The organism is Amycolatopsis sp. CA-161197 (genome assembly GCF_050942255.1).
GTDB lineage: Bacteria > Actinomycetota > Actinomycetes > Mycobacteriales > Pseudonocardiaceae > Amycolatopsis.
The window spans coordinates 2,202,156-2,400,000 of sequence record NZ_CP192059.1 but is presented as its reverse complement, the minus strand read 5'-3'; the positions used below and the strand labels follow the sequence as shown (position 1 = coordinate 2,400,000).

General features: G+C 71.0%; 185 protein-coding genes, 1 tRNA gene and 1 pseudogene (2 of these 187 only partly in view). 74 read left to right on the top strand and 113 right to left on the bottom strand.

What is annotated here, in order from left to right; genetic code table 11:
• The 3 genes from ACQPXB_RS11530 to dnaE form a co-directional block, all read right to left on the bottom strand.
• Positions 1–611: the 5' portion of a low temperature requirement protein A gene (locus ACQPXB_RS11530; RefSeq protein WP_432851386.1), read on the bottom strand. 586 nt of this gene lie to the left of the window's left edge; 611 of the gene's 1,197 nt are visible here — the first part of the coding sequence; its start codon is at positions 609–611; its stop codon lies off the left edge, out of view.
• Positions 612–1,094: 483 nt separating this feature from the next.
• On the bottom strand, positions 1,095–2,570 hold the full coding sequence (locus tag ACQPXB_RS11525) for an MFS transporter (protein WP_432851384.1): 1,476 nt from the start codon (positions 2,568–2,570) through the stop codon (positions 1,095–1,097).
• Positions 2,570–6,157 (bottom strand): DNA polymerase III subunit alpha, encoded by a 3,588-nt coding sequence (gene dnaE / locus ACQPXB_RS11520; protein ID WP_432851382.1) that lies wholly within the window; start codon positions 6,155–6,157, stop codon positions 2,570–2,572. The genes ACQPXB_RS11525 and dnaE overlap by 1 nt, the downstream gene beginning before the upstream one ends.
• 373 nt (positions 6,158–6,530) lie before the next feature.
• Here dnaE and ACQPXB_RS11515 point away from each other — a divergent pair, with 373 nt between their 5' ends.
• Genes ACQPXB_RS11515 through ACQPXB_RS11500 form a run of 4 tightly spaced genes read left to right on the top strand, consistent with a single transcriptional unit; the run spans position 6,531 to position 11,288 of the window.
• Positions 6,531–7,202, top strand: coding sequence for a FadR/GntR family transcriptional regulator (locus tag ACQPXB_RS11515; RefSeq protein ID WP_386949359.1), 672 nt, complete (start codon positions 6,531–6,533; stop codon positions 7,200–7,202).
• A 4-nt stretch (positions 7,203–7,206) separates the two neighbouring features.
• Positions 7,207–8,643, top strand: coding sequence for an amino acid permease (locus ACQPXB_RS11510; protein ID WP_386947970.1), 1,437 nt, complete (start codon positions 7,207–7,209; stop codon positions 8,641–8,643).
• 17 nt (positions 8,644–8,660) lie between these two features.
• The gene (locus tag ACQPXB_RS11505) at positions 8,661–9,602 is read left to right on the top strand and encodes an asparaginase (RefSeq protein WP_432856537.1); all 942 of its coding nucleotides are present in this window, start codon (positions 8,661–8,663) and stop codon (positions 9,600–9,602) included.
• A 60-nt stretch (positions 9,603–9,662) separates the two neighbouring features.
• The gene (locus ACQPXB_RS11500; protein WP_432851380.1) at positions 9,663–11,288 is read left to right on the top strand and encodes a CocE/NonD family hydrolase; all 1,626 of its coding nucleotides are present in this window, start codon (positions 9,663–9,665) and stop codon (positions 11,286–11,288) included.
• Here ACQPXB_RS11500 and ACQPXB_RS11495 read toward each other — a convergent pair.
• Both ACQPXB_RS11495 and ACQPXB_RS11490 read right to left on the bottom strand, forming a co-directional pair.
• Positions 11,278–12,039, bottom strand: coding sequence for a metallophosphoesterase (locus ACQPXB_RS11495; protein WP_432851378.1), 762 nt, complete (start codon positions 12,037–12,039; stop codon positions 11,278–11,280). The two genes, ACQPXB_RS11500 and ACQPXB_RS11495, sit on opposite strands and share 11 nt — an antisense overlap.
• 4 nt (positions 12,040–12,043) lie before the next feature.
• Positions 12,044–12,661, bottom strand: a complete 618-nt coding sequence (locus tag ACQPXB_RS11490) for a GntR family transcriptional regulator (protein ID WP_366581089.1) — start codon at positions 12,659–12,661, stop codon at positions 12,044–12,046.
• A 45-nt stretch (positions 12,662–12,706) separates the two neighbouring features.
• Here ACQPXB_RS11490 and ACQPXB_RS11485 point away from each other — a divergent pair, with 45 nt between their 5' ends.
• Positions 12,707–13,903, top strand: a complete 1,197-nt coding sequence (locus tag ACQPXB_RS11485; RefSeq protein WP_386947982.1) for an aminotransferase class V-fold PLP-dependent enzyme — start codon at positions 12,707–12,709, stop codon at positions 13,901–13,903.
• Here the strand turns inward: ACQPXB_RS11485 and ACQPXB_RS11480 are convergent.
• Entirely contained in the window at positions 13,900–14,361 is a 462-nt protein-coding gene (locus ACQPXB_RS11480) for a MarR family winged helix-turn-helix transcriptional regulator (RefSeq protein ID WP_432851375.1), read from the bottom strand. The genes ACQPXB_RS11485 and ACQPXB_RS11480 overlap by 4 nt on opposite strands.
• An 80-nt stretch (positions 14,362–14,441) precedes the next feature.
• On the opposite strand from ACQPXB_RS11480, the gene ACQPXB_RS11475 reads away from it, so the two are divergent.
• Positions 14,442–14,993: a carboxymuconolactone decarboxylase family protein gene (locus ACQPXB_RS11475; RefSeq protein ID WP_432851373.1), complete on the top strand. Its 552-nt coding sequence runs from the start codon at positions 14,442–14,444 to the stop codon at positions 14,991–14,993.
• Between the two features lie 132 nt (positions 14,994–15,125).
• Here the strand turns inward: ACQPXB_RS11475 and ACQPXB_RS11470 are convergent, their stop codons facing one another.
• The 4 genes from ACQPXB_RS11470 to ACQPXB_RS11455 form a co-directional block, all read right to left on the bottom strand.
• On the bottom strand, positions 15,126–16,217 hold the full coding sequence (locus tag ACQPXB_RS11470; RefSeq protein ID WP_432851371.1) for a hypothetical protein: 1,092 nt from the start codon (positions 16,215–16,217) through the stop codon (positions 15,126–15,128).
• Between the two features lie 957 nt (positions 16,218–17,174).
• A tRNA-Val gene (locus ACQPXB_RS11465) sits at positions 17,175–17,246 on the bottom strand.
• 49 nt (positions 17,247–17,295) lie between these two features.
• On the bottom strand, positions 17,296–17,757 hold the full coding sequence (locus tag ACQPXB_RS11460; protein WP_432851369.1) for a peroxiredoxin: 462 nt from the start codon (positions 17,755–17,757) through the stop codon (positions 17,296–17,298).
• Positions 17,758–17,832: 75 nt separating this feature from the next.
• Positions 17,833–18,267, bottom strand: coding sequence for a DUF3052 domain-containing protein (locus ACQPXB_RS11455; protein WP_285969388.1), 435 nt, complete (start codon positions 18,265–18,267; stop codon positions 17,833–17,835).
• 431 nt (positions 18,268–18,698) lie between these two features.
• On the opposite strand from ACQPXB_RS11455, the gene aceE reads away from it, so the two are divergent.
• The 3 genes from aceE (at position 18,699) to ACQPXB_RS11440 (ending at position 24,667) form a co-directional block, all read left to right on the top strand.
• Complete coding sequence (gene aceE / locus ACQPXB_RS11450; RefSeq protein WP_432851366.1) at positions 18,699–21,494, top strand: pyruvate dehydrogenase (acetyl-transferring), homodimeric type; 2,796 nt, start codon at positions 18,699–18,701, stop codon at positions 21,492–21,494.
• Positions 21,495–21,632: 138 nt separating this feature from the next.
• Positions 21,633–22,844 carry an alpha-hydroxy acid oxidase gene (locus ACQPXB_RS11445; RefSeq protein WP_366581075.1) on the top strand — a complete coding sequence of 404 codons (1,212 nt, stop codon included), beginning with the start codon at positions 21,633–21,635 and terminating at the stop codon, positions 22,842–22,844.
• Positions 22,845–23,053: 209 nt separating this feature from the next.
• Positions 23,054–24,667: an L-lactate permease gene (locus ACQPXB_RS11440; protein WP_432851364.1), complete on the top strand. Its 1,614-nt coding sequence runs from the start codon at positions 23,054–23,056 to the stop codon at positions 24,665–24,667.
• Here ACQPXB_RS11440 and ACQPXB_RS11435 read toward each other — a convergent pair.
• The 4 genes from ACQPXB_RS11435 to ACQPXB_RS11420 all read right to left on the bottom strand — a co-directional run bounded on the left by ACQPXB_RS11435 (position 24,648) and on the right by ACQPXB_RS11420 (position 28,814).
• Entirely contained in the window at positions 24,648–25,286 is a 639-nt protein-coding gene (locus ACQPXB_RS11435; RefSeq protein WP_432851362.1) for a nicotinamide mononucleotide transporter family protein, read from the bottom strand. The genes ACQPXB_RS11440 and ACQPXB_RS11435 overlap by 20 nt on opposite strands.
• 152 nt (positions 25,287–25,438) lie before the next feature.
• Positions 25,439–26,305 carry a mechanosensitive ion channel family protein gene (locus ACQPXB_RS11430; protein WP_432851360.1) on the bottom strand — a complete coding sequence of 289 codons (867 nt, stop codon included), beginning with the start codon at positions 26,303–26,305 and terminating at the stop codon, positions 25,439–25,441.
• 374 nt (positions 26,306–26,679) lie between these two features.
• Positions 26,680–27,894 (bottom strand): ABC transporter permease, encoded by a 1,215-nt coding sequence (locus ACQPXB_RS11425; protein WP_432851358.1) that lies wholly within the window; start codon positions 27,892–27,894, stop codon positions 26,680–26,682.
• Positions 27,891–28,814 (bottom strand): ABC transporter ATP-binding protein, encoded by a 924-nt coding sequence (locus tag ACQPXB_RS11420; RefSeq protein ID WP_366581065.1) that lies wholly within the window; start codon positions 28,812–28,814, stop codon positions 27,891–27,893. The genes ACQPXB_RS11425 and ACQPXB_RS11420 overlap by 4 nt, the downstream gene beginning before the upstream one ends.
• 160 nt (positions 28,815–28,974) lie before the next feature.
• On the opposite strand from ACQPXB_RS11420, the gene ACQPXB_RS11415 reads away from it, so the two are divergent.
• From ACQPXB_RS11415 to ACQPXB_RS11395, 5 genes are all read left to right on the top strand, one after another.
• On the top strand, positions 28,975–30,186 hold the full coding sequence (locus ACQPXB_RS11415; RefSeq protein ID WP_386948000.1) for a PucR family transcriptional regulator: 1,212 nt from the start codon (positions 28,975–28,977) through the stop codon (positions 30,184–30,186).
• 210 nt (positions 30,187–30,396) lie between these two features.
• Positions 30,397–31,320: an ACP S-malonyltransferase gene (locus ACQPXB_RS11410; RefSeq protein WP_354884121.1), complete on the top strand. Its 924-nt coding sequence runs from the start codon at positions 30,397–30,399 to the stop codon at positions 31,318–31,320.
• The gene (locus ACQPXB_RS11405; RefSeq protein WP_432851355.1) at positions 31,317–32,300 is read left to right on the top strand and encodes a beta-ketoacyl-ACP synthase III; all 984 of its coding nucleotides are present in this window, start codon (positions 31,317–31,319) and stop codon (positions 32,298–32,300) included. The genes ACQPXB_RS11410 and ACQPXB_RS11405 overlap by 4 nt, the downstream gene beginning before the upstream one ends.
• A gap of 71 nt (positions 32,301–32,371) precedes the next feature.
• Positions 32,372–32,617 (top strand): acyl carrier protein, encoded by a 246-nt coding sequence (locus tag ACQPXB_RS11400; protein WP_004559006.1) that lies wholly within the window; start codon positions 32,372–32,374, stop codon positions 32,615–32,617.
• Positions 32,618–32,681: 64 nt separating this feature from the next.
• Positions 32,682–33,932: a beta-ketoacyl-[acyl-carrier-protein] synthase family protein gene (locus ACQPXB_RS11395; RefSeq protein ID WP_366581060.1), complete on the top strand. Its 1,251-nt coding sequence runs from the start codon at positions 32,682–32,684 to the stop codon at positions 33,930–33,932.
• A 75-nt stretch (positions 33,933–34,007) separates the two neighbouring features.
• On the opposite strand, the gene ACQPXB_RS11390 is transcribed toward ACQPXB_RS11395, so the two are convergent.
• The gene (locus tag ACQPXB_RS11390) at positions 34,008–34,601 is read right to left on the bottom strand and encodes a hypothetical protein (protein WP_432851351.1); all 594 of its coding nucleotides are present in this window, start codon (positions 34,599–34,601) and stop codon (positions 34,008–34,010) included.
• Positions 34,602–34,632: 31 nt separating this feature from the next.
• Complete coding sequence (locus tag ACQPXB_RS11385; RefSeq protein WP_366581057.1) at positions 34,633–35,136, bottom strand: DUF3145 domain-containing protein; 504 nt, start codon at positions 35,134–35,136, stop codon at positions 34,633–34,635.
• A gap of 277 nt (positions 35,137–35,413) precedes the next feature.
• On the opposite strand from ACQPXB_RS11385, the gene ACQPXB_RS11380 reads away from it, so the two are divergent.
• Positions 35,414–38,206: a hypothetical protein gene (locus ACQPXB_RS11380; protein ID WP_432851349.1), complete on the top strand. Its 2,793-nt coding sequence runs from the start codon at positions 35,414–35,416 to the stop codon at positions 38,204–38,206.
• A 60-nt stretch (positions 38,207–38,266) separates the two neighbouring features.
• Here the strand turns inward: ACQPXB_RS11380 and ACQPXB_RS11375 are convergent, their stop codons facing one another.
• Entirely contained in the window at positions 38,267–39,676 is a 1,410-nt protein-coding gene (locus tag ACQPXB_RS11375; RefSeq protein WP_366581053.1) for a dihydrolipoyl dehydrogenase family protein, read from the bottom strand.
• A gap of 146 nt (positions 39,677–39,822) precedes the next feature.
• Here ACQPXB_RS11375 and ACQPXB_RS11370 point away from each other — a divergent pair, with 146 nt between their 5' ends.
• Complete coding sequence (locus ACQPXB_RS11370; protein ID WP_386948016.1) at positions 39,823–40,284, top strand: histone-like nucleoid-structuring protein Lsr2; 462 nt, start codon at positions 39,823–39,825, stop codon at positions 40,282–40,284.
• 495 nt (positions 40,285–40,779) lie between these two features.
• On the opposite strand, the gene ACQPXB_RS11365 is transcribed toward ACQPXB_RS11370, so the two are convergent.
• Positions 40,780–41,508, bottom strand: coding sequence for a lipoate--protein ligase family protein (locus ACQPXB_RS11365; protein WP_366581049.1), 729 nt, complete (start codon positions 41,506–41,508; stop codon positions 40,780–40,782).
• Positions 41,509–41,571: 63 nt separating this feature from the next.
• Positions 41,572–42,207, bottom strand: coding sequence for a TetR/AcrR family transcriptional regulator (locus ACQPXB_RS11360; protein ID WP_432851346.1), 636 nt, complete (start codon positions 42,205–42,207; stop codon positions 41,572–41,574).
• Between the two features lie 82 nt (positions 42,208–42,289).
• On the opposite strand from ACQPXB_RS11360, the gene ACQPXB_RS11355 reads away from it, so the two are divergent.
• Complete coding sequence (locus tag ACQPXB_RS11355) at positions 42,290–43,429, top strand: oxygenase MpaB family protein (RefSeq protein ID WP_432851344.1); 1,140 nt, start codon at positions 42,290–42,292, stop codon at positions 43,427–43,429.
• 26 nt (positions 43,430–43,455) lie between these two features.
• Here ACQPXB_RS11355 and ACQPXB_RS11350 read toward each other — a convergent pair whose 3' ends face one another.
• On the bottom strand, positions 43,456–44,085 hold the full coding sequence (locus ACQPXB_RS11350) for a TetR family transcriptional regulator (RefSeq protein WP_432856534.1): 630 nt from the start codon (positions 44,083–44,085) through the stop codon (positions 43,456–43,458).
• 143 nt (positions 44,086–44,228) lie between these two features.
• On the opposite strand from ACQPXB_RS11350, the gene ACQPXB_RS11345 reads away from it, so the two are divergent.
• From ACQPXB_RS11345 to ACQPXB_RS11320, 6 genes and pseudogenes are all read left to right on the top strand, one after another.
• On the top strand, positions 44,229–45,314 hold the full coding sequence (locus tag ACQPXB_RS11345) for a ferredoxin reductase (protein ID WP_432851342.1): 1,086 nt from the start codon (positions 44,229–44,231) through the stop codon (positions 45,312–45,314).
• 10 nt (positions 45,315–45,324) lie between these two features.
• Complete coding sequence (locus ACQPXB_RS11340) at positions 45,325–46,440, top strand: fatty acid desaturase family protein (RefSeq protein ID WP_366581043.1); 1,116 nt, start codon at positions 45,325–45,327, stop codon at positions 46,438–46,440.
• A 10-nt stretch (positions 46,441–46,450) separates the two neighbouring features.
• Positions 46,451–46,633: pseudogene (locus ACQPXB_RS11335) on the top strand (hypothetical protein); the annotation flags it as partial.
• A 201-nt stretch (positions 46,634–46,834) separates the two neighbouring features.
• Entirely contained in the window at positions 46,835–48,106 is a 1,272-nt protein-coding gene (locus tag ACQPXB_RS11330) for a sensor histidine kinase (RefSeq protein WP_432851339.1), read from the top strand.
• A gap of 21 nt (positions 48,107–48,127) precedes the next feature.
• Positions 48,128–48,772 (top strand): response regulator transcription factor, encoded by a 645-nt coding sequence (locus ACQPXB_RS11325; RefSeq protein ID WP_366581041.1) that lies wholly within the window; start codon positions 48,128–48,130, stop codon positions 48,770–48,772.
• Positions 48,773–48,790: 18 nt separating this feature from the next.
• Entirely contained in the window at positions 48,791–49,201 is a 411-nt protein-coding gene (locus tag ACQPXB_RS11320) for a secondary thiamine-phosphate synthase enzyme YjbQ (RefSeq protein WP_366581039.1), read from the top strand.
• 6 nt (positions 49,202–49,207) lie between these two features.
• On the opposite strand, the gene ACQPXB_RS11315 is transcribed toward ACQPXB_RS11320, so the two are convergent.
• The gene (locus ACQPXB_RS11315; protein WP_432851336.1) at positions 49,208–50,215 is read right to left on the bottom strand and encodes an ABC transporter permease; all 1,008 of its coding nucleotides are present in this window, start codon (positions 50,213–50,215) and stop codon (positions 49,208–49,210) included.
• A 105-nt stretch (positions 50,216–50,320) separates the two neighbouring features.
• On the opposite strand from ACQPXB_RS11315, the gene ACQPXB_RS11310 reads away from it, so the two are divergent.
• On the top strand, positions 50,321–51,019 hold the full coding sequence (locus ACQPXB_RS11310) for an HAD family hydrolase (protein ID WP_386948033.1): 699 nt from the start codon (positions 50,321–50,323) through the stop codon (positions 51,017–51,019).
• 209 nt (positions 51,020–51,228) lie between these two features.
• The gene (locus tag ACQPXB_RS11305; RefSeq protein WP_432851334.1) at positions 51,229–53,439 is read left to right on the top strand and encodes a bifunctional lysylphosphatidylglycerol flippase/synthetase MprF; all 2,211 of its coding nucleotides are present in this window, start codon (positions 51,229–51,231) and stop codon (positions 53,437–53,439) included.
• On the opposite strand, the gene ACQPXB_RS11300 is transcribed toward ACQPXB_RS11305, so the two are convergent.
• A complete protein-coding gene (locus ACQPXB_RS11300; RefSeq protein ID WP_432851332.1) occupies positions 53,379–54,401 on the bottom strand; it encodes a hypothetical protein in 1,023 nt (340 codons plus the stop codon). The genes ACQPXB_RS11305 and ACQPXB_RS11300 overlap by 61 nt on opposite strands.
• Positions 54,402–54,413: 12 nt before the next feature.
• A complete protein-coding gene (locus ACQPXB_RS11295; protein ID WP_366581031.1) occupies positions 54,414–56,162 on the bottom strand; it encodes a proline--tRNA ligase in 1,749 nt (582 codons plus the stop codon).
• Positions 56,163–56,299: 137 nt separating this feature from the next.
• On the opposite strand from ACQPXB_RS11295, the gene ACQPXB_RS11290 reads away from it, so the two are divergent.
• Both ACQPXB_RS11290 and ACQPXB_RS11285 read left to right on the top strand, forming a co-directional pair.
• A complete protein-coding gene (locus tag ACQPXB_RS11290; protein WP_432851330.1) occupies positions 56,300–56,656 on the top strand; it encodes a VOC family protein in 357 nt (118 codons plus the stop codon).
• 24 nt (positions 56,657–56,680) lie between these two features.
• Positions 56,681–57,574, top strand: a complete 894-nt coding sequence (locus ACQPXB_RS11285; protein ID WP_432851328.1) for a 2-hydroxyacid dehydrogenase — start codon at positions 56,681–56,683, stop codon at positions 57,572–57,574.
• 17 nt (positions 57,575–57,591) lie between these two features.
• On the opposite strand, the gene ACQPXB_RS11280 is transcribed toward ACQPXB_RS11285, so the two are convergent.
• Positions 57,592–58,554, bottom strand: a complete 963-nt coding sequence (locus ACQPXB_RS11280) for a GNAT family N-acetyltransferase (protein WP_432851326.1) — start codon at positions 58,552–58,554, stop codon at positions 57,592–57,594.
• Between the two features lie 54 nt (positions 58,555–58,608).
• Between ACQPXB_RS11280 and yaaA the strand changes: the two genes are divergently transcribed.
• Complete coding sequence (gene yaaA / locus ACQPXB_RS11275; protein ID WP_432851324.1) at positions 58,609–59,355, top strand: peroxide stress protein YaaA; 747 nt, start codon at positions 58,609–58,611, stop codon at positions 59,353–59,355.
• A 4-nt stretch (positions 59,356–59,359) separates the two neighbouring features.
• Here the strand turns inward: yaaA and ACQPXB_RS11270 are convergent, their stop codons facing one another.
• Entirely contained in the window at positions 59,360–60,448 is a 1,089-nt protein-coding gene (locus ACQPXB_RS11270) for an NAD(P)/FAD-dependent oxidoreductase (RefSeq protein WP_432851322.1), read from the bottom strand.
• A gap of 4 nt (positions 60,449–60,452) precedes the next feature.
• Positions 60,453–62,015: a phytoene desaturase family protein gene (locus tag ACQPXB_RS11265; RefSeq protein ID WP_432851320.1), complete on the bottom strand. Its 1,563-nt coding sequence runs from the start codon at positions 62,013–62,015 to the stop codon at positions 60,453–60,455.
• Between the two features lie 214 nt (positions 62,016–62,229).
• Between ACQPXB_RS11265 and ACQPXB_RS11260 the strand changes: the two genes are divergently transcribed.
• From ACQPXB_RS11260 to ACQPXB_RS11250, 3 genes are all read left to right on the top strand, one after another.
• Positions 62,230–63,177: a serine protein kinase RIO gene (locus tag ACQPXB_RS11260; RefSeq protein ID WP_432851318.1), complete on the top strand. Its 948-nt coding sequence runs from the start codon at positions 62,230–62,232 to the stop codon at positions 63,175–63,177.
• 363 nt (positions 63,178–63,540) lie between these two features.
• Positions 63,541–65,067, top strand: coding sequence for a DEAD/DEAH box helicase (locus ACQPXB_RS11255; RefSeq protein WP_366581020.1), 1,527 nt, complete (start codon positions 63,541–63,543; stop codon positions 65,065–65,067).
• A gap of 100 nt (positions 65,068–65,167) precedes the next feature.
• Entirely contained in the window at positions 65,168–66,343 is a 1,176-nt protein-coding gene (locus ACQPXB_RS11250) for an 8-amino-7-oxononanoate synthase (protein WP_386948056.1), read from the top strand.
• Here ACQPXB_RS11250 and ACQPXB_RS11245 read toward each other — a convergent pair.
• Together ACQPXB_RS11245 and ACQPXB_RS11240 are read right to left on the bottom strand one after the other, a co-directional pair.
• Positions 66,340–66,798, bottom strand: coding sequence for a GNAT family N-acetyltransferase (locus ACQPXB_RS11245; protein WP_366581016.1), 459 nt, complete (start codon positions 66,796–66,798; stop codon positions 66,340–66,342). The two genes, ACQPXB_RS11250 and ACQPXB_RS11245, sit on opposite strands and share 4 nt — an antisense overlap.
• A gap of 52 nt (positions 66,799–66,850) precedes the next feature.
• Positions 66,851–67,675 carry a S1 family peptidase gene (locus ACQPXB_RS11240; RefSeq protein ID WP_432851313.1) on the bottom strand — a complete coding sequence of 275 codons (825 nt, stop codon included), beginning with the start codon at positions 67,673–67,675 and terminating at the stop codon, positions 66,851–66,853.
• A gap of 442 nt (positions 67,676–68,117) precedes the next feature.
• Between ACQPXB_RS11240 and ACQPXB_RS11235 the strand changes: the two genes are divergently transcribed.
• Both ACQPXB_RS11235 and ACQPXB_RS11230 read left to right on the top strand, forming a co-directional pair.
• Entirely contained in the window at positions 68,118–68,732 is a 615-nt protein-coding gene (locus ACQPXB_RS11235) for a M15 family metallopeptidase (protein ID WP_432851311.1), read from the top strand.
• Between the two features lie 75 nt (positions 68,733–68,807).
• Positions 68,808–70,202, top strand: a complete 1,395-nt coding sequence (locus ACQPXB_RS11230) for a mycothione reductase (RefSeq protein WP_366581010.1) — start codon at positions 68,808–68,810, stop codon at positions 70,200–70,202.
• Positions 70,203–70,257: 55 nt separating this feature from the next.
• On the opposite strand, the gene ACQPXB_RS11225 is transcribed toward ACQPXB_RS11230, so the two are convergent.
• Positions 70,258–71,532, bottom strand: coding sequence for a CynX/NimT family MFS transporter (locus ACQPXB_RS11225; protein WP_432851309.1), 1,275 nt, complete (start codon positions 71,530–71,532; stop codon positions 70,258–70,260).
• A 49-nt stretch (positions 71,533–71,581) separates the two neighbouring features.
• Between ACQPXB_RS11225 and ACQPXB_RS11220 the strand changes: the two genes are divergently transcribed.
• The gene (locus ACQPXB_RS11220; RefSeq protein ID WP_366581006.1) at positions 71,582–72,271 is read left to right on the top strand and encodes a FadR/GntR family transcriptional regulator; all 690 of its coding nucleotides are present in this window, start codon (positions 71,582–71,584) and stop codon (positions 72,269–72,271) included.
• A 277-nt stretch (positions 72,272–72,548) separates the two neighbouring features.
• On the top strand, positions 72,549–73,517 hold the full coding sequence (locus ACQPXB_RS11215) for an SGNH/GDSL hydrolase family protein (RefSeq protein WP_432851307.1): 969 nt from the start codon (positions 72,549–72,551) through the stop codon (positions 73,515–73,517).
• On the opposite strand, the gene map is transcribed toward ACQPXB_RS11215, so the two are convergent.
• The 3 genes from map to ACQPXB_RS11200 form a co-directional block, all read right to left on the bottom strand.
• Entirely contained in the window at positions 73,504–74,361 is an 858-nt protein-coding gene (gene map, locus ACQPXB_RS11210; RefSeq protein WP_285969430.1) for a type I methionyl aminopeptidase, read from the bottom strand. The genes ACQPXB_RS11215 and map overlap by 14 nt on opposite strands.
• An 18-nt stretch (positions 74,362–74,379) precedes the next feature.
• On the bottom strand, positions 74,380–76,203 hold the full coding sequence (locus tag ACQPXB_RS11205; protein ID WP_432851305.1) for a penicillin-binding transpeptidase domain-containing protein: 1,824 nt from the start codon (positions 76,201–76,203) through the stop codon (positions 74,380–74,382).
• A gap of 69 nt (positions 76,204–76,272) precedes the next feature.
• Complete coding sequence (locus ACQPXB_RS11200; RefSeq protein WP_366580999.1) at positions 76,273–77,127, bottom strand: GNAT family N-acetyltransferase; 855 nt, start codon at positions 77,125–77,127, stop codon at positions 76,273–76,275.
• An 80-nt stretch (positions 77,128–77,207) separates the two neighbouring features.
• Between ACQPXB_RS11200 and ACQPXB_RS11195 the strand changes: the two genes are divergently transcribed.
• Positions 77,208–77,414: a DUF4177 domain-containing protein gene (locus ACQPXB_RS11195; RefSeq protein ID WP_432851303.1), complete on the top strand. Its 207-nt coding sequence runs from the start codon at positions 77,208–77,210 to the stop codon at positions 77,412–77,414.
• On the opposite strand, the gene ACQPXB_RS11190 is transcribed toward ACQPXB_RS11195, so the two are convergent.
• Together ACQPXB_RS11190 and ACQPXB_RS11185 are read right to left on the bottom strand one after the other, a co-directional pair.
• Positions 77,415–77,813 (bottom strand): VOC family protein, encoded by a 399-nt coding sequence (locus ACQPXB_RS11190; protein WP_432851301.1) that lies wholly within the window; start codon positions 77,811–77,813, stop codon positions 77,415–77,417.
• Positions 77,810–78,634 (bottom strand): helix-turn-helix domain-containing protein, encoded by an 825-nt coding sequence (locus ACQPXB_RS11185; protein WP_432851299.1) that lies wholly within the window; start codon positions 78,632–78,634, stop codon positions 77,810–77,812. The genes ACQPXB_RS11190 and ACQPXB_RS11185 overlap by 4 nt, the downstream gene beginning before the upstream one ends.
• 75 nt (positions 78,635–78,709) lie before the next feature.
• Between ACQPXB_RS11185 and ACQPXB_RS11180 the strand changes: the two genes are divergently transcribed.
• Entirely contained in the window at positions 78,710–78,964 is a 255-nt protein-coding gene (locus ACQPXB_RS11180) for a hypothetical protein (RefSeq protein ID WP_432851297.1), read from the top strand.
• Between the two features lie 47 nt (positions 78,965–79,011).
• Here the strand turns inward: ACQPXB_RS11180 and ispG are convergent, their stop codons facing one another.
• The 3 genes from ispG to dxr form a co-directional block, all read right to left on the bottom strand.
• Positions 79,012–80,163 (bottom strand): flavodoxin-dependent (E)-4-hydroxy-3-methylbut-2-enyl-diphosphate synthase, encoded by a 1,152-nt coding sequence (ispG, locus tag ACQPXB_RS11175; protein WP_432851295.1) that lies wholly within the window; start codon positions 80,161–80,163, stop codon positions 79,012–79,014.
• A 118-nt stretch (positions 80,164–80,281) separates the two neighbouring features.
• On the bottom strand, positions 80,282–81,505 hold the full coding sequence (locus ACQPXB_RS11170; protein ID WP_366580987.1) for a M50 family metallopeptidase: 1,224 nt from the start codon (positions 81,503–81,505) through the stop codon (positions 80,282–80,284).
• Between the two features lie 3 nt (positions 81,506–81,508).
• Positions 81,509–82,714 carry a 1-deoxy-D-xylulose-5-phosphate reductoisomerase gene (gene dxr / locus ACQPXB_RS11165; RefSeq protein ID WP_386948083.1) on the bottom strand — a complete coding sequence of 402 codons (1,206 nt, stop codon included), beginning with the start codon at positions 82,712–82,714 and terminating at the stop codon, positions 81,509–81,511.
• Between the two features lie 104 nt (positions 82,715–82,818).
• On the opposite strand from dxr, the gene ACQPXB_RS11160 reads away from it, so the two are divergent.
• From ACQPXB_RS11160 to ACQPXB_RS11150, 3 genes are all read left to right on the top strand, one after another.
• Positions 82,819–83,073, top strand: a complete 255-nt coding sequence (locus tag ACQPXB_RS11160) for a DUF2631 domain-containing protein (protein ID WP_366580983.1) — start codon at positions 82,819–82,821, stop codon at positions 83,071–83,073.
• A 26-nt stretch (positions 83,074–83,099) separates the two neighbouring features.
• Positions 83,100–83,813 (top strand): peptidylprolyl isomerase, encoded by a 714-nt coding sequence (locus tag ACQPXB_RS11155; protein ID WP_432851292.1) that lies wholly within the window; start codon positions 83,100–83,102, stop codon positions 83,811–83,813.
• A gap of 126 nt (positions 83,814–83,939) precedes the next feature.
• Positions 83,940–85,007, top strand: coding sequence for an acyltransferase family protein (locus ACQPXB_RS11150; protein WP_432851290.1), 1,068 nt, complete (start codon positions 83,940–83,942; stop codon positions 85,005–85,007).
• Between the two features lie 51 nt (positions 85,008–85,058).
• Here the strand turns inward: ACQPXB_RS11150 and ACQPXB_RS11145 are convergent, their stop codons facing one another.
• Both ACQPXB_RS11145 and ACQPXB_RS11140 read right to left on the bottom strand, forming a co-directional pair.
• The gene (locus ACQPXB_RS11145) at positions 85,059–86,825 is read right to left on the bottom strand and encodes an MFS transporter (RefSeq protein WP_366580977.1); all 1,767 of its coding nucleotides are present in this window, start codon (positions 86,823–86,825) and stop codon (positions 85,059–85,061) included.
• A gap of 127 nt (positions 86,826–86,952) precedes the next feature.
• Positions 86,953–88,335: an FAD-binding oxidoreductase gene (locus tag ACQPXB_RS11140; RefSeq protein ID WP_386948089.1), complete on the bottom strand. Its 1,383-nt coding sequence runs from the start codon at positions 88,333–88,335 to the stop codon at positions 86,953–86,955.
• A gap of 110 nt (positions 88,336–88,445) precedes the next feature.
• Between ACQPXB_RS11140 and ACQPXB_RS11135 the strand changes: the two genes are divergently transcribed.
• Complete coding sequence (locus tag ACQPXB_RS11135; protein ID WP_366580973.1) at positions 88,446–88,694, top strand: hypothetical protein; 249 nt, start codon at positions 88,446–88,448, stop codon at positions 88,692–88,694.
• A gap of 63 nt (positions 88,695–88,757) precedes the next feature.
• On the opposite strand, the gene ACQPXB_RS11130 is transcribed toward ACQPXB_RS11135, so the two are convergent.
• From ACQPXB_RS11130 to ACQPXB_RS11115, 4 genes are all read right to left on the bottom strand, one after another.
• Positions 88,758–89,348 carry a class F sortase gene (locus ACQPXB_RS11130; protein WP_366580971.1) on the bottom strand — a complete coding sequence of 197 codons (591 nt, stop codon included), beginning with the start codon at positions 89,346–89,348 and terminating at the stop codon, positions 88,758–88,760.
• Between the two features lie 5 nt (positions 89,349–89,353).
• Positions 89,354–90,154, bottom strand: coding sequence for a choice-of-anchor P family protein (locus ACQPXB_RS11125; protein ID WP_432851287.1), 801 nt, complete (start codon positions 90,152–90,154; stop codon positions 89,354–89,356).
• A gap of 423 nt (positions 90,155–90,577) precedes the next feature.
• Positions 90,578–91,282 carry a carboxypeptidase-like regulatory domain-containing protein gene (locus tag ACQPXB_RS11120; RefSeq protein WP_432851285.1) on the bottom strand — a complete coding sequence of 235 codons (705 nt, stop codon included), beginning with the start codon at positions 91,280–91,282 and terminating at the stop codon, positions 90,578–90,580.
• Between the two features lie 67 nt (positions 91,283–91,349).
• Positions 91,350–92,126, bottom strand: a complete 777-nt coding sequence (locus tag ACQPXB_RS11115) for an SDR family NAD(P)-dependent oxidoreductase (RefSeq protein WP_432851283.1) — start codon at positions 92,124–92,126, stop codon at positions 91,350–91,352.
• Positions 92,127–92,210: 84 nt separating this feature from the next.
• Here ACQPXB_RS11115 and ACQPXB_RS11110 point away from each other — a divergent pair, with 84 nt between their 5' ends.
• A complete protein-coding gene (locus tag ACQPXB_RS11110) occupies positions 92,211–93,056 on the top strand; it encodes a helix-turn-helix transcriptional regulator (RefSeq protein WP_366580963.1) in 846 nt (281 codons plus the stop codon).
• On the opposite strand, the gene ACQPXB_RS11105 is transcribed toward ACQPXB_RS11110, so the two are convergent.
• The 4 genes from ACQPXB_RS11105 to ACQPXB_RS11090 all read right to left on the bottom strand — a co-directional run bounded on the left by ACQPXB_RS11105 (position 93,053) and on the right by ACQPXB_RS11090 (position 95,713).
• Positions 93,053–93,238, bottom strand: coding sequence for a hypothetical protein (locus tag ACQPXB_RS11105; RefSeq protein WP_432851281.1), 186 nt, complete (start codon positions 93,236–93,238; stop codon positions 93,053–93,055). The genes ACQPXB_RS11110 and ACQPXB_RS11105 overlap by 4 nt on opposite strands.
• Before the next feature lie 50 nt (positions 93,239–93,288).
• Positions 93,289–94,029, bottom strand: a complete 741-nt coding sequence (locus tag ACQPXB_RS11100) for an SDR family oxidoreductase (protein ID WP_432851279.1) — start codon at positions 94,027–94,029, stop codon at positions 93,289–93,291.
• 218 nt (positions 94,030–94,247) lie between these two features.
• Complete coding sequence (gene trpS, locus ACQPXB_RS11095; RefSeq protein WP_432851277.1) at positions 94,248–95,285, bottom strand: tryptophan--tRNA ligase; 1,038 nt, start codon at positions 95,283–95,285, stop codon at positions 94,248–94,250.
• On the bottom strand, positions 95,285–95,713 hold the full coding sequence (locus tag ACQPXB_RS11090) for a MarR family winged helix-turn-helix transcriptional regulator (RefSeq protein WP_432851275.1): 429 nt from the start codon (positions 95,711–95,713) through the stop codon (positions 95,285–95,287). Before ACQPXB_RS11090 ends, trpS begins: the two co-directional genes overlap by 1 nt.
• Before the next feature lie 89 nt (positions 95,714–95,802).
• Here ACQPXB_RS11090 and ACQPXB_RS11085 point away from each other — a divergent pair, with 89 nt between their 5' ends.
• The 3 genes from ACQPXB_RS11085 (at position 95,803) to ACQPXB_RS11075 (ending at position 98,499) form a co-directional block, all read left to right on the top strand.
• On the top strand, positions 95,803–96,255 hold the full coding sequence (locus ACQPXB_RS11085) for a DUF3237 domain-containing protein (RefSeq protein ID WP_432851273.1): 453 nt from the start codon (positions 95,803–95,805) through the stop codon (positions 96,253–96,255).
• A gap of 79 nt (positions 96,256–96,334) precedes the next feature.
• Positions 96,335–96,829, top strand: coding sequence for a hypothetical protein (locus tag ACQPXB_RS11080; RefSeq protein WP_432851271.1), 495 nt, complete (start codon positions 96,335–96,337; stop codon positions 96,827–96,829).
• Positions 96,830–97,023: 194 nt separating this feature from the next.
• A complete protein-coding gene (locus ACQPXB_RS11075; RefSeq protein ID WP_432851269.1) occupies positions 97,024–98,499 on the top strand; it encodes an ArnT family glycosyltransferase in 1,476 nt (491 codons plus the stop codon).
• A 196-nt stretch (positions 98,500–98,695) separates the two neighbouring features.
• Here ACQPXB_RS11075 and ACQPXB_RS11070 read toward each other — a convergent pair whose 3' ends face one another.
• Genes ACQPXB_RS11070 through ACQPXB_RS11050 form a run of 5 tightly spaced genes read right to left on the bottom strand, consistent with a single transcriptional unit; the run spans position 98,696 to position 103,898 of the window.
• Entirely contained in the window at positions 98,696–98,968 is a 273-nt protein-coding gene (locus ACQPXB_RS11070; RefSeq protein ID WP_366580947.1) for a hypothetical protein, read from the bottom strand.
• Positions 98,969–98,998: 30 nt separating this feature from the next.
• The gene (gene rlmN, locus ACQPXB_RS11065; RefSeq protein WP_366580945.1) at positions 98,999–100,105 is read right to left on the bottom strand and encodes a 23S rRNA (adenine(2503)-C(2))-methyltransferase RlmN; all 1,107 of its coding nucleotides are present in this window, start codon (positions 100,103–100,105) and stop codon (positions 98,999–99,001) included.
• Between the two features lie 36 nt (positions 100,106–100,141).
• On the bottom strand, positions 100,142–100,648 hold the full coding sequence (locus ACQPXB_RS11060) for a (2Fe-2S)-binding protein (RefSeq protein WP_366580943.1): 507 nt from the start codon (positions 100,646–100,648) through the stop codon (positions 100,142–100,144).
• Positions 100,645–101,526: an FAD binding domain-containing protein gene (locus ACQPXB_RS11055; protein WP_432851266.1), complete on the bottom strand. Its 882-nt coding sequence runs from the start codon at positions 101,524–101,526 to the stop codon at positions 100,645–100,647. Before ACQPXB_RS11055 ends, ACQPXB_RS11060 begins: the two co-directional genes overlap by 4 nt.
• A complete protein-coding gene (locus tag ACQPXB_RS11050; protein ID WP_432851264.1) occupies positions 101,523–103,898 on the bottom strand; it encodes a xanthine dehydrogenase family protein molybdopterin-binding subunit in 2,376 nt (791 codons plus the stop codon). Before ACQPXB_RS11050 ends, ACQPXB_RS11055 begins: the two co-directional genes overlap by 4 nt.
• 197 nt (positions 103,899–104,095) lie before the next feature.
• Between ACQPXB_RS11050 and ACQPXB_RS11045 the strand changes: the two genes are divergently transcribed.
• Genes ACQPXB_RS11045 through ACQPXB_RS11020 form a run of 6 tightly spaced genes read left to right on the top strand, consistent with a single transcriptional unit; the run spans position 104,096 to position 110,285 of the window.
• Positions 104,096–105,091, top strand: coding sequence for an LLM class flavin-dependent oxidoreductase (locus ACQPXB_RS11045; protein WP_432851262.1), 996 nt, complete (start codon positions 104,096–104,098; stop codon positions 105,089–105,091).
• A gap of 53 nt (positions 105,092–105,144) precedes the next feature.
• Entirely contained in the window at positions 105,145–105,609 is a 465-nt protein-coding gene (locus ACQPXB_RS11040; protein WP_432851260.1) for a YybH family protein, read from the top strand.
• A 21-nt stretch (positions 105,610–105,630) separates the two neighbouring features.
• Positions 105,631–106,440 (top strand): alpha/beta fold hydrolase, encoded by an 810-nt coding sequence (locus ACQPXB_RS11035; RefSeq protein WP_432851258.1) that lies wholly within the window; start codon positions 105,631–105,633, stop codon positions 106,438–106,440.
• Positions 106,437–107,351, top strand: coding sequence for a DUF1028 domain-containing protein (locus ACQPXB_RS11030; RefSeq protein ID WP_432851256.1), 915 nt, complete (start codon positions 106,437–106,439; stop codon positions 107,349–107,351). The genes ACQPXB_RS11035 and ACQPXB_RS11030 overlap by 4 nt, the downstream gene beginning before the upstream one ends.
• Positions 107,348–108,607 carry a M20 family metallopeptidase gene (locus ACQPXB_RS11025; protein ID WP_432851254.1) on the top strand — a complete coding sequence of 420 codons (1,260 nt, stop codon included), beginning with the start codon at positions 107,348–107,350 and terminating at the stop codon, positions 108,605–108,607. The genes ACQPXB_RS11030 and ACQPXB_RS11025 overlap by 4 nt, the downstream gene beginning before the upstream one ends.
• Before the next feature lie 22 nt (positions 108,608–108,629).
• A complete protein-coding gene (locus tag ACQPXB_RS11020; RefSeq protein ID WP_432851252.1) occupies positions 108,630–110,285 on the top strand; it encodes a PucR family transcriptional regulator in 1,656 nt (551 codons plus the stop codon).
• A 43-nt stretch (positions 110,286–110,328) separates the two neighbouring features.
• Here ACQPXB_RS11020 and ACQPXB_RS11015 read toward each other — a convergent pair whose 3' ends face one another.
• Positions 110,329–111,981, bottom strand: coding sequence for a glutamate--tRNA ligase (locus ACQPXB_RS11015; protein WP_432851250.1), 1,653 nt, complete (start codon positions 111,979–111,981; stop codon positions 110,329–110,331).
• A gap of 228 nt (positions 111,982–112,209) precedes the next feature.
• On the opposite strand from ACQPXB_RS11015, the gene ACQPXB_RS11010 reads away from it, so the two are divergent.
• Complete coding sequence (locus tag ACQPXB_RS11010; protein ID WP_386948114.1) at positions 112,210–112,857, top strand: PadR family transcriptional regulator; 648 nt, start codon at positions 112,210–112,212, stop codon at positions 112,855–112,857.
• Here ACQPXB_RS11010 and ACQPXB_RS11005 read toward each other — a convergent pair.
• Positions 112,800–113,630 carry a class I SAM-dependent methyltransferase gene (locus ACQPXB_RS11005; protein ID WP_432851248.1) on the bottom strand — a complete coding sequence of 277 codons (831 nt, stop codon included), beginning with the start codon at positions 113,628–113,630 and terminating at the stop codon, positions 112,800–112,802. The genes ACQPXB_RS11010 and ACQPXB_RS11005 overlap by 58 nt on opposite strands.
• Before the next feature lie 107 nt (positions 113,631–113,737).
• Here ACQPXB_RS11005 and ACQPXB_RS11000 point away from each other — a divergent pair, with 107 nt between their 5' ends.
• Positions 113,738–114,580, top strand: a complete 843-nt coding sequence (locus tag ACQPXB_RS11000) for a VOC family protein (protein ID WP_432851246.1) — start codon at positions 113,738–113,740, stop codon at positions 114,578–114,580.
• A gap of 51 nt (positions 114,581–114,631) precedes the next feature.
• Here the strand turns inward: ACQPXB_RS11000 and ACQPXB_RS10995 are convergent, their stop codons facing one another.
• The 6 genes from ACQPXB_RS10995 to rpsB form a co-directional block, all read right to left on the bottom strand.
• Positions 114,632–115,966 (bottom strand): DHA2 family efflux MFS transporter permease subunit, encoded by a 1,335-nt coding sequence (locus ACQPXB_RS10995; protein ID WP_432851244.1) that lies wholly within the window; start codon positions 115,964–115,966, stop codon positions 114,632–114,634.
• A gap of 115 nt (positions 115,967–116,081) precedes the next feature.
• On the bottom strand, positions 116,082–116,999 hold the full coding sequence (locus tag ACQPXB_RS10990; RefSeq protein ID WP_386948123.1) for a phosphatidate cytidylyltransferase: 918 nt from the start codon (positions 116,997–116,999) through the stop codon (positions 116,082–116,084).
• Positions 116,999–117,556, bottom strand: a complete 558-nt coding sequence (gene frr / locus ACQPXB_RS10985) for a ribosome recycling factor (RefSeq protein WP_364060056.1) — start codon at positions 117,554–117,556, stop codon at positions 116,999–117,001. The genes ACQPXB_RS10990 and frr overlap by 1 nt, the downstream gene beginning before the upstream one ends.
• Positions 117,557–117,605: 49 nt before the next feature.
• Positions 117,606–118,349 (bottom strand): UMP kinase, encoded by a 744-nt coding sequence (pyrH, locus tag ACQPXB_RS10980; protein WP_326569352.1) that lies wholly within the window; start codon positions 118,347–118,349, stop codon positions 117,606–117,608.
• Between the two features lie 137 nt (positions 118,350–118,486).
• Positions 118,487–119,302: a translation elongation factor Ts gene (tsf, locus tag ACQPXB_RS10975; RefSeq protein WP_366580927.1), complete on the bottom strand. Its 816-nt coding sequence runs from the start codon at positions 119,300–119,302 to the stop codon at positions 118,487–118,489.
• Positions 119,303–119,384: 82 nt separating this feature from the next.
• Positions 119,385–120,266 carry a 30S ribosomal protein S2 gene (gene rpsB / locus ACQPXB_RS10970; protein WP_366580925.1) on the bottom strand — a complete coding sequence of 294 codons (882 nt, stop codon included), beginning with the start codon at positions 120,264–120,266 and terminating at the stop codon, positions 119,385–119,387.
• A 748-nt stretch (positions 120,267–121,014) separates the two neighbouring features.
• Between rpsB and ACQPXB_RS10965 the strand changes: the two genes are divergently transcribed.
• A complete protein-coding gene (locus tag ACQPXB_RS10965) occupies positions 121,015–121,587 on the top strand; it encodes a murein hydrolase activator EnvC family protein (RefSeq protein ID WP_432851240.1) in 573 nt (190 codons plus the stop codon).
• 11 nt (positions 121,588–121,598) lie between these two features.
• Here the strand turns inward: ACQPXB_RS10965 and ACQPXB_RS10960 are convergent, their stop codons facing one another.
• The 17 genes from ACQPXB_RS10960 to ffh form a co-directional block, all read right to left on the bottom strand.
• A complete protein-coding gene (locus ACQPXB_RS10960) occupies positions 121,599–122,447 on the bottom strand; it encodes a FliA/WhiG family RNA polymerase sigma factor (RefSeq protein ID WP_432851238.1) in 849 nt (282 codons plus the stop codon).
• A gap of 109 nt (positions 122,448–122,556) precedes the next feature.
• Positions 122,557–123,570: a tyrosine recombinase XerC gene (locus tag ACQPXB_RS10955; RefSeq protein ID WP_432851236.1), complete on the bottom strand. Its 1,014-nt coding sequence runs from the start codon at positions 123,568–123,570 to the stop codon at positions 122,557–122,559.
• Positions 123,571–124,032: 462 nt separating this feature from the next.
• The gene (gene dprA / locus ACQPXB_RS10950) at positions 124,033–125,214 is read right to left on the bottom strand and encodes a DNA-processing protein DprA (protein ID WP_432851234.1); all 1,182 of its coding nucleotides are present in this window, start codon (positions 125,212–125,214) and stop codon (positions 124,033–124,035) included.
• Positions 125,215–125,356: 142 nt separating this feature from the next.
• A complete protein-coding gene (locus ACQPXB_RS10945) occupies positions 125,357–126,868 on the bottom strand; it encodes a YifB family Mg chelatase-like AAA ATPase (RefSeq protein ID WP_432851232.1) in 1,512 nt (503 codons plus the stop codon).
• Positions 126,868–127,557, bottom strand: a complete 690-nt coding sequence (locus ACQPXB_RS10940) for a hypothetical protein (RefSeq protein WP_432851230.1) — start codon at positions 127,555–127,557, stop codon at positions 126,868–126,870. Before ACQPXB_RS10940 ends, ACQPXB_RS10945 begins: the two co-directional genes overlap by 1 nt.
• Positions 127,557–127,937 carry a YraN family protein gene (locus ACQPXB_RS10935; protein ID WP_366580913.1) on the bottom strand — a complete coding sequence of 127 codons (381 nt, stop codon included), beginning with the start codon at positions 127,935–127,937 and terminating at the stop codon, positions 127,557–127,559. Before ACQPXB_RS10935 ends, ACQPXB_RS10940 begins: the two co-directional genes overlap by 1 nt.
• 460 nt (positions 127,938–128,397) lie before the next feature.
• Positions 128,398–128,721, bottom strand: coding sequence for a DUF2469 domain-containing protein (locus tag ACQPXB_RS10930; RefSeq protein ID WP_003096226.1), 324 nt, complete (start codon positions 128,719–128,721; stop codon positions 128,398–128,400).
• A complete protein-coding gene (locus ACQPXB_RS10925; protein ID WP_366580911.1) occupies positions 128,718–129,596 on the bottom strand; it encodes a ribonuclease HII in 879 nt (292 codons plus the stop codon). Before ACQPXB_RS10925 ends, ACQPXB_RS10930 begins: the two co-directional genes overlap by 4 nt.
• A 42-nt stretch (positions 129,597–129,638) precedes the next feature.
• Positions 129,639–130,550 carry a signal peptidase I gene (lepB, locus tag ACQPXB_RS10920; protein WP_432851227.1) on the bottom strand — a complete coding sequence of 304 codons (912 nt, stop codon included), beginning with the start codon at positions 130,548–130,550 and terminating at the stop codon, positions 129,639–129,641.
• A 31-nt stretch (positions 130,551–130,581) separates the two neighbouring features.
• Positions 130,582–130,950 (bottom strand): 50S ribosomal protein L19, encoded by a 369-nt coding sequence (gene rplS, locus ACQPXB_RS10915; RefSeq protein WP_360599997.1) that lies wholly within the window; start codon positions 130,948–130,950, stop codon positions 130,582–130,584.
• A 167-nt stretch (positions 130,951–131,117) separates the two neighbouring features.
• Positions 131,118–131,864 (bottom strand): tRNA (guanosine(37)-N1)-methyltransferase TrmD, encoded by a 747-nt coding sequence (gene trmD / locus ACQPXB_RS10910; protein ID WP_366580907.1) that lies wholly within the window; start codon positions 131,862–131,864, stop codon positions 131,118–131,120.
• Complete coding sequence (gene rimM, locus ACQPXB_RS10905; RefSeq protein WP_366580905.1) at positions 131,865–132,380, bottom strand: ribosome maturation factor RimM; 516 nt, start codon at positions 132,378–132,380, stop codon at positions 131,865–131,867.
• A gap of 21 nt (positions 132,381–132,401) precedes the next feature.
• Positions 132,402–132,641 (bottom strand): RNA-binding protein, encoded by a 240-nt coding sequence (locus ACQPXB_RS10900; RefSeq protein WP_003103110.1) that lies wholly within the window; start codon positions 132,639–132,641, stop codon positions 132,402–132,404.
• The gene (gene rpsP / locus ACQPXB_RS10895) at positions 132,638–133,081 is read right to left on the bottom strand and encodes a 30S ribosomal protein S16 (RefSeq protein ID WP_220237800.1); all 444 of its coding nucleotides are present in this window, start codon (positions 133,079–133,081) and stop codon (positions 132,638–132,640) included. The genes ACQPXB_RS10900 and rpsP overlap by 4 nt, the downstream gene beginning before the upstream one ends.
• Before the next feature lie 216 nt (positions 133,082–133,297).
• Positions 133,298–134,089, bottom strand: coding sequence for a CPBP family intramembrane glutamic endopeptidase (locus ACQPXB_RS10890; RefSeq protein WP_366580902.1), 792 nt, complete (start codon positions 134,087–134,089; stop codon positions 133,298–133,300).
• A 96-nt stretch (positions 134,090–134,185) separates the two neighbouring features.
• Positions 134,186–135,259: an amidohydrolase family protein gene (locus ACQPXB_RS10885; protein ID WP_366580900.1), complete on the bottom strand. Its 1,074-nt coding sequence runs from the start codon at positions 135,257–135,259 to the stop codon at positions 134,186–134,188.
• Positions 135,256–136,800 carry a signal recognition particle protein gene (ffh, locus tag ACQPXB_RS10880; RefSeq protein ID WP_366580899.1) on the bottom strand — a complete coding sequence of 515 codons (1,545 nt, stop codon included), beginning with the start codon at positions 136,798–136,800 and terminating at the stop codon, positions 135,256–135,258. The genes ACQPXB_RS10885 and ffh overlap by 4 nt, the downstream gene beginning before the upstream one ends.
• Before the next feature lie 218 nt (positions 136,801–137,018).
• Here ffh and ACQPXB_RS10875 point away from each other — a divergent pair, with 218 nt between their 5' ends.
• Positions 137,019–138,812 (top strand): ABC transporter ATP-binding protein, encoded by a 1,794-nt coding sequence (locus ACQPXB_RS10875; RefSeq protein ID WP_432851219.1) that lies wholly within the window; start codon positions 137,019–137,021, stop codon positions 138,810–138,812.
• A gap of 9 nt (positions 138,813–138,821) precedes the next feature.
• Positions 138,822–139,274, top strand: coding sequence for a MarR family winged helix-turn-helix transcriptional regulator (locus ACQPXB_RS10870; protein ID WP_366580895.1), 453 nt, complete (start codon positions 138,822–138,824; stop codon positions 139,272–139,274).
• A gap of 1,278 nt (positions 139,275–140,552) precedes the next feature.
• Here the strand turns inward: ACQPXB_RS10870 and ACQPXB_RS10865 are convergent.
• From ACQPXB_RS10865 to ACQPXB_RS10850, 4 genes are read right to left on the bottom strand one after another with little or no spacing between them, the layout of a single operon-like run.
• The gene (locus ACQPXB_RS10865) at positions 140,553–141,038 is read right to left on the bottom strand and encodes an HAD domain-containing protein (protein ID WP_432851218.1); all 486 of its coding nucleotides are present in this window, start codon (positions 141,036–141,038) and stop codon (positions 140,553–140,555) included.
• Between the two features lie 26 nt (positions 141,039–141,064).
• Positions 141,065–143,362: a [protein-PII] uridylyltransferase gene (locus ACQPXB_RS10860; RefSeq protein ID WP_432851216.1), complete on the bottom strand. Its 2,298-nt coding sequence runs from the start codon at positions 143,360–143,362 to the stop codon at positions 141,065–141,067.
• Positions 143,363–143,701 carry a P-II family nitrogen regulator gene (locus ACQPXB_RS10855; RefSeq protein ID WP_285969503.1) on the bottom strand — a complete coding sequence of 113 codons (339 nt, stop codon included), beginning with the start codon at positions 143,699–143,701 and terminating at the stop codon, positions 143,363–143,365.
• Positions 143,698–145,086 carry an ammonium transporter gene (locus ACQPXB_RS10850; protein WP_366580889.1) on the bottom strand — a complete coding sequence of 463 codons (1,389 nt, stop codon included), beginning with the start codon at positions 145,084–145,086 and terminating at the stop codon, positions 143,698–143,700. The genes ACQPXB_RS10855 and ACQPXB_RS10850 overlap by 4 nt, the downstream gene beginning before the upstream one ends.
• Positions 145,087–145,260: 174 nt before the next feature.
• On the opposite strand from ACQPXB_RS10850, the gene ACQPXB_RS10845 reads away from it, so the two are divergent.
• Both ACQPXB_RS10845 and ACQPXB_RS10840 read left to right on the top strand, forming a co-directional pair.
• Entirely contained in the window at positions 145,261–146,115 is an 855-nt protein-coding gene (locus tag ACQPXB_RS10845; RefSeq protein ID WP_432851213.1) for a putative RNA methyltransferase, read from the top strand.
• The gene (locus ACQPXB_RS10840; RefSeq protein ID WP_432851211.1) at positions 146,097–146,708 is read left to right on the top strand and encodes a (2Fe-2S)-binding protein; all 612 of its coding nucleotides are present in this window, start codon (positions 146,097–146,099) and stop codon (positions 146,706–146,708) included. The genes ACQPXB_RS10845 and ACQPXB_RS10840 overlap by 19 nt, the downstream gene beginning before the upstream one ends.
• 4 nt (positions 146,709–146,712) lie before the next feature.
• Here ACQPXB_RS10840 and ACQPXB_RS10835 read toward each other — a convergent pair whose 3' ends face one another.
• The gene (locus ACQPXB_RS10835; protein WP_432856531.1) at positions 146,713–146,955 is read right to left on the bottom strand and encodes a carboxylesterase family protein; all 243 of its coding nucleotides are present in this window, start codon (positions 146,953–146,955) and stop codon (positions 146,713–146,715) included.
• A 260-nt stretch (positions 146,956–147,215) separates the two neighbouring features.
• On the bottom strand, positions 147,216–147,620 hold the full coding sequence (locus ACQPXB_RS10830; RefSeq protein WP_432851209.1) for a carboxylesterase family protein: 405 nt from the start codon (positions 147,618–147,620) through the stop codon (positions 147,216–147,218).
• Between the two features lie 141 nt (positions 147,621–147,761).
• Here ACQPXB_RS10830 and ACQPXB_RS10825 point away from each other — a divergent pair, with 141 nt between their 5' ends.
• Both ACQPXB_RS10825 and ACQPXB_RS10820 read left to right on the top strand, forming a co-directional pair.
• Positions 147,762–149,048, top strand: a complete 1,287-nt coding sequence (locus tag ACQPXB_RS10825) for an O-acetylhomoserine aminocarboxypropyltransferase/cysteine synthase family protein (RefSeq protein WP_386948173.1) — start codon at positions 147,762–147,764, stop codon at positions 149,046–149,048.
• A gap of 8 nt (positions 149,049–149,056) precedes the next feature.
• Positions 149,057–149,533, top strand: coding sequence for a CoA-binding protein (locus ACQPXB_RS10820; RefSeq protein ID WP_366581116.1), 477 nt, complete (start codon positions 149,057–149,059; stop codon positions 149,531–149,533).
• On the opposite strand, the gene ACQPXB_RS10815 is transcribed toward ACQPXB_RS10820, so the two are convergent.
• Both ACQPXB_RS10815 and ACQPXB_RS10810 read right to left on the bottom strand, forming a co-directional pair.
• The gene (locus tag ACQPXB_RS10815) at positions 149,530–150,615 is read right to left on the bottom strand and encodes a DUF1648 domain-containing protein (protein WP_432851207.1); all 1,086 of its coding nucleotides are present in this window, start codon (positions 150,613–150,615) and stop codon (positions 149,530–149,532) included. The two genes, ACQPXB_RS10820 and ACQPXB_RS10815, sit on opposite strands and share 4 nt — an antisense overlap.
• On the bottom strand, positions 150,612–150,989 hold the full coding sequence (locus ACQPXB_RS10810) for a GntR family transcriptional regulator (protein ID WP_366580876.1): 378 nt from the start codon (positions 150,987–150,989) through the stop codon (positions 150,612–150,614). Before ACQPXB_RS10810 ends, ACQPXB_RS10815 begins: the two co-directional genes overlap by 4 nt.
• 212 nt (positions 150,990–151,201) lie before the next feature.
• Here ACQPXB_RS10810 and ACQPXB_RS10805 point away from each other — a divergent pair, with 212 nt between their 5' ends.
• Complete coding sequence (locus ACQPXB_RS10805; RefSeq protein ID WP_386948178.1) at positions 151,202–151,378, top strand: hypothetical protein; 177 nt, start codon at positions 151,202–151,204, stop codon at positions 151,376–151,378.
• 6 nt (positions 151,379–151,384) lie between these two features.
• Here the strand turns inward: ACQPXB_RS10805 and alc are convergent, their stop codons facing one another.
• Positions 151,385–152,404 carry an allantoicase gene (gene alc, locus ACQPXB_RS10800; protein WP_366580873.1) on the bottom strand — a complete coding sequence of 340 codons (1,020 nt, stop codon included), beginning with the start codon at positions 152,402–152,404 and terminating at the stop codon, positions 151,385–151,387.
• 2 nt (positions 152,405–152,406) lie between these two features.
• Entirely contained in the window at positions 152,407–153,735 is a 1,329-nt protein-coding gene (gene allB, locus ACQPXB_RS10795; protein WP_432851204.1) for an allantoinase AllB, read from the bottom strand.
• 135 nt (positions 153,736–153,870) lie between these two features.
• On the opposite strand from allB, the gene ACQPXB_RS10790 reads away from it, so the two are divergent.
• The 6 genes from ACQPXB_RS10790 to ACQPXB_RS10765 all read left to right on the top strand — a co-directional run bounded on the left by ACQPXB_RS10790 (position 153,871) and on the right by ACQPXB_RS10765 (position 158,080).
• Positions 153,871–154,347: a helix-turn-helix domain-containing protein gene (locus ACQPXB_RS10790; RefSeq protein WP_386948184.1), complete on the top strand. Its 477-nt coding sequence runs from the start codon at positions 153,871–153,873 to the stop codon at positions 154,345–154,347.
• An 85-nt stretch (positions 154,348–154,432) separates the two neighbouring features.
• Positions 154,433–154,918 (top strand): 2-oxo-4-hydroxy-4-carboxy-5-ureidoimidazoline decarboxylase, encoded by a 486-nt coding sequence (gene uraD / locus ACQPXB_RS10785; RefSeq protein WP_432851202.1) that lies wholly within the window; start codon positions 154,433–154,435, stop codon positions 154,916–154,918.
• Entirely contained in the window at positions 154,915–155,232 is a 318-nt protein-coding gene (gene uraH, locus ACQPXB_RS10780; protein WP_366580865.1) for a hydroxyisourate hydrolase, read from the top strand. Before uraD ends, uraH begins: the two co-directional genes overlap by 4 nt.
• A 2-nt stretch (positions 155,233–155,234) precedes the next feature.
• Positions 155,235–156,128 carry a factor-independent urate hydroxylase gene (pucL, locus tag ACQPXB_RS10775; RefSeq protein WP_432851199.1) on the top strand — a complete coding sequence of 298 codons (894 nt, stop codon included), beginning with the start codon at positions 155,235–155,237 and terminating at the stop codon, positions 156,126–156,128.
• Positions 156,129–156,152: 24 nt separating this feature from the next.
• Complete coding sequence (locus tag ACQPXB_RS10770; protein ID WP_432851197.1) at positions 156,153–157,487, top strand: nucleobase:cation symporter-2 family protein; 1,335 nt, start codon at positions 156,153–156,155, stop codon at positions 157,485–157,487.
• Positions 157,484–158,080: a TetR/AcrR family transcriptional regulator gene (locus tag ACQPXB_RS10765; RefSeq protein WP_366580859.1), complete on the top strand. Its 597-nt coding sequence runs from the start codon at positions 157,484–157,486 to the stop codon at positions 158,078–158,080. The genes ACQPXB_RS10770 and ACQPXB_RS10765 overlap by 4 nt, the downstream gene beginning before the upstream one ends.
• 51 nt (positions 158,081–158,131) lie before the next feature.
• On the opposite strand, the gene ACQPXB_RS10760 is transcribed toward ACQPXB_RS10765, so the two are convergent.
• The 7 genes from ACQPXB_RS10760 to ACQPXB_RS10730 form a co-directional block, all read right to left on the bottom strand.
• Positions 158,132–158,407, bottom strand: coding sequence for a hypothetical protein (locus tag ACQPXB_RS10760; protein WP_432851195.1), 276 nt, complete (start codon positions 158,405–158,407; stop codon positions 158,132–158,134).
• 272 nt (positions 158,408–158,679) lie between these two features.
• The gene (locus ACQPXB_RS10755; RefSeq protein ID WP_432851194.1) at positions 158,680–160,302 is read right to left on the bottom strand and encodes an NAD-dependent malic enzyme; all 1,623 of its coding nucleotides are present in this window, start codon (positions 160,300–160,302) and stop codon (positions 158,680–158,682) included.
• A gap of 78 nt (positions 160,303–160,380) precedes the next feature.
• Complete coding sequence (locus ACQPXB_RS10750; protein WP_432851192.1) at positions 160,381–160,911, bottom strand: hypothetical protein; 531 nt, start codon at positions 160,909–160,911, stop codon at positions 160,381–160,383.
• Between the two features lie 54 nt (positions 160,912–160,965).
• Positions 160,966–163,236 (bottom strand): xanthine dehydrogenase subunit D, encoded by a 2,271-nt coding sequence (pucD, locus tag ACQPXB_RS10745; RefSeq protein ID WP_432851191.1) that lies wholly within the window; start codon positions 163,234–163,236, stop codon positions 160,966–160,968.
• Positions 163,233–164,573, bottom strand: coding sequence for an 8-oxoguanine deaminase (locus tag ACQPXB_RS10740; protein ID WP_432851190.1), 1,341 nt, complete (start codon positions 164,571–164,573; stop codon positions 163,233–163,235). Before ACQPXB_RS10740 ends, pucD begins: the two co-directional genes overlap by 4 nt.
• Positions 164,570–165,043, bottom strand: coding sequence for a (2Fe-2S)-binding protein (locus tag ACQPXB_RS10735; protein WP_432851189.1), 474 nt, complete (start codon positions 165,041–165,043; stop codon positions 164,570–164,572). Before ACQPXB_RS10735 ends, ACQPXB_RS10740 begins: the two co-directional genes overlap by 4 nt.
• Positions 165,034–165,918, bottom strand: coding sequence for an FAD binding domain-containing protein (locus ACQPXB_RS10730; protein WP_432851188.1), 885 nt, complete (start codon positions 165,916–165,918; stop codon positions 165,034–165,036). The genes ACQPXB_RS10735 and ACQPXB_RS10730 overlap by 10 nt, the downstream gene beginning before the upstream one ends.
• A 124-nt stretch (positions 165,919–166,042) precedes the next feature.
• Between ACQPXB_RS10730 and ACQPXB_RS10725 the strand changes: the two genes are divergently transcribed.
• Positions 166,043–167,437 carry a PucR family transcriptional regulator ligand-binding domain-containing protein gene (locus tag ACQPXB_RS10725; RefSeq protein WP_432851187.1) on the top strand — a complete coding sequence of 465 codons (1,395 nt, stop codon included), beginning with the start codon at positions 166,043–166,045 and terminating at the stop codon, positions 167,435–167,437.
• Between the two features lie 52 nt (positions 167,438–167,489).
• On the opposite strand, the gene htpG is transcribed toward ACQPXB_RS10725, so the two are convergent.
• From htpG to aceB, 3 genes are all read right to left on the bottom strand, one after another.
• A complete protein-coding gene (gene htpG / locus ACQPXB_RS10720; protein WP_432851186.1) occupies positions 167,490–169,448 on the bottom strand; it encodes a molecular chaperone HtpG in 1,959 nt (652 codons plus the stop codon).
• Between the two features lie 477 nt (positions 169,449–169,925).
• Positions 169,926–171,122 carry a DUF6986 family protein gene (locus ACQPXB_RS10715; RefSeq protein WP_432851185.1) on the bottom strand — a complete coding sequence of 399 codons (1,197 nt, stop codon included), beginning with the start codon at positions 171,120–171,122 and terminating at the stop codon, positions 169,926–169,928.
• Positions 171,122–172,696 (bottom strand): malate synthase A, encoded by a 1,575-nt coding sequence (gene aceB / locus ACQPXB_RS10710; RefSeq protein ID WP_386948212.1) that lies wholly within the window; start codon positions 172,694–172,696, stop codon positions 171,122–171,124. Before aceB ends, ACQPXB_RS10715 begins: the two co-directional genes overlap by 1 nt.
• Before the next feature lie 121 nt (positions 172,697–172,817).
• On the opposite strand from aceB, the gene ACQPXB_RS10705 reads away from it, so the two are divergent.
• Positions 172,818–173,582: an IclR family transcriptional regulator gene (locus ACQPXB_RS10705; protein ID WP_366580839.1), complete on the top strand. Its 765-nt coding sequence runs from the start codon at positions 172,818–172,820 to the stop codon at positions 173,580–173,582.
• On the opposite strand, the gene ACQPXB_RS10700 is transcribed toward ACQPXB_RS10705, so the two are convergent.
• The 8 genes from ACQPXB_RS10700 to ftsY all read right to left on the bottom strand — a co-directional run bounded on the left by ACQPXB_RS10700 (position 173,575) and on the right by ftsY (position 179,124).
• Positions 173,575–174,072, bottom strand: coding sequence for a GNAT family N-acetyltransferase (locus tag ACQPXB_RS10700; RefSeq protein ID WP_432851184.1), 498 nt, complete (start codon positions 174,070–174,072; stop codon positions 173,575–173,577). The two genes, ACQPXB_RS10705 and ACQPXB_RS10700, sit on opposite strands and share 8 nt — an antisense overlap.
• Positions 174,073–174,183: 111 nt before the next feature.
• On the bottom strand, positions 174,184–174,498 hold the full coding sequence (locus tag ACQPXB_RS10695) for a DUF4333 domain-containing protein (protein ID WP_366580835.1): 315 nt from the start codon (positions 174,496–174,498) through the stop codon (positions 174,184–174,186).
• A gap of 12 nt (positions 174,499–174,510) precedes the next feature.
• The gene (locus tag ACQPXB_RS10690) at positions 174,511–174,717 is read right to left on the bottom strand and encodes a hypothetical protein (RefSeq protein WP_366580833.1); all 207 of its coding nucleotides are present in this window, start codon (positions 174,715–174,717) and stop codon (positions 174,511–174,513) included.
• Positions 174,714–175,190 carry a YbaB/EbfC family nucleoid-associated protein gene (locus ACQPXB_RS10685; protein ID WP_432851183.1) on the bottom strand — a complete coding sequence of 159 codons (477 nt, stop codon included), beginning with the start codon at positions 175,188–175,190 and terminating at the stop codon, positions 174,714–174,716. The genes ACQPXB_RS10690 and ACQPXB_RS10685 overlap by 4 nt, the downstream gene beginning before the upstream one ends.
• Positions 175,187–175,687: a hypothetical protein gene (locus tag ACQPXB_RS10680; protein WP_386948221.1), complete on the bottom strand. Its 501-nt coding sequence runs from the start codon at positions 175,685–175,687 to the stop codon at positions 175,187–175,189. The genes ACQPXB_RS10685 and ACQPXB_RS10680 overlap by 4 nt, the downstream gene beginning before the upstream one ends.
• A gap of 32 nt (positions 175,688–175,719) precedes the next feature.
• A complete protein-coding gene (locus ACQPXB_RS10675; protein WP_432851181.1) occupies positions 175,720–177,117 on the bottom strand; it encodes a putative T7SS-secreted protein in 1,398 nt (465 codons plus the stop codon).
• Positions 177,117–177,674, bottom strand: a complete 558-nt coding sequence (locus ACQPXB_RS10670) for a hypothetical protein (protein WP_366580826.1) — start codon at positions 177,672–177,674, stop codon at positions 177,117–177,119. Before ACQPXB_RS10670 ends, ACQPXB_RS10675 begins: the two co-directional genes overlap by 1 nt.
• A 106-nt stretch (positions 177,675–177,780) precedes the next feature.
• Entirely contained in the window at positions 177,781–179,124 is a 1,344-nt protein-coding gene (ftsY, locus tag ACQPXB_RS10665) for a signal recognition particle-docking protein FtsY (RefSeq protein WP_366580825.1), read from the bottom strand.
• 150 nt (positions 179,125–179,274) lie between these two features.
• Here ftsY and ACQPXB_RS10660 point away from each other — a divergent pair, with 150 nt between their 5' ends.
• The 3 genes from ACQPXB_RS10660 (at position 179,275) to ACQPXB_RS10650 (ending at position 182,790) form a co-directional block, all read left to right on the top strand.
• On the top strand, positions 179,275–180,480 hold the full coding sequence (locus tag ACQPXB_RS10660; RefSeq protein ID WP_432851180.1) for an anhydro-N-acetylmuramic acid kinase: 1,206 nt from the start codon (positions 179,275–179,277) through the stop codon (positions 180,478–180,480).
• Between the two features lie 10 nt (positions 180,481–180,490).
• Positions 180,491–182,059: a sodium:solute symporter gene (locus ACQPXB_RS10655; RefSeq protein WP_366580821.1), complete on the top strand. Its 1,569-nt coding sequence runs from the start codon at positions 180,491–180,493 to the stop codon at positions 182,057–182,059.
• Between the two features lie 119 nt (positions 182,060–182,178).
• The gene (locus tag ACQPXB_RS10650) at positions 182,179–182,790 is read left to right on the top strand and encodes a DUF3455 domain-containing protein (protein WP_366580819.1); all 612 of its coding nucleotides are present in this window, start codon (positions 182,179–182,181) and stop codon (positions 182,788–182,790) included.
• 63 nt (positions 182,791–182,853) lie between these two features.
• Here the strand turns inward: ACQPXB_RS10650 and smc are convergent, their stop codons facing one another.
• Complete coding sequence (smc, locus tag ACQPXB_RS10645) at positions 182,854–186,465, bottom strand: chromosome segregation protein SMC (protein WP_432851179.1); 3,612 nt, start codon at positions 186,463–186,465, stop codon at positions 182,854–182,856.
• A 189-nt stretch (positions 186,466–186,654) separates the two neighbouring features.
• Positions 186,655–186,942 (bottom strand): acylphosphatase, encoded by a 288-nt coding sequence (locus tag ACQPXB_RS10640; protein ID WP_366580815.1) that lies wholly within the window; start codon positions 186,940–186,942, stop codon positions 186,655–186,657.
• 274 nt (positions 186,943–187,216) lie between these two features.
• Here ACQPXB_RS10640 and ACQPXB_RS10635 point away from each other — a divergent pair, with 274 nt between their 5' ends.
• Positions 187,217–187,879: a hypothetical protein gene (locus ACQPXB_RS10635; protein ID WP_432851178.1), complete on the top strand. Its 663-nt coding sequence runs from the start codon at positions 187,217–187,219 to the stop codon at positions 187,877–187,879.
• A gap of 42 nt (positions 187,880–187,921) precedes the next feature.
• Here ACQPXB_RS10635 and ACQPXB_RS10630 read toward each other — a convergent pair whose 3' ends face one another.
• From ACQPXB_RS10630 to kdpF, 6 genes are read right to left on the bottom strand one after another with little or no spacing between them, the layout of a single operon-like run.
• Positions 187,922–188,620: a response regulator gene (locus ACQPXB_RS10630; protein WP_364065569.1), complete on the bottom strand. Its 699-nt coding sequence runs from the start codon at positions 188,618–188,620 to the stop codon at positions 187,922–187,924.
• Positions 188,617–191,211, bottom strand: coding sequence for a DUF4118 domain-containing protein (locus ACQPXB_RS10625; RefSeq protein ID WP_432851176.1), 2,595 nt, complete (start codon positions 191,209–191,211; stop codon positions 188,617–188,619). The genes ACQPXB_RS10630 and ACQPXB_RS10625 overlap by 4 nt, the downstream gene beginning before the upstream one ends.
• Before the next feature lie 4 nt (positions 191,212–191,215).
• On the bottom strand, positions 191,216–191,827 hold the full coding sequence (locus ACQPXB_RS10620) for a potassium-transporting ATPase subunit C (RefSeq protein WP_366580810.1): 612 nt from the start codon (positions 191,825–191,827) through the stop codon (positions 191,216–191,218).
• Between the two features lie 5 nt (positions 191,828–191,832).
• Positions 191,833–193,929 carry a potassium-transporting ATPase subunit KdpB gene (gene kdpB, locus ACQPXB_RS10615; protein ID WP_432851173.1) on the bottom strand — a complete coding sequence of 699 codons (2,097 nt, stop codon included), beginning with the start codon at positions 193,927–193,929 and terminating at the stop codon, positions 191,833–191,835.
• A complete protein-coding gene (gene kdpA, locus ACQPXB_RS10610; protein WP_432851172.1) occupies positions 193,926–195,587 on the bottom strand; it encodes a potassium-transporting ATPase subunit KdpA in 1,662 nt (553 codons plus the stop codon). Before kdpA ends, kdpB begins: the two co-directional genes overlap by 4 nt.
• Positions 195,587–195,688 (bottom strand): K(+)-transporting ATPase subunit F, encoded by a 102-nt coding sequence (gene kdpF, locus ACQPXB_RS10605; RefSeq protein ID WP_326569282.1) that lies wholly within the window; start codon positions 195,686–195,688, stop codon positions 195,587–195,589. The genes kdpA and kdpF overlap by 1 nt, the downstream gene beginning before the upstream one ends.
• Positions 195,689–196,119: 431 nt before the next feature.
• Between kdpF and asnB the strand changes: the two genes are divergently transcribed.
• Positions 196,120–197,845, top strand: the 5' portion of a protein-coding gene (asnB, locus tag ACQPXB_RS10600) for an asparagine synthase (glutamine-hydrolyzing) (protein ID WP_432851170.1). Its footprint extends 113 nt past the window's final position; only the first 1,726 of its 1,839 coding nucleotides appear in the window; its start codon is at positions 196,120–196,122; its stop codon lies off the right edge, out of view.

Below are 197,845 nucleotides of genomic sequence, written 5' to 3'. Positions count from 1 at the left end.
CCGCCCCGCGATTCCGCGATGCTCGGCACCGCGAGCTCGCAGACCACCAGCACCGCGAACAGGATCACCGCCGTCGTCTGGGGAAAAGCGATCAACGCGTCGGCGACCCACAACACCTGCACGACCGTGATCCCGCCCGCGTACCAGAGCGCTGTCGTGCGCCGTTCCGGATCCGACTTCGCGGCACGCAGCCACTGCGTCACCATCGCGAGCCGCATCAGCACGTAGCCGACCATCACCACGCGGAAGTCGCCGTTGAACGCGCGGTCCACGCCGGCCGCGACGGTGAGGCCGCCGGCGATCTGCACGAGGGTCGCCAGCCGGTAGGGCACGTCGTCGGTGTCGAACGCGGAGGCGAACCAGCTGAAGTTCAGCCAGCCCCACCAGATCGCGAAGAACACCATCGCGTAGCTCAGGATCGCGTGGCCGATGTGCCCTTCGACCAGCTCGTGGTGGAGATCGGCGCTCGCGGCGCCCACGGCGACGACGAAACACAGGTCGAAGAGCAGTTCCAGCGGGGTGGACACGCGGTGGTTCTCGCCGCTGTCGCGTGACCGCATCGGCCGGTACCACACCCGGATCCGCTGGACCGGAAAAATCCCCTGGGACATCGACGCTCCCCGCACTCACCCGACGAACGCCGTCATCCCAACACGGTCAAAGCGCTCAGGCGAGTACGACCCCCACCGGAGGGTGAAGGGGGAGGAATACCGAGGTGAAAAAGGGCGGGCCCGGTTCCCCCTCTCCCGGGCCCGCCCGAATGCCTTCGCCGCACTCCCTCGCCACCCCGGGCATTGCTCCCGGCGGTCGCCGTACGGTCCCCCGCGGACGCCGACGATCCGTTGCCTGGGAGGTGACCAAGAGTGTCCATTCCATGGAACTCCGGAACTCTCAGCCGCTCGGCCGATCGACCCATCCCCGGTCGATCGATCGAAATGCCACTGTAGGTAGCCAAAGTGTCGTGCTGAAGGCTCCACAAGGTCTACCCGGTTGCTCTGAGTAGCACCAGGGTCAAACGTAGCGTGTCACTCGGATGGAGCATCACCGAATAGCTGAAAGTAGTTCACCAATACTGCTGAGTGAGCGTGACCATCTCACAGTCGGTGAACGGCCGCGGCCCGCTCGGCCGCCTCGTGCTCCTCACTGCGAGCCGTCCGGACGCGCCGCGCGCGCAGCTCCAGGACCGCCAGCAGCAGCGCCACGCAGGTCAACGCCGCGGAGCAGCACAATGCGATGGTGAGCGCGCGAGGGTAGTTCCGCCCCGACGCGACCACCGCCGATTCGAACACCGAAGCCAGCACCGCCGTGCCGATCGCCGTGCCGATGCGCTGCCCCGTCTGCAACGCACCGCCGGCGACGCCCGCCATGTTCGTGGGCACGCACTCCAGCGTCAGCGTGGTGTTCGGCGAGATCACCATGCCGCCACCGATTCCGCCGAGCAGCAACGGAAGCGCGACCGCCCACCCCGCGACCGACGGTGGCACGAACTCCACCACCGCCGCGACGACCAGCAGCGCGAAGGCCACGAGACTCAGGCCCGTGACGGACAGCCGCCGCCCGAACCGGGGCACCAGCCGTCCCGCGACGGCGGCCGACGCTGCCGAGCCGATCGCGAACGGCGTGACCGACAGCCCGGACTGCAACGGCGTGTACCCGAGCCCCTGCTGGAAGAACAGCGCGAAGACCAGCCAGACGCCGGCGAACCCGCAGAAGTACAGCGCCCCCACCGCGGCGCCGGGCGCGTACCCCGGTGTGCTCGTGAACAACCGGATGTCGAGCAACGGCTGCCGGCCGCGTGCCACCACCCGGCGCTCCCACAGCACGAACGCGGTGAAGCACACCGCCGCGATCGGGAAGAGCCACCACAGGCGCCGCAGGCCGTCCTGCTGCGATTCGACGAGCGGAAGCAGCACCCCCAGCACCGCGACCGCCAGCAGCAGAATGCCCGCGACGTCGATCTCCGACCGCAGCCGGACCCGGCGCCGCTCGGTCTTCGGCAGGAGCCGCATCGCGAGCCCGAACGCCAGCGCGCCGACGGGCACGTTCACGTAGAACACCCACCGCCAGCCGCCCGGATCACCGAACACGGCGAGGATCACGCCGCCGAGCACCGGCCCGACGGCCGTGGAGATGCCGACCACCGCGCCGAACATGCCGAACGCACGGGCGCGTTCGGCGCCGCGGAACAGGTCCTGGATCAGGCCGGTGTTCTGCGGGGTCAGGAAACCCGCGGCGCAGCCCTGCGCGAGCCGCGCGATCACCAGCGTGCTCGGGTCCTGGGCCGCGCCGGCCAGCGCGCTCGTGGCGACGAACGCGGCCAGCGCGAAGAGGAACACCCGCCGCCGGCCGAGCGCGTCGCCGAGCCGCCCACCGGTGACGAGCACCAGGCCGAAAGTGAGCGCGTAACCGGACACGACCCACTGGATCGTGCCGCTGCCGGTGTTCAGGCCACGCTGCATCGCGGGCAGGGCCGTGTTGACGATGCTGACGTCGAGCAGGGTCATGAACCCGGCCGTCAACGTGACAGCGAGGGCACGCCACCGGAGCGGGTCCGGAACGTACTCGATCATCAGGTGTTGGCGGTGATCCCGGGGATGCCCTTGAGCTCACCGATGAGCATCGAACTGACCTTCACGGGGTAATCGTAGAGCGCGAACACGGTCTGGTTCTTGCCGACGAGTTTCAGGTGCACCGGGGTCTCGCCCTTGTGCGCCAGCAGCGTCGACTTGAGCTCGCTCACCACCGACTGGTCGATCTTCTCGGCCGCGGCCAGCAGCATCAGCGGTGGTTCCTCGTCGCCGTTGCCGATCTCGGACAGGTCCAGCGGCACGAGCCCGCCGCCGAACACCGACATCTTGTCCTCGCGCCAGTTGACCCGGCCCTTGACCAGCACCGCGTTGTCCTCGATGAGGTCCGCGGCGAACATCGAGTACGCCTTGGCGAAGAACAGCACCTCGATCGCGGCGTCCATGTCCTCGACCGTGCAGATCGCCCAGGGCTCGCCCTTTTTGTTCACGCGCCGCTCCAGCGAGGTGAGCAGGCCCGAGATCACGACCTCGCCCTCCTTCGGCGGATCGGCCAGCAGGCCGGCGATCGGCTTGGGCGCGTGCTTGCGCAGGATGCGCTCGGCACCGTCGAGCGGGTGCGCGGACACGTACAGGCCCAGCATCTCCCGCTCGTAGGCGAGCAGCTGCTTGCGCGGGTACTCCTCTTCACCGAACTTCAGGTGCGCGAGCGGCGACGAGGACGGCGTGGCCTCGGCCGAGTCGTCGTCCCCGCCGAACGAGCCGAACAGGTCGAACTGGCCCATGGCCTCCTGGCGCTTGAGCGGCACGACGGCTTCCACCGCGTCCTCGTGCACCTGGATCATCGACAGGCGGGTGTGGCCCATCGTGTCGAACCCGCCGGCCTTGATCAGCGACTCCATGACCCGCTTGTTGCAGGCCACCAGCTCGGACTTGTCGAGGAAGTCGGTGAACGAGGAGTACTTGCCCTTCTCCTCGCGCGTCTTGATGACCGACTCCACCACGTTGGCGCCGACGTTGCGCACGGCGCCCAGGCCGAAGCGGATGTCGTTCCCGACGGCCGCGAACCGCAGGGCCGACTCGTTGACGTCCGGCGGCAGCACCTTGATGCCGAGGCGACGGCACTCCGACAGGTAGATGGCCGACTTGTCCTTGTTGTCACCCACGGACGTGAGCAGCGCGGCCATGTACTCCGGCGTGTAGTTCGCCTTGAGGTAGGCCGTCCAGTACGCGATCAGGCCGTACGCGGCCGCGTGGCTCTTGTTGAACGCGTAGCCGGCGAACGGGAGGATCGTGTCCCACAGCGCCTTGACCGCTTCGGGCGAGAAGCCGCCGGGCAGCAGCGGGCTGGCCTTCATGCCCTCTTCGAAGCCCTCGTACTCCTTCTCGAGGACTTCCTTCTTCTTCTTGCCCATGGCTCGCCGCAGCGTATCCGCTCGGCCCATCGTGTAGCCCGCGACCTTCTGCGCGATCTGCATGATCTGCTCTTGGTACACGATCAGGCCGTAGGTCTCGGACAGGATCTCGCGCAGCGGCTCTTCGAGCTGCGGGTGGATCGGCGTGACCTTCTGCCGGTTGTTCTTGCGGTCGGCGTAGTCGTTGTGCGCGTTCATGCCCATCGGGCCGGGTCGGTACAGCGCGAGCACCGCGACGATGTCCTCGAACCCGGTCGGCAGCATGCGGCGCAGCAGGTCGCGCATCGCGCCACCGTCGAGCTGGAACACGCCGAGCGTGTCACCGCGGCCCAGGAGCTTGTAGGCCTCGGGGTCGTCGAAGCCGAGGCGGTCGAGGTCGATCTCCTCGCCGCGGTTGGACTTGATGTTGGCCAGCGCGTCGCCGATCACCGTGAGGTTGCGCAGGCCCAGGAAGTCCATCTTCAGCAGGCCGATGTTTTCACACGACGGGTAGTCCCAGCCGGTGATGATCGAGCCGTCGTCGCGCTGCCACACCGGGATCGCGTCGGTGAGCGGTTCGCTCGACATGATCACCGCGCAGGCGTGGACGCCGGCGTTGCGGATCAGGCCTTCGAGGCCGCGTGCGGTGTCGAAGATCGTCTTGCACTCCTCGTCGGTCTCGACGAGGGCGCGGACCTCCGCTGCTTCGGCGTAGCGCTCGTGCTTCGAGTCGACGATGCCGGACAGCGGGATGTCCTTGGCCATGATCGGCGGCGGCAGGGCCTTGGAGATCTTGTCCGCGATCGAGTAGCCCGGCTGGCCGAAGTGCACGCGGGCCGAGTCCTTGATCGCGGCTTTGGTCTTAATGGTGCCGAAGGTGATCACCTGGGCCACGCGGTCGGCGCCGTACTTGTCCGTGGCGTAGCGGATCATCTCACCGCGGCGGCGGTCGTCGAAGTCGATGTCGATGTCGGGCATCGACATGCGCTCGGGGTTGAGGAACCGCTCGAACAACAGCTTCTGCGGGATCGGGTCGAGGTTCGTGATGCCCAGCGCGTACGCGACGAGCGCGCCGGCGGCGGAACCACGGCCGGGGCCGACCAGGATGCCGACTTCGCGCGCGTGCTGGATGAGGTCGGCGACGATGAGGAAGTAGGCCGGGAATCCCTTCTGCTCGATGACGCCGAGCTCGTAGTCGCAGCGCTCCTCGTAGCCGTCGGGCACGCCGTCCGGGAAGCGCCACTTGAGGCCCTCGGCCACCTGGTGCCGCAGCCACGTCGCCTCGGTGTGCCCCTCGGGCACCTCGAAGACCGGCATGCGGTCCTTGTGCGAGTAGACGTCCTCGTAGGACTGCACGCGCTCGGCGATCAGCAGCGTGCTGTCGGCCGCGCCCGGGACCTCCTTGTCCCAGTACTGCCGCATCTCCTCGGCCGACTTGAGGAAGTAGCCGTCGCCGTCGAACTTGAACCGGGTCGGGTCGTTGAGCGTCTTGCCCGCCTGCACGCACAGCAGCGCCGAGTGCGTGTCGGCCTGGTCCTTGGTGACGTAGTGCGAGTCGTTGGTGGCCAGCGGCCTGAGGTCGAGCAGCTTGCCGATCTCGAGCAGGCCCTCGCGCACGGACCGCTCGATCGGCAGGCCGTGGTCCATCAGTTCGAGGAAGAAGTTGTCGGCGCCGAAGATGTCCTTGTAGTCCGACGCGGCCTGGATCGCGGCCTCGCGCTGGCCCAGCCGCAGGCGGGTCTGCACCTCGCCCGACGGGCAACCGGTGGTGGCGATGATGCCGTGGTGGTTCTCCGCGATCAGCTCGCGGTCCATGCGCGGCTTGCGGTAGTAGCCCTGGATCGAGGCGATCGACGAGAGCTTGAACAGGTTCCGCAGCCCGGTGGCGTTCTCCGCCAGCATCGTCATGTGCGTGTAGGCACCGCCACCGGAGACGTCGCCGCCCTCACCGAACTCGTCGGAGCCGCGCTGGCTGGCCTGGCCCCAGAACACCGGCTTCTTGTGGAAGCGGCTCTCCGGCGCGATGTAGGCCTCGATGCCGATGATCGGCTTCAGGCCGTGCTTCTTCGAGGTCTGGTAGAACTCGTCGCCGCCGTACATGTTGCCGTGGTCGGTCATGCCCACCGCGGGCATGCCCAGCCGCGCCGCTTCGGCGAAGAGGGGTCCGATCTTCGCCGCACCGTCGAGCATCGAGTACTCGGTGTGGACGTGCAGGTGGACGAAGGAATCGTTCGACACCAGCGAAAACCTCCCCTAGGCAGACGGCTTCCCGGTTGTTGCTGCGGCGCGGCCCGGGGTCCTCCACCCTAGTCCGCGCTCGCGCTGTGCGGCTCGTAGGGATCCTCTCTCCTCACCCGCACGCCGCGCCCGCCGACATGCCGCCCGGGGCCCGACGAAACCTTCGCGGGTGACGCCACGGCGACACCCTCGCACGCCCCACCGACAGAACGGGCGCGCGTGAACCGGCCCACACGATTCCGGTGATTTCCCCAGTCCGGATGTGGGAGACCTCCACCTGACTTGACACCGGTTCGGTGGAACTTCACGATCTCGTTCCATGAACCTGTCTGACAGCCAGACAGCCGGACAAGGCCCCCGTCGCGTGAGCGCCATGGAGGCCGTGCTGGCCTACCTGCGCCGCGCCATCGAACGCGGCGAGTACGCCGTGGGCGACAAGCTGCCGTCCGAAGCCGCGCTGAGCAAGGAGTTCGAGGTCAGCCGCTCGGTGATCCGCGAGGCGCTGCGCGGGCTGCAGGCGCTCGGGCTGACCGTTTCCCGCACCGGCAAGGGCACGTTCGTCACCGCGACCGGCCCGGCCGAGAACCCCACTTTCGGTGACTATTCGGCCCGCGACCTCATCGAGGTGCGCCGTCACGTCGAAATCCCTGTCGCGGGGTACGCGGCCCTGCGCCGGGACGACGGCCACCTCGACCTGCTCGGCCACCTCGCCGAGCGGATGGAGCTGGAGACCGACAACACGGCGTGGGTGGCGCTCGACTCGCTGTTCCACATCACCATCGCCCAGGCCTCGGGCAACCCGGTGTTCGCCAAGGTCATCGAGGAGATCCGCGACGCGCTCGCGCGCCAGTCGGCGTTCCTCAACCAGCTGGGCGACCGGCGCGCGGAGTCGAACGTGGAGCACCGGCGGATCGTCACGGCGATCGCCGACGGCTCCGAAGAGGCGGCCGTGGCCGCGATGACGGCGCACCTCGCGCACGTCGAGCAGGCGCTGACCACCATCGTGCGGCCCGGCCGCACGGCGAAGCAGAACAGGAACGACTGAAAACGTGAGTGAACAGACCCTTCCGTCGTCGGGCGAAACGGAGAAGCACGCCGACGCCGGTGACGCCGGCTACAACAAGGCGCTGAAGTCCCGCCACATCTCCATGATCGCGATCGGCGGCGCCATCGGCACCGGCCTGTTCCTCGGCGCGGGCGGACGGCTCGCGCAAGCCGGGCCGGCGCTGGCGATCGTGTACGCCGTGTGCGGGCTCTTCGCGTTCTTCGTGGTGCGCTCGCTGGGCGAGCTGATCCTGCACCGCCCGTCCTCGGGCGCCTTCGTGTCCTACGCGCGGGAGTTCATGGGCGAGAAGGGCGCGTACGTCGCGGGCTGGATGCACTTCCTCAACTGGTCCACGACCGGCATCGCCGACATCACCGCGATCGCGCTGTACGCGCACTTCTGGTCGTTCTTCGCGCCGATCCCGCAGTGGGTGCTGGCGCTGATCGCGCTGGCCGTGGTGCTGACGCTGAACCTCGTCTCGGTGAAGCTGTTCGGCGAGATGGAGTTCTGGTTCGCGATCGTCAAGGTCGCGGCGCTCGTGCTGTTCATGATCATCGGCATCGTGCTGCTGGTCACCCAGCACCCGGTCGACGGCCTCGCGCCCGGCCCGCAGCTGATCGCCGACCACGGCGGGATCTTCCCGGCCGGCGTGCTGCCGATGATCCTCATCGTGCAGGGCGTGGTGTTCGCGTACGCGTCGGTGGAGCTGGTCGGTGTCGCGGCGGGTGAGACGGAGAACCCGCAGAAGATCATGCCCAAGGCGATCAACTCGATCATGTGGCGGATCGCGGTGTTCTACGTCGGTTCCGTGGTGCTGCTGGCGATGCTCATGCCGTGGAACTCCTACACCGGCGACGAGAGCCCGTTCGTGACGGTGCTCTCGCACCTGGGTGTGCCGGCGGCGGGCAGCGTGATGAACCTCGTGGTGCTCACCGCCGCGATGTCGAGCCTCAACTCGGGCCTGTACTCCACCGGCCGCATCCTGCGGTCGATGTCGGTCGCCGGTTCGGCGCCGAGGTTCACCGGCGTGATGAACCGCAACCAGGTGCCCTACGGCGGGATCCTGCTCACCGCGTCGGTCTGCGTGCTCGGCGTGGCGCTCAACTACGTGGTGCCGAAGGACGCGTTCGAGATCGTGCTGAACTTCGCGGCGATCGGCATCCTCGCCACGTGGGCGATCATCGTGCTCTGCCACCTGCTGTTCGTGCGCAAGGCCGACCGCGGTGAGCTGACGCGCCCGTCGTTCCGGCTGCCGGGCTCGCCGTGGACGGAGATCACGACGCTGGTGTTCCTCGCCGCCGTGGTGGTGCTGATGGCGTTCGACAAGACCGGCCGGATCACGCTGCTCGCGCTGCCGGCAATCGTCGTGGCGCTGGTGATCGGCTGGTTCTGCGTGCGCAAGCGCATCGACATGAGCGCGTTCGAGAGGGCCGAGCAGTGAGCGCGCCCGAGCAGCGCATGCCGCAGCACGTCCCCCTGGTCCACCTCCTGCGCGACGGCATGGTCGAAGGCGTGCACCACGGTTCGGTGATCGCGCTCGCGCCGGACGGCTCCACGCTCTTCTCCGCCGGCGACCCGGACGTCGCGATGTACCCGCGCTCCACGGCGAAGCCGCTTCAGGCCACGGCGATGGCCCGGCTGGGCCTGCGGCTGCCGCCGGCGGGGTTCGCGATCGCCGCGGCCAGCCACTCGGGCGAGCGCCGGCACCTCGACGCCGCGGCCGCTGTGCTGACGGGCCACGGCTTCACCGCCGAAGACCTCGGCAACCCGGCCGACTACCCGTTCGACCCGATCGAGCGTGACGCGTGGGTCGCCGAGGGCCGGCCGCCCGCGCGGCTGGCGCACAACTGCTCCGGCAAGCACGCCGCGATGCTCGCCACCTGCCGGGAGCGGGGCTGGGACCCGCGCACGTACCTCGATCCCGGGCACCCGTTGCAGCTCGCGATCCGGAAGACCGTCGAGGACCTCACCGGGCAGACCGTGCCGCGCGTGGCCGTGGACGGGTGCGGCGCGCCGCTGTTCGCGCTGTCGCTGCGCGGGCTCGCCCGGGCGGCCTCACGGCTGGCGACCGCGGCGGCCGGCACCCCGGAAAGCCTGGTGGCCCAAGGGATCCGGCAGCACCCGGACCTCGTGGGCGGCACCCGGCGTGACGTCACCGCGCTGATGCGCGCGGTGCCGGGGCTCCTCGCGAAGGACGGGTTCGAGGCCGTGCAGCTCGCCGCACTCCCCGACGGCACGGCCGTGGCGCTGAAGATCGCCGACGGCGGCGACCGCGCGCGGCCTGCCGTGCTCGCGACCGCGCTGCAGCTGTGCGGGGTCGACGCCGGCGTGCTCGAACCCTTCACGAGCCCGGCGCTGCGCGTGACCGCGGAACTCGAAGGGCGCCCGCGCGCTGCGTGACCCTCCTCACGCGAGACGGGTAGCGTCGGACGCGTCCGGCTCGGTGAAAGGGGTAAACCTGTGCTGCAGCGCATTGCCGACCTCCTGCTCGGTCTCCCGAAGGCGGAGGGCCCCGCCCCCGTCGCCACCAAGGGCCTGCGGATACCCATGCCCGACGGGGTCCACCTCGTGGCCGACCGGTACACACCGGCCGGCCAGCGCTCCGGCCCGGTGGTGCTCGTGCGCACGCCGTACGGGCGCACCGGGCCGATCGCGGCGCTCTTCGGCAGCGTCTTCGCGCGCCACGGCCTGCAGACGGTGGTCCAGAGCACGCGGGGCACGTTCGGCTCCGAAGGCGAGTTCCGTCCGTTCCACCTCGAACGCGAAGACGGCCTCGCCACCGCCGAGTGGCTGCGCGCGCAGCCGTGGTGCGACGGGCGGCTGGCGACGGCGGGCCTGAGCTACCTCGGGCACACGCAGTGGGCTATGGGGCCCTACCTCGACCCGCCGCTCGAGGCCATGGCACTGGGCGTGACGGCTTCGGAGTTCGTGAGCACGTTCTACCCGGGCGGGGTGCTCGCGGCCGACAACATGGTGTCGTGGTCGGCCATGATCGGCCGGCAGGAGGAACGGTTCGCGGGCCTGCCGAACCCCGTGCAGAAGCGCAAGACGCGCCGCGCGATGGCGCACCTGCCGCTGAACGCCGCCGACGTGGCCGCGATCGGCAAGCAGGTGCTGTTCCTGCGCGACGTGACCACCCACGCCGAACCGGACGACGGCTACTGGGCCATGTCCGACCACAGCGCGGAAGTCGCCGGGCTCACCGTGCCCGTCAGCATGGTCACCGGGTGGTACGACCTGTTCATCCAGGGCCAGCTGCGGGACTTCCGGACGCTGCAGGACGCGGGGCGCGCGCCGCGGATCACCATCGGGCCGTGGGCCCACGGCGACCCGGCCAGCCTGCGGATCTCCGTGCAGGACCAGGTCGGGTTCCTGCGCGCGCACCTGCTCGACGACCGCGTGCAGCTGCAGCGCTCCCCCGTGCGGCTGTACCTGCAGCAGGCGGCGACCTGGCTCGACTTCGACGCGTGGCCGCCCGAGTCCACGGCCACCGACTCGCACCTGCGCCCGATCGGCGGCCTCGGTGAGGTGGTCGACGGCGAGGCCCGGCCCACCGCGTTCACCTACGACCCCGCCGACCCGACTCCCGCGGTCGGCGGTCCGCTGCTGACGAGCATCAACAAGCAGCAGGACAACAACGAGGTCGAGGCCCGGGACGACGTGCTCGTGTTCACCGGCGAACCGCTGATCGCCGACCTCGACGTGATCGGCGAGGTGAGCGCCACCGTGTTCGTGCGCACCGAACTGGGCCACGCCGACGTGTACGCGCGGATCTGCGACGTCGACCAGGACGGCCGCTCCCGCAACGTCACCGACGGCATCCTGCGGCTGCGGCCCGGCGCGCCCGAGGCGGACGCCGACGGGATCGTGACCGCGCAGCTGCGGCTCGACCCCACGGCCTACCGGTTCCGCCGCGGCCACCGGCTTCGCGTGCAGGTGGCGGGCGGCGCGTTCCCGCGCTTTGCCCGCAACCACGGCACGGGCGAACCGGTGGCCAGTGCCGTCGACGGCAAGGCGAACCGGTTCGAGATCTTCCACGACGCGGCCCACCCGTCGCGGGTCACGCTGCCCGTCTTCAGCCGCTGAACGGCACCACCCGCTGGTGGGTGGTGAGCCGGCCGTCGTCGTGCAGCACGTGCAGCAGCAGCGACGGCGGCCGGTCGAAATCGAGCGGGCCGCCTTCGTCCCAGCCGCGGCCGGCACCGGGCTCGACCGGCAGCAGTGACCCGGAGACCACGCCGGGGGCGATGCGCACGGGCACGTCCGCGAACGTCGTGGCGGCGCCGGTGTGGACGTGGCCGCACAGCAGTGCGAGCACGTCCGGGTGCCGGCGCAGGACCTCGGCGAGGCGGTCTTCGCCGGTCTGGCGGATGGCGTCCACGAGCGGGATGCCGATCTCGACCGGCGGGTGGTGGAAGGCGACGAACGCGGGTCCGTCGTGGGCGGAGAGCACTTCGTCGAGCCACGCGAGCGTCGCGTCTTCGAGGTGACCCGCGCCCTTGCCGGGGATCGTGGAATCGCACATGGCCACGAGGACGCCGTTCACGTCGGTGGCGACGTTCACCGGGCCGGCGCCCGCCGGCTCGCCGAGCAGGACCTCGCGGAAGGCCTCACGCACGTCGTGGTTGCCGGGGCACGTGAGCACGGGCGCGGAGTGCTTGAGCAGCTCGGCCGCGCGGCGGTACTCCTCGGGCAGGCCGTGGTCGGCGACGTCGCCGGTGACGAACACCGCCTCGACCGCGAGTTCGCGCAGGTAGTCGAACACCGCGGCGGTGCGCGCGTCGGCGCGGTCGCCGCCGTCGAGGTGGATGTCCGACAGGTGCGCGAAGACCTTCATGCGTTCAGCTCCGTTCGAGGTACGCCAGTGCTTTGACCCAGTTGCGGACGAGCAGCGTCGTCGCGCCGGGCACGTCGCCGGAGCGCAGCGCGCCGGCGATCGCCCGGTGCTCGGCGATGCTCTCGGCGGCTCGTTCGGGGCCGCCGAAGTACACGGATTCGTAGCGTTTCAGCAAGGGTTTCGTCTGCTCGATCAAGCGCAGCAGGTGCGGGTTGCCGCAGCGGGAGAGCAGCAGCTCGTGCCAGCGATCGTCCACAGCGGACAGATCGGCGCCGGCGGGCAGGGCCGTCATCTCGTCCGCGATCGCGTCGAGCGCGTCCGGCAGCAGCGTCAGATCCAGCGGCGAGGTCCAGCGCAGGGCGAGCGACTCCAGTTCGGCGACCAGCGGGTAGAGCCGCTTGGCCTCCTCCGGGTCGAGCGGTGCGACGAGGAACCCGCGGCCGGGCGCGGCTACGAGCAGCCCGCGGTCGGCGAGCCCGATCAGCGCTTCCCGCAGCGGCGTGCGGCTCACGCCGAGCTCGCGCGCGAGGTGCACCTCGTTGATCCGGGCGTCCAGCCGGCCGTCGAGCACGCGCGTGGTGATCTCCTCGATGAGCTCACCTCGCAGGAGTCGCTTGGTCATCCGCGCAGTATTGCATACAGACTGGCCCTACTGTATTCAGTTCACATGGTCATCCAGCCCGCCGACGTGGCCCGCGCCCGCGCCGAGACGCCCGGCTGCACCGGCGTCGTCCACTTCAACAACGCCGGTTCGGCGCTCCCGCCGGCCCGCGTCACCGACACGATGGTCGACTACCTGCGAGCCGAAGCGCTGGTCGGCGGCTACGAGGCCGCCGCGGCGGCGGCCGAGCGCACCGAAGCCGTGTACACGTCCGTGGCGCGGCTGATCAACGCCGCACCCGAGGACATCGCGATCACCGACAACGCGACACGCTCGTGGCAGGCGGTCTTCTACGCGCTGCACTTCGGCCCGGGCGAGAAGATCCTCACCTCCCGCGCCGAGTACGCGAGCAACGCGATCGCCTACCTCCAGGTGGCGCGCCGCACCGGCGCGCGCGTGGAGGTGGTCGCCGACGACGAGACCGGCCAGCTCGACGTGGCCGACCTGCGCCGCCTGATCGACGACGACGTGAAGCTGATCGCCGTGAGCCACGTACCGACGCAGTGCGGCCTGGTGAACCCGGCCGAGGAGATCGGCAAGGTCGCGCGCGAGGCCGGGATCCCCTTCCTGCTCGACGCGTGCCAGTCGGCCGGGCAGCTCGACCTCGACGTCGAGCTGCTGCAGTGCGACGCGCTCTCGGCCACCGGCCGCAAGTACCTGCGCGGGCCGCGCGGCACCGGGTTCCTCTACGTGCACCCGCGGCTGCGCGAGCGGCTCGAGCCGGCGATGCTCGACCTGCACTCGGCCAGCTGGGAGTCGCCCGGCGAGTTCGTGGTGGACCCGACAGCGAAGCAGTTCGAGGTGTGGGAACGCGACTACGCGGCCGTGCTCGGGCTCGGCGCGGCCGTCGACTACGCGCTCGAATGGGGCCTGCCGGCGATCGAGCACCGCGTGGCCGAGCTGGGCGCGACACTGCGCGGCCGCCTCGGCGAGCTCGACGGCGTGCGCCTGCACGACGTCGGCGCGCGCAAGTGCGGGCTCGTCGCGTTCAGCCTCGACGGCCTGGGCGCGGAGCAGGTGAAGGTGCGGCTTTCGGCCGCGAAGATCAACACGAGCGTGATCCACGCAACCTCGGCACAGTACGACTTCACCGCCCGCGACCTGCCCGACCTCGTCCGCGCGTCGGTGCACTACTACAACACCGAGGGCGAGATCGACCTGCTGACGAGCGAGGTGGCGAAGCTGGCGCAGGAGTCGCGCTAGCCGGCGAACCAGCCCGCGACGTCGAGCCGGAAGCCGCCGCCGGTCATGGTGCGCAGGTCGGCTTCGAGGGCGCGGACGCGGTCGGCGCCGAGCTGAGCGACCCAGTTCGCGCGCAGCGTGTCGAAGATGGCGGCGGAGCGGGTGAGGGAGTCGAGGCCGCGCGGGGTGAGCCGCACGAGCTTGCGGCGGGCGTCTTCGGGGTCGTCGGCGCGCTCGGCGTACCCGAGCTCCTCCAGGCGGTCGACGGTCTTGCCCGCGGCCTGTTTCGAGACGCCGAGCCGCTTGCCCAGCTCCGACGCGGTGGCCCCGCGCGGCCCGATGGCCTGCATCGCGAAGCCGAACGCGGGGCGCACGTCGGGGTGACCCTGGCGAGCGAGCTCGGCGTGCAGGTCGTCGATCAGTGCGCGGAAGCCCGAGAACAGCAGCAACGGCAGCTCGAAGCCGGGCGCGTCAGCCATGCCGCTTGCCAAATTCGACAACCAGCTTTACCTTCTGGAATTCGACAACCACGTTGACGACTTTACCCCAGGAGGGTTCCGTGCCGCACTTCCCCGAGCACACCGCCGAGACCGCCCCGCCGGCCGCCCGCCGCGCCCTGGCGGCGACCGAAGCCCAGTTCGGCTCGCTACCCGCCGCCGTCGCCCGGCTGGCGACGTCGCCGGAGCTGCTGAACGGGTTCCTCAAGCTGAGCGCCCTGTTCGAGACCACCACGCTGTCGCCGCTGGAGCGCGAGACGCTGATCCTCGTGGTGTCCACGCGCAACGGTTGCCACTTCTGCGTCGCGCTGCACACCGCGAAGCTGGTGCAGCTCGACGCGCCGGCTTCGCTGATCGCGGCGTTGCGCGCGGCGGAGCCCCTGCCGATTCCGAGACTGGAGGCGCTGCGCCGGTTCGCGTTGACGACGTTCGCGACGACCGGTGACGTGCCTGCCGCCGACCTCGACGCGTTCCTCGCCGCCGGCTACATCCCGCGACAGGCGCTCGAGGTCGTGCTGGGGATCGGCGCGTACACGCTTTCGACGTTCGCCAACCGGCTCGTGGCCGCTCCCCTGCACCCGAGCCTGACCGAACACGCGTGGACCGCCGCCTGAAGGTTCACCCGTTTGCCGCAGTGCTCGACGTATCCACCGGCTCCCGCCGGGCCTCCTACTCCACGTTCGCCCGCGACGCGCACCGCGCGGCCGGGCCTGCCGAGGGGGCAGGCCCGGCTCCGGGCGCCGGCGTCAGATCGGCTCCACCGTGGTCCACTCCCGGTAGTGCTTGACCGCTTCGCGGATCGCGTAGGCCGCGGCCAGGAGGGCGATGATCCAGCCGGTGACACCCTGCGGGAGGACGTAGTCGCCGTTCGGGGCGATGAGGTAGCCGTAGACGTAGTTGCCGGCGAGGTACAGCAGGCCCATCCAGGGCTGGGCGCCGCGGGTCATGATGTTCAGGCAGGTGGCCGAGCCGAGCAGGATTCCGGCGACGCCGAGGACGGTGCCCACGACGGTCAGGCCGGCCCCGCTGTCGAGCCCGTAGCCGAGCAGCACGAGGCCGATCGCGGCCAGGGACGCCGGGTGCAGCAGCGCCCGCAGCGCGGGCCGGCGCGTCGACCAGTTGGCGAGCATGAGCAGCAGGATCGAGAAGCTCACGACCGCCGGTCCGGCGACGACGTTGAAGCCGCCCGTGGTGAGCTCGTCCGAGGTCGGGCGGTCGTCGTCGGACAGCAGCCGGGGCACGATCGCGCCCGCGAAGAGCAGTGCGTCGACGAGCGTGCCGACGAGCCACATCCGGGTGACCTTCATCGGCCGCGGCGCCTCGGGCTCGACCACGACCGCGATCCCCGCCGCCTGCAGCGTCAGGAGTTCGTGGCGTTCCCGGAAGCGCCACGAGTAGTAGCCCGCGGCGGCGAGGACGACGAGGCTCGTGAAGAGCAGCAGGATCGGCCGCGAGAAGTCCACGAGGGCTTGCAGGTGCGCGCGCGAGGAGGCGTCGCCGAGGTCGGCGGCCACGACCGCGGTGCCGGCGAGCCCACCGAAGCCCGCGCCGGCCAGCACCCACGCGGCCAGCGTGAACGGGAACGCCGGCGAAAACCCGGCCCGCCCCCGCCGCAGCGCGCTCTCGACGTACCGCCGCGACGCCACCTTCCGCCCGCCCCGGAGCACGACCACCCCGACGACTGCGACGACCGCCAGCACCAGCACCGGCGGCCACGACACGCCCGGCCCCCGCAACGCCCCCTCCGCGACCACCGCGGTGCCCGCGGAGGTGCAGAACAGCAGGGCGAAGAACCCGAACGTCCAGCTGACCCGCCGATACGCACGCTGCGCGTCCACACGTCCCCCATCACGGCCCGGCGCCGCCCGATCACGCCCGGACCAGCGTAGGGCCGCCCCCTCACCGCGAAGCGCCTTGTGGCCAACCGATCGCCAACCGTTACCGATCGGACAAATACGACCCACCGTGGGCGCCCGGGGCGAAGCCCACCAGGAGGAATCCTCGGCTTGCACCGCCACAAGTCACCGCGAGACGCCCCGCCCGCCCGCTCCGCGAACACGACTCACCCAGAGAACCGAGCATCCAGCGCCGGGACCACCGAAGTCCCCCACTGCCGGCGCCAAACCACCCAAGGCGACCACGGCCGGGGCCCGGGGCCACCCGGGCAGAACTTGGGGGGTGCACCCCAAAGACACCGCGGAACGACCCGATCCGCGCGCCCCGCAAACACCGACGGAGCCCACGCGAGGCGACCACCGCTGCGCCTGGAACCCACCCAAGACGACCACCGGAGGCGAAGTCCACCAGGCGGGGCTTGGGGTTGCACCCCAAAACACCGCGGGATGACCCGATCCGCGCCTTCCGCGAACACAGACGGAACCCACCCGAGGCGACCACCGCGGGGGTCCGGAAGCGCAGCCCATCAGGCGGGGTTTGCGGGTTGCACCCCAAAAAGAACCGCGTGACGCCCCGCCCGCGCCTTCCGCAAACACAGACGGAACCCACCCGAGACGACCACCGCGGGGGTCCGGAAGCGCAGCCCATCAGGCGGGGCTTGCCGGTTGCACCCCAAAAAGAACCGCGAGACGCCCCGCCCGCGCACTCCGCGAACACGGACGGAACCAACCCAAGGTGACCACGCTGGGGCTGGGAGAACCCACCCAAGGTGACCACAACTCGGGGTCCGGGGGCGAAGCCCGCCGGGCGGGGTTTGGGGGTTGCACCCCCAAAAAGACGACGCCGGGGCGCCCCCGGTTCGCGCATTCCGCGAACACAGTTCGCCCCAAGCCCCGGCGTGGGCGCAGCAGGGTTCGAACCTGCGACCGCTCGGGTGTAAACCGAGTGCTCTTCCGCTGAGCTATGCGCCCGGCGGCGGAGCCCCGCGTCGAAGGCCGATGCGGGGTTCCGCCGGAAAAGTCAGGCCAGTTCGGCGACGGCCTTCTTCCACGCCGACTGGTCGCGGGCTTCGCCGGGCTGGTTGACCTCGGCGAAGCGGACGATGCCGTCGGTGTCGATGAGGAACGTGCCGCGCAGGGCCATGCCGGCCTTGTCGTTGAAGACGCCGTAGGTCTGGGCGACCGCGCCGTGGGGCCAGAAGTCCGAGAGCAGCGGGAACTGGTAGTTCTGCTGCTCGGCCCACACCTTCAGCGAGAAGACCGCGTCGACGGAGACGCCCAGGATCTGGACGCCCTGGGTGTCGTAGTCGGCGAACTCGTCGCGCAGCTGGCAGAGCTCGCCGGTGCAGGTCCCGCTGAACGCGAACGGGAAGAAGACCAGCAGAACCGGCTTGTCGCCCTTGAACGACGACAGCGTGACGGGCTGCTTGTTGTAGTCGTTGAGCGTGAAGTCCGGGGCTGGCGTACCGACCTCGACGGCCATGCGGCGAATCCTCTCCGAAAGCGATCACGAAACCTGCGCCGACAACCCTATCGTGTCAGCCGCGCAGGCCCGGGTTCACCGCTGTTTCGCCTTCGAGGACTTCGGCGACACCAGGCGGGTCCCGAGCCAGTCGGCTCCCACGCTGATGTTGGCGGTCTGCGACAGACCGACCTGGGGCACGGCTTCGGCGATCTCACTGGGCTCGACGTGCCCGGGCTGACCCGTCTTGGGCGTCAGCACCCAGATCACGCCGTTCTCGTCCAGCGGACCACGGGCGTCGACCAGGGCGTCGCCCAGGTCGCCGTCGTCTTCGCGCCACCAGAGCAGCACGACGTCGATGACTTCGTCGGCGTCCTCGTCGAGGAGTTCGGCGCCGATCGCCTCCTCGATCGCCGCGCGGACGTCGTCGTCGACGTCCTCGTCCCAGCCGATCTCCTGGACCACCATGTCCGGCTTGATGCCAAGGCTCTCGGCGACGCCGGCAGTGCCTGCGTCTCCCGCGGCGACCACTGCTTCCACTCCTCCAACTACGACGGAGCGCGGTGGTCGGTGACGCAGGTGAAGCTGCGCCGGCCACCACACTCGGGTACACGGTTGTTCGATAGCGAACACTGGCGCGGCGCTGCGCGCAACCGTCCACACCGGATCTTTGACAAGTCGTGTCGCAGCGTGGAGGCCCCCCGGGGTCTTCGGTGACCCCGGGACAGGTGTCTGTGGGCAGTGTCGCACGACCGCTCCGGCAACCCCCGGAAACCTCTCCTCTAGTGTTGTGGAGAAGAAACGCGCGCGCGATACACCGCACGCGGGGAGTGGTGCACTCGGGGCGACCCTTGTTACCGGACAGTAAAGGTGACGGGAGCCGGGCCGGGGACGACGATGGGAATCGGCGTGCACTCCCGCCCAGCAGCTACAACGGCTACAACCAGCTACAAGGAGACCCCTTGGCCCCGCAGAACGACGGCGCCTCCGGCAAGGAGACCCCGGCACGAGTACGCGTCATCCGTGACGGACTCGCGGCGCACCTGCCCGACATCGACCCGGAGGAGACCGCCGAGTGGCTCGACTCCTTCGACGAGGCGCTGGCCAGGGGTGGCCAGCAGCGCGCCCGTTACCTGATGCTGCGCATCCTGGAGCGCGCCCGCGAGCGCAACGTCGGCGTGCCCGCGCTCACGTCCACGGACTACGTGAACACCATCCCCACGGAGAACGAGCCGTGGTTCCCCGGCGACGAGGAGATCGAGCGCCGCTACCGCCGTTACATCCGCTGGAACGCCGCGATCATGGTGCACCGCGCGCAGCGGCCGGGCGTCGGCGTCGGCGGCCACATCTCGACCTACGCCTCGTCCGCGGCGCTGTACGAGGTGGGCTTCAACCACTTCTTCCGCGGCAAGGACCACTCCGGCGGCGGTGACCAGGTCTTCTTCCAGGGCCACGCCTCCCCGGGCATGTACGCGCGGGCCTACCTCGAGGGCCGCCTGTCCGAGCAGCAGCTCGACGGCTTCCGCCAGGAGTACAGCCACGCCGGCGAGGGCGGCGGCCTGCCGTCGTACCCGCACCCGCGGCTGATGCCGGACTTCTGGGAGAACCCCACGGTGTCGATGGGCCTCGGCCCGATGAACGCCATCTACCAGGCCCGGTTCAACCGCTACCTGCGCGACCGCGGCATCAAGGACACCAACGACCAGCACGTCTGGGCGTTCCTCGGCGACGGCGAGATGGACGAGCCGGAGTCGCGCGGCCTCATCCACGTGGCCGCGGGCGAGGGCCTCGACAACCTGACCTTCGTGATCAACTGCAACCTGCAGCGGCTCGACGGCCCGGTGCGCGGCAACGGCAAGATCATCCAGGAGCTCGAGTCGTACTTCCGCGGCGCGGGCTGGAACGTGATCAAGGTCATCTGGGGCCGCGAGTGGGACTCGCTGCTGCACGCCGACCGCGACGGCGCCCTGGTCAACCTGATGAACGTGACGCCGGACGGCGACTACCAGACGTACAAGGCCAATGACGGCGCGTACGTGCGTGAGCACTTCTTCGGCCGCGACCCGCGGACGAAGGACCTGGTCAAGGACCTCTCCGACGCCGACATCTGGAACCTCAAGCGCGGTGGCCACGACTACCGCAAGGTGTACGCCGCGTACAAGGCGGCCATGGAGCACCACGGCCAGCCGACGGTGATCCTCGCCCACACCATCAAGGGCTACGGCCTCGGCCCGGCGTTCGAGGGCCGCAACGCCACGCACCAGATGAAGAAGCTCACGCTCGACGACCTGAAGCTGTTCCGCGACGCCCAGCGCATCCCGATCAGCGACGCCGAGCTCGAGCGCGACCCGAAGCTGCCGCCGTACTTCCACCCGGGCCCCGACTCGCCCGAGATCGAGTACATGATCGGCCGCCGCAAGGCGCTGGGCGGCTACCTGCCCGAGCGCCGGCCGAAGCACGCCAAGGCGCTCGTGCTGCCGGGCGACAAGGTCTACGAGGGCATCCGGAAGGGCTCGGGCAAGCAGGAAGTCGCCACGACCATGGCGTTCGTCCGGCTCGTGCGCGAGCTCGCGAAGGACTCGGAGATCGGCAAGCGCGTCGTGCCGATCATCCCGGACGAGGCCCGCACGTTCGGTCTCGACTCGATGTTCCCGACGGCCAAGATCTACAACCCGCACGGCCAGACGTACACGTCGGTCGACGCGAGCCTGATGCTGGCCTACAAGGAGTCCGAGAAGGGCCAGCTGCTGCACGAGGGCATCAACGAGGCGGGTTCCACCGCGTCGTTCACGGCCGTCGGCACCTCGTACGCCACGCACGGCGAGCCGATGATCCCGATCTACATCTTCTACTCGATGTTCGGGTTCCAGCGCACCGGCGACGGCCTGTACGCGGCGGCGGACCAGATGGCGCGCGGTTTCGTGCTCGGCGCCACCGCGGGCCGCACCACGCTGACCGGTGAGGGCCTGCAGCACGCCGACGGGCACTCGCTGCTGCTGTCGGCGACCAACCCGGCGGTCGTGGCCTACGACCCGGCCTACTCGTTCGAGATCGCCCATATCGTCCGCGACGGCCTGCGGCGCATGTACGGCGAGACCGGGCCGCACGGCAACGGCGAGAACATCTTCTACTACCTGACGATCTACAACGAGCCCTACCAGCAGCCCGCCGAGCCGGAGAACCTCGACGTCGACGGCCTGCTCAAGGGGCTCTACAAGTACGCCGACGCCCCGGCGGGCGACGGCCCGGAGGCGCACATCCTGGTCTCCGGCGTCACGATGCCGGACGCGCTCAAGGCCCAGCAGCTGCTGGCCGACGAGTGGGGCGTGCGCGCGGCGGTGTGGTCGGCCACGTCGTGGACCGAGCTGCGCCGCGAGGCCGTGGAGATCGACCACGACAACCTGCTCCACCCGGCCGACAGCCCTCGCGTGCCGTACGTGACGAAGGCGCTCTCGGGCGTCAACGGGCCGGTCGTCGCGGTGTCGGACTGGATGCGCGCGGTGCCGGACCTGATCCGCCCGTGGGTGCCCACCGACATGCTCACGCTCGGCACCGACGGGTTCGGTTTCTCCGACACCCGCCCGGCCGCCCGGCGCAAGTTCCTCGTGGACGCGCAGTCGATCGTGGTCGGCGCCCTCACGGCGCTCGCCAAGCGCGGCGAGGTCGCGCAGGACAAGGTGACCGAAGCGGTGCGCCGCTACCGGCTCGACGACGTCTCGGCCGCCGACCCGCAGACGTCGGACTCCGGCAACGCGTAAGCAGTAGTCGCCGCAAGACCCTCCGGGCCGGACAATGGCCTGGAGGGTCTTGCTGTTTCGAGGCCCGAGCCCACTAAGCTAGACATCGGATGTATCCAAGCCTTGAGGTACCCAGCGCCTGAGGAAGGGTGATCGAGCGTGACCCAGCGTCGTCTGCCGCGGCCGAGCGAACTGAAGCAGATCCTGCGGCCGAAGCCGATCGTGCTGAACCCGACCGAGCGGCGCCTGTCGAGCGCGCACACGATCGCCGACCTGCGGATGATCGGGCGCAAGCGCACGCCCCGCGCCGCGTTCGACTATACGGACGGTGCGGCCGAGCTCGAAGACAGCCTCTTGCGTGCCCGGCAGGCCTACCGGCGCGTGGAGTTCCACCCCAACGTGCTGCGCGGAGTGTCCGATGTGGACACCACGCGGACCGTGCTCGGCAAGACCTCGGCGCTGCCGTTCGGCTTCGCGCCCACCGGGTTCACGCGGATGATGCAGCACGAGGGCGAGAGCGCCGTGGCCCGCGTGGCGCAGCGCAACGGCATCCCGATGAGCCTCTCGACGATGGCGACCACCTCCATCGAGGACCTCGCCGCGGCGGCCCCGGAGGCGCGCAAGTGGTTCCAGCTCTACGTGTGGCGCGACCACGGCGCCGGCGAAGATCTGATGAATCGCGCGTGGGAGAACGGCTACGACACCCTCCTGCTCACCGTCGACACCCCGGTGGCCGGCGCGCGGATGCGCGACGTGCGCAACGGGCTCACCATCCCGCCGGCGCTCACGCTCAAGACGTTCGCCGACGGCGCGATGCACCCCGCGTGGTGGTTCAACCTGCTCACCACCGAGCCGCTGAACTTCGCTTCGCTGAACCACTTCGACGGCACCGTGGCCGAGCTGCTGGCCCAGCTCTTCGACCCGACGCTCGACTTCGACGACCTCGACTGGGTGCGCCGCACCTGGCCCGGCAAGCTCGTGGTCAAGGGCGTGCAGAACGTGGCCGACGCGCGAGACGTGGTGAAGCACGGCGCCGACGGCGTGGTCCTGTCCAACCACGGCGGCCGCCAGCTCGACCGCGCGCCGACGCCGCTGGAGCTGCTGCCCGCGGTGCTCGACGAGATCCAGGGCACCGCCGAGGTGTGGGTCGACACCGGCATCCTCTCCGGCGGCGACATCGTGGCCGCGATCGCGCGCGGCGCCGACTTCGTGCTCGTGGGCCGCGCGTTCCTCTACGGCCTGATGGCCGGCGGCGAGCGCGGCGTGCAGCGCTGCGTGGACATCCTGCGCACGGAAATGATCCGGACCATGCAGCTGCTGGGCGTGCGCCGCGTCGAGGACCTGCGGCCTTCGCACGTGACCCTGCGCTGATCTTCTGCCGAGCCTGAACGCGGCATTCGATGCCCTGCTGCACCGAATGCCGCGTTCGGTGCGCCCAACACACCCAATGTCGCTTTGCGGCATTGGTCCAGACGTGCGACACCGGGTTGACGTACCGGTGGGTCTGTGACGAGTATCTCAGCCACCTCGTGAAAGGCTGTTTCCGCGATCCGGAAACAGCGGTCCCCCCGGAGGTCGGCGTGTTCGTGCAGGACGTGGCTCCGCTCGGTGGTCTCGGGCTTTCGGCGCTCGTCGCGGTGGTGCCGCTGGCCGTGGTGCTGGTGCTGCTGGGGGTGGTCCGGACCAAGGCGCACCACGCCGCGTTGATCGGGCTGGTCGTGGCGCTGGTGGTCGGCATCGCCGTGTACGGAATGCCCGTCGGGCAAGCGATTTCCGGGGCGCTGCAAGGGGCGGCGTTCGGGCTGTTCCCGATCCTGTGGATCGTGGTCAACGCGCTGTGGGTCTACCGGATCACCGTGCACACGGGTCACTTCGACGTGCTGCGCCGTTCGTTCGGCCGGATCTCCGACGACCCGCGGCTGCAGGCGCTGATCATCGCCTTCTGCTTCGGCGCGCTGATGGAGGCGCTGGCCGGCTTCGGCGCGCCCGTGGCGATCAGCGCGGTGATGCTCGTGGCCGTCGGGTTCGGGCCGGGCAAGGCCGCCGTGGTGGCGCTGGTCGCGAACACCGCGCCGGTGGCGTTCGGCGCGATGGGCACACCGGTGGTCACGCTGGCGCAGGTGACGGGGCTGCCGCTGGAGCAGGTGTCGTCGATCGTCGGGCGGCAGACGCCGTTGCTGGCGTTGTTCGTACCTCTGCTGCTGGTGATCATCGTCGACGGGAAGCGCGGCCTGCGCGAGACGTGGGTGCCGGCGCTGGTGTGCGGCGTCGCGTTCGGCGTGGTGCAGTTCCTCGCCTCGAACTTCGTCTCGCCGCAGCTGGCCGACATCGGCGCGGCCCTGGCTGGTGCGGCCGCGCTCGTGGCGCTGCCGATGACGCGCCGCGTGGTGCCCGCGGAGGTCCGCGCGCAGGTGCTCACCGGCCCGCGCACCGCGACGCTCGACCGGCCCGACGAGCGGGGCGAGGTCGTGCGCGCCTACCTGCCGTATGCGTTGATCATCGTGATCTTCTCGCTCGCGCAGGTGCCGCCGATCAAGAAGCTGCTCGACGCGGCCACCTGGAAGTTCCACTGGCCCGGCCTCGACGTGCACGGCCCGGACGGCAAAGCCGTGTCCGGCAACACGTTCTCACTGCCGTTCCTCAACACCGGCGGCACGCTCGTGCTGATCGCGGGGCTGCTCACGCTCGTGGCGCTCAAGGTCGCCGCGGGCACGGCCGGGCGGGAGTGGCTGGCGACGGTGAAGGAGCTGCGGTTCGCCATCGTCACCGTGACCGGGGTGCTCGCGCTGGCCTACGTGATGAACCTGTCCGGCCAGACGACCACCATCGGCACGTTCATCGCCGCGGCCGGCGCCGGGCTCGCGTTCCTCTCCCCCGTGCTCGGCTGGTTCGGCGTCGCCGTCTCGGGTTCGGACACCTCGGCCAACGCGTTGTTCGGCGCCCTGCAGGTCACGGCCGCGCACCAGACGGGCTTGCGCGCCGACCTGCTGGCCGCGGCGAACAGCTCGGGCGGCGTGCTGGGCAAGATGATCTCGCCGCAGAACCTGACCATCGCGTGCGTCGCGGCCAACCTGCCGGGCGAAGAGGGCAAGCTGCTGCGCAAGGTGCTGCCGTGGAGCGTGGGGTTGCTGCTGGTGATGTGCCTGATCGTGTTCGGGCAGAGCACCCCGGTGCTCAGCTGGATGCTGCCGTGACCGCCCGGTGCGCGGCCACGCGCTTGGCCGAGCGGTTCCAGTTCCACCAGCCGTGCACGACGAGCACCGCGAAGACGAGGTAGATCGCGGCCGAGAAGTACAGGCCCGAGGAGATCTGCAGCGGCACGCCGATCGCGTCGACCACCAGCCACACACCCCAGAACTCGACCAGCCCCGCGCCCTGCGCACCGAAGGCGACGAGCGTGCCGATGAAGATCGCGGCGTCCGGCCACGGCGCCCACGACGCGTTCAGCGCCTGCAGCACCAGCGCCATCGCGACGGTGCCGACGGCGAACGCACCGGCCATCGCCCAGCGCTCGGCGGGCCGGCCCGTGCGCACGACCACGCCGTTGACCGGGTCGGTGCGGCGGCGCCACGCCCACCAGCCGTAGAGCGAGATCACGAGGATGGCGATCTGCCGGCTGGCCAGGCCGCCGAGGTGCGCGGAAACGTAGACGGAGAACAGCAGAATCGTCGCGCCGACCTGCACGGGCCAGGTCCACAGCGTCCGCCGGTCGGCGAGGAACACGACCGCGAGCGCGAGCACCTGCCCCGCGAGCTCCGCGATCGAGATCCACTGGCCGAACACCGTGACACCGTGCTGCAGCAGGAAGTCCACGTCCGCACCCTTTCTCGGCCCCCAGGTAACTCTGGCGCCAACACCGGGCGCGGGCGCGGGATTCCCCGGGGTGTGAGGCGGGCGACACCGTCCCAGCACGCGGACAGGCCCGGTGCCCTCCCGATGCACCGGGCCTGCCGAACCGCGCCGGATCAGCGATCGACGCGGTTGAACCCGACCGGCGGGGTCGGGGTGTCGTTCGCGGCCTGGTGGCCGTTTCCCGGCTGAACCGGCTGCGTGCGGGTCTGTGTGGTCTGAGCCTGGGCCTGGGTGGTCTGGGCCTGCGTGGTCTGGGCCTGCGTGGTCTGGGCCTGCGGCCGGCCACCGACCTGGCGCTGACCACCGCCGTTGCCCGCGCTCAGCTGCCCCTGCAGGTTGGCGAGCCAGCCACCCCAGCGGTCCTGCGCGGGCTTGATGAGACCACCGCCGAAGCCGACCACGATCACGCCGCCGATGGTCGCCAGCACCGTGATGAGCACCGGGCCGGTGATGGCGGTGGCGATGTTGACCTGGCCCAGCGCGGCGATGATGCCGAACGCCATGATCAGCCAGTAGGCGACGGTGCCGAGCAGCCGGCCCACGGGCCGCGTGGACATCGCCGAGTTCACGACGTCACGCACGACCTTCGCGATGGCGGCCGCCACGACGACGAGCACCAGCGCCACCACGATCCGCGGCAGGAACGCGATGATGTCGTTGAGCAGCTGGCTGACCGGATTCGACTCTCCGAACACGCCGAACGCCAGCTGGAGCGCGATCAGCAGAATGAAGTAGTAGACCAGTTTCACGAGGATGCCGGTGGCGTCGACATTCGCCTGCTTCATCATTCCGGTCAGCCCCGTCTTCTCGACGAGCCGGGAGAATCCGAGTTTTCCGAGCACCAGTGACAGCGCTTTGGACACCGCTTTCGCGATCAGCCAGCCGATCAGCAGGATGATCAGAAAACCGACGAGTTTCGGGACGAACGTGGCCACCAGATTCCAGGCCTGTCCGAGTCCGTCCTTGAGTTGCTCACCCACGCTGGCTCCCTTCGTCGTGGATTCCCGGCTGCGGGCCGTTGCAGCGGGTCGATGATCAGGTACCCAGCCAGCGGGAGTGCGTTGCACCACGATCGAGTGAGACGACTGGCGCCGGAAGATCAATCGCGGCCATACTTGTACTACCGGTGGGGACCGGGGAGACGAGGCCGTCCGGCGCAGCGTAAACCGCAAGCGCCGGGCGGCCTCGAGCATTTGCGGGATTTACCGCCGGGCGTATTCAGCGGGTGTTCGCGTCGTCGCCCTGCGAATACGCTTCAGGTTTCGCCGGACCCTTCAGGGCTTTCAGCGCCCTTCGAGGTTTCGGCGTCCTTCGGGTTTCACAGGGCGACGACACGCGTTCACCGAACGGACACTCAGGCCGCGCGCAGCGCGTCACGCAGTTTCACCTTCGCACCGGTGCGCATCACGGCGTTGCGGTAGATCCGCGCGGCCAGCCAGATCAAAAGCGGAATCAGCAGCACCACGAGTCCCACCGACACCACGGCTTCCCACACGGGCACGCCACCCATGGCGAGCCGCATCGGCATCAGCGTCGGCGCGAAGACCGGAATCACGGACAGGATTTCGGCGAACTTGTTCGACGGGTCCGAGGGCAGCACCGAGATGCCCACCACGTAGCCGGCGATCACCAGCATCAGGGCCGGCGACACGGCGCCGCTCACGTCCTCCTGCCGCGACACGAGCGCGCCGAGCGCCGCGAACACGATCGAATACATGAAGAACCCGAGCAGGTACCACACCACCAGCCAGACGACGGTGCCGATCGCCGCCGACGCCGAGATGGTGAGCACCCCCGTCCCCAGGCCCGCGGCGATGCCGACCACCCCGATCACGAGCATCTGGATCAACCCGACCGTGCCGATGCCGAGCACCTTGCCCGCCATCAGCTGCCACGGCCGGATGGTGGACAGCAGCAGCTCGACCACGCGAGACGTCTTCTCCTCGACCACGCCCTGCGCCACGCTCTGGCCGTTGAGCAGGAGCGACATGTAGATGAGGATGCCCGCGATGATGCCGAGCACGAGCTGCTGGCTGTCGTAGTCGTACGGCTTCTCCAGCGGCGGCAGCTCGTCGACGCTCGCGCTCGCGACGGCGGCGTCCACCTTCGCCGGATCACCGTGTTGCGCGAGGATCTCCGTGTTCTGCGCCACGCGGCCCGCGAGCACCGTGAGCACGTTCTTGAGATTGCCGTCGAGGTCCTTCTCGACCTGCACGTGCACCCGGTCCGCGCCCTGGACCAGCAGCGCGTCGAGCGAGCCGTCCTTCAGCTTCGCGATCCCGGCCTGCGCATCGGAGACGGGCTGCGTGGCGATGTCCTGCCCCACCGACTTCCCGATCGCCGTGAGCGGCGCCGACAGTGGTGCCGCGGCCGGTACGTAACCGACGGTCGCGTCGGGACCGCTGCTGCCGCCCACGAGCTTCAGCACCACGACCGCGGCGACGATGAGGATGAGCAGCACGAGTGTGCTGATCCGGTAGGCCTTGGACTTCAGCCGCGTGCCGATCTCGCGCGAAGCGACCAGGCCGACCCCGGCCAGCGGGCTCATGCGGACGTCGGGCGTGCTCATGCCGCCGCCTCCTCGTGGTGGTGCTCGGTGACGACGGAACGGAACAGATCGGTCAGCGACGGGAGCTTGCGCGCGAACTCGCGCACCGGCCCGGTCGCCAGGGCCGCGCGCAGCACGACCTGGTCGTCGGCACCGTCGGCCAGTTCGAGCTCGGTCACCGAGCCGTCGCGGCCCAGCACCGTGACGCCGGGCAGGTTCGCGGCCCAGCCGTCGGCCGCCTGCGGCGCGTCGACGAGCAGCCGCACGGCGCCGCCCGCCCGCAGCTGCGAGACGGTGCCCATCGCCTCCATCCGTCCACTCCGGACGATCCCGATGCGGTCGCAGAGGCGCTCCACCAGATCCAGCTGGTGGCTGGAGAACACGACGGGCACGCCGTCGGCCGCCTTCTCCTTGAGCACCTTGCTCATCACGTCGACCGCGACCGGGTCCAGGCCCGAGAACGGTTCGTCCAGCACGAGGATGCGCGGCTCGTGCACCAGCGCGGCCGCGAGCTGCACGCGCTGCTGGTTGCCGAGGCTGAGCTTCTCGACCTCGTCGCCGAGGCGCGCGGCCACACCCAGGCGTTCGGTCCAGCGCTCGGTCGACGCCTTTGCTTCGGCCGCCGACATGCCGTGCAGCCGCGCGAGGTACGTCAGCTGCTCACCCACCTTCATCTTGGGGTATAAACCACGCTCTTCCGGCATGTACCCGATGTGGCGCCGGGTTTCGTGCGTGATGGGCGAACCCGCGAAGCGGACTTCGCCCGCGTCCGCGCTCAGCACCCCCAGCGCGATGCGCATCGTGGTGGTCTTGCCCGCGCCGTTGCTGCCGACGAAACCGAACAGCTCGCCGGGCCGCACGTCGAAAGTCATCTTCTCCAGTGCCACGACGGTGCCGTAGCGTTTGGAGATCGCATCGATCTCCAGTCCGGGCTCTGGCATCGGCCCTTTCCCCCTTGTTGTCGGATCTCGGTGACGTGCATCACCGGTTACGGATCGTAGAGATCCCGCCGGACGGTGCCTAGCGCCCCGGGTTGCGTGTCCGCCGCCGAAAGTTGCCGATCGAATGTCCAACTAGGATTCCAGCGGAGGATCGGAACGAATGGCAGAGACGACGGGGCGCCGGGTCCCCAAGCACCACGGGCTGTCCGCGAAGACGCTGCGCTCGCTCGACCACGCCTCGGGGCGGCTCGCGAGCGCGAGCGTCGCGGTGATGGAACGCCGGCTGGTGTGGTTCGGGCGGCTGCCCGCCGACCAGCGCGCCAGCGTGCTGCTGATCACGCAGGCGGGCGCGGCGGGGTTCGTCGACTGGCTGCGCGACTCGAAGGAAGCGCTCAAGCTCACCACCGAGGCGTTCCGCGACGCGCCGGCCGAGCTGTCGCGCTACATCTCGCTGCGCCAGGCCGTGAGCATGGTGCGGCTCGCGATCGAGCAGTTCGAGGAACAGCTGCCGGAGTTCGCCGCGAACGAGACCGAACGCGCGGCTCTGATCGAGGGAATCCTGCGCTACGGCAGGGAGATCGCGTTCGCCGCGGCCAACTCCTACGCGGCGGCGGCCGAGGCGCGCGGCGCGTGGGACGCGCGGCTGGAGGCCCTCGTCGTCGACGGCATCGTGCGCGGCGACGCCGAGGAGGCCGTGCTCTCGCGCGCGGCCGCGCTCGGCTGGGACCCCGCGTCGGCCGCGACGGTGATCGTGGGCAACCCGCCTTCGGAGGACCCGCCGACGGTGGTGTTCGAGGTCCGCAGCCGCGCCGCACGGGTCGGCCGGCCCGTGCTGCTGTCGGTGCAGGGCTCACGGCTGGTGATCGTGATCGGCGGCCCGACCGAAGGCGGTGTGAAGGAACGCGAGACGCTCTCGCGGATGTCGGCGGTGTTCGCCGACGGTCCCGTGGTCGCCGGCCCGACCGTGCCGTCGCTCGCCGAGGCGCACCACAGCGCGGCCGAGGCGCTTTCGGGCCTGCGCGCGGTGGTCGGCTGGCCGGGCGCGCCGCGGCCCGTCCGCTCCGACGACCTCCTGCCCGAACGCGCGCTGTCGGGTGACCCCGAGGCCGAGCGCCTGCTGGTGGACCTCGTGGCGCGGCCGCTGGAGGAGGCGGGCCCGGCGTTGCAGCGCACGGTGGAGACCTACCTCGAGAGCGGTGGCGTGCTCGAACGCTGCGCGCAGACGTTGTTCGTGCACCCCAACACCGTGCGGTATCGGCTGCGCAAGGCGGCCGAGCTCACCGGCCGCAACCCCACCGAGCCGCGGGACGCGTTCGTGCTCCGGGCGGCGCTCACCGTCGGCAGGCTGGCCCGCGCCCGCGGCCTGTGGTGACCCCGGTCGGTCACACGGTGTGACCCTCTGGCGCACGGTACCGGTCCCGTGACAGACTTCACGGCAAGCGATGGTTGAATCCCACAAGGCATCTGGGTTAAGGGCAAGGTTCCACCGCGGGTCTTTGGAGGTTTCCTCCAATAACCCCGCACGGACTTGGTGACCGCCCGCATCTGGGTGCGCACCCCCGCCCGTGGTGTCATAGACGACGTGACAGCAGCAGTCCTCTCCCCAGGCCAGGGCTCACAGGCCCCCGGCATGCTCTCCCCGTGGCTCGAGACCGACGGCGCCCGCGCGCGCGTCGAGGAGTGGTCGGCCCGCGCCGGGCTCGACCTCGTCCGGCTCGGCACGGAAGGCGACGCCGAGGAGATCCAGGACACCGCGGTCGCGCAGCCGCTGATCGTCGCGCTCTCGCTGCTCTCGTTCGAGCGCCTGCAGCAGGTGGCACCGGTCGCCGACGACGCGCCGGTGGCCGGCCACTCCGTGGGCGAGCTCGCCGCCGCCGCGATCGCCGGGGTGCTGACCCCGGCCGACGCCGTGGCGCTGGCCGCGGTGCGCGGCGCCGAGATGGCCAAGGCCTGCGCGCTGGAGCCGACGTCGATGGCGGCCGTGATGCTCGGTGACCCCGAGCAGGTCGTCGCGTGGCTCGAAGAGCGCGGGCTGGCCGCGGCCAACCGCAACGGCGCCGGCCAGATCGTCGCCTCGGGCGCCGCCGACGCGATCGAGCGGATCGTCGCCGAACCCCTGGAGGGCACGAAGATCCGTGCGCTCAAGGTCGCGGGAGCCTTCCACACGCCATACATGGCGCCGGCGGAAGACGCCCTTCGCGAGCACGCCGCCGGCCTCACCCCGGCCGACCCCACGCGCCCGCTGCTGTCGAACGCCGACGGCACCGTGGTCACCAGCGGCACCGAGTACCTGGAGCGGCTCCTCGCGCAGGTCACCCGGCCCGTGCGCTGGGACCTCACGATGGACGGCCTCGTGTCGCTCGGCGTGAGCAGCACCGTCGAACTCGCGCCCGCGGGCACGCTGACCGGCCTGGTCAAGCGCCAGCTCAAGGGCGTCGTCACCACAACCACCGCGCTGAAGACGCCGGCCGAGCTGGCGAAGCTGCGCGAGGAGGACGCCCAGTGACCGACCGTCCCAGCCTGCGCCAGAGCACGGGCCCTGCCAGCACCCGGATCCTCGGCGTCGGCAGCCACCAGCCGGAGAGGGTCGTGACCAACGACGACCTCTCGCAGCTCATGGACACCAACGACCAGTGGATCCGTGAGCGCGTGGGCATCATCGAGCGCCGCTTCGGGAACAAGGACGAGCTGCTCGTCGACTTCGCCGTCGCCGCCGGCACCGCCGCGCTGGAAGACGCGGGCGTCGATCCGTCCGAAGTGGACACGGTCATCCTGCCGAACTGCACGATGCCCTCGCAGATCCCGAACGCCGCGGCGCAGGTGGCGGCGCGGATCGGCATCCCGAGTCCCGGCGCCTTCGACCTCAACGCCGCGTGCGCCGGCTTCTGCTACGGCCTCGGCGTGGCCTCGGACCTGATCCGCGCCGGCTCCGCGAAGAAGGTGCTCGTGATCGGCGCCGAGAAGCTCACCGACGTGGTGGACCCGACCGACCGCGCCAACGCGATCATCTTCGCCGACGGCGCGGGCGCCGCGGTGGTCGGCGGCTCCGACGAGCCGGGCATCGGCCCGGTCGTCTGGGGCAGCGCGGGCGACCTCGTGGACCTGATCTACATGCGCGACGAGAAGTGGATCTACCAGGAGGGCCAGTCGGTCTTCCGCTGGGCGACCACGAAGATCGCGCCGATCGCGATGCGCGCGCTGGAGGCCGCGGGCCTTCAGCCGTCCGATGTGGACGTGCTGATCCCGCACCAGGCCAACCTGCGCATCGTCGAGTCGATCGCGAAGAAGCTGCGCGCCGCCGGTGCGCGCGAGGACATGGTCGTGGCCGACGACATCAAGTACTCCGGCAACACCTCGTCCGCGTCGATCCCGCTGGCGCTGGACCACATGCGCAAGGCGGGCACCGCAAAGCCGGGCGACGTCGTGCTGGCGATCGGTTTCGGCGCCGGGCTCTCGTATGCCGGGCAGGCCTTCGTCTGCCCCTGATGGATACTTCCCTCGCGGGCGCTGTGCCCGCGAGGTGGACCTGTAGAAGAACCGAGAAGGGAACAACTCCAATGGCTGACAACGCTGAGATCCTCGCCGGCCTCGCCGAGATCGTCGAAGAGGTGGCCGGTGTGGCTCAGGACGACGTCACCGCCGAGAAGTCGTTCGTGGACGACCTGGACATCGACTCGCTGTCGATGGTCGAGATCGCCGTGCAGGCCGAGGACAAGTTCGGCGTCAAGATCCCGGACGACGAGCTCGCCAACCTGAAGACCGTGGGCGACGCGGTGAACTACGTGTCCGCCAACTCGAAGTAAGTCCTCTTCGTACCCGGGCCGGGGAAGCCCCCCGGTCCGGAGCCGAGACCTTGGGGAGACTCCCATGAGCAACATCGACGTCGTGATCACCGGTATGGGGGCGACGACGCCCCTCGGCGGGGACGTCGCGTCCACCTGGGACGGCCTGCTGTCCGGCCGCAGCGGCATCCGCCCGCTGACCGCGGACTGGGTCGAGGAACTCGGCCTGCCCGTGAAGATCGGGGCGACGCTGGCCGTCGATCCGTCCGAAGTCCTGCCGCGGGTCCAGGCCCGCCGGCTGGACCGGTGCGAGCAGGTGGCGATCATCGCCGCCCGCCAGGCCTGGGCCGACGCGGGGTTCGCCGAGCAGACCGACGAGCACACCGACGTCGAGCCGGAACGCCTCGGCGTGTCGATCGGCACCGGTGTCGGTGGCCCGATGACGCTGCTGAGCCAGAACGACCTGTTGCACCAGCAGGGGCTCCGCAAGGTGTCGCCGCTCACCGTGCCGATGCTGATGCCCAACGGGCCGGCGGCGCACGTGAGCATCGACCTCAAGGCGCGGGCGGGGGTCCACTCCCCCGCCTCGGCCTGTGCCTCCGGCGCCGAGGGCATCGCCACCGGCTACGAGATGATCCGGTCGGGCCGGGCCGACGTCGTCGTCGCCGGCGGCACCGAGGCGTGCATCCATCCGATCACCCTCGCGGGCTTCGCCCAGGCGCGCACGGTGTCGACCCGCAACGACGACCCGGCGGCCGCGTCCCGGCCGTTCGACGCCAGCCGCGACGGCTTCGTGCTCGGCGAAGGCGCCGGGGTGGTCGTGCTGGAGCGGGCCGACCTCGCCCGGGAGCGCGGCGCGCGGGTCTACGCGAAGCTCGCCGGCTACGGCATCACGTCCGACGCCTACCACATCACGGGCAACCACCCGGAAGGCATCGGGCAGATCGCGGCGATGCGGGCGGCCATGAGCATGGCCGGCCTGTCCCCGGCCGACATCGGTCACGTGAACGCGCACGCGACGTCCACTGTGGTCGGTGACATCGGCGAGGCGGCGGCGATCCTCAAGGCCGTGGGCGACCACGCCGTGGTCACCGCTCCGAAGGGCGCGCTCGGCCACCTCGTCGGCGGTGCCGGCGCGGTCGAGGGCATCGCCACGATCCTCGCGATCTACGAAGGTGTGGTGCCCGCCACGCTGAACCTCACCGACCTCGACCCGAAGGTGCAGCTCGACGTCGTGTCGGGCGAGAACCGCAAGGTCGAGCTCACCGCGGCGCTCAGCAACTCGTTCGGCTTCGGCGGCCACAACACCGCCCTGCTGTTCACGCCGGCCGCCTGATCGGTTCCACCGCAACGAATCAGGGCCCCTCCCGTCGTGGGAGGGGCCCTGATTCGTTGTCCGGACCGGGGTGGTTCAGCACTTTTCCTGTTCGGGCAAGGTCCCGGGGGTGACGGTGTCGATCTTGTAGCCGCCGCCTTCGAGGACCATCGGCAGCACGAGGCGCCAGTGGATGCAGCCCTCCCTGAGCGCTTCCGGTGCCTCGTTGGACGACTGCGTGCTGGTGAAGCCCACGAGCACCCGCAGCGACGAACCGGCGCCGGGTTCGATGCGGTACAGCAGGATGCTGCCGTCCTTCGTGGACTTGTAGTCCTTGGTCCACTGCGCGCGGGAGGTCTGCTCGATCCGGCCCTTGCTGGCCGAGCGCGCCCACTGGTCGTAGTCGTGGTGGTTGATGCCGTCGAAGTATTCCTGCAGCACGGCGCGTACGGCGTTGTCGTCCGGGTGCCGGGCGGCGTCCTCGGTGACCTTGACGTCACCGGGGCCGGGCTGGTCCTCCTTGTCCACCGACGTCGGCGTCGTCGGGGCGATGGAGTCGCCGGTGTCGACGACCGGGCGGCGGTACAGCTCGCGCGCGAGCAGGCCACCGCCGACGGTGATCGACAACACCACGACGAGGACGGGTACCAGCCACCGCTGGCGGGCGGGTGCGGGCGGACGGGCGGTCACCCCCGAGAGGGTACCCACCCGCCCCCGGGTGTCACCCGACCTGGTGCAGCCACGTGACGGGAGCGCCGTCGCCGGCGTGGCGGTAGGGCTCGAGCGCCTCGTCCCAGCTCGCCGCGAGCAGCTCGTCCAGCTTGTGCGCCAGCGACTCCCCGCCACGGGTCATGCTCACGAGGGCGCGCAGCTGGTCCTCGCCCACGACGATGTCGCCGTTGGCGCTGGTCCGGCCGTGCCACAGGCCCAGTCCGGGCGCGAAACAGAACCGTTCACCGTCGACGCCGGCGCTGGGTTCCTCGGTGACCTCGAAGCGCAGCATCGGCCACGCCTTGAGCGCCGAGGCCAGCTTGGCCGCGGTACCGGAAGGCGCGCGCCAGCCGCACTCGGCACGCAGCTGTCCGGGACTGGCGGGCTGCGCCGTCCACTTCAGCTCGACTCGGGCTCCGAGGGTGCCCGAAATAGCCCACTCGACGTGCGGACACACCGCAGACGGCGACGAGTGGACGTACACCACACCTCGGGTGTTGCCACGGGTGCTCACTGCTGACCTCCGCTTGCTCGACGAGGGACGTCTTCCCCTACGGCCTCTCGAGCTTCACTTCGGCTTGTGGGCTCCGTATCACTCCCCGCTGTGCCATTCCCGATCTGTGTAGCACATTCTGCACCCCAACCGTGCCGTTTGGCCACACGAACACCACAAGTCGCGCGGGAATCCCCCTTGAGGAGGGAGGCTCGCCGACGCGTCCGCGTCCAGCACGGATCTGCGGGGTCGGCACGCTAGCGTGGGCCGCGAAACGGACGAGGTGAGGAGGGTTTCGGTGCGACTGGTCCGCCTCGGGCAGCAGCCGTCGCGCGTCGCCGAGGATGTGCGGGCGGCGCTGGCCTCCCTCGGCCGCGGCAGCACCGTGATCGGTGGCGTGGCCCTGATCGGCGCCCGCCCGGCCGGCGGCGAGCGTGCCGTCGAGGCCGTGGTGGTGCTGCCGAAGGGTGTGCTCATCGTGATCGGCGTCGACCTCCCCGACCCCGCGCTGCGCCTCGAAGCGCCACTCGGCGGCCCGTGGAAGGCCGACGGCTGGCCGCTGGTCCACGGTGACGACGCCGTCAACCCCGCCACGGAAGCCCTGGACCTCTCGGCCGAGTGCGAACGCCGCATCGCCGAGCTGGCGCCGGGTTCCGGCCCGGTGGGCACGATCGTGGCGGTGGGGCCGTACGTCGAGACGGTCGACCAGCCACCCGCGGACCTCGCCGGGCCCGTGCGCGTACTCCACCCGACGCCGACGACCATGCTGGCTGCGACCGTCTCCCTGGCGACGGCGCGGAGCCCGCGGTCGCTGGACCAGGCGCGGGCGCTGATCGGCGCGCTGGCGCCGGACGCGCCGGAGATGTCGGACGAGGTGCTGCTGGGCGAGGGGTTCGTCCGGTACACGGATGATCCGCCGGTTCCGGTCGTTCCTGCTCCTGCTACCCGTGTTTCCCCTTCTGGTGCCTCGAAGCCTGCGCAGCGGGCGCGCATCACGTCGGTGCCGCCGCCCCCGCCGGTCATCCCGACCACCCGGCCTGTGCCGCACGTCGCGGCGCCTTCCCTCGCCGGCGTGCCGGCCGAGGCGCCGGCTTTCCCGGGTTCGTCCACTTCGGCCACTTCCCCGGCCGCGGTTCCCGAGCAGGCCGGCCACCTCGCCACCGCACCCACCGAATCGACGGCGGCACCGGGTTCGTCCACTTCGGCCGCTTCGCCCTTCCCCGCTCAGTCTTCCTCGGCGGCCGTCCCCCCGGCCGCCGGGGAAACCACCGGCGGCGAGCCCGCGATCCACCTTGCCGATGCTCCGACGGAGTCGACGGCCGCGCCGAGCTTCCCCGGTACTGCAGGTGCGGCTGCCGCGGCGGGCGGTACGGCTGGCAGCCCGATCGTCCCCAGTACGGCTGCTTCGCCGGCCGACCCACGCTTCCCCGGTACGGCGGGTGCGGCTGACCCGGCGGTCGGTTCGGCTGGCGGGCCAACCATCCCCAGTACGGCTACTTCCCCGGCCGATCCGCCTTCCCCCGGTGCGGCGGGAGCGGCCGACTCCCCGGCCGACCCGGTCTTCCCCAGTGCGGCGGGAACGGCTGGTTCGCCGGCCGACCCACGCTTCCCCAGTGCGGCTGTTTCGGCGACCGTGGACTCGACCACCGAGCCCGAGCAGGCAATTCCCCTCGCCGACGGGCCGACCGAGTCGACTGCCGCGCCGAACTTCCCCGGCGCGGAGGGCAACGGTCCGTCCACTTCGGGCGGTGGCCGGGGTGGTTCGCTGGAGTCGGCGGCAACGGAGAAGATGACTTCTCCGAAGCAGGGTGGGCCCAAGCAGCGCGAGCAGCGGGCGATGCCTGCACCGAGCCCGGTTGCGCCGGGGAATGGCAACGGCGGGCCGGGCGGCACGCCCACGCGCGGTGGAAAGCCGACTGTCGCTCCTGCCGGAAACCTGCCCCTCGCTTCTGGTGGAACGCCTTCTTCGTCGGCTGGTGGCAATCCGCCTGACGCTTCGGCTGGACAACCTCCTGTCGCCGCTGGTGGAAAGCCCGCGGGCGGTCCTGGTGGCAAACCTGCCGTCTTCGGCGCCAATGCCGGACCTGGTGGCAAGTTGCCTGCTGCCGGCGCCAATGCCGGGCCGGCCGGCAAGTCGCCCGTGCTCGGCGCCAACGCCAGCGCCGGTGGCAAGTCCCCCGCCGGTGTCAATGCCACACCTGGTGGCAAGTCGCCCGTTGCCGGCATCAATGCCGGGCCCAATGGCAAGCCGCCCGTTGCCGGCGCCAATGCCGGGCCCAATGGCAAGGCGCCCGGTGCCGGGGTCAATGCCGGGCCGGGTGGCAAGGCGCCCGCGTCGGCGGGTCGGCAGGGTGCGGCGGCGGCCGCGGGCGGAGGGACGGTGCCGCGGGCGGTGTCGTCGGCGCCGGCGGCGGCTGGGTCGGTGGAGGTGCCGGCGGGGGGCGGTGCGCCGCCGCGGGAGAAGGAGCAGTCGCGGACCGTGCGGTGGGTGCCGGTGGCCGCGATCGGGTTGCTGGCGATCCTGCTGGTGACGGCGATCGTCGTGGCGGCGACCGGCGGTGGCGGGGGTGGCGAGGCCGCGCCGGCATCGAGTTCGAGCGCGCGTCCGGCGCCGCCGCCGGCGGTCGTGAGCAGTGCGCCGGCGAGCAGTGCGGCGCCGAGCCTGTCGTTCGAGCCGCGGGCGAGCAGTTCCGACCAGCGGTGCGCGTCGCACGCGTTCGGCGACGTGCAAGCCAGCCTGCAGCAGACGAGCTGCTCCGCGGTCAGCCGCGCCAGCTACACGGCGCTGGTCGACGGGCGCGCCGCCGCGGTGACGATGGCCGTGGTCCGGTTCCCCGACGCCGCGCAGGCCACGCACTTCAAACAGGTCGCCGACACCCCGGGCGGCGGCGGCATCCTCGACGTCGCCACCGAGACCGGCAAATGGCCGGGCCCGCCCCCGCAGTTCGACAGTGCCGCCTACGCCAGCAAACTCGACGGCACCGGTGTGCGGCTGGTGCAGGTCGTATGGCAGTCCGGTCCGTCCACTCCGGACGACCCCGGCCTCACCCGCGCCGCCCAGGGTGCCCTCGCGCTCACCATGCCCGCCTGAGGCTCGAAAAAACGGCGGGTCCCCGGCAACCACCGAGGACCCGCCGTCTTCCGGAGCTTCCTACAGGCCGTAAGCCTCCAGCAGCCGCAGCCAGACTTCGCTGATGGTCGGGAACGCGGGGACCGCGTGCCACAGGCGGTCGAGGGGCACTTCGCCCACCACGGCGATCGTGGCGGAGTGCAGCATCTCCGCGACGTCCGGGCCGACGAAGGTGAGGCCGAGGATCACGCCGCGATCGGTGTCGACGACCATGCGGGCCTTGCCGGTGTAGCCGTCGGCGAACAGGGCCGAGCCGGCGACCGCGATGTCGATGTCGACGACGCGGTCGGCCGAGCCCTCGCGGGCCTCGGTGAGGCCGACGGACGCCACCTCCGGGTCGGTGAAGATGACCTGCGGCACGGCGTGGTGGTCGGCGGTCGCGCTGAAGCGGCTCCACGGCGCGGTGGAGATGTCCTCACCGCGTCCGCGCGCGGCGACGCTGTCGCCGGTCACGCGGGCGCCGTACTTGCCCTGGTGGGTCAGCAGCGCGCGGCCGGTGACGTCGCCCGCCGCGTAGAGCCAGCCACCGTCCACGGCGGACACGCGGCCGCTCTCGTCGACCTCGAGCGGGCCGTGCGTGGGCAGGCCGAGGACCTCGAGCCCGACGCTGCCGGTCGCCGGCACACGGCCCGTGGCCACCAGCAGCTCGTCGACCACCAGGTCTTCGCCGCCGGTGAGCTTGAGCGAGGCGCCGCCGCCGTCCACAGCGGACACCTCGTCGATACCCGAGCCGGTGTGCACGATCACACCGTCGGCGCGCAGGCCCGCGAGCACCAGGTCGCCCGCGAACTCCGGCAGCCGCGGCAGCGGGCGCTTGCTCGTGATGATCAAGTGCACCTGCGCCCCCAGGCGCGCCCACGCCTGCGCCATCTCCACGCCGACGACGCCACCACCCAGCACGCCGAGCCGCGCGGGCACGGCCGACGACGAAGTCGCTTCACGCGAACCCCACGGCTTGATCGTGTCGAGGCCGGGGATCGGCGGAGTGTTCGGCACGCTGCCGGTGCAGACGATCACGCCGTGGCGCGCGGTGAGCACCTGCCCGTCGGACAGCGTCACCTCCCGTTCACCGGAAATCCGTGCGTGGCCGCGGATCGGCTCGACGCCGACCCCGCGCGCCCAGTCCACCTGGCCGTGATCCTGCCCCTGCGGGTCACCGCGGCCGATGAACGAGTCCCGGCGGGCGAGCACCTGCGCCGGGTCGAGCGCGTCGCCGACCACCACCCCCGGCATGCGCTTGGCCGCGGCGAGCAGGTTCCCCGGGCGCAGCAACGCCTTGCTCGGCACGCACGCCCAATACGAACACTCACCGCCGAACAACTCGTGCTCGATGAGCGCCACCTTGAACCCGCCCATGGCGGCTCGTTCCGCGGCGACCTCACCGACCGGGCCGGCCCCGATCACCACGACGTCGAAAGTCTGTCCTGACATGGGTTCAGCGCACACCACCGCGCGGCTTCACGCAAGCCAGCCGCTAGTCTCTTCCGCGAGCTGCAAGAAATCGGCGACACCGGGTGACCGGGTCGTCGCCGTGCCGATTGCACGCACGACCACGATCGAGCACGGAGGGCTTTCGCATGGCCAAGAACACCGCCGTCCACGTGTTGGACGATCTCACCGGCGAACCCGCCGCCGAGACGGTGGGCTTCGGCCTCGACGGGCTCGACTACGAGATCGACCTCTCCGCCCCCAACGCCGCCGCACTGCGGGAAATCTTCGACCCGTACGTCGCGAACGGCCGCCGCACGGGCGGCCGCAAGCAGCGGCCGCGATTGGTCGCGGGTGCGAAAGCCGTGGCACCACAGGAAGTTCCGGCGAAGCCCCAACCCGCCAAGCCCGCCAAGCGCACCGCGGCAGCAGCCAAGACGACCGCCCGGCCGGCCACGCAGGCCGAACCGGCGCCGAAGACCGCGCAGGCCAAGAAACCGGCGAAAAGCGCGGCCGCGGAACCGAAAAACGTGGTGAAGACCACTGAACCGAAGCCGGCCCGACGTCCGGTGAAGAAGATCCCCGCCGTCACCTTCTCCGCGGGCGAGTAGCTCACCGGCACTGCTTTAGCCGGCAGCAGGCGTCCCCCGCCACTGTTCTCCGCCGGCGAAACAGCACTCATCCGCCCTGTTCTCCGCGGGCAAGCAGCACTCCCCCGCATTGCTCTTCGCGGACAAAGTAGCGCTCACCCGCGTGGTTCTCCGCGGGCAAGCAGCGCTCGCTGGCACTGTTTCGCCGGCAACTAGCCGTCACCAGCGCGGTTCGCCGCAGGCGAGTAGCGCTCACCGGTAAAGCTTTAGCCGGCAAGCCGGCCTTCACCGCTGCTGTTCGCCGCAGGCGCGTAGCACTCACCTACGCTGATGCCCGCGGGCAAAAGGCGCTCAGCGGCGCTGTTCTCCGCATGCGAAATACTGGTCACCTGCGTTGTTCTCCGCGGGCGAGCGGCGCGCGGCGGCGTTGTTCTCCGCGGGCGAGTAGCGCTCACCAGCACTGATTTCGCCGGCAACTAGCCCTCATCCGCGCGGTTTTCCGCAGGCGAGTACCGCTCAGCGGCGCTGTTTTCCGTCGGTGTGCCAGCCGTCGTAGTGGTAGCGCGTGTCCAGTAGTGCGCGCTGGCGGTCGAGTTCCGCGGCCGAGGGCGGGCGCGGCACGAGGGGGCCGAGCAGGCCCGCGGCGGCGGCGCGCACCACCGACTCCGCCTCGCCGTCCGACGGGTGCACGCCGTGGTCGGCCAGTGATGCGACTTTGCTGCGGTGCGAGTCGAGTGGCTTCGGGTCCGGCGGGGGGCCCGTGAGGTAGGCGCCGACGCGCGCGGCGTCGGTGTCGATCAGCAGCGTCGAGTGGGCCAGCAGTCCGTTCTTGGTCCGGAACACCGCGAACCCGCACAGCTTCGCGTCGCCGATGAACAGGCCGCGCTCGCCGAGGCGCGGTGGCAGGCCGAGCTTCTCGACGGCCGCCGACATCACGAGCCCGAGCATTTCCAGCGGCCGGTCGGCCGGGCCGGGGAGCACGAGCGTGACGTTGAGGTTGCCCGGGTCGTGGAACACGGTGCCGCCACCGCTGGCGCGGCGCAGCACCGGCACGCCGTCGCGCTCGCACTCGGCCACGCGCACCTCGCGCGCCACCTTCTGCCCGCGGCCGACGACCACGCTCACCGGGTTGCGCCACAGCCACAGCACCGGCGCGGCCGGTCCTTCCCGCAGCAGCGCCTCGTCGAACGCCAGGTTCTCCGCCGGGTCGCTGAACTCCGCACGCACGTCCGACCCGGTGTCCACAGCATTCCTCCACGACCTCGCCCGCCGAAGAGCAGGCGGGTCAACGGAATCGTAGCTCTCGGCCTACGACCCGAGCGGGGACGGCGACCGGATGCCGGCCGTGAGGATGTCCGCGACCAGCCGGGCGTGCTCGTCGACCGGGCCGGCCTCGCCGGCGAACCGGCCGGCCAGCGGAGCCAGCGCGAACGGACCGGCGCCGCCGGTGGCGATGAGGAAGTAGAACGTCCGCAACGGCGTCGGGCGGATCCGGCCGGCCGCGGCGAGCGTCTCGAGCGCGCGGGCCAGCGGTGCCACGGCCGGGCTGATGTAGGTGTCGAAGATGTAGTCGAGGCGCTCGCTGTTGTTGGCCGACTCGACGGTGATCAGCCCGTGCAGTTCGGGTGCTCTCGCGGCCACCTGGATGAAGCGCACGATGCCCGCGTGGATCAGCTCTATCGGGTCGGCGGCTTCGTCGCCGGTCACCTCGGCGAGATCGTCGACGATCCGGCCGAACGCCCGGTCGACGGCGGCGTACCAGAGCTTTTCCTTGCTGCCGAAGCGCTGCGGAATCGTGTTGTGGCTCACGCCCAGTTCACGGCTGAGGGTCCGGATGGACACGCCGTCGTAGCCCCGCCGCGCGAACGCCTTGATCGCCGCGGTCAGGACCCGGTCATCGGTCGCGGGTTCGGTGCCCGCCTTCGGACGTCCCGGCGATCTCACGCCGACGACCGTACGGCCGAGCCTTGACAGCTGTCAATTTAGCCGTAAATTGGCAGCTGTCTATTTATGGGGAGGGTGGGAGATGCCGGAGAGCTGGCCGACCACGCGGAGCAGGCGTTCGAGCATCGTGGCCCAGTTCGGCGAAGCCCGGGCCGACCTGGTCGGCTGGGCGCTGACCACCGGCGACCCGCTGGCCGACGCCGTCGTCGACGAGATCCACGAGCACGGACGCGCGGTGAACCTCGCGCTCACCGAAGGGCTCGGCCACGGCCTCGCGTCGTTGACCGATCCGCCGCCGGCCGTCGCGGCGCTGCTGCGCGAGACCGAGACCCTGCCCGACTACGTGGACGACGCGCTGCTGGACGAGGCGTCGCTGCCCCACTTCAGCTCACCGGCGCCCGTCCACATCCTGTCGCTGAGCGCGGGCTCGCTCGTGCACGTGTACGAGTCACCGTCGATCTCGAAGGTTCTCGCGACGACGGGCAAGCTGATCGAGAGCGCTCCGCGCCGGCTCGCCGAGACGGGGAAATGGATCGCCACCGCACTGCTGCCCGGCGCGTTGCGGCGGGGAAACCCCGGATACGTCGCGACGATCCAGGTCCGGATGCTGCACGCCCACATGCGCCGGCTGGCGCGAAACCGCGGGTACGACGAGGCCGCCGACGGTGTGCCGATCAACCAGATCGACCTGGCGAGGACGTGGATGGACTTCACGCTGACCTCCTACACCGCCGAGCAGGCCATGGGGTTCGGCTGCACGTCGAACGAGCTGGCCTCGCTCTACCGGTACTGGTGGTACGTCGGTCACCTGCTCGGCGTGAGCCCGCGGCTCGTCGAAGGCATCTCGTCCCACGACGACGCCCGGCGCGTCGCCGATCTGCTGCAGGCGGTCACCGGCCCGGCGATCCCCGAGTCGTCGGAGCTGGCGTTCGCCACCTGCCGGGCGATCGCCGGACAGCTGAACGACGTCTTGTCCCTGCCCCGAGGCATGGGTTTGCAGGCGATGTACGCGTTGACGCGCCGCTTCCACGGCCACGCCGTCGCCGACGAGCTGGGCCTGCCCCACGCTTTCGCGGCCGACCGCCTGCTGACCCCGGCGATCAGCGCGATCCGCCTGCGCCGGGCGAAGCTGCGGCGCGACCCCGCGGCGTGGCGCCGGGAGATCGAGAAGGGCGTCGCGAGGGCGAAATCGGCGGCGGAGGGCACCGACGCCGCCGCTTAGAACCGCCCTTCCGCGCTCAAGCGCGCCTAGGCGGACGGGCGCCAGTGGGGCACGCCCACGAGGATCATCCGCAGGCGCTTGCGGGCCAGCTCCAACGTGCGTTCGTCGGCTTCGCGGTCGCCGTGGCGGACCTCGAGCAGGTCGACGACCGTGGCGAGCATGGCGGTGACGATCAGGTCGGCCAGCGCGTGGAGGTCTTCGGTGGGCCACTCGCGCAGGTGGTCGAACCGGGCGAGGTCGATGGCCAGGTCACTGGAGAACAGCCGCAGTTCCACGCCGATGGCGCGCGACACCGGGCCGGTGCCGGCGTAGCGCTCGCGCGTGACGAAGCGGAAGTGGTCCTCGTGCGCGCGCACGTGTTCGTACAGCGTGCGCACGGACGCGTCGATCATGCCGCGGTGGCTCACCGGCTCGGTGCGCGCCGAGCGGATCATGCCGCGCAGCGTGCGCGTGGTCTCCTCGACCAGGGCGACGCCGAGCTCGTCCATCGAGGCGAAGTGCCGGTAGAACGCGGTGGGCACGATGCCCGCGCGCTTGGTGACCTCACGCAGCGACAGGCTGCCGAACCCGCGGTCGGCGAGCAGCTCCAGAGCCGCGTCGAGCAATGCCTGGCGGGTGCGCTGCTTGCGCTCCTGCCGGCTCACCGACGCCGGCATCTCCGCTTCGGACACGTCCGGCAGCGTACTGACGCCTTCGGCATGGTCCACGTCACATCACCTCGCTCCCGCGTTGACAGCCACCCGGGCCGTGCCCCCACACTAGTGAGTGTACAGATGTGCACTCAAATCCGGAGGGCGTGATGACCGCACTGCTCCCGCAGCGCCTGCGCGGGCTCGCCTCGCTCGCCGAGGCCCTGCTCACCCCGCACGGTGCCGACCGCTACCTGGAACTGCTCGACCCGATGCTGGTCCGCCGCGAGATCCGCGGCCGCGTCGTCGCCGTCCGGCACCAGACGCCGGACACGGTCACGTTCACCGTCCGGCCGAGCCGCGCGTGGCGGGGTTTCGAGGCCGGGCAGTACGTGCGCCTGACCGTGGAGATCGACGGCGTCCGGCGCACCCGCTGCTACTCGCCGTGCGGGCCGAGCGGCGGCGACCTCGACTTCACCGTGAAGGCCGACCCGCAGGGACTGGTGTCGCGGCACCTGCACGCCACCACCCGCGTCGGCACGGTTTTCGGGCTGTCGGCAGCGGACGGCGAGTTCACGCTGCCTTCGCCGCGACCGGAGCGGATCGTGCTGGTCAGCGGCGGCAGCGGCATCACGCCGGTGCTCGCGATGGCGCGCCGGCTCGTCGCCGAAGGCCACCGCGGCGAGGTCGTGTTCCTGCACTACTCCACCACCGCCGACGACGTGCTCTACCGCGCCGAACTGGCCGAGCTCGCCGAGCGCCACCCCGGGTTCCGGGTCGTCCACGCGCACACCCACGGCCGGGGCGGCGACCTGCGCGGGTTCTTCTCGAAGCAGCACCTCGCCCACGCCGCGCCCTGGTTCCGCGACGCCGAGACGTTCCTTTGCGGCCCGAAACCGCTCATGGACTCGGCGCGCGAACTGTTCGAGGCCGAAGGACTCGGTGAACGACTGCACACCGAAGAGTTCACGGCACCGCCGCTGACGTTCGACACGGAGGCAGCCGAAGGGACCGTGCGGTTCGCCCGCAGCGGCCGCGAATGCGCCAACTCGGGCAAGCCGCTGCTGGAACAGGCCGAGGACGCCGGCCTGTCGCCGGAGCACGGGTGCCGCATGGGCATCTGCTTCTCCTGCACGCAGGTGAAGACCGCCGGGCGCGTGCGCAACGCCCGCACCGGCGAGGTCTCCGGCGAAGAGGACGAAGAGATCCAGCTCTGCATCAGCGTCCCGGTCGGGGACGTCGAGATCAACGCCTAGGAGGGACGCCATGACAGGACTTCAGGACCGCCTCACGCCCGAACAGATCGAGGAGTTCGGCCGCGAGCTCGACGCACTGCGCCAGCGCGTCGTCGACGACCTCGGCGAGGCCGACGTCGAGTACATCCGCACGATCATCAAGACCCAGCGCGGGCTGGAGGTCGCGGGGCGCGGGCTGCTGTTCGCGGGTTTCCTGCCGCCGGCGTGGGTCGCCGGCGTCGCGGCGCTGTCGCTGGCCAAGATCCTGGACAACATGGAGATCGGCCACAACGTGATGCACGGCCAGTACGACTGGACGCGCATCCCCGAGCTGAGCTCGCAGCGGTTCGAGTGGGACAACGTCGCGCCCGCCGAGAACTGGCGGCACTCCCACAACTACCTGCACCACACGTTCACGAACATCCTCGACAAGGACCGTGACATCGGTTACGGGATCCTGCGGATGGACGCGGCCCAGAAGTGGCACCCGTACTACCTCGGCAACCCCGTGTACGCGACGCTGCTGGCCCTGATGTTCCAGTGGGGCGTGATGTTGCACGACCTCGAAATCGAGCGAGTTTTCAAGGGCGAGCGCACGTGGGCCGAGAACGTGCCGGTGCTGCGCAAGATCGTGCGCAAGGCCGCGCGCCAGATCGGCAAGGACTACGTGCTCTTCCCGCTGCTGACCGGTCCGCTCGCGCCGCTGACGCTGGCAGGCAACGCGAGCGCGAACCTCGTGCGCAACCTGTGGGCGTTCGCGATCATCTTCTGCGGCCACTTCCCCGCCGACGTGGAGAGCTTCACCCAGGAAGAAACCGACTTCGAGTCCCGCGGCCAGTGGTACCTGCGCCAGATCCTCGGCTCGGCCAACATCACCGGCGGCCCGCTGTTCCACATCCTTTCGGGCAACCTCTCGCACCAGATCGAGCACCACCTGTTCCCGGACCTCCCGGCGCGGCGCTACCCCCAGATCGCCGCCGAGGTGCGCGAGATCTGCGAGCGCTACGGCCTGCCCTACAACACCGGGCCGCTGCGCAAACAGCTGTGGTCGGTGGCCAAGAAGATCGTGAAGCTGGCGCTTCCCGGAACGCCTTCGGGCGGTCCGGAGGTTACGGTGGATCCCGACCGGCAACTCCGAGCAGCCTGAGGAACCTCACATGGTGGGTCAGTTCGAAAGCGGCAAGGACACGGTGCAGGAGCTCACGGAATCCGCGGCCACCCACATCGGGGCGATCGCGACGATCATCACCGGCGCCGTGCGCGACATCGCGCGCGAAACCGGCAGCTGGCTCACCGACGTGATCGAGATGCGGGAAGCGTCGCAGCGCGCTCGGGAGGACAGTGCCCGGGAGACCAGTGCCCGAGAGACCAGTGCCCGAGAGACCACGGCCCACGAGACCAGCGCCCGCGAGTACCGCGCTCCTGAGCCCGGGCAGCGCCCCGAAGAAGACTGACGCTCCGGGCCGGGCGGGGGAAATCCCCCACCCGGTCCAGGGCGAACCCGGTGGTCGGCCGGCCGTGCGGCGGGCAGACTCCGGGGCATGACTTCTCGGGCCGCGGACGCACGCGCACCGCGGCGCGGGTGGTGGCCCGGGCCGCTGCGGCAGACCCGGGCGGAAGCGGCGTGGCTGGTGGTGGCCGGCGTGCTGTCGCCGAGCGCGCTCGTCGTCGTGCTCGCCGGGCTCGCAATCGGCGTCGCGTTGAGCCCACTGGGGCTGGGGCTGCTGGTGCTCGCGGCGGTCGTCCGGGGGATGCGGCTGTCCGGCGGCCTGCACCGGCGGCTGGCGGGAGTCCTGCTCGACGCTCCCCTGCGCGCGCCGGCGGCGGTGGCGCTGCGGCCCGGGCTGTGGCACTGGCTGGTCGCGCGGCTCGGCGACCGGCACGCGTGGCGCGCGGGCGCGTACCTCGTGCTCCGGGTCCCGATCTCGTTCGCGGGGTTTGCCGTGGCCGGGTCGCTGCTGGTGTTCGGTGTCGCAGGGGCGAGCTACCCGGTGCTGTGGTTCTTCACGCGCGACGTGCTGCCGGTCTACAACATCGTGAGCCGCACGTGGCCGGGCACGGTGCTGTGGGCCGTCGGCGGTGTGCTCGCGCTGGCCGCGGTGCCGTGGGTCGTTCACGCACTGGCGGTCCTCGACCGGTGGCTCGGGCGGCTGCTGCTGTCGGGGCCCGGGCTGTTGCAGCGCCTGCGGTTCCTGGAGGAGACGCGGGCGACGGCGCTCGAAGACGCGGCGCAGCGGCTGCGGCGTATCGAACGCGACCTGCACGACGGGGCCCAGGCGCAGCTCGTCGCGATGGCGATGAAACTGGGGCTGGCCAAGGAAGAGCTGGCCACGGACACCGTCGACCTCGACCAGGTGCGCACACTCGTCGAGGCCGCGCACGGCAACGCCAAGCAGGCGCTGGTCGAGCTGCGCGACCTCGCCCGCGGCATCCACCCGGCGGCCTTGGACAAGGGACTCGACGTGGCACTGTCCACTGTGGCCACTTCCGCCGGGATGGCCGCGACGGTGTCCGTGCGGCTGGACCGTCGGCCGCCGCCGTCGCTGGAAGCGGTGGTGTACTTCGCCGCCGCGGAGCTGATGACGAACGTGGCGAAACACTCCGGAAAGCCTTGCACCGTCACGATCGACGAGCACGACGGCGTCCTGCGCCTGACCGTGGCCGACCCCGGGCCGGGCGGCGCGGCGGTGGTGCCCGGCGGCGGGCTGGCCGGGATCGCGGAGCGGCTGCGGCCGGTGGACGGCGAGCTGACGGTGGTGAGCCCGCCCGGCGGCCCGACCGTGGTCACGGCCGAGGTTCCGCTGCCTCGCTAGGCTGGCCGCAAGGGGGGACGCATGCGGATCGTGATCGCCGAGGACTCGACCATCCTGCGCCAGGGCCTGGTCGAGCTGCTGGGGCTGCGGGGCCACGACGTCGTCGCGGCGGTGAAGGACGCGGAGGAGCTGCGGTCGGCCGTGCGCGCGCACCGGCCCGACGTGTCCGTGGTCGACATCCGCATGCCGCCTTCGCACACCGACGAGGGCCTGCGCGCGGCGATCGAGCTGCGCGAGGAGCTGGCAGGCTGCGCGATCCTGCTGTTCTCGCAGTACGTGGAGACGAAGTACGCCAAGCAACTGCTCGCCGACCAGGCCGGCGCGGTCGGTTACCTGCTCAAGGACCGCGTCGCCGAGGTCTCCGACTTCCTCGACGCACTGCGCCGGGTCGCGGCCGGCGAGACGGTGCTGGACCCCGAGGTCGTGCGTCAGCTCTTCGCGGCCACGGGCGGGACGGGGCCGCTCGCGGAGCTGACGACCCGCGAACGCGAGGTGCTCGACCTGATGGCGCAGGGCCGGTCCAACTCCGCGATCGCCGGCGATCTGTTCCTGTCGGCCGGATCCGTCGAGAAGTACGTGACGAGCATCTTCGCCAAGCTCGGCCTGCCGCCGTCGGAAGGCCACAACCGGCGGGTGCTCGCGGTGCTGCGCTACCTGGGTGTTTGAGCACCTACGCTGGCGAACATGTACTCCACCGAGCTAGAGGTGCACACCGGCAGCACCGCCGTGGTCCACGACCTCACCCACGAGGCCGAGAAGTTCCTGCGCGACGCCGACGCCACCGACGGCCTGCTGCACGTCTGGGTCCCGCACGCCACGGCCGGCCTCGCGATCCTCGAAACCGGCGCAGGCAGCGACGACGACCTCCTCGCCGCGCTGGAGGACCTCCTCCCCCGCGACGGGCGCTGGCGGCACCGCCACGGCAGCCCGGGCCACGGCCGTGACCACGTGCTGCCCGCGCTGGTGCCGCCGTACGCGACGATTCCTGTGCTGGGCGGCGTGCTCGCGCTGGGCACCTGGCAGTCGATCTGCCTGGTCGACACCAACGTCGACAACCCCGTGCGCAAAATCCGCTTCAGCTTTCTCTGCAGCTGAGCTGCCTCAACCGGCCGCGACCTCGACCGGCCGTTCCGCAGGCGGCGCTTCGGGCAGCTCGCGCCGTGGCCGGCCCGGCCACAGGGTCAACACCAGGCCCACCGCGAGCAGGCCGGTCAGCACCCAGACGCCCGTGGTCACGTCCGGGGCGCCCGGTACGCCCTGGAGAAGGCTGCGCAGGCCTTCGGTCGAGAAGCGGAACGGCGTCCACGACCACAGGAGCGTGCGGTAAGCCGGGTTGAGCAGCTCGGGCACCTGCCCGGCCACCGCGGGCGCCACGAGGTACAGCGGCGCCAGGATGGCCAGCGCCCGCAGGCCGAGGAGTCGCAGCAGGCCGGCTTGCAGCGCGGCGAACGCGGTGACCGTGAGGAACAGGAAGCCGAGCACGTCCCAGGTCAGCGGCAGCGTCGAGTCCCACAGCGCGGCGAAGCCCACGAGCACGCCCGTCACCAGCACGCCGCTGCCGAGCACCTGCGCCAGGCGCACCGGAACGCTCACGCGGCGGCCGGCGCTGAGCCGCACCAGCACGGCACCGGCGACGAGCGAGCCCAGCCACGCCAGCGCGCTGGCGGCCAGTGGCACGATCCGGCCCGCCGCGCTCGCCGGGTGCAGCATCTCGAGGCGCGGCTCGCCGGGCAGCGCCTGGGCGGCGCCCGCGAGGACCTGCTGCGCCACCTGCGTACCCGCCGGGTTCACCGCGCCGGAGAGCACGACGGTGGCGGCGGGGCCGGGACGAAGCTCCAGGATCCCGTAGACCTCCTTGTCCGCCAACAGGTTCCGCGCCTCGGCGGGGTCGGCGACGCGCCAGTCGAGCTGCGTGCCGCCGTGGGCGGCGACCTGGCGCGCCAGCCCGGCCAACGGCGGGGGCGCCGAAACCGCGACGGGCACGTGGTCGGGTGCGACCGTGGCCTGCGCCCCGAAGGTCAGGAACCCCAGCACCACGGCGGCAAGCGCACCCGCCAGCACCGCGACCAGGGCGAACGCGCCCGCGGGGCGCCGAGTTGCAGCCGGCATGACGGCCTCCCAGTTATTCCTCAAGTGTTGAATTACGACCAAAGTAGGTCGCACCCTCCGGAAAGTCAACAGACGTTGAATACTTCCGCCGGTACCCTCACGGCCGTGACGACGACGCACGCGCACCGGCTGGTGCTCTGGGACATCGACCACACGCTCGTGGACCTCACGGGCGTCGGCAGCAGCTGGTACGCCACGGCCCTGACGGCCATGGGCACCGAGCTGCGCACCCACCCCGACTACGGCGGGCGCACCGAGCGCGCGATCACCGCCGACATCCTCACCACGCACGGCATCGAGGCGACCGAGGAGAACATCCAGCGCCTGTGGAGCGAGCTGATCGCCGTGGCCGACGAGGCCCGCGGCACGCTCCACGAAGCCGGCCGGGCCCTCGACGGCGCCGCGGCGGCACTGGCCGCGATGGCCGGCCACGGCGCCGTGCAGACGCTCGTGACCGGCAACCTGCCGGAGATCTCGGTGCACAAGCTCGCCGCGTTCGGCCTCGACGAGCACCTGGAGCTGGAGATCGGCGGCTACGGCTCGCTCTCGGCGCACCGGCCCGACCTCGTCCCCCACGCCGTGGCCGCGGCAACCGCGAAGCACGGCACGGCGTTCGCGCCCGGTGACGTCGTGGTGATCGGCGATACCCCCAACGACGTGAAGGCCGCCCTCGACAACGGTGCCGTCGCGGTCGCCGTCGCCACCGGGCACTACAGCGCCGAAGAGCTCGCCGCCTCGGGCGCCCACACCGTCCTGCCCGATCTCGCCGACCTCGACTCGGTGCGCAAGGCCGTGCTCGGCTGAGCGGCCAACCCCTGTTTTTCGCCCCGCACGGCGGTTTCGGCCGCGCGCCGAGACCGCCGTGCGCGGTTCGCCCCCGGTCGAGCGGTGTTCCCTGAGCCCGCATCCGCCTTCGGGTCAGGGTTTTCTCCCTCCGGGGTCGCACTCCCCTAGGGGGACAAGTCGCTCCCACGACGGATGTCGGCTTTAGGTCCAGGCGCAAGACTCGGATCATGACGACCGCATCGCCGGCGGCGGGGACCGCCAGCGGTGCCGGCACGGGGGGACGCGGGCGGGCGGCCGGAAGGCCGAAACGCGAGCGGTTCGCCGTGCTCTGGCGCCGCCTTCCGTTCACCACCACCGTCGTGCTCGCGATCCTCGTGGCCGGAGCCGCGAGCCGCACGCTCTGGCAAGCCGCCGAGCACCAGCCGTCGTTCGCCTACTACGCCTACGGTTTGCCGTCGCTGGAACACGGCCGCTGGTGGACGCTGGCGACCGGCCCGTTCTTCGCGCTGCGGCCGCTGTTCTACCTGCCGATGGCCGGTACTTTCGCGCTGCTGACGGGGTTCGCGGAATGGCAGCTCGGCACGCGCCGCACGATCCTCGTGACCGTCGGCGGGCAGCTGGCCGCGGCCGCGGCGGCGATCCAGTTCCTCGTGCTGTGCCGCCATTCCGGCTGGACGTGGGCCGCGCACATCGCGACCACGCTCGACGTCGGCTTCTCCGGCGGCACGCTCGCGGCCATCGCCGTGGCCAGCGCGACGCTGCGCGCGCCGTGGCGGCTGCGGTTGCGCGCCGGGCTGTGCGTGTACGCGGGTGTCGCCATCGTGTACGTCGGCACGCTCGCGGATCTCGTGCACTTCTTCGCGCTGGTGCTGGCCTTGCCGCTCGGCCACCGGCTCGCGGGCAAGGCGCGCCTCGCCGAACCGGTGCGGCCGAGCGTGCGCGAGTGGCGGCTGCTGGCGTGCGCGGGACTATTGCTGCTCACCGTGGCCGAAGTCGTGATGTGGCTCGTGCCGGGTGACGGCCCGTTCGGCCCGTCCGACGCGGTTTCCCTTTCGACGCCGGAGATCCTCGTCATGGCTGTGCTCGTGGTGCCGATGCTCAACGGCCTGCGCCGCGGGTCGCGCGTCGCGTGGCGCTGGGCCGTGGGGCTGTGCGTGTTCGCGGTGTCGCAGGTGCTCGTGGTGAGCGGGGTCCTGGCCGTGGCGAAGCTGGTGCGTGCCGAGTACGACGGCCACGGCCTTTCGCTGTTCTTCGTGGACAATCTCTTGTGGACGATCGAGCTGGTGCTGCTGCTCGCGGCGAGCAGCGCGTTCCGGGTGCCGTCTCGCCGGCGTCGCCGCAAGCTGCTGCGCGGCGGTCCGGACGGCAGCGTCGCCCGGCTTCTCCTGGGGCGCAACGGAGGCAGCACGATCTCGTGGATGACGACGTGGCCGCAGAACGCGTACTTCGTCGCCTCCGACGGCGCGTCCTACCTCGCCTACCAGCGCCATGCGGGCGTCGCGATCGCGCTCGGCGATCCCGTGGCGCCGTGCGGCTCGGCGGCTCGCGCGCTCACGGAGTTCCGGGCGATGTGCGAGAACTCCGGACTCGTGCCGTGCGTGTTCTCCGCGACGGCCACCACCGTCGGTGTGACGCGCGAGCTCGGCTGGCAGCACGTGCAGGTCGCGGAGGACACGCTCGTCGACCTCGAACACCTGGAGTTCCGCGGGAAAGCCTGGCAGGACGTGCGTTCGGCGCTGAACAAGGCCGGGACGGACGGCATCGAGTTCCGCCTGGTGCGCCTGGCCGAGCAGCCGCCCGCGATCCGCGAGCAGGTGCGCATGCTCTCGGAGGAGTGGATCGGGGACAAAGGCCTGCCGGAGATGGGGTTCACGCTCGGCGGGGTCGCCGAGGCGATGGACCCGGCGACGCGCGTGGGGCTCGCGATCGACACCTCGGGCACCGTCCACGGCATCACGTCGTGGCTGCCGGTGCACACGGGCTCGGGCACCGTCGGTGGGTGGACCCTCGACGTGATGCGCCGCCGGCCGGGCGGGTTCCGGCCGGTGATGGAGTTCCTGATTGCATCGGCGTGCCTCGCGCTCCGCGAGGAGGGCGCGCGATTCGTGTCGCTTTCGGGCGCGCCGCTCGTGCGCAGCCGCGACACCGCGCCGGCGCGCGCGGTGGACCGGGCGCTCGACGCGGTGGGCGCGCTGATGGAGCCGTACTACGGGTTCCGCTCGCTGCACGCGTTCAAGGCGAAGTTCCAGCCGCGGCGCGAGCCGCTGTACCTGGCCTACCGCGACGAGGCCGACCTGCCGCGCATCGGCCTCGCGCTCGGGCGCGCGTATCTGCAGGGCGCCGGGCTGAAGGACTTCGCGAAGCTCGCGTTGCGGCGTCAGCGCGTGGTCGGCGGCGGGGTGGTCGTGGACCGGTCGGCGGCCGGGACACCGCGGTAGCTCTGCAGCAAGCGGACGACGTCGGCGCGGCTGGTGGTGTCGTCGGTGTAGGCGAGGAGAACCACGGACTGGGTCGCGGTGGCAAGGGCGAGGGCGCCGACGGTGACGTGCTTCGGAGTGCACGTCTCGGTGCCGTCCTGGCTGACATCGGCGAGCACCAGCCGCGCGGGACGGGTGGTCGTCTCGAGCTGCACGGTCGCGTCCTGCGCCGGTGCGTACGTCACCTTCGCGCCCGGGGCGTAGGCACTGCCGATGAGGTCGCCGACGGCTTTGCGGGCGGCGGCTTCGGCGTTGCCGCCGTCTTCCGTCGTGACGCCGGACCCACCGCGGCGGCTGTCGCGGCCGCAGTAGCCGCGGCCGACCGACGCCGTGGTGCTGAGCGTGATCCCCGGCGAGGTCGCCGTGCCGTCCCAGCCGTGGACGACGCCGGGTTCAGGCGTCCAACCCGGCGGGACGTCGTAGGCGAAGCTGCCGTCGCGCGCGGCCACGGACGACCAGCCGTCGACCACCGCGGGCACGACGACGTGCGGCTCGGGCTGGAAGGTGACCGGACCGCGGCTGGGCGTCGGCGGGCTCGCCGAGTGGTGGCGGGCGGCGCCGAAGAAGTTCATCGCGCCCACGCCGAGGGCGATCACGGCCACGAGGATCCACAGCGCCCGCGACGGCCGCCCCTTCAACCGCGTGGGTGGCCGACCTGGTGGCCGGATGCGCCGGGGCTCCGCGCGTGGCGTGTGCCCGGCGACGGCGGGATCCTCGGCGTACCAAGGAGTTCCACCGGCCTGCTCGGCTTGCGCCGACCACGGGCCGGCAGCCGGCTCGGCAGCGGGCTGCCCGGAAACCGGGGAGCCCGCTGCCGGGAAGCCGGGTGCGTCAGCGGGTTCGTACCCGCCGACGCCGGTGAGTGCGGCGTTGTCCTCGTAGCCGCCGTCGTCCTTGCGGCCGGACCGGCCGAAGAGCCCCACCGGCGGGCGTCGTCAGGAGCGAACGAGCTTGACCAGGTGGCCGACCACGGAGTCGACCGGGATCTCCTCGCGTTCGCCGGTGCGGCGGTCCTTGACCTCGACCAGCCCGTTGGCCAGGCCGCGCCCGACGACGAGGATCGTGGGCACGCCCACGAGCTCCGCGTCGGCGAACTTCACGCCCGGGGTGGCCTTGCGGTCGTCGAACAGCACGTCGACGCCGGCCGCATCCAGCTCCGCGACGAGCTTCTCCGCACCCGCCGCGATGGTCTCGTCCTTACCCGCGACGACCACGTGCACGTCGTACGGCGACACCTCGCGCGGCCACACCAGGCCGGCGGTGTCGTGGTTCTGCTCGGCGAGCACCGCGACCAGGCGCGAGACGCCGACGCCGTAGGAGCCCATCGTGATGCGGATCGGCTTCGAGTCCGGGCCGAGGGCGTCGAGCTCGAACGCGTTGGCGTACTTGCGGCCCAGCTGGAAGATGTGGCCGATCTCGATGCCGCGCGCGGCGACGAGGGTGCCGTGGCCGTCGGGCGACGCGTCACCCTCGCGGACCTCCGCGGCCTCGATCGTGCCGTCGGGCGTGAAGTCGCGGCCCGCCACGAGGTCGAGCACGTGGTGCCCGTCCTGGTCGGCGCCGGTCAGCCACGCGGTGCCGGTGACCACGCGCGGGTCGACGAGGTAGCGGACGCCGTTCTCCTTCAGCGCCTTCGGGCCGATGTAGCCCTTGACGAGGAACGGGTTCTTCGCGAAGTCCGCCTCCTCCAGCAGCTCGACCTCGGCGGGCTCGAGCGACGCTTCGAGGCGCTTCAGGTCGACTTCGCGGTCGCCCGGCAGGCCGACGCCCAGGAGCTCCCACTCCTTCGCGCCCGGCTGGCGGATCTTCAGCATCACGTTCTTGAGCGTGTCGGCCGCGGTGAACTCGCGGCCGAGTCCCGCGGCGTTGAAGAACGCCACGAGCGACTCGATGGTCGGCGTGTTCGGCGTGGCGTGCACCTGCGCGGCGGGCAGGCCCTCGATCGGGCGCTCGGCCGGCGCGGGCGTGACCACGGCTTCGACGTTGGCCGCGTAGCCGGACTCCGTGCTGCGCACGTAGGTGTCCTCACCGGTCTCGGCGACGGCGAGGAACTCCTCCGACGCCGAACCCCCCATGGCGCCCGACGTCGCGGCGACCACCACGTACTCGAGGCCGAGGCGGTCGAACAGCTTGATGTAGGCGTCGCGGTGCGCCTGGTAGGAGCGCTCCAGGCCCTCGTCGTCGAGGTCGAAGGAGTAGGAGTCCTTCATCACGAACTCGCGGCCGCGCAGGATGCCGGCGCGGGGGCGCGCTTCGTCGCGGTACTTCGTCTGGATCTGGTACAGCGTGACCGGGTAGTCCTTGTACGAGCTGTACTCGCCCTTCACGGTGAGCGCGAAGAGCTCCTCGTGCGTCGGGCCGAGCAGGTAGTCAGCGCCCCGGCGGTCCTTGAGGCGGAAGAGGTTGTCGCCGTATTCGGTCCAGCGGCCGGTGGCCTCGTAGGGCTCGCGCGGCAGCAGCGCGGGGAACTGGATCTCCTGCGCGCCGATCGCGTTCATCTCTTCGCGCACGACCTGCTCGATGCGGCGAAGCACCCGCAGGCCCAGCGGCAGCCACGAGTAACCACCCGGGGCGACCCGGCGGACGTAGCCGGCACGCACCAGCAGCCGGTGGCTGGGTACCTCGGCGTCCGCCGGATCCTCGCGCAAGGTGCGGAGGAACAACGACGACATCCTGGTGATCACGGTGGACTCCCTGCGCTGAGAGGCTGAGAAGATGAGCGGGGGTTGACCGACACAGCGTAGTCAACCGCCGTCCGGGCATTCCACCCGGTTATCGCGTGGTCGGCGTTTTGTCGGTGCCCCGGGCTAGCGTCGGCGGCATGGCACTCGAACTGGGCATGATCACGATCGACTGCGCGGACCCGCGGGTCCTCGCGGACTTCTGGACGCAGGCGCTCGGCGTCGCGGTCGAAGCGGACTACGGACCCTTCGTGATGCTCGCGCGCCCCGGCGGCGGCGGGCCCGCGCTGGCCTTCCAGCAGGTCCCCGAGCCACGCACCGTGAAGAACCGCGTGCACATCGACTTCTCCGCGCCCGACCGCGCGGCGGAGGTGAAACGCCTGGTCGGGCTGGGTGCGAGCGAGCAGGAGCGGCACGCGCAGCCGGGCATCGAGTGGACGGTGCTGGCCGATCCGGAGGGCAACGTGTTCTGCGTGGCGCAGGCGGGCGCGCACTGAGCCGGCGGCACTAGGTTGGCGGGCATGAGCGCGCGAGTTCTCCTGCCCTGGACCGACATCGAGCTGCCCGACGGGCTGGCCGCTGCGTACTACGACGGCGTGACCCTGCCCGGCGACGACCTGTCCGGCGTGGAGTTCTACGTGCTCCCCTACGACGCGGGGAGCGAGCCGCCGAAGCTGATCGGGAAGCTGCCTTCGCTGCGTGCGGTGCAGGCGCTGTCGGCCGGCGTCGAGGCGCTGGTGCCGCTGGTGCCCGACGGCGTCGCGCTGGCCAACGGCCGGGGCCTGCACGACCTCAGCGTGGCCGAGCACACGCTCGCGCTGATCCACGCGTCCCAGCGGGACCTGCCGAGGTGGTTCGCGCAGCAGGCCACCGGGTCGTGGGAACGCGAGCACACGCGCTCGCTCGCCGACAGCCGCGTGCTGCTCGTGGGCTACGGCTCCATCGGCCACGCGATCGAGCGGCAGCTGCTGGCCGCCGAGGCGGTGGTCACGCGGGTGGCGAGCCACGCGCGCGAAGGCGTACACGGGATCGCCGAGCTGCCCGGGCTGCTGCCGTCGGCCGACATCGTGGTCTTGATCCTGCCCGAAACCGCGGCCACGCAGGGGCTGATGGGTGCCCGTCAGCTGGCGTTGCTGCCCGAGGGCGCGCTCGTCGTGAACGTGGGGCGAGGCTCCGCGATCGACACCGCCGCGCTGCTGGCCGAGACGACCACCGGCCGGCTGCGGGCCGCCCTCGACGTCGTGGACCCCGAGCCGCTGCCGGCCGACCATCCACTGTGGAGGGTTCCGGGCGTGGTGATCACGCCGCACGTCGCCGGCGGTTCGGCGTCGTTCTACCCGCGGGCCAAGAAACTCGTGGCCGAGCAGCTGCGCCGTTTCGTGGCCGGGGAGCCGCTGCTGAATCGGGTTGAGTGAGGCTGTCGATCAACGCTTCAGATCGGCAGCACGTAGCCGTAGTAGGTGTCGGCGACCTCGTAGCCGCAGCGTTCGTAGATGCCGACGGCGCTGTGGGCGTTGTCGGTGTCCACGGACAGGGCCGAGCGCTCGAACCCGGCGTCGCGGGCGTGGGCCAGCGTGTGGCCGAGCAGCGCCGTCGCCACACCGCGGCCGCGCAGCTCCGACAGGGTGCCGACGTAGTCCACGTACAGCTCCTTCACGCCGGTGCCCGCGTAGTCCGACGGGTGGAACGCGCTGAGCACGAACCCGACCACCGCGTCGTGCGCCGGGGTCAGGAGCAGGAACGACAGGTCCCCGCGGAAGTCCTTCGCGCCCGTGATGCGGTGGCGCCAGGCTTCGGGTGACAGCTCGGCGCTGCCCCAGTGGCCGGAGAAGGTCGCGTTGCGGGCCACGCGGGTGAGGTCGTCGTAGCGCTCGTCGAACGCGACCACCTCGTAGTCGGCCGACAGCGGCCGCGCGGGCGGCAACGCGCTCAGGTCGGCGCGCATCTCGACGAACGACCGCGCGCGCCGGAACCCGGCCCGGGCCAGCGCGTCGAGGTACCAGTGCTCGTTCTCGTGCGCCCCGGCGTGCAGCTCCAGCGGCGCGTCGGGGAACGCGCGCTCGTGCACGCGTTTGCCGGCGTCGAGGAACCACGTCGTCAGGTGCGCGGCAACGTCGGGCGTGCGGAACTCGGGGTGCGTCATCGCTTCGACGCGCGGCATGTGCACCGGGTCGGCGGCGTCGCGGCGGCGGATGGCCGCGTAGCTCACCAGGCGGTCGCCGGCCCAGCCACCGGTGCTGGCGAGCGCGAGTTCGAGGTCGGGTCCCTGCATCTCCTCGCGCAGGTCGGCGGCGGTGTAGTGCTCGCCGGTGCGGTCCACCTCCTCGGCGGCCGCGAACACGGTCGCGAGCTGCTCCGCATCGCCGAGGGCGAGCGGGCGCCAGGTGAGCTCCATGACGTCAGCGTAGGCGGGCGCTGAACGGCGGCGCACCCCGATTACCCTCGTCGTGTGCTGGTGCTCCTCCCTCCTTCCGAGACGAAGGCCGACGGCGGCAAGGGCGCGCCGCTCGACCTCGAAGCGCTGTCGTTCCCCGAGCTCAACCCCGTGCGGGCCAAGCTCGCCGACGCGCTCGTCGAGCTCGCCCGAGACGTGCCCGCGAGCCTCGCCGCGCTCGGCATCTCCGAGCGACAGAGCCGCGAGGTCGCGCGCAACGGGAGCCTGTGGACCTCGCCGACGCTGCCGGCGCTGCGCCGCTACACCGGCGTGCTCTACGACGCCCTCGACATCGGCAGCTTCACCCGCGCCGGCCTGGAGAAGGCCCACCGCCGCCTGGCCGTCACGTCTTCGCTGTTCGGGGTGGTCTCGGCCACCGACCCGATCCCCGCGTACCGCCTCTCGGGCGGCAACAGCGTGCCCGCGCTCGGCACCGTGCGCAGCCTGTGGAAGCCCGCGCTGGAGCCGGTGCTGCAGGACATCGAGGGGCTCATCGTCGACCTGCGCTCGGGCACGTACTCGGCGTTCGCGAAGCTGCGGCCCGGCGCGGTGACGGTGCGCGTGGTCACGGAGGACGCCGCCGGCAACCGCACGACCGTGAGCCACTTCAACAAGGCCTACAAGGGCCGGCTCGCCGCGGTGCTCGCGACCTCGCGCACCGAACCGTCCACTGTGGACGAGCTGGTCAAGGTGATCACCAAGGCGGGCCTCACGGTGGAGCGCACCGGCGAGCACGCCTTGGAACTGCTCACCGACGACTGAGCCGTCAGCCGAACCGTGAGGGCGAGCACGCCGTCAGCAGATCCGCCGGCAAGTCTTCGCCGAGCACGAGCGCGGCGATGAGCTTGCCCGCGTACGGCGCCAGCGTGAGCCCGGCCGGCCCGAAGCCGGTGGCCAGGAACAACCCGGGCGCGGCCTGGCCCAGCAACGGCAGCGTGTCCGGCGTCGCAGGACGGAAGCCGACGCGGGTCTCGGCGAGCGTCGCGTCGGCCAGGCCCGGCGCGACGGCCAGCGCCTGGTCCAGCACCTCGCGCTGGCCGGCGGCCGTGACCCGGTAGTCGAAGCCGGAGTCCGTCTCGCGCGTCGCGCCCGCCACGACACGGCCGCCCGCGAACGACAGCAGGTAATGGCTCGACCGCGGCAGCACCACGGGCCACGCGGACGTGTCCGTGTCCGGCACGTCGAAGTGGCTGATCTGGCCGCGTTGCGGCGCCACCGGCACCGCGATGCCGAGCGGCTCGGCCAGCGCCGCCGACCACGCGCCCGCGGCGAGCACCACGGCGTCGCCGGTCAGCTCCTCGTCGCCGGCGCGCACGCGGGAACCCGACAGCAGCGTTGCCTCCGCCGACACGAACCGCGCGCCCCGCTGCTCCGCCGCGGCCACGAGCGCCGCCCGCATCACCCGGCCGTCGACGCGGCCCGCGCCGGACAGGTGCACGGCGGACAGCTCGGGCGCCAGCGGCGGGAAGACCTCGCGCGCCTGCGCCGGGTCCAGCCGGCGCACCTCGCCCGCCTCGGGGGCGCCCGCGACCCGCTCGACCAGCCGCGCGTGGGCCTCGTCGAGCTCGGCCGGGTCCGCCGAGACGACCATCCCGCCGACGACCTCGAACGACGAGTCGTGCCCCTGCTCGCGCAACGCCGCGGCCAGCTCTGGGTAGTACGCCCCGGCGGCGGCCGCGAGCGGGTAGATCGCGTTGTCCCACCGCGAGGTCCAGGGGCTCACGATCCCGGCGCCGGCCTCCGTCGCGACGCCGGGCAGCCCCGCGTCCACCACGACGACGTCGGCCCCGCTGCCCGCGAGGTGGTAGGCCGTGGCTGCTCCGGCGATCCCGCCGCCGATCACGATCACGCGCATGCCTTCACCCTGCCCGCACTTCGCCGCGCCGTCGAGCGAGCACCGCCATCGCCGCGTTGTGCCCGGGGATCCCGCTCACGCCACCTCCGCGAACGGCGCCGGCGCCGCACAGCAGCACGCGCTCGTGCGCGGTCTCGACGCCCCACCTCCCGGCGTCGGCCGGATCTTCGGCGTAGGGCCAGGACAGGTCGCGGTGGAAGATGTGCCCGCGCGGCAGGCCGAGCTCGGCCTCCAGGTCCAGCGGCGTCTTCGCCTCCACGCACGGGTTGCCGGCCGCGTCGCGTAGCAGGCAGCTCTCGATCGGCTCGGCGAGCACGCTGTCCAGCGACGCGATCGTGGCGCGCAACGCCTCGGCCCGCGCCCGCTCGTTGTCGGTCTCGAACAGCCGCGCCGGCATGTGCAGGCCGAACAACGTCAGCGTCTGCACGCCTGCCGCGCGCTCGGCCGGGCCGAGAATCGACGGATCGGTGAGCGAGTGGCAGTAGATCTCGCACGGCGGCAGCGCCGGGATCTTGCCCGCCGCGGCCTCGGCGTACGCGGTTTCGAGCTGCGAGTAGGTCTCGTTGACGTGGAAGGTGCCGCCGAACGCGTCGCGCGGGTCCACGGCGGCGTCGCGCAGGCGGGGCAGCCGCGACAGGACCATGTTCACCTTGAGCTGCGCGCCTTCCGGGCGCGGACCGGGCGCCTCGCCGAGCAGCCGCGCGAGCGTGTCGGGGGCGACGTTGGCGAGCACGTGAGAGCCGACGGCCACGCGCTCGGTGCCGTCGAGTGTGTAGCGGACCTCGCCGTCGGGCGAGACCGACCGCACCTCGGCGCCGGTGACGAGCGTGGCCCCGGCGCCGCGGGCGGCGTCGGCGAGCGCGCCGGTGACCGCGCCCATCCCGCCCACGGGCACGTCCCAGTCGCCGGTGCCGTTGCCGATCAGGTGGTAGAGCAGGCAGCGGTTCTGCCGCAGGTCCGCGTCGCCGGCACCGGCGAAGGTGCCGATGAGCGCGTCGGTGAGCACCACGCCGCGCACGGTGTCGTCGCCGAACAGCCCGGTGAGCGTCTCGGCGATCGGCCGTTCGAACAACGTGGCCCAAGCTTCGACGTCGCCGATGCGGGCTTTGAGGTCGTCCCGGGTCGGCAACGGTTCGGTGAGCGTGTCGAACGTCGCCGCCGCCACGCGCCCCGCCAGCGCGTAGAACTCGCGCCACGCGTCGAAGTCCTTTGTGGACCCGGTGACGGCGCGGAAGGCCGCCGCGGTGCGCGCGTCGTCCCCCGTGTCGACAAGGAGACCGGTGTTGCCGGACGGCGTGTAGGACGACATCCGGCGCCGGCGCAGCTCGACGTCGAGCCCGAGGTCGGCCGCGATCTTCCGCGGCAGCAGGCTCACCAGGTAGGAGTAGCGCGACAGGCGCACGTCGACGCCGTCGAACGCGCGGAACGACACCGCCGCTCCCCCGATCTCGCCGCGTCGTTCCAGCACCAGCACCGAGCACCCGGCCCGGGCCAGGTAGGCCGCCGCGACCAGGCCGTTGTGACCGCCGCCCACGATCACCGCGTCGTACTTCCCGCCACCGTTCATGCGCCCGAGGCTAGGGGGCGGTAATTCGGTTGCGCGACCCCCGGACGGCCCGGCATGCTGCGGGCGAACCGGCGGGGTGCCGGTGGCCGACGGAAGCGAAGGAGGTGCGTCATGGCGATTGTCCGGGCGCTGACCTGCCCACTTCCGTCCGCCCCTCTCGGCTAGAGCCTGCGCGCTCGCCCGGTGGGGCACCCCGATCGAGGAGAACCCACCAGTGCGCGAGCACGACTACGAAGACCTTCACGCGTCCGATTTCGAGCGTCCCCGTCGTGGGCGGCGCTTCCGCGACGAACCCGAGCCGACCCGCCGGGGCCGGCTCACCGAGGGCGAGCGCGTCCGCCTCGCCCAGGCGCGCGACGACGCCTACACCGAAACCGACCTCCCGGACGGCGCCGACCGCTGGACCACCTGGGACGACGCCGACCAAGGCCCGCACCCGAGGCCCGGCTGGGTGATCACGGAGCTCGCGGCCGTCGACACCGACCTGGGAGTGCTCAAAACCGGCAAGGAGGCCGACGTCCACCTCCTGCGCCGCACCCTGCCCGGCACGGACGGCGTGCTCCTGGCCGCCAAGCGCTACCGCAGCGACGAGCACCGCTTGTTCCACCGTGACGCCGGATACCTCGAAGGCCGGCGCATGCGGCGCTCCCGCGAGATGCGGGCCATGGCGGGCCGCACCTCCTTCGGGCGCAACCTGATCGCCGAGCAGTGGGCGGTCGCGGAGTTCGCCGCGCTGAGTCGCTTGTGGACGATCGGGGCACCCGTGCCCTATCCCGTGCAGCGCCACGGGACCGAGCTGCTGCTCGAGTTCCTCGGCGAGCCCGACGGCACGGCCGCGCCCCGGCTCGCGCAGCTGCGCCCGGAGCCCGACGAGCTGACCGAATTGTGGGACCAGGCGGTGTCGGCACTGGAACTGCTCGCCACACAAGGGCTCGGGCACGGCGACCTGTCCGCGTACAACCTCCTGGTGCACGAAGGGCACCTGATGGTGATCGACCTCCCGCAGGTCGTCGACCTCGTCGCGAACCCGCGTGGCCGGGAGTTCCTGGAGCGCGACGTGCGCAACCTCGCGGGCTGGTTCCAGGCCCGTGGCCTGCCGGAACGCGTGACGAACGCCGAGGACCTCGTGGCGGACCTGGCCTACGCCGCCGGCCTCGGCTGAACGGCCGCCGGTACGGTGGGTGGCGTCGCGTCGCTCGGCCGTTCGGCCGCGTTCTCGAACGTGGCCCAGACCACAACTGCGACGCCGCCCACAACCGGACACCTGGGTGTGAAGCAGAAGCCCTGACTCCGGTACAGTGAACACAGACCGCAACCGGCGGCGTGGATGAGTTGGTGTCCGTCGCCTCCAAAGCCCACTGACGGGCTCGCGGTGAAATCCGAAGCATTTCCATCGGCGCTCGATGGCGGGAACTCCTGAGCGCGCCGGGTCCGTCCCTGTGAACGCCCATTGCACACCATCTTGCCCTGCCTGCGAGCGGGCAGCCCGGGCCTCCTTGCGACGTGCCACGTCCGAGAGGCATAAGTGACAGTCACGTTCAACTCCGGCCATTCCGCAGCGTCGTCCCACTCGGGGCCGGGCCGCGGTGACCGTACCGACCGCAAGCCGCGGCAGCGCCCCGCGCGTGGGGACTTCCTCCGCGACGACGCCGTCGAGACGGTGGCCACGAAGACCTTCGCGGAGCTCGGCCTGCCCGACGAGCTGCTGCGCGCGCTGGCCGAGGCCGGCATCAACTCGCCGTTCCCGATCCAGTCCGCCACGATCCCCGACGCCCTCGCGGGCCGCGACGTGCTGGGCCGCGCCCAGACCGGTTCGGGCAAGACGCTGGCGTTCGGCCTGGCCATCCTGGCCCGGCTCAACGGCGGCAAGGCCCGCCCGAAGCGCCCCCGCGCGCTCGTGCTGGTGCCGACCCGTGAGCTGGCCATGCAGGTGGCCGACTCGCTGACCCCGCTCGCCAAGTCGCTCGGCCTGTGGTGCCGCACGGCCGTGGGCGGCATGGCCTTCACCCGTCAGGCCGACGCGCTCTCGCGTGGCGTCGACCTGCTCATCGCCACCCCGGGCCGGCTGTCGGACCACGTCCGGCAGGGCACCGCTTCGCTGAGCGACTGCAACTTCATCGCGCTCGACGAGGCCGACCAGATGGCCGACATGGGCTTCATGCCGCAGGTACGGGAGATCCTCGACCTCACCCCGGCGCGCGGCCAGCGGCTGCTGTTCTCGGCGACCCTCGACGGCGACGTGAACAAGCTGGTGCAGCAGTACCTGACCGACCCGGTCACGCACTCGGTCGCGCCGTCGACCGCGAGCGTCGACACCATGGACCACCACGTGCTCCAGGTTTCGCACCAGGACAAGCAGGACATCATCACGCAGATCGGTGCCCGCGAGGGCCGCACGATCATGTTCGTGCGCACCAAGCACCACGTCGACCGCCTCACCGAGCGGCTGCGTGAGCAGGGTGTGCACGCGGCGGCGCTGCACGGTGGCAAGACCCAGGGGCAGCGCAACCGCGTGCTGGCCGACTTCAAGGAAGGCCACACCCCGGTGCTGGTCGCCACGGACGTCGCCGCGCGCGGCATCCACGTCGACGACATCTCCCTGGTGCTGCACGTGGACCCGGCCGCAGACCACAAGGACTACCTGCACCGCGCGGGCCGCACGGCGCGCGCCGGTGCGTCGGGCGTCGTCGTCACGCTGGTGACGCACGACCAGCGCCGCACCGTCCGCCGGATGACCGACCGGGCCGGCGTGCGCGCCGAGACCACGGTCGTCCGCCCGGGCGACGCGGAGCTCTCGCGCATCACGGGTGCGCAGGAGCCGAGCGGCGAGCCGGTGATCGAGCGTCGCCGCGAGTCGCCGCGCCGCAGCGGTGGCCGGGGCTTCGGCGGTGGCCGCGAGCGCGGTGAGCGCAGCTACGGCGAGAACCGCGACCGCGGTGGTTACGGTTCGCGCGAAGGCCGCCCGAGCTACGGCGGTCGTGGCCGGTCCGGCAACGGTTCGGGTCGCCCGCAGCGCCCGGGTCGCCCGCAGCGCCGTGGTTACGACAGCTGAGTTCCGAATCGAGGAAAAGCCCCGCCTTCGTGCGGGGCTTTTTCTTTTGTGTGGCAGGGCCCACGGTTCCGCGCGTGACGCGGGTGGGACACTGCGGGACGTGAACGCCATCCCGCAGCTGCCGCCCGAGAACGTCTTCGACTGGCTCGACACCGAGGCCGAGAAGCGCGCGGACGCGGGTCTGGTGCGGCGGCTGCGGGCGCGGCCCGCGCAGGCGGACGAGCTCGACCTGGCCGGCAACGACTACCTCGGCCTGGCCCGCGACAAGCGCGTTGTCGGCGCCGCCGCGGCCGCCGCCATGCGCTGGGGCGCGGGCGCCACGGGCTCCCGGCTCGTCACGGGGTCGACCGAGCTGCACGCCGAGCTGGAGCTCGAACTCGCGCGCTTCTGCGGCGCCCAGGCGGCACTGGTGTTCTCCTCGGGCTTTGCGGCGAACCTCGGCGCGGTGACGGCGTTGTCCGGCGCGGAGTCGGCGATCGTCACGGACAAGTACATCCACGCGTCGCTCATCGAGGGCTGCCGCCTGTCGCGCGCCGACGTGGCGGCCGTGGCCCACGCGACGCCGTCGGCGATCCAGCACGCGCTGTCCACGCGCCGCAAGCCGCGGGCGCTCGTGGTGACGGACTCGGTGTTCTCGGTCGACGGCGACCTCGCCCCGCTGGGCGAGCTCGCGGAAATCTGCCGCGGCGCCGGTGCCGCCCTGCTCGTCGACGACGCCCACGGCTTCGGCGTTCTCGGCGAAGGCGGCCGCGGCGCCGTCCACGCGGCCGGGCTGTCCGCCTCGCCGGACGTCGTGACCACGCTGACGCTGTCCAAGTCGCTCGGCGCTCAGGGCGGCGCCGTCGTCGGCCCGCGGCGCGTGATCAAGCACCTGGTGGACACGGCGCGGAGTTTCATCTTCGACACCGCGCTCGCGCCCGCCAGCGTCGCCGCCGCCCTGACGGCTTTGAACGTGCTGAAGGCCGACCCTGCGCTGCCCACGAAGGTGACGGACAACGCGGGCAACATCGCCATGCAGCTCAAGGCCGCGGGCCTGCGCGCCAGCCTTCCCGACGCCGCCGTGATCTCGGTGCAGGCCCCCTCCGCCGAGGCCGCCGTCACGTGGGCCGAATCCTGCGCCGACCAGGGCATCCGCGTCGGCTGCTTCCGCCCGCCGTCCGTGCCGGACGGCGTCTCGCGCCTGCGCCTCACCGCCCGCGCCGACCTCACCGAGGCGGACGTGGACCGCGCCGTGAAGGTCATCACCGCAACGGCCCCCCGAGGCGCGGCTTCCTAGTTCGCCGCGCCTTCCGCGGGGTCCTTGGCGACGCGGCGCATGGTGATGTGCGGGATGCCGTCGTCGAGGAACTCGTCGCCTTCGGGCACGAAACCGAAGCGGGCGTAGAGGGCTTGGGCGTACGTCTGCGCGTCGAGGACGAACTCGTTGGTCGCGCCGGCCAGAGCGGCGTCCATCAAGGACGCGGCGAGGCCCTGGCCGCGGGCTGAAGCGGCCGTGACGACGCGGCCGATGCGGGAGACGCCGCCCGGGTCGGCGAGGACGCGCAGGTACGACGTGATGCCGTCCGCGGTCTCGAACCACAGGTGGCGCGTCGTGGGCAGGAGGTCACGCCCGTCGACGTCGCCGTAGGCGCACTCCTGCTCGACGACGAACACGTCGGCGCGCAGGCGGAGGATCGCGTAGAGCTGGGCGGCGGTGAGGTCGGGGCCGGTCGCGTGGTGCGGGGTCGTCACGACCCCTGCTTAACACAGCTCAGCCGCGGACCCGCCGCGGGGACGGCAGAGCTCAGCCGAGGATCCGCGACTGCGACTGCGCGGCGATGTCGTCGGCGTACGTCGCCACGCGCGTGTACACACCGGGCTTGCCGGCCTTCGCGCAGCCGTCGCCGAAGGAGACGATGCCGATGAGGGTGTCGCCGACCACGAGGGGGCCGCCGGAGTCGCCCTGGCAGGCGTCGATGCCGCCGTCCGGGTAGCCGGCGCAGACCATGCTCGACGGGTCGTACGTGTCGTAGGCCGTCTTGCACGTGGAATCGCTGACCAGCGGCACGACGGCGCTGCGCAGGTAGTCGGAACGGTCGCCGCCGTCGGCGACACGGCCCCAGCCCAGGACGGTCGCCTGGGTGCCTTCGGCGTACTCCGCGCGGTCGCTCGCCGACGCGATCTTCGCCGGCCGGTAGGGCAGCTGGCCGCGCACGCTGAGCACCGCGACGTCGGCGCCCTTCGTCGGGTCGGAGAAGTCCGGGTCGACCCACTCGCGCGACACGGTGAACACGACGCCGTCGTTCGTGCGCTTGTCCTGGCGGCCCGCGACCACGCGAACGTTGTTGCTGGGCAACGCCGCGGCGCAGTGCGCCGCCGTCGCGACGGCCGTGGAGCTCACGATCACGGCGCCGCAGAACTGGTTCCCGTTCTGGTCGGCGAGGTACACCGCGTACGGGTGGTCGGACAGCGTGGCCTCGTCACCGCCGACGATCCGCGGCTGCGCGCCGGAAGGCGGCGTCGGAGCGTCCTGTGCCGACGCCGTGCTGACCGCGATCGGCACCGTCACCGCGGTCACGAGCAGGGCCCCGGCCGCGAGAAGGAGCGGACGGCGGAACTTGGCGGGCATGGGATTCCCCTTCGGCAGAGCATTTCGGCCAAGGCACTCGACCAAGGCGTTCGGCAGGGCATTCGGCGAGAGCGAGCAGCGGGATCGCGGCGCGTGAACGAGCAGCCGCGATTACCCTAAACGGAGCAGGCCCGAAATGGTGTCACTGGAACGGGTGGACTCAGCGCTTACGGAGCGCGTTTGATTGGCTGGTTCCATGCGACGGAGAGCGACGGCCGCGGTCGGCACCCTGATCACGTTCCTGCTGGTCGGCTGCAGCACGCCGGCGCCCTCGGTCCCACCCGGACCGCGGTCACCGAGCGCGACGAGCCGGACGAGCGCCCCACTCCCGACAACCCGAACAGCGACGACCCCGCCGCCCGTCACCTGGCAGGTGGGTGCACACCCGCTCCCCCTCCGTCCCGACGGCTTCGGCGAAATCCTCCCGACTCCACCCGAACTGGTGAACCGCGCCCTGCCGACGCGCGACTTCCTGCCGCCGCCGGCGGGCACGACCTACACGTCGAAGATCGTCCCGGTCCCCGCCGCTGTGCTCGCGCGCAGCACCTGGCAGGCCGCGTGCCCGGTGAAGTCGACGGACCTGCGGTACGTCACGCTCTCCTTCTGGGGCTTCGACGGCCGGACCCACACCGGCGAGCTGCTCGTGAACCGCACCGGTGCGCAGGCCGTCGTCACGGCGTTCGGCAGGCTCTTCGCGCAACGGTTCCCCCTCGAGGAGATGCGCGTCACCAGCCCCGAGGAGCTCGACGCCCCGCCCACCGGCGACGGCAACGACACGAGCGCCTTCGTCTGCCGTCCCGTCCGCGGCGAGACGAACTGGTCCGCTCACGCGTACGGGCTGGCCGTGGACGTGAACCCGTTCTGCAACCCGTACACGACGGGACCGCTGGTGCTGCCGGAACTGGCGTCGGCGTACCTGGACCGCAGGCGCGTGCGGCCCGGGATGGTCGTCGCGGGTGGACCGGTCGTGCGCGCCTTCGCCGCCGTCGGCTGGAGCTGGGGCGGCGCGTGGACCTCGCCGGTCGACCGGATGCACTTCACAGCCACCGGCCACTGATCACGGGAACACCCGGTGCAGCCGCGCAGTTGACTAGGCTGGGAACGCCCGTTCTACGGCTTTCGGAGGAAGACTGTGCCGCACTACGACCTGGTGATCGTCGGGACCGGATCGGGGAACTCGATCCTCGACCCGCGCTTCGCCGACCTGAAGACGGCGATCGTCGAAAAGGGGACGTTCGGCGGCACCTGCCTCAACGTGGGCTGTATCCCGACCAAGATGTTCGTCTACGCCGCCGACGTGGCCGCGACGCCTTCCCACAGCTCCCGCTTCGGCGTGGACGAGGAGCTCAAGGGCGTGCGCTGGCCCGAGATCCGCGACCGCGTCTTCGGGCGCATCGACCCGATCGCCGCGGGCGGCGCGGAGTACCGGAAGAACCACGAGGACAACAAGAACGTCGACGTCTACCAGGGCGAAGGCCGCTTCACCGGCATGAAGGAGCTGCGCGTCAGCTTCACCGACGGGCGGCCCGACGAGGTCCTGACGGCCGACCGTTTCGTGCTCGCCGCGGGCGGGCGCCCGGTCGTGCCGGACGTCCCGGGCCTCGCGGAGACCGGCTACTACACCTCCGACACGATCATGCGGCTCGACGCCCTGCCCCGCCGGATCACCATCCTCGGCGGCGGTTACATCGCGGCGGAGTTCGCGCACGTGTTCGCGTCGTTCGGCGTGGACGTGACCGTGGTCCTGCGCTCGGGCGCGATGGTGCGCGGCGAGGACGAGGATGTGAGCGCCCGCTTCACCGAGCTGGCCGCGGAGCGCTTCGACCTGCGCCGGGACCGCAAGATCCTGCGCGCGCACCGCGAAGCCACGGGTGCGGTGCTGGAACTCGAAGGCCCGCACGGCGCCGAGACGGTGGAGACCGACCTCATCCTGGTCGCCATCGGCCGCACGCCGAACTCCGACGTGCTCGACGTCGCCGCCACCGGCGTCACCACGAAGGCCAGCGGCCACGTGATCGTGGACGACCACCAGGAGACGGTGGTGCCGGGCATCTACGCGCTCGGGGACATGTCGTCGCCGTATGAGCTGAAGCACGTCGCGAACCACGAAAGCCGTGTGGTGCAACACAACCTGCTGCACCCGGACGACCGCATCAAGGCCGACCACCGCTTCGTGCCGCACGCGATCTTCAGCTCGCCGCAGATCGCCTCGGTGGGCCTGACCGAACAGGACGCGCGCGCCCGCGGCGTGTCCTACGTCGTGTCCAAACAGGACTACGCCGGCATCGCCTACGGCTGGGCCATGGAGGACACGACGGGCTTCGCGAAGCTGCTCGCCGACCCCGCCACGGGCCAGCTGCTCGGCGCCCACATCATCGGCCCGCAGGCCTCGTCGGTCATCCAGCCGCTCATCCAGGCCATGAGCTTCGGCCTCGACGCCCGCAGCATGGCGCGCGGCCAGTACTGGATCCACCCGGCGATGCCGGAGCTGATCGAGAACGCGCTGCTGAACCTGCCGCTGGACTGAGGTTCGGGCGGGAAAAGGGCCTCCCCACGTGGGGAGGCCCTTTTTCGTCGTCGGCTCAGACGAAGCGCGGCCGTCCGGCGAGGAAGCCGACGGACATCTGCGCGCAGGTCACGGCGATGAGGACGATGAGCGAGACGGTCCAGCCGCCCGTGGCGTCGTGGAGGAGGCCGAAGACGAAGGGGCCCACGGCGGCGAGCAGGTAGCCGTAGCCCTGGGCCATGCCGGACAGGCGCGCGGTGTCGGCACCGGTGCGGGCGCGCAGGGCGATGACGGTGAGGGCGAGCGAGAAAACGCTCATGCCGATGCCGATCAGCACGCTCCACAGCAGCGGCGAGAAGGCCGGGGCTACGAGCAGGCCGAGCATGCCGGCGACACCGCACACACCCATGCCGAAGATCCACCAGCTCTGGCTGCCCTGGCGGGCCGCGATGGGCGGGATGACGAGGCTGATCGGCACGGCGATCACGGAGATCAGGCCCAGCAGCAGGCCGGCGTCGCCCTTGCTGACGCCCGAGTCGATGAAGACCTGCGGGAGCCAGCCCATGACCACGTAGGCGATGAAGGACTGCAGGCCGAAGAAGATCGTGACGATCCAGGCGAGCGGGCTGCGCAGGAGGGAGCGCCCACCGGCGGCGCTGGCGGCCGGTTTTGCGGCGCGGCCGGTGCCGCGCGCGGCGAAGAGCCACACGGCCAGCGCGAGCGCGCCCAGCACCGCCCACGAGCCGAGCGACAGGCGCCAGCCGCCGAACGCCGTCTCCAGGGGCGGGCTCGCGGCGGACCCCGCGGCGCCGCCGCCTTGCAGCGCGGCCGTGTAGACGCCGGTCATCATGCCGACGCGCGTCGGGAAGGAATCCTTGATCACCACGGGGATGAGGACGTTGATGAGCGCGATGCCGGCCGTCGCGACGAGGGTGCCGCCGAGGACCACGAGCTGACCGTCGACGACGCGCAGCACCAGCCCGGCCGTGAGCACCGCCAGGGCGAACCCGATCGCGGAGCCGATGCCGAACCGGCGGGAAAGCAGCGGCGCGGCCATTCCCGCGCCGGCGAAACACAGGCCGGGCAACGTCGTCAGCACACTCGCCCAGATCGCCGACGCGCCGAGGCTGCCACGCATCTCCGCGAGCAGCGGGCCGACGCTCGTGATGGCCGGGCGCAGGTTCAGCGCCGTCAGCACCACCGCGACGGCGAGCAGCACGCCGCCCGCGATCACCCCGGGCCGGCGCACGCCGCCGGACTCCTCGTCTTCGATGCCGCCATCGAGTTCGAGCTCGAGGCGGTCGGAGTAGGAGGCGGGGCGCGGGGTGGGATCCCAGGAATCGACGGACACGTCCGCTACTATCGCATACATAGGATGATTGGATGAAGGGATTAATCCTGTGCCTCTCGCCACCACCCGGCGCGCGGGCCTGGTCGACCAGGTCATCGACCAGCTGCGCGACGCGATCGCACAGGGGGAATGGCCGGTCGGGCAGCGCATCCCCACCGAGCCCGCGCTGGTCGCCCAGCTCGGCGTCGGGCGCAACACCGTGCGGGAGGCCGTCCGCGCGCTCGCGCACACCGGCATCCTCGAAGTCCGCCAGGGCGACGGCACGTACGTCCGCGCCACCAGCGAGGTCTCCGGCGCCCTTCGGCGCCTGTGCGGCACCGAGCTGCGCGAGATCCTGCAGGTCCGTCGCACCCTGGAGGTCGAAGGCGCGCGCCTGGCCGCCACCGCCCGCACCGACGCGGAAGTCGAGAGCCTGCGCGTGCTGCTCCAGCGGCGCGACTCCGACCAGCTCGACGGCCGCGTCGACGACTTCGCCCGCACCGACGCGGAGTTCCACCTCGAGATCGTCCGATGTGGACACAACGGCCTGCTGTTCGAGCTCTACCGCGGCCTGATGGAAGCCATCACCGCCAGCGTCGCCTCCACCTACGACCACCCCGACCACGCCGAGCTCGCCCAGCACCGCGCCATCGTCGACGCCATCGAAGCCCGCGACCCGGCCGGCGCCGCCCAGGCCGCCGGCGACTTCCTCGACGAAATCCTGGCGCGGGCCGAGGAATCGGGAAAAACCGCCGACTGACGAACGCTCTCGCGCGACTCCGACCCGGCTCGCTGCCCGCAAACCCGGGACGATTCCTCGCTCCGCCGCCCGAGCCGACGCCGCCGATGCTCGCGGAGTGCCAACGCGCCTTGTGCCGCACCGAGGAAGTCAGCGACCGCCACGCCCCCGCCACGACCGACGAACAGCCTCACCCGCCCGCGTGAGACTTGAACGTGAAAGTCTCTCAGATAAGTTGCGGCAGTCCCGCCGCCGCGCGAGAGTTCGATCACCATCCCCCGGACGAAGAGGTCACCTCGTGCGCCGTTCGCCCCTTGTCGTGTTGCTCGTGGTTGCCGGGCTGGTCGCCGGTGCCACCGCCGCGGCCGCCAGTACGCCGTCGTTCCGCAAGTACGTCGCGCTCGGTGACTCGTACACCGCCGGGCCGCTGATTCCGTGGCAGCAGCTGAGCTGGTGTTTCCGGTCGAACAACAACTACCCGTCCTGGCTCGCGACGCGGCTGGGGATCTACGACACGGCCGGCGCGTTCACCGATGTCAGCTGCTCGTCGGCCGACACGTCGAACATGACGCAGCCGCAGGTCACGCCGTCGCCGAGCATTCCGCTCTCGACGCAACAGCCGCAGTTCGACGCGCTGCACGCCGACACCGACCTGGTCACCATCGGCATCGGCGGCAACGACGACAGCGTCTTCGGCGACCTCACCGGCACCTGCCCCACGCTGCGCGCCGACGACCCGACCGGCGCGCCCTGCCAGGCGCACTACACCGTGGACGGCGTGGACACCATGGCCGCCGCGGTGCAGGCGACCGGCCGCAACGTCGCGAAGGTCGTGCAAGGCGTGAAGGACCGCTCCCCCGCCGCGACGATCGTGCTCGTCGGTTACCCGCGCCTGCTGCCGCCCACGGGCACGTGCCCGAGCGTGATCCCGTTCGCCGACGGCGACTACGCGTGGGCGGACGGCATCGAGCAGAAGCTCAACGTTGCCATCGAAGAAGCTGCACAGAGCGAAGGCGTGCACTTCGTCGACACCTATGGCCCCAGCCTCGGCCACGACGCGTGCGCCGGCCGCGCCGCGTGGGTCAACGGCCAGAGCACCAACGTCTTCGAGGCCGTGGCCTACCACCCGTTCAAAGCCGGGATGGAAGCCGAGGCCGGCCTGATCGCGCAGGAGCTCGGCGTGCAGGGCAGTGCCAAGGCACCGGCGCCGAAGAGCAAGGCCGACCCCGCTCAGCTGGCCCGGGCCGCGCACCTCACGGGAGCGTGAGGATCTCCGCGCCGTCGGCCGTGACCACGAGGGTGTGCTCGAACTGGGCCGTCCACTTCTTGTCCTTCGTGGTCACGGTCCAGTTGTCGTCCCACACGTCGTAGTCGATGGTGCCGAGGGTGATCATCGGCTCGATCGTGAAGGTCATGCCCTCCTCGATCAGCGTGTGGACCGAGGGCTCCTCGTAGTGCAGCACCGTCGGCGCGGTGTGGAACGCCGGGCCGACGCCGTGGCCGGTGAAGTCGCGCACCACGCCGTAGCCGAAGCGCTTGGCGTACGCCTCGATCACGCGGCCGATCACGTTCAGCTGCCGGCCGGGGCGCACCGCCTTGATGGCGCGCGCCGTGGCCTCGCGAGTGCGCTCGACGAGCAGCTTCGCCTCCTCGGAGACGTCGCCGGCGAGGAAGGTGGCGTTGCAGTCGCCGTGGACGCCGCCGATGAAGGCGGTGACGTCGATGTTGCAGATGTCGCCGTCCTCGATCACGGTCGAGTCGGGGATGCCGTGGCAGATCACCTCGTTGAGCGAGGTGCAGCACGACTTCGGGAACGCGCGGTAGCCCAGCGTCGACGGGTAGGCGTGGTGGTCGAGCAGGAACTCGTGCACGACCTTGTCGATGTCGTCGGTGCTCGCGCCGGGCTTGACGGCCTTGCCGCCCTCCTCCAGCGCCTGCGCGGCGATCCTCGACGCCACGCGCATGGCCTCGATCACCTCGGGCGTGCGCACACCGTTGCCGGTGTCCCGCTTCGGCGCCGGCCGGTCGACGTACTCGGGGCGGGCGATGTCGGCGGGAACGGCGCGGCGCGGAGTCTGGACGCCGGGCTTCAACGGGGCACGAACGGACATGCCCTCCAGACTACGACGTCACTTCGCGGCCACGCCCGCGAGGAACCGGTGGGCGGCGTCGACGGCCGGTTTGGACGAGCCGGCGTCGGTGAGCAGTACCGCGAACGCCAGGTCGCCCTGGTACCCGACGAACCAGCCGTGGGAGTGCGTGCCGTCGCCGAACTGGGCCGTGCCGGTCTTCCCGCGCACGTCGGGCAGATCACGCAGGGCGGTCGCTGTGCCGGTGGTCACGACGTCGCGCATCATCGAGCGCACGGCGTCGAGCACCTCCGGCCGCGGCGCCGGGCCGAGGCCGCTCACCTTGGCGGGCTGGCCGCGCACCAGCGTCGGAACGGGGACTTTCCCGGACTGCACGGCCGCGGCGGCGAGCGCCATCCCGAACGGGCTCGTGACCACGGTCCCCTGCCCGAAGCCGTTTTCCGCCCGCTGCACCACGGAATCGGCCTTCGGCGCCGACCCGGTGACGGTCGTCAGGCCGGGGATCACGAAGTCGGCGCCGATGCCGAGCGAGCGCGCCGCGTCGGTGAGCGCCGTCGGCGCGAGGTCGGCCGACAGCTGGGCGAACGTCGTGTTGCACGACTGCGCGAACGCCTTCGCCAGCGGCACCGTACCGAGGTCGAAGCGGCCTTCGTTGGGCACCACGCGGTCGGCGAACGTCACCGTGCCCGGGCAGGCGACCGGCGAGTCGACCTTCACACGCCCGGCCGTGAGCGCGGCCGTCGCGGTGACGATCTTGAACGTCGACCCCGGCGGGAAGCGGCCGGTGAGCGCGAGCGGTCCCTGTTCGTCGGCGGGCTCGTTCTGGGCGACGGCCAGCAGCTGCCCCGTCGACGACTGCAGCGCCACGATGGCGGCGGCGGTCTTCACCGGTGCCAGGGCCTTCTCGGCGGCGGTCTGGATGTGCGTGCTGAGCGTGCTCGTGACGGCAGGCGGCTCCTTGGGTGGCACGGCGTCGAGCTCGCTGGCCTCGCTGCCGGTGACGTCGAGCGAGACGATCCGCCAGCCCGCGCCGCCCGCGGCCTGCTGCTCGACCATCGAGCGCAGCGCGGGCAGGATCTGGCGGCCGGTGTCGCGGTTGTCGGGCAGGAGGCGTTCCTGGCTCGTGAAGCGGACGCCGGGCAGGTCGTAGATGGTGGGCTTGACCTGCTCGTAGTCGGTGTCGCGCAAGGAAAGCACGGGGTAGGCGGCACCGGGTTTGGTGACCTTGATGCCGTCGAGCACGGAGCGGCCGGTCACCGTCGGCTCGAAGCGGTGCAGTGCCGAGCCGAGCTTGCTGGCGACGGCCGTGGTGTTGCCCGTCTTCGCCGGGTCCACGACGACGCCGATCACGGTCTGCGGGCGCAGCAGCGGGAAGCCGTCGCGGTCGAGCACCGGCGCGGGTTCGGCCGGGTCGGCCACGATCGCGATGCTCTGCGACGGCGCCAGCTGCGGGTGCACGACGGTGGGCTGCCAGTGCACCTGCCAGCCGTCTTCGGCCGAGCGCAGCTGGGCGTCGGAGGTGTAGCTCCAGGTGCGGCCCTTGGGCAGGTGCCAGGTGAGGCGGTAGCCGCCGGTGGCGTTGTCGCCCGACTGCTTCACGGTCTCCTCGCTCGCCTCGATCGACTCGGGTTTGAGCGCGGTGCGGACCTGGGTGAGCAGGATCTTCGCGGCGTCGGGCGAGTCGGTGCGCGCGGCGGCCGCGGCGACGTCACCGGTGCTGACGGCGGTGAGGAAGGCGGCGAGGGTGTCTTCGGGTCCGTCGGAGGAGAACAGGCCGCAGCCGGCGAGCGGCAGGACGGTCGCGACGGCGGCGGTCAGGGCCGCTGCGCGGTGTCGACGGTGCGGGTGCCGACCAGGTGCCATGCGTCGGATCGAACCAGCCCGGCGGGCGCGTTCCGGGCCGAAACGCCGACCCGGAAGGGCGAATCGGGTTCAGAACAGGACGGTCGCGTACTGGCCGACCTGCTGGAACCCGATCCGGCGGTACGCGGCGAGGGCGGGGCTGTTGAACGCGTTGACGTAGAGGCTCGCGGTGCGGCCGAGGCCGTGGACGAGCCGGTTGACGACCGCGGCCGTGCCCGCGGTGCCCAGGCCCGCGCTGCGGCGCTCCGGGTGCACCCACACGCCCTGGATCTGGCCGACGCCGGCCGACATCGCGCCGATCTCGGCCTTGAACACGACCTCGCCGTCTTCGAACCGGGCGAACGCCCGTCCGGTGGCGATCAACTCGCTCACGCGGGCGCGGTAGCTGGCGCCGCCGTCGCCGCTGCGCGGGTCGACGCCCACTTCCTCGATGAACATCGCGACGGCCGCGGGCAGGTAGCGGTCCAGCTCGTCGGGCCGCACCGCGCGCACGTGCGGGTCGGCTTTCACGTGCGGGCTGCCGTCGAGCGCCATCAGCGGCTGGTCACCCCGCACTTCGCGGGCGGGCCCCCACTCGCTCGACAGCTCGTCCCACAGCCCCAGCACCTGCTCGGCCGGCCCGACGAGCGACGAGCACGTGCGCTGCCGGCGCAACGCCCGGTCCGCGAACGACCGCAACGCCGACGCGTTGCCGCGCAACGGAATCAGGTTCGGGCCGGCAAAACACAACCCCTGGAACCGCGTGGACCGCCCCGGGCGGCCGTCGGAAGCCCAGAGCTCGCCACCAAGCCGCCACGGGTCGAGGCCCGCGGCCTCGACCCTGGCGCTGACCATGCAGCTGCTCACCGGGTCGGCGGCCAGTGCGGCGCGCACTGCCGGATAGTCCCGATCGTCGAGCAGCCGTGCACCTGCAAGCCGCAACACAGTGTCCAGAGTGCCAGATGACGCGGATGAACGGAACGCAAGCCCACCGACACGCTCAGATGAACGGCACAATCGGACGTATGCAGCGCTACACGTACAAGGTCGTCGAACTCCGCGAGAAGATGCTGGGCGGCAAAATGTCCGGCGACAAGCTGGAACGCCTCCTCAACGACGAGGCCCGCGACGGATGGCAACTGAAGACCATCACCTCGGCTGACGTGAAGGGCCGGGTGGGACCTGGAGGGGTGGACGGACTGTTGGTGACGTTCGAACGACCGGTCCAGTAGTCACGCGCCCCGGTAGGTGCCGATCGTCCAGCTGTTGCCCTCCGGGTCGCGCACGCTGAAGGTGTGCGAGCCGTAGTCGGTGTCGTGGGGGGCGAGGGTGATGTCGGCGCCGGAGGCGGCCACGCGGGTGTGGATGGCGTCCACGTGGTCGGAGACGACGTAGATCGCGCCGGTGCCCGGTTTCATGGCGTCGTGGACGTTGTCGGCGGGGCCATCGCAGCTGCCGAGCATCACGCCGCCGCCTTCGGGCCAGCGGAGCTCGGCGTGGGCGATGGCGCGCTCGGCGCCACCGGGGACCACCAGCGTCTCCTCGAAGCCCAGGACGTCGACGAGGAAGCGCACGGCCGCGGGGGCGTCGTCGTAGCGGAGGGCGGGCCAGACTGTCGGTTGAGGTGTCATGCCGTCGAGTCTGGTTCCGCGGGCACCGAGTCGTCTTGGAGGAACGGGAGCTCTTCGGCGATCCACGTCCGCGGTGAGCATCCCGCGAGAGCGCGCCATTCGTTCGACAGGTGCGCCTGGTCGTAGTAGCCGGCGTCGACGGCCACCGTGGCCAGGTCCGAGGCGCCGGCGCGCAGGAGGCGGCCGGCGCGTTCGAAGCGCAGCACGCGCGCCACCTGCTTGGGGGCCAGGCCGACCTCCGCGCGGAAGCGTTCGCCGAAGTGCCGGCGGCTCCAGCCGACCGACGAGGCGAGGTCCGTCACCCGTACGCCGCCCGAACGCGCCCGCAGGAGCCGCCAAGCCTCGCCCAGCTCGGGAGCCGGAGGGGGCGCCGAAGCAGCCGAAGCAGCCAGCACCTCGTCCAGCACGGCGAATCGCGTGGGCCAGTCCGCAGCTTCGAAGAGGCGCGAAGGCAACGAAGCCCACGGCCGGCCGAACTCGGCCAGGTCCACGACCCGCCCGCTCAGCTCCGCGGCCGTCACGCCGAGCAGGGAACGCACGCCCAGCGGATCCAGTTCGATGTGCAGGCCGCGCTGCACCCGGCCCTGCGTGATGAGCGCCGGCGAGGTGTGAAGGCCGCCGACCAGCGCCTGCAGCGTGCCCGAGCCGGGCAGGCCGGCGAAGCGGATCGGCTGCTCCAGGCTGATGATCAGCGTCACGTGCCGCGACGGCAGGCCGCGGTGGACCGACAACGTGACGTCGTCCTGGGCGTAGCCGATGTAGCGCGTGACCAGCGGCCGCAGCACCGGGTGCGGCAAGCGGGTGGCCCAGCTGTGACTCACCTGACCAGCGTAGGCCGGAAGGCGCCGGTTTCTGCTACCACGGACAGCGGGGGCCACCGGAGAAGGGACGCGGCAGTGACCATCCAGGAGCAGGCCCAGCAACTCGAACTGCTGGCCGACTCGGTGCCCAGCGGCATCGCCCTCGCGACGAAGGGCGAGCTGGAGGACCTGCAGTCGCAGGTGCTCGGGCTGCTCGGCGAGACGTCCACCGCCACGTCCATCCAGGGCGCGATCCAGCTGGCCAGCCAGCAGATCGACGAGGTCGCCGCGGCGCTGGAGAACGTGCGCATGCAGATCAAGGACGCCGCCCAGCACCACCTGCAGGGCTGAAAAAACCGGCCCCGCACCCGAAGGCGCGGGGCCGGTCCGAGAAAAACTCAGCCGACCGTGACGTTCGGCGAACCCTCGCCGATGCTCTCGCCGGCTTCCTCGGCGATGCGCATGGCCTCTTCGATCAGGGTCTCCACGATCGCGTGCTCGGGCACGGTCTTGATGACCTCGCCCTTCACGAAGATCTGGCCCTTGCCGTTGCCGGACGCGACACCCAGGTCGGCCTCGCGGGCCTCGCCGGGGCCGTTGACGACGCAGCCCATGACCGCGACGCGCAGCGGGATCTCCATGCCCTCCAGACCGGCCGTGACCTGGTCGGCGAGCGTGTAGACGTCCACCTGCGCGCGCCCGCACGACGGGCACGACACGATCTCCAGCTTGCGCGGCCGCAGGTTCAGCGACTGCAGGATCTGCGCGCCGACCTTGACCTCTTCGACCGGCGGGGCCGAGAGCGACACGCGGATGGTGTCGCCGATGCCCTGGCGCAGCAGCGCGCCGAACGCGACGGCCGACTTGATCGTGCCCTGGAACGCGGGCCCGGCCTCGGTGACGCCGAGGTGCAGCGGGTAGTCGCACTGCTCGGCGAGCAGCTCGTACGCGCGGACCATGACCACCGGGTCGTTGTGCTTGACCGAGATCTTGATGTCGTGGAAGTCGTGCTCGGCGAAGAGCGAGGCCTCCCACATCGCCGACTCGGCCAGCGCCTCGGGCGTGGCCTTGCCGTACTTCTCGAGCAGGCGCTTGTCGAGCGAACCGGCGTTGACGCCGATCCGGATCGGCGTGCCGTGGTCCTTCGCGGCCTGCGCGATCTCCTTGACCTGGTCGTCGAACTTGCGGATGTTGCCCGGGTTCACGCGCACGGCGGCGCAGCCGGCCTCGATGGCGGCGAACACGTACTTGGGCTGGAAGTGGATGTCGGCGATCACCGGGATCTGCGACTTCTTCGCGATCGCGGGCAGCGCTTCGGCGTCGTCGGCGGACGGGCACGCGACACGGACGATGTCGCAGCCGGCGGCGGTGAGCTCGGCGATCTGCTGGAGGGTGGCGTTGACGTCGGAGGTCAGCGTCGTCGTCATCGACTGGACGGAGATGGGGAAGTCGCTGCCGACACCGACGGAACCCACGTGGAGCTGGCGGGTTTTGCGGCGCTCGGCGAGGACGGGGGGCGGCAGTGCAGGCATACCTAGCGCGACGGTCACGTCCCCAGCCTACCTACTCCATCCGGCCCTGCTTCAACGAAGTCAACCGTCACGGTGAGCAGCGTTACCCCCGGTCGGGGGCCCACCGGCCGGGTAGTGACCCGACCGGTGGGACCGGTTACTGCAAGCGAATCGGGTTCACGATGTCCGCTGTGACCGTCAGTAGAGTGATTCCGCCGCCGATCACGACCAGCACCATGGTGACGGCCGAAAGCTTGGTGTAGTCGACCGGTCCGCCCGCCGCCTTGCCACGCAGGCCGCGCAGCCAGTCGCGCACCTTCTCGTACCAGACGACGGCGATGTGCCCGCCGTCCAGCGGCAGCAGCGGCAGCAGGTTGAACACGCCGATGAAGAAGTTCAGGCTGGCCAGCAGGAAGAAGAAGATCTGCCACAGGCCCTGCTCCACGGCCTCGCCGCCGATCCGGCTCGCGCCGACGACGCTGACCGGGGTGTTCGGGTCGCGCTCGCCGCCGAAGATCGCGCTGACCACGGCGGGGATGCGCTCGGGGAACTCCACCAGGCGCTGCGCGGTCTGGGCGAACATGTCGCCGGTGAAGGAGAACGTGGCGCCGATGCCGGTGATGCCGTTGTAGTGCAGGTACAGCGGCGGGATCACGGTGGAGGCGCCCATCATGCCGACCTCGTGGACCTTCCCGTCGGCGCCCAGCCGCTGCACGCTCGGGATGTCCACCACCAGGTTCAGGGTCTGGCCGCCGCGCTGCACGGAGATCGGCGTGGGGCCCTTCGCGGCCTGCACGACCTGCAAAACGTCGGTCCAGCTCGCGGTGGGTTTGCCCGCCACGGAGACGATCTTGTCGCCCGCCTTGATCCCGGCCGTCGCGGCCGGAGTCGGCGCGCCGGGCGGGCACGAGGTGTCGCTCAGCTGCTGCGTGGTGGTGGCCGCGCGGGCGCAGGAGGTGCTCTGGATGACCGGCTGCACCGGCTCCGACGCGGCCGCGATGTTCGGCAGGCCCATCGTGACCGACATCAGGTACAGCACGATGAAGCCGAGGATGAAGTGCGTGATCGAGCCCGCCGACATCACGACGGTGCGCTTCCACGTCTTGAACCGCCACATCGCGCGCGGCGCCTCGTCCGGGGTCACCTCGTCGAGCGCCGTCATGCCGGCGATGTCGCAGAACCCGCCGAGCGGGATCCACTTCGCGCCGTACTCGGTCTCGCCGCGCTTGAATGAGAAGATCGTGGGCCCGAAGCCGATGAAGTACCGGCGGACCTTCATGCCGAACATCTTGGCCGTGACCATGTGGCCGGCCTCGTGCAGCGCGACGGAGATGCAGATGCCCAGGGCGAACAGCACCACCCCGATGATGTAGGCGAGCACGCGCTACTTCCCCTTACCCAGCATCGATCCTGCGCGCCCTCGAGCCCAGCGCTCGGCGGCGAGTACGTCCTCGACGTCGCGCGGTTCGCGACGCCATTCGTCGGCGGCTTCGACCACCTGGGAAACAGTGTCCACAATCGACGTGAAACCGGTGTTCTGCGCGAGGAAGGCGGCCACAGCCTCCTCGTTCGCCGCGTTGTAGACCGCCGGCAGGCAGCCGCCCACGGTGCCCGCGTGGCGCGCCAGCTCGACCGCCGGGAAGGCCTCGTTGTCGAGGGGTTCGAACGTCCAGCTCGCGGCCGTGTCCCACGTGCACGCCGCGGCGGCGCCGGGCACGCGCTCGGGCCAGTGCAGCGCGAGCGCGATCGGCAGCCGCATGTCGGGCGGGCTGGCCTGGGCGATCGTCGAGCCGTCGACGAACGTCACCATCGAGTGAATGATCGACTGCGGGTGCACGGTCACGTCGATGCGCGCCGGCTCGATGCCGAACAGCAGCGCGGCCTCGATCAGCTCCAGGCCCTTGTTGATGAGCGTGGCCGAGTTGATCGTGATGACCGGGCCCATCGACCACGTCGGGTGCGCCATCGCCTGCTCGATCGTCACGTCGGCGAGGTCCTCGCGCTTCTTGCCGCGGAACGGCCCGCCCGACGCCGTGAGCACCAGGCGCGCGACCTCGTCGTCCCGGCCGGAGCGCAGGGCCTGCGCGATGGCCGAGTGCTCGGAGTCCACCGGCACGATCTGCCCCGGCTTCGCGGCCGCGAGCACGAGCGGCCCGCCCGCGATGAGGGACTCCTTGTTGGCCAGCGCGAGCGTCGAGCCGGTGGCCAGGGCCTTGAGCGTGGGCTGGAGGCCCTGCGACCCGGGCAAGGCGTTGAGCACGACGTCGACGTTCACGGCGTCGATGAGCTCCGTCACGGCGTCGGCGCCGGCGAAGATGCGCGGGATGCGGAACTCGCCCTTCGAGTAGCCGCGCCGCTGTGCCTCCGCGTACAGCGCCAGCTGCAGGTCTTCGACCACCGTCGGGCGGCTCACGGCCACGGCCTCCACACCGTGGGCCAGGGCCTGCGCGGCGAGCGCCTGCGGGTCGGAGCCACCGGCGGCGATGCCCGCAACGGTGAACAGGTGGGGGTTGCGGGCGGTGACGTCGAGGGCCTGGGCTCCGACGGACCCGGTCGAGCCGAGCACGAGGACGCTTCGCGAGGTAGTCATCGCACGCCATTATCGCCCGCCGAGCCGCGGCCCGTCTCCGCGGAGCACTCGGGGGTGTGGGATCATTGCGGCGTACGAGGTTGAGCGGGTCAGGAGGAGTGATCGTGGCAGGCAAGGCGATCGAGAAGCGCCCCGCGGTGGACCCGCGCGACGAGCCGTCGGCCGAGTGGGGCTGGCACGGCTCGTTCCCGAAGGCCACGCGCATCGCCGGCTGGGTCAGCGTCGTCATCCTGCTGCTCATGCTCAAGGGCAACCACGAGAACAACACCGAGAACGTGTGGCTCATCGGCCTCGCCGCGTTCCTCGCCCTGTTGCTCGTGCTCGACTTCCGCAAGCGCCGCACGGCCTGGCGCAAGTAGGTTCACGTTCGCTACCTTGCGGGGCTATGACGTCACGCTGGGTCGCTCTTGTTCTTTCGGTCGTGGCCTTGTCGTTCGGGGCCTCTGTGGCGTTGTTCGCCGTGCCGGCCACTGCTGCGTCCGCTGCTGTTGAGTCCGCAGCTGCTGAGTCCGCCGCCGCTCCGGTTGTCCGCTGCACCTTCACGCCGACGCCCGACAACCCGGCGGCCCGTCCGGTGCTCCGGCCCCTGCCGTTCGCGCTGACCCGCGGGACGGTCGACGTGACGTTCCACTTCAACTACGGACCGGTCACCGTGCGCTTGGACCGCGCGGGCGCCGCACCCTGCGCCGTGGCGAACATGGTGTCGCTGGCCCTGCAGCACTTCTACGACCGCTCGCAGTGCTGGCGCCTGTCCGACTCCGAGCGCCTCGGCGTGCTCCAGTGCGGCGACCTCTACGAAGTCGAAAAGGGCGGCCCGGGCTACAAGTTCCCGGACGAGGTGTCGGGCACCGAGACTTACGAGCGCGGGACGATCGCGATGGGCAACCAGGGCCCGGGGACGAACGGGAGCGAGTTCTTCATCGTCCATTCCTTCGCCCACATCCCCGCCCAGTACTCCGTGCTGGGCAAGGTCGTGCGCGGCATGGACGCCATCGACCGCATGGTGAAGGACGGCATCGTGCCGACCGACCCGAACGGGCCGCTGGACGGCGCGCCCAAGCACCCGGTGAAGATCGCGACGGCGTGGTTCGGCCGGTGAACCCCCGGTCGGGGGCGGCCTAGAACCCACCTCTGACCTGCACGAGTCACCCCAAAGAGTGAATATCACTCAAGTCCGTTTACAGTACGCGAGCAGTCGGGCGGCGGACCGGGGGAACTCATGCTGATGACCCACGAAACCTACCTCGCCACCAGGCGGTTCCCGGCGCTCGACGGGGTGCGGGCGATCGCCGCGGTGCTGGTGGTGGTGTTCCACTTCGGGGGCAGCGCGTGGGTGCGCGCGAACGGGTGGATCGGGGTGCACGTGTTCTTCGTGCTCTCCGGGTTCCTGATCACGACTCTGGCGTTGCGCGAGGAGGACCGCACCGGCCGCGTGTCGCTCAAGAACTTCTACCTGCGGCGGGCGTTCCGGATCCTGCCGGTGTACTACGTGGTGCTCGGGATCTTCGTCGTGGTCACGGCGGCCCGGGGCGAGCTGCGCTCCAGCGGCCTGTTGGGAGCGCTCCCCTGGTTCGCGACGTTCCTCAACGAGTTCCACGTCGTGGGGGTTTTCGGGGTGGCGTGGACGCTCGGCGTCGAGCAGAAGTTCTACCTGGTGTGGCCGCTGCTGGCGTTCGGCGTCGCCGGGCTGGGCTTCGCACGGAGATTCGGGCTCGCGGCAGGGTTGGCCGTGGCACTCGTCGCGCTGGTGCCCGTGCTGCCGTACTCCGGTGCGTACGCGTCGATCGTGATCGGCTGCACGATGGCCGTCGTTCTCCACCACCGCAAGGGGTTCGCGGTCCTCAGGCCCTTCACGCACCCGGCGGCGGGCTTCGCCGTCGCCGCGGTGATCGTGGTGGTGCAGGTGTTCTTCACCGACCTCACCGTCGCCCTCCACGACGACGGCGGTGTCGCCGTCGGCACGACGTACGCGGTGCTCGTGGCGCTGCTGCTGCCCTCGCTCGTGGCCGGTGGGCCGCTGAGCCGGGTGCTGTCGGTGAAACCGCTGCGGTTCGTCGGGGAGCGGTCGTACTCGCTCTACCTCATCCAGTCCATCGCCGGCTGGACGCTCGCGGGGCTCGTGCCGCAGCTGGCGCACCCGCGCACGCTCACGGCGGTCGGTGTCACGGCCATCGCGCTGCTGATGGCCGATCTCCTCTACCGCTGGGTGGAGGTGCCGATGATCGAGCTCGGCCGGCGGGTCACGGCGAAGCGCGCCGAGCCGACCCCGGCGAAAGAACCCGTCCCCGCGTGAAAAGGGCCGCCCCGGGAACGAATCCCGGGACGGCCCGTGCACCCGAAATGGTCAGCGTTCGCTGGTCGGAGCCACCAGCTCACTCGGCCCGCCGCCGGACTCCCCGGCGACCGCGGCCAGCTCCTCACCCACCGATTCCGAAGCCTTGCCCTTGTCCTTCGTGAGCAGCGATGCGACCGCGCCGATCAGGCAGACCACGATGGCGAAGCCGAACGCCACGGCGAGACCGTCCTGGAACGGACCCGAGATCAGGTTCGGGAAGAAGCTGCGCCCGGTCAGGAACGAGGCCTGGTCCGGCGGCAGGCTACCCAGCTGGCCGCCCAGCAGCTGCTGGATCGGGTTGTAGCCGAGGAACGCCGCGAAGAGCACGGCCACCGCGGGCAGGTGCGCCACCTGGTTGGCCGGCCCGGCCGCCACGCCGTGGGCGGTGAGGCCCTGGAACATCGCGTTCGGGAGGTTGTCCGACAGGCCGGCGATGATCAGGCTGAAGAAGAAGCCGATCGAGAGCACCATGGCCGCGTTCTGGAACGTGGTCATCATGCCCGCGCCGGAGCCGCGGGCGTCGGCCGGCAGGCTGTTCATCACCTCGGCGCGGTTGGGCGAGGAGAACATGCCCATGCCGATGCCGTTGACGAGCAGGATCGCCGCGAACGCCCAGTAGTTGAAGTTCACCGGCAGCAGGATCAGCAGCAGGAAGGTGATCGCGGTGATCAGCAGGCCGCTCGACGCGAGCAGCCGGCTGCCGATGCGGTCGGACAGGATGCCGGCCGTCGGCGCGGACACCAGGAAGCCGACGGTCATGGGCAGCATGTAGATGCCGGCCCACAGCGGTGTCTGCTCGAAGGTGTAGCCGTGCTGCGGCAGCCAGATGCCCTGCAGCCAGATGATCAGGATGAACTGCAGCCCACCACGGCCGAGCGAAGCGGTGAGGTTGGCCAGGTTGCCCCAGCTGAACGAGCGGATCCGGAACAGCGACAGCCGGAACAGCGGGTTGGCCACCTTGGTCTCGATGACCACGAACGCGATCAGCACCGCGACGCCGCCGATGAGGCACGAGAGCACCATCGGGCTGCCCCAGCCGGTCGGCGACGAGCCGTAGGGCTGGATGCCGTAGGTGATGCCCACCAGCACCGCGATGAGGCCGACAGCGAAGGTGATGTTGCCCCACCAGTCCATCTTCGCGTGCTTGCGCACCCCGGTGTCGTGCAGCTTCACGTACGCCCAGATCGTGCCGACCACGCCGAAGGGCACCGACACCAGGAAGATCAGGTTCCAGTCGACGGGCGCGAGCACACCGCCGACGACCAGGCCGAGGAACGAACCAGCGATCGCCGCGACACCGTTCATGCCCAGCGCGAGACCGCGCTGGTTGGCCGGGAACGCGTCGGTGAGGATGGCCGACGAGTTGGCCATCAGGAACGCGCCGCCGATGCCCTGCACGATGCGCCAGCCGATCAGCCAGAGTGCCGCCGCGTCACCGTCGAACCAGGTGATGGCCAGGAAGATCGACGACACGGTGAACACCGCGAAGCCGAGGTTGTACATCCTGGCCCGGCCGTACATGTCCCCCAGCCGCCCGAAGCTCACCACCAGTACGGCGGTGACCACCAGGAAGCCCATGATCATCCACAGCAGGTAGCTGGTGTTGGCCGGCTCCAGCGGGTTGATCCCGATGCCCTTGAAGATGTCGGGCAGCGCGATGAGCACGATCGACGAGTTGATCGTCGCGATCAGCATGCCCAGCGTCGTGTTGGACAGCGCGATCCACTTGTATCGCGGGCCCAGTTCCGCGAGTGAATACGTTCTGCGCTCGGCCACAGTGAAACCTTTCTCTCGTTCCCTTAGCTAGGCTAAGCAAGTTGCTTGCCTGTGGCAACCAACTTCGTGAATCGGTTACGAGAGAACCGTCACAGGTCGATCACTGTCCTTTGCGGACTCTTTACTTTCACTCGACTGAGTGAATAGCAAAAACCTTCCCGGGATTGAGGATTCCGTGCGGGTCCAGCGCGTTTTTCACGGCCTGGTGCATCTGCAGAACCGCCGGTCCGAGCTCGTTTTCCAGCCCCGGCCGCTTGAGCAGGCCCACGCCGTGCTCGCCGGTGACGGTGCCGCCGAGGGCCAGCGCGTCGGCCACAATGTCGTCGAAGGCGGCCTGCGCGCGCCGCCGCGCGTCCTCGTCGCCGGCCGGCGTGCTGAGCAACGGGTGGAGGTTGCCGTCGCCGATGTGCGCGACGTTGGCGATGAGCGTGTTGTGCCGCTTCGCCGCGAGGTCGATGCGCGCGAGCATCTCGGGCACGAGGTGGGTGGGCACGCAGACGTCCTCGGTCAGCAGCGGGCCGAGCCGCTCCAGCGCGGGGTACGCCAGCCGCCGGGCGGCGAACAACGCGTCGGCCTCCGCCTGGTCCGACGACTGCGCCGCCCAGGTGGCGCCCGCCTTCTCGAAGCACTCGAGCATCACGGCGGCCTCGTGCTCCCCCGCCGCGCCCGGCGCGTCGCTGCGGCCCAGCAGCACCACCTCCGCGTCGGCCGAGAGCCCCATGTTCTTCCACTCGTCCACGGCGACGAGGCAGTGGCGGTCGACCAGCTCCAGCGCCGAGGGCACCACGCCGGCCGCGCGGATCGCGGCGGCCGCCTCGCCCGCGGCGACGGTGGAGTCGAAGTAGCCGGCCACGGTGCTCTCGGGCGCGCGCTGGGCCCGCAGGCGCACGGTGATCTCGGTGATCACGCCGAGCGTGCCCTCGGAGCCGACCATCAGGCCGGCGAGGTCGTAGCCCGCCACGCCCTTCGCGGTGCGCCGCCCGAGCCGCACGAGCTCACCCGTGCCCGTGACGACCTGCAAGCCGAGCACGTAGTCGCGGGTCACGCCGTACTTCACGCAGCACACGCCGCCCGCGTTGGTGGCGACGTTGCCGCCGATCGTCGACCACGGGGAACTCGCCGGGTCGGGCGGGTACCAGAGGCCCTGTTCGGCGCAGGCGGCGCGCAGGTCGTCGTTCACCACGCCGGGGCCGACCACGGCGAGGCGCTCGACGGCGTCGATCTCGTGGATCGCTGTCATGCGGTCGGTGACGAGCACGACGCAGCCGGCCACGGCGTTGGCGCCGCCGGACAGCCCGGTGCCGGCGCCGCGCGTGACGACGGGCGTGCCGTGCTTGAGGCAGACCTTCACCGCGGCCTGCACGTCCTCGGCCGAGCGCGGCCGGACCACGACCTCGGGCAGCGTCCACGGAGCCCACTCGGCCTCGTCGTGGGCGAAGCCGCGCAGCACGTCGGGGTCGCGCACGAGGACCTCGGGCGGCAGGACGGCTTGCAGGTCTTCGATCAACATGGGCGCTCCCGGTCGCGTTGCGGCTTCTCCCGCCAGGTTAGGGGGCTGGGATGTCGAAACGGCCGTCTCTGCTTCGACGTAGGAGTAGAGACCGACTTCAGGAGGCAGCCATGGGAACCACTTCACGCGGGATCGCGATGTTGCGGGCCGTCGCCGCCGGGCGCGCGCGGGTGACCTGCAGCGCCGAACCGGACCTGTTCGTCGACGGCCTGCCCTGCTGCGACCAGTTCACCGCCCACGCCCTGGCCCACCAGGGACTCGTGCGCCCGGCGCGGCTCGGGCTCGTCGGGCAGCAGGTGCCGGCGGAGCTGACGCCGGCCGGCGCCGCCCTGCTGACGACGGTGGCCGCGGCAGCATGAGATGCAGCAGGGCCCTGTCGTCTCGCCCGAGCGCGAGACGACAGGGCCCTGGTCCGGGGACGCCTACGTGTTGAGCGTGCCGTAGACGATGATGTTGTCGAGGTAGCTGTGCGCGGCGGCGTCGAACGCCCCGCCGCACGTGATGAGGCGGATCTGCGGGTCGGTGGTGTTGCCGTAGACCGCTTCGGTGGGGAATTCCTTCTTCGCGATCTGGTCGACCTTCGTGACGGTGAAGGTGGCCTTCGACCCGTCCTGGCGGCCGATCACGACCTGGTCGCCCTTCTTCACCTCGTGCAGCCGCCAGAAGATGCCCTTCTGGTGGTTGCCGTCGATGTGCCCGAGTACCACGGCGGGGCCGACCTGGCCCGGCGTCGGGCTGTTGGAGTACCAGCCCGCCTGCAGTGGTTCGGTCACGGGCGGGACCTGGACGGTCTTGTCGGCGTTGAGGCCGAGCGGAACGAGCGAGGAGTGCGCGTCGATGCTCGGCACGTCGAGCGACACCGGCACCGACCGGGCGAGCCCGACCACGGGCGCGGCGCTCGCGGGCGCCGCCGGCTGCTGGGCCGGCGTCGATTCCGCGCCGCAGCCGGACAGCGCGAAGGTGGCGACGAGGGCCAGCAGCAGGGCGAAGAGCCCGTACCGGCGTCGGGTCACTCCACTCACTGAGCGAACACCGTGGCGAGCGAGCCGTCACCGGTTTCCGGCGCGCCGGCCGGGATCACGGTGACCTGGCCGGGGCTCTGGGCCGGCGGCTTGGCCGGGGCGGTGGGCTGCGTGGGCGTGCTCGGCGTCGCGGCGACCTTCGCGCAGGTGGAGGAGGCGAGGACGACGTCACCGCTGCCCAGCGCGCCGGTGGCCTTGCCGCCGAGGAGCTTCACGTGCAGCGCGTTGACGGTGAGGGAGCCGTCGTCGTGCTTGATCTGCTCGTTCACGATCACCTGCACCACCCCGGGCACGCCGATCTTCTGGTTCGGCGCGGTGCCCACGGGCAGCTTGCCGATGCGGCCGAGGTCCAGGCCCGCGAGCTCGGACGACGCGGTGATGCCGTCGGGCGTCGACGTGCACTCGGAGCTGATCACGCGCGCCTTCGGCGTGGCGCCCGCGAGCGGGGCGAGCACGGGCAGCGCGGCGTCGACGATGGAGGCCTTGGAGGCGACCTTGCCGTCGGTCTCCTTCGCGGAGCTGCTGATCGCCTTCGCCGTGACCAGACCCTTCAGCGGCACGTTGACGACCTCCGCGGACGTGGGGCCGTCCGTGTTCGACGGCGCGATTTTGCCCGTCTCCACGGAGATTCCCTTGTCCCCCAGCACTCCCGCCAGCAGCGAGACCGACGCGGACGCGCCGTAGGCCGACCCGGCGGGCGCGTCGGCGGCGACCGCCGAGGGGGCGGCGGTGGCGAGCAGGGCGAGAGCTGGAGCGGCGACCACGAGGGTCCGTCCGCGCAGCAGGGCAGAACGCATGAATTGTCCTTTCGAACACCAAGAATGGAACCGCCCGCGGATCCCCGAATCCACGCGTGACCCGACGCAACTGTCGATCACCGGCGAGAACGCGACGCTATCAAGGGGGCCCGGAATTGCAAAGCAAGATCCACTGTGCAGCGCGTCGATCAGCCGAGTCAGTGACCACGTTTTCCGCAATTTCACCACTAAAGAGTGATGTAACGCTGTGGTTTTGGCCGGGTTCTCTCACTCTGCGCTAGGCCGTTCCTGCACCTACTTGGCGGATTGCTCGCGCCACCACTCTTCGGGGTGATCCTGGGGACGGGTGATCGACCGGTACTCAGCGTCATGTGACCGCTACGGCGGCTCGTGGGTTTTTCGTAAAACTCCACACGGGAAATCGTCGCGTGGAATTGTCCACTATGGAGCGTGGCGTGGCATTCACTCGCCACGGGTGAGCACGACGTCGTGATCCGCCGTCGTGCCGGCGACCAGAAAAAGGAACTCGTTCTCGACGGCGCGGCCGGGAACCTTCAGCAGGTAGTAGCCCGCGCGCAGCCCGGACAGCCGGTAGCGGCCGTCCGGGCCGCTGACCGCGGTCCACGTCCGGTCGAGCGTGGCGAGACTCTGGCTCGCCGCGACGACGGTGACGCCCGCGACCGGCTTGCCGTCCTCGACGACGTGCCCGGTCACCGGCACGACCGGTCCGATCACGTCCGCGGCCGCACCGCTGAGCGTGGTGAACCGCCCGGCGGTGACCACGCACGTCGCCTCGAGCCCGCCGCGCCGCACGCTGTCCTCGGTGACCCGCCCGGTCAGCCCCGCCGTGATGGTCTGGTGCGCCCGCAGCGTTCCAGATAAACCGCCCTGCAGCGGCTGGTCGGTCTGGATCCCGTTGAGCGCCATGCGATCCGAGGGATCCGCCGACGCGCACGTCACCTGGATTCCGTCGACCTGCCGGCCGGTGTCGTTCGTGAGCGTGAGCGTGCCCCGGACCACCGCACCCGGCTCGTAGGTCGTGCGGTCCAGGCTCAGCGCCGGGTCGAGCTTCACCGCCGCCACGGCCGGGTCCTCGTCGAGCGGCGCGGCGACCGCGGCCATCGCGAGGACGGCCGCGGGCAGCGCGAACCACAGGGACTTCCGCATGACACCCCCAGAGAGCCGATCGGCCGAGAATACCGGGGATCGCGTCGCCGGAGCGCGGATTCGCCGCTCAGACTCCCGCGCCGCCGTCGACGCGGAGGATGGCGCCCGTGACGTAGGAGGCGCGGTCGCTCAGGAGCCAGGCCGCGGCTTCCGCGATTTCGGTCGGGTCGGCGCCGCGGCGCAGGGGCGTCGCCGAGACGAGGCGGTCCTGCAGGCCCGGCGATTCGGCCTCCCACGCGCGGATCATCTCGGTGAGGGTGTTGCCCGGGGTGATGGCGTTGACGCGGATGCCTTCCGGTCCGTAGGTGACGGCGGCGGACTCGGTGAGGCTGTTGACGGCTCGTTTCATGGCGCCGTACGCGGGCAGCTCGGGGTTGCCCCGCAGGCTGCCGACCGACGACGTGTTCACGATGGCGCCGGTGCCGGCCGTCGCGCGGATGACGGCGACCTCCGCGGCCATGGCGAGCCACACGCCCTTGAGGTTCACCGCGTAGACGTGGTCGAACTCGGCCTCCGACAGGCCGTCCATCGGGCCGGGTTGCTGGATCGTGGCGCCGTTGTTGAAGGCGATGTCGAGGCGGCTGTAGAGCTCGGCCGCGCGGTCGACAGCTACCCGCACGCCGGCGGCGTCGGCGAGGTCGCAGACCACGTAGTCGGCGGTGCCGCCCGCGGCGCGGATCTCTTCGGTCACGGTCTTGAGCTCGGATTCCGTGCGGGCCGCCAGCAGCACGCGGGCGCCTTCCCGGGCGAACAGGCGCGCGGCGGCGGCACCGATGCCCCGGCCCGCGCCGGAGACGAAAGCGACCTTGCCGGCCAGCAGGCCGGGTGTTTCGTGGAGTTCCATAAGCCCAGGCTGCGACGCCGCGCCGGGCTTATTCAGGCATCGCCAGTACCTGGCTGAGCCCCGTGCGGCGGGGATACTGGAAGCGTGGACAGGCGAGAACTGGCCGGCTTCCTGCGCAGCCGGCGCGAGCGGATCACCCCGGCCGACGTCGGGCTGCCCGCGGGGCCGCGCCGCCGCACGCCGGGGCTGCGCCGCGAGGAGGTGGCGCAGCTGGCGTTCATCTCGACCGAGTACTACACGCGTCTCGAACAGGCGCGCGGCCCGCACCCGTCGCGCGAGGTGCTCGGCGGGCTCACGCGCGCGTTGCGGCTGAGCGACGCCGAGCGCGAGCACCTGCACCACCTCGCCGGCGAACCCGCGGCGCGACGGCCCGGGCCGTCGCGCGTCGTGCGCCAGAGCATCCTGGACCTGCTGGACCGGCTGCCGCAGGCCGCCGCGATGGTGATGTCGGCGACGTACGAGGTGATCGCCTGGAACGACCTCGCCGCCGCCCTGATGGAGGACTTCTCCGCGCTGTCCCGGCGCGACCGGAACCTTGTGCGCCGCGTGTTCCTGCGGTCGGACGACCGGCGCCTCTACGGCGTGTCCGACGCCGACGAGTTCGCCCGCTACGCCGCGCGCAACCTGCGCGCCACCGCCGCCCGCTACCCGGACGACCCCGAAGTGACCGAGCTGGTCCACGACCTTCTCGCCGGCAGCGAGCACTTCGCGCGTCTGTGGGCTTCGCACGACGTGGCCGCAGAACCGAGCCTGCGCAAGACGTTCCGGCACCCGGTGGTCGGTCCCCTCACCGTCAACTGCGACGTGCTCGACCTGACCGACCGCGACCAGCACGTGGTGATCTACACGGCCGTGCCGGGATCGCCTTCGGAGGAAGCCATGAGGCTGTTGTCGGTGATCGGCACGCAGCGCATGGACGTGAGCAGCTAGAAAACCGCGACGGGGTTCACCGGCAGTCCCGTGGTGCGGTTGATCGGGGGCGGTGCTGCGACCAGCAGGAAGCTGTGCCGTCCCAGCTCCGCGCACGTGGCCGCCAGGTCTTCGACATCAGCGGCGCCGATCAGCGGGGCGCCCAGGCGAGTGAGGGCCACGGCGCGCAGCGGGAACGGCACGGCGGGATCGAGCGCCGGGAACGCGTCGCCGATGGGTGAACCGGGGAAATTCAGATGACCCCACCGTTGGCGAAGATGACCTGGCCGTTGATCCAACGGCCCGGACCGGCGAGGAAGGCGACGACCTCGGCGATGTCCTCGGGCTGACCGAGCCGCTCCATGGGCGACTGCGCCGCGATGCGGTCCATCAGCTCCTGCGACTTGCCGTTGGTGAACAGCGGTGTTTCCGTCGGCCCCGGGGACACGGTGTTGACCGTGATGTCGCGCCCGCGCATTTCCCGCGCCAGCATCAGCGTGATCGCCTCGATCGCGCCCTTGGACGCGGCATAAGCGCTGTAGTTGACCTGCTGCAGCTTGGTCACCGAGGTCGAGGTGTTGATCAGCGCGCCGCCCGCGCGCATCCGGCGCAGGCCCTCCTGGCTGACGACGAAGGTGCCGCGGATGTTCGTGCGGTGGATGCGGTCCAGCTCGTCGAGCTTCAGATCGAGGAACGGCGACAACGGCATGATCCCGGCGGTGTGCACGACGACATCGAGGCCGCCGTACCGTTGCTCCGCGGCGTCGAACATGGCCGCGACCTCGACCTCGTCGGCGACGTCGGCCTGCGCGGTGCTCGCGACGCCACCGGCGGCGGTGATTTCCTCGACCACCTCGTCGGCCCGGGCCTGCCCACCCGAGTAGTGCACGAGCACGTGCATGCCGTCGGCGGCCAGGCGCGTGGCCACGGCCCGGCCGATCCCGCCGGAACCGCCGGTCACGACGGCGACGCGCGGGGTGGTGGTCTCAGTCATCTCGGCTCTCCGCATCAGTGTGGGGTCGCCGCCATGTAATCCGCCGATTTGCACCGACGCCAGGTGCGCACGCGAAACTTGAGCCGATTCCGACGGAAATCGAGTCTCCGGCAGGCCGGATTTTCCGAAACCGTTTTTCGCAGCACAAAGCCCGAGGTAAAGCGAGGTCGACAGCGAATACGACATTCGCGTTTTCTGTGGTACTCGCGGTCTCCGGTTCAGTACACCGTGGACATCGCCTCCCGCACCTCGGCGAGCGTCGCCTCCGCCGTGGCGCCCGCACGGGCGTTGCCGTCGCGCAGCAGCGAGAGCACGAGGGCCGGGTCACCGGCGAACTCGGCCCGGCGCCGGCGGATCGGCGCGAAGTGGTCGTTGACCGCGTCGGTCACGATGCGCTTGAGCGCGCCGCCACCACCGGCGCCCGCCTCCTCCGCGATCGCCTGTGGATCGACGCCGCGGCACAGCGCGGCCAGCAGCACCAGGCTCGACACCTCCGGCCGCCGCTCGGACTCGTAGGTGATCACGCGCTCGGAATCCGTCTTGGCGCCTTTGAGAAGCCGGGCCGTCTCGTCCGCCGAAGCCCGCAGCGCGATCGCGTTGCCGCGGCTCTTGCTCATCTTCCGGCCGTCCGTGCCCAGCAACGACGGCGCCGAGGACAACAGCGCCTCCGGCTCCGGGAAGACGCGGCCGTAGCGGTCGTTGAACCGGCGCGCGACGGTCCGCGTCAGCTCGAGGTGCGGGAGCTGGTCGCGGCCCACCGGGACGAGGTTGGCCTTGCAGAACAGGATGTCCGCCGCCTGGTGCACGGGGTAGGTGAACATCAGGCCGCTGACCGCACCCTGACGGGAGTGCGCGATCTCGTCCTTGACGGTCGGATTGCGCTGCAGCTCGGGCACCGTGACCAGGCTGAGGAACGGCAGCAGCAGCTGGTTGAGCGCCGGCAGCGCGCTGTGGGTGAAGACCGTCGAGCGGGCGGGGTCGATGCCGGCGGCGAGGTAGTCGAGCACCAGCTCGCGGACGTGGCCGGGCAGGTCGTCGGCGACGTCGCGGTCGGTCAGCACCTGGTAGTCGGCGATGACCAGGATCGTGTCGACGCCGAGGTTCTGCAGGCGGACGCGGTTCTGCAGCGTGCCGAAGTAGTGGCCCAGGTGCAGCGGCCCGGTCGGGCGGTCGCCGGTCAGGACGCGGAAGCCCGACGGCGCGGCGAGGATCTCCGCTTCGAGCTCGGCACTGCGCGCGACGGCAGGGTCGGTCATCACGCGTTCCGTCCGCGGTGATGGTCGACGATCTTCGTCGTCAACTTCAGCAGCTGCTCCCGCTCGTCGGCGCTCAGCGCTTCGAGGCTCGCCTTCTCGGCGGCGCGGGCGCGGGGCTTGACCTTCTTCAGCACGGCCGCACCCTCGTCGGTGAGGCTCAGCAGCTTCCGGCGCGCGCTGGCCGGGTCCGTCGTGCGGGTCAGCAGGCCGCGTTCGACGAGGCGGGAGACCAGCGGCGTGAGCGTGGCGGAGTCGATCATCGTCGTCGCGGTGACCTCGGTGAGGCTCGACTGCGGACTGCTCTCGAGCGCGAGCAGCACCGTGTACTGCGGCGGCGTGATCTCCGTGATGCGTTCCTGCCAGCACGCGGTGGTGGCCTGCACGGCCCGGCGCAACATGATCACGTGGTTGCTCCTCAGCCCGGCCACGATCCCTCCAACCTCTCGTGCACGAATATTTCGTACACGAGTGTACTACAGTGGCGATCACCGTGCCGCCAAGCGAAGGAGCCCGTCCCGTGCTCGACCTCGTGCCCCTGTTCACCCTCGACGTCCGGCTCGCCCCGCCGAAGACCGTCCACAACGGACCCCACGGCGAGCGCCGCGTGATCGACATCCTGGGCGGCACCTTCACCGGCGAGCGCCTCAGCGGCGAGGTCCTTCCCGGCGGCGCCGACTTCCAGCTCGTCCGCCCCGACGGCGTCGCCGAGATCGACGTGCGCGCAACCCTGCGCACCGACCACGACGACCTCGTCTACCTGACCGGCCGCGGCCTGCGCCACGGCCCCGCGGACGTCCTGCGGCGAATGGCAGCGGGCGAAGCCGTCGACCCGCACTCGTACTACTTCCGCGAATGCCTGCTCTTCGAAGCCGCCGGCCCGCGGACCGAGTGGCTCAACCGCGTGGTCACCGTCGCCAAGGGCGCGCGCACGCAGTCGACGGTGAAGGTCGACGTCTTCGAGGTGCGCTAGCGCGGGCACCGCTTCGAGGTCCGCGGACGACGAGCAGGTTTCCCGGTCGGCCTCGGCCGAGCAGCTTGGCGAGGCTCGGGTGAAGGTGGCGATCGAGCGGACCGCGCTGGAGCAGGAGCCGGCCATGATGCTGGGCCGGGTGCTCGACCGGCCGCTGCACTTCGAGCCGGAGACCGACGACACCACGTCGGGGTCGGCGTTGCGCCGGTCGCTGGGCATTCTCACCGCCGAGCTGGCCGAGCCCGACTCCCTCATGGCACTGCCCGCGACGGCCGAGCGCCTCAGCCGGCTCGCGATGGCCGGCATGCTCGTGAGCCACCGCCACAACTACAGCGACCAGCTCGGGGCGAAGACCGGCGACAGCAATCCCCGGGCCATCCGGCGTGTGACGATGGCGATCGAGGAAGACCCCATGAAGTTCCGCACTGTCGGGCAGATCGCCCACGCGGCGGGGCTGAGCGCCCGCGCTCTCGAAGTGGGCTTCCGGCGTCACGTCGGCGTTCCGCCCGTGCGGTACCTGCGCCAGATCAGGCGCGCACGCCGCGCTCCTGGAGGCCGACCCCCGAGACGGTGACGGCGACGTCGGTCGCGTACGTGTGGGGCTTCCTGCACTACGGCCGGTTCGCCGCGGAGTACCGGAAGGCGTATCACCGGTCGCCTTCGGAGACGCTGGGGTCTCGGTAACGACGTTTGCTCGACTGAGGGCCCCCTGACCTGCGCTTACTTCATCTATACACGCGAAGTATACTCGCTATGCATAGTGGCGCCATGGTGATCATCCGCAGTCCCCTGGAACCTCGCGTTGCCGTCGCTCGGCCCTTCGCGTGGCCGGCGATCTCGGTCGTGGCGCTGTGCACCGCGCTCGCGCTGCTCGTCGAGGCCGGGCGGCAGAGCCTCCACGGCGACGAGCTCTACTTCCTGTCCGCGGCCGAGCACCTGTCGTGGGGCTACGCGGATCAGGGCGCACTGGTGCCGTTCCTGGCGTGGCTCGGCGACGGTTCACCGTTGACCTTGCGGGTTCCGGCGGTGCTCGCCACGGTCGCCGGTGTCCTGCTCACCGCGCTGCTCGCGCGGGAGTTCGGCGGCGGCCGCTGGGCGCAGACCGCCGCGGCGGCCGCGTACGCCGCCTCGCCGCGGGTGCTCGACACGGGATCGCTGCTGCTGACCCAGACGTTCGACATCCCGCTGTGGATCGCCACGACGGTGCTGCTGGTGCGCTGGGCGCGAACCGGCTCCGACCGTCTCTGGTGGGGCATGGGACTTCTCGCGGGGGTGGCGTTCACGGTCAAGCCACTGATCGCCGTGTTCTGGGTGTGCTGCGCCGCCGTGCTGCTCGCGACCCGGCGGCGGCGCGTGCCGTGGACCGGGCTGGGGAAACTGGCCGCGCTCGCTGTCGCCGGCGCGTCGCCTTACCTGATCTGGCAAGGGTTTCACGGCTTCCCGCAGCTGACGCTCGTCCCCGTCGTCGCCCAGGAGACCGGCGAGTTCGCCGGTGGCAAAGTCGCCGTGCTGCCCCTGACGCTCGCGTCCAACGGCGCACTCGCCGGCGCCGCCCTGGCGGTTTACGGCTGCTGGACCTTGCTCCGCGACAGCCGCTTCGCGCCGTACCGCTTTCTGGGCTGGACCTGCGTCGCCGTCGCCGCCGTGATGCTCGTGGCCGGCGGGCGGTACTACTACTGCGCCGGCCTGTTCCCCGTCTGCTGGGCCGCCGCCACGGCCCGCATCAGTACCACGGTGGGATCGCACTGGTGGCGACGCATCGCTTCGGTGGGCGTATCCGCTTTCTCCGGCGCCGTCGTCTTGGTCATCAGCCTGCTCGCGGGCGGACCTTTTTCTTGGGCCACCGGCGCCACCCTCGAATCCCGGTCCGAACAAGACTGGAGCACCTTCACCGACGCAGTCGCGACCGCCTACAACCGCCTACCCGCCACGACGACAATCATCACCGACCACTACTGGCAGGCCAGCGCCCTGAACTGGTACGGCGCCGGCCTCGGCCTGCCTCCCGCCCACAGCCCCCACCGCGGCTTCTCCTACTTCGGCCAGCCCTCGGACCCCGGCCGCGCGGTCCTCTTCGTCGGCACCGACCCGACCGAGTTGCGCACGCCGTGCGTGCGGATGGCGGCGACACCGTCCGCCGCTGACCACGGCTTCGCCGGCCTGAACCAGGGCGTGCCCATCTGGCTGTGCAACGCACCGCGGCAATCGTGGGAGACGTTGTGGCCGCAGCTGCGCCACTCGTGACGCGCCCCAGGGCGCGAGCGGATGGGGCGGTTCAGGTGAGCGAGACGCTCAGAGCGCGCTTATTCAGGATCAGTTCACGAACGCTTCAAAACGCGCACACACGAACGCTGGCGCAACCACTCCAGCAAATCCTGGTCAGCGCCAGCGGCGATGAGATCACCGATTATCTTTCGAGCAGCCAGGTCAGTGTTCGCAGCTACTTCGTCGCGACCCACGGCGCGAGCAGCACTTCCAGGTCCGCGTCGGACAACGCCCGCGGGCTCTCGCCGAAGCCCTGCCAGCGCGAAGCGTCGCGGGCGGCGTGGAAGTCCACCGAGTACGCGCGCATCAGCACGTACATGAAGCTCTCCGAATCGAACCGCTCGCCCAGCAACGAGCGGGCCGCACGAGCCACCGCCACCCCGCCGGTGATGTCGCGCAGCTTCAGCTCTTCCGCCGCCGGGTCGAGGAGGCAGGGCGTTGAAATCACAGGAACTTTCCCATCACTGAAACGAAAAACTCAGCCTTCGGCAGCCAACTGGCCACACGCTGCCGCGATGTCCTGGCCGCGGGTGTCGCGCACGGTGCAGGCTACGCCCCCCGCGTTCACCAGCCGCACGAACTCCCGCTCCACCGGCTTCGGGGAGGCGTCCCACTTCGAACCCGGCGTCGGGTTCAGCGGGATCACGTTCACGTGCACCAACTGACCCAGATGCTTGCGCAGCCGCTTGGCCAGCAGCTCCGCCCGCCACGGCTGATCATTGATGTCCCGGATCAACGCGTACTCGATCGACACCCGACGGCCCGACGTGTCCGCGTAATACCGAGCCGCCGACAAAACCTCATCCACCGACCAGCGGTTGTTCACCGGCACCAGCGTGTCCCGCAGCTCGTCATCCGGAGTGTGCAGCGACACCGCCAGCCGCACCTGCATCTTCTCGTCAGCGAGCTTCCGGATCGCCGGCGCCAAACCCACCGTCGACACCGTCACCGAACGCTGACCGATCCCCAAACCCGACGGAGCCGGCTCCGTGATCCGCCGCACCGCCGCAACCACCCGCTTGTAGTTCGCGAGCGGCTCACCCATGCCCATGAACACGATGTTCGACAGGCGGCCGGGGCCGCCGGGCATGGCGCCGTCGCGCATGACGGCGGCGGCGGAGCGGACCTGGTCGACGATCTCGGCCGTGGACAGGTTGCGGTCGAGGCCGCCCTGGCCGGTGGCGCAGAAGGGGCACGCCATGCCGCAGCCGGCCTGGCTGGAGATGCACAGCGTGGCGCGGTCGGGGTAGCGCATGAGCACGCTCTCGAGCAGCGTGCCGTCGTGGGCGCGCCAGAGGGTCTTGCGCGTGGCGCCGTCGTCGGCGGACAGGGCGCGGACCTCGGTGAGCAGCGACGGCATCAGGTCCGCGACCAGGCGCTCACGCGCGGCCGCGGGGATGTCCGTCATGTCGGCCGGGTCGACGGTCAGGCGCGAGAAGTAGTGGTTCGACAGCTGCTTTGCGCGGAAGGCCTTCTCCCCCAGCTCCACCACGGCCTCGGCCCGCTCGGCGGAGGTGAGGTCGGCGAGGTGACGCGGCGGCAGGCCACGCTTGGGCGCGTCGAAAACAAGGGGGAGGGCAGTCATAACCGATCCAGTATTCCACGTCCACCGGACACGCCGTCAGGACTCCCCCGGCCGTGTGCCGCCGGTCACCTCCGCCCGCAGGACCGCGGCCGCCTCGCGGACGGCGTCGACGATGAACTGGTAGCCCGTGCAGCGGCAGAGGTTGCCGGAGATGCCGGCCCGGATCTCGTCGTCCGTGGGGTCCGGGTTGTCCGCCAGCAGCTCCCGGACGGTGAGCAGCATGCCGGGCGTGCAGAACCCGCACTGGAGCCCGTGGTGCTTCCAGAACGCCTCCTGCAGCGGGTGCAGCCGCCCGCCCTCGGCGAGCCCTTCGACGGTCGTGACCTCGGCGCCCTCGGCCTGCGCGGCGAGCGTGCAGCAGGACCGCGCGGTGCGCCCGTCCAGCACGACCGTGCAAGCCCCGCAGACGCCGTGCTCGCAGCCGACGTGCACGCCGGTCTTCCCGCAGTCCTTGCGCAGGAAGTCCGACAACGTGCGGCGCGGCTCGACGTGGCGGGTCACCGCTTCCCCGTTGACAGTCATGCTGACGGCGCGGCTGCTCATGCGGCCTGGTTCCTTTCCGTGCGGGACAGTGCGCGGGTGAGGCAGCGGCGGGTGAGGACGCCGGTGATGCGGCGGCGGTACTCCGCCGGCGCGTGCAGGTCGGTTCCGGGGTCGACGGCCCGGGTGGCCTCCGCACCCGCGGCGCGGAACAGCTCGTCCGACGGCGACTGTCCGATGAGGACGGTCTCGGCCGCGTGGGCGCGCAGCGGCGTCGGGCCGGCGCCGCCGATGCCGATCCGCGCTTCGGTGATGCGCCCCGCGCTGTCGGTGCGCAGCGCCGCGAGCACGGCGACGATCGCGAAGTCGCCGTGCCTGCGCGCGAGCTCTTCGACCGCGACGCCGGTGCCCGGCGCGGTTTTGGGCACGCGGACCGCCACGAGCAGCTCGTCCGGCGCGGCCGTCGTCTCGTGCGGCCCGCGGAAGAACTCCGCCACGGGCACCGTGCGCCGTCCCGCCGGGCCGGCGAGCACGAACCGCGCGTCGAGGGCGAGCAAGGCCGTCGGGTTCTCGCCCGCGGGATGCGCGAAGGACACGCTGCCGCCGATGGTGCTGCGGTTGCGGATGGTCACGTGCCCGGAGTGGTGCAGGGCCTCCACCAGCAGTGGCGCGGCCGACGCGGTGAGCGGGGAAGTCTCGACGACGCGGTTGCGCGTCAGCGCCCCGATCTCCACGTGGTCGGCCTCCTCGCGCAGGTACGCCAGCTCGGCCAGCCCGTTGATGTCGACGAGCAGCGCGGGGTCGATCCGGCGGGTGGCGAGCAGGGGCACCAGGCTCTGGCCGCCCGCGAGCACCTGGGTGCGGTCGGCGTCCTGCGCGAGCGTGGCGACGGCGTGGTCGACGCTCGTCGCCCGGACGTGGTCGAGCGGAGCGGGTTTCACGCGTTCTCCTCGGCGTCGTCGATCGCGGCCAGCAGCCGCGGCGGGGTGACCGGCACCCGGTTCAGGCGGAGGCGCAGGTCCGGCAGGGCGTTCTCGATCGCGGTGGTGATCGCCGAGGCCGCGCCGATCGTGCCCGCCTCGCCCATGCCCTTGAACCCGCCCGGGATGTGGTCGGCGGTGGTGGACATGTGCAACGTGTCGAAGGTCGGCACCTCCGACGCGGTGGGCACGAGGTAGTCCATGAACGTCTTCGTCAGCAGCTGCCCGTCGGTGTCGTACACGAGCTCCTCGTACAGCGCGCCGCCGATGCCCTGGGTGGCCCCGCCGTGGATCTGGCCGTCGACGATCGTCGGGTTGATGACCGTGCCGCAGTCGTGGGCGAGCAGGTACTCGAGCACGTCGGTCTTCCCGGTCTCCCGGTCGACCTCCACGAGGACCGCGGTGGTGCCGTAGGAGAACGCGACGTTCTCCGGGTCGAGCACGTCGCGTTCCTCGAGGGTCGGGATCTCGTCGTCGGGCAGGTTCCCGGCGAGCCTGCGGTAGGTGGCGTCGCCGATGTCGCGCATGGTCACCGATGGCCCACCCGGCGCGCCGGCCACGGAGATGCGGCCGTCGGTGATGTCGAGGTCCGCCGGCGAAGCTTCGAGCAGGTGCCCGGCGATGCGCAGCACCTTCTCGCGCAACCGCGTGCTCGCCCGCAGCACCGCGCCGCCGCCGAGGGACGCGCCCCGGCTGGCTCCCGTGCCGTAGCCGGTGAACGGGTTGTACTCGGTGTCGCCGGAGAGCACTGTCACCGAGTCCAGCGGGACGCCGAGCGTGTCGGCGGCGACCTGGGCCAGCGCCGTCTCGATGCCCTGCCCGAGTGCGGACAGTCCGGTTCGGACGGTCACGCCGCCGCTCGAGTCGATCCGCACGACCTCCTCGTCGAAGGACCCGTGCTGCAGGCCGGCTCCGTTCATGATCTTCGTGGGGCCGAGTGCGGTGATCTCGATGTGGAACGAGTAGCCGATGCCCAGCGCGCGTCCTTCGTCGGCCGCCGCGCCGACCCGCTTGGCCCAGCCGCGCTCGGCGACGGCCCGCTCGGCCTGGTTCAGGCAGTCCGCGTAGTTGCCGCTGTCGTAGAAGAAAACGGGGCTGGGATAAGGGAACTTGTCCGGCGCGATGAGATTGCGGCGGCGGACCTCGTTGGCGGGCAGGCCGAGCTCGTGCGCCAGCTTCTCGACGATCCGCTCGTGCGCGAAGTTGCCCTTGGGCTGGCCCCAGCCGCGGTAGGACCCGTAGGGCGAGCGGTTGGTGACGACGCCGACGATCGTGGTCTCGACGTTCGGGATGTCGTACGGGCCGCTCATCAACGCGGCCGACAGCCAGCACGGCCCGATACCGACGGTGGCGAGCTGACCGCCGAGCACGGCCCAGACGGTGCCGCGCAGCCCGGTGATGGTGCCGTCGGCCTTCGCCGCCACCGACACCTCGATCCGCTGCTCGCGGGAATGCGCGTTGGCGGTGAAGCTCTCCTGCCGGTCTTCGATGAGCTTCACCGGACGGCCGGTGCGCTTCGACAGCAGCGCGGCGAGCACTTCTTCGGCGTAGAAGTCGAACTTGTTGCCGAACCCGCCCCCGACGTCCGGCGTGCGCACGCGGATCCGTTCCACCGGAACGCCCAGCACGTCGCCGAACAGGTCGCGCGCGAGGTTCGGCGACTGGGTCGACAGCCACGCGTCGAGCCGGTCGGTGAACGGGTCCCAGGACACGACGGCGCCCCGGGTCTCCAGCGGCGTGCCCATCTGCCGGCCGAAGGTCAGCGTCTCCGAGACGACCACGTCGGCCTCGGCGAACGCGGCGGCCGCGGCGCCCTTGGGGATGGTCTGGCGGCAGCTGACGTTGTCGGGCCAGTCCTCGTAGAGCAGCGGGGCGTCCGCGGCGAGGGCCTCGTCGAGGGTCGCGACCGCGGGCAGCGGCTCGTAGTCGACGTCGATGAGGGCGAGCGCGTCCTCCGCGACGTAGCGGTCGACGGCCGCGACGACGGCGACGCCCTGCCCGACGTAACGGACCTTGTCGACGGCCAGTGCGTACTGACCGGTCATGCGCTGGTCCGGGATCATCAGCCAGATCACCGGCTGCGGCGCTGCGCACAGCTCCTGCACGTCCGCACCGGTCAGCACGGCGAACACCCCCGGCAACGCGAGGGCCCGGCTCGGGTCGACGCTGCGGATGCGCGCGTGCGGGTGCGGGCTGCGCAGCACCGCCGCCTCCAGCATCCCGGGCAGCACGACGTCGTCCACGTACTGCGCCCGGCCGGTCAGCAGCCGGGGATCCTCCTTGCGGCGCACTCGCGCACCGATCAACCCTGGTGGTACCTGCTGCTGGGTCACGATCAGCCCTCCGGTGGTGGGTGCGACGAGCGGTCGGTCCGATCGCAAGCGTCATCCCGGGCCGCTCCGCTGTCCATTGACACATCGCCCAAAGTGGCCGGTCCCGGTTCGTCGCACCGCCAATTGCCCCGGCGCGGGTCCCGAATGGAGACTCGTCACCAGATCCGTTCTTCCGACCGCGATGTGTGAGGTCCCCGATGACTGGCTCCGAGACCGTTCCCGTCGGCGTCTTCGTGGCGACGTCCACACCACCGGAGCGCATTCCCGCTCTCGCGGCGTCGGCCGAGCGGCTGGGGTTCGGCGAGGTGTGGGTGGCCGAGGACTACTTCTGCTACGGCGGGTTCACCGGCGCCGCCCTCGCGCTCGGCGCGACGGAGAACGTCAAGGTGGGCCTGGGAATCGTCGCGTCGGTCGCCCGGCACCCGGCCGTCACGGCGATGGAGATCGCCACGCTCGCGCGGGCATATCCCGGGCGGTTCATCCCGGGGATCGGCCACGGCGTTCCCTTCTGGACCGATCAGATGGGAGTGACCGCGAAGTCGCCGTTGTCCGCGTTGGCCGAATGCGTGGACGGAATCCGGGAATTGCTGGCGGGCGGGACCGTGGACACGGTGGGAAAGCAATTCACGTTCCGGTCGGTAACCGCCGCGCACCGCCCCGAAATCGCGGTGCCGATCGTGACCGGGGTGCTCGGGCCGAAGTCGCTGCGCCTTTCCGGGCGCATCGCCGACGGCACCGTGATGAGCGTGCTCGCCGGCACGGCGTACCTCGAGTCGGCGCTGACCCACATCCGCGCGGGCATGGCCGAGTCCGGCCGGACCGAGCACCTGGTGCCGACGTTCGCGTTGTTCAGCATCGGCAAGGACAGCCGGCAGGCCCGCGCGGCGGTGCGCCCGGCGCTCGCGAGCTACCTGACGGCCGTCGGCGCGCACAACCCGCTCACCGCCGCGTTCGGCTACAACGACCACATCGCCGACCTGCTCCCGCAAGGACCGGACAAACTCGCCGGAGCCCTGCCGGACGAGTGGATCGACACCCTCGCCGTGGCCGGCGACCCCGACGAGGTCGCCGCGCGGATCACCGAGCTGCGCGCCGCGGGCGCCACGAGCGTCGTCCTGTCCCCGGTCAACGCGGACACGGCCGGCGACGAGCTCGAACTGACCGCTTCCGCCGTGCTGCCCCGCCTCGGCTGAGCACCTCCCCCAGCGATTCCCCACCCGACCACCCGGAAACGAGGAGAACGAACGTGGCTGACACCGACAAGGACATCCAGGAGATCCTCGCGGTCCACCGCTCCTGGCTGGACTCGAACAACGATCTCGTGATCGAGAAGATGTACCCGAACTTCGCCAACCCGGGGTACCTGCAGTTCAACCTCAACGGCCACCAGTACGACAGCGTCGACGAGAAGGCGAAGCTGTGGGAGGGCCTGCACCAGATCGGGTTCAACCTCTCAGACATGAAGCTCGTCGGCGAGCCGAAGGTGTACGCCGAGGGCGGCCTCGCGTACCTCACCGCGTACTGGAGTGCCCAGGTCACCGGCGACACCGGGACCGGTGTGCTGGAGCCGGACCCCGAGCCGCTGGTGTTCCGCGTGACCGAGGTCTACCGCAGGGACGACGGCAAGGGGAACCCGGTCTGGAAGATCTGGCACTTCCACGCGTCGCCGATCGCGTCGCCCGAGCTGCCGCGGTTCCCCCAGGACGCCTGAGCGCAGAGAGAACGAGGGGCGATGTCGCACCCACGACGGCGGACCACCACGGGTCCGGCCGGAGAGCTGTCGTACCTGGCCTGGCCGGGCTCCGGCACGCCGGTCCTGTACCTGCACCCGGTCAACACCGCGGCCGAGGTGTGGTCGGACGTGGCCGCCGAGCTGCCGGGACCCGCGGTGGCGGTCGACTACCGGGCCCACGGCGGCTCGGCCGCTGCGGGGCCGTACTTCCCGGCGGACTACGCGGCCGACGCGCTGGCCGTGCTCGACGCCGAGGGGATCGGGCGGGCCCACGTGGCCTGCGGGTCGATCGGCGGGGCCGTCGCGGTGGAGCTCGCCGCGACCGCGCCGCAGCGGGTCGCCAGCATCGCCGCGTTCGGCGCCACGCTCCGGCTGGGCTGGGACAGCGCGACGCTGGACGAAACCGAGGCCGACCTGCGCGGGCTCGGCGTGCGGGAGTGGTTCGTGCGCCACGGCGGCGAGATCCTCGGGCCCGGCAGCCGGCCCGATGCCGCCGACCGGCTCGTCGAGCTGGCCTCGGCCGGGCGCGAGCTCGACGTGGTGGTGGAGGTCCTGCGCACGACGTTCGGACTCGCCGACTCGCGCCCGGCCGCGGCGAAGGTCGAGCCGGCCGCGCCGCCGGCGTTGGTCGTCGTCGGCACCCACGACCCGACCTGCCCCGACGCCATGGCGCAGGAGCTGGCCGGGTACCTCCACACGCAGGTGCACACGCTGGTGGACCTCGGGCACCTGCCGATGCTCGAAGCCCCGGCCGTGACCGCCGCGGCGATCCGCGCGTTCCACGACGAGATCGGACCCGACGGCCGATGACCTACTCCATCGTCGCGAGGGATCCGGCGACCGGACAGCTCGGCGTCGGCTGCGAATCGCACTTCTTCGCCCCCGGCGCCGGGGTGACCTGGGCCCGGCCCGGGGCCGGCGCGATCGCCACCCAGGCCTTCGTCGACGGCCGCTACGGCGAGGAAGGCCTGGCGCGCCTCGCCGAAGGGACTCCGGCGAAGGAAGTCCTCGACGCGTTGCTGGCCGCCGACGAGCACCCGGAGGTCCGGCAGGTCGCGCTGGTCGGCACGACGGGCAACGCCGCGCTGTGGACGGGCGGGGCGTGCATCGCGGCCGCGGGCGGCATCGTCGACGGCCCGGTGAGCGTGCAGGGCAACATGCTCGACAACGAGAACGTGCTGCCGGCCATGCTCGCCGCGTACCAAAGCGCCGCCGGCGACCTGGCCGAACGGCTGATGACCGCGCTCGAGACCGCGGAACGGGCCGGGGGCGACATCCGGGGCAGCCAGGGCGCCGCGCTGGTCGTCGTCGACGGCGACGCGGCCGGCGAACCGTGGCGGCACAAGCCGGTCGACCTGCGTGTCGACGACCATCCCGACCCGATCGCCGAACTGCGCCGGCTGCTCGCGCAGCGGCGTGCGTTCGACGCGGTCTCGGGCACCATGTTCGCCCCCGGCCTCATGATCGGCCCCTACACGGAACCCTCCCCCGGCGACCGCGACCGGGCGCTCGCCGCGCTGGCCGCGGCGGCCCGGGTCATGACCGGCAACCCCGAGGCGGACTTCTGGCGCGCGATCCTGCTCGCGCGTTCCGGCGCTGTCGACGCCGCCCGCGAGCAGCTCGCCCGGCCGGTGGCGCTGAACCCGCGGCTGCGGGAGTTCCTGGGCCGGATCGCCGACGCGGGCCTGCTGAGCCACGAAGACGTGGAGAAACTGCGATGACTCACCCCGCACTGGCCAACCGCATCCGCTCGGCGGTCGACGTCGACGCCGTGGTGGCCCTGACCCAGGACCTCGTCCGCCTCCGCTCGGAGAACCCGCCCGGCGGCGAAACCGAGGTCGCGAAGCACCTGCGCGGAGTGTTCGCCGGGATGGGGCTGACGGGGCGCGTCGTGGAACCCGCTCCGGGCCGGCCGAGCCTGCTCGTCGCGACCGGCGACGGCGCCCGGTCCGGGAAGCCGGTGCTGCTGGTGAACGGGCACCTGGACACCGTCCCCGCCGCGGCCGGGGGCTGGCGCCACGACCCGTTCGGCGGCCGCGTGCAGGACGGACGGCTCTACGGCCGCGGCACCGCCGACATGAAAGGCGGGATCGCCGCGGCCGTCACCGCGCTGCAGGTCTGCCGGTCACTGGAGCTCGAGCTGCCGTGTGAGGTCGTGTTCCACCTCGTCGCGGACGAGGAGCTGGGCGGCGCGCGGGGCACCGCCGAACTGCTGCGGCAAGGACTCGTGAGCGCCGACGCCTGTCTCGTGCCCGAGCCGACCGGCCTGCGGCTGTGCCTCGCCGAGCGCGGGCTGATGTTCGCGAAGGTCGCCACCCACGGGATCCCGGCGCACGGGAGTGAACCCGCCAAGGGGCGCAGCGCCATCATCACCGCGGCCGCCATCGTGCAGGTCCTGCACGACAACGTCTTCCCGCAGACGCCGCACCCGCTGCTCGGCACCACCACGTGCAACGTCGGCATGATCCGGGGCGGCAGCGGTCCCAACGTCGTGCCGGAGGAGTGCGAGCTGCGCATCGACCGGCGCATCCTCCCGGGCGAGACGCAACCGGACGCCGAGCAGGGCATCATCGACCGGATCGCCTCGCTGGGCCTGTACCGCGGAACGGATTACGAGCTCGAGGTGGAGACGTTCTGCGAACCGTCCGAAATCGACGGTGCGCATCCGTTCGTCGATTTCGTGGCACGGTCGTGCCGCGCCATGACCGGCCGCGACCCCGGCCGGACCGGCCTGCCCTTCACCACGGACGCGCGGTTCATGCGCAACCAGCTGGGCGTTCCGTCGATCGTGTTCGGGCCGGGCGACCTCGGCGTGGCGCATACTGTGGACGAATACGTGGACATCGACGCGCTGGTGACCGCGGTCGGGGTCTACGCCCACGTGTTCGCGAGTTTTACCGGAACGGAACCGTTGAGCAGCAAGCCGGCACGTTCTTCCGTCGACACTGAGGTCGAAGGGGCGCACAGCGTGAGCTGAGGATCCCGGAAGGAGCTGACCGATGAATTCCCCGGCACGGGGCGGTTCGCTGACGCTCGACACGTTCCTCGGCCTCGTCGGCGGGGACTTCGTCGACGTGCTCCACGCGCCGTCCGGGCTCGACCTGACGATCGTCGCCGTCCTGATCCACGACACCGGCACGGCTGTGCAGATCAACCCCGGCGACCTCGTGCTGGGCGTGGGCCTGCGGGTGACCGACCCGGACGCGAAACGGCTCGTGACCGCGGTCGGGCCGGGCACGATCCTCGCGTTCAAGATCCACGACGACGCCGAGCGGGCGTGGCTGCGCACGCTCGGCGAAGAGCACGGCGTGACCGTGCTCGCGATCTCGCCGGACATGTCGTGGGATCAGCTGCACGCGCTCGCCCGCACGTCCATCTCCTCGGCCTCGGCCACGGCGCCCGACGAGCGCGGGGTGCCGTTCGGGGATCTCTTCGCGCTCGCCAACTCCGCGGCCGCCATGCTCGAAGGCCCGGTGATCATCGACGACGAGCGCATGGAGGTCATCGCGTTCTCCAGCCTCGGCGACCCGATCGACGCCATCCGCGAGCAGTCGATCCTCCAGCGCCGGCCGCCGCGCGAGTTCATGGACTGGTGTGAGTCGACCGGCATCCTGCCGCGGGTCCGGCAGAGCCTCAGCCCCGTGCGGGTTGTGCCGCCGGACGGCGCAACCCGGCTCGTCACCGCCATCCGCGGCGGCAGCGACATCCTCGGCTACCTGTGGGTGGCCGAGTCGAAACGCGAGCTGGACCAGCAGTCGTCGAACCTGCTGGCCGAGACCGCCCGCGTCGCGGCGCTGCAGCTGCTGCGCTCCCGCATCAGCGAGGACCTCGACCGGCGGCTGCGCAGCGACCTGCTGCGCAGCGCGCTGACCGGCCGGGCCAACGCGAAGACCGTCGAGGCGCGCCTCGGCCTGACCGGCGTCGCGTTCCGGCTGGTCGCGTTCGTCCCGGACCGGGTGGACGGGCCGCCGGCCGGAGAGCCGGATCCGCTGCGGTTGCGGCAGCTCGAGGACCTGGTGGCGCTGCGGGTCGAAGCGTCGCGCCGCCGCGGCGCGGTGACGTCGTGCGAAGGCCGGATCTACGCGACGTTCCCCGTGGTGGAAGACCGGCCGCCGGGCGAGGCGACGGCGCTCGCCCGCGAGATCGCCGGGCAGGCGACACGCCAGCTGCGCGTGGAGCTGCGGGCGGCGGTGAGCGGGGAGATCACGTCGGCCGACCGGCTTGTCGAGGCCCGCCGCGACGTCGACCGGCTACTCACCCTGCCGTTGCTCGACGAGTCCCGCCGGGTGGTCGCGTTCGAGGACTCGATCGCGGACGCCGTGCTGTCGGAGCTGACCGAGATCGTGCTGGACCGGCCGCGGCTGCTGCAGGGTGGCGTGGCCGGGATGGTGGTCAGCGACCGGGACTGCGGGACGGAGTACCTGCCGAGCCTGCGGGCGTTCTTCGAGGCGGGTGGCGATCTCACCGCGGCGGCCCGCACGTTGTACGTGCACCGCAACACGTTGAAGTACCGGCTGACCCGGATCCGCGACGTGTTCGGAGTCGACGTCGAGATCCCCACGCAGCGCCTCGTCGCGGAGCTGCAGGTGGCGGTGTTCACCGGCCACCCGGAGCTGCACCGCCGCCTGGACGCCACCGCGCCCGAACAGGAGTGACGCGCCGTCCTCCGGCGCGCTTACACCGGAGGACGGCGGCGGCTCACGCCGTGAGGGTTTCGAACCGCCGCAAGGTCTCGTCGCGGCCCAGCGCCTGCGTGATCGAGTGCAGGTCCGGGCTGCGGGTGGAGCCGGTGATCGCGATGCGGATGATCTGCGAGGCCTCGCGGATCGAGCCCGGGTACGCGTCGGGGTCCTTCTTGAGTTCCTTGGCGTTCTTGGCGAAACCGTGCTTCGCCGCGACATCGCGGATCTGCTGGAACCACTCCTGGCCGTCGTCGAGCTGCTGGTAGTTCGCGACGAAGTCCGACGCCACCGCACGCACGACCTCCGGCGCCACGCCGAGGGCGGCGATGCGCTCGTCGTCCGGGCCGGTCACGGGGGCGTGCAGCTGCGGGAAGAAGAATCCGTAGACCGCGCGGAACTCGCTCCACTTCTTGAGGTCCTTGCGCGGGTTCTCGGCGCCTTCGCGCTCGACGGCCAGCGCCCGCAGGGCCAGCTCCTCCGACGACTCGAGCACCGACAGCAGCTCCGGATCGAAGCGCTGCGCCCACGTGCGCACGGCGGCGAGGATCTCCGCGCCCGACATCGTCGCGATGTGGTCGGCGGAGATGTCGTCGAGCTTCACGAGGTCCACGAGCGGTCCCGCGACGCCCATCTCGTCGAGGTTGATCGGCTCGTCCAGCGCCTGGGCCAGCGGCAGCTCGGCGAGCCGGCCGTTGGCGAGCCCGCGCAGGTAGTACAGAACGGCCTCGACCGGGTAGCCGGCCTCGATGTAGAAGTCGACCGACGCCTCGGGGTCCTTGCGCTTGGAGAGCTTGCGCTTGCTGCCGCCCTCCTGCTTCATCAGCGGGGCGATGTGCGCGTAGGTGATCGGCTCGAAGCCGAGCGCGTCGAACAGCTGCTGGTGCACCGGCACGGACGAGATCCACTCGTCGCCGCGGATGACGAGGTTCACGCGCATGAGGTGGTCGTCCACGGCGTGCGCGAAGTGGTAGGTCGGCAGCCGGGGGCTCTGGTCGGAGCTCTTGAGGATCACCACGTCGTTGCGGTTGGCCTCGGCCTCGATCGTGCCGCGGATGGCGTCGGTGAAGCGCACGCGCGCGCCGGTGTCGTCGGGCGCGCGGAACCGCACCACCCACGGTTCGCCGGCGTCGAGCTTCGCCTGCACGTCGGCCGGGTCGGCGTTGCGCCAGATGGCCCACGAGCCGTAGTAGCCGGTGGGCAGCTTCGTGGCCTGCTGGCGCGCGGTGATGGACGCGAGCTCGTCCTTCGTGGCGAAGTCGATGTACGCGCGGCCTTCGCGCAGCAACTGGCGCACGTAGGTCAGGTAGATCTGCTCGCGGCCGGACTGCTGGTACGGGCCGTAGTCGCCGCCGCGCAGGGTGTCCTCGTCGGCCTGCAGACCGAAGTAGGAGAAGCCGCGCTCGAACTGCTCCAGCGCACCCTCGACCTCGCGCGACTGGTCGGTGTCCTCGACGCGCACCAGGTAGCGGCCGCCGGAGCGACGGGCGACGTCCTGGTCGATCGTGGCCACGTAGATGCCGCCGATGTGCACGAACCCCGTAGGCGACGGGCCGAACCGGGTCACCTTCGCGCCGTCCGGCAGCTGCCGCGCCGGGTATTGCCGCTCCCAGTGCTCCGGCTCGGGCAGGTCCGCGGGGAACAGGGCGTCGATGACCACTCGGTCCAGCATGGGGGGTCGGGTCTCCCAGGTCGGTTCAGCGCTTCTTCTTACTCCTTCGAGTATCTCCGACCACCGCAAACGTCCCTCGCGCAGGTCCTCGACAGTCGCTAGGTTGCATCGCGACCGTTTCCGATATATCGTGAACCAGTCGCAACCGTTCGCGGGATCGCCGGCTCAAAGGCGATTCCGCACGCCTCGGCGGAGCCGAGGCCAAACAACACAGCAAAGGACAACGACATGAGGCACCCTCACCCCGGTGCGCGAGGCGCGCACCAACACGGAGAACACGGTCGTCCCGCTTTCGGCCCCTTCGGCCGCGAGTTCGGCGACTTCGGATTCGGCCCCGGCGGCCCGATGGGCCGCGGCCGGCGAGGCCACGGCGGTCCCGGCGGACGACGAGGCCACGGCCCGCGTCGCGGCCGGCGCGGTGACGTCCGCGCGGCGATCCTGACCCTGCTCGCGGAACAGCCACGGCACGGGTACGAGATCATCCGCGAGATCGGCGAGCGCAGTGGCGGCTTCTGGAAGCCCAGCCCCGGCTCGATCTACCCGACGCTGCAGATGCTGGCCGACGAAGGCCTGGTCGTGAGCAAGGACGAGAACGGCAAGAAGCTGTTCGAGCTCACCGACGAGGGCCGCGCGGCCGCGGAGCAGCAGACCGGCACCCCGCCGTGGGAGCACTTCGCCGAGGACGTCGACCCCGTCGAGGTCGACCTGCGCAAGGCGGGCGCCACGCTCGCGGCGGCGGTCGTCCAGGTGATGCGCGCCGGCAGCGCGAGCCAGCAGGCCCGCGTGGTCGACGTGCTCAACGAGGCCCGGCGCTCGGTCTACTCGATCCTCGGCGAGGTCGAGGAAACCGACGAGTCGCCGGAAGAAGCCGAGTGACCCGGCAGGACGAGGCCGGTGGGCTTGACCCGCGTGTGCACGCGGTAGCCCACCGGCAGCGTCACCCCGGCGCCGCCGGCCGTGCTGATCGTGCGCTTGTGCACCTCGGCCACGGCCCGCGCGGCGACCTGCGCGCTGAACTCGATCTTCAGCACTGACTCCATGGCGGCGTGGTCGGTGAACGACCAGCGCGTCGCCACGCGCCGGAGGCTGAAGCCCTCGCCTTCGAAGAACCGCTCGACCTCTACGGGGTCGTAGTGCGGGAGGTCCGCCCGCAGCCAGCCGCCGTAGGGCTCGCTCGTCGCGTCGAGATCGACGATCAGGATCGACCCGCCGGGCCGCAGCACGCGTTCCGCTTCACGCAGCCCCGGTTCGCAGCCGGGGCCGAAGAAGTACGCCGTGCGCGCGTGGACCACGTCGACACTCGCGTCGTCGACGGGCAGCCGCTGCGCGCGGCCTTCGCGCACTGACACGTTCGGCAGTTCCCGCACGCGCTTCGCCGCGTCGCGCGCCAGCGGTGCGTACGGCTCCACGCCGAGCACCGAGCGCGCGTCGCGGGCGAAGCGCGGCAAGTGGAATCCGTCACCACAACCGAGGTCGAGAACGTCGCGGCCGGTCCAGTCGCACTCCTCGCGCAGGACGCGCCAGATCTCGCCGTCGACGTCCTGCGCGCGGTTCTCCACCTCGTAAGCCTGCTGGTAGTACCAGATGTTGGGGCTCGGCAAGACCTCCGTCGCGCGAGAGCGGCCTGAGGAACGGGGGAACCATCGCACGAACTTCTCCAACGACGTCGGCCGCGAGCCGGTTCCGGGGTTCCGGGCTCACTGCGAAAAAATCACGGGCACCGCATAGACTTCTTGCTCACCGGGAGGAGGCCGCGATGACCATCGGTTCGGCCAGCACAAGCGCGATTCCGGCCGGCCTCCCGTGCTGGATCGAGGTGGCCTGTCGCGACGAAGCGGTGTCGCAACAGTTCTACACGGGCCTGTTCGGCTGGCAGTACGACGTGCACCGCGACCCCGCCGCGCCCACCGGCCGCTACTGGATCTCGTCGCTCGCCGGAGAGCCGACCGGCGGTCTCTACCAAGCAGGGGCGCAGACCGAGCCCGGCTGGACGCTGCACGTCTCCGTGCCGCACACCGCGAGCGCGGCCGAATGGGTGGAGCACCTCGGCGGCCAGGTGACGCTGGGACCGGTCGCGATCCCCGAGCGCGGCAGCATTCTCCACGCGATCGACGCGGCGGGTGCGCCCGTGGTGTTCTGGGAGGCGCCGCCGGACTGGCGGTTCGTCACCGGGATCCCCAACACGTTCAGCGGCGCCGACCTCAACGCGCACGACGGCGAGGCGGCCGATCACTTCTACACCAAGCTCTTCAACTACTCGAGCCACCAGATCGGCGACGGCGAGAGCGTCGACTACACGGAATACCTCATCGAGCACACGCCCGTGCTCTACCGCTACGTGATGGGCTCCGAGTACAGCCGCGACACTCCCCCGCACTGGCTCGTCTACTTCGAGGTCGACCCGGCCCGCGGCTGCGACGCGACGGCGGGCCAGGCACTGATGCTCGGCGGGTCCGTGGTGATCGAGCCGTACGACACGCCCTTCGGCCGTATGGCGATCCTCGCCGACCCGGACGGCGCGGTGTTCGCGGTGATCGACCACTCGCGCACGCTCGACGACGTCGGCCGCGCCGAGGTCGACGACCCTTACGACGACTGAGTTTTTCGACCACTGAGTTTTTCGACGACTGAGTTTTTCGATGACCGGGCCTCACGACGAGCGGGGCCGCAGCAACCCCGTCAGCAGCACGATCCCGCCGTAACCCCCGGCGACGACCCACATCGCCGTGCCCGGCAACAGCCCGCCGACGAGCGCGACCCCGATGGCCCCGCCGGTTTGCCGCGCCGCGTTGAGCACGCCCGCGGCGATGCCCGCCTTGCCCGGCAACGCGTTCATCGCCAGCGACGTCATCGCGGGCATCGCGAGCGAACAGCACCCGAAGACCACGGAGAACACGACCAGCAGCACCGGCGACGGATCAGCCGGCAGCAACGCGAGGCCGGTCGAGCCGGCCAGCGCGACGAGACCACCGGCGACGATCGGCCGGCGCTCGCCGAACCGGTGCGTGAGCCGTCCGCTGAGGAACGCGTTGAGCCCCACGGCCAGGGTGAGCGGTACCAGCGCCAGGCCGGCCTCGAGCGCACCGAGGTGCCACTCGCGTTGGAGGAACAGAGCGAGGCAGAACAGCGTGCCGTAGAGGCAGAAGTTGAACAGGCCGCCGATGGCCGTCGCGACGGCGAAGGACCGGACTTTCAGCACACCGAGCGGCAGCACGGGCGCGGTGATCACCTTTTCCGCCGCCACGAACGCGATCCCGGCGGCGACGCCCGCGCCGCTCAGCACCAGTGTGGTCGTGGCGGTCCAGCCCGCGTGCCCGGCTTCGATGAATCCCGCGACCAACGTGGCCAGCGCTGCCGTGCCGAGGATCTGCCCGACGACGTCGAGCCGGGTTCGCCGGTGCGGCGTCGTTTCCGTGACGTACCGGCGGGTCAGCCAGATCGCGATCAGGCCCACGGGCACGTTGACGGCGAACACGAGCCGCCAGTCGGCCAGCCCGACGGCGAGACCGCCGAGCACCGGACCGGCCGCGAGCCCGACCCCGCTCATGCCGCCCCACACGCCGAGCGCGCGAGCCCGGGCGCCGGCTTCGGGGAACTGGTGCACGATCAACGCCAGCGACGAGGGCAGCAGCGCGGCCGCGCCGGCCCCCTGCACCGCACGCGCGGCGACCAGCCACGGCAGTGAATCCGCTGTGGCGCAAGCGATCGAGGCCAGCACGAACACCGCGGTGCCGATCTGGAACACGCGCCGCGAGCCCCACCGGTCGCCCGCTTCACCCCAGGTGAGCAGGAACGCGGCGAGCGCGACGGTGTAGGAGTCGACCACCCACTGCAGCGCGGCCGTGGACGGTTCACCGAACTCGGCGCCGATGGCCGGCAGCGCGAGGTTCACGATGGTCGCGTCGAGCGTGATCATCACGAACCCGAGGCACACCGCGGCGAGCGCGAGCCGGGCCGAGGAACGTTCGCGGGTCGAAGTGGTCATGCTCCGAGTCAAGCCCGCGGACACTTCGGTGGTCCACGAAGCGTTCGCTACCGCTGAGAGGCCGAAGCTCCCAGCGCAGGTCCGCGCGTCGGGCCGATCGGGGAGGTCAGGCGCGTCACGCCGGGACGAACGCCGACAGCAGCAGCCAGGAGACCACGGCCGAGGGCAGCAGTGAGTCGAGGCGGTCCATGATGCCGCCGTGGCCCGGCAGCAGCGTGCCCATGTCCTTGATGCCGAGGTCGCGCTTGATCAGCGACTCGACGAGGTCGCCCAGCGTCGCGGTGAGCACGATCGCTGCGCCGAAGACCGCGCCCTGCCAGGTGTGGCCGTGGAGCATCAGGCTGATCGTGAGGATGCCGGCCACGATGCCGGCGACCATCGACCCGGCGAAGCCCTCCCAGGACTTCTTCGGGCTGATGGTCGGTGCCATCGGGTGCTTGCCGCCGAGCACGCCGGCGATGTAGCCGCCCGTGTCGGAGGCGACCACGGCGATGAGGAACGTGAGGACCCGGCCGACGCCGTCCTCCGGTGGCACGAGCATCGCGGCGAACGCGCCGAACAACGGCAGATACGCGCTCGCGAACACCGACGCCGAGATGTCGCGCAGGTAGCCGTCGGCGCCGCCCGGCAGCCGCCAGAGCAGGCAGGCGAGCACCGTGATGACGAACGCCGTGAGCGCGCCCGCGCGGCCGAACGGCCAGGCCAGCCAGATCATCGCCTGGCCGCCGACGAGCACGGGGATCATCGCGACCTTGATGTTCGCGACGCGCTTGAGCACGCCGGCGAACTCGAAGGTGCCGACCCCGATCGCGATCGCGATGACCCCGATGAAGATGAAGCGGACGGTGAGCAGGGAAACGATGATGGCCGCGCCGAGCACCAGGCCCACGCCGATGGCCGCGGGCAGGTTGCGCCCGGCCCGGGAGTCCTTCTTGGCCGGCTCCGGCTGTCCGCCCGGTTCGGGCTTGTCAGCCGGCTCCGGCTGCGGGGTGTGCTCCACCCGCTCGTCTCGTTCCTCGCTCACCTGGCTCATCAGACCTCGAGCAGCTCGGCTTCCTTGTGCTTCACCAGCTCGTCGACCTGGTGCACGTAGGTGTCGGTGAGGTTCTGCAGCTCCTTCTCGGCGCGCGCGACCTCGTCCTCACCCGCTTCGCCGTCCTTGGCGATCCGGTCGAGCTCTTCCTTGGCCTTGCGGCGGATGCTGCGGATCGACACGCGGGCGTCCTCGCCCTTGCCCTTCGCCATCTTCACCATCTCCTTGCGCCGCTCCTCGGTGAGCTGCGGGATGACGATGCGGATGACGTTGCCGTCGTTGCTGGGGTTGACGCCCAGGTCGGACTCTCGGATGGCCTTCTCGATGGCACCGAGCTGCGTCTGGTCGTAGGGCTTGATCAGCGCCATCCGCGCCTCGGGCACGTTGACACTCGCCAGCTGGTTCAGCGGGGTCATCGCGCCGTAGTACTCGACGACGATGCGCGAGAACATCGACGGGGTGGCCCGGCCGGTCCGCACCGACGTCAGGTCGTCCTTCGCGACGGACACCGCTTTTTCCATCTTCTCCTCGGCGTCGAGGAGGGTCTCGTCGATCACGGCTACTCCCGGTGTTGTGATGGTCGAACCTGTGCTGATCCCAGCAGGTCTAGGCCGACGCCCCGTCGGCGGGGGTGCTGACCAGCGTCCCGATCCTCTCACCACTCACCGCACGGGCGATGTTCCCCTCGGTGAGCAGGTTGAAGACGATGATCGGCATGTTGTTGTCCATGCAGAGGCTGAACGCGGTGGCGTCGGCGACCTTGAGGCCACGCTCCAGCACTTCGCGGTGGCTGATCTCGTGGAACATCGTGGCGCTCGGGTCGGTCTTCGGGTCGGCGGTGTAGACACCGTCCACGGCCTTGGCCATGAGTACGGCCTCGCAGCCGAGCTCCAGCGCGCGCTGCGCGGCGGCGGTGTCGGTGGAGAAGTACGGCATGCCGACCCCGGCGCCGAAGATGACCACGCGGCCCTTCTCCAGGTGCCGCTCGGCGCGGCGCGGGATGTACGGCTCGGCGACCTGGCCCATCGTGATGGCGGTCTGCACGCGCGTGGGCAGGCCTTCCTTCTCCAGGAAGTCCTGCAGGGCCAGGCAGTTCATCACAGTGCCGAGCATGGCCATGTAGTCGGCGCGGTCACGGTCCATCCCCCGCTGGGACAGCTCCGCACCGCGGAAATAGTTGCCACCGCCGATCACCACCGCCACCTGCACGCCGGTGCGCGCGACCGCGGCGATCTGGCGCGCGACGGAGTGGACGACGTCGGGGTCGACCCCGATCGAGCCGCCACCGAACATCTCGCCGCCCAGTTTCAGCAGCACCCTTCGGTAGCCACCGTCGACCCGGTCACCCATCTGTGTGTCGCCTCCTGTGTTCGATGGCCGCCGTTTCCCCTTTGTGAGGGGCGCCGGGCGGCTGGACCCGACTGTGCCCCCGTCCCCGCACCGCGGAGACGGGGGCACAGTGGCAGAACCTAGTCCCAGTACCTCGCTCAGGCCTGGCCGACCTCGAACCGGGCGAACCGGGTCAGGGTCACGCCGGCCTCGTCGAGCAGGGCCTTCACGGTCTTCTTGTTGTCCTTGACCGACGGCTGCTCGAGCAGGACGTTGTCCTTGTAGTACGCGGTGACCTTGCCTTCGATGATCTTCGGCAGGGCCTGCTCCGGCTTGCCCTCTTCACGGGCGGTCTGCTCGGCGATGCGGCGCTCGTTCTCGACGATCTCGGCCGGCACCTCCTCGCGGGTCAGGTACTTCGCGCGCAGCGCGGCGACCTGCATGGCGGCACCGCGGGCGGCTTCGGCGTCGTCGCCGGTGAACTCGACGAGCACGCCCACGGCCGGCGGCAGGTCCGAGCCGCGGCGGTGCAGGTAGGTGGCGGTCTTGCCCTCGAACGCGACGACGCGGCGCAGCTCGAGCTTCTCGCCGATGCGGGCCGAGAGCTCCTGCACGGTGTCGATCACGGGCTTGCCGTCGAGGTCGGCGGCCTTGAGGGCCTCGACGTCGCTGGTCTTGAGGGTCTTGGCGACCTCGACGATCTTCGCGGCGAGCTGCTGGAAGTCGTCGTTCTTGGCGACGAAGTCGGTCTCGGAGTCGAGCTCGATGAGCACGCCGCCTTCGCCGGTGACGAGGCCCTCGGCGGTGGCGCGCTCGGCGCGCTTGCCGACGTCCTTGGCACCCTTGATGCGCAGGAACTCGACGGCCTTCTCGAAGTCGCCGTCGTTCTCCTCGAGGGCCTTCTTGCAGTCCATCATGCCGGCGCCGGTCATCTCGCGCAGGCGCTTCACGTCAGCGGCGGTGTAGTTCGCCATCGTGTTGAATCCGTCCGTTTCAGGTACGTGTGAGGTGATCAGCGCCCGGGTGGCCCTGCGCGGGCCACCCGGGCACGGTCGATCAGGAGTTGGCCGGGGCCTGCTCGGTCACGGCTTCGGGGGCCGCCTCGGTGGCGGCCTCGGTCGCGGCAGCCGCCTCGGTGGCGTCGGCCGCGGCGGTCTCCGAACCGGCGAGCAGCTCCTTCTCCCACTCGGCCAGCGGCTCGTCCGACACGCCCGGCTCCGGCTTCGCGTCGGCCGACGCGCCGCCACGGCTCGAACGGGCCATCAGACCGGCGGCGGCGGCCTCGGCCACCACCTTGGTGAGCAGCGCGGCCGAGCGGATCGCGTCGTCGTTGCCCGGGATCGGGTAGTCGACCTCGTCCGGGTCGCAGTTGGTGTCCAGGATCGCGACGACCGGGATGTTCAGCTTGCGAGCCTCGCCGACGGCGATGTGCTCCTTCTTCGTGTCGACGATCCACACCGCGGACGGCACCTTGGCCATGTCGCGGATACCGCCGAGGGTCTTCTCGAGCTTGTCCTTCTCACGGGTGAGCGTGAGGATCTCGCGCTTGGTGAGGCCGGCGAAGCCGCCGGTCTGCTCCTGGGCCTCGAGCTCCTTCAGGCGCAGAAGACGCTTGTGCACGGTCTGGAAGTTGGTCAGCATGCCGCCGAGCCAGCGCTGGTTCACGTAGGGCATGCCCACGCGCGCGGCCTCGTTGGCGATGGCTTCCTGAGCCTGCTTCTTCGTGCCGACGAACATGATCGTGCCGCCGTGCGCGACGGTTTCCTTGATGAACTCGAACGCACGGTCGATGTACGTCAGCGTCTGCTGCAGGTCGATGATGTAGATGCCGTTGCGCTCGGTGAAGATGTAGCGCTTCATCTTCGGGTTCCACCGACGCGTCTGGTGCCCGAAGTGCACGCCGCTGTCGAGCAGCTGCTTCATGGTGACGACGGCCATTGCCGGAATCACACCTTCTCTGTAGTCGCGCACCCCCGCGGTTCGCGCCCGCGGACGTGCTCATTCGGTTTGTCGCTCGCGGCCGGGTGACCGCTCGCCCTGGTGCTCGTGCCGGCATCCGGACCCCGCGGTTCTCGATGTGCCAAGAACCCCAGGGACCGCCGGGCGCCGTGCGACTCTCCTCCGTCCGGGCCTCCGCTGATCTTCCGAGCGGAACCGGCCGGGGCCGCGCGCACGAGCACGCGAAGTCAGCCCAGCGAGTGGGCTGCGGGAAAGATTCTACCCCCTGCCACCAGGGACGCCCCCACCGGCAGCGCTCCCGCCCGGCGGAGTTGTCCACAACTCGGGCCACCTGTGGATAACTCACCTTGTTGGCAGGGTGCCGGTCCGCGCGTGCCCCATGATCGGACCCGTGACGACGACCTCGTGTTCCCCGACGCGTTCCTCGACGCCTCAGCCGCGCTTTGTCCTGCGGCGCGGCGCTTTGTGGGCGCTGCGTATTCTGCGGCCTTCGGGTGGCGTGGGCGCTTCTGGTGCGCTCGCGGATCCGGGTGCTGCGGGTGTTCTGGTCGCTTCAGGATCCCAGCGTGCTCCAAGTCCCTCACTCGTTTCGGACGACCCGTGTGCCTCGGTCGGCCCGGGTGCTTCGGGTCCGCTCGGCCGCCCGGATGCTCCCCTGGCTTCCCGGGCAGCGCCGCCCGAGGGACCTCGGCGGGGCCGACACCGGCGTCCGACCGAGCCGTTGTGGATGCGGTGGCTCGAGGTGTTGGGCAGGGCCGCGGCGCGGACCCGGCTGGTGCTGGTCGCCGCGCTCGTGTTGCTTGCCGTGTTGCCCGGCGCGTGGGCTGGGAGGGCGCTCGCCGATGTCCCGCCAGCGCCGGATGTCGGCGCGCAGGCGGGGCGGTTGGCGTGGCCGCTCGCGCCCCGGCCGAAGGTCACGCGGTTCTTCGAGCCGCCGGCCACGGTCTACGGGCCCGGCCACCGCGGGGTCGATCTGGAAGCCGCGGCAGGACAAGAGGTTCTCGCGGCTGACATGGGCGTCGTGATCTTCGCGGGTGAGGTCGGGGGCCATGGCGTCGTCGCGGTGGATCACGACGGGGGCCTGCGTACGACCTACCTGCCGCTCACCCCGAGCGTGGCCACCGGCGATCAGGTGTACCGCGGCCAGCCGCTCGGCACCGTGACTGCCGAGCATCCCGGCTGTCCGACCACCACGTGCCTGCACTGGGGTGCCCGCAGAGGAGAGGATTACATCGACCCGCTGGCCCTCGTCGGCGTGCCGGGCCGGGTCCGGCTGAAACCGTGGGCCGACCCGCAGTGACAGGCGGGCGTTCAGGTGCTGGGCTGCTCGGTGAGCTTGGCGCGCAGCCGCATCACGGCGCGGGTGTGGAGCTGGCTCACGCGGGACTCGGTGACGCCCAGGACCTTGCCGATCTCGGCGAGCGTGAGGCTTTCGAAGTAGTAGAGGCTGACCACGATCTTGTCGCGCTCGGTCAGCTGGGCGATGGCCTCCGCGAGCTGGCGGCGGTTGTCCTGGTCGACGAGGACGGCGACGGGGTCGACGGCGCCGTCGTCGGGGAGCGTGTCGACGAGCGAGCCGCTGTCCTTGCCGGCCGCGACGAGGTCCTCCAGCGCGACGACGCTGGTGAGCTGGAGCTGGCCGTAGAAGTCGCGCAGGTCGTCGAGGCCGATGTTGAGCTCGGTGGCCAGCTCGGCGTCGGTGGGAGTGCGGTGCAGGCGCGCGCCGAGGCGTTCGAGGGCGCGCTCGGCCTCCTTCGCCTTGCTGCGCACGGCGCGGGGCACCCAGTCCTGGGAGCGCAGGTCGTCGAGGATCGCGCCGCGGATGCGCTGCATCGCGTAGGTCTCGAACCGCAGCCCCCGCGCGGGCTCGAACTTCTCGATCGCGTCGACGAGACCGAAGATGCCGGACTGCACGAGGTCGCCGACGTCGACGTGCGTCGGCAGGCCCGTGCCCACGCGGCCGGCGACGTACTTCACCAGGGGCGCGTAGTGCAGCACCAGCCGGTCGCGCGACATTTGGTCCGGCTTGTCGGCGAACTGCTGCCACAAGGCCTGGATGCCCGCGTCGACGTCATGACCGGGGCGCCCGTCCTCGCTGACGGCGCCCTCGCCTCCGGCAGTGCTCACTCCGGCGTCCGTGACTTGCGGCGTGGAGGTCATTGCACGGTTGTTCTCGGCATGCGGCTCAGTATGGTCTCCGTGCTCGTGCGGATGCGCGTGCGCCGGTGGTTCGGCCTCGGGTTTTCCGGCCGAGCCGCCACCGGCCTCGTCAGGCCCGTGGGTGTGCTCGGTCATGGATCGCCTTCAGCCGATCGACGGTCACGTGAGTGTAGAGCTGGGTCGTGGCAAGCGTAGCGTGACCGAGCAGTTCCTGAACGCTCCTGAGATCGGCACCTCCTTCCAGCAGATGGGTCGCGGCCGAGTGACGTAGTCCGTGTGGCCCCATGTCGAGTGCTCCGGGTACCGCAGCCACCGCCTCGTGCACCACGCGCCGCGCCGCGCGCGGATCGAGCCGGCTGCCGCGAACCCCCAGGAAGAGGGCCTGTTCCGACTTCGGACCGGCCAGCTCCGGGCGCCCCGCTTCGAGCCACGCGGTGAGCGTCTCGGCCGCCGGAACGCCGAACGGCACCGTCCGCTCCTTGTCCCCTTTCCCGATCACCGAGACGACACGCCGCCCGAAATCGACCGCGCCGACGTCCAGACCACACAGCTCCGACACCCGGATGCCACTCGCGTAGAGCAGCTCGACGAGCGCACGGTCACGCAGCGCAACCGGATCCCGCTGCTCGGCTCCCTTCGCGGCCGCCTGCATCAGCTCGTCGGCCTGATCGGCCCGCAGCACACCCGGCAACGTCCGGTGCGCCCGCGGCGCCGCGAGCCGCCCACCCGGGTCCGCCTTCAGCGCGCCCTGGCGGTGGGCCCACGCGGTGAACGTCCGCGCCGCCGCCGCCCGCCGCGCCAACGTGGTCCGGCCCGCGCCGTCGGCCCGCTGTCCGGCGAGCCACGCGCGCAGCAGCCCGATGTCGAGATCGCCGAGCCCGCGGCCGTCGTCCTCCGCCCCGGTCAGGAACCCCAGCAGCGACACCACGTCGCCCACGTACGCCCGCACCGTGTGCGGCGACAGCCCCCGCTCCAACGCCAGGTGCCGCTCGTACTCGGCCACCAACGCCCGCTCCGGCCCGGGCAACCCCTCGCGCACCACCCGCAGATCCGGCCGCCGCGGATCTTTCCGACCCCCCGACGCACGCGGGGCCCCGTCCCGGCGGGCGCTCGCTGACGACATGGCGATCACGCTGCGCGAACCACCGCCCTAGGTCAAGCATCGCCACGCCGTTCTCCTCTGTGTGGCACGGACATTCGGTGCGAGCGAGCAGTGCGCCGGCGGACCGAGCGCCGCGGTGGCTGCCGTTTACCGAGGTGCGAGTGGGTGATGCGGCGCCAGCGGCTGCCGCACATGCCGACGCCAAGCGGGCGGTGCGCCGACCGGCCGAGCACCCCGGTCGTCGCCGTTCACCGAGGCGCGAGCGGGTGGTGCAGCGCCGGCGGGTGCGGCATCGCGCGACCGAACGCCGTGTCCGGCGCGGATCAAGGTCCTGCGGGCCGGCGCGGATACCGGGCCGCGCCCGGCGCGATCCGGCATCGAGCGGTCGGACCCGTGAGCGAAGTTCGGTGTCGCTCGCTGCGGACCGATTCGCGGCCACGTGCCGCCGTTTGGCGAGCGGCTGAGTGGGGCGATCGGAGCCGGTCATTTCGGTGCCGAGCGGACGATGCGGCGCCAGCCGGTGTCGCCGCGGACGGTGAAGCCGTCGATTTCCAGTTCGGGCAGGAGGGCGCGCACGCGGTCGACCGGGACGCCCGAGGCGGTGGCGACTTGGTCGGCCGAGCGGCCTGCGCGGGGGACGAGGGCTTCGTAGACGCGGAGGGCTTCCGGGGCGAGGACGTCGGTGGGGCGGCGCGGCCTGGGGTTTTCCGGTTCGGGTGCGGGGCCGAAGCGGCCGACGGTGTCGATCACCTCGTCGACGGAGGTGACGAGGGTGGCCTTGCAGTCACGGATGAGGGCATGGCAGCCGGCGGAGTTGGCGGCCTGGACGGGGCCTGGCAGCGCCATCACGACTTTGCCGAGGGCGCCGGCGGTGGTGGCGGTGTTGCGGGCGCCGCTGCGGACGCCGGCTTCGATGACGACGGTGCCGTCGGTGAGGCCGGCGATGAGGCGGTTGCGGACGAGGAAGCGGTGGCGCGCGGGCGGGGTGCCGGGGGCGTACTCGCTGACGACGGCGCCACCGTTGTCGGCGATGCGCTTGAGCAGGTCGACGTGGCCGGCGGGGTAGCCGATGTCGACGCCGCAGCCGAGCACGGCGACCGTGACGCCGTCGGCGCCGAGGGCACCGCGGTGGGCGGCGCCGTCGATGCCGAGGGCGGCGCCGGAGAACACCGGGACGCCGCGGGTGGCGAGACCGTGGGCGAACTCGGCGGAGTTGTGTTCGCCGTAGTTGGTCGCGAGGCGCGCCCCGACGACGGCGACCGCGCGGTCGGCCGCTTTCGCGAGGTTCGCGCCGCCGCGGACCCAGAGGGCGAGCGGGGCCGCGACGTTCTCGACTCCGCGGCCGCTCGCGACCGCCAGCGAGAGCAACGGCCACGCCGGCCATTCGTGGTCCTCGGGCACGACCAGGCGGGCCTGGGTTTTCGCGGCCGTCTCCAGGTCTTGCTCGGCGAGATCGACTTCGCGCCGGGCGGCGGTTTCGCGGCGGACCCTTTCAGGGCAGTCGCCGCTGCGGACGCGGGCCGCCGCCTCGACCGGGCCGCGTTCCCCCACGAACGCGACCAACGCCGGCGCCGGGGGCTCGGCGACGCGCAGCAAGTACGCGCGGGCGAGGCGTTCTTCGTCGGTGGCGGTGGCGACGGGCTGTTCGGTGGGCAGGGCCGTCATGCCGCACCTCGCAGTCTCACGAGCGACAGCCGGCGCGGCGCGAGGACGGCGCGGACGCGGGCGGGATCGCGTTGGGGCGGGTTGTGGGGATTCGGGACGAGACGCAGGTGGCGTTTCACGGCGGATTCCTTTCGGGGGCGGGTCATGCGGCGGTCCTTTCGCGGAAGTCGAGCGCGGCGGCGACGTGGTCGGGGGTCGGGTGGGGTGTGGCGGAGAGGTCGGCGAGCGTCCAGGCGATGCGGAGGCAACGGTCAGCGCCGCGAGCCGTGAGGAGGCCGCGGTCGAGGGCGCGGTCGAGCAGGGCGGTGGTCGCCGACGGCAGCACGAACTCGCGGCGGAGGGCGGGGCCGGGGACGTCGGAGTTGGCGCGCCAACCGTTCGTGCGCCAGCGGTGGGCGGCGCGATCGCGGGCGGCCAGGACGCGGGCGCGGACCGTCTCGGAAGATTCGGGCGCCGTGGACTGGTGGGCGGAGATGGCGGTCAGCGGACGCAGCCGCACGCGGAGGTCGACGCGGTCCAGCAGCGGTCCGGAAATCCGCCCGAGGTAGCGCCGGCGGACGATCGGCGAGCAGATGCAGTCGGTCTCACGCGGCGGCGCGCAGGGGCATGGGTTGGTGGCGAGGATGAGCTGGAAGCGGGCCGGGTAGCGGACCGAGCCCTTGGTGCGGGCGATGCGGACCTCGCCTTCTTCGAGCACGGTGCGCAGCGAGTCGAGGCGGTGGCCGCTGAACTCGCAGACCTCGTCCAGGAACAACACGCCGCGGTGGGCCCGGCTGATGGCGCCGGGCGTCGCGATGCCGCTGCCCCCGCCGACGAGCGCCGCGACGGTGATCGAGTGATGCGGCGCGACGAACGGCGGCACGGTCACCAGCGGCGACGCCTTCGACAGGGAACCGTCGATGGAGTGGATCGCTGTGACCTGCAGTGATTCCTCTTGGGACAACGCGGGGAGCAGGCCCGGCAGGCGTTTGGCGAGCATGGTCTTGCCGACGCCCGGTGGGCCCGTGAGCAGCAGGTGGTGCCCACCCGCGGCGGCGACCTCCAGGGCCCAGCGGGCTTCCGGTTGGCCGACGACGTCGGCGAGGTCCGGCACTTCCGGGGGCTCGGCCGCGACGGGTTCGGGGCTCGACTCGAGTTCGCCTTCGCCCTTGAGCCACGCGACGAGGTCAGCCAGGCGCGAGACGCCGGCAACTTCGAGGCCGTCGACGAGCGCGGCTTCGTAAAGCGACTCCGTCGGGACGACGGCTCGCTCGTAACCGGCGGCCCTTGCGGCCAGGAGCCCCGGCAGGACACCGCGGACGGGTCGGATCCGGCCGTCGAGGGCGAGCTCGCCGAGGAGGATGGTGCGGAGGAGTTTGGTGGCCGGGACGGCTCCGTTGGCGGCGAGCACCGCGGCGGCGATGCCGAGGTCGTAGCCGGAGCCGACTTTGGGGAGGTTGGCCGGCGACAGGCCGAGCGTGATCTTGCCATCGGGCCAGGGCTGGCCGGAGTTGCGGACGGCCGAGCGCACGCGGTCCTTGGCTTCTCTCAGGCCGGCGTCGGGCAGGCCGACCAGGGTCACCCGGCTGAGCCCGCCGCCCAGGTCGGCCTCGATCTCGATCACGCGGCCCTCGATGCCGAGGAGCGCGACGCTCCAGGCTTTGGCGATGGGCATCAGGCCACCTCCGCGACGGTCGACTGGGTGGCTTCGCTGAAGTCGCGGTGGTGACGGCGGAGATCGAGGGGCGCGCGGCCGTGAGTCCCTTCGATGAGCACCACGGCGTGCGTGGAACTTGCGCACGTCACCGGGTCGGGTTCGGCATGGCAATTCACCGGCTGCACAAAGCGATAGATGTCTTCACGCGGAACCCCATCGCTCGCCGCGGTCACACGGCCGGTGTGGTGACGGCGGAGATCGAGGGGCGCGCGGCCGTGAGTCCCTTCGATGGGAACCACACCGCGGCCGGAATCCACGCAAGTCAACGGAACCCCATCGTTCGCGGTAATCACACAGGTCTCCGAGGCAGGTTCGGCATGGCGGCTCCACCGCGACGCATAGCCGCAGGCGGTCTTGGTGGTGGTAGAGCCATGCCCAGCGACGACAACGCGAGCCGCTCGGCTGAGCTCGAACCCGAAGCTCGGCACTAGTGCACGACGGTTCGGCTTGGCGATGGACAAGATGCCGCCAAAAGCAGAGAACTGAGGCACTGAAGCCCGGGCCGGCGCGATGTGGTGGTTCCGGGCCAGCGCAACGGAGGGCTGCTTCCCGAGCGCGCCGGCTTGGCGGGAGTCGTGAGGGCCGGCGGGGTGGGACAGGTGCGGGTGCGGCATCGGCGGGAGGTGGTGGGCGGTGGCGATGGGCATCAGAAGGCTCCCGCGATGTGGTGGACCTGCGGGTGGGCCCCGGAGGGGGCGAAGACGGTCACGACGTCGTAGCGGGTGCGGCACCAGCCGATGCGGTGGGCGCGCAGCCAGCGTTGGGCGGCGCGGTGGATGCGGGTGATCTTTTCGTCGGTGACGGATTCCGCGGGGGTGCCGAAGGTGTTGGTGGCGCGGGTTTTGACCTCGCAGAAGACGACCCGGTCGCCGTCGGCCAGGACGAGGTCGAGTTCGCCCTCGCGGCAGAGCCAGTTGCGGCTGAGTACCACCAGGCCCGCGTTCTGCAGGTGCCGGGCCGCCAGGTCTTCGCCCCAGCGGCCGAACGCGCGGCGCCACTGGGCGGCCGGGTCCGGGCCGTCGTTCATCGCTCCCCCTCGGTGCGCCGTCGCCGGGCCTTTGCCGGGCTGTCACGGTGCGTGTGCGATCAACCGTCGCAGAGTGACGGAGGAGGGCGCCAGGGCCGAAAAGTCGAGCTGTGGACAACTGGGGGGTTGTGGATAAACGAGGCAAGTGGGGCGAAAGGCGGCGTGAAAATGTCGGAGTCGGGTGCTAGCGCCGGAAGCCGACATTTTCACCAGGCAACGGAGCAGGTCGCGGTGGCCGCCGCGGCGCGACGAATCGACGGGGGCGGCAATGCGGGGGCGGGCAATGCGGAGCCGGCCAAACCGAGGCATCGAGCTCCGGGACATCGATGCCACACACAAAAGCCGCGCAGACGGCTCGAAATCGGCGTTCCAGCAGGCAGCCGGGGCTGACGAGGGCCCAAGACACACACCGGCCACCCGGGCGCGAAGCCCGGGTGGCCGGTGAAAACCGTGTGAGACCTCAGCCCGAGAAGGGGCCGTCCTCGGGGAGGCGCAGGTCGGGTTTGTCGAGTTCTTCCACGTTGACGTCCTTGAACGTGATGACGCGGACGTGCTTCACGAAGCGGGCGGGGCGGTACATGTCCCAGACCCACGCGTCCGACATGCGGACCTCGAAGTACACCTCGCCGCCGCCGTCGCGTACCTGTACGTCGACTGCGTTGGCCAGGTAGAACCGCCGCTCGGTCTCCACCACGTACGAGAACTGGCCGACGATGTCGCGGTACTCGCGGTACAGCGAGAGCTCCATCTCGGTCTCGTACTTCTCGAGATCCTCTGCGCTCATGAAATCCGCGCCCCTCCTCGCGTTCGTCTTGCTGCTCCGGCGGCGGAGCGTTCATTCTTACCCACCGAGCGGGCCAGGGCACGGACCGGCGCGCTCGGGTTTTCCCGAGAACCATTCTCCTCTTCGGCGGCTTCCGAAGCCGCGTTCTCCAGAGCAGCGTAGGTGAGCACGACCGGGTGCGGTGGGGTGAGTCCGTGTGCGAGGGCCGCGGTGGCCACATTCGTGTAGGACCAGCGGTGCGCGGGGCTCGGGCCGTGCTCGGTGAGAGCCCGCAGGTGGTCGGCGGTGCTGTAGCCCTTGTGCACGTCGAAGCCGTAGTGCGGCAGCTCGTCGTGCAGGCCGGCCATGATGCGGTCGCGCGTCACCTTCGCGAGCACCGACGCGGCGGCGATGCTGGCCACGCTGCGGTCGCCCTTGATGACCGCGACGTTGGGCGCCGGGATGCCCGGCACGGGGAAACCGTCGGTGAGCACATACCCCGGATGTTCGCGCAGAGCGACGACCGCGCGCCGCATCCCCTCGAGGTTCATCACCCGGATGCCGAGCAGGTCGACCTGTTCGGACGGGATCACGATCACCGCGTAGTCGAGGGCGCGCTTGAGGACCAGGTCGTAGACGCGGTCGCGGGCCTTGGCGGTGAGCAGCTTCGAGTCGGTGAGCTCCGGCAGTCGCGCGCCGTCGCCGGGGCGCAGCACGCAGGAAGCCACTACGAGCGGGCCCGCGCACGCACCGGCGCCGGCCTCATCCACCCCGGCGACGGGGCCCAGGCCACGGCGTTCGAGAGCACCCTGCAGACCCCAGAACAGCTCGCCACGCACGACGGCGCGCGGCGGCCGCAGGGGTTCGGCCGGGGTTCGGGGAGCGGGAACGGTCACAACTGCAATACCCGTCTGACGGACCTTCTCGGGTGGGGCACCCTAACGTCTCGCCTTGCGCAGGCCCGCCTTCACCCGCCGGCCGACGAACAGCGTGGGCACAGCGGCGGCGAACCCGACGCCGAGCGGCAGGCCCTCCTGCCACGCCGGGGCACCGAGGGCCACCGGCTGGGCGTCGGCCTGCGGATCGTGGTCCGTGACCCCGCCCCAGCGGCTCGGCGGGAACACGATGATCCGGGCCTTGCCGATTACGTCGTCCACGGGCACGGCACCATTGGCACCGCCGCCGCCCTGGAACCGCGAGTCGGACGAGTTGTTGCGGTTGTCGCCCATCACCCACAGGGTGCCTTGCGGCACCTTGACCGGCGCGAACGAGTCCTGCATCGCGTGGTCGGGGTTCTCCCAGTGGATGTACGGCTCGTCGAGGGCCTTGCCGTCGACGATCACGCGGTTCTGCGGATCGCAGCACTGCACGGTCTGGCCGCCGACGGCGATCACGCGCTTCACGAAGTCGCGCTCGTCCGGCGGGGCGAAACCCACCAGCGAGCCGAGACCCCGCAGGCCGCGGACGATGATGTTGCTGGATTCCTGCGGCGCGATCTCGTTCTCGGTCCACGCGGGCGGACCCTTGAACACGATCACGTCACCCGGCGAGGGATCCGTGAAGTCGTAGGTGACGCGGTCGACCAGAATCCGGTCGCCCGTGCAGCCGGGGCAGCCGTGAAGCGTGGCCTCCATGGACCCCGAGGGGATCATGAAGACCTTCGCCAGGAAGGCCTGGATCAGGATCGTGAGCACCAGGGCGATCGCGATCAGGATCGGAAGTTCCTTCCAGAACGACCGCTTCTTCTGAGGCTTGCCCCGCCGGTGGGACCCCCGACGTTCCTCGGAACGAGACTGTTCCGAGTCGTCGGGGTCGTCCTCAGCGGCGTTCTGGGGCACGGGGTCGACCACGTCGCCAGGCTACCGGGTACCGCGTGGGCACTCAGGAAGCAGAGGTGGTCTCGCGGTTCTCGCGGCGCTCCTTGATCTTCGCCTTCTTGCCGCGAAGGTCGCGCAGGTAGTAGAGCTTCGCGCGCCGCACGTCGCCGCGCTTGAAGACCTCGACCTCGGCCAGGTTCGGCGAGTGCACCGGGAAGGTGCGCTCGACGCCCACGCCGAACGAAACCTTGCGCACGGTGAAGGTCTCGCGGACGCCGCCGCCCTGGCGACGGATCACGACGCCCTGGAAGACCTGGTTGCGCTCGCGGTTGCCCTCGATGACGCGGACGTGGACCTTGAGCGTGTCGCCCGGACGGAAGTCCGGGATGTCGGAACGCAGTGACTGCGCGTCCAGCGCGTCCAGGGTGTTCATCGGTGGTCCGTCCTCGTCGATTCGGTAGTGCTTGCGTACGTCTCCCCGGGCGCGCAGCAGTGCTACGGCCGTACCCGGGAGCTGATGGCGGGCTCGTGAACGAGGCGGTCCACTCACGCCAACCTGTCGATTATGGCAGAGGCGCTGGTGCTCGCTTCGCACGGGGTCTAGCCGAGGTCCTCGCCGAGCCGGTCGAGTACCTCGTGATCTCGGCTGTTCAGACTACCCTCCGGCAACCGGGCCAGGAGATCCGGGCGCCGCAGGGCCGTGCGTTCCAGCGCCTGGTCGCGCCGCCAGCGCTCCACGAGCGCGTGGTTCCCGGAGCGCAGCACGTCGGGCACCGCCAGGTCGCGCCACACTTCCGGGCGGGTGTAGCTGGGGCCTTCGAGCAGCCCGTCGGAGAACGAGTCCTCGGCCGCCGACCGCGCGTTGCCGAGCACGCCCGGCAGCAGCCGGACCACGGCCTCCACGATCACCAGGACCGCGGCCTCCCCGCCGACCAGCACGTAGTCGCCGATCGACACCTCGTCCACGGGCATGCGGCGCGCGGCGTCGTCGACCACCCGCTGGTCGATGCCCTCGTAGCGGCCGCAGGCGAAGACCAGGTGCTTCTCCTCGGCGTACGCGTGGGCCAGCTCCTGTGTGAACGGCTTGCCCGCCGGCGTCGGGACCACGAGCCGCGTGTCGGGCCCGCAGACCTCGTCGAGTGCCGGGCCCCAGATCTGGGGCTTCATGACCATGCCGGGGCCGCCGCCGTACGGCGCGTCGTCGACCGCGCGGTGGACGTCGTGGGTCCACTCGCGCAGGTCGTGCACGCCGATCTCGATGAGGCCGCGGTCGATCGCCCGGCCCAGGAGCGCGGCGCGCAGCGGGTCGAGGTACTCCGGGAAGATCGTGACGACGTCGATGCGCATCTAGGCCTCGTCCAGCAGGCCTTCGGGCGGGTCCAGCACCACGCGCCCGCCCGCGACGTCGACCGTCGGGACGATCGCGCGCACGAACGGCACGAGCACCTCACGACCGTCGACGTCGAGCTCCAGCAGCTCGCCCGCCGGCGAGTGGACGACCTCGACGACCTTGCCCACGACCGTGCCGTCGGCCAGCTCGGCGCTGAGGCCGGCCAGCTCGTGGTCGTAGAACTCGTCGGGATCGTCCGTCGGCGGCAGGGTGGCGGTGTCGGCGAGCAGCAACGCACCGCGCAGCGTCTCCGCGACGTCGCGCGTGAGGACCTCCTCGAAACGCACCAGCAGCCGCCCGCTGTGTTCGCGGGCGGCTGCGATGGTGAGATCCCTCTTGCTGCCGTCACGCAGCTGCGTCGTGACGACCGCACCGACGGCGAACCGCTGCTCGGGCGAGTCCGTGCGCACGTCCACCGCGAGTTCCCCGCGAATGCCGTGCGCCTTGGCGATGCGACCGACTACGACGTCCATCCTGACCGTTTCCGAAAGGGCTCAGCGATCGGTGTCGACGACGTCCACGCGGACGCCGCGGCCACCGATGCCGCCCATCACGGTGCGCAGAGCGGTCGCCGTGCGACCGCCCCGGCCGATCACCTTGCCGAGGTCGTCGGGGTGCACGTGCACCTCGAGCGTGCGGCCACGGCGAGTGGTCAGCAGCTCGACCCGGACCTCGTCCGGGTTGTCGACGATCCCGCGCACCAGGTGCTCGAGGGAGTCAGCGAGAAAACTCACTCGGACTTCTCGCCCTCAGCGGCTTCGGCCTTCTCGGCCTCGGCCTTCTTGGGAGCGGACTTCTTCTTCGGCGTGGTGGCCTCGGCGGAGGGCTCCTCGCCGGCCGCGGCCAGCGCCGCGTTGAACAGGTCCTGCTTGGACGGCTTCGGCTCGGCCACCTTCAGGGTGCCCTCGGCGCCCGGCAGGCCCTTGAACTTCTGCCAGTCGCCGGTGATCTCGAGGATGCGCTGGACCGGCTCGGTCGGCAGGGCGCCGACGCCCAGCCAGTACTGGGCGCGGTCGGTGTCGACCTCGATCAGGCTCGGCTCTTCCTTCGGGTGGTACTTGCCGATCGTCTCGATGGCCTTGCCGTCCCGGCGGGTGCGCGCGTCGGCGACGATGATGCGGTAGTACGGCGCACGGATCTTGCCGAGGCGCTGCAGCTTGATCTTGACGGCCACGGGTGTGGGTACTCCTCAGTGCTGGTGCAGGGTGGGCGTACGTCGACCGCGTGGGGACACGATCACGGGCGCCCGAAACAGGAGCCCCCGAACGGTGAGAGGGTCCGGACGGAAGCGGGCAAGCGAACATTCTGCCAGATGGCTCGAAGTGCCTGCGCAGGGCCTCGCAACAGCGGCCCGGGCCGACGTGACACCCACGCCACACCCACGCCACATTTACGCGACGCCGAGCGAGCTGAGCAGGATCGCGACCGAGGGCAGGAAGTTGTTCATCGAGTGCGCCACCACACTGCCCGGCAGCCGGCCCGTCGCGAAGCGCGCCAGGCCGATCGGCACGGCGATGACCAGCAGGAGCGTGGTCCGCAGCGGTTCGAGGTGGCTGGCGGCGAACACGGCCGTGGACAGCAGGAAAGCCGCCATGCGGCCCCATCGCTCACTGCGCCACTGCAGCCGCTCCACCGCGCCCCAGAGCAGGCCGCGGTAGATGACCTCCTCGCAGATCGGCCCGAGCAGCCAGAGGTAGACGAACGTCACGATGGCCGCCGACACCGACATCTTCCGGTCGTCCACCAGCGCGCTGATCGCCGACGTCGCGTCGGCCGAGCCCACGATCTCGGTCCACACCCAGGCGCTCAGCGACGTGAGCACCAGCCCGAGCAGGCCGAACTTGAAGCCGATCTTCACGTCGGACCAGCGCCACTCCAGGCGCAGGTCGAGCTTGGGCCCGTTGCCGCGCACGACCGTGGCCAGCAGCGCGACGCCCGCGGCGATCATCGCGGGCAGCATCGTGCCCAGCAGCACCGTGCGGATCGGCAGTGGCTGACCGGCCGGGGGATCGCCCAGCAACGCGCTCACGAACGCGGCCGACGCGATGAGCACGGCCTCCACGAGCAGGAACGCCCCGAAGCCCCACCGGTGCGGCGGGAACTCGCGCGGGGTGGCCACCAGGTCCTCCGGACGGATCGGCGTGGCACCCGGAATCGGTTCCCGGGGCTGGGAAGTGGTCACGCCCGCCCTCCGGTGATCGCTCGGCTCACCGGTCGAGCCTAGCCGCCGAGGAGACTTCGCACAGTACTCGGGCGATCACCGGCGCAGGACGTTGTTTCAGCCGAAAACCGTGCCCCGCAGGACGATGTGCGACGGGTGGCGCAGCACCGCGAGGTCCTCCCGCGGGTCGGCCGGGTACACGATCAGGTCAGCCGGCGCGCCGTCCTCGATGCCAGGGTGGCCGAGCCACTCGCGGGCGGCCCAGGACGCGCTCGCCAGCGCCTGCTCGCGCGTCATGCCGGCGCGGTGCAGCGCTTCGACCTCGTCGGCGATGAGGCCGTGGGCGACCATGCCGCCGGCGTCGGTGCCCGCGAACACGCGCACGCCCGCCTCGACGGCGGAGGAGACCATGTCGGCGACGCCCGCGTGCAGCGCCCGCATGTGCGCCGCGTACGTGGGGTACTTCGTGGCCTGGTCGGCGATGCCGGGGAAGTTCTCGATGTTGATCAGCGTGGGCACGAGCGCCACGTCGCGGCGCGCCAGCTCGGCCAGCTGGTCCGGGTTCAGCGCGGTGCCGTGCTCCAGGCAGTCGATGCCCGCGTTGATGAGTCCGGGCAGGGCGGCTTCGCCGAAGACGTGGGCGGTCACGCGCGCGCCGAGCTCGTGCGCGACCCCGACGGCCTCGGCCAGCACGTCGTCGGGCCACAGCGGCGCGAGGTCGCCCTCGCCGCGGTCGATCCAGTCGCCGACGAGCTTGACCCAGCCGTCGCCGTCCCTCGCTTGCTCCGCGACGGCTTCGGGCAGCAGCGCGACGTCGTCCAGCTCGATGGCGAAGCCGGGCACGTAGCGCTTCGGCAGCGCGAGGTGGCGGCCGCAGCGGATGATCGTGGGCAGGTCGGCGCGCGCCTGCAGCGGCCGCACGTCGAGCGGCAGGCCGCAGTCGCGGATCAGCAGTGTGCCCGCGTCGCGGTCGGTCGCCGCCTGCTCGGCGGCCTCTTCCACCGGCACCGCGCCGCGCGGGCCGAGGCCCGGGTGGCAGTGGGCATCGACGAGGCCGGGCACCAGGAACCCGCCGGTCGCGAGCGTTTCCGCACCGGGGACGGGCTCGAACGAGATGCGCCCGTCGGTGATCCAGAGCTCACGCGGCGAGCCGTCGGGCAGGACGGTGCCGGAGACGTGCAACGCGCTCAATTGTTGCCCGGGTTCTTCGGCAGCTTGAACTTCGACGGGTCGAAGCCCGGCACGTCGTTCATGCCGCCGAGCTGCGACAGGTCGGGCATCCCGCCACCGGTGGGCATGCCACCCGGGGGCAGCATCGGCATGCCGCCGGGGAAGCCGCCGCGGACCTTGGGCTGCGTGGGGCCGCGCCCCTTGCCCTTCTTCCCCTTCTTGCCCTTGCGCGTCTTGCTGCCGCCACCGCCGCCGAAGCCGAAGCGCCCGGCCATCTGGGCCATCATCTTGCGGGCTTCGAAGAAGCGGTTGACCAGGTCGTTGACCTCGCGGACGGTGACGCCCGAGCCGTTGGCGATGCGCAGGCGACGCGAGCCGTTGATCAGCTTCGGGTCGTCGCGCTCGGCCGGGGTCATGCCGCGGATGATCGCCTGCAGCTTGTCGAGGTGCTTGTCGTCGACCTGCGCGAGCTGGTCCTTCATCTGGCCCGCGCCCGGCAGCATGCCGAGCAGGTTGCCGATCGGACCCATCTTGCGGACCGCGAGCATCTGCTCCAGGAAGTCTTCCAGCGTCAGCTGGCCACTAGTCAGCTTCGCCGCGGCCTTCTCGGCCTGGTCCTGGTCGAAGTGCTGCTCGGCCTGCTCGATGAGGGTGAGCACGTCGCCCATCCCGAGGATGCGCGAGGCCATCCGGTCGGGGTGGAAGGTGTCGAAGTCCTCGAGCTTCTCGCCGTTGGACGCGAAGAGGATCGGCTGGCCGGTGACCTCGCGCACGGAGAGGGCGGCACCACCGCGGGCGTCGCCGTCGAGCTTCGTCAGCACCACGCCGGTGAAGCCGACGCCGTCACGGAACGCCTGGGCCGTGGTCACGGCGTCCTGGCCGATCATGGCGTCGACGACGAACAGGATCTCGTCCGGCTGCACGGCGTCGCGGATGTCCGCGGCCTGCTTCATCAGCTCTTCGTCGACACCCAGGCGGCCCGCGGTGTCCACCACCACGATGTCGTGCTGCGCGTGCTTGGCCTCCGCGATGGCGCGGCGGGCGACGTCCACCGGGTCGCCGACGCCGTTGCCCGGCTCCGGCGCGAACGTGACGACCCCGGCGCGCTCGCCGACGACTTGCAGCTGCGTGACGGCGTTCGGGCGCTGGAGGTCACAGGCCACCAGCATCGGCGCGTGGCCCTGCTTCTTCAGCCACATCGCGAGCTTGCCGGCGAGCGTCGTCTTACCGGCACCCTGCAGGCCGGCGAGCATGATCACCGACGGCGGGTTCTTCGCGAGGTTCAGCCGGCGCGTCTCGCCGCCGAGGATGCCCACGAGCTCCTCGTTGACGATCTTGATGACCTGCTGCGCCGGGTTGAGCGCCTGCGAGACCTCGGCGCCCTTCGCCCGGTCCTTGATCCGGGCGATGAACTCCTTGACCACCGGCAGCGCGACGTCGGCCTCCAGCAGCGCGATGCGGATCTCGCGCGCGGTGGCGTCGATGTCGGCGTCGGACAGCCGGCCCTTGCGAGACAGCGTCTGCAGGGCGGCGGTGAGCCGATCGGAGAGGGTGTCGAACACGGGTGTGCACGCTCCAGCTGGGTCGTCGTTCGCGTACCGGGTTTCGCTGGGCGACCCCGGCAACCTCCCAGGGTAGCGGTCCGGGCCGAGCTGCCTCGCGGGTGCGCGAACCTTCGACAGAAGGTTAGTACGCACATGCTTAATAACCTTGATCGCTACTTCCTGTCAAAGCAAGAAAAACGCTCGACCCGACAGCCCAAATCAGTAAACATCTGCGTATGACTTCAGCGACGACGCCGCGCCCTTCGCTGGCCGAACCGGAGGCGGACACCGACGAGAAAGTGCCGTTCAGCCGCATCGCCGCGCTGTTCCGGCCGCACCGGGCGCAGATGGCCGCGCTGTTCGCGCTCCTGGTGGTGCAGGCCGGGCTCGGCGTCACGTCGCCGTTCCTGCTGCGGGCGATCCTCGACGACGCGCTCCCCCACCGCGACGCGCTGCTGGTGAGCGTGCTGGCGCTGGGGATGATCGCCGCGGCGCTGGGCTCGGGCGCGCTCGGCGTGGCGACCACCGGCCTGTCGAACACGATCGGGCAGCGCGTGATGAACGAGCTGCGCGTGTCGGTCTACGGCCACCTGCAGCGCATGTCGCTCGGCTTCTTCACCCGCACCAAGACCGGCGAGATCCTGTCGCGGGTGTTCAACGACATCGGCGGCGTGGACAACGTGGTCACGACCACCGCGGCGTCGATCGTGCAGAACGGCACCACGGCGCTGGCGATCGCCGTCGCGATCCTGATCATGGACTGGCAGCTGGCCCTGCTCTCGCTCGTGGTCGTGCCGTTGTTCCTGCTGTTCACGCTGCGGCTGGGCGGCAAGCAGCGCAAGCTCGCCCGCGGCCGGACCCGGCGGATGGCGCGGCTGACGACGATCGTCGAGGAGTCCCTGTCCGTCACGGGTGTGCTGCTGGCCAAGACCATGGGCAACGAGCGGCAGATGCGGGAACGCTTCGCCGAGGAGTCGCGCGAGGTCGCGGCGCTGGAACGCAGTGCTGCGCTGGCCGGGCGCTGGCAGCGGGCATCGCGGGTCATGAGCCTCACGATCATCCCGGCGCTCGTGTACTGGGTCGCGGGGCTGGAGCTGGCGGGCGGTTCGGCGCCGGTTTCGCTGGGCACGGTGGTGGCGTTCACGAGCATGCTCAACCGGCTGCTCGGGCCGGCCACGGCCATGCAGACGGTGAGCCAGAGCGTGGCCGCGGCGAAGGCGCTGTTCGGGCGGATCTTCGAGGTGCTCGACCTGCGCGTGGAGATCGGCGACCGGCCCGGCGCCCGGCAGCTGGCCGTGCGCGAAGGTGCGGTGTCGATGCGGTCGGTGTCGTTCCGCTACGACGACGAAGGACCGTGGACCCTGCGCGACATCGACCTCGCCGTGGCGCCGGGCACGACCACGGCGCTGGTCGGCTCGACGGGCTCGGGCAAGACCACGCTCGCCTACCTCGTCGCCCGGCTTTATGAGGTGACGGAAGGCCGGGTGGCCATCGACGGCACGGACGTCCGGGACGTCACGCTCGCGTCGCTGGCCGCGGGGGTCGGCTTCGTGTCGCAGGAGACGTACCTGTTCCACGCGTCGGTGCGGGAGAACCTGCGTTTCGCCAAGCCGGACGCCACCGACGCGGAGATCGAGGAGGCCGCGAAGGCCGCGCACATCTACGACACGCTCACGAAGCTGCCCGAGGGCTACGACACGGTCGTCGGCCAGCGCGGATACCGGTTCTCCGGCGGGGAGAAGCAGCGGATGGCGATCGCGCGGATCCTGCTGCGCAACCCGCCCGTGCTGATCCTGGACGAGGCCACGAGCGCGCTCGACAACCGCACCGAACGCTCGGTGCAGGCGGAGCTCGACCGGCTCGCGGCCGGCCGCACGACGCTGACCATCGCGCACCGGCTGTCCACTGTGGAGAACGCGGACCAGATCGTGGTGCTCGACGACGGCCGGATCGTGGAACGCGGCACGCACCCGGAACTGCTGGCGCTCGACGGCCGGTACGCGCGGCTCGTGCGCGGGGAAACCGCCTAATGTGGCGGTATGCAGACCGAAGCCGACACCCGCCGTGCCGACGAGCTGGCCGAGCTGGCCCGCCACGTCCGGGAGGGAGTCGGGCGGCTCAACTGGCGCATGCGCTCGGAGGCGGACTCGCCGTCGCCGGGCCCGACGGTGCTGGCCGTGCTGTCGCGGCTCTACCGCGCGGGCACGCACACGCCGAGCGAGCTGGCGGAGGCCGAGCGGATGCATCCGCAGTCGCTGACCCGCGTGCTGGCTTCGTTGACGGCGCGGGGGTTGATCACGCGGACGGCGGATCCGTCGGACGGGCGGCGGTCCCTGCTCGACATCACGCACGCCGGACGCGTGGTGCTGCGGGACTACTCGATCTCGCGCGAGCAGTGGCTGGCGGCGGCGATGGAGCGCTCGTTGAGCCCCACGGAACAGCAGCTGTTGCGCATGGCCGCGGAGCTGATGGTGCGGATGGCGGATTCCTGAGCTCCCCCAGGGGTTCCGGGACGCGGCCGCTCCCCACGGCCGGCCCCGGAACCTTGGCGGAAGGGCTCACCTCCCCGGGAGCCTTCCGCCGCGTGCACGCCAGACGGGTGCCCCGTCGCCCGCTCGCCAGACCCCCAGTACCGGGCGAACGCGTTCCGCCTTGCGTTGGGGAGAAGTCTGCCGGGGCACGAGCCGGCGGGGCAGTGTGAAGACCCCCAACCGGAGTTAGGTAGGACTACTCAAGCCGTGGTTCTTCGCGGCCTTCGGTGGCGCAGGTCGTGGCGACCACGGTCCTCCGGTGGAGGGATTTCGGCAAGCATGCGGTTCGAGGGCGGTTCCCTCGTGGGGTGCGCCGTCGGTGCTACAAGCGGGTGTCGGGGCCGGCGGACTCGCTCACGCACTCGAACGACGGCTCGGCCTCGGCCAGTGCTTCGGCTGAACAGCCGACTGCGCATGCTGCTGCCTGGAGTACCTCGGTGACCACCTCGACGTCCACGGATGGCGCGGCCGCCAAGGCTCCGTTGCGTACGTCGACGCGGCCGGCGAGGGCGGCGAGGGCGTGGGCTAGGGCGTGCTGACCTGCGACGAGTTGGGTGACTACTTCGGTGAGTTCGCGGAGTGTCGCGGTTTCGCCGTCGGTACGTAAGGAGCCGGCTAGTTCTTCGGCGCAGGAACGCAGGTGTGCTGCGACGACGGTGGGTGGGAGACAGAGTCTTGGCAGGTTTTGCTCGGAACCCAGCACGTCACACCCCGCCCTCTGCACGGCTGCTCTGGACTCGCGCCATATTGCCACTGGGATTCGTGTTTGCTGGTGCGACACCCCGATCGTGTGATGGGTGGTGGGGTGGTGTTTGCGGGTGGGGACGGTTTGGGTGGCTTGGGCCCGGGTTCTTGGTCCTGTGCGGGGGCGTGTGGCGTGTGGTGGGCGCTCGAAGGTCCTGCGCAGGGGCGTGTTGCGTCAGGTGTGCACCCCGAAGCTGGATTGTGTTGACGGCCGGTGAGGCGTTGTCAAGGCGGGAAAGCGTGCCTTGACAACGCCTCGCCGGCCGCAAAGAAGCTTCGGATCGGGGTGCCGGGGCGGGTCTGGGCGCAGGTTTCGTCGCGTGGGTGGGCGGCGGTTGGTGGGGTTTGCGCGGCCTGAGTGGGGCGTGGGTTGGGTGGGCGGGTGGCGGTTGGGTGGTGGCCGGAGCGCCCCAATGTGGCGTTCGGTGCGGTGGGCGCAACCAACGCCGCATTGGGGCGCGGTGGGTGGGGCGGGGTGTTTGCGAGTGGGGACGGTCAGGAGGTCGGGGCGAGTGTTTCGAGCCAGTTGGCGAGGGTGGTGAAGTCGGCGTCGGTAAGGCCGGTGTGGGGGTCGACGCGGTGTAGCAGGGCGGCGGTGGGGTGGTGTGCGGACACCCAGGCGCGGTCGGCGGGTGAGATTTCGTCGTCGGCCCAGGCGAAGGGGCGGCCGGCGGCGAAGGTGAGCAGTGGGCGGGTTTTCCAGTGCAGGCCGTCGGCCTCTGAGTCGGTTGGGTCGTCGACGAGTGGCAGGGGTGGTAGGCCGAGGCGTGGGGCGATGACGTCGTTGGCGTCGGTGAACCAGGTTGTGGCCCAGACGAGGTCGCAGGGCAGCGCGGCGAGGCGAGTGCCGTGGGTGGGGTCGAGGCGGGCCAGGAGAGGGTGGTCGGCCGGGCCGGGCGGTGGTGGGAAGAGTGGGTAGTCCGAGGCGCCGAAGGGGATGAGGGGGCCGTCGACGTCGAGGAAGAGGAGGGGGCGGGCCACGGGGGAAACCGTAGCCCGCCCGGGGGTTACGAAGCGGCGGTCAGTACGGCGTCCTCGACTTTGGCGCGCCAGGGGGAGTCGACGCGGCCCGTGGAGGGGCTGACGGCGAAGGAGTCGACGACGGCGCCGCCCAGGGTGGTGGCTTTGGCCCAGTGCACGGAGGCGCCCGAGCGGCTCAGGGCGCGGGCGACGCGGAAGAGCAGGCCGATGCGGTCGGTGGCGCGCAGTTCGAGCACCACGGTGTTGGGGCCGCTGGTTTCGTCGTCGAACCAGAGGACCTTGGGCGCCACGACGGCCGACGCGGTGGTGGCGTAGTCGCGTTCCTTGGCGGCCAGGCGTTGGGTCAGGGGCAGGGTCCCGGCCACGGCGCGGGAGAACTGTTCGCGCAGCAGCGCCGAGTCGGGTAGCGAGCCGAACTTGGGTGAGGCGGTGAAGACGCCGACGCGGTCGCGCAGGACGGCGGCGTGGACTTCCAGCGAGTTGAGCGCCAGGACGCCCGCGGCGGGCGCCAGGAGTTCGGCGCGCGACGGGACGGCGAGGGTCACCGTGACGACCTTGCCCTGGGCGGTGATGCGGACCTCGCCGATTCCCGACCGGACGGCTTCGGCCATGAGCTCGCGTTGGGAGCTGTCCAGGGGGTCGGGCGGGGTGAAACCCTTGCCGTGCAGGGATTCCTCGCCGGCCGCGACCAGGTCGGCGAGCAGGCGCGCCTTCCAGTCCGTCCAGACGCCCGGGCCGGTGGCCAGGGAGTCGGCCTGCGTCAGGGCGTGGAGCAGATCGAGCAGGACGACGTCGCCGTCCAGGGTTTTGACCACGCGGGACACGGTGGCGGGGTCGGCGATGTCGCGGCGGGTGGCCGTGTGCGGGAGCAGCAAGTGGTGGCGGACCATGGCGGCCACCGTTTGCACGTCGGCGGAAGGCAGACCGAGGCGGGCGGCCACCTGGGCGGCGATGTCGGCGCCCAGTTCGGAGTGGTCGGCGTCGCGGCCTTTGCCGATGTCGTGCAGCAGCGCGCCGATCAGCAGCAGGTCGGGGCGCGCCACCGTGGTGGTCAGGCGGGCGGCCTCGACGCACGCCTGCACGAGGTGCCGGTCCACCGTCCACTGGTGCACGGGCGAACGCGGCGGCAGGTCGCGCACGGCGCCCCACTCCGGGAACAGCCGGGCCCACAAACCGGTCCGATCGAGGGCCTCCACGGCGTCGACCAGGCCCTCCCCCGCGCCGAGAAGTTCCACCAACGCGTTGCGGGCCTCGTCCGGCCACGGAGCGCGCAGCTCGGGTGCGGAGTCGGCCAGAGTGCGCAAAGTGCCGTGTGCGATGGGTTTGCCCGTGCGCGCCGAAGCAGCGGCAACGCGCAACAACAGAGCCGGGTCCTTCGCGGGTACGGCGTCGCGCGCCAGTGACACCTCGTCGCCGTGCAGCACCACGCCCTCGGCCAGCGGGGTGCGTGAAGGCCGCCGGCCGAACCGCGGCCGGGAAGGTTCCACTGTGGACCGAAGGGCGACGTCCACCGCGTAGGCGATCGTCCGTCCCGCCCCGGAAAGCTTGCGCGCCAAGGCGAACCGGTCGGCGAGCCCGAGCTCCGAAGCCACGACCTCGGCTTCAGGGGCGCTCAGAATGTCCCGCTCACGGCGAAGCTCCCGCCGCAGCTCCGTGCGCGCGTCGAGCAGCAACGTCTTGGCCGCCAGCAGCTCCTCGCCCGGACGCGCCGTGAGCTGCGCCAGCGCCAGCGCCTCCAGCACCGCGAAGTCCCGCAGTCCCCCGCGGCCGTGCTTGAGGTCCGGTTCCGCCGACTGCGCGATCTCGCCGCTGCGCCGCCAGCGCGTGCGCACCGAGTCGGCCAGCTCGTCGAGCCGCTTGCGGGCCGTGCGCCGCCACTGGTCGCGTGCGGCGGACGCGAGCCGCTCGGTCAGCTCGGCGTCGCCCGCGAGATGGCGTGCGTCCAGCAAGCCGAGCTGCGTGCGCAGGTCCTCCGAAGCGACCTTCAGTGCTTCGCCCGGCGTACGCACCGAGTGGTCGAGCCCGAGTTTCGCGTCCCACAGCGGATACCACAACGCGTCGGCGAGTTCGCCGACGCGTGGGTTCCCGTTGTGCACCAGCACCAGGTCCAGATCCGAGAACGGCACCAGCTCACGCCGCCCCAGGCCGCCGACGGCGACCAGCGCGACACCGGGATCAGCGGTGTCGACGCCGGCCGCCGAAGCGCCCTTCGCGAGCCAGAATTCGTACAGGTCCACCAGGGCCGCCCGCAGCGCGGCCGGACCGTGGCGTCCCGTGAGCAGCTGTTCTCGAGCCCGGACCAGTTCACCCCCGTGAGTGCTCACCTAGAGCGCGTCCGCTCCGCGCTCGCCGGTGCGCACCCTGATCACGGTCTCGACCGGCGTCACCCACAGCTTGCCGTCGCCGATCTTGCCCGTGTGCGCGGCGGTGGTGATGGCGTCGAGGACCTTCTCGACGTTCGCGTCGTCCGTCACGACCTCGATCTTCAGCTTCGCCACGAAGTCCACGGAGTACTCGGCGCCGCGGTAGACCTCGGTGTGGCCCTTCTGCCTGCCGTAGCCCTGGACCTCGCTCACGGTCATACCGAGCACGCCCAGCTGCTCCAGCGAGGAGCGGATGTCGTCGAGCGTGAACGGCTTCACGATCGCGGTGATGAGCTTCATGCCTTGGTCTCCTCGAACTTCGCAGGGGCGATGGCGGACTTGACCGGGATCGTGGTCGGCTGGCCGAGCCCGCCGCCCATGCCGGTGAAGTCGTAGGCGCTCTCCGCGTGCTGCGCCTCGTCGATGCCGCTGACCTCATCCTCGGTGCTGACGCGGAAGCCGCCCGCCTTCTTGATGATGAACCCGATGATGAAGGACAGGATGAACGAGTACGCGAGAACCGCGCCGGCCGCAGCCGCCTGACGGCCCAGCTGGGTGAAGCCGCCGCCGTAGAAGAGCCCGTCGGCGCCGAGGGAGTTGACGCTCGTGGTGCCGAAGAAACCGATGAGCAGCGTGCCCACGAGGCCGCCGACGAGGTGGACACCCACGACGTCGAGCGAGTCGTCGAACCCGAAGCGGTACTTCAGCGACACGGCCAGCGCGCACAGCACACCGGCGATCACGCCGATCGCGATCGAGCCGAGCGGGCTCACGAACCCACACGCCGGGGTGATCGCGACCAGACCCGCGACGGCGCCGGACGCGGCACCCAGCGTGGTCGGCTTGCCGAACTTCAGCTGCTCCACCAGCAGCCAGCCGAGCACGGCGGCGGCGGTGGCCACGGTCGTGTTGGTGAACGCGACGGCCGCGAGGTCGTTGGCGGCCAGCGAGGAACCGGCGTTGAAGCCGTACCAGCCGAACCACAGCAGCGAGGCGCCGAGCAGCACGAACGGCACGTTGTGCGGCCGTCCGGTGTCCTTCGGGAAGCCCTTGCGCTTGCCCAGCACGATCGCCAGCGCCAGGCCCGCCGCACCGGCGTTGATGTGGACCGCGGTACCACCGGCGAAGTCGAGCGCCTTCAGGTTGTTGGCGATCCAGCCGCCGACCGAGTTCTCACCGAGGAAACCGTTGAACGAGAACACCCAGTGCGCCACCGGGAAGTACACGATGGACACCCAGATGACCACGAACAGCGTCCAGCCCCAGAATTTCGCGCGATCCGCGATCGCGCCGGAGATCAACGCCGGCGTGATGATCGCGAACATCAGCTGGAACATGCAGAACGCCAGCAACGGCAAGGCGTCCGGGCCCGGCCAGGGGACGGCCGGAGCGGAGTCCGTGGCCGCCGCGGCGAAGCCGACCAGCTTGCCGAAGGTGTCCGACAGCCCAGCGAGGTCGAAGTTGCCGACCAGGCCGCCGAAAGCGTCGTTGCCGAAGGACATGGAGAAGCCGAAGAGGACCCACAGCACCCCCACCACGGCCAGCGCGATGAAGTTCATCATCAGCATGTTCAAAACGCTCTTCGCGCGGACCATGCCGCCGTAGAAGAACGCCAGTCCCGGTGTCATGAGCATGACCAGCGCGGCGCCGGCCAGCACCCACGCGGTGTCTCCTGCGTTCAGCACAATCGTCCTCCCGTGCCCTGGGTAGATGACCCGGAAGTCTTGGTTCCGGGTGTTTCGCGGGGCGGCGCCGAAGGTTTCGCGGGCGTGAACTCATCCGTGGCGGTTGTTACGGGAAGGTTTCCCGCCACGCGGGGTGGGGTGTCCGATTGCGAAACGTCATGGTCGAATAGCCGCATGACCTCGGCCGGACCCGGAAATGACCCACTGCCACGACGGGTCGTGGACGCCCTCCGGTGTTCGGTGTGCCTTGCCCCGGTCGGGCTAACGGGCCGCACGGTGCGTTGCGAAGACGGTCACTCTTTCGACTTGGCCCGCCAGGGTTACGTCAACCTGTTGCACGCACGTATCCCCGCCGGAACCGCCGACACCGTGCCGATGGTCGAGGCGCGTTCGGCGCTCCTGAATTCCGGCGCGTACGCACCCCTCGCCGACGAGCTCGCGCGCGTCGCCGCGCCGGCCGCCACGGGCCTCGTGATCGACGCCGGCGCCGGCCCCGGTTACTACCTCGCGCGCGTGCTCGACGCCGCGCCCGAGGCGACCGGACTCGCGTTGGACGTCTCCGCCGTCGCGCTGCGCCGGGCCGCCCGCGCGCACGAGCGGCTGGGCGCCGTGGTGTGGAACCTGTGGGAGCCGTGGCCCGTTGCCGACGGTGTGGCTTCCGTGGTGCTCGACGTGTTCTCCCCGCGCAATCCCGCCGAGTTCCACCGGGTGCTCGAGCCCGGCGGCGTGCTCGTGGTGGCCGCGCCGCTGCCCGGGCACCTCGCCGAGCTGGGCGACCTCGTGCTGTCCGTGGACGAGCGCAAGGAGCAGCGGCTCGAAACGGCGCTGGGCGACCGGTTCACGCGGGTGTCGCGAGTGGATGTGGTGCACACGGCGCCGTTCACCGCGCGCCAGGTGCACGACGTGGTCGCCATGGGTCCTGCCGGTTTCCACCTCGACCGAGACGGGCGTCGGGAGCGCCTGCTCGGGGCAGAAGGCCGGGATGTGACGCTCGCGGTGGGGGTGAGCGTGTGGCGGCGGCAGCCGTGACGCCCGCCACGCTGCTGGCCGACGCGACGTGGGTGCGCGCCCGCATCGGCGGTGCCGCGAAGCTCTACGGCTGCGCGGCGCCGGAGGTGGTCGGCACGATCTGGTGGTACTCGCTGTCGTCCGTGCTCGTCGCGCCGACCATGGAGTCGCTCGCCGCCGGCGGTGAGGTGCTGGACCCGTCGCTGGACGCCGTCGAGCTCGACATCGTGCCCGACGGGCGGTTCCTCGGCTCCCGCTCGACGCGAGCGCTGAGCGGCCCGCTCGGCCCGGCACTCGGCGCGGCGCTGAGCACGGCAATCACCACCATCGCCGAAGTCACCGGCGCCCGGCCACGAGCGCTAGGCGCCATCGCGACGGACTCGATCGCCAACCGCCTGCTGTGGGCTTCGGCGCCGCACCTCGCGGCCGACGTCGTGGCGTCCACCGGCCTCGGCCTGCCCGCGCCGCGCTACGTCACGGTCGGCCGCACGCAGGCCGTGAAGCGGGCGTCGTGCTGCCTGATCTACGAAGTGGGCAACCCGAAGTGCGTCAGCTGCCCACGGCAGACGCCCGAGGAGCGCGACGCACGACTGCGCGCGGCCCTCGGCGGCTAGCAACTCAGACGCCGAGCTGGCGCCACAGCGAGCACTTCGACTGCGCCTGCGGGTCGATCGGCCCGACCCGGTCCGGGGCGAACCGCTGGACGCGGGCGCCTTCCGAGAACTTCGGCCAGGTAGGCAGGCCCGCGCCGGTGGGGTCGCCCTTGCGGGCGAAGTTCGTCCAGTGCCCGATCATCGTGCGGGACAGCCGCTGCTGGGCCGCGTTGCCCTTGGCTTCCCAGAACAGGTAGCCCATCTCCAGGCCGTGGGCTCGCCGAGCGGGAAGCCCTGCGGCACGGCGTAGCCCGGGATCGACGGCGCGTTCTCGTCGGCGAAGAAGTACGTGTTACACCGGGCGCCCGGCCGAGGCGAGGCCTGGGCGTCGGCCGCGGTCGGACAGTCCCAGCCATCGTCCGTGGTGGCGGCGGCCCAGGACAGCGACGCGGCGAAGGGCCCGGTACCCCGCGCGGGGTAGGCGGCGGCGATCTTCGCGGCCGCGGCGGTGCCGGCGGCCTGGGCGTCCTACAGCGGCGTGAAGAGCGTGTGGCGGCCCAGCCCCCGGGGCCAGCGCGTTCTTCGCGAAGTACGCCGAGCACGAGCGGCTTTCCATGATCGCGCGCTCGACCAGCCCCTTAGCCTGCGGCGCGGACAGCAGCGCGCAGGTCGCGAACGCCCCGACGACTCGCCGAACACCGTGACGTTGCCCTGGTCGACCAGCCGTGTGGGGTCGTAGTCGGCGCCCGCACCGGCGCCGTCGCCGCCGTGCAGCCACACCATCACCGGACGCGAGGGGCCGGACTTCGCAGGCGTGGTGACGTTGAGGTAGAGGCAGTCCTCGGTGACGCTCGGCTGCCCGCCGGGCGAGTCGGCCGCCTGCGGACAGCGGTTGCCCGGCTTGCCGGTAGGCGGTCCGTCGCCGTCCGGCATCCAGGAAGGACGACCGGGCGTCCGACCAAAGCACGAGAAAGCCTGCCGAGGCGCCCACCGCGGACCTTCTGAAGTTGGGTGTGACGATCACGGTTCGGGAAGGATGGCCCGTGGCGGCCGCGCTGAGTAGCGTGACGGTTGATGAGTGAACGCACCTGGGGCTTCCGCACCCGCGCCCTGCACGCGGGTGGCACGCCCGACCCCGCCACCGGCGCACGCGCCGTGCCGATCTACCAGACCACCAGCTTCGTGTTCGAGGACGCGGCCGACGCGGCCAACCTCTTCGCGCTGCAGAAGTACGGGAACATCTACAGCCGCATCGGCAACCCGACCGTGGCCGCGTTCGAGGAGCGCCTCGCGAGCCTCGAGGGCGCCATCGGCGGCGTGGCGACGGCCAGCGGCCAGGCCGCGGAGTTCCTCACCTTCTCCGCGCTGGCCGAGGCGGGTGAGCACATCGTGTCCGCGAGCGGCCTCTACGGCGGCACCGTCACGCAGCTCACCGGCACGCTCAAGCGCTTCGGGGTCGAGACGACGTTCGTCAACGGCGGCATCGAGGACTACGCGAAGGCCGTCACCGACAAGACGCGGCTGATCTACACCGAGGTGATCGGCAACCCGTCGGGCGGCATCGCCGACCTGGCCGGGCTCGCGGACCTCGCGCACTCGCACGACATCCCGCTGGTCGTCGACGCGACGCTCGCGACGCCGTACCTGTGCCGCCCGATTGAGCACGGCGCGGACATCGTGCTGCACTCGGCCACGAAGTTCCTCGGCGGCCACGGCACCACGCTCGGCGGCGTGGTCGTGGAGTCGGGCCGCTTCGACTGGGGCAACGGCAAGTTCCCGCGCATGACCGAGACCGTCGACTCGTACGGCGGCCTGAAGTACTGGGAGAACTTCGGCGAGTACGCGTTCTGCACGCGCCTGCGCGCCGAGCAGCTGCGCGACATCGGCGCGGTGCTCTCGCCGCACTCGGCGTTCCTGCTGCTGCAGGGCGTGGAGACGCTGCCGCAGCGGATGGACGCGCACGTGGCCAACGCGAAGGCCGTGGCGGAGTACCTGAACGCCGACCCGCGCGTGGCCTGGGTTTCCTACGCCGGGCTGCCGGACCACGCCGACCACGAGCTGGCGCGCAAGTACCTGCCGGCCGGGCCGGGCGCGGTGTTCTCGTTCGGGGTCAAGGGCGGCCGGAGCTCGGGCGAGAAGTTCGTGGAGTCGGTGGAGCTGCTGTCGCACCTGGCGAACGTCGGCGACGCCCGCACTCTGGTGATCCACCCGGCGTCGACCACGCACGCGCAGCTGTCGGACGACCAGCTGGCGGCCGCGGGCGTCGGCCCGGACCTGATCCGGCTTTCGGTGGGGCTGGAAGACGTCGAGGACATCCTGTGGGACCTCGATCAGGCTCTCGACAAGGCGGTGGCTGCGTGACCACGGCAGTGAACTACGACGTTTCGGCCGTGGAGCGGCGGCGCATCCTCGGCCGCACGCGGTCGGTGACGGTGATCGGCGCGTCGGCCAACCCGGCGCGGCCGAGCTACTTCGTGGCGACGTACCTGACGTCGTCGACGCGGTACGAGATCAACTTCGTGAACCCGCGCCTCGACACCCTGCTCGGCAAGCCCGTGTACCCGACGCTGGCCGACGTGCCGGGTGAGATCGACCTGGTGAGCGTGTTCCGCAAGCACGACGACCTGCCGCAGGTGGCCGAAGAGGTCATCGCCGCGGGTGCGCGCACGTTGTGGCTGCAGCTGGGCCTGTGGCACGAGCAGGTGGCCGACCGCGGCCGTGAAGCCGGGCTCGACGTGGTGATGAACCGCTGCGTGAAGATCGAGCACGCGCGCTTCGCCGGCGGCCTGCACCTGGCGGGCTTCAACACGGGCGTGATCAGCTCGCGGCGCCAGTCGGCTCCTTAACCGACCACGAGCGGCACGGTGATCACGGCGGCGATCAGGACCACGAACCCGCTGATCGCCACGGGGTTGCCGAAGTTGAGCGTCCAGCCGATCCCGAAGCGTTTCGGCACGAAGACCGCGTGGTCGGCGCGGTTGACGTAGAGCAGGCCGCCTTTCCAGAAGCGGTCGTCGTCGCGTTCGACGGCGTCGCGGGGCGGTTCGTCGGCGGTCTCCAGGCGGCTCCCGCCTTGGCCGTAGCGGACGGCGAAGACCAGCAGTCCCGCGACGCCCACCAAGGTCGGCAGGATGATCGGCGCGACCGAGATCGACGCCGGGGCCGACCAGATCTGCTCCGCGGCCAGGGCGATCGTCAGGTTGACGCAGGCGCCGAAGAGCAGCAGCAGGCGCGGCAGGGTCGCGGCGAAGCGCCGGTACTGACCGGCGCTGGCCTTCGGACGCGCCGGGTCGAGGTCGGGCCGGAACCGCGGGGCGACGTAGGCCAGCACGCAGAACAGCACCGTCAGCCCGGCCTGCACGAACACCAGGCCGAACGCGCTGCCCACCGACTTCGCGGCCGTACGGTCCGGGGCGCCGGACGCGGTGTAGTGCAGCGCCAGCGTCGCGGGCAGATCCGGGTAGCGCACCACGCCGAGCGCGACTGTCGCGGCGAGCACGAGCAGCGCCGGCACCGCCCACAGCCACGGGAACGGTGGGCGCGTGACGCGGGAGGTGTCGGCGGTGACCGTCTGGCGCAGGCCCTGGTACCAGTCCTCGCGCCGCTTGGCCGAGCGGATCACTGCGCGCGCCCGCACGTACGCCGGCGCGACGACCCCCAGCAGCGCCACGACGACGAGCACCGGCACGAGGACCTGCTGCACGACCACGCCCACGATGAGCCCGGCGACCACCAGCGCGCTCCCGGCCACGCCCACCCACCACCGGTAGATCCGCCGCTGCTCGGCGATCAGCGGGTCGCGGACGCGTTCGGGCGGCACGCGGACGCCGAACGGCACCGTCGGCTTCGCCACCGACGGCATCACCCACGCACTGGCCAGCAACAGCACCGGCGCGAGCAGGTCTCGCAGGACGATCACCCCGATCACGCGCGCACCTCCTCGAACGCCCGCAGCGTCGCCTCGCAGTGGCCGAGGACCTCTCGCTCGCCCAGCCCGTGGGCGACCGCCTCGGCCAGCAACGTCTTCAGCCGCGCCTGCCAGTCGGCCGCGAAACCCGCGGTCGAGGCCCGCTGCACCACCGCGCCGCTTTTCCGGGTGATCAGCAGCAGCCCCTCACGCCGCAGCTGGTCGTAGGCCTTGTTCACGGTGTGGAAGTTGATGCCGAGGTCCACGGCGAGCTGGCGCGTCGAGGGCAACGCGTCCCCGTCGGCGAGGTCCCCGGCCGCGATCGCCTCGACGACGCGGTCGTGGATCTGCTGGTAGATCGGCACCTCGCTGGTGAGGTCGACGTCGAGGATCATCGGTGCTCCAGGAGGGCGCGCACGGCGTTGGCCATGCTCGGGAGGCTCATCGGTCTGTTCTACAACTTATAGAACAGCCGCGCTCGGGGCAACCCCATCGCCGCCCGCGCACCCGTCGCGGTGTGCAGCCGGATCGCCACATACCGCGAAGCCGGCCGATCATGGCCGGTCCTGCCGCGAGGAGCTGGTCAGGCCCGTGAGAAAGTGGCGGTATGGCCAAACCGACCCCGCTGCAGATGCGTAACGCCCTGGCCGCCGTGTTGATGGCGGCGGGGTTCATCTGGGCCGTCGTGACCGGTGCACCGTGGTGGCTCGCGGCGATCTTCGCCGTCGGCACGTTGCTGTCCTGTGCCTCGATCTACCTCAACCGGCCCGGCGCGAACTCCTAACGCACCTCAGGCCGTCGTTTCGGTGAAGCGCGTGGTGACGGCTTCACGCCCGCGTTTGGTGAGCTCGCCGTAGAGACGCAGGCGGGCGAGGCCGCCGTCCGGGTAGATGTCGAGGCGGGCCTCGGTGATCTGCGGGCCGTCTTCGAGGGCGAAGCGGTGGCGGGTGTCCGGCTGCAGACGGGTGCGGGGAAGCAGTGGAACCCAGTCACCGTCGTCGAGGCGGCCCGACAGCGCGGCCCAGCCCGGTGCGTTGCCCTTGAGGTTGCTCGTGTCGACCTCGGCGAAGCGCACGATGCCGGCGCCGGCGAGGCGCACGGTCACCCAGTCGTTGCCGTCGTCGCGGCGGCGCGCGGTTTCCCAGCCCTCGGCCTGGTGCGCGGCGAGCCCGGGCGAGAACAGGTTGTTGGGCGACGAGTAGAACATGTTGCTGCAGCCCGTGACGACGCCGCCGTTGGCCAGCGCGGCGAGGTCGAGCGAGCGCGGGTCCAGCAGCGCGGGGTCGGGCACCGGCGAGCCGTGCACGCGCAGGCGGGCCACGCCGCCGTCCGGGTGCTGCGTGAGGCGGACGTGGGTGAACCGCCGGGCCGACGAGACCTTGAAGAAGTTCTCCGAGTCTCCGGCCACGGGCTCGTGGTCGACCAGCACCTCCCAGTCCATTTCGGACAGTTCCGCCGCGCTCGGGTAGCCGGGTACCGACACCGCTTCCACCGAAACGAACGGCGGGTAGTTGCCCTTGAAGAACGCCGTGTCCACCACCACGCCCGACACCACCCCGGCGGCGCCGAGGCGCAGCACGGCCTGGTCGTCACCCGGTTCGCGGTGCCGGCGCGTCTCCCAGCCGTCGTAGACCTGGCCCTTCGGCCCGAACGTCTCGGCCCGGTGCGCGGGGCGCCACGGGTTGACGAGGTTCTCCTTCTCGGCGAACAGCTCGTCGCTCGCCCACATCACCGTGCCCCCGAACGTGCGGGAAGCGAGGTCCGGCTGGGCTGTCCACTCGGGACGGTCGTGCGACACGTGGTCCTCCATCTCTAACAGTTCCCCCTGGTCAACAGCTCTCCCCGCGGCTCGTCGCCGGTCACCGGCGAACCCCGCAGCCACGTACCGCGCACCACGCCGGCCAGCGGCCGCTGGTCGTACGCGCTCACCGGGTTGCGGTGCTTCAGCGCGGCCACGTCGACAACAAACGCCTCGTCGGGCGCGAACACCGAGAAGTCGGCGTCGTAGCCCACGGCGAGGTGGCCCTTGCGCGTCATCCCGACCTGCGCCGCCGGGCGTTCGGCCATCCACCGCACCACGTCGGCGAGGCCGAAGCCGCGTTGGCGCGCCTGCGTCCACACCGCGGGCAACCCCAGCTGCAGGCTGGAGATCCCGCCCCACGCGAGGCCGAAATCGCCGGTGTCGAACTGTTTCAATTCCGGTGTGCACGGCGAGTGGTCGCTCACGATCGTGTCGATCACACCGTCGGCGAGGCCTTGCCACAGCAGTTCCCGGTTGGCCGCCTCGCGGATCGGCGGGCAGCACTTGAACTGCGTGGCGCCGTCGCGGATCTCCTCCGCAACGAAACTCAGGTAGTGCGGGCACGTCTCCACCGACAGCGCCACGCTCTCGCGGCGCGCGCTCGCGATCAGCGGTAGAGCGTCCGAAGAGGACAGGTGCAGCACGTGCGCGCGGGCGCCGGTGCGCCGGGCCGCCTCGATCACGTGGGTGATGGCCAGGTTCTCGGCGCCACGCGGGCGAGAGCCGAGGAAATCGGTGTACTTCTCACCGTGCGGATCCGGTGCGGCGTCGATGGCGTCGGAGTCCTCCGCGTGCACGATCATCAGCGCGTCGAAACTCGCGAGTTCGCGCAGCGCGGCCTCCAGGCCCGCGGCGTCGAGCGGCGGGAACTCGTCGACGCCGGAGTGCAGCAGGAAGCACTTGAACCCGAACACGCCCGCGTCGTACAGCGGACGCAGATCGCCGGTGTTGCCGGGAATCGCGCCGCCCCAGAACCCGACGTCCACGTGCGTGCGTCCCGAAGCCGCCTTGCGCTTCACCTCCAGCGCGGCGACGTCGACCGTCGGCGGCAGGCTGTTGAGCGGCATGTCGACGATCGTCGTGACCCCGCCGGCGGCGGCCGCGCGCGTCGCGGTCTCGAAGCCCTCCCACTCGGCGCGGCCGGGGTCGTTCACGTGCACGTGGGTGTCCACGAGCCCCGGCAGCAGCACCTCGTCGGCCGCGAGCTCGACCACCCGGTCGGCGGACAGGTCCACGATTCCCTGCTCCAGCGCGACAATCCGGCCGCCGTCGACCCCCAGCGTCGCGGGACCTTCACCGGCCGCCGTCACCGCACGTGCGGCGCGCACCACGAGATCCATCTGCGGGCACACTCCTTCTCCCGTCGGCGATACCGGCAGGTTGTTTCACAGTACGGAAAGTATCTTTCGCCAACCGAGATTAACCACGACGCTCTCGCCTCGTCAACGCCTCGCCTTCCACGTTACGGTCACCGGGTGGAGCTAGAAGCCGAGTTCACCAGCGAACCCTTCCAGGGCGAGGGCGCCCCGCCGGAGCACGCCGTGCGCGCTCGTGACGCGGCCCGCGACGCCGGGCTCGACACCGACTTCGGTCCACTCGGCACACTCGCACGCGGCTCGGCCGACCAGCTGATGAACGCGTTGCCGGCCATCGCGCGGGCCGCACTCGAAGGCGGCGCCACGCGCGTCACGGTCCAGCTCCGGCGCACCGACGAACCGGCGCCGACCCCGCCCGTCGAGCTCAACACCGCGCTGGCCCGGCTCATCGCCGACGTCGAGCGCGAACTGGGCGCGAAGCTCGGCGACCTCGACCGCCCGGACAAGCAGCGAGCGGTCCGGCTGCTGCGCGAACGCGGGGCCTTCAGCCTGCGGAAATCGGTCTCCGCGGTGGCCGAGGCGCTGGGCGTCACGCGCTTCACGGTCTACAACTACCTCAACCGGGAAGTGGACTGACCAGCGCGTTCAACAAAATGTTGACGGCGACGCGAGGGCGCCGTACCGTCGGCAGGCACCAGCTCCCCCGCAGCGAGGAGATCCCGTGCCACTCGCACTCGCCGAGTTCAACACCGCCGACGCCGCCGACGTGCGGCCCGCCCTCACGGCCTGCCTAGCCGTGCCGCGCTGGGTCGACGCGGTGCTCGCCGGCCGGCCGTACGCGGACTTCGCCACGCTCCTGACCACCGCTGAAAAAGCCACTCCCCTGCACCGCGACGAGGTGAGCGCCGCCATCGCCGCCCACCCGCGGATCGGGGAGAAGCCGACGAGCAAGGGCGCCGACGCCGAGTGGTCGCGCTCGGAACAGTCCGGTGTGGACAACGCCGACGAGTTCGCCGCCGCCAACGCCGAGTACGAAGCCCGTTTCGGCCACGTGTTCCTCGTGTGCGCCGGCGGCCGCAGTGGCGCGGAACTGCTCGCGAACCTGCGGTCGCGGCTGGGCAACGACCCCGAGACCGAACTCGACGTGGCGGGCGCGGAGCTGGCGAAGATCGCCGCGCTGCGCCTGCGGAAAGCGATAAACGCATGAGCTTGGTGACCACGCACGTGCTGGACACGGCCGCCGGCAAACCGGCCGCCGGCATCGCCGTGCGGTTCGAACGCGGCGACGGCACACCGCTCGCCGAGGGCGTCACCGACGACGACGGACGCGTGCGCGACCTCGGCCCCGACACCCTCGAACCCGGCGTCTACCGGCTGATCTTCGACACCGGCGCCTACCTCGGGCCCGAAGCGTTCTTCCCCGACGTCACCATCGCGTTCCGCATCACCGACGGCACCTCGCACCACCACGTGCCGGTGCTGCTGAGCCCGTTCGCCTACTCGACCTATCGCGGGAGCTGACCGTGGGAATCTCCTTGGGCCCCAACCAGTACGGCAAGGCGGAGGTCCGCCTGGTCACCGTCCGCCGCGACGGTCCGGTGCACCACCTGCGCGACCTCACCGTGTCCACGGCCCTGCGCGGCGACCTCGCGGCCACGCACCTGACCGGCGACAACAGCGCCGTACTGACCACTGACGCGCAGAAGAACACCGTCTACGCGTTCGCGAAGCAGCAGGACGTCGGCGAGATCGAGGACTTCGCGCTGCGCCTGGGCCGCCATTTCGTCGCCACGCAGGAAGCGATCACCGGCGCGCGCATCACCGTCGCCGAGCACGCCTGGGAACGCATCCCCGTCGACGGCAAACCGCACGACCACGCGTTCAGCCGTTCTGGGGGCGAAAGCCGCACGACCACCGTGACCGTGCACGCCGACCGCGCGTGGGTGGTGTCCGGTGTGGACGGTCTGACCGTGCTCAAGTCGGGCGGCTCGGAGTTCCACAGCTTCCCGCGCGACGCGTACACGACGCTCGCCGAGACCGACGACCGCATCCTCGCCACCGCCGTCACCGCGCGCTGGCGCTACGACGGCGACCCAGTCGATGTCGACTGGGCCAAGAACCACCAGGAGATCCGGCGGACGCTGCTGCAGGCGTTCGCCACGAAACACAGCCTGTCGTTGCAGCAGACCCTGTACACGATGGGCGAAGCCGTGCTGCTCGCGCGGCCCGAGGTCGCCGAGGTCCGGCTTTCCCTGCCGAACAAGCACCACTTCCTCGTCGATCTGAGCCCCTTCGGCCTCGAGAACCACAACGAGGTGTTCTACGCCGCCGACCGCCCGTATGGCCTCATCGAAGGCACCGCGGTCCGCGACGAAGCCGAGGAGCCCGGCCCGGCCTGGACCGACGCCGTGCTCTAGCCCCGAATCCCACCGGGAGAGCACATGTCAGAACGACCTTCCCGTCATCCCGTCGATGTGGGCCCGAAGTGGCCACAGCTCGTGCTCGGCGGAATCCAGCACGTCGCGGCGATGTACGCCGGCGTGGTGGCTCCACCGCTGGTGATCGGCGCGGCCGTCGGGCTCTCGCCCGGCCAGCTGAGCCTGCTCATCAGCGCGTCCCTCTTCACCGCCGGCCTCGCCACCCTGCTGCAGACGCTCGGCGTGTGGCGCTTCGGCGCGCGACTGCCGCTGGTCAACGGCGTCACGTTCGCGTCCGTCGCGCCGATCCTGTCGATCGCTCAGCAGCACGCCGGCAACGCGCTGGGTGTCGTCTACGGCGCGACGCTCGTCGGCGGCGTGTTCGTGGTGCTGGCCGCGCCGTTCTTCTCGAAGCTCACCCGGTTCTTCCCGCCGGTCGTGACGGGGACCGTGATCACGCTCATCGGCGTCTCGCTGTTGCCAGTGGCCGTGCAGTGGATTTCGGCGCAGCAGCCGGCCGCGCGGCCGAGCGGGCTGCTGCTGGCGGGCGTCACGCTGGTCGCGGTGCTGGTGTTCACGCGGTTCCTCAAGGGTTTCTGGAGCCGGATCGCACTGTTGCTGGGCCTGGTCGCCGGGACGCTGGTGGCGTGGCCGCTGGGTGAAGTCGACACGTCGACTTTGAAGCAGGCGCCGGTGTTCGGCATCGCCACGCCGTTTCACTTCGGCGCGCCGGTGTTCGACATCGCGGCGATCGTGTCGATGCTCATCGTGATGCTCGTGGTGATGGCCGAGAGCACGGCCGACCTGCTGGCGCTCGGCGAGATCGTCGGGCGGCCGACCACGAGCCGGACGCTGGCCGACGGACTGCGCGCCGACGGGCTGGCCACCGCCGTGAGCACCGTGTTCGGCGGGTTCGCGTGCACGGCGTTCGCGCAGAACATCGGGCTCGTGTCGCTGACGCGGATGGTCAGCCGGTACGTGGTCGCGGCCAGTGGCGTGGTGCTGGTGGTGCTCGGCGCGCTCCCGGTGACCGGCGGGATCGTCGCGCTCGTGCCGCAACCGGTGCTCGGCGGGGCCGGGCTGGTGCTGTTCGGCAGTGTCGCGGTGAGCGGTGTGCGGACGCTGGCGAAGGCGTCGTTCGAGCATCCCGGCAACGTCGCGATCGTCGCCGCGTCGCTGGGCGTGGGCCTGATTCCCATCGCGGTGCCGGGTTTCTACTCGGGCTTCCCGGCGGCGCTGCAGGTGGTGCTGAACTCCGGCATCAGCACGGGCTGCCTCACGGCCGTGGTGCTGAACCTGGTCTTCGGCGAGCGGTTGATAGAACGCTCTACCGCCCCGGAGCTATCCTCGGTGCCGTGACAGGCACGAAGGACCGCATCCTGGCCGCAGGCGCGGAGCTCTTCCGCCGCGGCGGCTACACCGGCACGGGCGTGAAGCAGATCGTTGAGAAGGCCGGCGCGCCCTTCGGCTCGCTCTACCACTTCTTCCCCGGCGGCAAGGAACAGCTCGCCGAAGAGGTCATCCGCACGTCGGGCATGGAGTACGCGCAGCTGTACGACCTCTTCATCGCCCCGGCGCCCGATGTCGTGAGCGGCATCGAGGCGTTCTTCGCCGCCGGCGTGACGACGCTGCTGGACACCGACTACGTCGAGGGCTGCCCGATCGCCACGGTGGCCCTGGAAGTCGCGACGACGAGCGAACCCCTGCGCCAGGCGACGGCCGACGTCTTCACGGCGTGGATCGACGCGGGCACGGAGAAGTTCGCCGCCTTCGGCCTGCCGGCCGAGCAGGCGCGGGTGCTGACGATCGCACTCATCACCAGCCTGGAGGGCGCGTTCGTACTGGCGCGCTCGATGCGTTCGCCGGAGCCCATGGCGGTGGCAGGCGCGGCGGTGGTGGACGTGGCCCGGCGCCTGCTGGCAGAACTGGACCACGACGGGAAGAAGCGCTAGCGGTAGTCGGGCGTCCAGCGGGCTTGGCGGACCGTTTCGGCGAGCCCGCGGTCAGCTCTCGCTCGACTCGTCCTTGTAAGGGCCGGCGTTGAGTTCCGTCGAGGCCAGGTCGACCTCATCCTCTCCGTGATGCCACAGGTAGATCCACTCGCTGGTGACCTGCAACTTGGTAGCCCACGGAAACACGCGGGCAGCGGTTCCTTGGATCACCGTGGTGAAGTGGGCAATCGCCGACTCAACCTTGCTCCAGTGGATGTTGCGCCGCAGCCCAGCGGGCACGTGGAGGTCGAAGGTCAAACGGAGGACATGGGGGCTTTCACTGCTCACTGCCGTATTTCCCAGGATACGCAAATTTCAGGAAATACAAAGATTTACACGAAAGAGCCTACCTCGGTCCGCGATCAGGCTTCCGACGGTGCCGCGCTCGATCGCAGAACCCAGGCGCCGGGGAGCTCCTGGCTGCGCGGCGGCAACGATCCGACGCGAGCCGAGAACACCTGTTGGCACCGACTCCAGCGAGGACAGGCCGGGAATCCCGCTGCCATCTATGAAGGACACCTCAAGGGCGCAGGGCTGTCGGGCCCTCTCCCCCCGGCGCGCTAGCGGTAGTCGGGCGTCCAGCGGGCTTGGCGGACCGTTTCGGCGAGGTGGTCGTTTTCCGGGGCGACGCCGTCCTTGATCGCCTGCTCGGCGACGGCGATGGCGATCCGCGTGGCCACTTCCGGCACGTCGTCCCAGGACGGCAGCAGTGGTTCGTCCGGGTCGGCGAGGGCGGGGGACGCTTCGCCGAGCGTCTTGGCGGCGACGCGCATCATCGCGTCGGTCACGCGGGTGGCGCCGGACGCCGTGACGGCCAGGCCGATGGCCGGGAAGATGTAGACGTTGTTGCACTGCGCGACGCGGTGCTGCTTGCCGTCGCGCTCCACCGGCCCGAACGGCGAGCCGGTGGCGACGAGGGCGCGGCCGCCGGTCCAGAAGTCCAGCTCACGTGGATGCGCCTCGGCGCGGCTGGTGGGGTTGGAGAGCGGGAAGATGATCGGCCGGTCGGTCTTGGCGGCCAGCTCACGCACGATTTCCTCGGTGAACGCGCCCGCCGCCGTCGAGAGGCCGAGCAGCACGCCGACGTCGACGTTGTGCACGACGTCGGCCAGCCCGGTGCCGGTCCAGCCCTGGGTTTTGGCGGCCGGCTGGGCGAATCGGCGCTGGCTTTCCGACAGGTCGGTGCGGTCGTCGGTGAGCAGGCCCGCGATGTCGACGACCCAGATGCGCCCGGCCGCCTCGGCGTCGGACAGGCCCTGGGCGACCATCTCCTGGCGGATCATCTCCAGCACGCCGATGCCGGCCGAGCCCGCGCCGAGCATCACCACCTGCTGCTGGGAAAGCGGCCGCCCGGCCACCTTCGCCGCGCCGTGCAGCGCGCCGACCGCGACGGCGGCCGTGCCCTGGATGTCGTCGTTGAAGGTGAGCAGGCGGTCGCGGTAGCGGTCGAGGATCGGCTCGGCGTGCGCGGTGGCGAAGTCCTCCCACTGCAGCAGCACCTCGGGCAGCTCTTCGCGCACCGCCGTGACGAAGTCGTCCACGAACGCGTAGTACTCGTCGTCGCCGATGCGCCGGTGGCGCCAGCCGAGGTACTGCGGGTCTTCGAGGCGCTCGACGTTGTCGGTGCCCACGTCGAGCAAGATCGGCAACGTGCGCGCCGGGTCGATGCCGCCGATCAGTGTGTACAGCGACAACTTCCCGATGGGGATGCCCATGCCGCCGATGCCCTGGTCGCCCAGTCCGAGGATGCGCTGGCCGTCGGTGACCACGATGACGTCGACCTCCCGCCGCGGCCGGTTCCTCAGCACTTCCCTGAGGTGCTCGCGGTCGGGATAGGCCACATACAGCCCGCGCGGGCGCCGGTAGATCTCGCTGAACCGCTGGCACGCCTCGCCGACGGTGGGCGTGTAGACGATCGGGAGCGTCTCCTCGAGGTGCTCGGCCAGCAGCCGGTAGAACAACGTTTCATTGCGGTCCTGGAGGCCGCGCAGGAACACGTGCTTGGCCAGGTCCGCCGGCTGACGCGCGAACTCGGCGTAGGTGTGCGCCACCTGCTCGCCGATCGTCTTCTCGGCGTCGGGCAACAGCCCCAGCAGGCCGAGCTCCCGCCGCTCGTCGTGGGTGAAGGCCGTGCCTTTTGTGGTGAGCGGGTCGAAAAGGCGGTCGTGTCCGCGATCCGGCATGTGCGCTCCCCGTCTGATCCACATCGGACGTTCCGCGTCGACTCAACCACGGTGCTGTGGCGTCCGCCAGCCCGCCATTCACCAACCGGACACCACGACACGGACCGCTTTCTCAGGCTCGAAACCGGCGATCGCAGCCCCCAGTACCGCTGCGGCCCGTTCGAACATCGGTTCCGAGGGACACATGAAATCGAACGCCGCCTGGTCCACGGTCAGCAAGCCCGGCGGCAACGGCGAGCCGGCGGTCAACCCCGCGACCACGGCCGCGGCGAATTCGGTGGGCAGTCCCACGATGAGCGGGGACGACCACAGCGCACCCGGAAAGGTCGGTGCGTCCTCGCAGCCGCCCGCGTCGAAAGCCGAGACACCCACGTCGATCCGGGTGAGCGCGCCGTCGCCGGCGGTGAGCCTGCCGCCGAGGAACGCGCGCCCGGGGTTGCCGCTGATGCGGCGCAGCACTTCGACGTGGGCCCGTACGCTCCCGGTCGCAAGCGCGCCCGCCGCGACGGACGTGCGAGTCCACGTCGACAGGGCGTGCGCCGCGAAGTCCCGCCCGTTGCCAACCGCGACCACGCCGTGCCGCGGGACGTGGCAGATCATGTCCGTCACCGGGTCATTCTTGACCCGCCGGCAAGCCTGCACCAGCGATTTCCCCGCCGGGCCCTACGTCCCCGTCAGGTGTTCCGGGCGGACCGGCACCCGGGTCAGTGCCAGGCCCGTCGCGGCGCGGATGGCGGAGACGATGGCCGGGGTGGAGGAGATGGTGGGGGGTTCGCCGACGCCGCGGAGGCCGTAGGGGGCGTGGGGGTCGGGGCGTTCGAGGATGTCGATGGACATCGGGGGCATGTCGAGGACGGTGGGGATGAGGTAGTCGGTGAAGGAGGGGTTGCGGACGCGGCCGCCGTCGACCTGGATTTCCTCCATGACGGCGAGGCCGAGGCCCTGGGCGGAGCCGCCCTGGATCTGGCCGAGGACGGCCTGCGGGTTCAGCGCGCGGCCGACGTCCTGGGCGCAGTCGAGGGCGACGACCTTCACCAGGCCCAGCTCCACGTCCACGTCGACGACGGCGCGGTGGGCGGCGAAACCGTACTGCACGTGGGCGGTCCCCTGGCCGGTGACCGGGTCGAGTGGATACGTGGGGCGGTGGCGCCATTCGACCGTTTCGTCGAACGCCGAGGTGCCCAGCACGGCGGCGAGATCCGCCAGCACCACGCCGTCGGTGGAGACGAGCTTGCCGCCGGCCACGCGGGTGCCGGAAGGCAGGCCGGCGGAGGCCAGGACGCGGGCGCGCACGGCGGCGGACGCGGCCTGCACGGCGCCGCCGGTCACGTAGCTCTGGCGGGACGCCGAGGTCGACCCGCCGTTGCCGATGGAGGTGTCCATGGGCAGCACGGTCACCTGCTCCACGCCGAGCTCGGTGCGCACGATCTGCTGCATGATCGTCACGAGCCCCTGCCCGACCTCGCACGCCGCGGTGTGCACGGTGGCCGCGGGTTCGCCACCGACGAGCTCCAGGCGCACGCGCGCGGTGGAGTAGTCGTCGAAGCCCTCGGAGAAACACACGTTCTTGATCCCCACGGCATACCCGACGCCACGCACCACGCCCTCGCCGTGCGTGGTGTTGGAGACGCCGCCGGGCAGGTGGCGCAGGTCGAACGAGCGCGACGCGGGCAGCGGCCGAGCCCGCAGCCGTTCCAGCAACTCGGCGACGGGCGCGGCCGAGTCCACGACCTGGCCCGTCGGCATCACGGCGCCCTCGGTCATCGCGTTGCGGATGCGCAGCTCGACCGGGTCGAGGCCACACGCGGCGGCCAGCTTGTCCATCTGCGACTCGTACCCGAACGCCGCCTGCACCGCGCCGAAGCCCCGCATCGCGCCGCACGGCGGGTTGTTCGTGTAGGCGCCCCAGCAGTCGACCGCCACATTGTCCACTGTGTACGGTCCGACGCCCAGCGTCGCCGCGTTGGCCACCACCGCGCCGGTGGACGACGCGTACGCGCCGCCGTCGAGGAAAAGGCGCGCGCGGACGTACACGAGCCGGCCGTCGGAGGTGGCGCCGTGCTCGTAGTACATCTTCGCCGGATGGCGGTGCACGTGGCCGTAGAACGATTCTTCGCGGTTGTAGACCATCTTCACCGGCTTGCCGGTGTGCAACGCGAGCAGGCACGCGTGCACCTGCATCGACAGGTCCTCGCGGCCGCCGAACGCGCCGCCGACACCGCCGAGCGTCAGCCGCACCTGCTCGACCGGCAGCCCGAGCGCCGCGACGATCTGCTGCTGGTCCACGTGCAGCCACTGCGTCGCGACGTACAGGTCCACGCCGCCGACCGTGTCGGGTACCGCGAGCCCCGACTCCGGGCCGAGGAAGGCCTGGTCCTGCATGCCGACCTCGTACACGCCGGACACCACGACGTCGGCCCGGACATCCTCGGAACCACGCCGGATGCGCACGTGGCGCACCACGTTGCCGTCGGGGTGCAGCGAAAGGCCCTCGCCGTTCACTGCCGCCTCGGAACTGGTGACGGGCGTCAGCTCCTCATACGTCACCTTGATCCGCTTCATCGCCCGCCGCGCCGTCTCCGGGTGGTCGGCGGCCACGAGCGCCACGGGCTCACCCTCGTAGCGCACGACCTCGTCGGCGAGCACCGGCTGGTCGGCGTGCTCCAGCCCGTAGCGGTTGACGCCGGGCACGTCCTCGTGGGTCAGCACCGCGTAAACCCCTTGCACGGCAAGGGCTTCCGTGAGATCGATCCCGGTGATCCGCGCATACGGGTGGGGGCTGCGCAGGGTCGCGCCCCACAGCATGTCCTCGTGCCACAGGTCCGACGAGTACGCGAACTCGCCGCGCACCTTCACCGTGCCGTCGGGCCGCGGCGCGTTGGCGCCGACGCCGTTGACGGTGGCTGACGAAGTCGTGGTGGTGGTCGTCGTCATCGGTCCTCCCGCAGCCGGGCGCACGCGGCGGCCAGGTCGCGGGCGATCGCGGACTCGTCCTCCTCACGCAGCGTGCCGTGCTCCACGACGGTCCGGCCGCCCACGAGCAGGCGCGCCAACGGCGGGGTCGCGCCCAGCACGAGCGCGGCGACCGGGTCGGTGATACCCGCGTACTCGAGCCCCGACAGGTCCCACACGGCGAGGTCGCCGAGCTTGCCGGCCTCGACCGAGCCCAGCTCGGCGTCGCGGCCGAGGCAGCGAGCGCCGCCCATCGTGCCGAGCCACAACGCTTCCCGGGTGGTCAGCGCGGTCGGCCCGCCGCGTTGGCGAGCCTGCAGCAACGCCTGGTGCAGCTCCTCGCCGAGCCCGCCGGACTCGTTGGACGCGGCGCCGTCGACCCCGAGGCCCACGGGCGCGCCGGCGTCCAGCAGGTCGCGCACGGGGGCGATGCCCGCGCCGAGGCGGCCGTTGGACGTCGGGCAGTGCGCCGAGCCCGTGCCGGTGGCGCCGAAGCGGCGGATCGCGTCGGGCGAGAGGTGGATGGTGTGCGCGAGCCAGACGTCGCTCGCCAGCCAGCCGAGCTTGTCCGCGTACTCGGCGGGCGTGCAGCCGACCTCGGCCAGGCACTGGCGTTCCTCGTCGAGCGTCTCGGCGAGGTGCGTGTGGAGCCGGACGCCCTTGCGGCGCGCGAGGTCGGCCGCGCCGGTCATCAGCCGTTCGGTGACGGAGAACGGCGAGCACGGGCCGACCGCGATCCGCAGGTGCGCGTCGGGCGACGAGTCGTGGAACCGGTCGATCACCGCCTCCGTGCCGACCAGTGCGGCGTCGGTGCCCTCCACGAGGTTGTCCGGCGGCAGGCCACCGTCGGACTCGCCGCGGTCCATCGAGCCACGGACCAGGTGCAGCCGCAGGCCGACGCGCTGCCGGGCCGCGACGAGCGCCTCGACCTGGTCGCCGCCGTCGCGGGGGAAGACGTAGTGGTGGTCGGCCACGGTCGTGCACCCGGTGAGCGCGAGTCGCGCCATCCCGGCGGTGCCCGCGGCGTGCGTGATGTCCGCGTCGAGCCGGCCCCACACGGGGTAGAGCGCGACGAGCCACTCGAACAGCGTGTGGTCGGCGGCCATCCCGCGCGTGGCCCACTGGTAGAGGTGGTGGTGGGTGTTGACCAGGCCCGGCGTGACGAGGCAGCCGGACGCGTCCACGTGCTCCTCGGCATCGCCGGTGAACGTGCCTTCGCCGACTTCGGCGATCACGCCGTTGTCCAAGAGCACGTAGCCCGAGCCGTATTCGGGGCCGCTGACCGTGGCGATCGCGGCGTTCTCGATGACCGTCCTCATGCGACACCACTCTTCGCAACAGCGGCGGCCCGCACGGCGTCGAGGATCTTCTCGTACCCCGTGCACCGGCAGAGGTTCCCGGCCAGCGCCTCGCGGATCTCCTCGTCGCTGGGCTCCGCCACGCGGTTGAGCAGGTCGTGGGCCGCGACGACGAGGCCGGGGGTGCAGAAGCCGCACTGCACGGCGCCGTTGTCCACGAAGGACTGCTGCACCGGGTCCAGCTTGTCGCCGTCGGCCAGCCCTTCGACGGTGCGCACCGAGCGGCCCTCGACCTGACCTGCCGCGACGAGGCACGAGCACACCGGCACGTCGTCGAGGTACACCGTGCAGGACCCGCATTCGCCCTGCTCACAGGCGTTTTTCGAACCCGGCAGGCCGAGCCGCTCGCGCAGCACGTAGAGCAGGCTCTCGCCTTCCCACACGTCGTCGGCCTCGCGGGCCTCGCCGTTGACGGTCACGTTCACGCGCACGTGCGCTCACTCCCCCGGTGTTCGTCCCAGGCCCAGGTCAGCGTGCGCCGAGCGAGCACGGCCAGGGCATGTCTGCGGTAGTCCGCGCTGCCGCGGACGTCGTCGATCGGTGCGGCGGCCTCGGCCACGAGCTCGCCGAAGCGTCGTTTCAAGGAGTCGGCCAACGCCGTGGGCGCGTCCCACGGCAGCTCCGCGGCCAGGAATTCCTCGGCCGCGCGGGCCCGGCGCGGGGTGGGTGCGGCGGACCCGACCGAGGCGCCGACCTCCCGCTTCGCAGGCCGCAGGTTCACCGCGAAGGAACAGACGGCGATCACCATCGCGTTTCGCGTGCCGACCTTCGCGAACTGCTGGGGACCCGCGTGCGCGGGCAGGTGGACGGCGGTGATCAGCTCGTCGGGCTCCAGCGCGTTGCGCTTCACGCCGAGATAGAACTCCTCCGCCGGCAGCACCCGCGTCCCCCGGACGGACGCGACCTCGACGCGCGCGCCGAGCGCGAGCAGCACCGGGTGCGTGTCGCCTGCCGGTGACGCGGCGCCGAGGTTGCCACCGACCGTGCCGCGGTTGCGGATCTGCGGCGAACCGACCGTGCGCGACGCCATCGCCAACGCGGGCAAAGGTTCACCCAGCTCGGTGATCACGCGCGAATAAGACACGGCCGCACCGAGCCGGATGGTGCTTTCCGGAAGAGTCCCGTCCGAAGTGGACCACTCGGCCAGCTCAGCGACACCGGTGAGATCGAGCAGCGCGGCCGGGCGGCGGTGGTCGAAGTTCAGCTCCACCATCACGTCCGTGCCGCCGGCGATCGGCACCGCGTCGGGGCGTTCGGCCTTCACGGCCAGCGCCTCGCCCAGATCGGCAGGTCGCAGGAAATCCACGCTCGAGCTCCTCCCCTCGGCCTGATGTCCCAGTACACGCCGAACCCGCCCGCGCGGCAACGGTGCCCCGCCATGAAAGCCGCCCCAGCGGAAGACCACCCGTTTGTGCTTTCCTACAAGCCTGATGACGACCGTGAGAACCCTGCTGGGCCTGCCCGGCCTGCGCCCGCACCCGAGCACCGCCGAGGACCTGCTCGACCGCGCCGTCACGCGGATCTACGTGACCGAGCTGCCCGACCCGGGCCGCTACCTGACGGCGGGCGAGCTCGTGCTGTCCGGGCTGCTGTGGTGGCGCACGCCGGGTGACGCGGAGCCGTTCGTCGCCGCGCTGGCAGCCGGGGGCGCCGCCGCGTTGGCCGCGTCGGGCGCGGACGCCGGCGGCATCCCGGAAGACGTCATCGACACCTGCGCGCGCCACGGCGTCCCGCTGCTGGAAGTGCCGCCGGACCTGTCGTTCGCCGTGGTCACCGAACGCGTGGTGCTGGCGCTCGCGGCCGCCGCCGACGGGGCGCGCAAACGCTTGCTCACCGCCGCCGCGGAGGACGCGCCGCTGGAAGACCTGCTGGCCCGCGCGGCCGAGGAGCTCGGCACGGCGTGCTGGGTCCTCTCGGGCGTGCCCCGCGTGGTGGCCGGCACGGCACCGCTGCCGGTGTCGGCGGCCGAGCCCGTGCGCCAGTTCGCCGCCGCCCGCGCCCGGCCCACGGCGGCGGGCGGCCTCACCGTGCTGCCGGTGGAGAGCCGCCACGCGGTGCCGTGGCTGCTCGCCGTGGACGGACCGCTGAGCACCGCGCAGACGGAGCTCGCCGAGGAGCTGGCCGGACTCGTCGGGCTGGCTCGCGCGCGATCGCGCCCGTCGCCGGCGCCGCTCGGCGGCAACGTCCGCGCGGTCGCGCTGCGCACGGAAGACAGCGCGGAAGCCGACGACGTGCTCGCCGAACTCCTGGCCACCACGGGGAAAGCGATCACGCCGACCGGCAGCCGCGACCACACGGAGGCGCTCGCCCTCGTCGCCGACGACGGTTCCTGGCCCGCCGGCTGGGCCGGCGACGCGGTGACCGCTCTGTCCACAGTGGAACCGCTGCTGCGCGCGACGCGGATCCTCGCCGGTGTCAGCGATCCCGTGCCCGCGGCGGAGTCACGCGGCGCGTTCGAAGTGGCGCGTCACGCGCTTTCCCTTGCCGCGGAGCGGGAAGGTGACGTGGTGGTCGTGCCCGCCGCCGCGCTCGGCGTGCACCAGCTGCTGCTCGCCGGCACGTCCACCGACCTGCGCGCCGCGTTGCGCCGGCGCCTGCTCGGCCCGCTGCTCGACTACGACGCCGAGCAGCATTCGGACCTCGTGCGCACCGTGCGCGTGTTCCTGGAGTGCTCCGGCTCCCCCACGCGCGCGGCGAAAACCCTGCACATCCACGTGAACACCCTGCGCTACCGCATCGGCCGCGCCGCCGAGCTGCTCGGCGTGGACCTCACGGACTTCGTCGCGCAGGTCGACGTCTACCTGGCCCTGACCTCGGAGTCCTGAACCGCCGTGAAGGGCACCTTCCGGGAATCCGGTGCCCTTCACGGACTCGTGGTCAGAGAGCCTTCGCGGCCCGGTCGGCGACCAGCTTCAGGAACCGGCCCGGGTCGGCCAGCTCGCCGCCCTCGGCCAGCAGCGCCATGCCGTGCAGCAGCTCTGCCGTCTCGGCCAGCGAACCGTCGGCCGGGTTCTCCGCGAACGCCTTGCGCAGCCCGGAGACCAGCGCGTGGTCCGGGTTGAGCTCCAGGACCCGCTTGATCTGCGGCATCTCCTGGCCCATCGCGCGGTACATCTTCTCCAGCGTCGGCGTCATGTCACCCGAGTCGCCGACGATGCACGACGGCGAGGTGGTCAGCCGCGAGGACAGGCGGACCTCCTTGACGCTGTCGGTGAGCGTCGCCGACATCCACTTGAGCAGGTCCGAGTACTCGGCCTTCTGCTCGTCGGACGTCTCCTCGCCGCCGAGGTCGACCTCGCCCTTGGCCACGGACTGGAACGACTTCTCCTCGAACCCGCCCACGCCGTCGACCCACATCTCGTCGACCGGGTCGGTGAGGATGAGGACCTCGTAGCCCTTGGCGCGGAACGCTTCCAGGTGCGGCGAGTTCTCGATCACCGTGCGCGACTCGCCGGTGAGGTAGTAGATGTGCTCCTGGCCTTCCTTCATCCGCGAGACGTAGTCACGCAGCGAGGTCGGCTTCTCCGCGTGGTTCGTGGAGGCGAACGACGAGATCTCCAGGATGGCCGGGCGGTTCTCCGGGTCGTCGAGCAGACCCTCCTTCACCGCGCGGCCGAACTCGCGCCAGAACGTCGCGTACTTCTCGGCGTCCTCGGTCATCATCGTCTTGATCGTGGAGAGGATCTTCTTCTCCAGCCGCCGCCGGATCGCACGGATCTGGCGGTCCTGCTGCAGGATCTCGCGCGAAACGTTCAGCGAGAGGTCCTGCGCGTCGACGACACCCTTGATGAAGCGCAGGTAGTTCGGCATCAGCGCTTCGCAGTCGTCCATGATGAACACGCGCTTCACGTACAGCTGCACGCCGCGCTTCGCGTCCCGCATGAACAGGTCCATCGGCGCCTGCGCCGGGATGAAGAGCAGTGCCTGGTACTCGAACGTGCCTTCCGCTTGCATGCGGACGGTTTCGAGGGCGTTGTTCCAGTCGTGGCTGATGTGCTTGTAGAACTCCTGGTACTCCTCGTCGGAGACTTCCGACGAAGGGCGGGCCCAGAGGGCCTTGCGGGAGTTGACGGTCTCGAACTCCGGCGCGGCAGGCTCTTTCGCGTCTTCGTCGGTGGCTTCTTCCGTGGCTTCTTCGGCGGCGGCCAGGGGGCTGGGCTGCTTGGCCATCCGGACGGGCCAGGTGATGAAGTCGGAGTAGCGCTTGACGATCTCGCGGACCTTCCACTCCGACGTGTAGTCGAAGAGGTGGTCCTCGTCGTCGGCCGGCTTGAGGTGCAGCGTGACCGCGGTGCCCTGCGGGGCGTCGGCGACCGGTTCGATCGTGTAGGTGCCCTCGCCTTCGGATTCCCAGCGGACGCCGTCGGTGGTACCGGCTTTGCGGGTCGTGAGCGTGACCTTGTCGGCGACCATGAAGCTGGAGTAGAAGCCGACGCCGAACTGGCCGATGAGGTCCTGCGAGCCCGCCGCGTCCTGGGATTCCTTGAGCTTGCGGAGGAACTCGGCGGTGCCCGACTTGGCGATGGTGCCGATGAGGTTCACCACGTCGTCGCGGGACATGCCGATGCCGTTGTCGCGGACGGTGAGGGTGCGGGCGTCCTTGTCGAGGGTCAGCTCGATGTGGAGGTCGGCGGTGTCGGCTTCGAGGTCCTTGTCGCGGTAGGTCTCGAGGCGGAGCTTGTCCAGTGCGTCGGAGGCGTTGGAGATGAGCTCGCGGAGGAAGATGTCCTTGTTCGAGTAGATCGAGTGGATCATCAGCTGGAGCAGCTGGCGGGCCTCGGATTGGAATTCGAGGGTTTCGGGTTGTGTCGGTTGAGTCGCCGATTGTTGAGACATGGTGTCGCGTTTTCCTTTCCCACCCCACACCAGAAAGACGGCAGGGAGCCTACCTGGGGTGGGTTGTTGTCCTCGCGGGGTGTTGGGTGGGGTGTTGGTCCTCGCGGGGTGTGGCGTGGGGTGTGAGGGGTTCTTGGTCCTCGCAGGGCGTGTTGCGTCAGGCGTGCACCCCGAAGCTGGATTGTGTTGACGGCCGGTGAGGCGTTGTCAAGGCGGGAAAGCGTGCCTTGACAACGCCTCGCCGGCCGCAAAGAGGCTTCGGATCGGGGTGCCGGGGCGGGGCTGGGTGCAGGTTCCGTCGCGTGGGTGGGCGGCGGTTCGTGGGGTTTGCGCGGCCCGGGTAAGTCGTGAGTTGGGTAGGCGACCGGCGGTTGGGTGGCGACCAGAGCGGCCCAATGTGGCGTTCGGTGCGCTCAACGCACCCAATGCGGCATTCGGTGCGCTCGGCGCAACCAACGCCGCGTTGGGGTGGGGTGGTCAGGCTTGGCGGCGGGTGTAGCGGTCGAGGGTGGCGGCGTCGAAGGGGAGTTCGGCCGGGTCCAGGGCGCCGCAGTGGAGGCCGCCGAGGAGGTAGTGGGCGAGGGCGGCGGCGGTGGCCGGTTCGTCGAGGACGCCGGTCGAGGATTGGGACGCGTAGTCGCTGAGGCGCTTCGCGGCGGTGGGGAAGCCTTCGCGGTAGAAGGCGTAGGTGGCGGCGAAGCGGGTCGGCAGTTGGTTCGGGTGGAGGTCCCAGCCCTGGTAGAAGCCGTTTTCCAGGGAGCGCCGCACCAATCGCAGGTGTTCGGCCCAGGCGCCGGGGAGGTCGTCGCCGAGGGGGAGGCGGTTGGTGGAGCCGTCGGAGAGGCGGACGCCGGTGCCGGCGGCGGCGACCTGCATGAGGTGCTTCGCGAAGTCGGCGGCCGGGTGGGCCATGCTCTGGTAGGCGGCGCCGATGCCGAGGCCGGCGCTGTAGTCGTAGGTGCCGTAGTGCAGGCCGGAGCAGCGGCCGTCGGCCGCCTGGATGATGCGGGCGACCGACACGGTGCCGTCGTGGGCGAGGATGGACTGGGCGGTCTCGATCTGGACCTCGAAGCGCAGGGTGCCTTCGGGCAGGCCGTAGGCGGCCTCCAGTTGGCCGAGGACGTCGGCGGCCACAGAGACCTGTTCGACGGCGGTCACCTTCGGCAGGGTGACGACGAAGCCGTCGGGGAGGTCGCCGTTGGTGAGCAAACCGTTCAGGAACAGGTCCAGGGTGCGGATGCCGCGGCGGCGGGTGGCGGATTCGAAGCTTTTGAAGCGGATGCCCACGAACGGGGTGCCACCCGTGGTTGCCAGGACACGGCCGGCCGACAGCGCGGCGGCGTCCTCCGCCTCGTCGCCCGGGTGGCCGTAGCCGTCCTCGAAGTCGATGCGCAGGTCTTCGATGGGCTCGGTGAGCAGCTTCATGCGCACGCGCTCGGCGACGTCCGCGTCAAGACCCAGCACGTCGCCGTGCTCGACGAACACGCGCATGGCCTGCTTGCCCCAGTCGGCGACCAGGCGGGTGCGGTACTGGGACGCCGGCACGTACACGGTGTGCACGGGCCGGCGGCCCGGCGGCTCACCGGGGTACAGCGCCGCGACGCGCGCGTCGGCCTCGGCCAGGCGTGCGTCGGCGGCGGTGTAGACGTCCTCGGTGAGCCGGCCGTCCGCCATTACTTGATGTGCTCGTAGGCCGGGAGCGTGAGGAAGTCCGGGAACTCGTCGGCCAGCGCGACCTGCTCGAACAGCTCGACGGCCGGGGTGAGCACGTCTTCCTTGACCTCGGCCGACAGCTCGCCGCGGACCTCGGCCAGCACGCCGCGCACGAGCTCGGCGGTGACCTTGTCGCCGGTGTCGAGCGTGGTGCCGTTCTTGACCCACTGCCACACCTGCGAACGGGAGATCTCGGCCGTGGCCGCGTCCTCCATGAGGTTGTGGATGGCCGCCGCGCCGTTGCCGCTCAGCCAGGAGGCGATGTAGCGGATGCCGACCTCGACGGCGGCGCGCAGGCCGGCCGCGGTGGCGCTGCCCGGCGTCGAGGCGACGTCGAGGAGCTGGTCGGCCGTGACGCTGACCTCGTCGCGCGTGCGGTCGAGCTGGTTCGGCTTGTCGCCGAGGACCTTGTCGAACTCCTCCTTGCAGAGGGCGACCATGCCGGGGTGCGCGACCCAGGAACCGTCGAAGCCGTCGGCCGCCTCGCGCGCCTTGTCGGCGTGGACCTTCTCGAACGCGCCCTCGTTGACCTTCGGGTCCTTGCTCGGGATGAACGCCGCCATGCCGCCGATCGCGAACGCGCCGCGGCTGTGGCAGGTGTGCACGAGCAGCTCGGTGTACGCACGCATGAACGGCGCGGTCATGGTCACCGAGTTGCGGTCCGGCAGCACGAACTTCTCACCGGCGTCGCGGAAGTACTTGATCACGCTGAACAGGTAGTCCCAGCGGCCCGCGTTGAGGCCCGACGCGTGCTCGCGCAGCTCGTAGAGGATCTCCTCCATCTCGAACGCGGCCGGGATCGTCTCGATCAGCACGGTGGCGCGGACGGTGCCGTGCTCGATGCCGAGGGCCTTCTCGGCGTGGGTGAACACGTCGTTCCACAGCCGCGCCTCGAGGTGGCTCTCCATCTTCGGCAGGTAGAAGTACGGGCCCTTGCCGCGCTTGAGCAGCTCGGCCGCGTTGTGGAAGAAGTACAGGCCGAAGTCGACCAGCGCGCCGACGCCCTGGCGGCCGCCGAAGGTGAGGTTGCGCTCGTCGAGGTGCCAGCCACGCGGGCGGACCACGATGGTGGCGTGCTCGACGTCGGGCTTGAGCGCGTAGCTCTTGCCGCCGCTCTCCAGCGTGATCGTCTCGCGGATGGCGTCGGACAGGTTGACCTGGCCGGACACGACGTTGGCCCAGTGCGGCGTGTTGGCGTCCTCGAAGTCGGCGAGCCACACCTTGGCGCCGGAGTTGAGGGCGTTGATGGTCATCTTGCGGTCGGTGGGACCGGTGATCTCCACGCGGCGGTCGCGCAACGCCGGCGGCGCCTCGGCGACCTTCCAGTCGCCTTCGCGGATCTCCTTGGTCTCCGGCAGGAAGTCGAGCCGGCCGGTCGTGCGGGCCTCTTCGCGGCGCTTGCCGCGGGCCACGAGCAGCTCGTCCCGGCGCGCCGCGAAGGCGTCGTGGAGCCCCGCCAGGAAGGCGAGGGCTTCCGGCGTCAGGATCTCGTCGCCGCGCTCCACCGAGCCGCCGAGGACCTGGACTTCAGACATGCGAAACACCCCGAGTCGTGCTTTGGATAACGTCCCTACGGTTTTTACCTGACGGACTATAGTTTCTGCATAGCGGAAGCTCAAACGCTCGGAAGAAGAGGACCTGTGAGGAGGACCACCGGTGGCGGCTGAAAAAGGCGGACGGGACGGCGGCGTCCAGTCCCTGCAGCGTGCGTTCGAGCTGCTGGAGCACCTCGCGGACACGGGTGGGGAGGCCAGCCTGTCGGAGCTCGCGACCCTGTCCGGGCTGCCCATGCCGACCATTCACCGGCTGATCCGGACGCTGGTGGACCTCGGGTACGTCCGGCAGAACACCAACCGCCGCTACGCCCTCGGCGCGCGGCTCATCCGCCTCGGCGAGAACGCCAGCATGCAGTTCGGCTCGTGGGCGCGGCCGCTGCTGGTCGAGCTCGTCGAGGAGGTCGGCGAGACGGCCAACCTCGCCGTGCTGGAACGCGACGAGGTCGTGTACGTGGCCCAGGTGCCCTCCAAGCACTCCATGCGCATGTTCACCGAGGTCGGCCGGCGCCTGCTGCCCCACGGCACCGGGGTCGGCAAGGCGATGCTCGCGCAGCTGCCCGCCGACGACGTCGCGGCGCTCCTGGCGCGCACCGGCATGCCCGCGTACACCGAACACACCTTCACCGACCCTTCTTCGCTCGCCACCGAGCTCACGCGCATCGCTGCCCAGGGCTACGCACTGGACGAGGCCGAGCAGGAGCTCGGCGTCCGGTGCATCGCCGTCGCGGTCCCCGGCATGCCGGTACCCGCGGCGGTGTCCGTGTCCGGCCCGTCCGGCCGGCTGACCGCGGACGCGGTGGCGAGCATCGCGCCCGTGGTGCAGAAGATCGCCGACCGGCTTTCGCAGCAGCTGCCGGTTACCTGAGCTCACCTTCCAGCAGGTCCATCAGCAGGCCGTCGTGAAAGGTGCCGTCGGGGCCGCGTTCGTACTGGCGCAGCAGGCCGACGGGGCGGAAGCCGAGCTTGCTGTATACGTGCACGGCCTTGTCGTTGGCGGCGGCCGGGTCGATCGTCAGGCGGTGGTGGCCCTGGGCGAACAGGTGCGCGGCGAGCACGCGGATGGCCTCCGGGCCGAGGCCGCGACCGTGGTGGCTCGGGGCGACGGCGATGTCGATGCCGGCGTGGCGGTACTGCGGGTCGAGCTCCTCGCAGCTCTGGATGAGGCCGACGACCTCGCCGTCGAGCTCGATGGCGTAGCTGGAGAAGCCGGCTTCCTCGTCGAGGAGGCTTTCGACCTCGTGCACGGCTTCGCCCCACCACCGCGCGACTTCGGGCGTGGACAGGATTTCCTGGGCGCGCTGCCGGTCGTCCCGCGTGAGCGGGCGCAGGCGGACGCGCGGGCCTTCGATGATCATGACTGGGTCTCCTCTCGTCTGGGGGTGTTCGGGTGACGAGGGGAAACGGGCGGTCCACGCGGGCGTCAATCCATGGCTGGAGTGTGCGCCCGCGCGGGCCGGTGTGTCATCTCAATTGCCGACGGCGTGGTCGTCGACCTTCACCGAGTAGCGGACGTCGCTGCCGTTCACGGTGTGGATGGTCGCCGTGAGGCCGTACTTCGTGGACCCGTCGGCCAGTTCGCAGCGCATTTGCTGCCCGACCTTCGCGTCGATCGGGCCGGGGCAGGTGATCGAGTCCGGCCGCCGCCCGAACGAGCTCTGCAGCGCGTCGGCGATCCCCTTCTCCAGATCGGCCTTCGCCACCCGCCGCTGCACCTCCACGTGCGCGGAACACCCGGCCACCAACGCGATTCCGCACACGGCGACAACCACCCGACGCAACACTGTTTGCCTCCTCTAGGTCCAGACGGAACGGGGAAAGGTGAACTCGAACGGGCGCCCGCGGTGCGTCCCGCTCACGATCTCGCGCGCCTCGAACGCTTCGGGCGGCCGGGCGAACACACCGGCTGGAGAGAACAGCTCGTCCACGACGGACCACGCCACCGCGGCCGCGACCAAGGGCGTGCCGCCGACGACGATCACGAGGATCAGAGCGACGCTCACCGGGTCGATTCCTGGTCGTACACGGAGAAGTCGTCGAACTCGCCCTCCGGCGGCACTTCGCGAACCGGCGGGCGCGGCGGCGGTGCCACCGAGGTCGGGCGAGGAGCGCCGAAGAGCTGTTCGTCGGAGTCGAGCACGCGGTCGAGGAACTCCGTGCTGCCGAGGCCGCGACGGACGACGTCGGCCTGCATCCGCGCGGCCGCGGCCTGCGCTTCGCCGATCGCGCGCAGGACGTCGGAAGACAGCACAGCGGGATCGGTCTCGCGGGCGCGTTCGCTGAAGGTGACCGAGGCGATCGCGCCGCCGGGACCGGCAACCACGGTGACCACCCCATCCGGCGACGTGGCGCTGCCCATGGCGTCTTTGAGCTCGTCGGCGACCCGTTGGTACGCCTCGGCCCGGAGGCGGTTGTCGGTCGCGGCCGCGTCGATCGCCTCGATGCGGGCCAGCAGCTGCCGCGCGGTGTCGTTCATGCCGCCTGCTCCGGTTTGACGGTGGTGAGGAACTTCTGGAAGTCGTCGATCACGTGCTCGAACTGGTTCTCCAGCAACGCCGACAGCACCACGTGCAGCACGGCCCGCCGCTGCGGGTCCTGCTGGTCGCGCATCGCCAGGAACACCTGGAACTGCACGAGATCCACCTGCTTGCCCTTGAGCCCGACGGTCAGCTTCACCGCCTGCGTGAGCCCGGGGTTCTCAGCCGAGCCGACCTCGTTGCGCCGCCCGAGCTGCACGCCCTGGGCGCCGGCCGCGCGCAGCTTCTCCACGGCCTCGTCGCCGACCGCCGTGAGCGCGACGTCGTCCTCGCGCAGCTCGCCGGTGATCGTGATGTTCGCGGTGAACCCTTCGCGTGCCGACGCGGGATTCAGCGCGACAAACGCGGCGTCCGGGGTGCCGACCTGGTCGGGCGGAACCGATCGCCAGCCGTCCGGCAGCGAGAACTCGATCGGGACGGGGAGGGTGCCTGCCACTGTGTCTGCTCCGAATCTGCTGGTTCTGGTGGTCAGAAGCCGAGGAAGTCGCCGACGGCGCCGGCCGCGTTCGCGATGCCGTGCCCGACGTCGGACGCGACCTCGCCGACGTCACCGGCCACGTCCTGCACGGTGTCGACGACCTCACCCGGGTCGATGCTCAGGTCGAACCCGACCTTGCCACCGATACCCAGGGCCACGCCGACCGAAGCGCCGACGTGGAACTTCCCGTCGTCGCCCATGCCGAACTGGCCGCTCGCCTCGGCGCCGATCCCGGCCCACGCTTCGCCGTGCGCACCGGCGGTGACACCGGCGACCTCGGCGCTCGCGTTGCCCTCGATCCGGCCGCCCACGAACCCCTCGACGCTGCCCTGCATCCCGGACCAGCCGAGGGAGCCCTGGGCGGATGCCCTGGCCCCGACTTCCGCCGAGGCGTCGCCCTTCACCGCAACGTGGTCGCCGTAGTGAATTTCGCCTTCCGCGCTGCCCTTGGCCAAATACGCCTCGGCCGACGCGCCCGCGGTCAGGCCCAGCGCGGACGCCCCTGCGTGGGCCTCGGCGCCGGCTCCGAGGGCCGCGCCCTCGATCTTGCCGCTGCCGCCGAACGTTCCGTCGCCGAACTTGCCGTCCAGCGAACCGTCGACCAGGTCGACGCTCGCCGAGGCCGACACGGTGCTCTCCGACGTGTCGATGCCGAACTTTTCGAGAAGGCCGCCGAGTTTGTCGGTGAGCATCCCGTCGGACTGCGAACCCCACTCGGCTTCGAAGCTGCGCCCCTTGCCGCCTTTGCCCGCGGCCCAGCCCTTCTCGTCTTCGTCGGTGTCGACCCACTGCTTCTTGTCCGGATCCCACTTCTGGCGCCGGTCGGCACCGAATTTCTTGAGATCCTTCGAATAGCTGCCGTCGTCCTGCTTCTTGAAGCCGAGCTTCTTCGCCGTCTCACCGCCGGCCTCCTCGAGCGCGGCCCGGGCGGCCCGCAGGATCCGCTCGGCCTCCTGCGTCGCGGACTGGCCCGGGTCAGCGAAAGGCGGAACCTGCGCACCGGAGGTGAGGGCTCGGTAGGCCTGGACGGTCCACTGCGCCGACGCGGCCCGCGTGGCCGCCTGCCCCTGCGTGTACAGCTCGATCGCCCGCTGGGCCTCGGACTGGCTGCGCGTGAGTGCGTCGCCGTAGTCGGCCAGCGCGTTGGCGCCGCCGCCCAGGACCCCGATGGTGTCGAACCACTTCTTCGGTTCCTGGCCGAAGGTCTCGCGGAAGCGGTCACTCGCCTCGCCGGTCCACTGCTTCGCGTCGACGCCGGAGAGGCCGTCGGAGATCGCGGCCATTTTCTGGATGTTGCGGACGAGGTCCTTCAGGTCACCCGAGATGAACCGCGGCTCCCCGGGGACGAGGTCCTTCGGGTCGGTCGTCTCCCCCAGCTCGGCGGCCATCAGAAGACCGGCCCTTCGCGGTCCGCCTCAGTGGCGGGGTCAGGGCCCTCCACCTCGGACTTCGGACCGGGGAACAGCTCCCGGGAACGCTCGGGGCTCATCACGTCCGGCGGGAGTTCTTCGATCGACCCGCTGATGCGGCCGGTCCCGCCGCCCGTCCACGCGGGACCGAGCTTCTCGCCTTCGGCCGGGCCCGCGGACCGGTGCAGAATCTCGCCGAGCGGGCCGAAGATGCCACCGTCGGACGGTCCGCCGTGCCCGCCGAACGCCTTCGCCGCGGTTTTCACGATCGCGTCGGTCGCCGTGTCGTCGGCGCCCGCGTAACGCACCGCCGCGGTGCGCAGGTCCTCGCCGTGGCCCTGGGCTTTGCCCTCGAGCGCGTCGACGACGGACTTGATGTCCTCGATGAAGCTGCCCCAGCCCGCCTGCACACCGGGGTGCCCGTAGTCGCCGCTCGGCCCCTGCCACAGCAGGCCCGCGGCGCCTCCGACCACGTCACCGATGGTGTCGGCGGCGCGTTCGAGCTCCTCCGTTACGGCGTCGAACCCGCCCGTCATCCCCGCGAACCCCTCGTCCGGCTGTCACGACGTGATCACCGTGACAGAGACCGGCGGGGGTTCTGCGCTCTTCGCCCGTTGATCACCTCAACGAGCGAATCGTGTCTCAGCCGAGCAGGGCGTCCACGAACGCGCCGGGCTCGAACGGCGCCAGGTCGTCCGGGCCCTCGCCGAGGCCGACGAGCTTCACCGGCACCCCGAGCTCCTTCTGGACCTGGAAGACGATGCCGCCCTTCGCTGTGCCGTCGAGCTTGGTGAGGACGATGCCCGTGACGTCGATGACCTCGGAGAACACGCGGGCCTGGGCGAGGCCGTTCTGGCCCGTGGTGGCGTCGAGCACCAGCAGGACCTCGTCGACCTTCGCCTGCTTCTCGACGACGCGCTTGACCTTGCCGAGCTCGTCCATGAGGCCGGTCTTGGTGTGGAGGCGGCCGGCGGTGTCGACGAGGACCGCGTCAGCACCTTCGTCGATGCCGCGCTTCACCGCGTCGAACGCGACGGCCGCGGGGTCGGCGCCTTCCTTGCCGCGCACGACGGACGCGCCGACGCGGTCGCCCCAGGTCTGGAGCTGGTCGGCGGCCGCGGCGCGGAACGTGTCGGCCGCGCCGAGCACCACGGTGGAGCCCTGCGAGACGAGCACGCGCGCGAGCTTGCCGGTGGTGGTGGTCTTGCCGGTGCCGTTCACGCCGGCGACGAGCACCACGGCGGGCTGCTTCTGGCCGTCGACCTCGTGCGGCAGCGCGCGCACGGCGCGGATGCCGTCCGTGGACAGCGAAGCGGTCAGGACCTCGCGCAGCACTTCGCGCGCTTCGGCGGGCGTGCGCACCGCGCGACGCGACAGCTCGTCCCGCAGGCGCTCGACGATCTGGGTCGTGGTGGCCGCGCCGAGGTCGGCGACGAGCAGCGAGTCCTCGACGTCCTGCCAGGAGTCCTCGTCGAGGTCACCGGCACCGAGCAGGCCCAGCAGGCTCTGGCCGAACATCGAGCGCGACTTCGACAGCCGCCCGCGCAGGCGCTCCAGGCGGCCGGTCGCAGGGTCGATCTCCTCGATCGGGAGCACCGGCTCGATCGGTTCGACGGTGCCCTCGACGGCCGCGGGAGCTTCCGCCTCGGGCTCGGGCAGCTTGACGTCGCGCATCGTGCGCTGGTCGGAGTCGCGCGGCACGGCGGCGTCGTCGCCCACGGCGGGCTGGCCGTCGACCTCCGGGCGGTCCTCGACGGGGTGCTCGGCCGGCACCGGTTCCGGCGCAGCGACGGCCTCAGCCTCGCCTCCGGGCGCGAAGGTGATGCCGCCGGACGCGGTGTACCCGCCGCCCTTCGGCTTCTCCTCGACCTTGCGCGTCTGTTCGAGGCTGATCCGCCGCCGACGTGCGATGAGCAGCCCGGACACCAGCACGGCGACCAGGACGACGACGGCGACGATGACGATCCAGAACCAGGTGCTCGACACGCACCCATCCTGTCATCCGCTCCCCGGCTCCCCCGGACACCCCACCGCGCTACCCCCTTCAGGCCAACGGATCACACGCAGAGTTCCGATTCGGCCAAGACTTCACGGCGCGGCTTGCGTCACCGCTTCACCCCGGCTAAACCACTCCGGATGAAAACCCACGGCTTCCGCGTTCTCGGCCTCCTCTCGGGGACTTCGGTCGACGGCATCGACGTCGCCGTCGCCGAGCTGCACGCCGAAGACGGCACCGTGGTCCTCACTCCGCTCGGCGAGCTCGACGTGCCGTTCACGCCGGAAACCCGCGGGGCAGTGCTGAACGCCCTGCCGCCCAACCCGAGCAGCGCCGAAGCGCTCACCGTCCTCGACACCCGCGTCGGCCAGGCCTTCGCCGAAGCCGCCGCGCGGGGCATCGCCGAGTACGGGCCCGTGGACGTGATCGCGTCGCTCGGCCAGACCGTCTACCACTGGGTGGAGAACGGCGTGGCGCTCGGCACGCTGCAGCTGGGCCAGCCGGCGTGGATCGCCGAACGCACCGGCACGCCCGTCGTCGCCGACCTGCGCATCCGCGACATCACCGCGGGCGGTCAGGGCGCACCGCTGGCCAGCACGCTCGACGCGTTGTGGCTGCGCGGCCTCGCCGAAGAGACGGGCAACCCCGTGGCCGCGCTCAACCTCGGCGGCATCGCCAACATCACGGTGGTCGGGGAGAGCGACGCCGTGTTCGCGTACGACACCGGTCCCGCCAACGCGTTGCTCGACCTCGCCGCCACCCGCGTGACCGGCGGTGAGCAGCACGCCGACGTCGACGGGAAGCTCGCGCTCGCCGGCACCGTCCGCCGGGACCTGCTCGACCGGCTGCTCGCCGACCCGTACTTCGCCGCCGCACCACCGAAGTCCACCGGCAAGGAGCACTTCCACGGCGCCTACCTCGACGCCGCCCTCGCCGGTCTGCCGCCGCTCACGCCCGAAGACCTCCTGGCGACGCTCACCGAACTCACCGCCGCGACCGTCGCCGCCGAATGCCGGCGCCACCACGCGGCGACGCTCGTCGTCTCCGGCGGCGGCATGCGCAACCCCGCCGTGATGGCGGCGCTGGCGGCCGACCTGGCCGGCGTCGCCCTGCGCACGAGCGACGACCTCGGCCTGCCCGGCGCGGGCAAAGAGGCGTACCTGACGGCGTTGCTCGGCTGGCTGACCTGGTGCGGAGTGCCGGCCACGCTGCCGTCGGCGACGGGCGCGCGCGGGCCCCGGCTGCTCGGCGCGATCACGCCCGGAGCGGACCCCCTGAACCTTCCGGCCCCACTGGGGGGCACCGTGGACCGCTTGCGGGTCACGGAAGTTGGCGCACGACGGTAGGAGAAACCCCATGAACCCAGTCGATCTGGTGATCGTCATCGTGTACCTGGCGGCGATGCCGATCATCGGCGTGCTGGTCGGCCGCAGACAGAAGTCCGCGAACGACTACTTCGTCGGCGAACGAAGCATGCCCTGGTGGGCCGTCACGCTCTCGGTCGTGGCCACCGAGACGTCCACGCTCACCGTGATCTCGACCCCGGGCCTGGTCTTCGGCAGCGAGTTCCTCTTCCTCGAGGTGGCGTTCGGCTACATCCTCGGCCGCATCGTCGCCGCGTTCGTGCTGCTGCCCCGCTACTTCCGCGGCAACTACGTGAGCGCGTACGAGTTCCTCGGCCGCCGCTTCGGGCGCGGGCTGCAGGGCACGGCGTCGGTCACGTTCGTGGTCACGCGCCTGCTCGCCGAGGGCCTGCGGCTGTTCGCCGGTGCCATCCCGATCAAGGCGATCCTCGACCACTACGGCATCCACACGTCGTACTGGCACATCGTGGTGCTGCTCACGGCGCTCACGCTCATATACGCGTTCGTCGGCGGCATCAAGTCGGTGATCTGGGTCGACGTGATCCAGTGGTCGCTCTACGTCCTCGGCGCCATCGGCGCGGTCGTGTTCCTCTCGACGAAGCTGCCCGACGGCTGGACCTCGATCGCCGCGAGCCAGGGCAGGTTCCAGCTCACCGACTTCACGTCCAACATCATCACCAGCCCGTACGCGTTCATCGGCGCTGTGGTCGGCGGCGCGTTCCTGTCGATGGCCTCGCACGGCGCGGACCAGCTGATCGTCGGGCGGCTGCTGTCGACCAAGAGCCTGCGCGACGGTCAGCGCGCGCTGATCGGCTCGTCGTTCGTGGTGTTCGTGCAGTTCGCGTTGTTCCTGGTCGTGGGCGCGATGCTGTGGGTGTACACCGGCGGCAAGACGGGCGCGACGGCCACGGCGGTCGCGGCCGGGAAGATGTCCGGCGACGACGTGTTCTCCAACTTCATCGTCAACGACCTGCCCGTAGGCCTGGCCGGCCTGCTCATCGCCGGCATCCTCGCGTCCACGATGGGCGCGCTGGCCTCGGCGCTCAACGCACTGTCCACCTCGACCATCGCCGACCTCTACCAGCGCTTCACGAACCGGTCGGTGGAGGACTCGAAGCTGCTGCGCCACGGTCGCATGTGGACGTTGATCTGGGCGGTCGTGTTCGCGATCTTCGCGTCGCTGTTCACCAACTCGAAGGACCCGGTGATCCAGCAGGGCCTCGGCATCGTCGGCTACACCTACGGCGCGCTGCTGGGCTCGTTCTTCCTCGGCCTGATCGTGAAGAAGGCGCGCCAGGCCGACGCGGTGGTCGCGTTCGCGTGCTCGGTGGTGGGCATGGCGTTCCTGATCCTGTTCGTCAAGTTCGACAAGACCACCACGGCCGTGCACATCCAGTTCGGCGCGGCCACGAAGACACTCGTGCCGATGGCCACCTACTGGTACACGTTCGTCGGCGTGGTGATCACGATGGTCGTCGGCGGGCTGCTCGCGCTGCGCCACCGCGACGCCGACCCGCACGCCGCGGAAGTCGACGCGCCGCAGGAAGAAGTCACCGTCTGACCGGCGGTTGATCACCCCGGCGAGAATTTTCCCCCATCGGGTGAACCGTCCCGGGGTGGGCGCTCGTGCATCTGACGAGCGCCCGCCACCGGACGGCGGGCCCGGATCAGGCGGGGACGATGAAGCGGATTTCTCTGGCACTGGCGGCAGGTTCGATGATCCTCCTGGGCGGTGCGACGGCGTGTTCGTCAGCCTCCGGGGCCGCGGCGGCCGATCCGGGCGCGCCGGCGAAGGCGGCGGCCGGCGCCCAGGCCGGAACGCAGGCGCAGGACCAGGCCGGGACCCAGGACGGCACCCCCGAGGTGATCGCAGCCCCCGCGCAGGTGCAGGTGCCGCCGGGCAACAAGCGCGTGGCCACCTTCCACGGCGAGGGCGTGCAGATCTACGGCTGCACCGACGGCGCGTGGACCCTGATCCAGCCCGCGGCCATCATGTCCGACAACGGCAAGGCCGTGGCCCTGCACAGCAAGGGACCGGTGTGGACGTCCACTGTGGACGGTAGCACGGTCGCCGCCACCGCCGTGCCCGGCAAGGCGGTGCAGCACACCGACGCGATCCCCGAGCTCCTGCTCAAGTCCGACCAGGACACCGGCAAGGGCGTGTTCGGCACCGTCACCTACGTGCAACGGCTGGCCACCAAGGGCGGCCTCGCCCCGAAGGGCGCGTGCACCACGGGTCAGCAGACCTCCACGCCGTACTCGGCCGAGTACGCCTTCTGGACCGCGAACTGAAAGCAACAACGGAAAAGGGGCTCCCCCGGTCACCCGGGAAAGCCCCTTTTCGCACGTCCGGAGTCAGCCCGCGGGCACCGGCTCCTCGTCTTCGGCACGCAGGCGCTGCGAGATCACCTTCGTGATGCCATCACCCTGCATGCTCACGCCGTAGAGCGCGTCGGCGATCTCCATGGTCGGCTTCTGGTGGGTGATGATGATCAGCTGCGACGAGTCGCGCAGCTGCTCCAGCAACCCGATCAGCCGGCGCATGTTGGTGTCGTCGAGCGCCGCCTCGACCTCGTCCATCACGTAGAAGGGTGAAGGGCGGGCGCGGAAGATGGCCACGAGCATGCCCACGGCCACCAGCGACTTCTCGCCGCCCGAGAGCAGCGACAGCCGCTTCACCTTCTTGCCCGGCGGGCGCGCCTCGACGTCGACGCCGGTGGCGAGCAGGTCGTTGGGCTCGGTGAGGACCATGCGGCCCTCGCCGCCGGGGAACAGCACGCTGAACACGGTTTCGAACTCGCGCGCCACGTCGGCGTAGGCCGAGGCGAAGACCTCGAGGATCTTCTCGTCGACCTGCCGGATCACGGCTTCGAGGTCCTTGCGCGTGTCCTTGAGGTCCTCGAGCTGGGTCGAGAGGAACTTGTAGCGCTCCTCCAGCGCCGCGAACTCCTCCAGCGCCAGCGGGTTGACCTTGCCCAGCAGCGTCAGGTCCTTCTCCGCGCGCTTGGCGCGGCGGGCTTGCGTGTCGCGGTCGTACGGCATGGGCGGCGGCATGGTCACGTCCTCGCCGCGTTCCTTCGCCGCCTCGTACTCGGCCATCTCGCCGGCGCTCGGCGGCACCGGCACGTCGGGGCCGTACTCCTGGACGAGGTCGGTGAGGCCGATGCCGAAGTCCTCGGCGATCTTGGCCTCGAGCGTCTCCAGCCGCAGCCGCTGCTCGGCCCGCAGCACCTCGTCGCGGTGCACGGCGTCGGTCAGCTTCTCGAGCTCGCCGGACAGCTCGCGGACCTTGGCACGCACCGCGGTGAGCGCGGTCTCGCGGGTCTGGCGCTGCGCCTGGGCTTCGTCGCGTTCGGCGGCCGCGCGCTGCACGGAGTGCTCGATGCGTTCCAGCGCGAGCTCACCGGCGTTGACCACGGCGTTGGCGATCGCGGCGCCCCGCTCGCGCGCCTCGCGGGCCTTGGCCGCGCGTTCCCGGGCCTCTTGCTCGGCACGGGCCGCGCGGCGCAGCGACTCGGCGCGCCCGGCGATGCTGCGCGCCCGCTCCTCGGAGGTGCGCTGCGCCAGCCGCGCCTCCATCTCCTCCTGGCGGACCACGGTCAGCTGTTCCACGGCCTCGTCGCGCTCGGCCGTGTCGGGGTCGTCCTCCACCGGCTGCTCGGCGACGGCGGCGAGCCGTTCCTCCAGCTCGGCCAGCTGCGCGAGCGCCTGCTCGCGGCTCTGCTCGACCTTCGCGCGCTGCCCGGCGAGCCGCTCGACCTCGGCCTGCGCCGAGCGCGCGGCCTGCTGCATCCGGTTCAGCCGCTCCGACGAACGCGCCTTGCGGACCTTCGCGTCGCCGAGGGCGTCCTTGGCCTGGCCGACCTCTTCGCGCCGGGCCTGCTGCTCGGCGCGGGCGCCTTCCAGCTCGGCGGTGTGCCGTTCCAGCGCGCGCTCGGCCGTGCGCAGCCGCTCGCCCGCCTCGTCGACGGCCGCCTGGACCTCGATCACGCTCTCGCGTGCAGCTGAGCCACCGGCGACCCAGCGGGCGCCGAAGACGTCGCCCTCGCGCGTCACCGCCCGCACGTCCGGGTGGCTCGCCACCAGCTGACGCGCGGCGTCGAGGCCGTCGACGAGAGCCAGCTTGTCCAGCGCCTGCTCCACCGCGGGGCGCAGCTGGTCGGGCGCGGTCACGACCTCGCGGGCCCAGCGGGCGCCGTACGGCAGCATCGGCCACGACGATGTGTCCACAGTGGACGCATTGAAGCCGGAGCCGCCGAGGACGATGCCGGCGCGGCCGGAATCGGTGTCCTTCAAATACTTCAGCGCGGTCAGCGCCTGCTCGCCGCCGGCCACGGCCACGGCGTCGGCCACCGGCCCGAGCGCGGCGGCCAGCGCCACCTCGTGGCCCGGCTCCACCGTGAGCAGCGCGGCGACCGAACCCAGCAGGCCCGGCAGCTCGTGCGACGCGCCCAGCAGCGCGCCGGCGCCGTCCTTGCGCTTGAGGCCCATCGACAGCGCTTCGACGCGCGCCCGCTCCGACGCGATTTCGCGTTCGGCGGAGCGCTCGGCCTTCACCAGCTCTTCGACGCGCGCCTTGGCGGCGTTGTTGGCCTCGACCGCGCGGTCGTGGCGCTGCATCAGGTCGGCGTCGTCGGACTCCTCGACCCCACCCTCGGCCTTGGCCTCTTCGAGCTCCTCCAGCGCGATCTCCGCCCGCTCGGCAGACTCCTGCAGAGACACCGACAGGCGGTCGATCTCGTCGGCGGTGGCGCCGTTCTTGCTGCGCAACGCCTCGACCTGGCCGGTCAGCTTCGCCATGCCCTCCCGACGGTCGGCGATGGCCCGCACCGCGGCCCAGTGGGCGCGTTCGGCGGCCTGCACGCGCTGTTCGAGGTCCTCGCGCCGCAGCACGGTCTCGGCGAGCAGCTCGCGGGCCTCCATCACGGCCTCGTTGAGCTCCTGCTCGCGCTCGGCAACCTGCTCGGCCTCGGCCAGCAGCTCCTCCGGGTCACGTCCGCCCGTCGGGGCCGAGACGTCGGAGGACAGGTGGCGCTGGCGCTCCACGGCCAGGCGCACGGTGCCGCGCAGGCGCTCGGCCAGCGCGGAGAGCTTGTACCAGGTCTCCTGCGCGGTCTGCAGCTTCGGCGCGTCCTCGGCGAGCGAGGCCTCCAGCTCCGTCTCCTCGGCGGCCACGACCTCCAGGGCCTGCTCCACCTCGGTGCGGCGCTGGCGGGCGGTGCGCTCGTCGGCCTCTTCGCGGGCGATGGCGTCGCGCTGGGTCACGAGGTCGTCGGCCAGCAGGCGCAGGCGGGAGTCGCGCAGCTCGGACTGCACCGACTGGGCCTTGCGCGCGATCTCGGCCTGCTTGCCCAACGGCTTGAGCTGGCGGCGCAGCTCGGTGGTGAGGTCGCCGAGGCGGTCGAGGTTGCCCTGCATGTTGGCGAGCTTGCGCAGGGTCTGTTCCTTGCGCTTGCGGTGCTTGAGGACGCCCGCGGCCTCCTCGATGAAGGCGCGGCGCTCTTCGGGCTTCGACTCGAGGATCGCCGACAGCTGCCCCTGCCCGACGATGACGTGCATCTCGCGGCCGATACCGGAGTCCGACAGCAGTTCCTGCACGTCCATCAGGCGGCAGCGGTCACCGTTGATCTCGTACTCGCTCGCGCCGTCGCGGAACATGCGGCGCGTGATGGAGACCTCGGTGTACTCGATCGGCAGCGCGCCGTCGGCGTTGTCGATGGTGAGCGTGACCTCGGCGCGGCCCAGCGGGGCGCGGCCCGCGGTGCCGGCGAAGATGACGTCTTCCATCTTGCCGCCGCGCAGGTCCTTGGCGCCCTGGGTGCCCATGACCCAGCGCAGCGCGTCGAGAACGTTGGACTTGCCCGAACCGTTGGGCCCGACCACGCACGTGATCCCGGGTTCGAACCGCAGCGTGGTGGCCGAGGCGAAGGACTTGAAACCCTTCAGCGTCAAGCTTTTCAGGTGCACGTGGTGCTGACCCTTCCGGCCGCGAGTACTGGCTCTACAGTCCGCCAAGGCTACCCGGGCACCCGCCGTGATCGCGGGAGGCCGCCTTCTCCCGGCGCGCCTAGCACAGAACGCAGCGCACCGGCAACCCCTTGTGTCCCACCCGTCACAGCGGTCACCCGGGCGGCGCAATGCCCCCGGCGCTGCCGGTCAGCGCTCGACGAACCCCGTCAGACCGCCCTTCGCCGGGCTCCAGCGCTCGACGACGTGATCCACACTTCCGGGTGATTCTCCCGACTTCAGGGTGGCCAACAACCGCTCACAGTGGTCTCGACCACCCTCCGCTACCACCTCGACACGCCCGTCGGGCAAGTTGCGCGCGAAGCCGACCAGGCCGAGCTCCAGCGCACGGCTCCGGGTCCACCAGCGGAAACCGACCCCCTGCACTCGCCCGTGGACCCACGCCGAAAGCCGGATGTGTGTTTCTTCCTCACTCACGCGTCCATCCTGCCCCACGCCACCCGCTGCGGACAGTGACGGGGCAGGCCCCGTACCTGCGCGAATGGGTCACAGGCGGTGATAACCTCCCGGCCGGGGTCCGCGTCCGGCACCCCGATCCCCCGAACTACTCCGGGGAGCCGGACCGAACCGCGCCACGACTTCCGACGTCGGGATGTGGTGCCCGAAAGCCAGGGCACCGGCGACGCCGAGGGACGGCGTCGTCCTGACTGCCCCGACCTGTACAGCGATGAACCGCATGTAAGGAGCCTGCATGTCCCGTCCCGACGGGCCGGATCCGAGCTCACGCATCTCCGTCGCACCACCGAAGGCCGCGAGCGGCCTGATGAACCGGGCCGGCTACGCCATCCTCGGCGTCAGCGGGCTCGTGGTCGCCACGGCCTTCGCCGCGGTCGCCGAACTGGCCGGCCCGGGCAGCACCACCGCCACGTCCACCACCGTCCCCGGCGGCGGCCAGGGCACCCTGCCGGGCAGCTCGCAGGTCGTGCCGGGCAACGCCGTGCCGGGCGCCCCGATGACCGTGACCGGCGAGCCGACCCCGGGCGACCCGACCTCGGTCCCCTCGACCCCGACGACCGTGGTCTCCACGGGCTCCGACGGCGTGCCGACCACCACCGTGGTCATCCCGCCGCCGAACAACCCGCCAGGTCAGCCTGGCAACCCGGGGCAGCACCCCACCGGCGGCAACACAGTGAGCCCGACAACGACGCCGCGCAGCGACCCGCCGCCGTCGACGCCGACGAAGCCCAGCGACCCGCCGTCTTCGTCCGAGAACCCGCCCTCGTCTTCGGACAACCCGCCGCCGAGCAGCAGCGGTGGCGGCGGATCGAGCAGCAGCGGTGAGCCACCGAGCTCGCCGCCGGTCTCGTCCTCCACGGACGTTCGCACGACCGACCCGACCGGTCCCACCAGCTGACAACACGACGATGGCCGCCCCGCGGGGCGGCCATCGTCGTGTTCAGACCTCGAAGCGGTACCCCATCCCGGGTTCCGTCAGCAGGTGCCGCGGGCGGGAGGGCTCCGGCTCCAGCTTGCGCCGCAGCTGTGCCAGGTACACGCGCAGGTAGTGCGACTCCGTCTCGTACGACGGTCCCCACACCTCGTGCAGCAGCTGCTTCTGCGCCACCAGCCGGCCGCGGTTGCGCACCAGCAGCTCCAGCACGCCCCACTCGGTCTTGGTCAGGTGCACCTCGCGCCCGTCGCGGCGGACCTTCTTCGCCGCCAGGTCGATCGTGAAGGAACCGGTGTCCACCACGGCTTCCGCGCCGTCGGAGCCGGCCACAGTGGAGCGTCGCACGGCGGCCCGCAGCCGGGCGAGCAGCTCGTCCATGCCGAACGGTTTGGTCACGTAGTCGTCGGCGCCCGCGTCGAGCGCCTGAACCTTGTCGGCCGAGTCGCCGCGCGCGGAGAGCACGATGATCGGCACCGTGGTCCAGCCGCGCAGGCCGGCGATCACCTCGGTGCCGTCGAGGTCGGGCAGCCCGAGGTCGAGCACCACCACGTCGGGTTTGGTCTCGGCCACGGCCTTGAGCGCCGCGGTGCCGTCGTGCGCCGTGATCACCTTGTACCCGCGGGCGTTGAGGTTGATCCGCAGCGCGCGCACGATCTGCGGTTCGTCGTCGACCACCAGCACGGTGGCCGCCTTGTCGGGACTCACGTGCCCACTCCCTCCACCGCCTCGTCGGCGACTGAGCCGGCGGCCTCGTCGATCTTGAGGAGGTCCTTGTCCGGATTCTGCCCGGTGTAGGCGGGCAACGAGATCACCACGGTGAGACCGCCGCCCGGCGTGTCCTCGGCCCGGATGCTGCCGCCCATGGCCTCGATGAAGCCCTTCGCGACCGACAGCCCCAACCCCACGCCGGGGGTCGAGTCGCGGTCGCCGCCGAGCCGCTGGAACGGCGCGAACGCCGAGTCCGCCGTGCCTTTCCGCAGACCGCGGCCGTGGTCCACGATCCGCAGCTCCACGTACTCGGAGTGCGCGCTCGCCCGCGCCGACACCACGCCGCCGCCGTGGCGCAGGGCGTTGTCGAGGACGTTGGCGATCACCCGTTCGAGCAAGCCGGGGTCGGCCAGCACCGAAGGCAGGCTCATGTCCACGCCCACCTTCACGTCGCGCGAGTTGTCCACGTTGGACAGTGCGTGGGCCACCACCTCGTCGTAGCCCACCGGCCGCAGGTGCGGCGTGACCGCGCCGGTGGCCAGGCGGGAGGAATCGAGCAGGTTGTCGATGAGCCCGGCGAGCCGGTCGGCCGAGAGCTCGATGGCCTCCAGCAGCTCGCCCGTGTCCTCCTCGGACAGGGACAGGTCGGGCGCGCGCAGGCTGCCGATCGCCGCCTTGATGGACGTCAACGGCGTGCGCAGGTCGTGGCCGACAGCCGAGAGCAGCGTGGTTCGCAGCTCCGTCGCCTCGGCCTTGCGCTCGGCCTCCGCCGCGGCCGCGGCCATCCGCTGCTGGCGCAGGGCGAGCAGCGCCTGCCCCGCCACGGCTTCCAGCACCCGCCGGTTGGCCGCGGGCAGCGCCCGGCCGCGCAGGGTCAGGTGGACGTCGGCGGTCACCGCGATGTCCACATCGGCCTCGTCCGGGTCGGCGCACGGGAACTGCCCGGCGATCGCGACCTTGTGCCACGCGCCGTTCTTCTTCTCCAGCAACGTGACCGACGTCAGGCCGAAGTTCTCCCGCACCTTCTCCAGCAGCCGCTCGATCGGGTTCGGGTTCGTCAGCACCGTTCGTGCGTACGACGCCAGCAGCGCCGCTTCCGTGCGCGCCCGCGCGGCCTGGCTGCCGCGCCGGGCCGCCGAGGCGACGACGAGGGCCACCAGCACGGCGACCACGATCATCGCCACGAGCGTGACCACGTTCTGCGGACTGTGCACGTTGAGCGTGTAAAGCGGTGGCGTGAAGAAGAAGTTGAGCAGGCCCGCGCCGAACACGGCCGCGACCACCGCCGGGCCGAGGCCGCCGACGAGCGCGACGATCACCGTCGCGAGCACGTAGAGGATCACGTCGGTGGAGAACTCGACAGTGTCGCGCAACAGCACGCCCAGCCCGGTCGCGAGGATCGGCAGCGCCAGGCTCAGCAGCCAGCCCAGCACGAGCCGCGACGGCGCCAGCGGGCTCGCGCCGAGCCGCGCCCGCAGCCGGCCGCCGGCGTAGGAGTGCGTGACCATGTGCACGTCGATCGAGCCGGACTGCTGCACCACGGCCGCACCGATGCCCTCGTCGAACAGCCGCGCCACCCGCGACCGGCGCGACGTGCCGATCACGAGCTGCGTGGCGTTGACCCCGCGTGCGAAGTCCAGCAACGCGGTGGGCACGTCGTCGCCGACGACCGCGTGGAACGTGGCCCCGACCTCCTCGGCCAGCGTGCGGCTGCGCGCCATGGCCGTGGGGCTGAGGCCGGACAGACCGTCGCCGCGCAGGATGTGCACCACCTGCAGCTCGGCGCCCGCGCGCGTGGCGATGCGGCTCGCGCGCCGGATGAGCGTCTCGCTCTCGGGTCCGCCGGTGATGGACACGACGACGCGTTCGCGCGCCTCCCACGTGTCCGTGATCTTCTGCTCGGCGCGGTAGCGCTGCAGAGCGACGTCGACCTGGTCGGCGACCCACAGCAGCGCCAGCTCGCGCAGCGCGGTGAGGTTGCCGGGGCGGAAGTAGTTGCCCAATGCGGCGTCGATGCGCTCGGCCGGGTAGACGTTGCCGTGCGCGAGCCGGCGCCGCAGCGCCTCCGGCGTGATGTCCACGAGCTCCAGCTGCTCGGCCTTGCGCACGACCTCGTCGGGCACGGTCTCCTGCTGCGTGACGCCGGTGATGCGCTCGACGACGTCGTTGAGGCTCTGCAGGTGCTGGACGTTGACCGTGGACAGCACGTCGATCCCCGACTCGAGCAGTTCCTCGACGTCCTGCCAGCGCTTGTCGTGGCGCGCGCCGGGCACGTTGGTGTGCGCCAGCTCGTCGATGACGACGACCTCGGGCGCGCGCTTCAGGATCGCTTCGAGGTCCATCTCGGCGAACTCGTGCCCGCGGTGGCTGACCGTGCGCCGCGGCACGATCTCGAGGCCGTCGAGCAGGTCGGCGGTCTTCTGCCGGCCGTGGGTCTCGACGAGGCCCACCACGACGTCGGTGCCGCGTTCCAGCCGGCGGCGCGCCTCGCCCAGCATCGCGAAGGTCTTGCCCACGCCCGGAGCCGCGCCGAGGTAGATCCGCAGTTCTCCTCGGCGCGGCTTCGGGGTCGTACTCGGTGTGCTCACGTTGTCAGTGTGCTCCCGGCGCGGCGGAATGCACGGCCAAGTTGAGCAGCAGCACGTTCACGCCCGGCACACCGATGCCGGCACCGGAGGTGTTCGCCTCGACCAGCTGGCGCACCTTGTCCTCGCTCAGCCCCGTGTTCATCGCGACGCGCGGGATCTGCAGATCGGCGTAGGCGACGCTGATCGACGGGTCCAGGCCGGAACCGGAAGCGGTCACGGCGTCGGCCGGCACCTGGGCCGGGGCGACGTTCTCCCGCTTCGCGATGGCGTCCTTGCGTTCGGTGATGGTCTTCACGAGGTCCTCGTTGAACGGGCCCTTGTTCGACGCGCCCGAGGCGGACGGGTCGCCGGGGCCGAGCGCGTCCTTCGAGCCGGCCGACGGCCGGTTGTGGAACCAGGGGTCGTGCGCGGGGTCGGCCGGCACCGGGTCGATGCCGATGAGGGACGACCCGACGGCCTGCCCGTTCTGCGTGACGACCGATCCCTCGGCGTTGCCCTGCAGACCGGGGATCCGGCCGATCGTCCAGACGGCCAGCGGATAGACGATGCCGAGGATGATCGTCAGTGCGATCAGGACGCGCAGACCCGCCCAGGTCTGCTTGACCAGTGTGTTCATCTGATTCACCCGATTCCAGGGATGTGCCGCACGATCAGGTCGATGATCCAGATCCCGAGGAACGGGCTCACGATGCCGCCGAGGCCGTAGATGAGCAGGTTCCGGCGCAGCAGCGCGGAAGCCGACGAGGGCTTGTAGCGCACGCCGCGCAGGGCGAGCGGGATCAGGAACACGATGATCAGCGCGTTGAAGATGACGGCCGAGAGGATGGCCGACTGCGGGGTCGCCAGGTGCATGATGTTCAGCGCGCCCAGCTGGGCGAAGATGCTCGTGAACATCGCGGGCAGGATGGCGAAGTACTTCGCGAGGTCGTTGGCGACGCTGAACGTGGTGAGCGCACCGCGTGTGATGAGCAGCTGCTTGCCGATCTCCACGATCTCGATGAGCTTGGTCGGGTTCGAGTCGAGGTCGACCATGTTGCCGGCCTCTTTCGCGGCCGACGTGCCCGTGTTCATCGCGACACCGACGTCCGACTGCGCCAGCGCGGGAGCGTCGTTCGTGCCGTCACCCGTCATCGCGACGAGCCGCCCGCCCTCCTGCTCCTTCTTGATGAGCGCCATCTTGTCCTCGGGCTTGGCCTCGGCGAGGTAGTCGTCGACGCCCGCGTCCTCGGCGATGGCCTTGGCGGTGAGCGGGTTGTCACCCGTGATCATCACCGTCTTGATGCCCATCGAGCGCAGTTCCTGGAAGCGCTCCTTCATGCCCGGCTTGACCACGTCGGACAGCCGGATCACGCCGCGCACGAACGCCCGCCCGCCGGCCGACTCCGCGACCACCAGCGGCGTGCCGCCCTGCTGGCTGATCTCGTCGACGATCCGCTCGGTCTCGTCCGGCATCTCGCCGCCGCGCTCGCGCACCCACTGGCGCACGGCCGAGGTGGCGCCCTTGCGGACCTCGCGGTCGCCGAGGTCGACGCCGCTCATCCGCGTCTGCGCCGTGAAGGGCACGAACTCGGCGAGCTTCTCGTCGTCGCCGGCCTTCTCGGGCAGGCCGTGGTTCGCCGCGATCAGCTCGATGATGCTGCGGCCCTCGGGCGTGCCGTCGGCGAGGCTGGACAGCCGGGCCGCGCGGGCCAGGTCGTCCATGGCGGATCCGCCGACGGGGATCAGCTCGGTCGCCTTGCGGTTGCCGAAGGTGATCGTGCCCGTCTTGTCGAGCAGCAGCGTCGAGACGTCGCCCGCGGCTTCCACCGCGCGACCGGAGGTAGCCAGCACATTGCGCTGCACCAGCCGGTCCATGCCCGCGATGCCGATGGCGCTCAGCAGCGCGCCGATCGTGGTCGGGATGAGACAGACCAGCAGGGCGGTCAGCACGATCACCGACTGCTCGGCGCCCGAGTACCCGGCCATCGGCTGCAGCGCCACCACGGCGAGCACGAAGATGATCGTGAGTGTGGAGAGCAGGATCGTCAGCGCGATCTCGTTGGGCGTCTTCTGCCGGGAAGCGCCTTCCACCAACGCGATCATGCGGTCCACGAAGGACTCACCGGGCTTGGTCGTGATCTTCACGACGATCCGGTCGGACAGCACTGTGGTGCCACCCGTCACGGCCGAGCGGTCGCCGCCCGACTCGCGGATGACCGGGGCCGACTCGCCCGTGATGGCCGACTCGTCGACGGTCGCGATGCCTTCGACGACGTCACCGTCACCGGGGATGATCTGGCCGGCCTCGACGACCACCAGGTCGCCGACCCGCAGATCGACACCGGGCACGCTCTCCTCGGAACCGTCCTCGGTGAGCCGGCGCGCGATCGTTTCCTTCTTGGACTTGCGCAGCGATTCGGCCTGCGCCTTGCCGCGCCCTTCGGCGACGGCCTCGGCCAGGTTCGCGAACAGCACCGTGAGCCACAGCCAGATCGCGACCAGGATCGCGAACACGCTCGGGTCGACGATCGCGAACACCGTGGTGAGGACCGAACCGACCCACACCACGAACATCACGGGGTTCTTCAGCTGGTGCTTCGGGTTGAGCTTGCGCAGCGCCTCGGGCATCGAGAGCCAGAGCTGGCGCGCGTTGAAGGCACCCGCTCCGACGCGGCCCGCGTTCTCCGCGTGGTGCTGCTGGTCCTCGAGAGGACTTCGTGGGGTTTCGGTGACTGTCATGCCAAAGCCTCCGCTACGGGTCCGAGCGCGAGCGCCGGGACGAAAGTGAGGGCCGCGACGAGGACGATGGTTCCGGTGAGCATCGTGCCGAACAGCGGTCCGGTGGTGGGCAGGGTGCCCGCGGTCTCGGGGACCTTCTTCTGCTGGGCGAGCGAACCGGCCAGGCAGAGCACGGCGATGATCGGGATGAACCGGCCGAGCAGCATCGCGACGCCGAACGACGACTGGAACCAGTCGCTCGTGGCGGTCAGGCCGCCGAACGCGCTGCCGTTGTTGTTGCCCGTCGAGGCATAGCCGTAGAGGATTTCCGACAGGCCGTGGGCGCCGGGGTTGCCCAGCGCACTCGACGTGTCGGGCATCGCCAGCGCGATCCCGGCGCCGATGAGCACCACGGTCGGCATCGCGAGCATCGAGATCGCCGCCGCGGTGACCTCGCGCTTGCCGAGCTTCTTGCCCAGGTACTCCGGAGTGCGCCCGACCATCAGACCGGCCAGGAACATCGCGATCACGGCCATCACGAGAATGCCGTAGAGACCGGTGCCGACACCGCCCGGCGAAATCTCGCCGAACAGCATGTTGAGCAGCGGCCCACCGCCGCCGAGGCCCGAGAGGCTGTCGTGGGCGCCGTTGACCGCACCCGTGGAGGTGCCGGTGGTCGTATCGGCGAAGAGTGAGGTGATACTCAGGCCGAAGCGCTGCTCCTTGCCTTCCATATTCGCCCCGGCGGCCAGCGCTGCGGGGCTGTTGGTCAGCGCCTCCGAGCTCCAGATCAGCGCGAGCATGGCGCCCCACAGCACGCCCATCACCGACAGCAGGACGTAGCCCTGCTTCTTGTTGCCGACCAGTTGCCCGAAGGTGCGGGTCAGGCTCACCGGGATCACGAGGATCAGGAAGAGCTCGATCAGGTTGGTCCACACGTTGGGGTTCTCGAACGGGTGCGCGGAGTTCGCGTTCAGGATGCCGCCACCGTTGGTGCCGAGCTCCTTGATCGCTTCCTGGCTCGCCGCCGGGGCCAGCGCGATGGTGCTCTGGCTGCCGTCGGGGTTCGTCACCGCGACGCCGGAGTGCAGGCTTTGCACCACGCCCAGCCCGATGAGCACGATCGCGAAGACGAACGCCATCGGCAGCAGCACGCGGATCGTGCCGCGCGTGAGGTCCACCCAGAAGTTGCCGAGACGGTCGGTCTTCGAGCGGATGAACCCGCGCGTCACCGCGATCGCTACGGCCAGGCCGACGCCCGCCGACACGAAGTTCTGCACGGTGAGGCCGGCCATCTGGACGAAGTGGCCCATCGTCGTCTCTGGGACGTAGGACTGCCAGTTCGTGTTGGTCACGAAGCTCACGGCCGTGTTGAACGCGACCGAGGGCGACACGGGGCCGCGGCCGAAGTTCCACGGCAGCACCGCCTGCAGGCGTTGCAGCAGGTACAGCAGGATGACCGACGCGAAGGAGAACCCGAGCACCCCGGACGCGTACGTCTTCCAGTGCTGTTCGGAGTCCGGGTTCACGCGGACGACCTTGTAGAAGACCTTTTCGACCCGCCAGTGCTTCTCGCTCGAGAAGACCCGGGCCATGTAGTCGCCGAGCGGCTTGTAGACCACCGCGAGGGCGACCAGCAGTAGACCGACCTGCACGAGGCCGGCGCCGACATCACTCATCAGAACTTCTCCGGCCTCACCAGTGCGATGAACAGGTAGATGATCAGACCCAGCGCCAGCAGTCCGCCGACGATGTTGGCCACGGTGCCGGCGCCGCTCACAGCTTCTCCATCCCGCGCAGCGTCAGGGCTAGGACCACAAACACGCCGATCGTCAGCAAGACGTACAACAAGTCGGCCACAAGGCACCTCTCAAGACAGGTCACCCGGGGCGGGTGACCGTTGGACGACCGCAACTGTGCGGTCGTAGCGCTCCGTGATGGAGACGGTCTGACGCCTCCTTGACGCGGCCTCCTGGGCCATTTACGCGTTCTTGACGCCGGGTGACCCCCACCACCGCCGTTCGCCTGGTACCTCATGGCGTTCGGTTGATCGTGACCGGTGACGCCAAGTAGTTGGTGAGTGACTCACGCCACAATAAGTAGTGGATCTACGACGGAGCGTGCAATTCGGGCAGACATGCCCCACCCGGCTGTGTTACACCAGTGTTTCGAATAGTTGTATTACCTAAGCAAAATCACGGAGGCACGCGGATGTGCGGAATCGCCGGCTGGGTTTCCTACGACTCTGACCTGTCGCAACGGCAGGAGATCGTCGACGCGATGACGGAGACGATGGCGTGCCGCGGCCCGGACGACCGTGGCACGTGGGTGCGCCGCAACGTCGCGCTCGGGCACCGCAGGCTCGCGATCATCGACCTGCCGGGCGGCCGCCAGCCCATGAGCGTGCGCACGCCCAACGGCGAGATCTCCATGGTCTACAGCGGCGAGGCCTACAACTTCACCGAACTTCGTGAAGAACTCACGAAGCTCGGGCACACGTGGGAGACCGACAGCGACACCGAGGTCGTGCTCCACGGATACCTGCAGTGGGGCGACCAGGTCGTCGACCACCTGAACGGGATGTACGCGTTCGCGATCTGGGACGAGCGCGACCAGAAGCTCGTGATGATCCGCGACCGCATGGGGATCAAGCCGTTCTACTACTACCCGACTCGCGATGGCGTGCTGTTCGGCTCGGAGCCCAAGGCGATCCTGGCCAACCCGCTGGCGAAGCGCGTGGTGGACAGCGACGGGCTGCGCGAGCTGATGGCGTTCACCAAGCGCCCCGGCTGGTCGCTGTGGAAGGGCATGGCCGAGGTCGAGCCGGGCACCGTCGTCACGGTGTCGAAGGACGGCATCCGCACCCGCACCTACTGGAAGCTCGACGCGAAGCAGCACACCGACGACCAGGAGACCACCGTCGCGCGCGTGCGCGAGCTGATGACCGACATCGTCAACCGCCAGCTCGTGGCCGACGTGCCGCGCTGCGTGCTGCTCTCGGGCGGGCTCGACTCCAGCGCCGTCACGGGTCTCGCGGCCGCGCGCCTGGCCGAGCAGGGTGAGCAGCTGCGCACGTTCTCGGTCGACTTCACGGGCCAGGAGGAGAACTTCAAGCCCGACGAGATGCGCGACACCCCGGACTCGCCGTTCATCCGCGACGTCGCGAAGCTCGTCGGCTCGGCGCACCAGGACGTGGTGCTCAACCCGGGCGAGCTGTCCGACCCCCAGGTGCGCCGCACCGTGCTGCGGGCGCGCGACATCCCGGCCGGCCTCGGCGACATGGACACGTCGCTGTACCTGCTGTTCAAGGCGATCCGCGGTGAGTCAACGGTGGCCCTGTCGGGCGAGTCGGCCGACGAGGTGTTCGGCGGCTACCGCTGGTTCCACGACGAGTCGGTGCACGCCGACACGTTCCCGTGGCTGGCGTTCCGCTCGGGCCTGATGACGGAGCGCGAAGCGTTGCTGCGCCCCGACGTCGCCACGCACCTGAGCCTCGGCGACTACGTGGCCGACCAGTACCGCACCGCCGTGGACAAGGTCGAGCACCTCGACGGCGAGTCGGAGCAGGAGGCGCGTATGCGCACCATCTGCAACCTCCACCTCAGCCGCTTCGTGCGCATGCTGCTCGACCGCAAGGACCGCGCGTCGATGGCCGTGGGCCTGGAGGTGCGCGTGCCGTTCTGCGACCACCGGCTCGTGGAGTACGTCTACAACACGCCGTGGTCGCTCAAGACCTTCGACGGCCGCGAGAAGAGCCTCCTGCGCCACGCGACCAAGCACGTCCTGCCGGACTCGGTGCGCGACCGCGTGAAGAGCCCGTATCCGTCCACCCAGGACCCCGGCTACCCCGCCGCGCTGCAGCAGCAGGTGAAGGAAGTCCTGGCGGAGCACGACAACCCGGTGTTCCAGCTCGTGAGCCGCGAGTGGCTCACGAAGG

Excerpts from the sequence above, each read along its gene's own strand:
- ACQPXB_RS11525 (WP_432851384.1), bottom strand. The coding sequence starts at position 2,570 with ATGATCGAGTACGTTCCGGACCCGCTCCGGTGGCGTGCCCTCGCTGTC.
- ACQPXB_RS11515 (WP_386949359.1), top strand. The coding sequence starts at position 6,531 with ATGGAGGCCGTGCTGGCCTACCTGCGCCGCGCCATCGAACGCGGCGAG.
- ACQPXB_RS11505 (WP_432856537.1), top strand. The coding sequence starts at position 8,661 with ATGCCGCAGCACGTCCCCCTGGTCCACCTCCTGCGCGACGGCATGGTC.
- ACQPXB_RS11495 (WP_432851378.1), bottom strand. The coding sequence starts at position 12,039 with ATGAAGGTCTTCGCGCACCTGTCGGACATCCACCTCGACGGCGGCGAC.
- ACQPXB_RS11490 (WP_366581089.1), bottom strand. The coding sequence starts at position 12,661 with ATGACCAAGCGACTCCTGCGAGGTGAGCTCATCGAGGAGATCACCACG.
- ACQPXB_RS11485 (WP_386947982.1), top strand. The coding sequence starts at position 12,707 with ATGGTCATCCAGCCCGCCGACGTGGCCCGCGCCCGCGCCGAGACGCCC.
- ACQPXB_RS11480 (WP_432851375.1), bottom strand. The coding sequence starts at position 14,361 with ATGGCTGACGCGCCCGGCTTCGAGCTGCCGTTGCTGCTGTTCTCGGGC.
- ACQPXB_RS11460 (WP_432851369.1), bottom strand. The coding sequence starts at position 17,757 with ATGGCCGTCGAGGTCGGTACGCCAGCCCCGGACTTCACGCTCAACGAC.
- ACQPXB_RS11425 (WP_432851358.1), bottom strand. The coding sequence starts at position 27,894 with ATGAGCACGCCCGACGTCCGCATGAGCCCGCTGGCCGGGGTCGGCCTG.
- ACQPXB_RS11420 (WP_366581065.1), bottom strand. The coding sequence starts at position 28,814 with ATGCCAGAGCCCGGACTGGAGATCGATGCGATCTCCAAACGCTACGGC.
- ACQPXB_RS11415 (WP_386948000.1), top strand. The coding sequence starts at position 28,975 with ATGGCAGAGACGACGGGGCGCCGGGTCCCCAAGCACCACGGGCTGTCC.
- ACQPXB_RS11400 (WP_004559006.1), top strand. The coding sequence starts at position 32,372 with ATGGCTGACAACGCTGAGATCCTCGCCGGCCTCGCCGAGATCGTCGAA.
- ACQPXB_RS11395 (WP_366581060.1), top strand. The coding sequence starts at position 32,682 with ATGAGCAACATCGACGTCGTGATCACCGGTATGGGGGCGACGACGCCC.
- ACQPXB_RS11375 (WP_366581053.1), bottom strand. The coding sequence starts at position 39,676 with ATGTCAGGACAGACTTTCGACGTCGTGGTGATCGGGGCCGGCCCGGTC.
- ACQPXB_RS11370 (WP_386948016.1), top strand. The coding sequence starts at position 39,823 with ATGGCCAAGAACACCGCCGTCCACGTGTTGGACGATCTCACCGGCGAA.
- ACQPXB_RS11355 (WP_432851344.1), top strand. The coding sequence starts at position 42,290 with ATGCCGGAGAGCTGGCCGACCACGCGGAGCAGGCGTTCGAGCATCGTG.
- ACQPXB_RS11350 (WP_432856534.1), bottom strand. The coding sequence starts at position 44,085 with ATGCCGGCGTCGGTGAGCCGGCAGGAGCGCAAGCAGCGCACCCGCCAG.
- ACQPXB_RS11345 (WP_432851342.1), top strand. The coding sequence starts at position 44,229 with ATGACCGCACTGCTCCCGCAGCGCCTGCGCGGGCTCGCCTCGCTCGCC.
- ACQPXB_RS11340 (WP_366581043.1), top strand. The coding sequence starts at position 45,325 with ATGACAGGACTTCAGGACCGCCTCACGCCCGAACAGATCGAGGAGTTC.
- ACQPXB_RS11330 (WP_432851339.1), top strand. The coding sequence starts at position 46,835 with ATGACTTCTCGGGCCGCGGACGCACGCGCACCGCGGCGCGGGTGGTGG.
- ACQPXB_RS11325 (WP_366581041.1), top strand. The coding sequence starts at position 48,128 with ATGCGGATCGTGATCGCCGAGGACTCGACCATCCTGCGCCAGGGCCTG.
- ACQPXB_RS11320 (WP_366581039.1), top strand. The coding sequence starts at position 48,791 with ATGTACTCCACCGAGCTAGAGGTGCACACCGGCAGCACCGCCGTGGTC.
- ACQPXB_RS11315 (WP_432851336.1), bottom strand. The coding sequence starts at position 50,215 with ATGCCGGCTGCAACTCGGCGCCCCGCGGGCGCGTTCGCCCTGGTCGCG.
- ACQPXB_RS11305 (WP_432851334.1), top strand. The coding sequence starts at position 51,229 with ATGACGACCGCATCGCCGGCGGCGGGGACCGCCAGCGGTGCCGGCACG.
- ACQPXB_RS11290 (WP_432851330.1), top strand. The coding sequence starts at position 56,300 with ATGGCACTCGAACTGGGCATGATCACGATCGACTGCGCGGACCCGCGG.
- ACQPXB_RS11285 (WP_432851328.1), top strand. The coding sequence starts at position 56,681 with ATGAGCGCGCGAGTTCTCCTGCCCTGGACCGACATCGAGCTGCCCGAC.
- ACQPXB_RS11280 (WP_432851326.1), bottom strand. The coding sequence starts at position 58,554 with ATGGAGCTCACCTGGCGCCCGCTCGCCCTCGGCGATGCGGAGCAGCTC.
- ACQPXB_RS11270 (WP_432851322.1), bottom strand. The coding sequence starts at position 60,448 with ATGCGCGTGATCGTGATCGGCGGCGGGATCGCCGGAGCAGCCACGGCC.
- ACQPXB_RS11265 (WP_432851320.1), bottom strand. The coding sequence starts at position 62,015 with ATGAACGGTGGCGGGAAGTACGACGCGGTGATCGTGGGCGGCGGTCAC.
- ACQPXB_RS11240 (WP_432851313.1), bottom strand. The coding sequence starts at position 67,675 with ATGCCCGCCAAGTTCCGCCGTCCGCTCCTTCTCGCGGCCGGGGCCCTG.
- map (WP_285969430.1), bottom strand. The coding sequence starts at position 74,361 with ATGTCCGTTCGTGCCCCGTTGAAGCCCGGCGTCCAGACTCCGCGCCGC.
- ACQPXB_RS11205 (WP_432851305.1), bottom strand. The coding sequence starts at position 76,203 with ATGGCACCTGGTCGGCACCCGCACCGTCGACACCGCGCAGCGGCCCTG.
- ACQPXB_RS11195 (WP_432851303.1), top strand. The coding sequence starts at position 77,208 with ATGCAGCGCTACACGTACAAGGTCGTCGAACTCCGCGAGAAGATGCTG.
- ACQPXB_RS11190 (WP_432851301.1), bottom strand. The coding sequence starts at position 77,813 with ATGACACCTCAACCGACAGTCTGGCCCGCCCTCCGCTACGACGACGCC.
- dxr (WP_386948083.1), bottom strand. The coding sequence starts at position 82,714 with ATGACTACCTCGCGAAGCGTCCTCGTGCTCGGCTCGACCGGGTCCGTC.
- ACQPXB_RS11155 (WP_432851292.1), top strand. The coding sequence starts at position 83,100 with ATGACGTCACGCTGGGTCGCTCTTGTTCTTTCGGTCGTGGCCTTGTCG.
- ACQPXB_RS11150 (WP_432851290.1), top strand. The coding sequence starts at position 83,940 with ATGACCCACGAAACCTACCTCGCCACCAGGCGGTTCCCGGCGCTCGAC.
- ACQPXB_RS11140 (WP_386948089.1), bottom strand. The coding sequence starts at position 88,335 with ATGTTGATCGAAGACCTGCAAGCCGTCCTGCCGCCCGAGGTCCTCGTG.
- ACQPXB_RS11135 (WP_366580973.1), top strand. The coding sequence starts at position 88,446 with ATGGGAACCACTTCACGCGGGATCGCGATGTTGCGGGCCGTCGCCGCC.
- ACQPXB_RS11125 (WP_432851287.1), bottom strand. The coding sequence starts at position 90,154 with ATGCGTTCTGCCCTGCTGCGCGGACGGACCCTCGTGGTCGCCGCTCCA.
- ACQPXB_RS11120 (WP_432851285.1), bottom strand. The coding sequence starts at position 91,282 with ATGCGGAAGTCCCTGTGGTTCGCGCTGCCCGCGGCCGTCCTCGCGATG.
- ACQPXB_RS11115 (WP_432851283.1), bottom strand. The coding sequence starts at position 92,126 with ATGGAACTCCACGAAACACCCGGCCTGCTGGCCGGCAAGGTCGCTTTC.
- ACQPXB_RS11100 (WP_432851279.1), bottom strand. The coding sequence starts at position 94,029 with ATGACTGAGACCACCACCCCGCGCGTCGCCGTCGTGACCGGCGGTTCC.
- trpS (WP_432851277.1), bottom strand. The coding sequence starts at position 95,285 with ATGACCGACCCTGCCGTCGCGCGCAGTGCCGAGCTCGAAGCGGAGATC.
- ACQPXB_RS11075 (WP_432851269.1), top strand. The coding sequence starts at position 97,024 with ATGGTGATCATCCGCAGTCCCCTGGAACCTCGCGTTGCCGTCGCTCGG.
- rlmN (WP_366580945.1), bottom strand. The coding sequence starts at position 100,105 with ATGACTGCCCTCCCCCTTGTTTTCGACGCGCCCAAGCGTGGCCTGCCG.
- ACQPXB_RS11060 (WP_366580943.1), bottom strand. The coding sequence starts at position 100,648 with ATGAGCAGCCGCGCCGTCAGCATGACTGTCAACGGGGAAGCGGTGACC.
- ACQPXB_RS11045 (WP_432851262.1), top strand. The coding sequence starts at position 104,096 with ATGACTGGCTCCGAGACCGTTCCCGTCGGCGTCTTCGTGGCGACGTCC.
- ACQPXB_RS11035 (WP_432851258.1), top strand. The coding sequence starts at position 105,631 with ATGTCGCACCCACGACGGCGGACCACCACGGGTCCGGCCGGAGAGCTG.
- ACQPXB_RS11030 (WP_432851256.1), top strand. The coding sequence starts at position 106,437 with ATGACCTACTCCATCGTCGCGAGGGATCCGGCGACCGGACAGCTCGGC.
- ACQPXB_RS11025 (WP_432851254.1), top strand. The coding sequence starts at position 107,348 with ATGACTCACCCCGCACTGGCCAACCGCATCCGCTCGGCGGTCGACGTC.
- ACQPXB_RS11020 (WP_432851252.1), top strand. The coding sequence starts at position 108,630 with ATGAATTCCCCGGCACGGGGCGGTTCGCTGACGCTCGACACGTTCCTC.
- ACQPXB_RS11015 (WP_432851250.1), bottom strand. The coding sequence starts at position 111,981 with ATGCTGGACCGAGTGGTCATCGACGCCCTGTTCCCCGCGGACCTGCCC.
- ACQPXB_RS11010 (WP_386948114.1), top strand. The coding sequence starts at position 112,210 with ATGAGGCACCCTCACCCCGGTGCGCGAGGCGCGCACCAACACGGAGAA.
- ACQPXB_RS11000 (WP_432851246.1), top strand. The coding sequence starts at position 113,738 with ATGACCATCGGTTCGGCCAGCACAAGCGCGATTCCGGCCGGCCTCCCG.
- ACQPXB_RS10995 (WP_432851244.1), bottom strand. The coding sequence starts at position 115,966 with ATGACCACTTCGACCCGCGAACGTTCCTCGGCCCGGCTCGCGCTCGCC.
- ACQPXB_RS10990 (WP_386948123.1), bottom strand. The coding sequence starts at position 116,999 with ATGAGCCAGGTGAGCGAGGAACGAGACGAGCGGGTGGAGCACACCCCG.
- pyrH (WP_326569352.1), bottom strand. The coding sequence starts at position 118,349 with ATGGGTGACCGGGTCGACGGTGGCTACCGAAGGGTGCTGCTGAAACTG.
- tsf (WP_366580927.1), bottom strand. The coding sequence starts at position 119,302 with ATGGCGAACTACACCGCCGCTGACGTGAAGCGCCTGCGCGAGATGACC.
- rpsB (WP_366580925.1), bottom strand. The coding sequence starts at position 120,266 with ATGGCCGTCGTCACCATGAAGCAGCTGCTCGACAGCGGCGTGCACTTC.
- ACQPXB_RS10965 (WP_432851240.1), top strand. The coding sequence starts at position 121,015 with ATGCGGTGGCTCGAGGTGTTGGGCAGGGCCGCGGCGCGGACCCGGCTG.
- ACQPXB_RS10960 (WP_432851238.1), bottom strand. The coding sequence starts at position 122,447 with ATGACCTCCACGCCGCAAGTCACGGACGCCGGAGTGAGCACTGCCGGA.
- ACQPXB_RS10955 (WP_432851236.1), bottom strand. The coding sequence starts at position 123,570 with ATGTCGTCAGCGAGCGCCCGCCGGGACGGGGCCCCGCGTGCGTCGGGG.
- dprA (WP_432851234.1), bottom strand. The coding sequence starts at position 125,214 with ATGACGGCCCTGCCCACCGAACAGCCCGTCGCCACCGCCACCGACGAA.
- ACQPXB_RS10945 (WP_432851232.1), bottom strand. The coding sequence starts at position 126,868 with ATGCCCATCGCCAAAGCCTGGAGCGTCGCGCTCCTCGGCATCGAGGGC.
- ACQPXB_RS10940 (WP_432851230.1), bottom strand. The coding sequence starts at position 127,557 with ATGCCCATCGCCACCGCCCACCACCTCCCGCCGATGCCGCACCCGCAC.
- ACQPXB_RS10935 (WP_366580913.1), bottom strand. The coding sequence starts at position 127,937 with ATGAACGACGGCCCGGACCCGGCCGCCCAGTGGCGCCGCGCGTTCGGC.
- ACQPXB_RS10930 (WP_003096226.1), bottom strand. The coding sequence starts at position 128,721 with ATGAGCGCAGAGGATCTCGAGAAGTACGAGACCGAGATGGAGCTCTCG.
- rplS (WP_360599997.1), bottom strand. The coding sequence starts at position 130,950 with ATGAACACCCTGGACGCGCTGGACGCGCAGTCACTGCGTTCCGACATC.
- trmD (WP_366580907.1), bottom strand. The coding sequence starts at position 131,864 with ATGCGCATCGACGTCGTCACGATCTTCCCGGAGTACCTCGACCCGCTG.
- rimM (WP_366580905.1), bottom strand. The coding sequence starts at position 132,380 with ATGGACGTCGTAGTCGGTCGCATCGCCAAGGCGCACGGCATTCGCGGG.
- ACQPXB_RS10875 (WP_432851219.1), top strand. The coding sequence starts at position 137,019 with ATGACTTCAGCGACGACGCCGCGCCCTTCGCTGGCCGAACCGGAGGCG.
- ACQPXB_RS10870 (WP_366580895.1), top strand. The coding sequence starts at position 138,822 with ATGCAGACCGAAGCCGACACCCGCCGTGCCGACGAGCTGGCCGAGCTG.
- ACQPXB_RS10855 (WP_285969503.1), bottom strand. The coding sequence starts at position 143,701 with ATGAAGCTCATCACCGCGATCGTGAAGCCGTTCACGCTCGACGACATC.
- ACQPXB_RS10845 (WP_432851213.1), top strand. The coding sequence starts at position 145,261 with ATGACCTCGGCCGGACCCGGAAATGACCCACTGCCACGACGGGTCGTG.
- ACQPXB_RS10830 (WP_432851209.1), bottom strand. The coding sequence starts at position 147,620 with ATGCCGGACGGCGACGGACCGCCTACCGGCAAGCCGGGCAACCGCTGT.
- ACQPXB_RS10825 (WP_386948173.1), top strand. The coding sequence starts at position 147,762 with ATGAGTGAACGCACCTGGGGCTTCCGCACCCGCGCCCTGCACGCGGGT.
- ACQPXB_RS10810 (WP_366580876.1), bottom strand. The coding sequence starts at position 150,989 with ATGATCCTCGACGTCGACCTCACCAGCGAGGTGCCGATCTACCAGCAG.
- ACQPXB_RS10805 (WP_386948178.1), top strand. The coding sequence starts at position 151,202 with ATGGCCAAACCGACCCCGCTGCAGATGCGTAACGCCCTGGCCGCCGTG.
- alc (WP_366580873.1), bottom strand. The coding sequence starts at position 152,404 with ATGGAGGACCACGTGTCGCACGACCGTCCCGAGTGGACAGCCCAGCCG.
- allB (WP_432851204.1), bottom strand. The coding sequence starts at position 153,735 with ATGGATCTCGTGGTGCGCGCCGCACGTGCGGTGACGGCGGCCGGTGAA.
- uraH (WP_366580865.1), top strand. The coding sequence starts at position 154,915 with ATGAGCTTGGTGACCACGCACGTGCTGGACACGGCCGCCGGCAAACCG.
- ACQPXB_RS10770 (WP_432851197.1), top strand. The coding sequence starts at position 156,153 with ATGTCAGAACGACCTTCCCGTCATCCCGTCGATGTGGGCCCGAAGTGG.
- ACQPXB_RS10755 (WP_432851194.1), bottom strand. The coding sequence starts at position 160,302 with ATGCCGGATCGCGGACACGACCGCCTTTTCGACCCGCTCACCACAAAA.
- pucD (WP_432851191.1), bottom strand. The coding sequence starts at position 163,236 with ATGACGACGACCACCACCACGACTTCGTCAGCCACCGTCAACGGCGTC.
- ACQPXB_RS10740 (WP_432851190.1), bottom strand. The coding sequence starts at position 164,573 with ATGAGGACGGTCATCGAGAACGCCGCGATCGCCACGGTCAGCGGCCCC.
- ACQPXB_RS10725 (WP_432851187.1), top strand. The coding sequence starts at position 166,043 with ATGACGACCGTGAGAACCCTGCTGGGCCTGCCCGGCCTGCGCCCGCAC.
- htpG (WP_432851186.1), bottom strand. The coding sequence starts at position 169,448 with ATGTCTCAACAATCGGCGACTCAACCGACACAACCCGAAACCCTCGAA.
- ACQPXB_RS10715 (WP_432851185.1), bottom strand. The coding sequence starts at position 171,122 with ATGGCGGACGGCCGGCTCACCGAGGACGTCTACACCGCCGCCGACGCA.
- aceB (WP_386948212.1), bottom strand. The coding sequence starts at position 172,696 with ATGTCTGAAGTCCAGGTCCTCGGCGGCTCGGTGGAGCGCGGCGACGAG.
- ACQPXB_RS10700 (WP_432851184.1), bottom strand. The coding sequence starts at position 174,072 with ATGATCATCGAAGGCCCGCGCGTCCGCCTGCGCCCGCTCACGCGGGAC.
- ACQPXB_RS10685 (WP_432851183.1), bottom strand. The coding sequence starts at position 175,190 with ATGAACGACACCGCGCGGCAGCTGCTGGCCCGCATCGAGGCGATCGAC.
- ACQPXB_RS10675 (WP_432851181.1), bottom strand. The coding sequence starts at position 177,117 with ATGGCCGCCGAGCTGGGGGAGACGACCGACCCGAAGGACCTCGTCCCC.
- ACQPXB_RS10670 (WP_366580826.1), bottom strand. The coding sequence starts at position 177,674 with ATGACGGGCGGGTTCGACGCCGTAACGGAGGAGCTCGAACGCGCCGCC.
- ACQPXB_RS10660 (WP_432851180.1), top strand. The coding sequence starts at position 179,275 with ATGAAAACCCACGGCTTCCGCGTTCTCGGCCTCCTCTCGGGGACTTCG.
- ACQPXB_RS10655 (WP_366580821.1), top strand. The coding sequence starts at position 180,491 with ATGAACCCAGTCGATCTGGTGATCGTCATCGTGTACCTGGCGGCGATG.
- ACQPXB_RS10650 (WP_366580819.1), top strand. The coding sequence starts at position 182,179 with ATGAAGCGGATTTCTCTGGCACTGGCGGCAGGTTCGATGATCCTCCTG.
- ACQPXB_RS10635 (WP_432851178.1), top strand. The coding sequence starts at position 187,217 with ATGTCCCGTCCCGACGGGCCGGATCCGAGCTCACGCATCTCCGTCGCA.
- ACQPXB_RS10620 (WP_366580810.1), bottom strand. The coding sequence starts at position 191,827 with ATGAACACACTGGTCAAGCAGACCTGGGCGGGTCTGCGCGTCCTGATC.
- kdpB (WP_432851173.1), bottom strand. The coding sequence starts at position 193,929 with ATGACAGTCACCGAAACCCCACGAAGTCCTCTCGAGGACCAGCAGCAC.
- kdpA (WP_432851172.1), bottom strand. The coding sequence starts at position 195,587 with ATGAGTGATGTCGGCGCCGGCCTCGTGCAGGTCGGTCTACTGCTGGTC.